This window comes from Mycolicibacterium aichiense, from assembly GCF_010726245.1.
Classification (GTDB): Bacteria; Actinomycetota; Actinomycetes; order Mycobacteriales; family Mycobacteriaceae; genus Mycobacterium; species Mycobacterium aichiense.
This window is the reverse complement of sequence record NZ_AP022561.1, coordinates 2566386-2792561: the sequence shown is the minus strand read 5'-3', so window position 1 is coordinate 2792561 and position 226176 is coordinate 2566386. Positions and strand designations below refer to the sequence as shown.

230 protein-coding genes (2 of these 230 running past the window's edge) are annotated in these 226176 nt (G+C 66.8%); 104 read left to right on the top strand and 126 right to left on the bottom strand.

What is annotated here, in order from left to right:
- From G6N32_RS13510 to G6N32_RS13500, 3 genes are all read right to left on the bottom strand, one after another.
- Positions 1 to 68 carry the 5' end (the start) of a dienelactone hydrolase family protein gene (locus tag G6N32_RS13510; protein ID WP_115320027.1) on the bottom strand. It extends 706 nt beyond the left edge of the window, so only the first 68 of its 774 coding nucleotides appear in the window; the start codon lies at positions 66 to 68; its stop codon lies beyond the left edge, outside the window.
- A 1045-nt stretch (positions 69 to 1113) separates the two neighbouring features.
- Entirely contained in the window at positions 1114 to 1491 is a 378-nt protein-coding gene (locus G6N32_RS28830; RefSeq protein WP_232077635.1) for a hypothetical protein, read from the bottom strand.
- Between the two features lie 109 nt (positions 1492 to 1600).
- Complete coding sequence (locus G6N32_RS13500; RefSeq protein WP_232077632.1) at positions 1601 to 2197, bottom strand: TetR/AcrR family transcriptional regulator; 597 nt, start codon at positions 2195 to 2197, stop codon at positions 1601 to 1603.
- Between the two features lie 130 nt (positions 2198 to 2327).
- On the opposite strand from G6N32_RS13500, the gene G6N32_RS13495 reads away from it, so the two are divergent.
- From G6N32_RS13495 to G6N32_RS13480, 4 genes are read left to right on the top strand one after another with little or no spacing between them, the layout of a single operon-like run.
- Entirely contained in the window at positions 2328 to 3032 is a 705-nt protein-coding gene (locus tag G6N32_RS13495; RefSeq protein ID WP_115320025.1) for a hypothetical protein, read from the top strand.
- A complete protein-coding gene (locus tag G6N32_RS13490; RefSeq protein ID WP_115320024.1) occupies positions 3029 to 3784 on the top strand; it encodes a hypothetical protein in 756 nt (251 codons plus the stop codon). The genes G6N32_RS13495 and G6N32_RS13490 overlap by 4 nt, the downstream gene beginning before the upstream one ends.
- Complete coding sequence (locus G6N32_RS13485) at positions 3781 to 4392, top strand: cytochrome c oxidase subunit 3 family protein (protein WP_115320023.1); 612 nt, start codon at positions 3781 to 3783, stop codon at positions 4390 to 4392. Before G6N32_RS13490 ends, G6N32_RS13485 begins: the two co-directional genes overlap by 4 nt.
- 2 nt (positions 4393 to 4394) lie before the next feature.
- Complete coding sequence (locus tag G6N32_RS13480) at positions 4395 to 4673, top strand: cytochrome C oxidase subunit IV family protein (protein WP_115320022.1); 279 nt, start codon at positions 4395 to 4397, stop codon at positions 4671 to 4673.
- Between the two features lie 13 nt (positions 4674 to 4686).
- Here the strand turns inward: G6N32_RS13480 and G6N32_RS13475 are convergent, their stop codons facing one another.
- The gene (locus tag G6N32_RS13475; protein WP_115320021.1) at positions 4687 to 5475 is read right to left on the bottom strand and encodes a hypothetical protein; all 789 of its coding nucleotides are present in this window, start codon (positions 5473 to 5475) and stop codon (positions 4687 to 4689) included.
- A gap of 82 nt (positions 5476 to 5557) precedes the next feature.
- Positions 5558 to 5959 (bottom strand): DUF1801 domain-containing protein, encoded by a 402-nt coding sequence (locus tag G6N32_RS13470; RefSeq protein ID WP_115320020.1) that lies wholly within the window; start codon positions 5957 to 5959, stop codon positions 5558 to 5560.
- 173 nt (positions 5960 to 6132) lie between these two features.
- On the opposite strand from G6N32_RS13470, the gene G6N32_RS13465 reads away from it, so the two are divergent.
- Entirely contained in the window at positions 6133 to 6318 is a 186-nt protein-coding gene (locus G6N32_RS13465; RefSeq protein ID WP_115320019.1) for a long chain fatty acid-CoA synthetase Faa4p, read from the top strand.
- A 39-nt stretch (positions 6319 to 6357) separates the two neighbouring features.
- On the opposite strand, the gene G6N32_RS13460 is transcribed toward G6N32_RS13465, so the two are convergent.
- The 5 genes from G6N32_RS13460 to G6N32_RS13440 are packed head-to-tail and all read right to left on the bottom strand — an operon-like array spanning position 6358 to position 9845.
- Positions 6358 to 6801 carry a Zn-ribbon domain-containing OB-fold protein gene (locus G6N32_RS13460; protein ID WP_115320018.1) on the bottom strand — a complete coding sequence of 148 codons (444 nt, stop codon included), beginning with the start codon at positions 6799 to 6801 and terminating at the stop codon, positions 6358 to 6360.
- The gene (locus G6N32_RS13455) at positions 6798 to 7994 is read right to left on the bottom strand and encodes a thiolase family protein (protein ID WP_115320017.1); all 1197 of its coding nucleotides are present in this window, start codon (positions 7992 to 7994) and stop codon (positions 6798 to 6800) included. The genes G6N32_RS13460 and G6N32_RS13455 overlap by 4 nt, the downstream gene beginning before the upstream one ends.
- On the bottom strand, positions 7991 to 8761 hold the full coding sequence (locus G6N32_RS13450; RefSeq protein ID WP_115320016.1) for a potassium channel family protein: 771 nt from the start codon (positions 8759 to 8761) through the stop codon (positions 7991 to 7993). Before G6N32_RS13450 ends, G6N32_RS13455 begins: the two co-directional genes overlap by 4 nt.
- On the bottom strand, positions 8758 to 8994 hold the full coding sequence (locus G6N32_RS13445) for a hypothetical protein (RefSeq protein ID WP_115320015.1): 237 nt from the start codon (positions 8992 to 8994) through the stop codon (positions 8758 to 8760). The genes G6N32_RS13450 and G6N32_RS13445 overlap by 4 nt, the downstream gene beginning before the upstream one ends.
- 2 nt (positions 8995 to 8996) lie before the next feature.
- Positions 8997 to 9845 carry a sulfurtransferase gene (locus G6N32_RS13440; protein WP_115321156.1) on the bottom strand — a complete coding sequence of 283 codons (849 nt, stop codon included), beginning with the start codon at positions 9843 to 9845 and terminating at the stop codon, positions 8997 to 8999.
- Positions 9846 to 10174: 329 nt separating this feature from the next.
- On the opposite strand from G6N32_RS13440, the gene G6N32_RS13435 reads away from it, so the two are divergent.
- Positions 10175 to 11326, top strand: a complete 1152-nt coding sequence (locus tag G6N32_RS13435; RefSeq protein ID WP_115320014.1) for a DmpA family aminopeptidase — start codon at positions 10175 to 10177, stop codon at positions 11324 to 11326.
- Between the two features lies 1 nt (position 11327).
- Here the strand turns inward: G6N32_RS13435 and G6N32_RS13430 are convergent, their stop codons facing one another.
- Positions 11328 to 12140, bottom strand: a complete 813-nt coding sequence (locus G6N32_RS13430) for an acyl-CoA thioesterase domain-containing protein (protein WP_115320013.1) — start codon at positions 12138 to 12140, stop codon at positions 11328 to 11330.
- 65 nt (positions 12141 to 12205) lie between these two features.
- On the opposite strand from G6N32_RS13430, the gene G6N32_RS13425 reads away from it, so the two are divergent.
- Positions 12206 to 13660, top strand: a complete 1455-nt coding sequence (locus tag G6N32_RS13425) for an MFS transporter (RefSeq protein WP_115320012.1) — start codon at positions 12206 to 12208, stop codon at positions 13658 to 13660.
- 1 nt (position 13661) lies between these two features.
- On the opposite strand, the gene G6N32_RS13420 is transcribed toward G6N32_RS13425, so the two are convergent.
- Positions 13662 to 14528: an EamA family transporter gene (locus G6N32_RS13420; protein WP_163789259.1), complete on the bottom strand. Its 867-nt coding sequence runs from the start codon at positions 14526 to 14528 to the stop codon at positions 13662 to 13664.
- 100 nt (positions 14529 to 14628) lie between these two features.
- Between G6N32_RS13420 and G6N32_RS13415 the strand changes: the two genes are divergently transcribed.
- From G6N32_RS13415 to G6N32_RS13405, 3 genes are read left to right on the top strand one after another with little or no spacing between them, the layout of a single operon-like run.
- Positions 14629 to 15096 carry a MarR family winged helix-turn-helix transcriptional regulator gene (locus G6N32_RS13415; protein WP_232077630.1) on the top strand — a complete coding sequence of 156 codons (468 nt, stop codon included), beginning with the start codon at positions 14629 to 14631 and terminating at the stop codon, positions 15094 to 15096.
- Positions 15097 to 15153: 57 nt separating this feature from the next.
- The gene (locus tag G6N32_RS13410; protein ID WP_115320009.1) at positions 15154 to 16317 is read left to right on the top strand and encodes a sulfotransferase family protein; all 1164 of its coding nucleotides are present in this window, start codon (positions 15154 to 15156) and stop codon (positions 16315 to 16317) included.
- Positions 16307 to 17617: a DUF1214 domain-containing protein gene (locus G6N32_RS13405; RefSeq protein ID WP_115320008.1), complete on the top strand. Its 1311-nt coding sequence runs from the start codon at positions 16307 to 16309 to the stop codon at positions 17615 to 17617. Before G6N32_RS13410 ends, G6N32_RS13405 begins: the two co-directional genes overlap by 11 nt.
- A gap of 6 nt (positions 17618 to 17623) precedes the next feature.
- Here G6N32_RS13405 and lhgO read toward each other — a convergent pair whose 3' ends face one another.
- From lhgO to G6N32_RS13390, 3 genes are read right to left on the bottom strand one after another with little or no spacing between them, the layout of a single operon-like run.
- The gene (gene lhgO, locus G6N32_RS13400) at positions 17624 to 18823 is read right to left on the bottom strand and encodes an L-2-hydroxyglutarate dehydrogenase (RefSeq protein WP_115320007.1); all 1200 of its coding nucleotides are present in this window, start codon (positions 18821 to 18823) and stop codon (positions 17624 to 17626) included.
- Complete coding sequence (locus tag G6N32_RS13395) at positions 18810 to 20225, bottom strand: mechanosensitive ion channel domain-containing protein (RefSeq protein ID WP_115320006.1); 1416 nt, start codon at positions 20223 to 20225, stop codon at positions 18810 to 18812. The genes lhgO and G6N32_RS13395 overlap by 14 nt, the downstream gene beginning before the upstream one ends.
- Positions 20222 to 22417 (bottom strand): adenylate/guanylate cyclase domain-containing protein, encoded by a 2196-nt coding sequence (locus G6N32_RS13390; RefSeq protein ID WP_410432778.1) that lies wholly within the window; start codon positions 22415 to 22417, stop codon positions 20222 to 20224. The genes G6N32_RS13395 and G6N32_RS13390 overlap by 4 nt, the downstream gene beginning before the upstream one ends.
- A gap of 174 nt (positions 22418 to 22591) precedes the next feature.
- On the opposite strand from G6N32_RS13390, the gene G6N32_RS13385 reads away from it, so the two are divergent.
- Positions 22592 to 23449: an alpha/beta fold hydrolase gene (locus G6N32_RS13385; RefSeq protein WP_410432744.1), complete on the top strand. Its 858-nt coding sequence runs from the start codon at positions 22592 to 22594 to the stop codon at positions 23447 to 23449.
- Positions 23450 to 23500: 51 nt separating this feature from the next.
- Here G6N32_RS13385 and G6N32_RS13380 read toward each other — a convergent pair whose 3' ends face one another.
- Positions 23501 to 25108 carry a flavin-containing monooxygenase gene (locus G6N32_RS13380; RefSeq protein ID WP_172507291.1) on the bottom strand — a complete coding sequence of 536 codons (1608 nt, stop codon included), beginning with the start codon at positions 25106 to 25108 and terminating at the stop codon, positions 23501 to 23503.
- 119 nt (positions 25109 to 25227) lie between these two features.
- Between G6N32_RS13380 and G6N32_RS13375 the strand changes: the two genes are divergently transcribed.
- From G6N32_RS13375 to G6N32_RS13365, 3 genes are read left to right on the top strand one after another with little or no spacing between them, the layout of a single operon-like run.
- A complete protein-coding gene (locus G6N32_RS13375) occupies positions 25228 to 26409 on the top strand; it encodes an acyl-CoA dehydrogenase family protein (protein ID WP_115321153.1) in 1182 nt (393 codons plus the stop codon).
- Positions 26410 to 26422: 13 nt separating this feature from the next.
- Positions 26423 to 27331 carry a biphenyl-2,3-diol 1,2-dioxygenase gene (bphC, locus tag G6N32_RS13370; RefSeq protein WP_115320004.1) on the top strand — a complete coding sequence of 303 codons (909 nt, stop codon included), beginning with the start codon at positions 26423 to 26425 and terminating at the stop codon, positions 27329 to 27331.
- Position 27332: 1 nt separating this feature from the next.
- Complete coding sequence (locus tag G6N32_RS13365) at positions 27333 to 28790, top strand: FAD-dependent oxidoreductase (protein WP_115320003.1); 1458 nt, start codon at positions 27333 to 27335, stop codon at positions 28788 to 28790.
- 28 nt (positions 28791 to 28818) lie between these two features.
- Here G6N32_RS13365 and G6N32_RS13360 read toward each other — a convergent pair whose 3' ends face one another.
- Positions 28819 to 29208 carry a HicB family toxin-antitoxin system gene (locus G6N32_RS13360; protein ID WP_115320002.1) on the bottom strand — a complete coding sequence of 130 codons (390 nt, stop codon included), beginning with the start codon at positions 29206 to 29208 and terminating at the stop codon, positions 28819 to 28821.
- A 263-nt stretch (positions 29209 to 29471) separates the two neighbouring features.
- On the opposite strand from G6N32_RS13360, the gene G6N32_RS13355 reads away from it, so the two are divergent.
- On the top strand, positions 29472 to 30089 hold the full coding sequence (locus tag G6N32_RS13355; RefSeq protein ID WP_115320001.1) for a TetR/AcrR family transcriptional regulator: 618 nt from the start codon (positions 29472 to 29474) through the stop codon (positions 30087 to 30089).
- Here the strand turns inward: G6N32_RS13355 and G6N32_RS13350 are convergent.
- The 8 genes from G6N32_RS13350 to G6N32_RS13315 form a co-directional block, all read right to left on the bottom strand.
- Positions 30086 to 31369, bottom strand: coding sequence for an HNH endonuclease signature motif containing protein (locus tag G6N32_RS13350; protein WP_115320000.1), 1284 nt, complete (start codon positions 31367 to 31369; stop codon positions 30086 to 30088). The two genes, G6N32_RS13355 and G6N32_RS13350, sit on opposite strands and share 4 nt — an antisense overlap.
- A gap of 85 nt (positions 31370 to 31454) precedes the next feature.
- Complete coding sequence (locus G6N32_RS13345) at positions 31455 to 32309, bottom strand: enoyl-CoA hydratase (protein ID WP_115319999.1); 855 nt, start codon at positions 32307 to 32309, stop codon at positions 31455 to 31457.
- A 104-nt stretch (positions 32310 to 32413) separates the two neighbouring features.
- Positions 32414 to 32932, bottom strand: coding sequence for a nuclear transport factor 2 family protein (locus G6N32_RS13340; protein ID WP_115321152.1), 519 nt, complete (start codon positions 32930 to 32932; stop codon positions 32414 to 32416).
- A complete protein-coding gene (locus G6N32_RS13335; RefSeq protein WP_115319998.1) occupies positions 32932 to 33777 on the bottom strand; it encodes an LLM class F420-dependent oxidoreductase in 846 nt (281 codons plus the stop codon). Before G6N32_RS13335 ends, G6N32_RS13340 begins: the two co-directional genes overlap by 1 nt.
- A 2-nt stretch (positions 33778 to 33779) precedes the next feature.
- Positions 33780 to 34574 (bottom strand): SDR family NAD(P)-dependent oxidoreductase, encoded by a 795-nt coding sequence (locus G6N32_RS13330; protein WP_115321151.1) that lies wholly within the window; start codon positions 34572 to 34574, stop codon positions 33780 to 33782.
- A 17-nt stretch (positions 34575 to 34591) separates the two neighbouring features.
- Complete coding sequence (locus G6N32_RS13325; RefSeq protein ID WP_115319997.1) at positions 34592 to 35425, bottom strand: mycofactocin-coupled SDR family oxidoreductase; 834 nt, start codon at positions 35423 to 35425, stop codon at positions 34592 to 34594.
- On the bottom strand, positions 35422 to 36225 hold the full coding sequence (locus G6N32_RS13320; RefSeq protein ID WP_115319996.1) for a mycofactocin-coupled SDR family oxidoreductase: 804 nt from the start codon (positions 36223 to 36225) through the stop codon (positions 35422 to 35424). Before G6N32_RS13320 ends, G6N32_RS13325 begins: the two co-directional genes overlap by 4 nt.
- On the bottom strand, positions 36226 to 37839 hold the full coding sequence (locus G6N32_RS13315; RefSeq protein ID WP_232077628.1) for a flavin-containing monooxygenase: 1614 nt from the start codon (positions 37837 to 37839) through the stop codon (positions 36226 to 36228).
- 104 nt (positions 37840 to 37943) lie between these two features.
- On the opposite strand from G6N32_RS13315, the gene G6N32_RS13310 reads away from it, so the two are divergent.
- The 6 genes from G6N32_RS13310 to G6N32_RS13285 all read left to right on the top strand — a co-directional run bounded on the left by G6N32_RS13310 (position 37944) and on the right by G6N32_RS13285 (position 44374).
- Positions 37944 to 38303: a 2Fe-2S iron-sulfur cluster-binding protein gene (locus tag G6N32_RS13310; RefSeq protein ID WP_115321149.1), complete on the top strand. Its 360-nt coding sequence runs from the start codon at positions 37944 to 37946 to the stop codon at positions 38301 to 38303.
- Between the two features lie 101 nt (positions 38304 to 38404).
- Complete coding sequence (locus G6N32_RS13305) at positions 38405 to 39586, top strand: acyl-CoA dehydrogenase family protein (protein WP_115321148.1); 1182 nt, start codon at positions 38405 to 38407, stop codon at positions 39584 to 39586.
- 11 nt (positions 39587 to 39597) lie between these two features.
- Positions 39598 to 40506 carry a biphenyl-2,3-diol 1,2-dioxygenase gene (gene bphC, locus G6N32_RS13300; RefSeq protein ID WP_115319995.1) on the top strand — a complete coding sequence of 303 codons (909 nt, stop codon included), beginning with the start codon at positions 39598 to 39600 and terminating at the stop codon, positions 40504 to 40506.
- Positions 40503 to 41972 carry an FAD-dependent oxidoreductase gene (locus G6N32_RS13295; protein ID WP_115319994.1) on the top strand — a complete coding sequence of 490 codons (1470 nt, stop codon included), beginning with the start codon at positions 40503 to 40505 and terminating at the stop codon, positions 41970 to 41972. Before bphC (G6N32_RS13300) ends, G6N32_RS13295 begins: the two co-directional genes overlap by 4 nt.
- Positions 41973 to 42608: 636 nt before the next feature.
- A complete protein-coding gene (locus tag G6N32_RS13290) occupies positions 42609 to 43454 on the top strand; it encodes an IclR family transcriptional regulator (RefSeq protein WP_115319992.1) in 846 nt (281 codons plus the stop codon).
- Complete coding sequence (locus G6N32_RS13285; protein WP_115319991.1) at positions 43451 to 44374, top strand: LipP1 family hormone-sensitive lipase; 924 nt, start codon at positions 43451 to 43453, stop codon at positions 44372 to 44374. Before G6N32_RS13290 ends, G6N32_RS13285 begins: the two co-directional genes overlap by 4 nt.
- On the opposite strand, the gene G6N32_RS13280 is transcribed toward G6N32_RS13285, so the two are convergent.
- Positions 44351 to 45562 (bottom strand): NADH:flavin oxidoreductase, encoded by a 1212-nt coding sequence (locus tag G6N32_RS13280; protein WP_115319990.1) that lies wholly within the window; start codon positions 45560 to 45562, stop codon positions 44351 to 44353. The genes G6N32_RS13285 and G6N32_RS13280 overlap by 24 nt on opposite strands.
- 101 nt (positions 45563 to 45663) lie before the next feature.
- Here G6N32_RS13280 and G6N32_RS13275 point away from each other — a divergent pair, with 101 nt between their 5' ends.
- Entirely contained in the window at positions 45664 to 46650 is a 987-nt protein-coding gene (locus G6N32_RS13275; protein ID WP_115319989.1) for a Dabb family protein, read from the top strand.
- Between the two features lie 13 nt (positions 46651 to 46663).
- Here the strand turns inward: G6N32_RS13275 and G6N32_RS13270 are convergent, their stop codons facing one another.
- Both G6N32_RS13270 and G6N32_RS13265 read right to left on the bottom strand, forming a co-directional pair.
- Positions 46664 to 47551 (bottom strand): SDR family NAD(P)-dependent oxidoreductase, encoded by an 888-nt coding sequence (locus tag G6N32_RS13270; RefSeq protein ID WP_115319988.1) that lies wholly within the window; start codon positions 47549 to 47551, stop codon positions 46664 to 46666.
- Positions 47548 to 49470 carry a flavin-containing monooxygenase gene (locus tag G6N32_RS13265; protein WP_115319987.1) on the bottom strand — a complete coding sequence of 641 codons (1923 nt, stop codon included), beginning with the start codon at positions 49468 to 49470 and terminating at the stop codon, positions 47548 to 47550. The genes G6N32_RS13270 and G6N32_RS13265 overlap by 4 nt, the downstream gene beginning before the upstream one ends.
- Positions 49471 to 49571: 101 nt before the next feature.
- Here G6N32_RS13265 and G6N32_RS13260 point away from each other — a divergent pair, with 101 nt between their 5' ends.
- From G6N32_RS13260 to G6N32_RS13230, 7 genes are all read left to right on the top strand, one after another.
- Entirely contained in the window at positions 49572 to 50738 is a 1167-nt protein-coding gene (locus G6N32_RS13260; protein WP_115319986.1) for an acyl-CoA dehydrogenase family protein, read from the top strand.
- Positions 50735 to 52303, top strand: coding sequence for an acyl-CoA synthetase (locus tag G6N32_RS13255; protein WP_115319985.1), 1569 nt, complete (start codon positions 50735 to 50737; stop codon positions 52301 to 52303). Before G6N32_RS13260 ends, G6N32_RS13255 begins: the two co-directional genes overlap by 4 nt.
- A 75-nt stretch (positions 52304 to 52378) precedes the next feature.
- Positions 52379 to 52864, top strand: coding sequence for a polyketide cyclase (locus G6N32_RS13250; protein ID WP_115319984.1), 486 nt, complete (start codon positions 52379 to 52381; stop codon positions 52862 to 52864).
- Positions 52861 to 53724, top strand: a complete 864-nt coding sequence (locus tag G6N32_RS13245; protein WP_115319983.1) for an SDR family NAD(P)-dependent oxidoreductase — start codon at positions 52861 to 52863, stop codon at positions 53722 to 53724. The genes G6N32_RS13250 and G6N32_RS13245 overlap by 4 nt, the downstream gene beginning before the upstream one ends.
- Positions 53725 to 53788: 64 nt before the next feature.
- A complete protein-coding gene (locus G6N32_RS13240; RefSeq protein WP_115321146.1) occupies positions 53789 to 54739 on the top strand; it encodes an alpha/beta hydrolase in 951 nt (316 codons plus the stop codon).
- Between the two features lie 11 nt (positions 54740 to 54750).
- On the top strand, positions 54751 to 55827 hold the full coding sequence (locus G6N32_RS13235) for a hypothetical protein (protein WP_115321147.1): 1077 nt from the start codon (positions 54751 to 54753) through the stop codon (positions 55825 to 55827).
- A 7-nt stretch (positions 55828 to 55834) separates the two neighbouring features.
- On the top strand, positions 55835 to 56287 hold the full coding sequence (locus G6N32_RS13230) for a nuclear transport factor 2 family protein (protein WP_172507290.1): 453 nt from the start codon (positions 55835 to 55837) through the stop codon (positions 56285 to 56287).
- A gap of 19 nt (positions 56288 to 56306) precedes the next feature.
- Here G6N32_RS13230 and G6N32_RS13225 read toward each other — a convergent pair whose 3' ends face one another.
- On the bottom strand, positions 56307 to 57239 hold the full coding sequence (locus G6N32_RS13225) for a hypothetical protein (protein WP_232077625.1): 933 nt from the start codon (positions 57237 to 57239) through the stop codon (positions 56307 to 56309).
- 199 nt (positions 57240 to 57438) lie between these two features.
- Between G6N32_RS13225 and G6N32_RS13220 the strand changes: the two genes are divergently transcribed.
- Complete coding sequence (locus G6N32_RS13220) at positions 57439 to 58053, top strand: TetR/AcrR family transcriptional regulator (protein WP_232077624.1); 615 nt, start codon at positions 57439 to 57441, stop codon at positions 58051 to 58053.
- 17 nt (positions 58054 to 58070) lie between these two features.
- On the opposite strand, the gene G6N32_RS28825 is transcribed toward G6N32_RS13220, so the two are convergent.
- Both G6N32_RS28825 and G6N32_RS13215 read right to left on the bottom strand, forming a co-directional pair.
- On the bottom strand, positions 58071 to 58349 hold the full coding sequence (locus tag G6N32_RS28825; RefSeq protein WP_115321142.1) for a ferredoxin: 279 nt from the start codon (positions 58347 to 58349) through the stop codon (positions 58071 to 58073).
- The gene (locus tag G6N32_RS13215; RefSeq protein WP_115321141.1) at positions 58349 to 59494 is read right to left on the bottom strand and encodes a 3-ketosteroid-9-alpha-monooxygenase, oxygenase component; all 1146 of its coding nucleotides are present in this window, start codon (positions 59492 to 59494) and stop codon (positions 58349 to 58351) included. Before G6N32_RS13215 ends, G6N32_RS28825 begins: the two co-directional genes overlap by 1 nt.
- Before the next feature lie 135 nt (positions 59495 to 59629).
- On the opposite strand from G6N32_RS13215, the gene G6N32_RS13210 reads away from it, so the two are divergent.
- Positions 59630 to 61336, top strand: a complete 1707-nt coding sequence (locus G6N32_RS13210; protein WP_410432738.1) for a 3-ketosteroid-delta-1-dehydrogenase — start codon at positions 59630 to 59632, stop codon at positions 61334 to 61336.
- Here G6N32_RS13210 and G6N32_RS13205 read toward each other — a convergent pair.
- Positions 61333 to 61995: a PadR family transcriptional regulator gene (locus G6N32_RS13205; RefSeq protein WP_115319982.1), complete on the bottom strand. Its 663-nt coding sequence runs from the start codon at positions 61993 to 61995 to the stop codon at positions 61333 to 61335. The two genes, G6N32_RS13210 and G6N32_RS13205, sit on opposite strands and share 4 nt — an antisense overlap.
- 99 nt (positions 61996 to 62094) lie before the next feature.
- On the opposite strand from G6N32_RS13205, the gene G6N32_RS13200 reads away from it, so the two are divergent.
- Entirely contained in the window at positions 62095 to 62691 is a 597-nt protein-coding gene (locus G6N32_RS13200) for a PaaI family thioesterase (RefSeq protein WP_410432736.1), read from the top strand.
- A 54-nt stretch (positions 62692 to 62745) separates the two neighbouring features.
- Positions 62746 to 63582: a class II fructose-bisphosphate aldolase gene (locus G6N32_RS13195; RefSeq protein WP_115319980.1), complete on the top strand. Its 837-nt coding sequence runs from the start codon at positions 62746 to 62748 to the stop codon at positions 63580 to 63582.
- A 10-nt stretch (positions 63583 to 63592) separates the two neighbouring features.
- On the opposite strand, the gene G6N32_RS13190 is transcribed toward G6N32_RS13195, so the two are convergent.
- Positions 63593 to 64378, bottom strand: a complete 786-nt coding sequence (locus G6N32_RS13190; RefSeq protein ID WP_115319979.1) for a DeoR/GlpR family DNA-binding transcription regulator — start codon at positions 64376 to 64378, stop codon at positions 63593 to 63595.
- A gap of 112 nt (positions 64379 to 64490) precedes the next feature.
- Here G6N32_RS13190 and G6N32_RS13185 point away from each other — a divergent pair, with 112 nt between their 5' ends.
- The 10 genes from G6N32_RS13185 (at position 64491) to G6N32_RS13140 (ending at position 75996) form a co-directional block, all read left to right on the top strand.
- On the top strand, positions 64491 to 65813 hold the full coding sequence (locus G6N32_RS13185) for a D-tagatose-bisphosphate aldolase, class II, non-catalytic subunit (protein ID WP_232077623.1): 1323 nt from the start codon (positions 64491 to 64493) through the stop codon (positions 65811 to 65813).
- Positions 65810 to 66943 carry an SIS domain-containing protein gene (locus G6N32_RS13180; protein ID WP_115319977.1) on the top strand — a complete coding sequence of 378 codons (1134 nt, stop codon included), beginning with the start codon at positions 65810 to 65812 and terminating at the stop codon, positions 66941 to 66943. The genes G6N32_RS13185 and G6N32_RS13180 overlap by 4 nt, the downstream gene beginning before the upstream one ends.
- Positions 66944 to 66946: 3 nt before the next feature.
- A complete protein-coding gene (locus tag G6N32_RS13175; RefSeq protein ID WP_115319976.1) occupies positions 66947 to 67924 on the top strand; it encodes an N-acetylglucosamine kinase in 978 nt (325 codons plus the stop codon).
- Between the two features lie 7 nt (positions 67925 to 67931).
- Positions 67932 to 68849, top strand: coding sequence for a DMT family transporter (locus G6N32_RS13170; protein ID WP_115319975.1), 918 nt, complete (start codon positions 67932 to 67934; stop codon positions 68847 to 68849).
- Complete coding sequence (melA, locus tag G6N32_RS13165) at positions 68846 to 70168, top strand: alpha-glucosidase/alpha-galactosidase (RefSeq protein WP_115319974.1); 1323 nt, start codon at positions 68846 to 68848, stop codon at positions 70166 to 70168. The genes G6N32_RS13170 and melA overlap by 4 nt, the downstream gene beginning before the upstream one ends.
- Before the next feature lie 11 nt (positions 70169 to 70179).
- Positions 70180 to 71457: an ABC transporter substrate-binding protein gene (locus G6N32_RS13160; RefSeq protein WP_115319973.1), complete on the top strand. Its 1278-nt coding sequence runs from the start codon at positions 70180 to 70182 to the stop codon at positions 71455 to 71457.
- Positions 71458 to 71464: 7 nt separating this feature from the next.
- The gene (locus G6N32_RS13155; RefSeq protein WP_115319972.1) at positions 71465 to 72355 is read left to right on the top strand and encodes a carbohydrate ABC transporter permease; all 891 of its coding nucleotides are present in this window, start codon (positions 71465 to 71467) and stop codon (positions 72353 to 72355) included.
- Positions 72352 to 73257, top strand: a complete 906-nt coding sequence (locus tag G6N32_RS13150) for a carbohydrate ABC transporter permease (RefSeq protein WP_232077622.1) — start codon at positions 72352 to 72354, stop codon at positions 73255 to 73257. Before G6N32_RS13155 ends, G6N32_RS13150 begins: the two co-directional genes overlap by 4 nt.
- A gap of 2 nt (positions 73258 to 73259) precedes the next feature.
- Entirely contained in the window at positions 73260 to 74351 is a 1092-nt protein-coding gene (locus G6N32_RS13145; RefSeq protein ID WP_115319971.1) for an ABC transporter ATP-binding protein, read from the top strand.
- 85 nt (positions 74352 to 74436) lie between these two features.
- Complete coding sequence (locus tag G6N32_RS13140) at positions 74437 to 75996, top strand: FAD-binding protein (protein ID WP_115319970.1); 1560 nt, start codon at positions 74437 to 74439, stop codon at positions 75994 to 75996.
- Here G6N32_RS13140 and G6N32_RS13135 read toward each other — a convergent pair.
- The 9 genes from G6N32_RS13135 to G6N32_RS13095 are packed head-to-tail and all read right to left on the bottom strand — an operon-like array spanning position 75983 to position 85891.
- On the bottom strand, positions 75983 to 76498 hold the full coding sequence (locus G6N32_RS13135) for an Rv2253/PknI dimerization domain-containing protein (protein ID WP_083123087.1): 516 nt from the start codon (positions 76496 to 76498) through the stop codon (positions 75983 to 75985). The two genes, G6N32_RS13140 and G6N32_RS13135, sit on opposite strands and share 14 nt — an antisense overlap.
- 23 nt (positions 76499 to 76521) lie before the next feature.
- Complete coding sequence (locus G6N32_RS13130) at positions 76522 to 78117, bottom strand: MCE family protein (RefSeq protein WP_115319969.1); 1596 nt, start codon at positions 78115 to 78117, stop codon at positions 76522 to 76524.
- Positions 78117 to 79448, bottom strand: a complete 1332-nt coding sequence (locus G6N32_RS13125; RefSeq protein WP_115319968.1) for an MCE family protein — start codon at positions 79446 to 79448, stop codon at positions 78117 to 78119. The genes G6N32_RS13130 and G6N32_RS13125 overlap by 1 nt, the downstream gene beginning before the upstream one ends.
- Entirely contained in the window at positions 79445 to 80920 is a 1476-nt protein-coding gene (locus G6N32_RS13120) for an MCE family protein (protein WP_232077621.1), read from the bottom strand. The genes G6N32_RS13125 and G6N32_RS13120 overlap by 4 nt, the downstream gene beginning before the upstream one ends.
- Positions 80917 to 82014, bottom strand: a complete 1098-nt coding sequence (locus G6N32_RS13115) for an MCE family protein (protein ID WP_115319966.1) — start codon at positions 82012 to 82014, stop codon at positions 80917 to 80919. Before G6N32_RS13115 ends, G6N32_RS13120 begins: the two co-directional genes overlap by 4 nt.
- Positions 82014 to 83039 carry an MCE family protein gene (locus G6N32_RS13110; protein WP_115319965.1) on the bottom strand — a complete coding sequence of 342 codons (1026 nt, stop codon included), beginning with the start codon at positions 83037 to 83039 and terminating at the stop codon, positions 82014 to 82016. The genes G6N32_RS13115 and G6N32_RS13110 overlap by 1 nt, the downstream gene beginning before the upstream one ends.
- Positions 83036 to 84223, bottom strand: coding sequence for an MCE family protein (locus G6N32_RS13105; RefSeq protein WP_115319964.1), 1188 nt, complete (start codon positions 84221 to 84223; stop codon positions 83036 to 83038). The genes G6N32_RS13110 and G6N32_RS13105 overlap by 4 nt, the downstream gene beginning before the upstream one ends.
- A 12-nt stretch (positions 84224 to 84235) precedes the next feature.
- Positions 84236 to 85084 (bottom strand): MlaE family ABC transporter permease, encoded by an 849-nt coding sequence (locus G6N32_RS13100; RefSeq protein WP_102810440.1) that lies wholly within the window; start codon positions 85082 to 85084, stop codon positions 84236 to 84238.
- A complete protein-coding gene (locus G6N32_RS13095) occupies positions 85085 to 85891 on the bottom strand; it encodes an MlaE family ABC transporter permease (RefSeq protein ID WP_115321138.1) in 807 nt (268 codons plus the stop codon).
- A 379-nt stretch (positions 85892 to 86270) separates the two neighbouring features.
- Here G6N32_RS13095 and G6N32_RS13090 point away from each other — a divergent pair, with 379 nt between their 5' ends.
- Positions 86271 to 87077 (top strand): SDR family NAD(P)-dependent oxidoreductase, encoded by an 807-nt coding sequence (locus G6N32_RS13090; RefSeq protein WP_172507289.1) that lies wholly within the window; start codon positions 86271 to 86273, stop codon positions 87075 to 87077.
- 1 nt (position 87078) lies between these two features.
- On the opposite strand, the gene G6N32_RS13085 is transcribed toward G6N32_RS13090, so the two are convergent.
- Entirely contained in the window at positions 87079 to 87657 is a 579-nt protein-coding gene (locus G6N32_RS13085) for a TetR/AcrR family transcriptional regulator (protein ID WP_115319963.1), read from the bottom strand.
- A gap of 64 nt (positions 87658 to 87721) precedes the next feature.
- Between G6N32_RS13085 and G6N32_RS13080 the strand changes: the two genes are divergently transcribed.
- From G6N32_RS13080 to G6N32_RS13035, 10 genes are all read left to right on the top strand, one after another.
- Positions 87722 to 88912, top strand: coding sequence for an acyl-CoA dehydrogenase family protein (locus tag G6N32_RS13080; protein WP_115319962.1), 1191 nt, complete (start codon positions 87722 to 87724; stop codon positions 88910 to 88912).
- A 302-nt stretch (positions 88913 to 89214) separates the two neighbouring features.
- Positions 89215 to 90333 carry an ABC transporter ATP-binding protein gene (locus G6N32_RS13075; protein ID WP_115321136.1) on the top strand — a complete coding sequence of 373 codons (1119 nt, stop codon included), beginning with the start codon at positions 89215 to 89217 and terminating at the stop codon, positions 90331 to 90333.
- A 55-nt stretch (positions 90334 to 90388) separates the two neighbouring features.
- Entirely contained in the window at positions 90389 to 91573 is a 1185-nt protein-coding gene (locus G6N32_RS13070) for a polyamine ABC transporter substrate-binding protein (protein WP_115319961.1), read from the top strand.
- A gap of 4 nt (positions 91574 to 91577) precedes the next feature.
- Positions 91578 to 92453 carry an ABC transporter permease gene (locus tag G6N32_RS13065; protein WP_115319960.1) on the top strand — a complete coding sequence of 292 codons (876 nt, stop codon included), beginning with the start codon at positions 91578 to 91580 and terminating at the stop codon, positions 92451 to 92453.
- A gap of 66 nt (positions 92454 to 92519) precedes the next feature.
- The gene (locus G6N32_RS13060) at positions 92520 to 93383 is read left to right on the top strand and encodes an ABC transporter permease (protein ID WP_115319959.1); all 864 of its coding nucleotides are present in this window, start codon (positions 92520 to 92522) and stop codon (positions 93381 to 93383) included.
- Between the two features lie 62 nt (positions 93384 to 93445).
- A complete protein-coding gene (locus tag G6N32_RS13055; RefSeq protein WP_115319958.1) occupies positions 93446 to 94102 on the top strand; it encodes a DedA family protein in 657 nt (218 codons plus the stop codon).
- Between the two features lie 53 nt (positions 94103 to 94155).
- On the top strand, positions 94156 to 94908 hold the full coding sequence (locus G6N32_RS13050; protein ID WP_115319957.1) for a hypothetical protein: 753 nt from the start codon (positions 94156 to 94158) through the stop codon (positions 94906 to 94908).
- A gap of 74 nt (positions 94909 to 94982) precedes the next feature.
- A complete protein-coding gene (locus tag G6N32_RS13045) occupies positions 94983 to 96503 on the top strand; it encodes an HD domain-containing phosphohydrolase (protein WP_115321135.1) in 1521 nt (506 codons plus the stop codon).
- A gap of 60 nt (positions 96504 to 96563) precedes the next feature.
- Positions 96564 to 97385, top strand: coding sequence for a methanethiol S-methyltransferase (mddA, locus tag G6N32_RS13040; RefSeq protein ID WP_115319956.1), 822 nt, complete (start codon positions 96564 to 96566; stop codon positions 97383 to 97385).
- A gap of 10 nt (positions 97386 to 97395) precedes the next feature.
- Entirely contained in the window at positions 97396 to 98217 is an 822-nt protein-coding gene (locus G6N32_RS13035) for a DUF1206 domain-containing protein (RefSeq protein WP_115319955.1), read from the top strand.
- A gap of 12 nt (positions 98218 to 98229) precedes the next feature.
- On the opposite strand, the gene G6N32_RS13030 is transcribed toward G6N32_RS13035, so the two are convergent.
- The gene (locus tag G6N32_RS13030) at positions 98230 to 99021 is read right to left on the bottom strand and encodes a ketosteroid isomerase family protein (RefSeq protein WP_115319954.1); all 792 of its coding nucleotides are present in this window, start codon (positions 99019 to 99021) and stop codon (positions 98230 to 98232) included.
- Entirely contained in the window at positions 99021 to 99578 is a 558-nt protein-coding gene (locus G6N32_RS13025) for a nicotinamidase (RefSeq protein WP_115319953.1), read from the bottom strand. The genes G6N32_RS13030 and G6N32_RS13025 overlap by 1 nt, the downstream gene beginning before the upstream one ends.
- Positions 99579 to 99635: 57 nt before the next feature.
- On the opposite strand from G6N32_RS13025, the gene G6N32_RS13020 reads away from it, so the two are divergent.
- Positions 99636 to 102566 (top strand): aminotransferase, encoded by a 2931-nt coding sequence (locus G6N32_RS13020; protein ID WP_115319952.1) that lies wholly within the window; start codon positions 99636 to 99638, stop codon positions 102564 to 102566.
- A gap of 1 nt (position 102567) precedes the next feature.
- On the opposite strand, the gene G6N32_RS13015 is transcribed toward G6N32_RS13020, so the two are convergent.
- Positions 102568 to 103281 (bottom strand): MBL fold metallo-hydrolase, encoded by a 714-nt coding sequence (locus G6N32_RS13015; protein WP_115319951.1) that lies wholly within the window; start codon positions 103279 to 103281, stop codon positions 102568 to 102570.
- 189 nt (positions 103282 to 103470) lie between these two features.
- On the opposite strand from G6N32_RS13015, the gene G6N32_RS13010 reads away from it, so the two are divergent.
- Genes G6N32_RS13010 through G6N32_RS13000 form a run of 3 tightly spaced genes read left to right on the top strand, consistent with a single transcriptional unit; the run spans position 103471 to position 106527 of the window.
- The gene (locus G6N32_RS13010) at positions 103471 to 104742 is read left to right on the top strand and encodes an MMP alpha-(1->4)-mannosyltransferase (protein ID WP_115321134.1); all 1272 of its coding nucleotides are present in this window, start codon (positions 103471 to 103473) and stop codon (positions 104740 to 104742) included.
- On the top strand, positions 104736 to 105467 hold the full coding sequence (locus G6N32_RS13005) for a class I SAM-dependent methyltransferase (RefSeq protein ID WP_083123020.1): 732 nt from the start codon (positions 104736 to 104738) through the stop codon (positions 105465 to 105467). The genes G6N32_RS13010 and G6N32_RS13005 overlap by 7 nt, the downstream gene beginning before the upstream one ends.
- Positions 105451 to 106527 (top strand): MMP endo-(1,4)-3-O-methyl-alpha-D-mannosidase, encoded by a 1077-nt coding sequence (locus G6N32_RS13000; RefSeq protein WP_115319950.1) that lies wholly within the window; start codon positions 105451 to 105453, stop codon positions 106525 to 106527. Before G6N32_RS13005 ends, G6N32_RS13000 begins: the two co-directional genes overlap by 17 nt.
- Here G6N32_RS13000 and G6N32_RS12995 read toward each other — a convergent pair.
- On the bottom strand, positions 106517 to 107194 hold the full coding sequence (locus G6N32_RS12995) for a class I SAM-dependent methyltransferase (RefSeq protein ID WP_115319949.1): 678 nt from the start codon (positions 107192 to 107194) through the stop codon (positions 106517 to 106519). The two genes, G6N32_RS13000 and G6N32_RS12995, sit on opposite strands and share 11 nt — an antisense overlap.
- 82 nt (positions 107195 to 107276) lie before the next feature.
- On the opposite strand from G6N32_RS12995, the gene G6N32_RS12990 reads away from it, so the two are divergent.
- From G6N32_RS12990 to G6N32_RS12975, 4 genes are all read left to right on the top strand, one after another.
- Positions 107277 to 107855, top strand: coding sequence for a TetR family transcriptional regulator (locus tag G6N32_RS12990; protein WP_115319948.1), 579 nt, complete (start codon positions 107277 to 107279; stop codon positions 107853 to 107855).
- A 36-nt stretch (positions 107856 to 107891) separates the two neighbouring features.
- Positions 107892 to 108392 carry a DUF6328 family protein gene (locus G6N32_RS12985; RefSeq protein WP_115319947.1) on the top strand — a complete coding sequence of 167 codons (501 nt, stop codon included), beginning with the start codon at positions 107892 to 107894 and terminating at the stop codon, positions 108390 to 108392.
- A 43-nt stretch (positions 108393 to 108435) separates the two neighbouring features.
- Positions 108436 to 109353, top strand: coding sequence for a DoxX family protein (locus G6N32_RS12980; RefSeq protein WP_115319946.1), 918 nt, complete (start codon positions 108436 to 108438; stop codon positions 109351 to 109353).
- 92 nt (positions 109354 to 109445) lie between these two features.
- Positions 109446 to 110093: an RDD family protein gene (locus tag G6N32_RS12975; RefSeq protein WP_115319945.1), complete on the top strand. Its 648-nt coding sequence runs from the start codon at positions 109446 to 109448 to the stop codon at positions 110091 to 110093.
- Between the two features lie 9 nt (positions 110094 to 110102).
- Here G6N32_RS12975 and G6N32_RS12970 read toward each other — a convergent pair whose 3' ends face one another.
- Together G6N32_RS12970 and G6N32_RS12965 are read right to left on the bottom strand one after the other, a co-directional pair.
- The gene (locus tag G6N32_RS12970; RefSeq protein ID WP_115321133.1) at positions 110103 to 111542 is read right to left on the bottom strand and encodes a GntP family permease; all 1440 of its coding nucleotides are present in this window, start codon (positions 111540 to 111542) and stop codon (positions 110103 to 110105) included.
- A 5-nt stretch (positions 111543 to 111547) separates the two neighbouring features.
- Positions 111548 to 112042 carry a gluconokinase gene (locus G6N32_RS12965; RefSeq protein ID WP_115319944.1) on the bottom strand — a complete coding sequence of 165 codons (495 nt, stop codon included), beginning with the start codon at positions 112040 to 112042 and terminating at the stop codon, positions 111548 to 111550.
- 139 nt (positions 112043 to 112181) lie between these two features.
- Between G6N32_RS12965 and G6N32_RS12960 the strand changes: the two genes are divergently transcribed.
- Positions 112182 to 112886 carry a FadR/GntR family transcriptional regulator gene (locus tag G6N32_RS12960; RefSeq protein ID WP_276048077.1) on the top strand — a complete coding sequence of 235 codons (705 nt, stop codon included), beginning with the start codon at positions 112182 to 112184 and terminating at the stop codon, positions 112884 to 112886.
- Between the two features lie 9 nt (positions 112887 to 112895).
- Here the strand turns inward: G6N32_RS12960 and G6N32_RS12955 are convergent, their stop codons facing one another.
- Positions 112896 to 113429 carry a DUF4333 domain-containing protein gene (locus G6N32_RS12955; RefSeq protein WP_232077620.1) on the bottom strand — a complete coding sequence of 178 codons (534 nt, stop codon included), beginning with the start codon at positions 113427 to 113429 and terminating at the stop codon, positions 112896 to 112898.
- Positions 113430 to 113512: 83 nt separating this feature from the next.
- On the opposite strand from G6N32_RS12955, the gene G6N32_RS12950 reads away from it, so the two are divergent.
- Positions 113513 to 114400 carry an SCO6745 family protein gene (locus G6N32_RS12950; RefSeq protein ID WP_115319942.1) on the top strand — a complete coding sequence of 296 codons (888 nt, stop codon included), beginning with the start codon at positions 113513 to 113515 and terminating at the stop codon, positions 114398 to 114400.
- Between the two features lie 16 nt (positions 114401 to 114416).
- Here the strand turns inward: G6N32_RS12950 and G6N32_RS12945 are convergent, their stop codons facing one another.
- The 3 genes from G6N32_RS12945 to G6N32_RS12935 form a co-directional block, all read right to left on the bottom strand.
- The gene (locus G6N32_RS12945) at positions 114417 to 114635 is read right to left on the bottom strand and encodes a hypervirulence associated TUDOR domain-containing protein (RefSeq protein ID WP_115319941.1); all 219 of its coding nucleotides are present in this window, start codon (positions 114633 to 114635) and stop codon (positions 114417 to 114419) included.
- Between the two features lie 36 nt (positions 114636 to 114671).
- Positions 114672 to 116657 carry a DUF7064 domain-containing protein gene (locus G6N32_RS12940; protein WP_115319940.1) on the bottom strand — a complete coding sequence of 662 codons (1986 nt, stop codon included), beginning with the start codon at positions 116655 to 116657 and terminating at the stop codon, positions 114672 to 114674.
- Between the two features lie 83 nt (positions 116658 to 116740).
- A complete protein-coding gene (locus G6N32_RS12935) occupies positions 116741 to 118261 on the bottom strand; it encodes a carboxylesterase/lipase family protein (protein ID WP_115319939.1) in 1521 nt (506 codons plus the stop codon).
- A 76-nt stretch (positions 118262 to 118337) separates the two neighbouring features.
- Here G6N32_RS12935 and G6N32_RS12930 point away from each other — a divergent pair, with 76 nt between their 5' ends.
- Positions 118338 to 119033: a hypothetical protein gene (locus G6N32_RS12930; protein WP_115319938.1), complete on the top strand. Its 696-nt coding sequence runs from the start codon at positions 118338 to 118340 to the stop codon at positions 119031 to 119033.
- Here G6N32_RS12930 and G6N32_RS12925 read toward each other — a convergent pair.
- Positions 119030 to 120037, bottom strand: a complete 1008-nt coding sequence (locus G6N32_RS12925; RefSeq protein WP_115319937.1) for a cation diffusion facilitator family transporter — start codon at positions 120035 to 120037, stop codon at positions 119030 to 119032. The genes G6N32_RS12930 and G6N32_RS12925 overlap by 4 nt on opposite strands.
- Positions 120037 to 120399 carry an ArsR/SmtB family transcription factor gene (locus tag G6N32_RS12920; RefSeq protein ID WP_115319936.1) on the bottom strand — a complete coding sequence of 121 codons (363 nt, stop codon included), beginning with the start codon at positions 120397 to 120399 and terminating at the stop codon, positions 120037 to 120039. Before G6N32_RS12920 ends, G6N32_RS12925 begins: the two co-directional genes overlap by 1 nt.
- Before the next feature lie 57 nt (positions 120400 to 120456).
- Between G6N32_RS12920 and G6N32_RS12915 the strand changes: the two genes are divergently transcribed.
- Positions 120457 to 121089 carry an NAD(P)H-dependent oxidoreductase gene (locus G6N32_RS12915; RefSeq protein ID WP_197935834.1) on the top strand — a complete coding sequence of 211 codons (633 nt, stop codon included), beginning with the start codon at positions 120457 to 120459 and terminating at the stop codon, positions 121087 to 121089.
- On the opposite strand, the gene G6N32_RS12910 is transcribed toward G6N32_RS12915, so the two are convergent.
- The 5 genes from G6N32_RS12910 to G6N32_RS12890 form a co-directional block, all read right to left on the bottom strand.
- A complete protein-coding gene (locus G6N32_RS12910) occupies positions 120995 to 122092 on the bottom strand; it encodes an LLM class flavin-dependent oxidoreductase (RefSeq protein ID WP_115319935.1) in 1098 nt (365 codons plus the stop codon). The genes G6N32_RS12915 and G6N32_RS12910 overlap by 95 nt on opposite strands.
- 11 nt (positions 122093 to 122103) lie before the next feature.
- Positions 122104 to 123108, bottom strand: a complete 1005-nt coding sequence (locus G6N32_RS12905; protein WP_115319934.1) for an ABC transporter substrate-binding protein — start codon at positions 123106 to 123108, stop codon at positions 122104 to 122106.
- A gap of 35 nt (positions 123109 to 123143) precedes the next feature.
- Positions 123144 to 123881, bottom strand: a complete 738-nt coding sequence (locus G6N32_RS12900) for an ABC transporter ATP-binding protein (protein WP_115319933.1) — start codon at positions 123879 to 123881, stop codon at positions 123144 to 123146.
- On the bottom strand, positions 123878 to 124681 hold the full coding sequence (locus G6N32_RS12895) for an ABC transporter permease (RefSeq protein WP_232077771.1): 804 nt from the start codon (positions 124679 to 124681) through the stop codon (positions 123878 to 123880). The genes G6N32_RS12900 and G6N32_RS12895 overlap by 4 nt, the downstream gene beginning before the upstream one ends.
- A 153-nt stretch (positions 124682 to 124834) precedes the next feature.
- Positions 124835 to 125164: a hypothetical protein gene (locus tag G6N32_RS12890; protein WP_083120495.1), complete on the bottom strand. Its 330-nt coding sequence runs from the start codon at positions 125162 to 125164 to the stop codon at positions 124835 to 124837.
- A 143-nt stretch (positions 125165 to 125307) separates the two neighbouring features.
- On the opposite strand from G6N32_RS12890, the gene G6N32_RS12885 reads away from it, so the two are divergent.
- Positions 125308 to 125646: an RNA polymerase-binding protein RbpA gene (locus G6N32_RS12885; RefSeq protein WP_036345376.1), complete on the top strand. Its 339-nt coding sequence runs from the start codon at positions 125308 to 125310 to the stop codon at positions 125644 to 125646.
- 9 nt (positions 125647 to 125655) lie between these two features.
- Here G6N32_RS12885 and G6N32_RS12880 read toward each other — a convergent pair whose 3' ends face one another.
- The 7 genes from G6N32_RS12880 to cobN form a co-directional block, all read right to left on the bottom strand.
- Positions 125656 to 126429 (bottom strand): polyprenol monophosphomannose synthase, encoded by a 774-nt coding sequence (locus G6N32_RS12880; protein WP_083120494.1) that lies wholly within the window; start codon positions 126427 to 126429, stop codon positions 125656 to 125658.
- Positions 126426 to 128162: an apolipoprotein N-acyltransferase gene (gene lnt, locus G6N32_RS12875; protein WP_115319932.1), complete on the bottom strand. Its 1737-nt coding sequence runs from the start codon at positions 128160 to 128162 to the stop codon at positions 126426 to 126428. Before lnt ends, G6N32_RS12880 begins: the two co-directional genes overlap by 4 nt.
- Positions 128155 to 129753 carry an amidohydrolase gene (locus G6N32_RS12870; RefSeq protein ID WP_163789256.1) on the bottom strand — a complete coding sequence of 533 codons (1599 nt, stop codon included), beginning with the start codon at positions 129751 to 129753 and terminating at the stop codon, positions 128155 to 128157. Before G6N32_RS12870 ends, lnt begins: the two co-directional genes overlap by 8 nt.
- A 43-nt stretch (positions 129754 to 129796) precedes the next feature.
- Complete coding sequence (locus G6N32_RS12865; RefSeq protein ID WP_115321128.1) at positions 129797 to 130264, bottom strand: FxsA family protein; 468 nt, start codon at positions 130262 to 130264, stop codon at positions 129797 to 129799.
- A 71-nt stretch (positions 130265 to 130335) separates the two neighbouring features.
- Positions 130336 to 130716, bottom strand: a complete 381-nt coding sequence (locus tag G6N32_RS12860; protein ID WP_115319931.1) for a PPOX class F420-dependent oxidoreductase — start codon at positions 130714 to 130716, stop codon at positions 130336 to 130338.
- 3 nt (positions 130717 to 130719) lie between these two features.
- A complete protein-coding gene (locus tag G6N32_RS12855) occupies positions 130720 to 131103 on the bottom strand; it encodes a PPOX class F420-dependent oxidoreductase (protein ID WP_115319930.1) in 384 nt (127 codons plus the stop codon).
- Positions 131104 to 131138: 35 nt separating this feature from the next.
- Positions 131139 to 134741: a cobaltochelatase subunit CobN gene (cobN, locus tag G6N32_RS12850; RefSeq protein WP_115319929.1), complete on the bottom strand. Its 3603-nt coding sequence runs from the start codon at positions 134739 to 134741 to the stop codon at positions 131139 to 131141.
- A gap of 96 nt (positions 134742 to 134837) precedes the next feature.
- Here cobN and G6N32_RS12845 point away from each other — a divergent pair, with 96 nt between their 5' ends.
- Complete coding sequence (locus G6N32_RS12845; protein WP_115319928.1) at positions 134838 to 135773, top strand: TauD/TfdA dioxygenase family protein; 936 nt, start codon at positions 134838 to 134840, stop codon at positions 135771 to 135773.
- Here the strand turns inward: G6N32_RS12845 and G6N32_RS12840 are convergent.
- Genes G6N32_RS12840 through G6N32_RS12820 form a run of 5 tightly spaced genes read right to left on the bottom strand, consistent with a single transcriptional unit; the run spans position 135716 to position 139806 of the window.
- Positions 135716 to 136186, bottom strand: a complete 471-nt coding sequence (locus tag G6N32_RS12840) for a hypothetical protein (protein WP_174901045.1) — start codon at positions 136184 to 136186, stop codon at positions 135716 to 135718. The two genes, G6N32_RS12845 and G6N32_RS12840, sit on opposite strands and share 58 nt — an antisense overlap.
- A complete protein-coding gene (locus G6N32_RS12835; protein ID WP_115319927.1) occupies positions 136183 to 137424 on the bottom strand; it encodes a DUF58 domain-containing protein in 1242 nt (413 codons plus the stop codon). The genes G6N32_RS12840 and G6N32_RS12835 overlap by 4 nt, the downstream gene beginning before the upstream one ends.
- On the bottom strand, positions 137424 to 138386 hold the full coding sequence (locus tag G6N32_RS12830) for an AAA family ATPase (RefSeq protein WP_115319926.1): 963 nt from the start codon (positions 138384 to 138386) through the stop codon (positions 137424 to 137426). Before G6N32_RS12830 ends, G6N32_RS12835 begins: the two co-directional genes overlap by 1 nt.
- Positions 138383 to 138859 carry a hypothetical protein gene (locus G6N32_RS12825; protein ID WP_115319925.1) on the bottom strand — a complete coding sequence of 159 codons (477 nt, stop codon included), beginning with the start codon at positions 138857 to 138859 and terminating at the stop codon, positions 138383 to 138385. The genes G6N32_RS12830 and G6N32_RS12825 overlap by 4 nt, the downstream gene beginning before the upstream one ends.
- The gene (locus G6N32_RS12820) at positions 138856 to 139806 is read right to left on the bottom strand and encodes a DUF4129 domain-containing protein (protein WP_115321127.1); all 951 of its coding nucleotides are present in this window, start codon (positions 139804 to 139806) and stop codon (positions 138856 to 138858) included. Before G6N32_RS12820 ends, G6N32_RS12825 begins: the two co-directional genes overlap by 4 nt.
- Before the next feature lie 30 nt (positions 139807 to 139836).
- Between G6N32_RS12820 and cobG the strand changes: the two genes are divergently transcribed.
- From cobG to G6N32_RS12800, 4 genes are all read left to right on the top strand, one after another.
- Positions 139837 to 140949, top strand: coding sequence for a precorrin-3B synthase (cobG, locus tag G6N32_RS12815; RefSeq protein WP_172507286.1), 1113 nt, complete (start codon positions 139837 to 139839; stop codon positions 140947 to 140949).
- Between the two features lie 16 nt (positions 140950 to 140965).
- Complete coding sequence (locus tag G6N32_RS12810; RefSeq protein WP_115319924.1) at positions 140966 to 141592, top strand: precorrin-8X methylmutase; 627 nt, start codon at positions 140966 to 140968, stop codon at positions 141590 to 141592.
- Positions 141589 to 143043: a precorrin-2 C(20)-methyltransferase gene (locus G6N32_RS12805; RefSeq protein WP_115319923.1), complete on the top strand. Its 1455-nt coding sequence runs from the start codon at positions 141589 to 141591 to the stop codon at positions 143041 to 143043. Before G6N32_RS12810 ends, G6N32_RS12805 begins: the two co-directional genes overlap by 4 nt.
- Before the next feature lie 74 nt (positions 143044 to 143117).
- Positions 143118 to 144461, top strand: a complete 1344-nt coding sequence (locus G6N32_RS12800) for an HNH endonuclease signature motif containing protein (protein ID WP_115319922.1) — start codon at positions 143118 to 143120, stop codon at positions 144459 to 144461.
- Here G6N32_RS12800 and G6N32_RS12795 read toward each other — a convergent pair.
- The 4 genes from G6N32_RS12795 to G6N32_RS12780 are packed head-to-tail and all read right to left on the bottom strand — an operon-like array spanning position 144458 to position 147880.
- Positions 144458 to 145180, bottom strand: a complete 723-nt coding sequence (locus G6N32_RS12795) for a cobalt-precorrin-6A reductase (RefSeq protein WP_115319921.1) — start codon at positions 145178 to 145180, stop codon at positions 144458 to 144460. The genes G6N32_RS12800 and G6N32_RS12795 overlap by 4 nt on opposite strands.
- Positions 145180 to 145935 carry a precorrin-4 C(11)-methyltransferase gene (gene cobM / locus G6N32_RS12790; RefSeq protein WP_115319920.1) on the bottom strand — a complete coding sequence of 252 codons (756 nt, stop codon included), beginning with the start codon at positions 145933 to 145935 and terminating at the stop codon, positions 145180 to 145182. Before cobM ends, G6N32_RS12795 begins: the two co-directional genes overlap by 1 nt.
- A complete protein-coding gene (cbiE, locus tag G6N32_RS12785) occupies positions 145932 to 147134 on the bottom strand; it encodes a precorrin-6y C5,15-methyltransferase (decarboxylating) subunit CbiE (RefSeq protein WP_115321125.1) in 1203 nt (400 codons plus the stop codon). Before cbiE ends, cobM begins: the two co-directional genes overlap by 4 nt.
- Positions 147131 to 147880 (bottom strand): decaprenylphospho-beta-D-erythro-pentofuranosid-2-ulose 2-reductase, encoded by a 750-nt coding sequence (locus G6N32_RS12780; protein ID WP_115319919.1) that lies wholly within the window; start codon positions 147878 to 147880, stop codon positions 147131 to 147133. Before G6N32_RS12780 ends, cbiE begins: the two co-directional genes overlap by 4 nt.
- A gap of 36 nt (positions 147881 to 147916) precedes the next feature.
- Between G6N32_RS12780 and G6N32_RS12775 the strand changes: the two genes are divergently transcribed.
- On the top strand, positions 147917 to 148330 hold the full coding sequence (locus G6N32_RS12775) for a F420-dependent biliverdin reductase (RefSeq protein WP_115319918.1): 414 nt from the start codon (positions 147917 to 147919) through the stop codon (positions 148328 to 148330).
- On the opposite strand, the gene G6N32_RS12770 is transcribed toward G6N32_RS12775, so the two are convergent.
- Together G6N32_RS12770 and G6N32_RS12765 are read right to left on the bottom strand one after the other, a co-directional pair.
- Positions 148327 to 149445, bottom strand: a complete 1119-nt coding sequence (locus G6N32_RS12770; RefSeq protein WP_115319917.1) for a M24 family metallopeptidase — start codon at positions 149443 to 149445, stop codon at positions 148327 to 148329. The two genes, G6N32_RS12775 and G6N32_RS12770, sit on opposite strands and share 4 nt — an antisense overlap.
- 27 nt (positions 149446 to 149472) lie before the next feature.
- Positions 149473 to 149859, bottom strand: coding sequence for a VOC family protein (locus G6N32_RS12765; protein WP_115319916.1), 387 nt, complete (start codon positions 149857 to 149859; stop codon positions 149473 to 149475).
- 29 nt (positions 149860 to 149888) lie between these two features.
- On the opposite strand from G6N32_RS12765, the gene G6N32_RS12760 reads away from it, so the two are divergent.
- Positions 149889 to 150839 carry a 5'-3' exonuclease gene (locus G6N32_RS12760; protein WP_115321124.1) on the top strand — a complete coding sequence of 317 codons (951 nt, stop codon included), beginning with the start codon at positions 149889 to 149891 and terminating at the stop codon, positions 150837 to 150839.
- Between the two features lie 61 nt (positions 150840 to 150900).
- Here G6N32_RS12760 and G6N32_RS12755 read toward each other — a convergent pair whose 3' ends face one another.
- The 7 genes from G6N32_RS12755 to pafA form a co-directional block, all read right to left on the bottom strand.
- Positions 150901 to 151659, bottom strand: coding sequence for a DUF4333 domain-containing protein (locus G6N32_RS12755; RefSeq protein WP_115319915.1), 759 nt, complete (start codon positions 151657 to 151659; stop codon positions 150901 to 150903).
- 56 nt (positions 151660 to 151715) lie between these two features.
- Positions 151716 to 154487, bottom strand: coding sequence for a DEAD/DEAH box helicase (locus tag G6N32_RS12750; protein ID WP_115321123.1), 2772 nt, complete (start codon positions 154485 to 154487; stop codon positions 151716 to 151718).
- Positions 154471 to 155406 carry a twin-arginine translocase subunit TatC gene (tatC, locus tag G6N32_RS12745; RefSeq protein ID WP_115319914.1) on the bottom strand — a complete coding sequence of 312 codons (936 nt, stop codon included), beginning with the start codon at positions 155404 to 155406 and terminating at the stop codon, positions 154471 to 154473. The genes G6N32_RS12750 and tatC overlap by 17 nt, the downstream gene beginning before the upstream one ends.
- A 45-nt stretch (positions 155407 to 155451) precedes the next feature.
- Positions 155452 to 155715, bottom strand: coding sequence for a Sec-independent protein translocase subunit TatA (tatA, locus tag G6N32_RS12740; RefSeq protein WP_036345393.1), 264 nt, complete (start codon positions 155713 to 155715; stop codon positions 155452 to 155454).
- A gap of 65 nt (positions 155716 to 155780) precedes the next feature.
- Positions 155781 to 156752 (bottom strand): helix-turn-helix transcriptional regulator, encoded by a 972-nt coding sequence (locus G6N32_RS12735; protein WP_115319913.1) that lies wholly within the window; start codon positions 156750 to 156752, stop codon positions 155781 to 155783.
- Complete coding sequence (locus G6N32_RS12730; protein ID WP_115319912.1) at positions 156749 to 157738, bottom strand: helix-turn-helix transcriptional regulator; 990 nt, start codon at positions 157736 to 157738, stop codon at positions 156749 to 156751. The genes G6N32_RS12735 and G6N32_RS12730 overlap by 4 nt, the downstream gene beginning before the upstream one ends.
- A 48-nt stretch (positions 157739 to 157786) precedes the next feature.
- Complete coding sequence (gene pafA, locus G6N32_RS12725; protein WP_110918644.1) at positions 157787 to 159145, bottom strand: Pup--protein ligase; 1359 nt, start codon at positions 159143 to 159145, stop codon at positions 157787 to 157789.
- A 115-nt stretch (positions 159146 to 159260) separates the two neighbouring features.
- On the opposite strand from pafA, the gene G6N32_RS12720 reads away from it, so the two are divergent.
- Positions 159261 to 159533: a DUF7162 family protein gene (locus G6N32_RS12720; protein ID WP_115319911.1), complete on the top strand. Its 273-nt coding sequence runs from the start codon at positions 159261 to 159263 to the stop codon at positions 159531 to 159533.
- Positions 159530 to 161239 carry an alpha/beta hydrolase gene (locus G6N32_RS12715; RefSeq protein ID WP_115319910.1) on the top strand — a complete coding sequence of 570 codons (1710 nt, stop codon included), beginning with the start codon at positions 159530 to 159532 and terminating at the stop codon, positions 161237 to 161239. The genes G6N32_RS12720 and G6N32_RS12715 overlap by 4 nt, the downstream gene beginning before the upstream one ends.
- A 6-nt stretch (positions 161240 to 161245) precedes the next feature.
- Here the strand turns inward: G6N32_RS12715 and G6N32_RS12710 are convergent, their stop codons facing one another.
- The 5 genes from G6N32_RS12710 to dop form a co-directional block, all read right to left on the bottom strand.
- The gene (locus G6N32_RS12710; RefSeq protein WP_264028789.1) at positions 161246 to 162424 is read right to left on the bottom strand and encodes an FAD-dependent monooxygenase; all 1179 of its coding nucleotides are present in this window, start codon (positions 162422 to 162424) and stop codon (positions 161246 to 161248) included.
- A gap of 14 nt (positions 162425 to 162438) precedes the next feature.
- Entirely contained in the window at positions 162439 to 163215 is a 777-nt protein-coding gene (prcA, locus tag G6N32_RS12705) for a proteasome subunit alpha (RefSeq protein ID WP_115319908.1), read from the bottom strand.
- Positions 163216 to 164094, bottom strand: coding sequence for a proteasome subunit beta (prcB, locus tag G6N32_RS12700; protein ID WP_115319907.1), 879 nt, complete (start codon positions 164092 to 164094; stop codon positions 163216 to 163218).
- Positions 164091 to 164285 carry a ubiquitin-like protein Pup gene (locus G6N32_RS12695; protein ID WP_083120464.1) on the bottom strand — a complete coding sequence of 65 codons (195 nt, stop codon included), beginning with the start codon at positions 164283 to 164285 and terminating at the stop codon, positions 164091 to 164093. The genes prcB and G6N32_RS12695 overlap by 4 nt, the downstream gene beginning before the upstream one ends.
- Positions 164286 to 164390: 105 nt before the next feature.
- The gene (dop, locus tag G6N32_RS12690) at positions 164391 to 165899 is read right to left on the bottom strand and encodes a depupylase/deamidase Dop (protein WP_115319906.1); all 1509 of its coding nucleotides are present in this window, start codon (positions 165897 to 165899) and stop codon (positions 164391 to 164393) included.
- 102 nt (positions 165900 to 166001) lie between these two features.
- On the opposite strand from dop, the gene G6N32_RS12685 reads away from it, so the two are divergent.
- From G6N32_RS12685 to G6N32_RS12670, 4 genes are all read left to right on the top strand, one after another.
- Complete coding sequence (locus G6N32_RS12685; RefSeq protein ID WP_115319905.1) at positions 166002 to 167144, top strand: phosphatidylglycerol lysyltransferase domain-containing protein; 1143 nt, start codon at positions 166002 to 166004, stop codon at positions 167142 to 167144.
- 1 nt (position 167145) lies between these two features.
- Positions 167146 to 168309 carry a hypothetical protein gene (locus G6N32_RS12680; protein ID WP_115319904.1) on the top strand — a complete coding sequence of 388 codons (1164 nt, stop codon included), beginning with the start codon at positions 167146 to 167148 and terminating at the stop codon, positions 168307 to 168309.
- Positions 168293 to 168904, top strand: coding sequence for a hypothetical protein (locus G6N32_RS12675; RefSeq protein WP_115319903.1), 612 nt, complete (start codon positions 168293 to 168295; stop codon positions 168902 to 168904). Before G6N32_RS12680 ends, G6N32_RS12675 begins: the two co-directional genes overlap by 17 nt.
- A 126-nt stretch (positions 168905 to 169030) precedes the next feature.
- A complete protein-coding gene (locus G6N32_RS12670) occupies positions 169031 to 169321 on the top strand; it encodes a DUF732 domain-containing protein (protein ID WP_163789251.1) in 291 nt (96 codons plus the stop codon).
- A gap of 24 nt (positions 169322 to 169345) precedes the next feature.
- Here the strand turns inward: G6N32_RS12670 and arc are convergent, their stop codons facing one another.
- Complete coding sequence (gene arc / locus G6N32_RS12665; RefSeq protein ID WP_172507285.1) at positions 169346 to 171154, bottom strand: proteasome ATPase; 1809 nt, start codon at positions 171152 to 171154, stop codon at positions 169346 to 169348.
- A gap of 147 nt (positions 171155 to 171301) precedes the next feature.
- Between arc and G6N32_RS12660 the strand changes: the two genes are divergently transcribed.
- The 3 genes from G6N32_RS12660 to G6N32_RS12650 are packed head-to-tail and all read left to right on the top strand — an operon-like array spanning position 171302 to position 172650.
- The gene (locus tag G6N32_RS12660; protein WP_115319901.1) at positions 171302 to 171796 is read left to right on the top strand and encodes an MTB12 family secreted protein; all 495 of its coding nucleotides are present in this window, start codon (positions 171302 to 171304) and stop codon (positions 171794 to 171796) included.
- A gap of 11 nt (positions 171797 to 171807) precedes the next feature.
- On the top strand, positions 171808 to 172356 hold the full coding sequence (gene lppK / locus G6N32_RS12655) for a lipoprotein LppK (protein WP_115319900.1): 549 nt from the start codon (positions 171808 to 171810) through the stop codon (positions 172354 to 172356).
- The gene (locus tag G6N32_RS12650) at positions 172357 to 172650 is read left to right on the top strand and encodes a DUF503 domain-containing protein (RefSeq protein ID WP_115319899.1); all 294 of its coding nucleotides are present in this window, start codon (positions 172357 to 172359) and stop codon (positions 172648 to 172650) included.
- On the opposite strand, the gene G6N32_RS12645 is transcribed toward G6N32_RS12650, so the two are convergent.
- Positions 172647 to 173501 (bottom strand): tRNA (adenine-N1)-methyltransferase, encoded by an 855-nt coding sequence (locus G6N32_RS12645; protein WP_115319898.1) that lies wholly within the window; start codon positions 173499 to 173501, stop codon positions 172647 to 172649. The genes G6N32_RS12650 and G6N32_RS12645 overlap by 4 nt on opposite strands.
- Positions 173502 to 173578: 77 nt before the next feature.
- Between G6N32_RS12645 and G6N32_RS12640 the strand changes: the two genes are divergently transcribed.
- From G6N32_RS12640 to G6N32_RS12620, 5 genes are read left to right on the top strand one after another with little or no spacing between them, the layout of a single operon-like run.
- Positions 173579 to 174424, top strand: coding sequence for a RecB family exonuclease (locus G6N32_RS12640; protein WP_115319897.1), 846 nt, complete (start codon positions 173579 to 173581; stop codon positions 174422 to 174424).
- Positions 174421 to 175209 (top strand): thioesterase family protein, encoded by a 789-nt coding sequence (locus G6N32_RS12635; RefSeq protein ID WP_115319896.1) that lies wholly within the window; start codon positions 174421 to 174423, stop codon positions 175207 to 175209. Before G6N32_RS12640 ends, G6N32_RS12635 begins: the two co-directional genes overlap by 4 nt.
- Positions 175210 to 175260: 51 nt before the next feature.
- Entirely contained in the window at positions 175261 to 175575 is a 315-nt protein-coding gene (locus G6N32_RS12630) for an ArsR/SmtB family transcription factor (RefSeq protein WP_115319895.1), read from the top strand.
- On the top strand, positions 175572 to 176078 hold the full coding sequence (locus G6N32_RS12625; protein ID WP_115319894.1) for an SRPBCC family protein: 507 nt from the start codon (positions 175572 to 175574) through the stop codon (positions 176076 to 176078). The genes G6N32_RS12630 and G6N32_RS12625 overlap by 4 nt, the downstream gene beginning before the upstream one ends.
- Complete coding sequence (locus G6N32_RS12620; RefSeq protein WP_115319893.1) at positions 176072 to 176662, top strand: flavodoxin family protein; 591 nt, start codon at positions 176072 to 176074, stop codon at positions 176660 to 176662. Before G6N32_RS12625 ends, G6N32_RS12620 begins: the two co-directional genes overlap by 7 nt.
- A gap of 29 nt (positions 176663 to 176691) precedes the next feature.
- Here the strand turns inward: G6N32_RS12620 and G6N32_RS12615 are convergent, their stop codons facing one another.
- Complete coding sequence (locus G6N32_RS12615) at positions 176692 to 177447, bottom strand: TetR/AcrR family transcriptional regulator (RefSeq protein ID WP_232077618.1); 756 nt, start codon at positions 177445 to 177447, stop codon at positions 176692 to 176694.
- A gap of 131 nt (positions 177448 to 177578) precedes the next feature.
- Between G6N32_RS12615 and G6N32_RS12610 the strand changes: the two genes are divergently transcribed.
- On the top strand, positions 177579 to 178484 hold the full coding sequence (locus G6N32_RS12610) for a lysophospholipid acyltransferase family protein (protein WP_115319892.1): 906 nt from the start codon (positions 177579 to 177581) through the stop codon (positions 178482 to 178484).
- 42 nt (positions 178485 to 178526) lie between these two features.
- Here G6N32_RS12610 and G6N32_RS12605 read toward each other — a convergent pair whose 3' ends face one another.
- The 5 genes from G6N32_RS12605 to G6N32_RS12585 all read right to left on the bottom strand — a co-directional run bounded on the left by G6N32_RS12605 (position 178527) and on the right by G6N32_RS12585 (position 182514).
- Positions 178527 to 179285 (bottom strand): SDR family NAD(P)-dependent oxidoreductase, encoded by a 759-nt coding sequence (locus G6N32_RS12605; RefSeq protein ID WP_115319891.1) that lies wholly within the window; start codon positions 179283 to 179285, stop codon positions 178527 to 178529.
- Positions 179282 to 180205, bottom strand: coding sequence for an alpha/beta hydrolase (locus tag G6N32_RS12600; protein ID WP_115319890.1), 924 nt, complete (start codon positions 180203 to 180205; stop codon positions 179282 to 179284). The genes G6N32_RS12605 and G6N32_RS12600 overlap by 4 nt, the downstream gene beginning before the upstream one ends.
- A gap of 79 nt (positions 180206 to 180284) precedes the next feature.
- The gene (locus G6N32_RS12595) at positions 180285 to 181061 is read right to left on the bottom strand and encodes a hypothetical protein (RefSeq protein ID WP_115319889.1); all 777 of its coding nucleotides are present in this window, start codon (positions 181059 to 181061) and stop codon (positions 180285 to 180287) included.
- The gene (locus G6N32_RS12590; RefSeq protein ID WP_115319888.1) at positions 181051 to 181773 is read right to left on the bottom strand and encodes a hypothetical protein; all 723 of its coding nucleotides are present in this window, start codon (positions 181771 to 181773) and stop codon (positions 181051 to 181053) included. Before G6N32_RS12590 ends, G6N32_RS12595 begins: the two co-directional genes overlap by 11 nt.
- A 3-nt stretch (positions 181774 to 181776) precedes the next feature.
- The gene (locus G6N32_RS12585) at positions 181777 to 182514 is read right to left on the bottom strand and encodes a hypothetical protein (protein WP_170310594.1); all 738 of its coding nucleotides are present in this window, start codon (positions 182512 to 182514) and stop codon (positions 181777 to 181779) included.
- A 122-nt stretch (positions 182515 to 182636) separates the two neighbouring features.
- Here G6N32_RS12585 and G6N32_RS12580 point away from each other — a divergent pair, with 122 nt between their 5' ends.
- Positions 182637 to 183260: a TetR/AcrR family transcriptional regulator gene (locus G6N32_RS12580; protein ID WP_115319887.1), complete on the top strand. Its 624-nt coding sequence runs from the start codon at positions 182637 to 182639 to the stop codon at positions 183258 to 183260.
- Here the strand turns inward: G6N32_RS12580 and G6N32_RS12575 are convergent.
- Positions 183221 to 183781: a nuclear transport factor 2 family protein gene (locus G6N32_RS12575; protein WP_115319886.1), complete on the bottom strand. Its 561-nt coding sequence runs from the start codon at positions 183779 to 183781 to the stop codon at positions 183221 to 183223. The genes G6N32_RS12580 and G6N32_RS12575 overlap by 40 nt on opposite strands.
- A complete protein-coding gene (locus tag G6N32_RS12570; protein ID WP_115319885.1) occupies positions 183778 to 184887 on the bottom strand; it encodes a phosphotransferase family protein in 1110 nt (369 codons plus the stop codon). The genes G6N32_RS12575 and G6N32_RS12570 overlap by 4 nt, the downstream gene beginning before the upstream one ends.
- 89 nt (positions 184888 to 184976) lie before the next feature.
- On the opposite strand from G6N32_RS12570, the gene G6N32_RS12565 reads away from it, so the two are divergent.
- Positions 184977 to 185585: a TetR/AcrR family transcriptional regulator gene (locus G6N32_RS12565; RefSeq protein ID WP_163789249.1), complete on the top strand. Its 609-nt coding sequence runs from the start codon at positions 184977 to 184979 to the stop codon at positions 185583 to 185585.
- An 18-nt stretch (positions 185586 to 185603) separates the two neighbouring features.
- On the opposite strand, the gene G6N32_RS12560 is transcribed toward G6N32_RS12565, so the two are convergent.
- The 7 genes from G6N32_RS12560 to G6N32_RS12530 form a co-directional block, all read right to left on the bottom strand.
- Positions 185604 to 186449, bottom strand: coding sequence for a hypothetical protein (locus tag G6N32_RS12560; protein ID WP_163789247.1), 846 nt, complete (start codon positions 186447 to 186449; stop codon positions 185604 to 185606).
- A 779-nt stretch (positions 186450 to 187228) separates the two neighbouring features.
- Positions 187229 to 188800 carry a prolipoprotein diacylglyceryl transferase gene (locus G6N32_RS12555; protein WP_115319882.1) on the bottom strand — a complete coding sequence of 524 codons (1572 nt, stop codon included), beginning with the start codon at positions 188798 to 188800 and terminating at the stop codon, positions 187229 to 187231.
- Complete coding sequence (gene trpA / locus G6N32_RS12550; RefSeq protein ID WP_115319881.1) at positions 188797 to 189609, bottom strand: tryptophan synthase subunit alpha; 813 nt, start codon at positions 189607 to 189609, stop codon at positions 188797 to 188799. The genes G6N32_RS12555 and trpA overlap by 4 nt, the downstream gene beginning before the upstream one ends.
- A complete protein-coding gene (trpB, locus tag G6N32_RS12545; RefSeq protein ID WP_276047999.1) occupies positions 189606 to 190844 on the bottom strand; it encodes a tryptophan synthase subunit beta in 1239 nt (412 codons plus the stop codon). Before trpB ends, trpA begins: the two co-directional genes overlap by 4 nt.
- 36 nt (positions 190845 to 190880) lie before the next feature.
- Positions 190881 to 191699: an indole-3-glycerol phosphate synthase TrpC gene (gene trpC / locus G6N32_RS12540; RefSeq protein WP_083120445.1), complete on the bottom strand. Its 819-nt coding sequence runs from the start codon at positions 191697 to 191699 to the stop codon at positions 190881 to 190883.
- An 81-nt stretch (positions 191700 to 191780) separates the two neighbouring features.
- Positions 191781 to 192380, bottom strand: a complete 600-nt coding sequence (locus tag G6N32_RS12535; RefSeq protein WP_115319879.1) for a TIGR02234 family membrane protein — start codon at positions 192378 to 192380, stop codon at positions 191781 to 191783.
- On the bottom strand, positions 192377 to 193909 hold the full coding sequence (locus G6N32_RS12530) for an anthranilate synthase component I (RefSeq protein ID WP_115321119.1): 1533 nt from the start codon (positions 193907 to 193909) through the stop codon (positions 192377 to 192379). Before G6N32_RS12530 ends, G6N32_RS12535 begins: the two co-directional genes overlap by 4 nt.
- A 53-nt stretch (positions 193910 to 193962) precedes the next feature.
- Here G6N32_RS12530 and G6N32_RS12525 point away from each other — a divergent pair, with 53 nt between their 5' ends.
- From G6N32_RS12525 to G6N32_RS12515, 3 genes are all read left to right on the top strand, one after another.
- The gene (locus G6N32_RS12525) at positions 193963 to 194427 is read left to right on the top strand and encodes a peroxiredoxin (RefSeq protein WP_115319878.1); all 465 of its coding nucleotides are present in this window, start codon (positions 193963 to 193965) and stop codon (positions 194425 to 194427) included.
- Between the two features lie 6 nt (positions 194428 to 194433).
- A complete protein-coding gene (locus tag G6N32_RS12520) occupies positions 194434 to 195228 on the top strand; it encodes an ABC transporter ATP-binding protein (RefSeq protein ID WP_115319877.1) in 795 nt (264 codons plus the stop codon).
- Between the two features lie 127 nt (positions 195229 to 195355).
- A complete protein-coding gene (locus G6N32_RS12515) occupies positions 195356 to 196849 on the top strand; it encodes an FAD-binding oxidoreductase (RefSeq protein WP_115319876.1) in 1494 nt (497 codons plus the stop codon).
- A gap of 19 nt (positions 196850 to 196868) precedes the next feature.
- Here G6N32_RS12515 and hisI read toward each other — a convergent pair whose 3' ends face one another.
- Genes hisI through hisD form a run of 8 tightly spaced genes read right to left on the bottom strand, consistent with a single transcriptional unit; the run spans position 196869 to position 203206 of the window.
- The gene (gene hisI, locus G6N32_RS12510) at positions 196869 to 197213 is read right to left on the bottom strand and encodes a phosphoribosyl-AMP cyclohydrolase (RefSeq protein WP_115319875.1); all 345 of its coding nucleotides are present in this window, start codon (positions 197211 to 197213) and stop codon (positions 196869 to 196871) included.
- The gene (gene hisF, locus G6N32_RS12505; protein WP_115319874.1) at positions 197210 to 197983 is read right to left on the bottom strand and encodes an imidazole glycerol phosphate synthase subunit HisF; all 774 of its coding nucleotides are present in this window, start codon (positions 197981 to 197983) and stop codon (positions 197210 to 197212) included. The genes hisI and hisF overlap by 4 nt, the downstream gene beginning before the upstream one ends.
- Positions 197983 to 198786 (bottom strand): inositol monophosphatase family protein, encoded by an 804-nt coding sequence (locus tag G6N32_RS12500; protein WP_115319873.1) that lies wholly within the window; start codon positions 198784 to 198786, stop codon positions 197983 to 197985. Before G6N32_RS12500 ends, hisF begins: the two co-directional genes overlap by 1 nt.
- On the bottom strand, positions 198786 to 199520 hold the full coding sequence (gene priA / locus G6N32_RS12495; protein WP_115319872.1) for a bifunctional 1-(5-phosphoribosyl)-5-((5-phosphoribosylamino)methylideneamino)imidazole-4-carboxamide isomerase/phosphoribosylanthranilate isomerase PriA: 735 nt from the start codon (positions 199518 to 199520) through the stop codon (positions 198786 to 198788). Before priA ends, G6N32_RS12500 begins: the two co-directional genes overlap by 1 nt.
- A gap of 2 nt (positions 199521 to 199522) precedes the next feature.
- The gene (hisH, locus tag G6N32_RS12490; protein ID WP_115319871.1) at positions 199523 to 200143 is read right to left on the bottom strand and encodes an imidazole glycerol phosphate synthase subunit HisH; all 621 of its coding nucleotides are present in this window, start codon (positions 200141 to 200143) and stop codon (positions 199523 to 199525) included.
- A complete protein-coding gene (gene hisB, locus G6N32_RS12485; protein WP_115319870.1) occupies positions 200140 to 200748 on the bottom strand; it encodes an imidazoleglycerol-phosphate dehydratase HisB in 609 nt (202 codons plus the stop codon). The genes hisH and hisB overlap by 4 nt, the downstream gene beginning before the upstream one ends.
- Positions 200745 to 201872 (bottom strand): histidinol-phosphate transaminase, encoded by a 1128-nt coding sequence (locus G6N32_RS12480; protein ID WP_115321118.1) that lies wholly within the window; start codon positions 201870 to 201872, stop codon positions 200745 to 200747. The genes hisB and G6N32_RS12480 overlap by 4 nt, the downstream gene beginning before the upstream one ends.
- A 5-nt stretch (positions 201873 to 201877) precedes the next feature.
- Entirely contained in the window at positions 201878 to 203206 is a 1329-nt protein-coding gene (hisD, locus tag G6N32_RS12475) for a histidinol dehydrogenase (protein WP_163789246.1), read from the bottom strand.
- Between the two features lie 78 nt (positions 203207 to 203284).
- On the opposite strand from hisD, the gene rhtB reads away from it, so the two are divergent.
- Together rhtB and G6N32_RS12465 are read left to right on the top strand one after the other, a co-directional pair.
- Positions 203285 to 203920 carry a homoserine/homoserine lactone efflux protein gene (rhtB, locus tag G6N32_RS12470; protein ID WP_115319869.1) on the top strand — a complete coding sequence of 212 codons (636 nt, stop codon included), beginning with the start codon at positions 203285 to 203287 and terminating at the stop codon, positions 203918 to 203920.
- A 10-nt stretch (positions 203921 to 203930) separates the two neighbouring features.
- Positions 203931 to 204344, top strand: coding sequence for a nitroreductase family deazaflavin-dependent oxidoreductase (locus G6N32_RS12465; protein WP_083120525.1), 414 nt, complete (start codon positions 203931 to 203933; stop codon positions 204342 to 204344).
- Here the strand turns inward: G6N32_RS12465 and nadC are convergent.
- Genes nadC through nadA form a run of 3 tightly spaced genes read right to left on the bottom strand, consistent with a single transcriptional unit; the run spans position 204341 to position 207818 of the window.
- Complete coding sequence (gene nadC, locus G6N32_RS12460) at positions 204341 to 205198, bottom strand: carboxylating nicotinate-nucleotide diphosphorylase (RefSeq protein ID WP_115319868.1); 858 nt, start codon at positions 205196 to 205198, stop codon at positions 204341 to 204343. The genes G6N32_RS12465 and nadC overlap by 4 nt on opposite strands.
- Positions 205195 to 206760: an L-aspartate oxidase gene (locus G6N32_RS12455; protein ID WP_115319867.1), complete on the bottom strand. Its 1566-nt coding sequence runs from the start codon at positions 206758 to 206760 to the stop codon at positions 205195 to 205197. Before G6N32_RS12455 ends, nadC begins: the two co-directional genes overlap by 4 nt.
- Complete coding sequence (gene nadA / locus G6N32_RS12450; protein WP_115319866.1) at positions 206757 to 207818, bottom strand: quinolinate synthase NadA; 1062 nt, start codon at positions 207816 to 207818, stop codon at positions 206757 to 206759. The genes G6N32_RS12455 and nadA overlap by 4 nt, the downstream gene beginning before the upstream one ends.
- A gap of 48 nt (positions 207819 to 207866) precedes the next feature.
- On the opposite strand from nadA, the gene G6N32_RS12445 reads away from it, so the two are divergent.
- Positions 207867 to 208559, top strand: a complete 693-nt coding sequence (locus G6N32_RS12445; protein ID WP_115319865.1) for an NUDIX hydrolase — start codon at positions 207867 to 207869, stop codon at positions 208557 to 208559.
- Between the two features lie 43 nt (positions 208560 to 208602).
- Entirely contained in the window at positions 208603 to 209937 is a 1335-nt protein-coding gene (locus G6N32_RS12440; protein WP_115319864.1) for a lipase family protein, read from the top strand.
- A gap of 24 nt (positions 209938 to 209961) precedes the next feature.
- Here G6N32_RS12440 and G6N32_RS12435 read toward each other — a convergent pair whose 3' ends face one another.
- The 3 genes from G6N32_RS12435 to bioB are packed head-to-tail and all read right to left on the bottom strand — an operon-like array spanning position 209962 to position 211789.
- On the bottom strand, positions 209962 to 210552 hold the full coding sequence (locus tag G6N32_RS12435) for a DUF2567 domain-containing protein (protein WP_115319863.1): 591 nt from the start codon (positions 210550 to 210552) through the stop codon (positions 209962 to 209964).
- Positions 210549 to 210776: a biotin synthase auxiliary protein BsaP gene (gene bsaP / locus G6N32_RS12430; protein ID WP_102807762.1), complete on the bottom strand. Its 228-nt coding sequence runs from the start codon at positions 210774 to 210776 to the stop codon at positions 210549 to 210551. Before bsaP ends, G6N32_RS12435 begins: the two co-directional genes overlap by 4 nt.
- A 5-nt stretch (positions 210777 to 210781) precedes the next feature.
- Positions 210782 to 211789: a biotin synthase BioB gene (gene bioB / locus G6N32_RS12425; RefSeq protein ID WP_036337710.1), complete on the bottom strand. Its 1008-nt coding sequence runs from the start codon at positions 211787 to 211789 to the stop codon at positions 210782 to 210784.
- Between the two features lie 55 nt (positions 211790 to 211844).
- Between bioB and G6N32_RS12420 the strand changes: the two genes are divergently transcribed.
- Both G6N32_RS12420 and G6N32_RS12415 read left to right on the top strand, forming a co-directional pair.
- Complete coding sequence (locus G6N32_RS12420) at positions 211845 to 212423, top strand: TetR family transcriptional regulator (protein WP_115319862.1); 579 nt, start codon at positions 211845 to 211847, stop codon at positions 212421 to 212423.
- Positions 212420 to 212755, top strand: a complete 336-nt coding sequence (locus G6N32_RS12415; RefSeq protein ID WP_115319861.1) for an MmcQ/YjbR family DNA-binding protein — start codon at positions 212420 to 212422, stop codon at positions 212753 to 212755. The genes G6N32_RS12420 and G6N32_RS12415 overlap by 4 nt, the downstream gene beginning before the upstream one ends.
- Here G6N32_RS12415 and G6N32_RS12410 read toward each other — a convergent pair.
- From G6N32_RS12410 to G6N32_RS12395, 4 genes are all read right to left on the bottom strand, one after another.
- Positions 212748 to 213272 (bottom strand): 2'-5' RNA ligase family protein, encoded by a 525-nt coding sequence (locus G6N32_RS12410; RefSeq protein WP_115319860.1) that lies wholly within the window; start codon positions 213270 to 213272, stop codon positions 212748 to 212750. The genes G6N32_RS12415 and G6N32_RS12410 overlap by 8 nt on opposite strands.
- 2 nt (positions 213273 to 213274) lie before the next feature.
- Positions 213275 to 213952, bottom strand: a complete 678-nt coding sequence (bioD, locus tag G6N32_RS12405) for a dethiobiotin synthase (RefSeq protein ID WP_115319859.1) — start codon at positions 213950 to 213952, stop codon at positions 213275 to 213277.
- Positions 213949 to 215097, bottom strand: coding sequence for an 8-amino-7-oxononanoate synthase (locus tag G6N32_RS12400; RefSeq protein ID WP_115319858.1), 1149 nt, complete (start codon positions 215095 to 215097; stop codon positions 213949 to 213951). The genes bioD and G6N32_RS12400 overlap by 4 nt, the downstream gene beginning before the upstream one ends.
- Before the next feature lie 85 nt (positions 215098 to 215182).
- Positions 215183 to 216475, bottom strand: coding sequence for an adenosylmethionine--8-amino-7-oxononanoate transaminase (locus tag G6N32_RS12395; protein WP_115319857.1), 1293 nt, complete (start codon positions 216473 to 216475; stop codon positions 215183 to 215185).
- 127 nt (positions 216476 to 216602) lie between these two features.
- On the opposite strand from G6N32_RS12395, the gene G6N32_RS12390 reads away from it, so the two are divergent.
- Genes G6N32_RS12390 through treZ form a run of 4 tightly spaced genes read left to right on the top strand, consistent with a single transcriptional unit; the run spans position 216603 to position 225001 of the window.
- The gene (locus G6N32_RS12390; RefSeq protein ID WP_115319856.1) at positions 216603 to 218777 is read left to right on the top strand and encodes an acetyltransferase SucT; all 2175 of its coding nucleotides are present in this window, start codon (positions 216603 to 216605) and stop codon (positions 218775 to 218777) included.
- 41 nt (positions 218778 to 218818) lie between these two features.
- Positions 218819 to 220963, top strand: coding sequence for a glycogen debranching protein GlgX (glgX, locus tag G6N32_RS12385; RefSeq protein WP_115319855.1), 2145 nt, complete (start codon positions 218819 to 218821; stop codon positions 220961 to 220963).
- A gap of 17 nt (positions 220964 to 220980) precedes the next feature.
- Positions 220981 to 223284 (top strand): malto-oligosyltrehalose synthase, encoded by a 2304-nt coding sequence (gene treY, locus G6N32_RS12380; RefSeq protein ID WP_115319854.1) that lies wholly within the window; start codon positions 220981 to 220983, stop codon positions 223282 to 223284.
- Positions 223277 to 225001 carry a malto-oligosyltrehalose trehalohydrolase gene (treZ, locus tag G6N32_RS12375; protein ID WP_115319853.1) on the top strand — a complete coding sequence of 575 codons (1725 nt, stop codon included), beginning with the start codon at positions 223277 to 223279 and terminating at the stop codon, positions 224999 to 225001. Before treY ends, treZ begins: the two co-directional genes overlap by 8 nt.
- Here the strand turns inward: treZ and ilvA are convergent.
- Positions 224998 to 226176, bottom strand: the 3' portion of a protein-coding gene (gene ilvA / locus G6N32_RS12370) for a threonine ammonia-lyase IlvA (protein WP_115319852.1). The gene runs 114 nt beyond the window's last position; 1179 of the gene's 1293 nt are visible here — the last part of the coding sequence; its start codon lies beyond the right edge, outside the window; its stop codon occupies positions 224998 to 225000. The genes treZ and ilvA overlap by 4 nt on opposite strands.

Genomic DNA, 226176 nt, shown 5'->3' with positions numbered 1-226176 from the left:
GGCAGCGACAGGTGGGCGACCATCGTCAGCCCGTCGACGTCGTAGGTGACTTCGCGCGTGACGACCATGTGCTCACACTAGGCAACGCCTCCGACGCCGGGTCCGCGGACACCTCTTGACGACAGCCGGTCACGCGGCGGAAGGCGTGGTGAAACATCTGGCCACACGGTTACGAGGGGATGCGACCAACCAACGCACAACTTGACATAATGTGGCTTATCGGCAAAACCTGGACCTGGGCGGGACTCGGGATCTGATCCCTGGATCCCTGGATCCGACAATCCCGTCTCCCGCGCATGCAGCACCCTCGCCCCGCGGTACCCAGTACATGTCGGGAATCTGATATCGCCGGTGATACCGGGTTCCCGACAAACACACCCATCCGTCCGCCCATGCCTGACGTCCGTCCAAACGCTCTGAGGCGGGCCCGGTTCCGTGTGGCACCCGACTCAGCCCAACATTCGCAATTCGTCACCGTGACGTTTATGCGGCGGCGGGCACGGCACTGTCGGCCCCCGGCCGGACACGACGTCACCGCCGACACCGGTCGGCAGGCCGCCGCCAATCGCCCCGAGGCATCTCTCACGGCCGATGATCAAAGCGCTTTCCCGGTCACCCCCACTCCGCCCCTCCAGTGATTGAGAGTGATTCGTCACAGTGACGGAATGCCTCTACCCGACTCGACCCCAGTGATTCGCGAATCGCATTCCCCGGCAACATCTTCGAACCTATGAGCGGTCGATTCCGCGGTCGACCGCGCAGCCCTGGCTCGGGCACCCGTGCAAGCTCGATCGGAGTGCCGCACCGAAAGACTCACGCCCCCAAGGCAATTCGTCACTGTGACGATTATGCCCAACTGAAGCTAGAATCCGTCACTGTGAGATCTGCGCCTCGGGGGCCAGCGCTGATGCGAGACGCGTGGGGCCGATGCCTGACGGCAGTCGTTCTCACCGCCTCGGCGGCCGGTCTCGGGGCCCTCGCGACAACCGGCACGGCAGCGGCCGATTGCTTCCAACGCGGCGGTTACAACCCCGCCCCCTGCGCAACCACCGCTCCGAAAAGCGGCGGGGCGTCGAAAACGTCCTCGACCAGCAGCACACCCACTCCCGACGATCAGAATGCCGACCAGGACGGATCCGGCTCGCCGGACAAGGACCAGTCCGAAAGCAGCCCGACCGGGACCACGCCCGCAGATTCCGGGCTGACCGCCTGCCAGAACCAAGGCGCAATGACGACCTCGCTCGGACTGCCGACCGCCACCTGTCGTGCGAGCCAGGGCCCGAACTCTCCGCCTGACTCCGGGATGACGGCCTGCCAGAACCAGAGCGCGATGCCCGTTGCCGTCGGCCTACAAACCACCACCTGCCGGGCCAGCCAAGGCCCCAACACCCCACCTGACTCCGGCGTGACCGCCTGCCAGAACCAGAGCGCGATGCCCATCGCCATCGGACTGCAACCCACCACCTGCCGGGCCAGCCAAGGCCCCAACACCCCACCTGACTCCGGCGTGAATGCGTGTCAGAACCAAAACGCCATGGCGAATTCGCTGGGTCTTCAGCCTGCGGTCTGTCCGCCCAGTGCACGTGACTGACAGGCGAACCTAGGGCCGAAGACTACGCAGCGTGCTCTTTACGAACTTCTTCAGCACCACATCGCGGGCCGCCCCGGTTTCCCGGGCGCTGATGAGAACGGCATGGAGCCCGATGAGGAAGAACGCCGCCCCGTCGTAGGCTTCGACATCATCGTAGAGTTCACCGCGGATGCGGGCGCGCTCGATCTCCGCGGCGAGCAGTACGAATGTCGGGTGTCTGCTCCACTGCTCGTCCTGAGCCAGCGCCGGCGAGAAGTACAGACTGATGACATCGCGGAACAACGCAGCACCCCAACGGTTTTCGAGCTCGACGACAAGCCTGATGATCTCCTGGAGGACGGCTTCCAAGTCGTGTCGGGTCTCCAGGAACCGACTGAGTTCCTCGCCGAGGTAGTCCTCGTCGCGCCGGATCAGCTCGAGCAGAACGTGCTCTTTGGTCGGGAAATGAAAGTAGAACGTGCTTCGGGCGACTCCCGCAGCCTCGACAATGGCATTGATGTCGGCCGAGCTGGTACCGGCGCGCTGAAACTCGACGATGGCCGCGTCGAGTACGCGCGCACGCGTCCGACGGCGCTGGGCTTCGCGGCTCGTCGCGGTCTCTCGCACATGCCCATTGTGCCGCACAAGTCCCGTTCGCCGACAGATGTCACTCAAAGACCCACAAACAACGGCAGATCATCCCCAATCCGCTTCAGTTTCGTTGTCATGTGTCAGCGAACGTGCTACAAAAAGTTCGATGAAGACACGAGGTCAACGCATTCTGTTGTGGACCGCGCCGCCGGCGGCGGCTCTGCTCGCCCTGGCCTACGTACTGTTTCCGGTCTTCTCCCCGCCGCTGTCCCCGACGCTGTCCCCCGACGACGTCGCGGCGTTCTTCCGCGAGAACGCGACGGGCGTGCTCGGCGTCGCGATTCTGTGCAACTTGATCGCCGGCTCTCTCATCCCGCTCTTCGCGGTGACGGCTGTCCAAATTTCGCGGGTGGCAACCTCCAGCGTCGTGCTGACCTACGCGTACATCATCTGCGTCGGTGTCGGGACAACCGCGTTCATCCTGGCCGACTATTGCTGGGGCATGGCCGCTTTCAGGCCCGACCGCGATCCCGAACTCATCAGTCTTCTCAATGACATGGCCTGGTTCTTCTTCATCGCGCCGGTCGGCACCATCATCGTGCAGAATCTGTGCTTCGCGCTGAGTGTGTACCTCGACGAGCGACCCGATCCGATCTTCCCCCGCTGGGCGGCGCACTTCAACGTCGCCACCGTTGCACTGCTGGCTCCCAGCGCGTTTTCGATTCTGGTCAAGACCGGTCCCCTGGCCTGGAACGGCACGCTGTCGTTCACGTTGCGGCTGTTCACTTTTGCGGTCTACATCGTGGTGATGTTCCTCGTGCTCCTGCGTGCGGTGAATCGCCAGGGCAGTGAGCGGGAAGTCCTCGCGTGAGGCCGCGGCGCAGGAACCGCAAGCTCGACCAGTGGATCACGTTCTGGAGCGTGCCGTTCTTCTTCACCGTATTCGGTCTGGTGTTCGTGCCGCTGAGCTGGATGATGCCGCCGAGATCGCCGAGCGCCCCGACATCGCAGATCGTCGCGTTCATGCAGTCCCACAATCTGCTCGTCGCGTGTGTCCTACTGACGCTCACCTTCGGACTCGCCCCGGTGTCGAACGCGGTGTATCTCATGCAGATCAAGCGGATGTCGGTCAGCCCGGCGTTCCGCTACACGCTGATGATGGGGGCCATCACCGGCGCCATCGTCGGCATGCTGTTCCCGATGTTCTGCTTCGGCGTCGGCGCGTTTCGAACGGGCTACAGCCCGGCCGTAGTGTCTATGCTCTACGACTTCGGCTATCTGGCGTTCATCGGATCCCTCGGCTGCTTCTGTGTCATGTGGATGGCGTTCGGGCTGGCCATCCTCCTCGACAAGAACAACGTCCTGCCGAAGTGGTTGGGCTACTACACCGTGTGGCAGTACATGACCGAACTGATGGCCGCGCCGGTCTGGATCAACAAGTCGGGCCCGTTCGCGTGGAACGGGCTGATGACGTTCTGGTTCACCGTGGTGCTCTACGTCTCGTGGCAGATGGTCGTCTACACCTGTATCTACCGCTCCATCAAGAAACAACCTGACGCCGAACTCGACAACGCCGATCTGTCCACCGCCACAGGCGATCCCCGCACCGGGGCAAACGCATGACCGAGGTCGCCGAAGGACACCCCGACGACCTCAACGAGTCCCGTCCGGACCAGCACGCGCGGGCGCACATCCCCGGCGATCCGAGCATGTGGTTCTTCGTCATCGGCGATCTGCTGATCTTCGGCATCTACTTCGTCGGCTACGTGTACTACCGCGGCCAGAACCCGGATCTCTTCCTGCAGAGCCAGGCAAGGCTCAACGTGGACCTCGGTGCAATCAACACCGTTGTGCTGCTCACCAGTTCGTTGTTCGTGGTTCTCGGGACCATGGCGGCACGAGCCGGCAATTCCGCGGACGCGCTGCGCCGGTTCATCGTCGCGCTGGTGTTGGGTGCCGTCTTCCCGATCCTGAAGATGGTCGAGTGGATTCCGGAGATCACGGCCGGCATCACGCCCGGAACCAATCTGTTCTTCATGTTCTACTTCGTGATGACCGGACTGCATCTGTGTCATGTCCTGCTCGGTCTGATCATCCTGTGCTTCGTGATCCGCAATCTGAGAGTGTCGAGGCCGCCGAAGATCTCGTTCGTCGAGACCGGGGCCACCTACTGGCACATGGTCGACGTCCTGTGGCTGATCCTGTTCGCCGCGTTCTACTTGATGAGGTGACGATGACGTCGTTGATCCGCAACCCGCTCACCATCGTGTGGGCGCTGCTGACGGCCGTCACCGTCGTGTCGTGGTTGGTGTCCCGCGACGGCGGAGCCGCCCATCAGCTCAATGCGACGGTCACCACCGTCGTGCTCCTGATCGCAGCCGTCAAGGCGCAGCTGGTGATCTGGCATTTCATGGAGGTTCGTCGGGCGCCGTTGTGGCTCAAGGCCGTTACCGGCGGCTGGGTGATCGTGGTCGTCGCGGCAATGCTCGGCGTCTACTTCACCGGCGGATAGCGCCGAGGGGCCGTCACAACTCGGTCCACCACGGCTTGAGATCAAGATAGAACGAGATGTTTTTCGGCGCCCGGCTGGTGCCGCCGAACCAGCTGTTGATCCGGAACGCACACAACTGGTTCGGGTGCAGGCCCTCGGGAATCGGCTTGTATACCAGCGTGTCTCCGTATTGCACGGTGATGCCCCGGTAGTCGGCATCGAAGCTGAACTGCTGCCCGACGGGTACCGAGATGATCTCGGAGTCGGTCGGCATGATCCTGGCGGTGTCGACGTTGTAGTAGGGCCCGACTTCGAACATCTGGGTCGTCACGTTGTATCGCCAGGCCACCATGATCGCGTCGGTGTCCGGCCGCAGCAGCGTGAACGAGATGCCGGTCAGCTTATTCCAGTCGTACTGGTCCACGGTCTGCAAGTCGTAGACCGAGTTCTCGGTGAAGGTGGCAGTCCCGGCAACGCGTTTGGCGAAGAACACCATCTGCGGGGGTAGCGCCAGGTGCGTGTTCTTGAAGATGACGATCCGATGCCCTATCGGGTTTCGGGCCGAGGACGCGGCGGCCGCCGGTTGACGCGCTGTCGCGACAGGTCGTTTCGTCGTGCTGGGGGCCGCCCGTGGGGCCGCCGACCGGCGGACGGCGGTGGTCTTGTGATCGCGTGCGCTGGTCGCGGTGTGCGCGCTGGTGCTGTCGGAAGAACCGGCCGGCGCCGCCGACGCCGGTTGCGCGCTGGCGATCCCCATGGCCAGCCAGATCCCGAATCCAACCGCCAGGCCACCCAGAACCCCCGTCAACCGCACCCCCGGCATCAGCAGAGCGTATCGACGTGCAATGGGCGCAGGGCGTGGTTTGCTGAGATCGGCTGCCCGGCAATTCGGCCCGAAAAGTCGGCTACCCGCGTTTACCCGACCGCGGCTTCGAGGACATGTTCAGTTCAACCGCCGACTGAATGAGGGAAACCAACGCGCGTTCGTCGATCACGTCGCCTTCGTGGAAATCGATGGCCCGCCGGGTGTTCCCCTCGAGGCTCGAATTGAACAGGCCCGACGGATCCGGCAGTGCCGCACCTTTGGCGAATGTCATCTTGACCGAGGCCTTGTACGTCTCTCCCGTGCAGATCATTCCGGCGTGCGACCACACCGGGACGCCCCGCCACTTCCACTCCTCGACCACCTCGGGATCGGCCCGCTTGATCACGGCACGGATCTGGGCGAGCGTCTCGCCTCGCCAATCGTCTAATTCGGCAATTCGGGCGTCGATTCGCTGCGAAGCGGTGATGTCGGCGTCAGCCATATCCCCATCATGGCCGCACCGACCGCGATTTTGTATTCGCCGGTCACAGGGAGTATCTTTTCCCGCGGCCCAGAATCGTTTCGGAAAGCTTGAAGATGCGTACTCATTACAGAACTCGCGGCTTCTCCACTCGTCCGCAACGGGGTCTTCGCACCCACCAGGTACTTCGGCCGATGGCCGGTCAGTGCTTCGAGATCGATATTCGGTTCGAGAACAACCGGTGGCTGGTCCGGATCCCCGAAATCAACGACGCCACCGAGGCAACCGCCCGCGACAAGGTCGAACTGGCCGCCCGTGAGTGCATTGCCGCCCGCACCGGCATCCCCATCGGCTACATCTCGGTCTGGGTCCGCGACTGATCGCAATCCCGTTGCCTCGCAACGGTTGAGTGCAACCTGTCAGCGAGCGATCGGTCGGAACAACGGTATCCACACTCGGGTGTCCTCGCCGCCGGACAATGCGGTCCAATCTTCGAAGAACACCTCCACCTCGAGCCCGATGCGCATGTCCGCCGGCTCGATGTCCACGACATTGGTGATCAGCCGGACCCCGGGATCCTCAGCGATCTCGACGATCGCCACGATGTAGGGCGGTTCGAATCCCGGAATCCAGGGCTGCCGATCAACGCTGAACGCCGCAACGGTGGCTCGCCCGGAGACCTTTTCGGGCGCGACATCGATGCTGCGGCAACGCCAGCAGGCCGGCCCGGGCGGGTGAAAGAAATGGCCACATGTGTGGCAGCGGCTGATCATGAGGTTGCCGTCGCGGCCGCCGGTCCAGAATGCTTCCGACTCGGGTGTGGGGCTGGGCGCGAGGCGTAGATCCGGTCGTTGATAGCTCATCGGCTGCTCACCAACATCGACCCCGCGACGGGACCGCCGCCGACGCCGACCGCAACGACCTCAGGTGTGCGCGGAGCCTGACGTTCGCCACCCTCGCCCCAGAGCTGCACACAGGCCTCGTGTAGGAAGCCCATCCCGTGTAGCCGTCCACCCGACAGCTGCCCACCGCTGGTGTTCAGCGGCAGCTGCCCGTCGAGGGCGATTCGGTCACCGCCCTCGATGAACTCACCGACCCGGCCGCGCTCGCAGAATCCCAACGCCTCCAACCACATCACGGTGAGAAAGCTGAAGCCGTCGTACAACTGGGCCATGTCGACGTCACTCGGCCGCAGCTCGGTATGCTCCCACAAGGTGGCGGCCGAATCGTGGGCCGCCATCGTGGTGAGGTCGAAACGCTGCTCCCACGTTGGCCTTTCGAACATTCCCGGTCCGACCGACTCGACCGTCAACGGATGGCGGGGCAAGCCGCCGCAGGCGTCCCGGCGGGAGACGATGACCGCAGTTGCCCCGTCGCAGGGCACGTCGCAGTCGTAGAGGCACAAGGGTTCTGAGATCATCCGCGCGGACAGATAGTCCGCCATCGTCAACGGGTCGCGGTAGACGGCGTCGGGGTTGCGGCCGGCGTTGCGCCGGGCGTTGAGCGCGATGGCGCCGAGTTGTTCACGGGTGAGCCCGAACTCGTGCATGTACCGCTGCGCCGGCATCGCGAGCCAGTTGGCCGCCGACAGCGCCCCGAACGGCGCGGTCCACTCCATCTGCGGGGGCAGCTTGCCGCCTGCGCCGAGCAGCACCGAGGCGTGGCCACCGCCGGCCTGCTGGGCGGCGGTGGACTCCCACACCGACCGGAACACCACCACGTGTTTGGCCAGGCCGAGGGTAACGGCCATACAGGCTTCGATCACCGGGCCGATCTGTCCCGCGGTCTCCAACCCGGACATGTACCACCTGCTCCGCAGGCCCAGAGCGGTACGCACCTCGGTGACATTGGCACCGGAGAAGCCCGGGTTGGCGGCGACCGCACCCGGGTAGCTGGCGATGCCGTCGACATCGTCGACATCGAGCCCCGCGTCGGCGATCGCGCGCAGCACCGCTTCGATCGTCAGTTCCAGCCCGGTGCGGCCCAGTCGGCGCCCGACCTGCGACTTGCCTGCTCCGGTGATGACGGCCTTACCGTCGAACGGCCCGCGGCTCACCCGTTCCTTCCCTTGGACTGCGCGGCAACCAGATCCGCGAGGCGGGACACCTCGGCCTGCAGACTTTCGATATGCGCCACGGTGGCGGCCTGCTGGGCGCTGTCCTGCGCCGATACGCGCTGGACGATCCAGCTGGCAATGGTCGCGGTGATCGCTCCCACCATGCTGATTCCGCCGATCATGAGAAGTGCGGCCACGATCCTGCCCAGGACAGTGACCGGATACAGGTCGCCGTAGCCGACCGTGGTGATCGTGGCCACCGACCACCACACGGCGTCGCCGAAAGTCTTGATATTGGCTCCTGCTGCGGGACGCTCGACCTGCAGCACCGCCAGCGACGCGGCATAAACGAGCAGCACCGCACTGAACGCCGTATAGGCCACCACGCGGCCCCGGATCGCGTCACCGACGGCCCGCTGCAGGGCACCCACCAAGGCGACCAATCGCAGCAGCAGCAGCGGGCCCATCAAGGGCAGGACGACGATCACCAGATCGAGCAGGTGCCGCAAGAACCATCGCATCCGGTGCTCCGCCAGCGTCAATCGCGCGACGTAGTCGACGACGAACGGAAGGTAGAGCACGAACAGCAGTCCATGGACGATGTGTTTGTTCACGCCGTGCGGTTGCGCGAGCACCTTGACGGAGAACAACGCCAGGAACACCGCGGCGCACGCCGCCAGCGGCCACTCCGCGAGGTTCTCCCAACGTTGCAGCCGCGACTCGGGCTCCGTTGCCCCGTCCGGTGTTTCGTATTCGACGACGGTCACGATCTACGAGCCTCGTCCTGCGGGCGAGCGACCTGCTTGGCCCGCATGGTCTGGTCGGTCAGGCCGAGCGCGATCAGCACGTCGATCGCGGTGATCACCAATCCCCAGTAGTACATCCACCGGATGGTCGGGTCGGGTTGCGCGGCGAAGTACACGACCAGGAATATCGGGCCCACGATGCCGAACACCAGGCACATCGCCTGCACTTTCAGATAGACCAGGAAGGTCTCCATCGTCACTGCTCACCGCGGGCGACCGGCCGGTCCGGCTCCGAGCTCCATTGCGACCATGACCCCGGGAACAGCGCGGCGTCACGGCCCGCGGCGGTCAACGCGGCGACGGCGACCGCCGCGGTGATGCCCGATCCGCAGTAGACACCGATCTGTGCGTCGGCACCGATATCGCGCGCGGCCAGCAGGCCCTCGAGTGCGGTATCGCTGATGAAGCTCTCGTCCTGGGTGAGCAGTGCCGTACTCGGCAGGTTGCGCGCCCCCGGGATATGCCCGGCCACCGCATCCACCGGTTCGACGTCACCGCGGAAACGTTCCGGCGCGCGGGCGTCCAGCAATCGCCGGTTGCTGACCTCATCGGCGGTCAGGGTGGGCAGCGCCCCGGCGTACAGGTCCTCATGGGTCACCGTGACGTCACCCGCGGACGGTTCGACCGAACCGGTGTCAACGCGTCCACCTGCCGCTTTCCATGCCGCCCAGCCGCCGTCCAGAATGCGGACGTCCGGGATACCTGCCGCGGTCAGCACCCACCAGGCGCGTGCGGAGCCGGCCCGATTCCAGTCGTCGTAGACCACCACGGTCTGCCCCGCCCGGATTCCCCAGCGACGTGCGGCGGCTTGCACCGCCGTCCCGGACGGCAGTGGGTGCCGTCCGCGGCCGGAGACGTTGTGGTCGCTGAGGTCGTCGTCCAGCGATACGTACACCGCGCCGGGAACATGGCCCTGCAGGTAATACTCCCGCCCGTCCGGCTCGCTCAAGGTCCAGCGCACGTCGAGCACGGTCACCGGATCGCCGGCCGCCACGCGATCCACCAGCGCTTCAGCGGTGATCAGCACGTCAGCGCGCCCAGTCATCGAGTCCCCCGTTCGTCGTCGGTCGGCACCGATGATCATGCCCCCGCGCACTCGCGCACGCAGGCACCAGGTGGTCAACCTGAGAAGAAGCTGAAATCAAGTAGTCCACTACGCGTGCGCACGTCGATATCAGCCCGATAACTTTGCTACAGCATCAGACGACACACGGATTCCGACGGGGGCGCCGGGATCGCCTGATGGTTCGCACCGCGGCTATGGGGGGTGTGGTGCGAACGCCAGGCGGCGCTGGGGAAGGTCATCGAGCCTTCCCCGGCGTCCGTGGTTTTCTCGGGCATCCTCGCCCGGCAGCCGACGGTAGGGTCGGCCGGATGACGTCTCCAGCGGCATTCACCGCCGACGGCCGGCCTCGCGCGCGTGGACTCGGGATCCCGCTTGCCGGCGAGCCAGGCCCACTGGGCGCCATCACCGATGTGGCCGGTGTCGAGGTCGGCGTGACCACCTTGGTGGCCGGCGACGGCGAACTGATCGTGGGCAGCGGACCGGTGCGCACCGGCGTCACCGCGATCCTGCCCCGCGGCCGGGCCGGACTCGGCAAACCCTGCGCCGCGGGCTGGTTCTCCCTCAACGGCAACGGCGAGATGACCGGCACCACCTGGATCGAGGAGTCCGGTGCCTTCAATCTCCCTGTGCTGCTGTCGAATACACACGCGGTCGGCGCCTGCCACGCCGGTGTGATCTCCTGGGTGAACCGCTCCGATCCGGTGCTGGCCCGTCAGTGGCTGCTGCCGGTGTGCGCCGAGACGTGGGACGGTTACCTCAACGACATCAACGGCGGGCATGTGCGGCCCGAACACGCCGAAGCCGCCCTGGACCGGGCCACCGGAGGTCCGGTACCGGAGGGGTCGGTCGGCGGCGGCACCGGGATGAATTGCTATGAGTTCAAGGGCGGCAACGGAACTGCGTCTAGGCTGGTGCGGTACGGCAGCCACACCTTCACCGTCGGTGCCTTCGTCCAAGCGAATTTCGGTGCCCGCCACGAACTCACCGTGGCCGGGCGTCTCGTCGGCCCGCACCTGGACATCGAGAATCCGCTCGACGGCGACTGGTTCGAGCGCGACCTGAACCGGCCGCCACCGGGCGCAGGTTCGGTGATCGTCGTGATCGCGACCGATGCCCCACTGCTGCCCGGGCAGTGCAAGGCCCTGGCCCGGCGGGTGCCGCTCGGGCTGGCCCGCACCGGCACCACCGGCAGTCATTTCTCGGGAGACATCTTCCTGGCCTTCTCGACCGCCGACGCACCGGATCTGGCCAGCCGGTTCCCCATTGGCCCGGTCGGTGACGACGAATTCGGCCACCTGCGATTCCTGCCGTGGGGCCGGATGGACGACTTCTACGCCGCGGTCGTGCACAGCGTCGAGGAGGCCGTCCTCAACGCGTTGGTGGTCAACGCCGACATGGTGGGTCGCGACGGGCACCGCTCCCCCGCGCTGCCGCACGACCGACTGCGCGCGCTGCTGTGACTCAGACGTTCAGCGTCGGAATCGTGTCGGGCTTGCTGAAGTCGATCTGAGCCGCCGGGTTCGCGATCGCGGTGACCAGACCGGTCGCAAAAGGACCTGCGGCGTCGAACAGCGTTCCGGAGCCCACCGAGATGCCCTCCGATGTCCAGTGTGAATCTCCTTGCACACCAATGTGTTCCGACTGCGGCAGCCGGGACAGTGCGACGGTCAGGTCACCGTTGATATAGCCGATGCCCTTGGTGCCGAGGTTGCTCACCAGGCTGGTGGCCTCGGCCACGACGACGGTGCGAACAAACGGCGTGATGTCGTGACCGGCGACCACATCGATCGGGCAGTGGTAGACGCGTTTACGTGAGGTGTTCTGATGCGCGCCGCCGTCGGCGAGCCAGCCGACATCGTCGCTGCCGATGAAGTAGCCGTGCCGCTCGCCACCGGTCGGCGGGGTGAACTCGGCGTGGGCCCTCCACTCGTCGCCGGGCGGCGGTTCGGACAGCCGGTACTGCACCATCGTCGCCCGCGCGACGATCGCATCACCCTGAAGGACGTCGCATTCCGAGTTGCGAATCCGCCTGCCGTCACGAATCAGCCGGACACGGACCGTCGTTGGCACCCGACGTGCCGCCTTGAACAGGTCGACGGTGAGCCGAGCGGGCAGAAAGTCGGGCAGGCCGAACCGCTGCTCGAGGTTCAACGCGGCCAGGCTCACCACGGCGGGCCCGTTGAGCATGTCGTCGCCCCAGCGGCTTCGGGCATTCTCCGTCGGATGGAAGTTGCCGTCGGGATCAGAAATGAAATGCGCCGGTCGGGTGGCCATCCGGGCATCCTCGCACAGCCCCTCCGGCGTCGGGCACTCGGTGCTTAGACGACATAATCAACTACGTGTCCGACCTCCACGCCACCCACACCGGCGCCGGGTATCACCGGCCGGGGCTGCTCGTGGCCACGCTGAGCGTCGTCGCCCTGACCGTGGCAGTGCTGCAGACCGGTGTTGTGCCGGTCCTCGGTGTGATGGCCCGGCAGCTGCACGCGTCCCCGGTCGACGTCAGCTGGGCGGTCACGGCCAACCTTCTCGCGGCGGCGGCGACCACTCCCCTCATCGGCCGATTGGCCGATCTGTACAGCAAGAAAGGCGTGCTGCTGACGGTCCTGGCGATCGTCCTCGCCGGCTCGCTGCTCGCCGCGCTGACGTCCTCGCTGCCGCTGCTGATCACCGCACGGGTGCTGCAGGGTGCGTCGTACGCGCTGTACCCGATCGGGGTGTCCATCCTGCGCGAGGAGTTGCCCACCGACCGCCTCATGCGGGCGATGGCCGTGCTGTCCGGCTCGCTCGGATTCGGCGGCGGCATGGGTCTGGTCGTCACCGGGCTGTTGATGCGCGGTGACGCGGGCTATCACCGGGTGTTCTGGTTGACGACGGCGTTCACGGTGCTGGTGATCGTCGCGGTGCTGGTGGTCCTGCCAACCCGCCCGCGAAGTGCGGCGGGGACGGTCGACTGGGGCGGCGCGGCCGGGCTGGCGTTGGGTCTGTCCGCGGTGCTGCTGGCGATCACCCAGGGCCACGGCTGGGGCTGGGTGTCCCCACGCACGATCGGCTGCCTGGCCGCCGGGCTGGCGGTGTTGAGCGCCTGGTGGTGGTGGGAACGGCGCAGCCCGCACCCGTTGGTGTCGACGGCGATGCTCTCGCGCCGGCCGATCCTGTTGACCAATCTCGCGACGGTCCTGGTCGGAATGGGCCTGTATTTCGCGTTCCTCGGGCTCACCGACTTCGTCCAGGCGCCCGCCGGTAGCGGCTACGGCTTCGGCGCGACGGTGCTCGGGGCCAGCGTCGTGTTCCTGCTGCCCGGCGCGCTCGCCGGCTTCCTCACCGCGGTGGCCAGCGGCCGCTACATCGACCGCTTCGGCGCCCGGGTGGTGTTGATGGTCGGCGCCGCGGCCGGCGTCCTCGGGTTCGTACTGCTGGCAGTCCTGCACCACCAGCCGTGGCAGGTGATCATGGCCGGTGTGCTGGCCAACGCCTACATCAGCCTGGCCTATGGCGCGTTGCCTGCCTTGGTCGTGCGCGAGGTCGACGCGAGCGAAACCGGGGTCGCGACAAGCATGAACGCCATCGCGCGCACCGTCGGCAGTTCGATCGCCGCCGCTATCGTCGCGGTACTGCTTGGCCGATCGGACCACGGCCACATCCCGGAGAGCAGCTTCACCATGATCTTCGCCCTCGGCGCGATCACCGCTGCCGCTGCGATGCTGCTGATCGCGATCACCCGCCCGAAGCTGCGGGACGCCTCGACCGAGGACGTCACCGAGTCGCGCGCAATGAACCACGAGTGGGGCTGAGCTACCCAGGCTGAACGGCGGTCGGTGCGTCGCGCGCGCCGGCGCGGGCCGCCCCGATGCCGGCGGCCACGACGAAGCCGACGCCGAGGATCGCCCACGAGTTGGGCACCTGGTGCACGACCACGAACCCGATCAACAGTGCCAGCGCCGGCTCCAGGCTCATCAACGTCCCGAACGCCGCGGCGTTCAGGCGGCGCAGAGCCAGCAACTCCAGGACGAACGGCGCGATCGGCAGCAACAGGGCCAATCCGAGACCGATGAGAATCATGTCCGGCGTCATCCGGGGTAGCACCGCCCAGCCGACCGCCGCGGTGGTGGTCACCGCCGCCACCGGCATCGACACCCCGAGACTCTGCAGCCCGTTCACCCGGTCGCCGACGCGCTGAGTCAGCAGGATGTAGGCCGCCCAACAGACCGCGGCACCCAGGGCGAACCCCACCCCCACCAGGTCGATCGCACCGTGGCCCGGCTGCGTCAGCGCCGCGACGCCGACCGCGGCCAGCGCCGGCCACCCCCAGCGGCCTCGCCCTCGGCCGCTGACGACCGCGACGGCCAGCGGGCCGAGGAATTCCAGAGCGCTGGCCGTCCCCATCGGGATGCGCGCCAGCGCGGCCATGAACAACATGGTGGTCAGCGCGGTCACCAACCCGAGCAGCACGCAGATCCCGAACGTGGCCCTGGTGAACGCCGAGGGCCGCGGGCGCACGAGCACCAGAAGCAGCACCCCGGCCCAGGCCACCCGCAGCCACGCGGCGCCTTCGGCCCCGATCCGGCCGATCAGTCCGATCGCCACCGCAAGCCCGAGCTGTACGCACACCATCGCGCCCACCGCGAGAGCTGCACCCACGCGAGCCGGACGTGCGGTCATGGTTCGCATTCAACGACACCCCACGCACCGTGACAGCGCCGGGCTGGTATCAACGTCTCTGACACCCCATAAGGAACGGACGCTGCGGAACGGACGAGCTGTGACTTCTTCACCGAAGGACGAGTCTCTCGACTCGATCAGCCGAAGCCTGGCCCAGGTCGTGCGCCTGACCAGCAGCCGATCCCTGTTTGCCCGTCAGGCCGGCGCAGCGGGTGTGGGCCTGACCCAACCGTCGTACGCGCTGCTGCGGATCCTGATCGACAACGGCCCGCTGCCCATGGGTGCGCTGGCCCGGGGCGCCCACATGGACCTCGGGATGGCGACACGTCAGGTCACCTCCCTGGTCGACGCGGGACTCGTGACCCGCAACCCGGACCCGACCGACCTACGGGTCGCCCTGGTGGCGGTCACCGCACAGGGCCGGCGCGAAGCCGGAAAGCTGCTGGGCGTCCGAATCGGTCATCTGCGGCGGGCACTGTCGGGATGGACCGAAGCCGAACTCGACCAGTTCGACCGGTTCCTGACCCGGTTCGTCGCCGACTCCCTCGCCACCCCGATCGACGACTGACGCGGCCACCCCATGATTTGCTTGACTTTGTCAATCTTTCGCTTCTAGCCTTCGATAATGGCCGGGGCACGGTTCCATTTCGACGTGGGCAACTACGTCACGATGCTGCGGCTGGTGCACGCCGAGACCGACAAGTCCCGCCGCCGAAAGCTGCTCGCCGTGTTCGTGATCGGCGTTCCGGCGATGGCTGCCCTCCACGCCGTCTGCTTCGCGCTGGACCCGGTGCTGTTCCCCTCGTTGCGGCGCACCGAGGTCCGCGAGCCGGTCTTCTGCGTGGGTCATGCCCGCAGCGGAACGACCTACCTGCATCGACTGATGGCTCGTGACGATCAGTTCAGCGTGGTCATGATGTACGAGATGTTCTTTCCGTCGCTGTTGGAGAAACGGCTGCTCCGGCTGCTGTTCCGTGCTGACGAAGTGCTGTGGGCACAGCGGTTGCGACGCCGCATCGAGGCGATCGAGGAGCGTGCCTTCGCCGAGACCAATGACATGCACCGCACCGGCTTCTTCGCCGCAGAGGAAGACGACTTCCTGCTCACCTGGTCACTGGGATCGGGATTCTGGATCGTCCTCTTCCCGTACCTGGGTCAACTCGACTTCTACCACGTCGACCGGTGGAGCGAACCCAAGCGCAGGCGGCTCATGCTGTTCTACAAAGAGTGTGTGCGGCGCCAGCTGGCCCTCAACGGCGGCCGGACGCATCTGAGCAAGAACCCGACCTTCTGCGGACGGGTCGAAGCACTCATCGAGACCTTCCCTGACGCGAAATTCATTGTGCCGATGCGCAATCCCTACGAGACCATTCCGAGTCTGCTGAAGATGTTGCAGACCACGTGGCAGTTGCAGGGCCGCGACGAGCGCCTGATCCTGGAATCGATGCGGATCCTGGCCGATCAGTCTTTCGATGCCTACTGTCATCCGCTCGACGTGCTCGCCCGCCATCCCGAAATACGTTCGTGCGTCGTCGATTACCGCGATCTGGTCAGCGATCCCGCATCGACCATGCGGCACGTCTACGACGAGCTCGAGCTCGATCTGCCTGCAGACGTGGCCGCCGCCATCGGGGCGTCCCGCGGCCAAGGCCACGAAACCACCCACCGGTACAGCCTCGAGGAGTTCGGCCTGGACCCGGAAGCGATCCACGTCCGGCTCGCACCCCTCTTCGACCAGTACGGCTGGGCAGGCGACGGACACGAAGGAGAACACGCCGGTGCCAACTGACCACGGTGCAGCGGAGCTGCGCGCCGCCTGGGACGATCTGACCGCGGCCCTGAACCGGGCTCGCGACGCCGTCGACTCCGAAGCGCTGCACGCTCCCCCGCCGACCGAACGCGGACTGGCCGAGGGCTACCGCTATCTGCTCGGGTTCACGTTCGCCGCCATCGAACGTGCCTTTTTCGAAGACCCGAACTTTCCCTACTTCCGGCGGGCCATCCAGCCCGTCGACAAAGCCACCATCGACAATGCCGACGCGCTCTACCTCTCCGCGGCCATCGACGGCGAGCAGACCTACCGCATCCGGGGGCAGGTACTCGCGAAAGCGCCCCGGTACATCATCTTCGAAACCCACACCGCCTACGCCGGCGACTCGGGCAGTCTGATGGAACTGAGCCCGGTTCATCGCATGATCACCGGGTCGCTGGACAGTAGCGAATTGTGCATCGACGACGACGGCCGATTCGAGATCGTGGTCGGTCCCGAACCGCTCCCCGATACTGCGGGCAATTACCTTTCCAGCCGCCGGGTCACCGACAACGGTTCCGGGACAGCGCAATACCTCATCGTGCGGCTGCTCTTCCATGACTGGGCCAACGAGGTCTGCCCGGATCTGCACATCGAACAGATCGGTCAGGCGGGACGCCATCCCGCGCCGATCGACGCCCCGGGAGCTGCCAGCCGAATGCGCCGGGCCGGTGCGATCGTCGAAAACCAGATGAAGTTCTGGAACGAGTTCTACGACGTCATCCTGGAGGCGCACGGCGACCGCAACGGTGACGGCGCAACGTTCATGCCGCGCAACGGATTGAACGCACCGGCGCGGGCCAATCTGGCGACCGGTGGCGGCCAGAACACCAACGTCTACGCCGGCGGGGTTTTCGATCTCGAACCGGACCAGAGTCTGCTGATCGAGACCCGAGTGCCGGTCGAGCCCGCCTACAGCGGATTTCACCTCAGCAACCTATGGGGTGAGTCGCTGGATTACGCCAATCACCAATCCAGCCTCAACGGGTTTCAGGCCGAACCGGACGCTGACGGCGTGGTCCGTTACGTCGTGGCCGCCAGCGACCCCGGCGTGCCGAACTGGCTGGACACCACCGGCCTGCAGAAGGGCTTCCTCAGCTTCCGGTGGACCTACGCCGATGACCCCGAGCAGCTGCCTGAAATCTCGGTCAGCACTGTGCCATTGGCTCAGCTGGGCGAGCACCTGCCGGCAACGGGTCGAACGGTCTCGGCCGCTGAACGTGCCGAACAGATCGCCATCCGTCAGGCACACGTCCAGCGCCGGTACCGCCAGTACTGATCCGGCTCAGCCGGTGACGCGGTCCACCAATTCGCCGGCGAGCGCGAACGCCGACGTGGCGGCCGGCGACGGCGCATTGCGTACATGAGAGATGTGACCGTCCCGGGAGATCACGAAATCGTCGACGAGAGAGCCGTCCCGGCCGACGGCCTGGGCGCGCACCCCGGCGTGCGAGCTGCCGTCCAGATCGGCCAGGGTCAGGCCGGGCATGTATCGGGCCGCAGCAGTGACGAAGGCCCGTCGGCTGGCCGCCATGCGGATCTCGTCCAGCCCGACTCGCCAGTACCGGCGCGCCACCCGCCAGGTCCCGGGCCACGCCAGCGTCTCCCAGGAGTCACGAATCCTCAACCGGCGCAGCGAGTACGCATCACGGGCGCCGACCATCATGGCGGTCGGGCCCAGCGTCACATCGCCGGTGATGTGCTTGGTGATGTGCACCCCCAGAAACGGTAAATCGGGGTTGGGCACCGGATAGATCATCCCGTTCAGGCGGGGCGACTCCGTCGGCGTGAGTCCGAGGTAGGCGCCGCGGAACGGCACGATCTGCGGGTCGCGGGGCGCCCCGGCCCGACGGGCGAGGCGGTCGGCCCACAGTCCGGCGCAGGCGATGACGGTGTGGGCTCGCAACGGGCCGCCGGTGGTGTGGACGGTCGGGTTGTCCGCCCCTTCGATCCCGGTGACTTCGGTGCCGAACCGGATCGACACTCCCGCGGCCGTCAGCTCCGCGGCAAGGGTGCGGGCCACCGCGGGATAGTCGACGATCCCGGTATTGGGTGCGTGAAGTGCCTGCAGACCAACAGCATTGGGTTCGATCTCGGCGATCTCCCGGGCACCGACGCGACGCAGCCCCGGGACGGCATTGGCGATGCCCCGCTCCTGCAAGTCGTCCAGACGGCCCAACTCGTCGGCTGACACCGCGACGATCAGCTTGCCGCACCGCTCGTGACTGATGGCGTTGTGCTCGCAGTACTCGTACATCATCCGGGCGCCGTCGACGCAGAGCCGAGCCTTCAGCGATCCCGGCGGGTAGTAGATCCCGCCATGGACCACCCCGGAGTTGTGGCCGGTCTGGTGGCGAGCAGGCCCGTCCTCGCGCTCGACGACGGCCACCGAGTCCTGGGGACGCCGCGACATCCACTCCCTGGCCACCGCCAGGCCGACGATGCCCGCGCCGACGACAACGAGGTCATGCTCAGGACGCGTCATCACCCTCACTCGTCGCGACCGCTCGCAGCATGTAGTCACGGCGCTGCTCGATCGTGCGGCCGAATTCCTGCAAGAGCAAGGGATTGTCGTGAACGATCGTCTCAACCTGCTCGCGGGCCAGGTAGACCATGGTGACCTCGCCCACCGCGTACGACCAGCCGATCACGGGCTGACGGGTCAGCGTGCTCTGTCCCAGGAACGAACCGCGCTCGTGGCTGCCGACCACCACCTCGCTGCCGTCCTCCGCGATAGCGGTCAACCGAACCTCGCCGGAGACAATGAATTTGATGCCGGCGGGAACCTCACCGGAGCGCTGCACAAGCTCTCCGTCGCCGAACCGCTCCATCGTCGCGTGCGGGATCAAACGCTGCTGCTCTTCGCGGTCCAGTCGCAATGTCGGCGCGACGATGGAACGGATCGCCGCGGTGACTCGCTCGGGAGTGGAGAATTGGTCCTCCGCTTCGTCCAAGTGCAGACCTGCACGTCGTGCCGAGTACCAGACCCAGCGTAGAAACGTCGCTTTGGCCTTTCCGTCATCGGCCGGCGACTTCAACGGAATCTTGGTCTGGTACTCCTTGGCCCCCAAGGGAACTGCCGACGGGGGCAGATCAGGGTGGCACTGCGGCAGCTCCGAGGCCACCCGCACGAGCATGGCGCACACTTCGTCAGGAGCGTCATCGACCGCGAAGACGCTCGTGACCATGATCGTGTGCTTTCCCGGCGGCCGGCTCAGGTTCGTGAACGATGCCCCAGCCAGTACCGAGTTCGGTGTGATCTGCAGGCCGGTGCCGGTTTCGAGATGGACGGCTCGCCAGTTCACCTCCACGACCCGCCCTTTGGCGGCCGGAGTATCAAGCCAGTCACCGATTTTGAACGGCTGCTCGAACAGCATCAGCAACCCGGAGATGATCTGGCCGACCGAGTTCTGCAGTGTCAGGCCGACAACGATCGAGGTGATTCCGAGCGCGGTGAAGAGGCCCTTGACGTTGGCACCCCAGATGTAGGCGAAGATCATCGCCAGGCCCACGGCGATCAACAGGAAACGGGCGACGTCGAGGAAGATTCCCGGAATTCGTTTCCGCCAGCTTCCGTCCGGTGCGCTTTGGAACACTGCGGCGTTGATCCCCGAGAGCAGCAGGACCAGGACGACGAAAGCTACCAGGGTGCCCACCATCCGCACCGAGGTCGATCCCGCCGGCACCCGGCTGGCTTCGATCATCAAGAGCAACAGCGCGCCCAGCGGCAGAAGGTAGTTGCGCAGCAGAGTCACCGGCTTCAGCAGAAAGCTTTTCCTGCGGCGGAGCGCGTGCTGCCACTCGGTGAGCGTGATTAGCCCGACGGGCAGCCCGATGGCGATCCCTATTGCCCAGTAGAACCAGGCCGAGGTGAACACGTCACTCATCGCTGGTCCTCCGACACCTGCCAGATCGGTTGAGCCGTGTCACCGACCGTGACCGATCCCGCCTCGACGAACGTCATCGTGTCTCGCAGGGCTTCATAGACCTTGGCGGTGACAAAGATGCCTGGACGCGGTGAACCATCCTTGACCTGATGCGCCAGGTTCACCGCGTCGCCCCACATGTCATAGACGAGCGATGGGCTGCCCATGAGGCCGCTACCCACATCTCCACTGTCGATTCCGGCGCGCAGTTGCAAGGCGATGCCCGCATCAGAATTGAACCGTTCGACGATCCGCACGCATTCGACCGCGAAATCCACCGTACGTCGGACGTTGTCGAGTCGGGGCACTGTCAGCCCACAGCTGGCCAGATAACCGTTGCGTACGGTGTGGACGCTCTCGATACCCAAGTCGGTTGCGGCGGCTTCGATCTGGCGCATCAACTCATTGCCCAGCGCCAGGTAGTCGCCGGGGCTCATTTCGGCCTGCAGGCGGTCGATGCCGAGCAGGTCGGCGAAAATGACGGTGACATTGTGGTGCTCACTGGCGATCGTCTCTTCGCCTTGCCGGAACCGTTCGACCACGGCGTCCGGCATCAGGGACCGGAGCAATTCGTCGTTTTGCTGCCGCTGCTCTTTGAGGAGATCATCTTTGACGGTCAGACTTCGGCTCATATCGTTGAACGCCTGCGTCAGGTCACCGAGTTCGTCTCGCGTTTCCACGGGGATGGCAACCAGATAGTCACCCGCAGCGATGCGTTGCGCCCCGGCCTCCAGCCGGCGGATCGGACGCACGAACACCTGCGCGAGGTAGGCCGCCAGGACACAGACGATGAAGATCATCCCGACGGTGCTGAGGACCATCGTGCGGGTGAACGAGGATTCTTTGGCGAAAGCCTCGGCCACGTCCACCTTGGCGATGATCGACCACTGCAGTCCCGAATTGTGATCGGGCAGAGGGGCATAGGACTGGAGGGCTCGGTTGCCCAGGTAGTCGCTGGACACCAGCGTGCCGGTCTCGCCCCGCCGCGCGTTGGATGTGGCTTGGGATACGTCGGGCTGCACCAACGTGGTGCCACCGAGCAGAATCGCCTTGTCGGCGACTTCAGCGGGTGTACCCGCCGCAGTCACCTCGCGCTTGTACCGCTGCGGGTCCTCGACGAACACTCGCGAGTCCGACCGCATCAGTCCATCGGGTCCGACGAGAAATGTCTCTCCAGTGGCGCCGAGGCCGGCATCCTTCCACTGTCGGTCGAAGGTCATGAGCTGGTTGATCTTCGAGATGGGGAACTGCAAAGCGAGCACGCCTTCGGTTCTGCCGTTCGGCGCGATCGGGGCGACCATCCACGCGGTGGGTTGCATCTGAGCCGGCTGATAGAACTCGAAATCGGTAAGGCCGACATAGTCGACGGTGTTGGCCGACATCGCCTTGAGATAGGCGGCATGCAGTTTCGAGCCGGCGTAGGGCCCGGTGATGATGTTGGTGCCGAGGTCGACACCCTTATAAGCGCTGTAGACGACGTTGCCGCGCGCATCGAGGAGTAAGGCGTCCTGGAAACCGAACCGGGTGGCGATCTGCCGGAAGAAATCCTGGTACCGCGCGTTTGCGGCCGACCACTGGCTCCCGTCACCGGCGTCGCCCATGGCGATTGCCGCGTCGTCGGTGGGTAACCGCGCTGTGTAGTTGGCTTGCAGATATCGCTGGGCGGGGGCTGTGGGCAACAAGGCGGCCGCATCCAACTGGGTGCCGCTCTGCTGTTCGGTTTGCTTGATGAAGGTGTCGTAGTAGGCGAGCACTCCCTGCCACTGCGCCGGGCTGATCGCTACGTTGTCGAGCTGATTGAACCCGGCGGTGAACGCCGCAAGCGCGTCCGACGTGCTCGTGCCATGGCTGTAGATGACCAGCGAATTCTTGAGATCCCCGAACTGGCCCTCGAGGGCACGGGACTGCGCCTCCCGGATCTCGATCAACCGGCTGAACACAGCAGTGCGGAGCGACGTGCGGCCGACTTCGAAGGCGATCGCGCCGACGACGGCTGCGGCCAGCATCGTGCACAGCACGAGCATCAAGATCAGCTTGGACTGGATACTGACCCGCGCGAGCAGCCGATCGCGGCGGAACCGCTCCAGCAGCCCGCGCTTGCCAGGGGCGGGATCCGGCGTCGGCACGGGTTGCGACGCGCTCTGCTCAGTCACTTGCGACATCGGCACCCTTTCGCGGTCACCCCGCAGCTAACCGGTCCCGGTGCAGATTAGCAGGATGATGTGGCAAATGAGGCCTACGAGACTGCTGATATCAGCCCGAGCTACGGCCCGGCCAGCGGTACACCTGGTTGCCACACCCCCGGGCCCGATGGTCGGATAGCACCCGTGGACACGACTTACGAAGGCACCAAGCGCGAGATCGCCACCGAGAAGGGCGTTCTGCGCTACCACGAGGCCGGTGAGGGCCCCACCCTGTTGCTGCTGCACGGATCCGGGCCGGGAGTCACCGGCTGGCGCAACTTCCGCGGCAACCTGGCGTTCTTCGCCGAGCGCTACCGGTGCCTGGTGCTGGAGTTTCCCGGATTCGGGGTCAGCGACGACTTCGGCGGCCACCCCATGCTGGATGCGCAGGCGGCGGTGCCGGCGTTCGTCGACGCGCTCGGCCTCGACAAGGTCGACGTCATCGGGAACTCGATGGGCGGCGGCGTCGGCATCAACTTCGCGATCAATCATCGCGACCGGATCGGCAAGCTGGTCACCATCGGCGGCATCGGGACCAACATCTTCAGCTCGGGCCCGAGCGAGGGAATTCGGCTGCTCCAGGAGTTCACCGAGGATCCCACCCGCCAGCGGCTCATCGACTGGCTCAACTCCATGGTCTACGACCCGGCACTGGTCACCGAGCAACTCATCGAGGAGCGCTTCGCACTGGCCACCGATCCCGAGACCCTCGAGAGCGCGCGGCGGATGTACGGCAAGGCGGCGTTCGCGGCCATGACGAAGATGATGCGCAACGCCGACTTCCCGCTGCCGTGGGCCATCATGCACAAGGTCAAGGCGCCCACCCTGCTGACGTGGGGCCGCGACGATCGGGTCAGCCCGTTGGACATGGCACTCATCCCGATGCGCACCATCGCCAACGCCGAGCTGCACGTGTTCCCCAACTGCGGACACTGGGTGATGATCGAGGCCAAGCAGGCGTTCGAAACCACGGTGATGAGCTTCCTGCAGCGGGACGCCTGACGACGATGCAGAGCGAGGAACGAGCGATGAGGAGGAGTCGGGCAATCGGGACTAGCTCATCCTGATCAGGTCGAAGCCCCGGTATCCGTCAGCGGCGACCTCGGCGCAGATGTCGTTGTAGGTCCCGAAGCCGCCGATGAAGAGCATGAAAACCCGTGGCTTACCGGGCACATTGGCACCCAGATACCACGAGTTGGCTTTAGGGAACAGCGTGGTCGCGGCGCGCTGGTCGAGCTCGGCGAGCCAGTTCTCAACCGCGTCCGGGCGCGCCTCGATGCCGGCGTACCCATGCTCGTCGAGATAGCCGATGGCGGCGGCGATCCAATCCACGTGTGCCTCGGCGTGCAGGACCATATTCGCCAGCACGGCCGGCGCCCCCGGGCCGGTTACCACGAACAGGTTGGGGAAACCGTCGTCGCCCAGACCCAGGTAGCTGCGCGGGCCGTCGGCCCAGTCGTCGGCCAGGCGCTCTCCCCCGCGCCCGACGATATCGATCTTGCCCAAAGCCCCTGTCAGCGCGTCGAATCCGGTGGCGAACACGATCGCGTCCAGATCCACGTGCTCTGCGGAGGTGGCGATGCCGGTCCGGTCGACGGACACGATCGGGGTGCGGCGGACGCTGATCAACGTCACGTTCGGCCGGTTGAAGGTCTGAAAGTAGTTGGAATCGGTGCAGATTCGCTTGGTCCCGATCGGATGATCGTCGGGTATCAACAGTTCGGCGACCGCGGGATCATCGATGACCGCACGGATCTTCTCTTCCCAGAACCGCCGCGCCTCGTCGTTGGCGGCCTGGTCGGTGAGCTGATCGGGGAACGTCTTGGAGAACAGCACACCGCCGAGGCTCCAACGCTTCTCGAACGCGGCGCGGCGCTCCTCGGGCGACGCCGCCATGGTGGGTGTGGTCGTGCCCACATACGGCGAGCCGCCGCCGCTTCGCATCGAGATCCGCCGGCGCTCGGCGTAATTCGCCTTGACCTCGGCAACCTGCTCGGCGGTCAACGCGGAGTTGCCCGCCGGGATGCTGTAGTTGGGGGTGCGCTGGAAGACATACAGGTGCTGCGCCTGTTCGGCGAAGATCGGGATCGATTGGATCCCTGAGGAACCCGTGCCGATGACCGCGACCCGCTTGCCGGCGAAGTCCACACCCTCGTGTGGCCAGTGCGCGGTGTGATAGATCTCCCCGCCGAAGGTGTCCAGCCCGTCGAACGCCGGCGTGATGGCGGCCGACAACGCCCCGGTCGCCATCACCACGAACCGGGCAGTGGTCATCCGGCCGTCCTCGGTAGTCACCGACCAGCGCAGCGTGCCTTCGTCGAGGACCGCTGAGATCACCCGGGAGTCGAAGCTGATGTCGCGGCGCAGGTCGAGCTGGTCGGCGACCCAATTCAGGTAGGCCAGTATTTCCGCTTGGGTGGCGTACTTCTCGGTCCACGTCCATTCCTGCTGCAGTTCGTCGGAGAACGAGTAGCTGTAGTCAACGCTTTCGACGTCACATCGGGCTCCCGGGTAACGGTTGAAATACCAGGTGCCGCCCACCTCGGGGGCCGCCTCGAAAACACGGACCGACAGCCCCTGCCCGCGGAACTTGTGCAGCGCGTACAGCCCGGCGAATCCGGCGCCGACCACGACCACGTCGAGTTCCTCCGCTGCGCTCATGTCCAGCAGAGTAGGACCAAATTCTGACGTAGCCCCGCTCATCGAGACATTGCCCGGTACTGACGGCCTCGCGGGTTCAGGATGAGATCAACAGCCCAGACCTGGACTAAGGATGCATGATGACTGCTTCGGTGCTCGACAAGACCATGGAGATCGCTGACCAGCTTCGCGAGCAGGCCGTTGAGGCCGAGAAAATCGGCAAGCTCACCGATCAGACCGTCAAGGCGATGAAGGAAGCCGGCCATATCCGCCTTCTTCAGCCGGCCAAGTACGGAGGTCTGGAAGTGCACCCGCGGGAGTTCGCCGAGACCGTGATGGCGATTGCCGCACTCGACCCCGCCGCGGGCTGGATCAACGGCGTCGTCGGCGTGCATCCCTATCAGCTGGCCTATGCCGACCCACGGGTGGCCGAGGAGATCTGGGCCGACGACGTCGACACCTGGGTGGCCTCGCCCTACGCCCCGCAGGGCATCGCCCGGCCGGTCGACGGCGGCTACATCTTCAACGGCCGTTGGCAGTTCAGCTCCGGGACCGACCACTGCGACTGGATCTTCCTGGGCGCCATCAAAAGCGATGCCGACGGCAAGGTGCAGATGCCACCGCAGATGCTGCACATGATCTTGCCGCGCAAGGACTACGAAATCGTCGAGGACTCCTGGGATGTGGTGGGGTTGCGGGGCACCGGCTCCAAGGACGTCATCGTCAAGGACGCGTTCGTGCCCGAGTACCGCGTGATGGACGCGTTCAAGGTCATGGACGGCACCGCCCAGCGCGAGGCCGGCATGACCGACACCCTCTACCTGATGCCGTGGTCGACGATGTTCCCATTGGGCATCTCCTCGGCCACGATCGGCATCTGCGAAGGCGCGCTGGCCGCACACCTGGACTATCAGCGTGAGCGGGTCAGTGCGGCAGGCACAGCCATCAAGGACGACCCTTACGTGATGTACGCGATCGGCGAGGCCGCCGCCGACATTAACGCCGCCCGCCAGGAGATCCTGGCGAACGTGGACCGGATCTACGACATGGTGGATTCCGGCAAAGAGGTCTCGTTCGAGGACCGCGCCGCCGGGCGGCGCACCCAGGTACGTGCGGTGTGGCGTGCGGTCAGCGCCGTCGACGAGATCTTCGCCCGCTCCGGCGGCAATGCGATGCGGATGGACAAGCCGCTGCAGCGTTACTGGCGCGACGCCCACACCGGGATGGCCCACGCCATCCACGTGCCGGGCACGGTCTATCACGCGTCGGCTCTGAGCTCGTTCGGTGTCGATCCGCAGGGCCCACTGCGGGCGATGATCTGATCGGAGCGCACCCGTGAGCCTCCTGAAGAGCCTCGGCTACGTCACGATTCACACCGCTGACATCGATCGGTGGCGCCAATTCGCCTTCGGCGTACTGGGATTCGCCGAAGGCAAGGGACCCGATCCGTCCGCGCTGTACCTGCGTATGGACGAACGGGCGGCGCGGATCATCGTGGTGCCCGGCGACGGTGATCGGATCGCGACGGTCGGCTGGGAGGTCCGCGATCACGCCGCGCTGGCACAGGTGAAAGAGCTGCTCGAGCGCGCGGGGGTCGCCTACACACAGCTGTCGCAGTCCGAGGCGGACGACCGGCGAGTCGAGGAGGTCGTGGCGTTCGACGACCCGGCGGGCACCCACCTGGAGGTCTTCCACGGCGCGGTGCTGGATCACAGCCCGGTGGTGACCCCGTTCGGCGCCCGATTCGTCACCGGCGACCAAGGATTGGGCCACGTCGTGCTGCCGGCGCTCGACGCACCCGGCCTGTTCGACTTCTACACCCAGGTCCTGGGCTTCGTGTCCCGCGGTGCATACCGGGTGCCGTTGCCCAAGGAGTTCGGGCCGATCCGGATCCGCTTCCTCGGCATCAACGAACGCCATCACAGCTTGGCGATCGCCCCGGCGATGCACCGGCGCGATCCCGGCTTGATTCACATGATGGTGGAGGTCGACACCCTCGACGCGGTCGGAGAGGCGCTGGACCGCATCGCCGCGCAGGAGTTCCAGCTGTCGTCCACACTCGGTCGGCACACCAATGACAAGATGGTGTCGTTCTACGTCCGCGCTCCCGGCGACTGGGATATCGAATTCGGCACCGGCGGCGTGCGGATCGACGAAAACCATTACACCGCTGAGGAAATCACGGCGGACAGCTACTGGGGTCACAAGTGGGTCGGCGACCTGCCCGCCGCCATGCGGCCCTGACATGACCGGCGTCCGCCCGGTTCCGGCAGCCTCGGTGGCGACGTGGGACCACGAAGCCGACGTGGTTGTCGCCGGCTACGGTGTCGCCGGAGCGGCCGCGGCGGTCGAGGCTGCCGGTGCCGGTGCTGATGTCCTGGTGCTCGAACGAGCCGGCGCCTGGGGTGGGGCTGCCGCGCTGGCCGGCGGGTTCATCTACATGGGCGGCGGCACCGCACTTCAAAAGGCGTGTGGGTTCGATGATTCCGCCGAGAACATGGCGGCATTCCTGGATGCCGCCATGGGACCGGGTGCCGACCGGGAGCGCATCGCCGACTACTGCGAGGGCAGTGTCGCCCACTTCGAGTGGCTGGTGGCCTGCGGGGTGCCGTTCAAACCGGAGTTCTTCGGTGAGCCCGGGTGGGAACCGCTGGGCGACCAAGGGCTGATGTACAGCGGCGGCGAGGACGCCTACCCCTTCAACACCATCGCCGAGCCTGCGCCGCGCGGACATGTCCCGCAGATGCAGAACAAGAAGCAGGGTCAGGCCAGCGCCGGCTTCATGTTGATGAAGCCGTTGGTGCAGAGAGCGACGGACCTGGGTGTCCGCGCGCTCTACGACGTCCGCGTGCAGGCTCTCGTGGTCGAGTCCGACGGCCGCGTCAGCGGGATCACCGCACGCCAGTATGGCACCGAGGTCACCATCCGGGCCCGGCGCGGCGTGGTCCTGGGCACCGGCAGCTTCGCCTACAACGAGTCGATGATGGCCCGCTTCACGCCGCGGATCGCCGGGAGGCCGGTGTCCGCGGTGGAACAGCATGACGGGCAAGGCATCCGGATGGCACAGGCGCTCGGCGCGGACCTGGCCCATGTTGATGCGACCGAGGTCGCGTTCCTGGTCGATCCGCAGCAGTTGGTGCGCGGCATCCTGGTCAATGCGCGCGGGCAGCGCTACGTCGCCGAAGACACCTATCCCGGCCGTGCCGGTCAGCTCACGCTCTATCACCAAGACGACACGGCATATCTCATCCTCGACGGCGACGCTCACGACGAGGCTGTGGCATCGCAGACACCGAAACTGATTCTGCGCAAGCCCAAGTGGGTATGCGAGACCGTCGCGGAACTCGAGGCGGAGCTCGGCTTGCCGTTTGGCAGCCTGCAGGACACGGTGGCGCGCTACAACGCTGCCGCCGCTCACGGCGAGGATCCGCTATTGCACAAGAAGGCGCGCTGGCTGCGGCCGATTGGCAGCCCGGTCGGCGCCCTCGATCTGCGGCATGCGACCGGCGGGTTCCCGCTGGGTGGGTTGCGCACCAACCTCGACGCGCACGTGTTGCACGTCAGTGGCGAGCCGATCCCCGGTCTGTACGCGGCGGGACGCTGCACCGCCGGCCTCGCGGCGTGGGGGTATGCCAGCGGCATCTCGTTGGGAGACGGCAGTTTCTACGGCCGCCGGGCCGGACGCTCCGCTGCCCGCGGGTAGCCATCGGTCGCCGAACCATCGGCGATCACTAGTCCTTCGTCAGTTGGCTCACTCGTTGTGAGGAGACGTCGAGGAGCTCGGCGATATCGCGAACAGGCACCCCATTGGCGATGAGCCAGTGGGCGAACTCACGGGCACTGGCCACCGATTCCCGCTCGAGCCGGCGGGCTTGCTCGCGGAGGTCACGAATCTTCTCTGCCATCGCCCCGATCTCACGAAACTCGGGTCGCTTCATACGGATGCTGGTGATCTCGATGCTGATTTCATAGAGAGGCACATTCAGATGGAGCGCGACGTATTCACGGGCCATCGCCTCGGCTTCTTTGAGTCGATGCACCTGGGTGGCACCGTGGACTTCAGGAATGCGGATCATCCACCAGCGACCGTCACGAACGATCTCAATTTTATATACGCGCATCAGTCTTCAATCTGGTCGCCACCCTTGTGGAAAGAGCCCGACCGCTCCAGTAGAGACCGTCAAATGGTTTGTGGCAGAGAATATTTGAAGCTCGCCGGTAAACAGTCCACGTCGTGCGGACATCACGGACCTCCCCTGATGCCTCGGACTGAACGGTGTCCCGGTCATACACAGTGAACATCATTCGTATGATCTGTGCAATTCGGGTACGGTAGCGTTCCGGCGAACGGCGGTTTCGGCCGATTGATGCGTCAGGAGACGGTATGCGGACTCGCGGCTGGGGAGGCGACGTTCCGGCATCAGACGACGACGCGATCGCCCGCATCCTCACGGCCGCGCGCAGCGCGATTGAACAGTTCGGTGAGCGCACGACCATCGCGGACGTCGCCCGAGTCCTGGGAGTGACCCGCCAGACGATCTATCACTACTTCGCCAATATCGACCAGCTCATGGCGGCGGTCGGGGCGGAGGCGTCCACAAGCTTCATCGAGGGAATACAGGCGTCTCTGCGCGGTATCACCGATCCCGCCGATGCCGTGGTCGAAGGGATTGCGCTCGCCCTCGAGCGACTCCCGGGCGATCCTCTGGTAGGGCTGATGGTGCGAGCGCAACGCGCGACCGCGCTCGCTGAAATCGTGTTGCGCGAGAACTCGAACGCCCGAATCCAGGGCCGCGCGATGCTCATCGGGCTCGACATCGACTGGTCTGCCCTGCCACCAGGTGCCGTGGACAACGTTCTGCACATCTCTCTTCGGACCCTGCAGTCGTTGATCATCACGCCGCCGGCTGATTCCACAGAACTTCGCGAACTCCTCCGGCTGTGGATTGATCCGGCCATCCGCGCAATGCAGAGCGAAGCGTCCCCGACAGCTCCGAGTTAGTCTTTCTCGTCGTCTTTGGCCAGCAGGCGTTCCGGGTGGTGATAGTCGTTGGTGCCGCCGCGTAGGGGTACGTCCGGCGGCGGGTGCCACTCCGTCCGACCGTTCGGAAGTTGGCGGGTGCTCCAGCCGTCGTTTTCGACCAACAGGTTGTCGCATTTGCACGCCAGCGTCATGTCGTCGACGTCGGTGTTGCCGCCGTGCTTCCAGTCCTTGGCGGCATGGTGGACCTGGCTGTTGTAACCGTTGACGGTGCAGCCTGGCGCACTACAGCCACGATACTTGGCCAACAACATGATTCGCTGATCTGCCGACGCCAGCCTCTTGCTGCGCCCCAGCCAGAGCGACTTTCCGGTGACTCCATCGAACACCGCCAAGTAGTTGTACGACGGCGTTGCTGCTTTGATGAGGTCCGTGACGGGGATCAGCGTCCCGCCGGCGGTGACCGCGTGCCCGGCACGCCGTTGCAGGTCCTGCAAGGTCGTCGTCACTATCATGGTCACCGGAAGTCCGTTGTGCTGTCCCAGTTTCGGATCTCCGAGACAGCTACCGACCACGTCGGCCAATGCGTCGTGTTGCCGCTGGGCATGATTGCGCACATCGTCGGGTCCCGGGGCGGCGACTTTGGCGAACAGCGCATCCAGTTGTGCCCGCAGCACCGGATCGGCGACCAGCTTTCCAACGCTCATCCCGTCCGGCCGCTGGCCCCCGCACCATTGGAAGCCCCGCTTGCGCGCCCGGTCCTCCTCGGAGAACTTGCCGTCGGGGTTCAGGTGTACGGCCAACCGGTCCGCGACCTTCTCCAGCTGATCGGGGCGCATCGTCCGGGCGTGCTGTGCCAGGGCGCGTTCCGCGTCGTCCACCTCGACCGGGCCGACGTGATCGGGCAGATCGCGGAAGAACTTCTGGATGACCCGCAGATGCTCGCCGTCCAGCTCACCCGCCGCCCAGGCCCTGCCGGTTTCGGGCAGCAGTGCCGCCAGTGGGTCGCCGGTCAACGTGGTGCGCGGGGTCAGTTGTTCGGCGTCACGCAGTCGGCGCTTGGCCGCAGTTCGGCTGATCCGCAACACGTCAGCCAACACGTTTGCGATCGGCGGGCAGCCCTCGTACCGCACGAGATGGGTGATCTGCTCATGGGATACCGCGACCTGGCGACGCACCGCAGTCTCGAGTCGTTCCAGAGCCGTAAAGCGTTGCGGCACGGGCAACTCGTCGATGTCGGCTGCTCCCAGCATCTCGACCGCGGCGTCGAGTGCATCCAGCGCCGCGGTGATCGAACCCATGTTCGAATACTACGTCGGGTCACCGACAATTCTGAACGTTCCAGCCGCGGCTGTGGACGAACGCGTATCTGTGGAAAGCTCTGGGCTACGGACGTTTACGAGGTGCGGCCATCGTCTTGGCATCCAGCCCACCGAGCGAATCCTGGCCCACCTCCACATTGTGCGCATGCGCGAAGTGATGCAGCCCGAACACGGCATCCATACCGTTGCGCAGTCCCATCTGGTCTTCGCACTGGTTGACCGCCCGCTTGGTCAGCGCGAGACCAAATCTCGGCATTGTCGCGATGCGCTCCGCGAGCGCAAGCGTCGCGTCGCGGAGTTCAGCCTTCGGCACGACTCGACTGACCATCCCGATCTCGTAGGCGCGCTGCGCACCGAACTTGTCCCCGGTGAACAGCATCTCTTTGGCGAAGCGGGACCCCAGAATCCATGGGTGCGCGAAGTATTCGACCCCGGGAATGCCCATTCGCACCACAGGATCACAGAAGAAGGCGTCCTCGGAGGCGACGATCAGGTCGCACACCCAGGCCAGCATGAGTCCGCCGGCAATGCACGCCCCGTGCACCATCGCGATCGTGGGTTTCGGGATCTCGCGCCACCGCCGGCACATGCCCAGATACACCTCGACCTCGCGGGCGTAGCGCATGTCGCCGCCCTCTTTGTCGACGTGATCCCACCAGAGCGCGGCCTTGTTCTCGTAGGACACATGGTGGTCGCGGTCTGGTGTGCCGATGTCGTGGCCTGCGCTGAAATGATCTCCGTTGCCGGCCAAGACGATCACGCGCACATCGTCGTCGGAGACGGCCCGTTGGAACGCCGCATCGAGTGCGTAGGTCATGACGGAGTTCTGCGCATTGCGGTACCGCGGCCGATTCATCGTGACCACCGCCGTTCCGCCGACGACTTCGTAGGTCACCACATCGTCATCGTCTGCAGCCATGCCAACTCCTTCGCGTCACTGTGTGTACCTCCAATCTGCATCGCAGTGGTCGCCACAGTGCACGCGATGTGCCGGTGACTGGGAATCGACCGGATCACATCCGATCACCCGCGCCCATCGAGGGGCGCAGGGTCACCGGCCAAGCCGGCACCGAGAAGCGCGTGTGCAAGACGGTCACCGTCGAGGACGCGACTGACGCGAGTGGTGATCTGCCATCGCCCATCCACCCGATCCAGTGCGAAGTGGTTTGCAGTCGCCCGCCAGACACAGTACTGATCGGTGTGGTCCAAGTCCTCGTGACCTTGGCGGCGCACAAGCACCAGTGATTCGCACACAGCCACGGCCCGGTCTCCGTCGACCGTCACCACCGCCGGCCCCAAGAAGTGGCAGCACCCCTTCGCCACCAACTCCTGGTGAGAATCCGAGGCGACCATGTCGTAGACGCCCTGGCGGCCCGACATCTGCCACCCTTCCACGTCATAGCGGCCGTCATGCGTCCACAACCCCGCAGCGCTGTGCGCGTCGCCGGCATCGACCGCTGGGCCGTATGAGGCGATGAGAGTCGCAATGTCCTGCTGATCCTCGAGGCGTTGCAGTCGCGCCAGGATGTCGAGGTCGGCCATCACCGCCCCTTCAGGTCGTGAAGCACGGCGAGTTGGTCGCAGTAGTGCTGCGAGCTGTCGGCGCGCACGGTACAGGTGACTGCGGTGGCACCCGCGTCTCGCAGCATTTCCAGTTGTGCGGCAGTGGCCGCCGGATCGCGTTGCGGATCCAGATGGGCGGAAAGCACCATGTCGAAGTGAGCCGGTAAGTCGACCTCGGCGACCAGGTTTCGAATCTCCTTGACTGTCAATCCGAATGGCATCCAGCCGTCGGCCAGTGTCACCGCCCGATGAAGTGAGGCCCGACTACGTCCGCCGACCCATATCGGCACCCGGTCTTGTTGGGCATGTGGTAGCAGCCTGAGATCCTTGAACTCATAGTAGGGACCGTGATGGCGCGGAGTTGCTGTGGACAACGACGCCCGGAGCGCGCGAAGAGCATCGTCGGCCCGTTCGGCCCGCTGTTCCCAAGTGGCCCCAAGCAGCGCGAATTCCTCTGTCAGCGAGCCGATTCCCACTCCAAGCACGAGCCGTCCCCCACTGACCTGGTCGAGAGTGCCGTAGCGTTTGGCGATCGCCAGGGGATGGTGGTAACCGAGCACCAGCACCGAGGTTGCCAACCGGATGCGAGCGGTGAGCGCGGCGAGGTATCCCAAGGTCGCCAACGGGTCCCAATACATCGCACCGCGGCTGGCCGCATCGGCGGCGGGAATCGCCACGTGTTCAGAACACGTCAAGTAGTCGAAGCCCAAATCGTCTGCAGCACGGGCGATCAAGGCCAGATCGGAGATGTCGGCCCTACTCTCCCACTCGGCCGCTGACCCCGGGACCTGCGCGACGACCGGAGTTGACAACCCCAGCCGCACAGTCAGTGCGCCCCTGCGATCAGCGCCTTGATCGCCTCATGGGACTCCAGCACCACCGCTGCCCGGTCCGGCACGCTGTTCCTGATGGCCGTCTCCGCATTGCCCCCGGCAATCCACACCGGCCCATCACCCAGATGTGCGAGGCCTTCGGCGGCGACCTCGGCGGGTTCGTTGACCAGGATCCCCGGGGCGTCGAAGTTCAGTCCCACGCGTTCCATCGCCGGGGTCCGGGTCACACCCAGCACCAGTTCGACGACATCGACGTTGCGCTCCCGCAGTTCCAGCCACAGGCTTTCGGCGAAGACCCGGGAGAACGCTTTGGCACCGGCATAGACGGTGTGTCGCCAGGCTCCCATGTAGCCGGACAACGAGCCGACGACCATGATGCCGCCGCGCCCACGGTCCGCCATCTGGCGTCCGTAGTGCTGCACCATCTCGAGCATCCTGGTGACATTGAGGTCGATGACCCTCTGGAATTCGCTCAAATCGGTGTCGAGGAACAGCTCGTTGCACGTGCTGGCGCCCGCGTTGTAGATCAGCAGACCCACCTCGATGTCGGCGGTCTGATCCGCGATGTGCATGACCGCTCCGGGATCCAGAAGATCGGCAGCGACGGTTCTCACCTCGACACTGTGGGTGCGGCAGCGTTGCGCTGTTTCCTCCAGCGGTCCCGGTTTCCGCGCGATCAGCACCAGATTGAAACCGGTCTCGGCCAGCATGCGCGCGAATTCGGCACCCACGCCTTCCGAGCCGCCGGCGATGACAGCCCACGGCCCGTACTTGGTCACATCGAGCATGGTGTTTCCTTCGTTGTTCATCGTTGAGTCGCACCCGCATCCACCGGCAGGCTGACCGAGGTGATGTATCGCGCCTCGTCTGAGGCCAGGAAAAGACTGGCATTGGCCACGTCCACCGGGTCGACCCACGGCACCGGCAGCATGTTCATCCTGGTGGCGGCCTCGGCGAATTCTTGTCGGCTCGGAGGCCGGCCCAAGTCGGGTCTAAACGCACTGCTGACGACATCGTTCTGGATCATCGGCGTATCGACGTTCGTGGGGTGCACACAGTTGACCCGAATGCCGAACGGCGCCAGGTCAATCGCCAGACTTCGCATCAGGCCGACGACACCATGTTTGGCGGCCGTGTAGTGAGCGACGCCGACGAGGCCCCGCAGCCCGGCGATTGAACTCACCAACACGATGGAACCTGCCCCACGGGGGATCAGATGTGGCGTCGTGGCGGTGCAGGTGTTCCACACGCCGGTGAGATTGACGTCGAGCATAGTCCGCCACATGGACTCGGCCATGTCGACGGCGGGGGCGCGTGAGGTGATTCCCGCTGTGGCACAGACGATATCGAGACCACCGAAACGGTCGGCGCCCCGGCCGGCCGCCACTCGTAACGCGTCAACATCGCGTACGTCGACGGTCTCGGTCACGATACGGCCGCCAAGGTTCTCGACCAGCCGGGCCGTCTCGTCGAGATCGTCCCGCGTGCTCGCCGGCACCTGCACCGACTCGACAGGTCCGCACAGGTCGACGCCGACGATCGCCGCGCCCTCCTGGGCGAACCGCACCGCTTGTGCGCGGCCGATTCCGCGCGCCGCCCCGGTGATGAATGCGGTCTTACCCGCCAGCCGTCCCGTCATGTCGTCTTCTGGGTCAGGCCCGCGTCGACGACGAGCTGAGTGCCGGTGATGTAGCGGGCATGGTCCGAGGCGAGGAAGACGACGGCGTTGGCCACGTCGACGGGCTCGACCCACGGCACCGGAAGCAGGTTCCGCGCAGTGAGCACCTCGGCGGCGTCAGCCTCGGTGGGGTCGTCGAGATCCGGCCGTAACCGCCGGTACGTCGCCGGATTTCGCACCATCGGTGTGGCGACGGCGCCGGGGTGCACGGTATTGACCCGAATGTTTCGCGGACCCAGCTCATTGGCCAGTGTGCGGGCCAGGCCGACGACAGCATGCTTACTGGCGGTGTAGTGGGCGGTCCCGGCGGTGCCGCGTAAGCCGTTGGTGGAGCTGATGATCACGACGGAGCCGCCCTCGGACCCGACATGCGGCACACCCGCTCGGACGGTGTGCCATACCCCGGTGAGATTGACGTCGATAGTGCGCTGCCAGTCCTGAGCAGTGATCTGCCACGCCGGGGCGCCGGGACTGTGGATGCCGGCGTTGGCGACGATCACGTCGAGGCGGCCGAGGCGCTCGACCCCTGCATCGACCGCGGCGGTGACTGCGGCAAGGTCGGCGACGTCGGCCGTCCCGAGGACGGCGCGCCGGCCCCGCTGTTCCACCCGCAGTGCGGTCGCACGTAGATCATCGGCGGCGTCGCTGTGGTCGAGCATGATGACGTCGGCACCCTCGTCGGCGAACCGCTCACAGTGCACGCGACCCGTGCCGCGACCCGCCCCGGTGACCAGGACGACCTTCCCCGATAGGCCTGACATTCACGGCGCCTTGAGCAGATCGAAGCCCGTGTACCCGGCGCCGGCCACCTCGTTGCAGATGTCGAGGTAGGTGCCGAAGCCGCCGATGAACAACATGAATTGGCGTGGTTTGCCGGGCACGTTCGCGCCCAGGTACCAGGAGTTGGCCTTGGTGAACAGTGTCGCCTCGGCGCGTTGCGCGCATTCCGCGATCCAGGAGTCCACCGCGTCGGCGGTCGGTTCGATTCCGGCGTAACCGTTTTCGTCGAGGTATGAGATGGCATCGGAAATCCAGTTCACGTGGGCCTCGGCATGCAGCACCATGTTGGCCAGCACTGCCGGCGCCCCGGGGCCGGACACCAGAAACAGATTGGGGAACCCGTCGGTGCCCAATCCCAGATACGTGCGCGGCCCGTCGGCCCAGTCCTGCACCAGCCGTTGACCGGCGCGACCCACGATGTCGATCTTGGCCAGAGAGCCGGTCATGGCGTCGAACCCGGTAGCCAAAACCAGTGCATCGATGTCGAAGTGCGTTTCAGCGGTGGTGATTCCGGTTTCGTCGATCGACTCGATAGGAGTCTTCTTCACGCTGACCAGCGTCACGTTGGGCCGATTGAACGTCTGGAAGTAATTGGAGTCGGTGCAGATTCGCTTGGTGCCGATCGGATGGTCGTCGGGGATCAGCAAATCGGCCAGATCGGGATCGTCGATGACGGAGCGGATCTTCTCCTCGTAGAACTTGCGGGCTTCCTCGTTTGCGTCCAGGGACACCATCTGATCGGCGAAGGTCTTGGAGAACAAGACGCCCCCCAGTTCCCAGCGCGTTTCGAAAGCGGCCCGCCGTTCCTCGGGGGTGGCGTCCATGGTCAGCTTCGGATGCGCGACATGCGGTGACCCGCCGCCGCTGCGCCACGATACCCGTCGTCGCTCGGCGTAGTTGGCTTTGATGTCGGCGATTTCCTCGGCCGTCAACGGCCGGTTGCCTGCCGGGACGCTGTAGTTCGGTGTGCGCTGGAACACGTACAACTGCTGGGCTTGTTCGGCGATGATCGGGATGGATTGAACTCCCGAAGACCCAGTACCGATCACGGCGACGCGCTTGCCGGTGAAGTCGACGCCCTCATGGGGCCAATGCGCTGTGTGGTAGATCTCGCCTCGGAAGCTGTCCAGCCCTGGGAACTTCGGTGTGATGGAGGCTGACAGGGGGCCTGTTGCCATCACCACGAATCTCGCCACGACGCTCTCCCCTGCGTCGGTGCTCACCGTCCAGCGCACCGTCTGCTCGTCGAGCACCGCGCCCACCACGCGAGTGTTGAAGGTGATGTCCCGGCGCAGGTCCAGCTTGTCGGCCACCCAATTGATGTACGCCAGGATCTCGGACTGCGTGGCGTACTTCTCGGTCCACGTCCACTCCTGCTGCAACTCGTCGGAGAACGAATAGCAGTAGTCCACGCTTTCGACATCACAGCGAGCGCCTGGATAGCGGTTGAAGTACCAGGTGCCGCCGACATCAGGTGCGCCCTCGAACACCCGCACCGACAGCCCCTGCGAGCGGAACCTGTGCAAGGCATACAGGCCGGCGAACCCGGCCCCCACCACGACGACATCGACATCGGACTTCGATCCAGTGCTCACACGCCGAAACGGTAGGCGGTCCGCGCTCTCGCACCGGGGCGGTCTCCCGGTGACCGGACGCAGAGACGCCGCGTCCCGGCCATCGGGCCGCAGAATCGATGCCCATGTCAGACGTCGACAACCGCAGCGAATTGCCCGGTGACCTCCTTGGAGATGACACCAGCTCAGCGGCAACCACTTTCGGCAATGCCGACACCGCGACCGTCCGGGTCGATCTGGACGGAACCAGTCACCATCTGCGGTGGCCCCGGGACGCCACACTCGTCGACACCTTGATCTCAGCCGGAATCGCGGCCCCCCACTCCTGCCGTGAAGGCCACTGCGGGTCATGCGTGGCGACTGCCGTACGCGGTGAGGTGCACATGGCCAGCTGCGAGATTCTCGAGCCCGACGACCTCGCCGAGGGCCTGATCCTGGGTTGCCAGGCCAGGCCGGTGTCCGACGACCTGCACATCGAGTTCTGAGGGCACGGCCACAACAGCTTTCCGCTGACCGGGAAGCACCGCGGCGGGTGCACCACTTGCGGTCCACGATCAGTGTCAGCCAGCGACGATAGGACCACATGATGAGTGAGCGGGTAATCGACCGGGTGCACCAGGTTGCCGATCGACTGCGAGAGCAGGGAACCGAGGCCGAGAAGATCGGCATGCTTACCGACGAGACCGTCAAGCTGATGAAATCGGCAGGCAATATCCGCCTGCTCCAGCCGAAGACACACGGCGGGTTGGAGGTCCATCCTCGCGAGTTCGCCGAGACCGTGATGGCCACGGCCACGCTCGACCCGGCCGCCGGCTGGATCAACGGCGTGGTCGGTGTGCATCCCTATCAGCTGGCGTATGCCGATCCCAAGGTCGCCGCCGAGGTGTGGGCCGATGACATCGACACCTGGGTCGCGTCGCCCTACGCTCCTCAGGGCGTCGCAACGCCCGTCGACGGCGGTTACATCTTCACCGGCAGATGGCAATTCAGCTCTGGCACCGACCACTGCGACTGGATCTTCCTCGGCGCGATGCTCGGTGACGCCGAGGGCAAACCTCTGATGCCGCCGCAGATGCTGCACATGGTCCTGCCCCGCCGGGACTACGAGATCGTCGAGGATTCCTGGAATGTCGTCGGACTGCGCGGCACCGGCTCCAAGGATGTCATCGTCAAAGAGGCGTTCGTGCCGTCCTATCGCACGATGGATGCGACGAAGGTGATGGACGGCACCGCGCAGCGCGAAGCCGGAATGACCGACACGCTCTACCTGATGCCGTGGTCGACGATGTTCCCGCTGGGGATCAGCGCAGCGACCATCGGGATCGCCGAGGGCGCCCTGGCCGCCGCGCTGGACTACCAGCGTGAGCGCGTGAACGCCAGTGGCGTCGCAGTCAAGGACGACCCCTACGTCATGTACGCCATCGGCGAAGCTGCCGCCGACATCAACGCCGCCCGACAGGAATTGCTGGCCAACGCCGATCGCATCTACGACTTGGTCGACGCCGGCAAGGAGGTGTCCTTCGAGGACCGGGCGGCGGGCCGCCGTACCCAGGTCCGCGCTGTGTGGCGCGCGGTATCAGCGGTCGACGAGATCTTCGCGCGGTGCGGCGGCAATGCCGCGCGGATGGACAAACCGCTGCAACGGTATTGGCGGGATGTGCATGTCGGGCAGGCGCACGCGATCCATGTTCCCGGAACGGTCTACCACGCGTCGGCTCTGAGCTCGCTGGGCGTGGACCCGCAGGGTCCGCTGCGAGCGATGATCTGAGTCGGAGAAGCATGAGTCTCATCAAAGGCCTGGGCTACGTCACCGTTGCCGCCTCCGATATCGAACGCTGGCGCCACTTCGCATTCGGTGTCCTCGGCTTCGCCCAGGGCACGGGTTCCGATGCGTCAGCGCTGTACCTACGGATGGACGAACGAGCCGCACGCATCATCGTCGTGCCCGGTGATGTGGACAGAATCGTCACGGTCGGATGGGAGGTGCGCGACCACACCGACCTGGAGCAGGTCAAGGCCGCACTCGACACTGCCGGTATCTCCTTCAAACAACTGTTACCGGATGAAGCAGACAGCAGGCGTGTCGAGGAAGTGATCGCCTTCGACGATCCCGCCGGAACCTCGCTGGAGGTCTTCCACGGCGCGGTCCTCGACCACTCCCCTGTCGTGACCCCGTTCGGCGCGCGTTTCGTCACCGGCAATCAGGGACTGGGCCACATCGTGTTGCCCGCGCTCGACGTCGACGGAGCATTCGCCTTCTACACCGAGGTCCTGGGGTTCACGTCCCGTGGCGCATTCCGGGTCCCCGCGCCGCCCGAGTTCGGGCCGATCCGGGTGCGGTTCATGGGTGTCAACCAACGGCACCACAGTTTGGCGATCTGTCCCGCACAAACGGTTCGCGATCCGGGCCTGATCCACCTGATGGTCGAAGTCGACTCGCTCGACGCAGTGGGTCAGGCGCTAGATCGGGTCAACGCCGCGGGCTTTGCACTATCGTCGACCCTGGGTCGGCATACCAACGACAAGATGGTGTCGTTCTACGTGCGCGCGCCCGGCGATTGGGACATCGAATTCGGCACCGAAGGGATGCGCGTCGACGAAATGTACTACACCGCAGAGGAAATCACCGCAGACAGCTACTGGGGGCATCAGTGGGTATCCGACCTTCCGGCGGCCATGCGTCCATGACCGTCGAAGATGACGTCAGCCCGGTCCCTGCATCGTCGATCGACCACTGGGACCACGAGGCCGACGTGGTCATCGTCGGCTACGGCATCGCCGGTGCGGCGGCAGCGGTCGAATCGGCGCGTGCGGGTGCCGATGTGCTGGTGCTGGAGCGCACCGGATCCTGGGGCGGCGCCGCGGCGATGGCCGGCGGGTTCATCTACCTGGGCGGCGGCACACCGATCCAAAAGGCCTGCGGTTTCACCGATTCGCCGTCCAATATGGCGGCATTCCTCAATGTCGCCATGGGGCCCGGCGCCGATGAAACCCGCATCGCGGACTACTGCGACGGCAGCCTGGAGCACTTCGACTGGCTGACGGACTGCGGTGTGCCGTTCAAGCCGGAGTTCTGGGGCGAGCCCGGCTGGGAGCCGCCCGGCGACCAGGGCCTGATGTTCACCGGCGGGGAGAACGCCTACCCGTTCAACAGGATCGCCGAACCCGCTCCGCGTGGCCACATCCCGCAGATGACCGGAAAAGTCGCCGGCGAGAAGAGCGGCGGTTTCATGTTGATGAAGCCATTGGTCGAAACCGCTACAGCACTCGGCGTCCGAGCTGTCTACGACGTGCGGGTGCAGACGCTGGTCGTCGAATCCGATGGCCGGGTGGCGGGCGTGGTGGCGCGACAATACGGCGAGACGGTGCGAGTGCGCGCGCGGCGCGGAGTCATGCTGGCCGCGGGCAGCTTCGCCTACAGCGAGTCGATGGTCAAGCAGTTCGCCCCGGCCATCGCGGGACGGCCGGCCGCCTCCATCGAACAGCACGACGGCCGCGCGATCCGGATGGCGCAGGCACTCGGCGCTGACCTCGCACACATGGACGCCACCGAGGTGGCGTTCCTCATCGATCCGCAACAGACCGTGCGCGGTGTTCTCGTCAACGGGCTCGGCCAGCGGTATGTCCCCGAGGACATGTACTCCGGCCGGATCGGCCAGCTGACGCTGTATCGGCAGGAGGACACCGCCTACCTGATCATCGACGGCGACGCCCAAGAGGACGCGATGGCGGCAACATCGGCCACTCCGTTCCTCAAACGGCCCGCGACGTGGGTGTGTGACACGGTCGCCGAGCTCGAAGCGGAGATCGGTCTCCCGGTCGGCTCCCTGCAAGCGACGATCGGCGCCTATAACGAGGCGGCCGCACGCGGGGAGGATCCATTGCTGCACAAGAAGCCGGAGTGGATCAAGCCCGTCGGGACTCCGGTCGGCGCGATCGACTTGCGGGCCAGCTGCGGTGGTTTCACGCTCGGCGGACTGATGACCTCATTGGACGGCGCAGTACTTCACGTCAGCGGACACCCGATACCCGGGCTGTTCGCGGCGGGACGCTGCACCGCGGGGCTTGCGGCGTGGGGTTACGCCAGCGGTGTCTCACTCGGCGACGGCAGCTTCTACGGCCGCCGCGCCGGTCGTTCCGCCGCCACCGCCTGACGGCTCGACCACCCGGCTTGTGCCGCACTGCCGCTGACGGCCGCTATCGGCATGGCCGAATATGCGTCCCGTATGAATCGTTCTCACAAGGTGGCCCGGGCACCAGGGCGTGGGTACAACGGAGTTAGGACGAACTCGACGCGACAACCACTGTCGCACCGCCGATTACGTTCATCAATAGTTGACACACCTTGCGCCGCAACAGTTGTGGCATGTCGATACGGCGGCTTTCGATTCTCCCCGACAGAAGGGAATGCATGATGCACATCAAATCACTGGGACTCTCGGTAGCCATCGCAGCCGCCGGCCTGACCGCCGGGCTGATGGCCGGACCGGTAGCAAACGCAAGTGTGGATCCATGCAGCGAGGCGGTCTCGTCATCCCGCTGCCTGGGGCCTGCCGGCGTTGCCGGCTTCGCTGTGCCCGATTCCAGTGCAGGCGCCGGTCACCAGAACGGACCTTACGGTCCCTGGGGTTCCATGCCGCCGCTCGGCTGATGCGGCAGGGGCGCGAGCGTCGAGCACCGGCCGGATGAGGTCCGCGTGTTGGTGTGACAGCGCCCACACCACCGTGCTACAACTATATGACTAATAGTCATATGCCGGGTTGGCATGCAGTGGTAGCAAGGAGGCCCCCATGACCATGGCTGTCGAGAAGGCTGTCGAGAAGTCGAGTGAGACGCCGAGCGCCGTCATCGACCGGATCTCACTGGTCCTGGATTCATTCGACGGGCCGGGCCGGCTGACGCTGGCACAGATCGTGCGCCGCACCGGCCTGCCCCGATCGTCGGCGCACCGCATGCTCGAGCGTCTGGTCGCACTGCGGTGGCTGCGCCGCGACGGCCGCGACTACGAGCTCGGGATGCGGCTGGTCGAGCTGGGATCGTTGGCACTGCATCAAGACCGCATCCATCGGGCCGCCATCCCGCTACTGCGCGACCTGCACCGGGCAACCGGGCTGGTCGTGCACCTGGCGGTCCTGGACGGCTCCGACGTGGTCTACCTGGAGAAGATCGGCGAACAGATGGGAGCGGCGATCCCGACCCGGGTCGGCGGGCGTCAGCCGGCCCACTGCACGGCGATCGGTAAAGCCATCCTCGCCGACAAGGACATCACCGACGTCGACCTGTCCGGGCGCAAGACCCGGTTTTCGATCGCCACCGCTCCGCAGCTGGCCGCCGAGATGGCGAAGGTCCGTGCGCACGGAGTGGCCTTCGAACGCGAGGAGTCGCTGCCCGGCTTCGGCTGCGTGGCCGCACCCATCGGCCCGGACGGTCACGCGGTGGCAGCGGTCTCGGTGTGCGGACCGATGAATCGAATGGCCTTCGACAACCGACTGGTGGCACCGGTACGAATGACGGCCATGGCTATCTGGCGCAGCGCCGAAGGCGGACCGGACCGAGTCGCTCCGACGCTGCAGCCGCTTCGTCCACTGCGCGCCGGCCCCACGCCTCGCACCATCGGACGCCTGCAGCCCGCGTGACACTCGATCCGCAGATCGCCGGCCTGATCGACACCCTCGACTCCGGCTTCCCGCCGGTGCATACGATGACCGGTGCCGAGGCCCGAGCGGCGATCCGCTCCCGCTTCGTCCCGAACCCGAACCCCGAACCGGTTTTCCAGGTAGCCGAACACCGCGTCGACGTCGCCGACGGCAGCGTCGGAGTCCGGGTCTACCGGCCCGAGTCCGGCAGCCCGTTGCCGATACTCGTCTACGCCCACGGTGGCGGGTTTGTGTTCTGCGACCTCGACAGTCACGACGGCTTATGCCGCAACCTCGCGAATTCGATTTCCGCCGTGGTGGTTTCGGTCGGCTATCGGCTGGCCCCGGAACATCGGTGGCCCACCGCGGCCGAAGACGTCTTTGCGGTCACACACTGGGCGGCGGCGCACGCCGCCGAACTCGGCGGCGATGCCACCAGGCTTGCGGTCGGCGGGGACAGCGCGGGTGGCAACCTCGCCGCCGTCACCGCGGTGATGGCCCGCGACCGCGGCGGCCCGCCCATCGGCGCACAGTTGCTGCTGTATCCCGTGATCGCTGCCGATTTCGACACCGACTCCTACCGGCGGTACGGCCGCGGCTACTATAACCCGCGGCCGGCACTGCAGTGGTACTGGGATCAGTACGTGCCCGCGGTCGAGGACCGGCAGCATCCGTACGCCTCGCCACTGCAGGCGGATCTGACCGGTCTACCCCCTGCCGTCGTCGTGCTGGCCGGCCACGATCCGCTGCACGACGAAGGGATCGCCTACGCGGATGCCCTTGCCGCGGCGGGCACGCCGACCATGCGGTGCTCATTCGAGGGCGGCATCCACGGTTTCATGACGATGCCGATGCTCGACCTGGCCCAGCAGGCCCGGCGGGATGCGGCCCGATCGTTAGGTGAGCTGCTCGGACGCTGACGGCACTGCCGCACCGTAGCGCTGCACCGGGTCGAGCACGCAGTGCGTCCGGCCGAAGACCGTCACCATGCACTTGTTGTTGTGGTTACATCGGCTACGCGAATCAGGTTGCGACATCATGGAATTGACGCGGCCAGGTTCGCGCAGCAGCGCCCGGCCCATCGCGAAGAAGTCAAACCCCTCGGCCAGCCCGGTCTCCAGGTGCTCGCGCTCGGTGATGCCGCCCAGCAGGATCAGCTTGGTATTGCGCATGAGCGGCACGAATTGGCGCGCGGCATCCAGCATGTACAGGTCCTGGTACGGATACACACCCATCGTCCGCTTACCGAACAGCCGAACAGCCGGACGCAGCGCGGGCGGCATCACCCCGGCGAACTCCTTGACCGGCACATCTCCGCGGAACAGGTACATCGGCTTGTACACCGACGAGCCCTGGGTCAATTCCAATGCATCCAAGGTGGCGTCCGAGTCGAGAAGCTGTGCGGTCCGTAGTGCCTCGTCGATCCAGATGCTGCCGGGCAGACCGTCGTCCATGTCCAGCTTGGCGATCACCGCGATCTGATCGCCCGCCACCTGACGGACGTGCTGGGCGATCTCGCGGACCAGCCGCGAGCGGTTGTCGATGTTGCCGCCGTAGGGATCTTTTCGCCGATTGATGAGCGGGCTGAGAAAGGAGCTCGGCAGATAAAGATGACCGAAATGCAGTTCGACCGCGTCGAATCCGGCATCGATTGCCACCTGAGCGGCGAGACCGAACTGCTTGATGACGGTGCGGATTTCCTCGACGGTGATGGCGCGGCAATACGCCAACGATGTCGGATTGACGAATCGACTCGGAGCGAGCGCCGTGACACCGGTGAGCTTGCGCGGCGCCACCACTCCGGCATGCCCGAGTTGCGCCGATATCGCTGCCCCGGCTCCATGCACGGCGTCGGTCAGCGTGCGCAGACCCGCCACCGCCACCTTGCTCATCACGATCTGACCCGGCGCGCTGGCACCCTGGGGCGACACGCAGCAGTAGGCTACCGTCGTCATGCCGACACCGCCCTCGGCGAAGGCCAGGTGAAACGCGATCAAGTCATCGGTGACCGCACCGGATGGCGAGCGTCCCTCGGATGTCGCGGCCTTGATCACTCGGTTGCGCAAGGTTACCGGTCCAAGGCGCGCCGGGCTGAACACATCGCTCATCGCATCACGATCGCCCCGGCACCACGTGCGGTCAACGGTGGTTTCCCGTTGGCCGGGAGCCGCCGCGGACCACCGCGGCCGCGGACCGTAGCGTCGCGACCATGGCCGAGGTGTTCATCGTCGACCGCGTGGTCACCGCCCCGGGTTGCGGACAGACGTTCATCGACTCCTACCTGTCCGGCTACGCCCCCGGCGCCCGGGATCGCGGCATGGAGTTGCGCGATGTGTTGGTGAGTCCACCGATCCTGTTCGACGACCGCCCCAACGTCGTCACGATCACCTGGTCGTTGCCCAGCCCGCAGGCCTGGTGGCAGATGACCTGGCAGGGTCGCCCCGATCCGACGGTCGCCCGCTGGTGGGACGGCATTTCAGAGCTCGTGGTCGAGCGCAGCCGCAGCGTCGCGACGCGCAGCCAGGACATCGATCGCACCGAGAACTCAGCCCCGATGCCCGATCCCCGCGCGGGTAGTCCGGCGGTGGGTGTCACCCGACTGTTGGACGTTGTCGAGTCCGAGCGCCCACGGGTACTGAGTGCATTGCGGACGGCAGCCGATGCCGGCGGACCGATGCGGGCACTGCTCGAACCGACGGAAGCGGGATCACGCAACGGTGGCGACATCCTGGTGCACCTTCGGTTTCCGGACCTGAATGCCTGGGCCCGAAGCGATTTCGACGATGCGCTTCGCGATCCGGCGATCACCAACGTCAACGGCGTGACGTACCGGGGAACTCCTCTGCATCGGGGCGCCGGCACGGTGTACCGAGCGTTGCTACTGCGGGTGCCGCCGGAGGTCCCCGCGGACCGGGTCAGCGCATTCGAACACGAACTGGCGATGATGCCCACATACGTGTCGACAATCCGGGCATGGCAATTGAGCCGCGTCGACAACGCGATCGGGAACACGGGCTGGACTCACGTCTTCGAGCAGGAGTTCACCGATGTCGACGGGTTGATGGGGCCCTACCTGATGCACCCCGTCCACTGGGCCGTGGTGGATCGCTGGTTCGATCCGGAGACGACCGACATGATCATCCGAGACCGCGTGTGTCACAGCTTCTGCCGAACGGATGGGCCCGTTCTGAGCTGAAAGCGGCAGCCATTCAGAGCCCGGCGGGCAGGATATTCGGGTTCGCTATTGCCGGTGGCTCCAGCGGCGGCAACGTGGTGAGCCCGTCCAGCGAATGCACCGGAAGATCTTGCGACCACGGGTAGTGCAAGCTGAATGCCACCAGACCCGTGCGCTGCTCGGCAGGTAGGTGGCACATCGCCAAGACGGTCTCGGCCAGGTATTCGACCGGTTCGGTGGGGAAACTGTCCGGAATCAGCGACGCCGCACCGGGAGTGCGCACCGCCGTGGACGGGCCAACACAGTTCACCGCGATATTGGCGTCGAGCAACTCGGCCGCGACTCCTTGGGTGAACCGGTGCAACGCGGCCTTGCAGGACGCGTAGATCACGTCGCCCGCGGTCTTGTTGTAGTCGCGATACGGCCGAACCGGTGGCACCCCGGTTACCGATCCGATGTTGACGATCCAGCCCGCACCCTGCCGGCGCATATGGGGCACTGCGGCTTTCGTCAAGACGAACGGTGTTGTGAGGTAGTGCTCGACGGTGCGGTCGAACGTCTCCAGAGACATGCTCTCGACCACTGAGTAGTCGGCGAAACCCGCGTTGTTGACCACGATGTCGATCCGGCCGGTGTGGTTCACCACCGCATCAACCAGGCCGGCGCGCGCTGCCGCGTCTTCCAGGTCGGCGGCGAGACCGAAAGCCTTCCCGCCCGCCTGCACGATGAGTGCGATTGTCTCCTCGATGGTGCCGGGCAGAGCCTCGGTGTTGCCGGAACGCATCGAGGGCGACGGTGTGTAGGCGCGGGCGGTGACCGCGACGGTGGCGCCCTCGGCGGCAAGTCGCTGGGCGATCGCCCGCCCGATCCCGCGACTGCTTCCGGTCACCAATGCCGTCTTGCCCGCCAGGATTTGACTCATTGCAGGACGAAGTCCTCTTCGACGGGAGCCCGGTGCTGCTGCCACAAGTCGACCAGTCGATACGGGGTGGCGACGACCACGCGACCCGATTCCGACCGGTAGTACGTGTGGGCGTTCGGGGTGTGGCACCACACGGTGCGTTGCATCGCCTGGTCGATGCCGGCGACATACTCGGTGAACGCGCGCTCGGTCACTTCGATCGTCGTCGCGCCGCGTAAGGCCATGAGCTGCAGGCACTCCAGGATGAAGTGGGCGAGGACTTCCATGGAGAAGTTGGCGCCTGCTCCGTGCCCGGGACTGTAGTTGGGGGCCGAGGTGATGAACAGATTCGGGAATCCCGGAACGGTTCCGCCTCGGTAGGCACGGGGACTGTCCCCCCACTCCCCCGACAACGTCTTGCCGCCACGGCCGCGGATGTCGACGGTGGACAAGAAGTCGAGATGGTAGCCGGTGGCATAGACGATGACGTCGAGGTCGATCTGGCGGCCGTCCGCAGTCACGATTCCGTCGGAGTTCACCTCGGCGGGTTCACTCGCCTCGACATCGACATGCTCGCGAGTCAAGGCGGCGTAGTAGCCACCGGGGTCGCGAATGATGCGTTTGCCATAGGGTGCGAAGTCCGGGGTGACCTTGCGCGCCAATTCCGTTCCGGCCCCGAACATGCGGTCGATATAGTCCAAGCACATCCGCAGCAAGACGTCGTTGGCCGGGGAGATCGACAGGTGCGTCTGCGACCACTCGGGATCCTGCAGGATGATCGGATAGTTGTTGTCTGCTGTGCCCCAGTACGACTTGAGCCGGTGCCACATCGCGTAGAACGGCAGCACCCGGCCCAGATAGCGCCGATGCTCGGGCACCTCATCGGAGAGGCGCTTGCGGGGCGCCACCCAGTGCGGCTGCCGTTGAAACACGGTGAGGTGTTCGACGTCGTCGACACAGGCGTCGACGATCTGCACAGCAGTGCACCCCGCCCCGATGACGGCCACCCTCTTCCCGGTGAGATCGAGGGTGGGATCCCATAGCGCTGAGTGAATGCTGGTTCCGGCGAACGTGTCTCGACCCTTGAGGTCAGGAAACCGTGGGCGATTCAGATAGCCGGCGGCGGTGACGACAACGCTGGCGTAGTCAAAGCTGACCGTACCGTCGGCGGCGCGTGAGTGGATCTGCCACTGCTGGCGTTGCTCGTCCCACCACAGCGCTTCCACTTCGGTACCGAACCGGATGTGGCGGCGCAGTTCGTGTTTGTCGGCCAGGGCCACCAGGTATTCCTGGTATTCGGCACCTTCCGGGTAGTAGTTGGACCAGTCCGGGTTCACTTCCCGGGACAGCGAGTAGTACGCCGACGGCGTGTCCACGCCGATGCCCGGGTATGTCGTGGTCAGCCACGTGCCTCCGACCTCGTCGTTGCGGTCGTAGATCTGGAAGTGCACGCCCTCTTCGGCCGCGGCCAGTGCTACCGCGATACCGGCGATACCGGCACCGATGATCGCCATCGTGGTCGTCGAGGGAATCGGCGTGGTGCGGGGCAGCGTGGGTTGAGAGGGGCGGAAGCCGCCCTGCTCGAGCAGCAGATCCACCTGTTCGTCGTCGACGTCGGTGCCCAGCGCGATCGGCAACAGGACGGCGAACAGCTCACGATCGTCCGCGGCGATCGCGCCGGCCGGCCGGGGCCGACCGAGCGCGGCGATGATTTCGTCGGCCAGCGCATCCGCGGTGGCGGGATCGGTGGTTCCCGCTCGCTCCGGCGGGTCCGGGACGTGGTCGATCTTGCCGGCGTACCGGTCCACGACCGATGCATCACCGGTCATCTGGGCGAGCACCGCAACCAGAACGCCGGGGTCTGCCTTCATCAAGTGGTCTCGCAGCGTGCGTATGTCGAGATCGGTGCTCGAGGCGATCGCAGACTGTCCAGTGGTCATGGCAGCCGAGTATCGGAGAGCTACGCGGCGCCGGCGGTCCAGTTGTCTACTCAGCGGGAGACTCAGCGGTGACAGTGGCTCTCCCGCCTAGAGTTCTGGCTATGCAGCGCGTGCACTACGAAGACGACCACGTGGCCTTCGGCGAGCTGGCGGGTGATTTCGCCACCAAGCAGATCGCTCCCCACATCGAATGCTGGGAAGACGCCGGGATCGCCCCGCGCGACGTGTTCGCGGCGGCCGGCGCGATCGGTCTGCTCGGCTTCGCTGCGCCCGAACAGTTTGGCGGCTTGGGAATCAAGGACTTTCGCTACAACCAGATCCTGATCGAGCGGTGCATGGAGGCCCACGCGGGCAATGTCGGGCTCAGTTTCGCGGTCCACAACGATATCTGCCTGCCCTATCTCGCCGATATCGGCAACCCTGAACAGCGCGAGCGGTGGCTGCCCGGCTTTGTCCGGGGCGAGCTGATCGCTGCTATCGGGATGACGGAGCCGGGAGCCGGTTCCGATGTGGCCGGTATCCGTACCACTGGTGTCGACGCCGGTGATCACTTCGTCGTCAATGGAGCCAAGACCTTCATCACGAACGGGCAGAACGCCGACCTCGTGATCGCCGCGGTGCGCACCTCCCCTGATCGCCACACGGGTTTGACGCTGATGGTGATCGAGCGTGGGATGCCGGGCTTCGAACGTGGACGCAACCTCGACAAGCTCGGGCTGCATTGCCAAGACACCTCGGAGCTGTCGTTTATGGACGTGGTGGTGCCCAAAGCCAATGTTCTCGGTGAGGTGGGCCGAGGCTTCGAGTACCTCATGCGTAACCTGGCCCAGGAGCGTATGCAGATCGCAGTAGGCAGTCTGGGGCGGGCACGCGCGGCGGTGCAGTGGACCGTCGACTACGTGCGGGAGAGAACCGCGTTCGGCAAACCCATTGGGGCCCTTCAGAACACCCGGTTCACATTGGCCGACGCCGCAACAGAGATCACCGTTGCCGAGTCGTTCATCGACCGATGCGTCATGCAATTGAACGCGGGCCTGCTGACTGCCGCCGACGCGGCGAAGGCCAAATTGTGGGCGACCGAGATGGAGTTCCGCGTCCTCGACAGCTGTCAGCAGATGTTCGGCGGCTACGGCTACATGCGGGAATACCCCGTCGCGCGGGCTGCCATCGATGCCCGCGTCACCAGGGTGTACGGCGGAACGTCGGAGATCATGCGCGAGATCATCGGGCGCGACCTCGCCCTGGACCCGACCAAGGAATCGGCGTGAGCCTGGAGGATTCCATCCGCGCCGCACGCGGTCATGGCCTGGGCGACATTCCGCGGCGCTCCGCGCGCCGCTATCCGGACAAGGTCGCAATCATCGACGGCGACGTGACGTTGACGTTCTCGGAGTTCGACGATCTCGTCGACCGGGCTGCGGCGGCATTGAGCGACAACGGGTTCGGGCCGGGTGACCGAGTAGCGCTCCTGGCGCGCAATTGTTGGCAATACGCGGTCCTCGCCTTCGCCACGGCTCGTGCGGCCGTCGTGCTCGTGCCTGTGAACTTCATGCTCACCGCCGAAGAGATCGCCTACATTCTCAGGCATTGCCGCGCGACGGGTTTCATTGTCGAGGCTGATCTGATTACCGTCGCCGAGGACGCGATGAGCCCGGACACCTCCGTTGCGACGAAGATGGCCATCGCAGAAGCAGAATCGCCGGCTCCGTCGGGCTGGGTCGACTTCGAGCAGTGCCTGGCCACAACGTCGTCGCCACCGAACCCCGATGTCGACGACGACCAACTGCTCCGGGTCATGTACACCAGCGGAACCGAGTCTCGACCCAAAGGTGTCATGCACTCCAGTCGCACTCTGATGTGGCAGTACGTCAGTTCCATCACCGCGGGTTCTATGGCCGTAGACGACGTCGAGATCCATTCGCTGCCGTTGTACCACTGTGCCCAACTGGACAACTTCCTGGCGACCGATGTGTACCTCGGCGCAACCAGCATCATCCTCCCCCGCCCCGATCCCGAGGCTGTGCTGCGCACCATCGAGCGCTACGCGGTGACCAACTACTTCGCGCCCCCGACCGTCTGGATCAGTCTGCTCCGGAGCCCCGTTTTCGATCAGGTAGATCTGTCGAGCTTGCGTAAGGGTTACTACGGAGCGTCGGCGATGCCGACCGAGATCCTGCACGAGATCCGGCACCGCTTACCCAACCTGCAGCTCTGGAACTTCTACGGCCAGACCGAGATCGCTCCACTCGCCTCGGCGCTGGGTCCGGAAGAACAGGAGGCACACGCCGGCGCTGCGGGACGGCCGGTGCTCAATGTGGAAACCGCCATCCTCGACGAGTCCGACGAGCCGGTACCGGCGGGAACCATCGGCGAGATCGCGCATCGCAGTCCGCATCTCATGCTCGGATATCTCGACGACCCCGGCAAGACCGCAGAGGCCTTCCGTGCCGGCTGGTTCCACTCAGGCGATCTCGGCTTCTACGATGACGCCGGATTGCTCCACGTGGTGGACCGCAAGAAGGACATGATCAAAACGGGTGGCGAGAACGTGGCCAGTCGGGAGGTCGAAGAGGTGCTCTATCTGCACGCCGGCGTCGAGGAGGCCGCGGTGTTCGGGTTGGAGCATCCCGTCTGGGTGGAGGCGGTGGTCGCCGCGGTGGTTCTCCGCCAAGGTGCGGATCTGAGCGAAGACGAGGTGCTCGCCCACTGCCGGACGCACCTCGCCGGGTTCAAGACCCCCAAGCATGTGTTCTTCGTCAGCGAGCTACCGAAGAACCCCAGCGGCAAGCTGCTCAAACGCGATCTCCGGCAACGGTTCAGCCTGCCGTCGTGACCACCCCCATGAGGTGTTCCACTCAACGGTCATCAGCGGTGTAACTGGCGCCACATCCGGGGTTGACTTCTCGGCATGAGCAACGAGATCGCCTTGTCCGAGGTCCAGGAGTTCATCGCGGGGTTCTGGTATCACTACGACCAGGGCCATTTCACCGAGGTGGACGCCCGTATCGGCGACGAGATGCACTACCTGAGCCGTTCGGATTCCGGGAACTGCCCGTTCGAGCATCTCCTCGCGGCAGACCTTCACGGCGGTGCGCAGACCCGCGCGTGGCTCATGGAGCACCGCAACGAGAACCCCTACCCGTGCCGCCACCACGCGACCAACATCTTCCGCACCGGTGTCGACGGTGAGGTGACCTCGGTCCGGTTCTATCTTTTCGTCAACCAGGTCACCAACAACGTTCCGTTCGCCGTCTCGAGCGGTGTCGTCGACGCCGGCATCCGCCGCGCGAGCGCCGGCCTCGTATTCACCTCGATGACAGTGGTTCTCGATGCCGAGGATTCCGTGCCGCTCGCGCAGTACACCGCCACCACCTCCGCCAGCACCCTCGCGTGAGCGCACGCGAGACCTTCGGCGGCGGGGTCGCCGTCATCACCGGGGCCGGTGCGGGAATCGGTGCGGGCTTGGCTCGTCAGGCCAGCCGCCTGGGCATGACTGTGGTCCTGGCCGACGTCGATGCCGCAGCCGTGGCGGCGCTGCGCGAGGAACTCACCGCGGCAGGCGGATCAGCGGTCGAGGCGGTCTGCGACGTGCGCGACGCCAACGCGGTCGAAGAGTTGGCCGAGACCGTCTACCGCGATGTCGGCGATGTGCGCCTGCTGGTGAACAACGCCGGTGTCGAACAATTCGGCTACCTGTGGGACACCCCCGTGGCCAACTGGCAGCGCGTCGTCGACATCAATATCAGTGGGGTTTTCCACGGTATTCGGGCGTTCCTACCCCGGATGATGGCCACCGACACGCCCGCGTGGGTATGGAATCTGTCCTCGATCGGCGGCGTCGCAGTCGTTCCGCTGCAGGCGCCCTACATCATGAGTAAGCATGCCGTGCTGGCGCTGACCGAGTGCCTGCACCTCGAGGTCCAGTCCGCCGGGCACGATCACCATGTGCACGTGCAGGCAGTGCTGCCAGGTGCGGTGGTATCCAACATCTTTGAGTCCGCAGGCGGCGTGAACTCCGGTGACGCCGGTGCCGCCGAGGCCCAGCGAACCGCCATGCTGGACATCAAAGCCGAGGCCATGGATCCGATCGCGGCCGCCGAAGTGGTGTTCGAACAGGCCGCCGAAGGCCGGTTCTATCTGCTCACTCAGCCCGACTACGTCGGGTCGGCGATGGCCGAGCGGGCCCGCGTCCTGACCAACCAGGAGACACCCCGGCTACGTACCCAACGCCGATTCGACCCCGCGCAGAACTGACGTGCTCCCCCAACTCGATCCGGACGCCGCAGCGCGCGTCGCCTCTCTCGGTGAGCTGCCGCCGATGCGCATCCGCGGCCTGGCCGCGGTGCGGGCCGGCCTCGAATCCGCGCCGCTGCCCGATATGCCGCCGATGGCGGCCATCGACGATCTGACGGCTCCCGGCCCGGCGGGACCGATCCCGCTGCGAATCTACCGGCCCACCACCGAACAGTCCGCGCCTGTGCTTGTCTACCTGCACGGCGGTGGGCTGGTGATGGGAAGCAATCACTCGTTCGAACCCCTGGCGCGTGCGCTGGCCCACGCCAGCGACGCCGCGGTGGTATCGGTCGACTACCGACTGGCGCCGGAGGCGGCGCCACCGGCCCAGTTCGACGACGCCTACGCTGCTACTGAATGGGTTGCGACGCAGGCCGATTCGCTTGGTGTCGACGCGGGCCGGCTCGCGGTGGTCGGCGACAGCGCGGGCGGATCGCTGGCTGCCGCTGTCGCATTGGCGGCGCGGGATCACGGCGGACCCGACATCGCCGCTCAAGTGCTGCTCTACCCGGGCCTGGACAGAGACATGGGCACGACGTCGATCACCTCGATGCCGGATGCGCCGATGCTGCGCCACGACGACATCCTCTATATGCACGAGTTGGTCGATCAGGGGTCTGGGGTGGCGCGGGATCCCTATCAAATCCCGGCCTATGCACAGGATCTGCGCGATCTGCCGGCAGCCATCGTGGTCACCGGAGAGTGCGATCCGATCCGGGACTGGGGCGAACGGTACGCGTGCCGGCTGCGTGATGCCGGCGTGCAGACGACGCTCACGCGCTACCCGGGCATGTATCACGGCTTCCTGATGCGTTCTGATGCCACCGCGCGGGGCCGTCTGGCGATCGCGGAGATCGGGGCGCTGTTACACGCGAAATTCCGCCATCTCGGCACCGAAAGCGGATCTCCCGATCAACGGACGGTCGTCAGATCGTCCAACTCGACACCCACCACAATCGAACGCCTCACCTTGTGAAGGAGATCCTCATGCTGACTGATGAGCAGCGCCTGGAACTGTCCGACATCCTGCGTCCGGTGGCCCCTCCGCGGGAGCTCACCGATATCTACACCCCTGACCAACGGCGGCGACTGCTCGACGTCGTACACACCGAGGGGCCGTGGAAGCTCATCATTGCTCAGCATTTCGCGTCCGCCGACGAACTGATGGCCACCATGAGTGGCGCATTCCCCGAGGGATTCACACCCTCACTGGACCTGTTCCTCACCCCGACCTTCCGCGGCTATCTGGCCAACTACGGCACTGTGCTGTATCCGGAACTGCACGACTGCTTCTACAACGCCGAGTTCATCGAGCACGCCAAGAGCTACTGGAACGCGCAATACGCCAAGCCGGAGATGATGCTGTTCAACATCAACGGCCCCTGCGCCAACCGCGATCCCGGCCACCTCGACTCCCCCAGCTTCCGCGGCGTACGGCACGAGAACGCCCCCACCTGGCTGTGCAGCGTGATGGGCAAGTCCGGCCTGTTCACCGATTACCTGATCAAGATGGCCCAGGTGATCACGTGGTTCTCCCTCGACGAGGGGTCCGGGTTCACCTACTGGCCGGACGGCCCGCTGAAGGCCCCACAGCGGGTTCTGCCCCCGATCAACAACCGCGGAGTTGTCGTGCAGAACGAGATGATGGTGCACCGCGGTGAGGCCAATGGCCCACTGGATCAACAGGTTCCGGCCGGATTGGCCTTCGACACCGTCTTCGCCGGGGACCCCACCGACCGCGATCAATGGCTGCTGAAGAACGGTGAGGATGTCATCGCCCGCCACCACACCGATGAACTGAGGTTCCTCGTCCACTGGTCGGCCGAGGTGTTCTCCGACTTCGACGAGCTCAAGAAGAACATGGACGGCACCGACGACATCACGATCGAACGCGCGATCGGCATGATGGTCGACGACCTCAAGGACAAGGGCATCACGCTCGATGTGCCGAGCGAGCCGTTGCACGATCCGCAGTTCATCGCGGCCCTCAACTCCGCCTATGACCTCGGCGGACCAACGAGCTACCCAGAAGAAGCACCCATCAGCGCATTCCAATTCGCATAATCAGCGGATGGATTCAGCTTTTCTGGCACAGCTGCGCGACGAACGTGCCATCGAACGGGCATTGGTTCTCTTCGCGCGTGCAATGGACGAACGGGACTGGGCGGCGATGGAGCGCATCCTTTCCGCCGACGCCGAGGGCGATTTCGGCACCGGGCGGGTGACTGGGCGCTCCGCGGTCATCGGCCTCGTCCGCGGTTACCTGGACCACTGCGGACTCACCCAGCACCTGCTCGGCAATGTCGTGATCGATGTTTCGGGTGATGAGGCCACCAGCCGGGCCTACATCCGCGATGTTCACCTGGACTCGACCAACGATCCAGCGACGCGGATGTACACCCTCGGCGACTACCGCGACGCCTGGCGGCGTACGGCCGATGGATCATGGCAGCTGGTCGAACGGGTGAAGGTCAATCGCGGCTTCGTCGGCACCCTTGAGGTGTTCGACGAGAAACCGCGTTGAACTCCCCGTTCCGGTCAGCTCATTTCGACACCGTCACATCCATGAGCGGGATGCGCTGCATGGCAGTCGCGCGCGGATCCGGCGCTGCCGCCGCTGCGGCATGATTTTCTTCACCGCGGGTGTAGGTCCACACACAGAATGGCTCACCCTGCGCGAACGTGAAATCCTTGGGCGGCAGGTTGATCGCCAGTTTGCAGCCCGGGAAGAACGGTGCAGAGATGCGCTGCTCGAAGGTGCAGTTCATCCATGCCCGCGCCGGCGGGTAGAGGCCCTCGTCGGTGTACTTCTGCAGCACCTCACAGCGGCGCATGTTCAGCACCACGTGGTCCGGGTTGTAGACGATGTACTCGCCGCCGTATCCGAGGGTGCCGTCGATACTCAGGACCGCCAACTTGAGGAAGTCCACGACGTGGATGGGCTCGATCTTGAAGACCTTCGCCAGCTTCGGGTACTGGTAGTCGATGATCAGCTGGTACATGTCCGGCAGGCCCAACCAGACTTCTTCTTCGGGGATGATCTTGGTCCACTGGTCGATGAAGTAGTTGTGCCCCTTGAGGTACTGGTCCCAATACGTCTTGATCAGCCGGATCAAGGCCGGCTTGGTCAGGTCCTCGGTCTGCACGTCGAACGGAATAGCCTGGTACTGAGCGTCTTTCCAATCCCAACCCGGAGGGGCGATGAACCGGGCCATCGGCATGACCTGTCGCATCCCGGCTCTGGACACCTCGGCAGCGACGTCCATGGCCGCGTTGATACCGACCTTCTCCGAGTAGATCTTCACGTGCGCGTACGGCATGAAGTTCAAGACGTCTTCGAAGACACGGGCCAATCCGACGAGGAACTCGCGAGAGAAGTCGCCGATGTTGCCGACTTTGCCCATGAAGTCGTGGGTGTAGTCGTCGTAGTTCAGATCATCGGCGGTGGTGTCGGGTTCTGCGGTAGCCGTTGACACTGGATCCTCCTGGGAGCACTCGACTCTGGGTGGTAGTCAGATTCGGCCTCTGTGGCAGAATCTGACAAGGACGATAAAGCTCGGGTCACTCGCGTCACTGCGGGATTCCCGGTCAGCGGGAGACCTGCGGCGCGTGAAGCAAGCGGCCAAGACCGCGGCGATTACGATGAATCAGCTGGTCAGAGAAGGGGGTGACAGCATGGCGGTGACAGCTAAGCCGGCCACACTCACCGAGCGGCGCGCCGAGGAGTTGCGCCTCGAAGTCGCCGTGGCGGCCCGGGACATCTTCCTTGCCGACGGATCCTTTTCGGCGACCGTGGAGCGGATCTGTGAGGTCGTCGGCATCGCGCCTCGGACGTTTCACCGCCACTTCCCTGTCAAGGAAGACGTCATCCTGCCGCTCTTCGGCAAGTTCGGCAGCCTGAGCATTCACGTGCTGGCCGGCGCGGAATCAGGCAGCGACCCCGTCGACGTATTGGTTCGTGCCTTCGGCAGCGAAATCCCCAAGCGCGGTCAATTCGACGTCGACCGTGCGTTTATGGCCTTGGTGCTCAGCGACCAGCAGTATCGACTGCGTTGGCTGGATTGGGGCCAAGACCTCGCCATGCCGATCACCGAGTTCCTCGACAACCGGTTCGACCTCGGCACCGACTCCTTCTCGCGAGAGTTGCCTGCACAGTTGATAATTCAGGCATGCAGGCATGCTTACGTGCACTGGGTCGACGATGGTGATTTCGCCCGCCTGCAATCCGCGCTGCGAATCGCGATCCAGATGATCATTGGGTCGCTCGACGCGAAACAGCGTCAGCCTTAAACCGTGTCAGTCGTCGATCAGAGGGCGGTGTCGAGAACGGGAACCGTGCCCGCCTTCACCGCATCGACGATCGAACGATTGAGGGCCGAGCACGCCAGGAAGAGACCGCCCCTGCCGTTCTCCGCCAATTGCGATGCGCTGCAGCGCTCTTCGCAACGACTCAAAGCCGACGCGGTCCACTGCACACTGGTCTGATTCCAACTACTCTTTCGGACCTCAACACCGGCGGCGCAACGCTCACACGTCACCGGGACCATCGGCGAGTCAGCGAGCCGAATGTCTGGGCGGACCGTCATCATCCCCCCACTGACCCGGATGCCGCCTTTTGGGTGGCCAGGTTGGCCTCCACTTCCTTCATCCACGCCGCGGTGGGTTGAGTGGTGTCGAGCTCGAACTCGAAGCGGTCCACCATATCCGGCGTGACGTCGGCGACGTCGACATAGAACTGCTCGTACCACCGCCGCAGCTGGTACACCGGCCCGTCTTCTTCCACCAGCAAGGGGTTGTCGATCCGGGTCTTGTTACGCCAGATCTCGACATCTTGCTCGAAGCCCATCTTCACGAAGTCGCCGAGACCGATCGCCGTCTGCATGGCCAGGTCGTCGGGCAGCTCGGGCGACTTCTTGACGATGATCCCGTATTGCAGGACAAAGGAATTCGCGTCGATCGGATAGTGGCAGTTGATCAGAACCGTATGGTGGTCGACATCGGTGTAGTGATAGGTCAGATCGTCGATCATGAATGACGGCCCGTGGTAGGACGCGACCGATGTCGTTCCCAACATCTGGGTTTCACCGGGCTCGCCGATATCGGGCCGGCCGCCACTGTTCATGTACTGCGTTGCGACGTGGCCTTCGAAGATGTTCTTGAAATGGGTGGGCAGCGATCCGTGGATGTAGAAGAAGTGCGCCATGTCCACGACGTTGTCGATGATCTCCCGGCAGTTCGTGTTCACCACGGTGGTGTACCAATGCCAGTCGGTCCAGTCGTCGCTACCGGCGCCCTCGATGCGGGGAATCGTCACATCTGCCGGCGGCGCTTTGCGCTCCGGGTCATTCCAGACGAACAGCATGCCGTCCTGCTGCAAGGTGGGCCATGAGGCCGTGCGCGCCAGCCGGGGCGTGCGCTTGCTGTAGGGCACCGACTTGCACCGGCCGTCGCCTCCCCAGCGCCAGTCGTGGAAGGGGCAGGCGATCTCGTTGCCCTTCACCGTTCCCTGGGACAGATCACCACCCATGTGCCGGCAATAGCCGTCGAGCACGTTGATGGCGCCGTCCTGGCTGCAGAACACCACGAGCTTCTGGCCGAACGCGTTGATCTGGTGCGGCTTGCCATCGGCGAAATCCCGGATCAGACCCAGGCAGTGCCATCCCCGGGCAAAGCGGGTGGGGACCGATCCGGCCTCGATCACGCGAATTTCGTCGGCCTCGGCATGCGTCATCTTGCGTCCGTCCTTCATGGATCCGCGGGCTGATGTCACCATTCAACCTCGCAGAAACGCCGTGCGAAGGGGCGCGTTCCGCTCAAAGGGAGGCGGGATTCAGATTCTCCGGTCGCAGACCTATCGTCGACAATTGTGATCTCCACCAGCCACAACACCATTCCCGCCGGCCTGACCGTCGCCGATGCCGAAGTGGATCTCCTCGTCGTCGGTTCCGGTACCGGGCTCGCGGCCGCTTTGACCGCCCGGGAGCGGGGGTTGTCTGTTCTCGTCGTGGAGAAGTCGTCGCACGTCGGTGGCTCCACCGCGCGGTCCGGCGGTGCGTTGTGGCTGCCCGCCAGCCCAGTGATCGCGGAATGCGGCGGCGTGGACACCGCGGCCCGAGCACAGACCTATCTTGATTCCGTCGTCGCAGGCTCGGCACCCCGGGAGCGTTCAGCGGCGTATGTCGACCATCTCCCGGCGACGGTCGACATGTTGCGCCGCACGACTCCGATGAAGTTGTTCTGGGCCAAGGAATACTCCGACTATCACCCGGAGGCGCCCGGCGGATCCGCTGCCGGGCGGACCTGCGAATGCCGCCCGCTCGACACCGCGATCCTCGGCGAGTACCTCCCGGACCTTCGCCCCGGCATCATGGAGTCCGGCATTCCGATGCCGACCACCGGTGCGGATTACCGCTGGATGAATCTTGTGAGCCGAGTGCCCCGAAAAGGGTTGCCCACCATCGTCAAACGATTGGCCCAGGGGCTGGGCGGTCTGGCGCTCGGCAGGCGCTACGCCGCCGGGGGTCAGGCACTGGCCGCCGGGCTGTTTGCCGGCGCCATCCGTGCCGAGATCCCGATCTGGCTCAACACCACCCTTGCCGAACTCCTCGTCGACGGTGGCCGGGTCACCGGTGCGATCGTCGAGCACGCCGGCACGGCCGTCACTGTCACGGCGCGACGCGGTGTGGTGCTCGCCGCCGGCGGCTTCGACCATCGGATGGACATGCGGCGCAAGTTCCAGTCCGAGGCGCTGGGAAGCAATGCGAGCCTCGGCGCGGACACCAACACCGGTGATGCGATCCGCATCGGCCAAGACATCGGCGCAGACATCGCATTGATGGATCAAGCGTGGTGGTTCCCCGCGGTGGCGCCGTTGCCCGGCGGGGCGCCGGCGGTGATGCTGGCCGAGCGGTCGCTGCCCGGCTCGTTCATCGTCGACCAGAACGGCCGCCGGTTCGCCAACGAGTCAGCCGATTACATGAGCTTCGGCCAGCGCATCCTGCAGCTGGAATCCGCTGGAACGCCGGTGGAGAGCATGTGGATCGTCTTCGACCAGCAGTACCGCAACAGCTATGTCTTTGCCGCCGAGCTGTTTCCGCGGATGGCCATCCCCCGCGCCTGGTACGACGCCGGAATCGCCGTGCGAGCAGACGACTTCGCCGCGCTGGCGCACCAGATGGGCGTTCCCGCAGACAGCTTCGGCGCGACGGTTGACCGCTTCAACGAAGATGCGTTCGCCGGTGAGGACCCCGAGTTCGGTCGGGGCCGAAGCGCCTATGACCGGTATTACGGTGATCCGACGATCACGCCCAACCCCAACCTGCGGCCGTTGATCAAGGGACCGTTCTACGCGGTGAAGATGGTGCTCAGCGACCTGGGTACCTGCGGCGGGTTGCGTGCCGACGAGCGGGCCCGGGTGCTTCGCGAGGACGGCACCGTCATCGACGGGCTGTACGCGATCGGCAACACCGCGGCCAACGCATTCGGGGACACCTATCCCGGCGCCGGCGCGACCATCGCGCAGGGGCTGGTGTACGGCTACATCGCCGCACTCGACGCCGCGAAGAGGACCTAGGCGTCCTCGGCGTCGGCTTTCCGCTCGATCTCGTACCAGTAGGACGGATCGGGCCACGGAATCTTGCCGCCCTCACCGACTTTCGGAAAGTTCGCCTCTGCCTCGTCGAGATCCTTCATGAGTTGCATGGTGAGTTCCCGTTCGGATGCGTAGTACCGGTCGGCCCAGTCCAGTGCGATCTTGGCGTACGCCCAGGAGGGATCCGCGGCGGCCCATCGCGCTTCCTTGGCGGCGTCACGCTGCATCCTGTCGATGTAGGCGATGTGCTCCTGCAGCATCTGTTTGAGCGACGCCGGATCGCTCAGGTGCCCCAACGTCACCCTCAGGATCGCCGGATGCTTCAGTGTCGGCGGCTCGACCGGAGACTCCCTGGCCCAGCGGGTCACCGCGTCCATCCCGCGCGGGGTGATCCTGTAGAGACGACGGTTGCGGGTACCTGCGCCGTCCGCCCGCGAGGTGAGCAAGCCCATCTTCTCGAGCTTCTTGAGCTCCGAATAGATCTGGCTGAACGCCGGGCTGCCGTAGTAGTAGCGCATGCTCCAGTCGATCCATTTCCGGATGTCGTAACCCGACAGTTCCGTCTCGTACGACAGCATCCCGAGCAATGCCCAGCCGGTCGCGGACAGCGACGGCATGGCGCCAGACTCGGGTTCGGTCATCCGCTCAGGGTATCAACCCAGGTCACAGGTTTGCCCATCCCGACCGCTGGCCGGGATGCCGCATTGCGCAGCGCCCCCGCCGGCCGAAAGATGATCGGGATGTCCGCACCGCACGACGATGACGCGGTACAGGCGCTGTATGCGTCGCTGACGAACTCCGTGCGCCGGCTCGTCGATGTAACCATCCGCAGCCAAGCTGATCTCGACGGCATCGCGTCGGCGAAGGCCAAGATCGACGCCGCGGCGGACGAACTCGGCAGCAGCATGATTCCGGGATCGTTCGGCGTCCAACTGGACCCGTCCGGGAGCCCACGGGCGTGGGGCAACGCGGTCATCGGACTGCGCAACGCGTTGGCGCCGCCGCTCGTGGTACACCGGGAATCCGATGGCAGCGTGTGGGCAGAGGTGACGCTGGGGGCGGCCTACGAAGGACCACCCGGGCACGTGCACGGCGGCATCTGCGCCTTGCTGCTCGATCACGTGCTCGGGGCAACCGCGCACAAACCCGGCAGACCGGCCTTCACCGGAACACTCACGCTGCGCTACGAGTCGGGCACCCGGCTGGGACCTGTGCGCGCGGAGGCTCACGTCGACCGGATCGCGGGTGTGAAGACCTTTTCGGTCGGCCACCTGTCGACCTCCGACGGAGTCACGGTGCGTGCGGAAGGGGTGTTCATCCACCCGCGCACGACCTGACCGGTTCGGCAGCCGCTGCTGGACACCACGGCAGCACGCTGATAGGACAGGCAGATGCCGCTCGCTCGAACCGCCGATCTCATCGCCACCGCATACCGCGCGGGTACCGGAGTGCTCGCCTGCAACGTCATCACGCTCGAACACGCCGAGGCCATCGTCACCGGTGCCGAACATGTTGGCAGGCCGGTGATCCTGCAACTCAGTGAGAACGCCGTCAAGTTCCACCACGGCAGGCTTGCGCCGATCGCCGCCGCGGCCGCCGCCGTCGCGGACGCGGCCACCGTCGACGTTGCGGTTCATCTCGACCACGTCGAGGACGAGCGCCTTCTGCATGCCTGCGCCGGTACGGGTGCCTCGTCGGTGATGTTCGACGCATCGGCTCTGGAGTATTCCGCGAACGTCGCCGCCACGAAATCCGCTGCGCAGTGGGCACATCGAGAGAGCCTTTTCCTCGAAGCCGAGCTCGGCGAGGTCGGTGGAAAGGACGGTGCACACGCGCCGGGCGTGCGCACCGATCCCGGCGAAGCGGCCGAATTCGTCGCGGCCACCGGCGTCGATGCCTTGGCCGTCGCGGTGGGAAGCTCCCATGCGATGGCGCAGCGCAGCGCGGCCCTGGATTTCGAGCTCATCAGACGGATCCGAGCCGCAGTGCCGGTTCCCCTTGTGCTGCATGGATCTTCAGGCGTCGCCGACAGCGAACTCCGCAGGGCCGTCGAGGCGGGAATCACCAAGATCAATGTGGGCACGCTGCTCAACGTCCGGTTCACGGCCGCGGTGCGCGACTATCTGGCCGCCGACCCGAACGTCAACGATCCGCGCCGCTATCTCGCGCCCGCACGCGAGGCGATCGCCGTGGCGGTGGCCGCGCTGATCACGACCATCGACGGATAGCCGCACGGACTCAGGCGTCACCCACCTCGACCACATGGACGTGGACCCCTGAGGCACCGATTCGTTCCAGCTGCGCGGGATCGGCGGTCGAATCGGTCACGAGGTGATCGATCTCGTTGAGTGTCACCATCTTTGCGAGAGTGACCTTGCCGATCTTGGAGCCGTCGACGGCGACGATCACCTGTTGGGCGTTGGCGGCCATGGCCATCGCGGTGCGGGCTTCCGCCTCGTCGAAGGTAGTCGGCCCGACCTCCGCTGACATCCCGTCCGCCCCGAGGACCGCAGTGCCGACATTGATCACCTGAAACGCGTGCTCAGACATCGGCCCCACCGCCTCCAACGAGTTCGCCCGCACCAGACCGCCGGTGACGATCACCTTCATGTGCGCGTCGACGGCGCACTCGGCGGCGATGGTCAGGGAGTTCGTCACGATCGTCATCTGCGGACGCCCCTTGAGCGATCGCGCGACTTCACTTGTGGTGACGCCGCCGGTCAACGCCACCGCCTGAGGTCCGGCAGGCACCAGCGCGGCGGCGTGCTGGGCGATCCGCCGTTTGATCGCGATCATCCGGTGATCACGCAGCCGGACCGGAATCTCACTGCCGCTCGGGTCCAGAGCCCTTGCCCCGCCATGCGTTCGGACCAGCAGTCCCTGGTCCTCGAGCTCGCTGAGGTCGCGGCGCAGCGTCGCCGCCGATACCCGCAACTCGTCGCGAAGCGCCTGCGAGTCGACTTCGCCCCGGGCCCGCAGCAGCGAGAGCACCTCACGCATCCGATCGGTGCGTCTGGTCGACATGGCGGTGCCTCCTCCGCTGCGCAGGCCGGTCGAGTCAGCCAAACGATCAGTTTTACTGATCACTTGACGTGATTGCGTTGCGCACTCTGAGCGAGCTTCCCATGATCGAGCAATGTTGCAAATGTCCGGGGAGCGGATGAGCTGGCTCGCCGACACGATCCGCAGACACAAGTCCGGCCATGCGGTCGGCGTCTACTCGGTCTGCTCGGCGCACCCCACGGTGGTCGAGGCGGCGATCATGCAGGCCGCCGACGACGGCGTTCCGGTGCTCATCGAAGCCACCTCCAACCAGGTCGACCAGTTCGGCGGCTACACCGGAATGCGCCCGGCCGACTTCCGCGACCTCGTCCTCGGCATCGCCGACCGATGCGGATTCCCGCGCAGCCGGGTCGTGCTCGGCGGCGACCATCTTGGCCCGAACCGCTGGCAGGGCGAAACCGCCGACGCGGCAATGGAAAAGGCCGACGCCCTGATCGCCGCGTACGTCGAGGCCGGCTACGCCAAGATTCACCTCGACTGCTCGATGTCCTGTGCCGACGACCCGGCCGTCCTCGATGACGAGACCGTGGCGCAGCGCACCGCACGCCTACTGCACGTCGCCGAACAATCCGCGCAGCGCAGCGGCGCCGGCCTTCCGATGTACGTCATCGGCACCGAGGTGCCGGTTCCCGGCGGGGCCCACGAGACGCTCGGCGTCCTGACCCCCACACCCGCGGACCGCGCGCAGCGGACCATCGACGCACATCGCGCCGCATTCGCCCGGTCGGGGCTGGACCACGTGTGGCCTCGCGTCATGGCTCTGGTGGTCCAGCCCGGCGTGGAATTCGACCATCTTCAGGTCATCGACTACCGGCGCAACGCCACCGCGGAGCTACGGCGCGTTCTCGACGTAGAACCACACCTGGTGTTCGAGGCGCATTCCACCGACTATCAGCGACCCGCACAATTACGCGAGCTCGTCGAAGACCATTGGGCCGTGCTCAAAGTCGGCCCCGGACTGACCTTCGCGATGCGGGAGGCACTCTTCGGACTCGCCCACATCGAGAACCAACTGCTGCGGGATACCCGGTCCGACCTGATCGAGGTCGTCGAACGACGCATGCTCGCCAATCCCGGGTACTGGCAGGCCTATTACGACGGGGATCCCCAGACCCAGCAGACGGCCCGGCGGTACAGCTACAGCGACCGCTTGCGGTACTACTGGGCCGACGACGAGGTCGACGCCGCGCGCCGACACCTCCTGGACAACCTCGACCGGGTCGGCATCCCGCTGCCCCTCGTCAGCCAATTCCTCCCCCATCAGTACGACCGCGTCCGCGCCGGCGCACTGGACCTGAGCGCAAACGCCTTGGTGATCGACAGGGTTCGAGATGCCATGCGGCCCTATGCGCGTGCCTGCCTCACTGAGAACAACACCACCGGAGACCATCGATGACCAGTTCCACGCCCGCTCAAGAGGACGGCGGCGCAACGATTCTCGAGATCGGCCAGCAGCCCGGCGTGTGGCGCGAGGTTGCCCGTCGCAACGAGCCCGCGACCACTGAGTTTCTGCGCGCGATCATCGAGCGGCCCGACATCCGGGTCATCCTGACCGGCGCGGGCAGCTCCGCGTTCATCGGCGACATGGCAGCGGCCGCGCTGCGCCGGCACCTCGGACGCCGCGTCGAAGCGATCGCCACGACGAGCATCGTCAGCAACCCGCTCGATCACCTCGAGCGGCATGTCCCCACGCTGATGGTGTCGTTCGGCCGTTCCGGCAACAGCCCGGAGAGCCTGGCCACCACCGCGCTGGCCGACGAGCTGATCGATGATGTCTGGCATCTCGTCCTCACCTGCGACGCCGGCGGTGCGCTGGCGAAGGCGCACACCGGCCGGGCGAACTCCGCCGTGGTCTGCATGCCCGAGCGTGCCAATGACACCGGTTTTGCGATGACCTCGAGCCTGACCTCGATGCTGTTGACGTGTCTGCGGCTTCTCGGCCCGGCCACCGCCGAGCACGGTGAGGCGCTGGCCGCCGCAGCCGAACACGTCGCGGGTCTACAGAGCGACATCGCGACGCTGGCCAGGACCAAGAAGAGGCGGCTGGTCTACCTGGGCAGCGGAGCGCTCGAGGGGCTCGCGCAGGAGTCCGCGCTGAAGATGCTCGAGCTGACCGCCGGTGAGGTCGATACCTACTTCGACTCCCCGCTGGGTTTCCGGCACGGGCCGAAGTCCGTGCTCGACGGTGACACGCTCGTCGTCGTCTATGCCGCCACCGACCCATACACCCACCGCTACGACCTCGACATCATCGCCGAGATTCGCGCCCAACTCGGCGATGACGCGGTCGCGGTGATCAGCACTGTCCCGCTGCCCGAGGAGTACGGCGATGCTGTCGTGCTCCCAGGCCTCGACGGTCTGGACGACGCGCTGGTCGCACTGGCGTATGTGGTGTTCGCGCAGTACCTCGCACTGTTCACCGCGCTGGAGCACGGCAAGACACCGGACAACCCGTTTCCCTCCGGCGAGGTCAGCCGCGTCGTGCGGGGCGTCACGATCTATCCGATGACCAGGAACGGACGGTAGACGATGGCACGTTATCTGGGGGTCGACGGCGGCGGTTCGAAGACCGCGCTGGCGCTCGTCGACGACACCGGCCACATCATCGCCCGCGCAACGGCTCCCACGTCCTACTACTTCAACGACGGCTTCGACATCGTCGAAAAGTCGCTCGCGCAGGGCGTTACGGACATCTGTACCCAGGCCGGAATCACGCCCGCCGACATCGATGCCGCCTTCTTCGGACTGCCCGGGTACGGCGAGGCGAGCGGCGACATCGAAGCCCTGGACGCGGTACCCGCCGGCGTGCTGGGCCACGACCGCTACAGCTGCGACAACGACATGGTCTGCGGCTGGGCCGGCTCGCTGGCCGGCGAGGACGGGATCAACGTCATCAGCGGCACGGGCTCGATGACCTACGGCGAACGCCAGGGCGTCGGCCATCGCGTCGGTGGCTGGGGCGAACTCTTCGGCGACGAAGGGTCAGCGTATTGGATTGCCGCACAGGGACTCAACGCCTTCTCCCGGATGAGTGACGGCAGGCTGCCGAAAGACCGGCTGCACGCTCTGATGAAGAAGCGTCTGGAGGTCAGCGGCGATCTCGACGTCGTCAGCCTGGTCATCGACACGTGGAAGGGCAACCGCAGCAAGATCGCCGCCTTGGCGACGACGGTCTGCGAGGCCGCCGAAGCAGGAGACGAGCCGTGTGCCCGCATCCTGTCCGCGGCGGTCGGCGAGTTGGTCACCCTGATCGAGACGACCCGGACGCTGATCGGATTCACCGATGCCGACACCGTGCCGGTGTCCTATTCGGGCGGGATGTTCTCCAACAGCGGCTTCCTGAACCAGTTCGTCGACGCTTTACAGGCCTCCTCAGCCACGTATGACCTGCAGACTCCCCGGCTCGACCCGGCAGTGGGCGGTGCGCTCTACGCCGCCAAGCACAGCGGCCATCCGCTGAGTCCGGCTGCTGTGCAACACCTTTCCGACCACAACCCGACAAGGTGACCTCACCATGACCACGACCACCGCACCACGGACCCGCAGCTGGATCTTCTACGCCGCCCTGCTCATCCTGTTCTGGGGCGTGTGGGGTGCATTCTCGGCCCTGCCGTCGTCGAAATACGGCTACCCCGACGAGATGATCTACAGCATCTGGGCGCTGACGATGATCATTCCGGCAGCCGTCGCACTGCGCGGGCAGAAGTGGGATCGCCGCCCGGCCGCGACCATCTACGGCCTGCTGATCGGCCTCACCGGCGCAGGGGGCCAGCTGATCCTGTTCCAGGCGCTGACGATGGGCCCGGCCTATCTGATCTTCCCGATCGTGTCGATCTCACCGGCCATCACGGTGATCATGGCGATGGTGCTTCTGCGCGAACGCATCTCACCGCTGGCCGTCGTAGGTCTGGTCTTCGCGCTCGCGGCGATCGTGTTGTTCACCGTCACCGGCGGCGACAACGAAGGCTCGTCAGGCCCGTGGCTGTTGCTGTCCATCCTGATCTGCGTGGCGTGGGGCGTGCAGGCGTACTTCATGCGCAAGTCCGCAACGGTCGGGATCAACGAGGCCACCACATTCGGGTGGATGACGATCAGCGGCCTGGCTCTGATCCCGGTAGCGCTGATCTCGCTCGGCGGCATACCCACCGACTTCCCCTGGCAAGCGCCCGCGCTGGCGGCCGGCACCCAGATTTTGAACGCGATCGGCGCGCTCTTCCTCGTGATGGCGCTGGCCCGCGGCAAGGCGTCGATCGTGGCGCCGACGACGAACGCGCTCGCACCGGCGCTCACCGTGATCATCTCGCTCATCGCCTATCAGACCCTGCCGACGCCGTACGGTGCGATCGGCATTGTGCTGGCGCTCGTCGGCTCGACGCTGATGGTGTACGCCGACGAGAAGCGCGGCGAGTCCGTCACCGAGGCGGTGCGATGAAACCCACGGTCGTAATCATCGGCGCGGGCAGCGTCGAGTTCACCCGCGAACTCCTCGGCGACATCCTGTCATTCGCCGAGCTGGGCTCGACGCGGGTGGTGTTGCACGACATCGATGCGCAGCGGCTCGAGACGGCGCAGGCGATCGCTCGCGCGACCGCGCTGGCCGCCGGCGCCGAGCCCGAGATCGTGGCCACTTTGGACCGCCGCCGCGCGCTCGACGGCGCCGACTACGTCATCAACGTCATCGCCGTCGGGATGCACGAGGCCACGGTGCGGGACTTCGAAATCCCGGCGCGCTACGGGCTGAAGCAGACCATCGGGGACACGATCGGCGTCGGCGGCATCTTCCGCGGCCTGCGCACCTTCCCGGTGCTTGCCGAAATCGCACGCGACATGGCGCAGGTGTGCCCCGACGCCTGGTTGCTGAACTACACCAACCCGATGGCGATGAACGTCTCGTTCCTGCATGCTGTCGCGCCCAAGCTGAAAGTGCTTGGGCTGTGCCATTCCGTGTACTGGACGATGGTCGGACTGTGTGAGCTCATCGACGTGCCCTACGACGAGGTGGCGTACTGGTCGGCCGGAGTGAACCACCAGGCTTGGGTACTGCGGTGGGAACGCGGCGGCCAGAACCTCTATCCCTTGCTGGACGAACGCATCGCAGGCGACCCGGAGTTGCGCCGACGGGTCCGGGTCGACATGTACCGCCGACTGGGCTACTACCCCACCGAGACCAGTGAGCACAGCAGCGAGTACGTCGGCTGGTATCTGCACGATGACGCCGAGATCGAACGGTTGCGCATCAACGTCGGCGAGTACGTGTCGATCAGTGAGGCAAACCTCGCCGAATATGCCCGGGTACGAGCCGAATTGGCCGACTCCCCGACATTGCCCATCGACACCGGCTCCACGGAGTACGCACCGCAGGTGATCCATTCCCTGGAGACCGGCACGCCGCGGGTCATATCCGCCAACGTCATCAACGACGGGCTGATCACCAACCTGCCCGACGGGCTGGCGGTCGAGGTGCCGACACTGCTCGACTCCCTCGGGGCACATCCGATGAAGGTGGGCGACCTCCCGCCACAGTGCGCGGCGCTCAACCGGAGTTTCCTCGGGCCGGTCGATCTCACGGTGCGCGCGGCCGTCGACGGCGATCCGCGGCTGGTGCGGGCCGCGGCGATGGTCGACCCGAACACCGCAGCGACACTGACCGTCGATCAGATCTGGGCGCTGTGCGACGAACTGACCGACGCGCACGGCGACCTGCTACCCGCGCCGCTGCGTTCCCGATCCGCCCGAGATCTCGCCAACTAAGGAGTGTCACCGTGATTCGACGTAGGTTGTGCATTGCTCTGGCCGCCGTCCTCACCGTCGTTCTCGCCGGGTGCGGCGGCGGAGGCGGGTCGTCGGGCCCCACCGAGATCGCGGTGTGGCACGGCTATCAGGACACCGAGGGCGAGGTGTTCAAGAACCTGGTCGACCAGTACAACAAGGAGCATCCGGACGTCAAGGTGTCCGAGCTGTACTCCAAGAACGACCTTGTGCTGCAAAAGGTTCTGACCGCGGTTCGCGGCAACAGCGCACCGGATGTGGCGTACATGTTCGGCTCGTGGTCGCCCAACATCGCGAAGATTCCGTCGCTGGTCGACATGGCCGACGAAGTCAAGAAACCGGACTGGAAGTGGGACGACTTCTACGAGGCCGAGCGCAAGGCGGCGACCGTGGGCGACAAGGTCGTCGGCGTGCCCGCACTGGTGGACAACCTGGCGATCGTCTACAACAAGAAGCTGTTCGCCGACGCCGGCGTGGCACCGCCGACCCCGGAGTGGACCTGGGACGATTTCCGCGCGGCGGCGGCCAAGCTCACCGACCCCGCCAAGGGCCAGTTCGGTTGGCTGATCCCTGCCGACGGCAGCGAAGACACGGTGTGGCACTACATTCCGATGCTGTGGGAAGCCGGCGGGGACATCCTCAACGCCGACAACACCAAGGCCGTCTTCAACTCCGATGCCGGTGTACGGGCGCTGACGACGCTGCAGCAGATGGCGGTGACTGACAAGTCGCTGTACCTGGACACCACCAACGAGAACGGCCCCAAGCTGATGAACAGCGGCAAGATCGGGATGCTGGTCACCGGCCCGTGGGACCTGTCCTCGCTGTCGGACATCGACTATGGCGTCCAGGTGATGCCCAGCTATCCCGGATCGGCCGGCGGACACCAGACCATCGCCGGACCCGACAACTGGGTGGTGTTCAACAACGGCGACAAGCGCAAGCAGGCCGCCATCGACTTCGTGAAGTGGCTATCGGCACCCGAACAGGTCAAGAAGTTCTCGTTGGGCACCGGCGACCTGCCGATCCGCGCCTCGGTCGGTGACGACAAGTCCGTGCTCGCCGAACTCGACAAGAACGTCCCGGGCACCGCGGCGTTCGTCGAGAACCTGAAGAACGTGCACATGGTGCGGCCCCAGGTCGAGCAGTACCCGGCGGTGTCGGAAGCGCTCGGTCAGGCGGTCATGTCTGTCATGCTCGGCACAGAGCAGCCCAAGGCCGCACTGGACTCCGCCGCCCAGGCCGCCGACGCGAAGCTGGCCGAGAAGTAGGGAGCCTATGCCTGCACTGCTTCGGCGACTGAGCCGCACGGACACCGTGTCAGGGTGGGCGCTGGTCAGCCCGGCCGCGATCCTCATCGGGATCTTCGGGCTGCTCCCGGTGCTGATGTCGCTGCAGTTGTCGTTCCAGAAGTCCGATCTGCTCAGCGCCGAGACGCCCTGGGTGGGATTCGACAACTACAAGAAGCTGGCCGACGACCCCGTCTTCCTCGATGCGATCAAGCACACCATCATCTACACGGCGCTGTTCGTGCCCGGCACGATGCTGGTGGGGTTGTTCGTCGCCGCGGCGCTGAACCGCTCGGTGCGGTTCATCTCGGTGTACCGGACCGCGGCCTACATCACGATGGCGGTGTCGACGATCTCGCAGGGCATCATCTTCCTGTGGCTGACCGACCGTGACTACGGTCTGGTGAACGCTGCGCTGAACGCGGTGGGTGTCTCCTCACAACCGTTCCTGGCGTCCCCGTCGCAGGCGCTCTACGTGATCGTGGCGATGACGATCTGGGGCTGGACGGGTTTCTCGGTGATCGTGTATCTGGCTGCGCTGCAGGGTGTTCCAGCAGAGCTGCACGAGGCCGCCGCGATCGACGGCGCGTCGGCGTTCACCCGGTTCCGCACCATCACGGTGCCGTTGCTCGGTCCGGCGAACCTCTTTCTCCTCGTATGGCTGACGATCAACGCCCTGCAGCTCTTCGACGAGGTCTATGTGACGACTCGCGGCGGTCCGCTGCGGGCCACCACGGTGATCGTCTACTACTTGTGGGACCGGGCTTTCGTCCAGTTCGACGCCGGCTACGCCGCCGCGATGGCCTACGCGCTGTTCGTCGTCATCCTGATCGTCACAGCGGTTCAGTTCCGGCTGGCCCGAAGGTATGTGCACTCATGACCGGCCTTCTCACCCCCCGCAGTGTCGCCGAGGTCGACGCGGTCGAGCCCGACCGGACGTCGCGATGGCGGCTGCCGTTCAGCCCGTGGCATCTGGTCCTGATCCCGTTGACGTTCCTTCTGTTGGTGCCGTTGCTGTGGATGCTGGTCACGTCGCTGGAGACCGAAGGCGAGGCCAATCGCTTCCCGCCGGTGCTGTTTCCGGAGAGTCCACAGTTCTCGAACTACTCCGAGGCGTGGGCCGCGGCGCCGTTCGGGCACTTCTTGCTCAACAGCGCGGCGGTGACCGGTGTGGTGTTGGTGAGCAACCTCGTGGTGTGCAGCCTGGCGGGATACGCGTTCGCGCGCATCCGATTCCTCGGTCGCGGAGCGCTTTTCGTGACGCTGATGGCGACGCTGATGGTGCCGTTCCAGGTGACGATGATCCCGGTCTTCCTGATCGTCAAGTGGTTCGGCGACAACGTGTGGGCGGGTATGGGTATCGATCACATCGGTGCACTGATGCTGCCGAATCTGGCGACGGCGTTCGGCATCTTCTTCCTGCGTCAGTTCTTCATGACCGTTCCCGTCGAACTGGAGGAAGCCGCGCGGGTCGACGGGACCTCCCGAATCGGCGTGCTGGTGAAGATCATCCTCCCGCTGTCATTGCCCGCGCTGTCGACGTTGGCAGCGTTGACCGTGCTCACATCGTGGAACGACTTCCTGTGGCCGCTGATCGTCATCACATCGCAGGATCAGATGACGATCCCGCTGGGGCTGAGCTACTTCCAGGGCGCCCACCACGTCAAATGGCCGCTGCTGATGGCGGCCAATGTGATGAGCCTGTTGCCGATGCTGCTGGTATTCGTCGGAGCGCAACGCTATTTCGTGCAGTCGGTCGCGAGCCAGGGATTGAAGGGCTGAGCATGGCAGAAGTCGAGTTCCGGGACGTGACAAGGCGTTACGCCGGTGGCGTGGTCGCTCTGAAGGATTTCAACCTGACGGTTGCCGACGGGGAGTTCCTCATCCTGGTCGGGCCGTCGGGGTGCGGCAAGAGCACGGCGTTGAGACTGCTTGCCGGGCTTGACAAGCCGACATCCGGTGAGATCAGGATCGGCGACCGCACCGTTACCGGCCTGGCGCCCGGTGAGCGTGACATCGCGATGGTGTTCCAGAATTACGCGCTGTACCCGCATATGACGGTCTACCGCAATCTGGCCTACGGCCTTGCGCAGCGCAAGACACCACGCGCCGAGATCGAACGGCGAGTCCGGGAGACTGCCGCCCTGCTCGAGATCGACATGCTGTTGGACCGCAAGCCCGGTCAGCTCTCCGGCGGCCAGCGCCAGCGAGTCGCGATGGGTCGCGCACTGGTCCGTCAGCCGCAGGCGTTCCTGCTCGACGAACCGCTGTCGAATCTCGATGCCAAATTGCGCAATCAGGTCCGCGGGGATCTGAAGCGATTGCACCGCGAACTTCCGGTCACCTCGATCTACGTCACGCACGATCAGGTCGAGGCGATGACGCTCGGCGACCGGCTGTGTGTGATGTCCGGCGGCTCGATCCAGCAGATCGGCACACCCGACGAGATCTACAACCGCCCGGCCAACACCTTCGTCGCCGCGTTCATGGGCAGTCCCCCGATGAACCTCATTGCGGGCGAGGTCCGCTCGGGCGTGCTGCACCTCGCCGAGACCGCCGTGACAGCGGTCTCGACACCGGACGGTCCGGTGACGGTCGGGGTTCGTCCGGAACACCTGCAGCTTCACGCCGGCTACACCGAGGGGCTGCTGCCAGCGCGGGTCGACTTCGTCGAGCCGCTGGGCAGCCATGTGTTGGTGACCGCACTGGTCGATACCAGCGGCGCGGACAGCGCGCGGGTCATCGTCCACGCACCAGCCGGCACCGACCTGCCTGCCGGCACCCGCATCGGCCTTGAGATGCCGCCGGAGCGGACGTACTTCTTCGACGCCGACACGGGCTCCGCCCGCCGCAATCGCGAGCACATCGCGCTCTGAACGCGGCCACCCCGCTCACCGGGAGTGGTTCTTGCTTCCCGCACGGGCACCGATCACAGTGGGTGCCAGCGACAAAGGGAGGCCGATGACTGTGCAGGACACCCCGTTCGACGAGACCGTCGACGTCATCGTGGCCGGGTCCGGCGGCGGTGTCACCGGCGCCTACACCGCGGCCCGCGAGGGCTTGTCAGTGGCGCTGGTCGAGGCAACCGACAAGTTCGGCGGCACCACAGCGTATTCCGGCGGCGGCGGCATGTGGTTCCCGTGCAACCCGGTCCTGCAGCGCGCGGGAAGCGATGACACGATCGAGAAGGCGCTGAACTACTTCCACAGCGTGATCGGTGACCGCACCCCACGGGACCTGCAGGAGACCTACATCCGCCGCGGACCCGGTCTCATCGAATACCTGGAAGCCGACGAGAACTTCGTGTTCAGCGTGCTGCCCTGGCCGGACTACTACGGGTCGGTGCCCGACTCCCGCAGCGACGGCTTACGGCACATCGTGGCGGCTCCCATCCGCGGCGAGAAGCTCGGCCCCTACGCCGGTTCCGTGCGCGGGCCGCTCGACCACGACCGGCTCGGCGCGCCGGCTCCGGACAAACTCTTCGGCGGACGGGCGCTGATCGGCCGGTTCCTCGCGGCGCTGGCCGGCTATCCCGACGCGGCGCTCTATCGCAACACCCAGCTGACCGATCTCATCACCGACGAGGGTCGGGTGGTCGGGGCGGTGGTGCAGCGCGACGGCAGCCCGGTCCGGATTCGCGCCCGGCGCGGAGTCCTCTTGGCCGCAGGCGGATTCGAGCACAATCCCGAGTTACGACGGACCTTTCGCGTGCCCGGCGAGGCCCGCGACACCATGGGCGGCCCCGGCAGTACCGGTGCGGCATTGCAGGCCGCGATGCGGATCGGCGCGGCCACCGATCTGATGGACCAGGCGTGGTGGTCGCCGGGGCTGACCCATCCCGACGGCCGGTCGGCATTCGCGTTGTGGTTCACCGGCGGCATTTTCGTCAATCAAGCAGGGCAGCGGTTCGTCAACGAGTCCGCGGCCTACGACCGGATCGGCAGGCAGATCATCACCGAGATGCAGGCCGGCCGCCTGGACGTCCCGTTCTGGATGATTTACGACAACCGCGAGGGCGAGGTCCCGCCGGTGAAAGCGACCAACGTCTCGATGGTGGACACCGAGAGCTATCGGGATGCCGGATTATGGCGCAGCGCAGACACTCTGGCCGAACTGGCCGAGCTGATCGGGGTCCCCGCCGACGCGCTGGACAAGACGGTCACCCGGTACAACGCGATGGTCGCTGCGGGTGCCGACACCGACTTCGGACGCGGCGACGAGGCGTATGACCGGGCGTTCTCCGGGGGCGAATCACCCATGGTCGCGATCGACACACCTCCGTTCCACGCGGCGGCATTCGGACTGTCCGATCTCGGGACCAAGGGCGGGCTGCGTACCGATACCAGGGCCCGGGTGCTCGACGAGTCCGGCCGGCCGATCCCGGGGCTGTACGCGGCAGGCAACACCATGGCCGCGGTCAGCGGAACCACCTATCCCGGCGGCGGGAACCCGATCGGCGCGTCGATGTTGTTCAGCTATGTGGCCGCACTCGACATGGCCGGCGACGTCAGGTCAGCTTGATCAACTTGAACGGCATGTTGATGAACAGCGCGAGGCTGCGCCCGCAGGCACCCGGCTGACCCGTGGTCGAGTCCTGACCCACCAGCATGTTGGAGGTGGGGTCGGTCTGATCACCACCCGGGGTGGACCCGTGGAATCGGATCACCTGTAAGCCCGGCGCGCTGGTGCCGTCCTGGCATGGCATCCAGTCCTCGATGACCCGCTTGACCCGCCAGTCTCCGCCGGTCTGATAGATCGGAGCCGTCCACCCGGCGTCGCTGCTCACCGTGCCGGTGCATTCGGTGGGATAGCTGCATGTCGAGTTGATCGTCCAGATGCTGCGGATGCTGCGCTCATCGTGGAACACGTCATTGGTGGTCGCCCATTCACCGTTGGACGTCGCCTGGAATGTGCCGTTGAGCGCCCACTTTTCATTGGCGTTCGCGGCAGCCGGATTCAGGAGGCCGCCGAGCACCGCGGCGGTCAGCGCCGTGACGCCGATCAGCGTTCGTGACTTACGCATGTGGCCTCTCCCCTGATCTGTGGTCATGTCGTCGGCAGCAGATCCTTCCACGACATATCCCCGTTCACCTTCGCCAGATTGGTCTGCTGGCCCACGTGACCGTCGGGCGTGGCGTAATGCCCGGTGGCCGGGTCGTAGGTGGCGATGGCCACCGACGGGCCGCCGGCCGAACCCGGTGTGAAGGCGCTGGGCGCAACCGCCGGTCCGCCGCCCTGGTCGGTCGGCGCGATGTCCGGAACACCCTTGGGCGCCAACGTGTCCGGGACAGGAGGTATCGGCGTGCCGGCAGGTGCCGGAACCGGACCCGGCGGCATCGGAGTGCCCTGGAGCGGCCCATAAATGTTGTTCTGGAACGTCGTGCGGTCGTCAGGCGGGATTCCCTGCGCGATCAGGTTGGGATCGATCGGGTTGGGTCCGGTCGCATGCTGGCGCATGGCCAACGGCTCGAAAGGCTTGTCGCTGTCGCAGATCTCCACCGTCGGTGCCCGCTTACCGGGCTCGGCCTGGCACGGATAGTTGCGCGCGCCGCGGACCGCGATCGGCGAGTCCTGCGGCAGCTTGCAGTACAGGCCGTCCGGAGTGTCGATGGTGGAGGTGTCCTCCGGTGAACGCCATTGCGACGGCGGCAGGAAGCCCACCGTGCAGGCGGGCGGGTCGCTGATCGTCAGGGTGAAGTCACCCAGCGTCATGCCCGTCGGGTTGTTCAGCGGCGAGCCGACCGCCTGGATCGATCCGATGTACGGCGGCAACAGCACCAGAAGTTGTTCCAGGCTCTTGTTGTACGTCACGCCGACCTGTCCCACCGTCGACAGACTCGCCAGCAGGATCGGTAGCGTCGGCTTCACCTGGTTGAACAATGCGGAGGCCTCGTCGGCCGCTCCGGGCCCGTTGGCCAGAATGCTGCGCCACTGCGGATCGTTGGTGTTCAGCTGGCCGGTGATGCCGGCCAGGCTGTGCGCCCAGGTGCGGATCGCATCGGTGGAGGCAAGCTGGCCGTCGAGCAGCGGGCGGCTGTCCTCCACCAGGGCGCGGGTCTGATCGGCGGTCGCGTTGAAATCGGCAGCCAGCCGGGACGCGGAGTCGTTCAACGTGGTGAGGTCGTCACCGGCGCCGTTGAGCCCCTGGTACGCGCTGTCCAGCAGGTTGGCGATCCGGTTGGTGGGAATGCTTTTGAGCAATTCGTTCGTCTGATCGAGCACCGGGCCCACGGCCTGCGGGACGGTCGCGTTCTTGGCGGGAATCACCGAGCCGTCCTGGAGGAACGGTCCGGAGTCGGTGCGCGGCACCAGATCCACGTACTGCTCACCGACCGCAGACACACTGAGCACCCGGGCCTGGAGATCGGTCGGCACCTTCGGATTGCTGGCCAGCGACAGGGTGGCCACCGCCCCGGAGCGGGTCGGCACCACCTCGGTGACCTTGCCGAGCTGCACGCCGCGGTAGGTCACGTTCGAGAACTGGTACAGCCCACCGGTTCTCGGCAGCTCGAGCTTGACCGTGATGCGGCCGATGCCGAGCAAGGTGGGCGCCTGCATGTACACCATGACCATGACGGCGATCCCGACCACCGACGCGATGGTGAAGATGATCAGCTGATTGCGGACGAAACGCGTCAGCATCAGTTACCCCCGTCCTGTGGCACTGCTTCCGGAGCCGGGCCGGGTAAGGGACCGGTGGCCGGGCCTGGCAACGGACCGGTGGCCGGGCCTGGCAACGGACCGGTACCCGTCCCCGGGGCGGGTTGCGTGGCATTGGTCAGCTGAGCGGGTTGCCCGGGTACCGGCGCCGGACCGGGACCGAACTCCTGTGAGAGGTCGGCCACCTGGGTCGGGGGCGGCGCCGGGCTGAACGGCGCATTCAACGGATCGTAGGTATAGGTCGCGTACCACGGATCACCAGGCGCGGGAACGAGTTTGGCGTTCTCATCACCCCAGCGAGTACCGAGCATCAGGGTCTTCTTGAGCCGCGGAACGGTGAAGTCGAAGATGATGAACTGATTCAGATAGTCGCCGCGGATCGCGCGGTCGATGACCTGCTGCGTGTACGGGAACGTCGGCAGGTACGCCAGCGCCGTGTCCAGCTTCGGTCCGACATCGGCCAGTGACTTCAGCGTGGGCTCCAGGTTCTGCAGGTTACGCACGAGATCGGCCTTCGTGTCGTTGACCAGACCGGTGGCCAGGTTCGAGAAATCGCGGAACTTCTCCAGCGCCGTCGTGATGCGGGGACGTTCCTTGATCAGCACGTCCAGCGCCGGCGGGATCCGGTTCAGCGCGTCGGTGAGGACTCCCTGCTGCGCAGCGAACGTACCGGCCAGGCGGTTCAGCGAATTCACCGCCTCGTTGATGCTGTCGCGCTGGGTGGCCAGCAGGCCGACGAAATCGTTGAGCCTCGTGAGCAGGTCCCGGATCTGGTCGGTTCTGCCGTTCAGCGCGGCGCTGAACTCGTGGATGATGTCGCCGATCTGGCCCAGTCCACCACCGTTGACGACCACCGACAGCGCCGAAAGGGTCTGCTCGGTCGACGGGTACGTCGACGAACGATTGAGGCCCAGTGTGGCGCCGGGCTGCAGGACTCCGGTCGGCGCCTGACCCAGCGGGGGGTTCAGCGCCAGGTGCATGGAGCCCAACAGGCTGGTCTGTCCCACCGAGGCCACCGCGTTGGCCGGAATCACGACGCCGGGCTGGACCGATACCTCGACATCGGCATGCCAGTCGGTGACCGTCATGTCACCGACACTGCCGACCACGACATCACCGACCATGACCGGCGAATTCGATTCCAGCTGACCCACATTGGCAATTTCGATGTGGTAGGTGTTCGCACCCTTGCCGTGTCCGACGGTTCCCGGCAACGGCAGGGAGTTCAGACCACCGAAACTACAGCCGGTCACCGTGACCGCGATGCACGAGGCGGTGACCGCCAGGCGCTGCACCGAACCGCGACGGATCATGATGGCGGGTTCCCTTCAGCGGCAGCCGGAGCCGGAGCAGGCGGCGCCGCTTCGGCGGGCAACAGCATGCCCTGCAGGTTCGAGGGCGGTTGAGCCGCCGGTCCGACCGGCACTCCGGGCGGGATCGGTGCACCGGGGAACAGCGCAGGCGACGGATCAGCGGGCAGACCATTCGGCGCGTAGGCGCCTTGATGGGTGTTCGGCGGGCCGCCCCAGCCGGCGGGGCCGGGAACGTCACCGTTGTAGCCGGTGTAGGCCGAGACCGCAGGCGGAACCTCGTAACCCGGCGGGATCCCGCCGGTGCCGCCAGGTGCCAGCGCGGGGTCGCTGTAGATCAGCTTGTCCGGGCTGGTGGACTTACCGAGGTACGCGTTGAACGGGAACGGCAGGTAGTTGAAGTTGAGCAGCCGCAGCGCCGGGCCGAGGTACTGCGCGCACAACTTGCCGGTCTCCGGAGCGGTGGCATTCTGCACAGCTCCGATGGCCGAGCAGATGACCTGCAGGGGGTTGGAGAAGTTCGCCAGCGCGAATCCACCCATCGCACTTTGGGAGTCGGGGTTGTAGATGTTGTACGCGTTGCCGATCGCGTTCGGCGCCACATGTAACAGGTTCTCGACGACGAGCTTGTTGTCGGCGAGGTTCTTGGTCACGTTGCCCAGCCGCTGAATCTGCTCGGCGGTCTGATTGCGTGAACCCGCGATGAACCGCTGGACGTCGACGACCGCGCTGGACAGATTTGTCAGGGCGCCGTCCAGGTCGGACCGGCTGCCGTCCACCACGCTGGTCAGCGATGCCAACCGATCCTGGAACTGGACGATCTGAGTGTTGCTGTCGCGCAAGGCCGTCACGAAGATCTGCAGGTTCTTGATGGTGTCGACGATGTTGCCGCTGCCGTCGGCAAGCACCTTGCTGACACCGGACAGCTGCTTGATGGTGTCCCGCAGCTTTTCCCCATTACCGTCCAGGGCATTGGCGGCGCTGTCGATGAAGCGGCCGATGGATGTCGGCTGCCCGTCGCTCTTCGGGCCGAGATCGGTGGCCAGGCGCATCAACTCGGTCTTGATCTGATCCCACTCGACCGGAACCGCGGTGCGGTCCAGCCCGATCACCGCCCCGTCGGTCATCTTCGGGCCTTTGTCGTCGTAGGGCGGGGTGAGCTGGATGTAGCGAGCACCGACCAGGTTCTGCGAGACGATCACCGCCTCGGCGTTGGCCGGAATCGGCACGTCCCGGTCGACGGCCAACACGAATCTGGCCTTGGTCCCCTGGGCGTCGATCGACTCGATCTTGCCGACCTTGACCCCGGCGACCCGCACCTCGTCACCGGGGTAGATCGCGGTGGCGCTGGTGAAGTACGCGGTGATCGTATTGGGCTTGAAGAACGCCTGGCGGACCAGCAGCGCAATCCCGCCGACGATCAATACGGCGAGCACCGCGGATACGGCGATCGTCACTCCTCTGCGAGACTTCATGGCTGTCCCCATCGCTCATTGGGCTGCGGTATTCCGTTGTACGGGAACGGGATCTCCGCGCGCGGTCCAGCATTGTCGGCAGGCTGCCCCGCATCGGTGCCGCGCCGGAAGCCCAGCGCGTAGTCGAAGAAGGGCTGCAGGGTTTGCGCCGGGTTCAGGTTGGCGACGAAGGCGTTGTAGTAGAACCCGCCGTTGACCGCTTCGGCCTGCGTCAGCTGGAACTTGGCCAGGCCCTTCATCGCCGCCGTGATGTTGGCATTGTTCTTCTCCAACATGGCGGTCACGGAGTTGAGCTTCTCCAAAGCGGGTGCCAGATCCTTTTCGTTGTCGGCGACGAGTCCGCTGAGCTGCTTGGCCAGAGCGGAAGTACTGGCCAGCAGGTTCGCGATCGCGTAGCGGCGTTGCGAGAGCACGCCGATCAGGTCGTTGGCGTTGAGCAGCAGGGTGTTCACCTGCGCACTGCGCTGCGACAGGATCCCGGTCACATTGGCGGCGCTCTTGAGCAGGTTGCCCAGTGACTCGTTGCGCTCGTTGATCATTCGCGACAGCTTGCTGATGCCGTCGAAGGTCGGTCCCAACTGCGGGCTGATCCGATCGAGGGTGTCGGACAGCGTGTCCAACGACTGATTGACCGCCGCAGTGTCGGTATCGGCGGTGTTGCCCGCGAAATCCTCCAGCGACTGGCTCAGCGAGTACGGCGACCCGGTGCGCGACACGGGGATCACATCGGACGACCGCAGCGATCCTTTGCCATTGGACTCCAAGGTCAGGATCCGTTGTCCGAGCAGCGTTCCGGTACGGATATGGGCTTCGGTGTCGGCGCCGAGCCGAACCGAACCCTTGACCATGAACGTCACCAATGCCTTGCCGTGCTGCAAAGACACATCCGAAACCGTGCCGACCTTGACGCCGGACACCTTGACGTCGTTACCGGCCTGCAGGCCGCCGGCTTCGGTGAACAGCGCCTGATGCCGGATCGACGTGGCAAGCGACACCAACCGCTCGGGCTGTAGCCCGATGGTGATGACGAGCACGATCAGCGCCAGGCCGATGAAGCCGGCTCTGATCAGCGAGGATCCACGATATTTGAGCATTAGGGCTCCGCGCACCTTCCAGTGTGTTGGATGATCCAGGGGAAGTAGGCGGTGCGGCCCTGCAGGTCGCTGACACGCAGCGACAAGCCACACAGGTACTGGTTGATCCAGCTGCCGTACGACCCGAGCCGTACCACCTTCCGGTAGTTCGCCGGCGCCTTCTGGATCGAGATGTCGAGCAGTTCCTTGTCCTGGTCAAGCAGCGGAGCAAGACGGCCGAGCTGGTCGACGGTGCCGGCCAGCGGGGTCCGAGCCTGGTTGAGGAGATCGGTCAGTGATGCTGTGCCGTTGTCCAGAGCGGTGATCGACTCACCGATCGGGTCCTTGTCGTTGGCAAGCTGGGTCACCAGGTTCTGCAGCTTGTCGACAGCGCCGGAGAACTTGTCGCCGTCCTTGCTGATCGTGGTGATCACCGTGTTGAGGTTGTCGATCAGCTGCTGCACCGTCTGACCGTTGTCGGCCAGCGAACTGGTGAACGACTGCGTCTTGGAGAACAGCGAGTCGAGGTTGCCTTCCTGGCCCTGCAGGATCTGAATCAGCGCGTTGGTCAACGCATTGACATCGTTCGGGTTAAGCCCCTGGACAACGGGCTTGAGTCCACCGAGGAGCAGGTCGAGATCGAGCGCAGGTTCGGTACGGTCCAGCGGTATCCGGCTGCCGGGCGGCTGGATCTTCGCCGACCCCGGGCTGTCCACCAGCTCCAGGTAACGATCACCGACCAGGTTGAGATAGCGCACCGTCGCCTTGGTGGCGGAGGTCAGCACGATCTTGCGGTCGGCGTCGAAGTCGACAACCACCTTGTTGTCGGGTTGCAGCGCAACATCGGTGACGGTGCCGACGCGAACCCCGGCCACCCGCACCGAATCCCCGGACTTCAGGCTGGAGGCGTCGGCGAACAGCGCCGAGTAGGAGTTGTCCGACCCCGTCCGATACTGGCCGAAGATCGCGAACAGGGCGGCCGTCAGCAAGATCATCACGACGCCGAACACGCCGACCTTGACGATGGTCTTCCACAGCGCGGTCATCCCGGTTGTCCGATCTGTGCGGAGTTACGCGGCGGGCCGTCGAGCGGGCCGAACAGCGCCTGCTTGAGACCATCGGAGTTGAGCAGGATGCCCTGATTGCCGTACTGCGCCGGGTTCGCTCCGATGTCGGAGACCACGAACGGCGGGCTGGTCTCGAACGGCACCTTCGGCATGTCGGTACATTGCGGGCCACCGGTCGCGGCGACCTTCGGCAGGTTGGCCGGGTACCGGTAGCGCTCACGGCCGAGGAAGAACGACTGCAACAGAACCGCTCCCGGCAGGGGCAGGCCCGGTCCGGTGGCCAGCGGGATCAACCCACCGATACCGCACGTGAGTGCAGGGCTGTACTTGTTGAGCAGGTCGGTGGTGGGAACCAGCAGGTGAACCACATTGGTCAGTGCTTCCCGGTTTTCGCCGAGCACCTCGGTGCCGATGTCGGCAAGGCCGATGGCGCTGACCAGCAGAGCGTCCAGGTTCTGGTCCTGGTCGACGATCGTGTCGCTGATCTTCGCCGTGTTCTTGACGGTGTCGAGCAGGTCACCGGAGGCGTCGCCGTAGGCGTCGAACACCTGTGGTGCGACTGCCAATTCATGGTTGAGCGTGTCCAGGCTGGGGTTGATCTTGGCCAGCGCGGTGTCCAGGTCGGCCAGGGTCTGACCGAACTTGTCACCACGCCCGTCCAGCGACTTGGAGATCGCCCCCAGCGTCTGGTTGAGCTTGGTCGGCTCGATCTTGGACAGCACCGAAACCAGCTGCTGGAACACGGTGTTGATCTCGACGGTGACGTGCTTGCCGTCGATCACCTGCCCGGCCTGGATGGACTTCGCCGACGGGTCGGACGGCGGGTTCAGCTCGACGAACTTCGAGCCGAACACCGTCGAGGACGTGATGTCGGCGCTGACGTTGGCCGGGATGTCGTTGACCCGCGCGGGGTTGATCGCCAGGTGCAACGCCGCTTTGCCGTCAGGCAGTGAATCAATGGAGGCGACCTTGCCGACCTGCGCACCGTTGAGCTTGACCTTGGCGTCGGGATACATCACCAGGCCGGCACGGTCCGAGATCACGGTCACCGGAACAGTTTTGGTGAAGCTGTCCTGGAACAGCCCCACGGCCAACGCGATGATCGCGGCAATGACCACCACGGTCGCCAAACCGGCGATCGGGCGCGCGGCACCTGATTTCATCTCCGCTCCTCCCTATCCGGACAGGTTGAAGTTGCCGTTGGAGCCGTAGATGGCCAGGGATATGAGCAGGGTGACCGAGACGACGACGATCAGGGAGGTGCGTACCGCGTTGCCGACCGCGACGCCGACCCCGGAGGGTCCGCCGGTGGCGAAGTAGCCGAAGTAGGTGTGGATCAACAGGATCGTGATGGCCATCAGCACGGCTTGCAGGAAACTCCACAACAAGTCGATCGGGTTCAAGAACGTGTTGAAGTAGTGGTCATAGAGGCCGCCGGACTGACCGAACAACACCACGGTGGTGAACTGGGAGGCGACAAACGACAGGATCACCGCGATCGAGTACAGCGGGGTGATCGCCACCATGCCCGCCACAATCCGGGTGGACACCAAATATTCGACCGGGGGGATGCCCATCGATTCCAGGGCATCGATCTCCTCGTTGATCCGCATCGCCCCCAACTGGGCGGTCACCCCCGCCCCGAACGTCGCCGCCAGGCCGATCCCGGCCACCACCGGGGCGCTGATGCGCACGTTGATGAACGCGGCCAAAAAGCCGGTGAGTGCTTCGATACCGATATTGCCCAGCGAGGAATAGCCCTGCACCGCCAACGTCCCACCGGCGGCCAACGTCAAAAACCCGACGATCACCACGGTGCCACCGATCATCGCCAACGTGCCCGCACCCATCGAGATCTCGGCGATCAACCGGATGATCTCTTTACGGAAATGCAACGCCGCGTGCGGGGTGCCCGCGATCGCCCGACCATAGAAGATCGTGTGATCCCCGATCCGGCCGATCGTGCCCAACGGGCGGCGCACCTGCCGGGCGATCCGCGGATACAAAGCCTGTAACGACGCCATCTACCGGGCGCTCATCCGGATACCGATGGCCGTGACCACCACGTTCACCACGAACAACGCCATAAACGCGTACACCACCGTCTCATTGACCGCATTACCCACCGCCTTGGCGCCACCCCCGGTGATCGTCAACCCCCGATAACAGGCCACCAACCCCGCGATCAACCCGAACAACGCCGCCTTGACACACGAGATGATCACCTCCGGCACCCCGGTCAACAACGTGATCCCCGCCGCGAACGCCCCCGGATTCACATCCTGAACGAACACCGAGAACACATAACCACCCAAAATCCCGATGATCACCACCAACGAATTCAACAGAAGCGCAACCAAACCCGAAGCCAACATCCGCGGCGTCACCAACCGCTGCACCGGGTTGATCCCCAGCACCTCCATCGCGTCGATCTCCTCACGAATCGTGCGCGACCCCAAATCCGCACACATCGCCGTCGCCCCGGCACCCGCAACGATCAACACCGTCACCAACGGACCCACCTGAGTCACCGCACCAAAGGCCGCCCCCGCCCCCGACAGATCAGCAGCACCCAACTCCCGCAACAAAATATTCAGCGTGAAAGACACCAACACCGTGAACGGAATCGCCACCAACAACGTCGGCGCCAACGACACCCGCGCCACAAACCACGCCTGCTCCAAAAACTCCCGCCACTGAAACGGCTTCCGAAACACAAACCGCACAGCATCAGCCGACATCGCAAACAAGCCACCAATAGCCTGCATCGGACCCGACAGCCCATTCAGAGCGATGCCCGGCGACCAACGATTTGATGTGGGATTAGCCATGGGTGTCTTCAGAACCTCCAACGTCATCGTGTTCATCGCCCCAGCGTCATGGCACTAACCGGTCCAAAACTGGAACGTGTTTCAACGACGCCAACGCAGATTAGTGCACTTACCGCCCGGGCGGTAGCGAATCCCGGCAATCGAGATCTGTGACGGGTGGTGTAGCTGTTTCTCGCCAGCTATTCGAGACGACTCGGCGAGAAGTGTCTCGTTGAGCGTCCCGCGAGCCGTCGTCACGGTGGAAGAGTGAACCGCCAAGCGACCGGGATGGCGCGCGGTTCCCGGTCAGCGGGATCCGCCTCGCGCACCGATGATCACGGCCCACAATGTTGGGCGCGTTCATCGCATTCATCGCAGACCGAACAGGAGTGGATCCGTCATGGCGACCTTGCAGCGTTACACCGATCGTCGCGTGCTGGTCACTGGCGGCGGGTCCGGGATCGGACAGGCCTGTGTACTGCGCATTCTCGACGAAGGCGGCCGGGTGGTGGCGGCCGACATCAGCGAGTCCGGCCTCAAGGACACTGTCGCCAAAGCCGGCGACGCGAGCGATCGGCTGACCACGGTCGTCGTCGACGTCGGTTCCGAGGACTCGGTGAAAGCGGCTGTGAGTGAGGCGATCTCCGCGCTCGGCGGCCTTGACACACTCGTCAATGTGGCCGGCATCCTGCGGTCGGACCATTTCCTGGACACCACCCTTGCCTCATTCGAACAGGTGCTGCGGGTGAATTTGGTCGGCACCTTCTTGGTCACCCGCGAGGCGCTCCCGGCCCTGAAGGTCGGCACCGCCCCGGCCGTGGTGAACTTCAGCTCGACCTCGGCAACGTTCGCCCATCCGTATATGTCGGCCTACGCCGCGTCCAAGGGCGGCGTGCAGGCGATGACGCACGCGTTGGCCGCCGAGTTCGCCAAGGACGGCATCCGGTTCAACTCGGTCCAGCCGGGCTCGATCTCGTCAGGCATGACCGACGGCACCGGGGAATCCAAGCAGAGCGTCGGCCCCGGCCTGCCCGACGATGTCGACTACAGCTTGTTCGGCCGGGTCGCTCCGCTGGTCCCGCTGCCCAAGGGCGAGATCTTCGCCAAGCCCGACGCGGTCGCCAATGTCGTTGCGATGCTGGGCAGTCCGGACGCCTACTTCGTCTCCGGCACCGAGGTCCGGGTCGACGGCGGCGCCCATATGTGACTCACGCGTCGATTCCGGCTGTGAGGATGGCGGCCAGTTCCCGGTAGGCCGCAGCGTCGTCCAGTCCGGTGGTGGACCGCACGATCCCCTGCTGGATGCGGACCATCATGGCCGCGGCCAGGTCCGCCGCGAACGCCGCATGCACATCTCGAAACTCCTGCGCCGCTACACCTTCGGCAATGAGTTCGCTGACCCGGCGAGCGGCGATTGCGGTGTTCTGCTCGTAGACGGCCCGTGCGGGCGCGAACGCGTCCAGGTCGGCCATGAAGCGGTCCGACGCGACCTCCAGCGCGGCGCCGACCGCGGCGAGGTAGGCGGTGATTCGGGCTCGCGCATCGCCGGCCCGGGCGACTTCCTTCTCGACGTCGTCGGTGGCCCGCCGGAAGAAGTGGACGGCGACGGCGTGGACCAACTGCTCCTTGCTGCCGGCAAGCGTGTACAGCGTGCCCTTCGAACAGTGCAGCCGGGCGGCGATGTCGTCGAGGGTCAGGTGGGCAAAGCCCTCGGCAAGAAAAAGTGCGAGAAGCGAGTCGAACAGTTCGCCGCGGCGCCGGGTTCCGAAGCTCGGGCGGTTGGCCATACACCGAATAGTACTGATAGATGTAAGTCAGTACTATTTTGAGTATCAATCGAGAGGTCCCACCATGCCCGTCGACCGACTGCTGCCCAACCCGGACGCCGCGGATCTCATCGCGCTCACCCGCGACATCTGCTCTCGCGTGCTCAACCCGATCGTCGACGAACACGAGCGCACCGAGACCTATCCCGAGGGCGTCTTCGCCCAACTCGGCGCCGCGGGGCTGCTGAGCCTGCCGCAGCCGGAGGAATGGGGCGGCAGTGGGCAGCCATACGAGGTCTATCTGCAGGTCCTCGAGGAGATTGCCGCGCGGTGGGCCGCGATCGCGGTGGCAGTGAGCGTGCACAGCCTGTCGTGTCATCCGCTGCTGTCGTTCGGCACCGACGAACAGCGCGCGCGGTGGCTGCCGGGCATGCTGTCCGGCGAGCAGATCGGCGCATACAGCCTCTCGGAGCCCCAAGCCGGCTCGGATGCCGCCGCCCTGCAATGCAAAGCAGTGTTTTCCGCCGCCGAGCCGGCGCCTGGTTACGTCATCAACGGCTCGAAGGCATGGATCACCCACGGCGGACGCGCCGACTTCTACACCCTGTTCGCCCGGACGGGCGAGGGATCGCATGGCGGGCAGGAGCGCAGCGACTCGGGGAATCGGGGGGGCATCTCCTGCTTCCTTGTTCCGGGCGACCAGCCCGGACTCAGCTTCGGCAAGCCCGAAGAGAAGATGGGGTTGACGGCAGTTCCCACGACATCGGCGTTCTACGACAACGCGGTCATCGATGCCGAGCGCCGCATCGGCACCGAGGGCCAAGGTCTGCAGATCGCGTTCAGCGCACTGGATTCCGGCAGGCTGGGTATCGCCGCCGTCGCCGTCGGCATCGCCCAGGCGGCCCTCGAGGACGCCTGCGCCTACGCCAACGAGCGGACCACGTTCGGCCGAAAGATCATCGACCACCAAGGGCTGGGTTTCCTGCTCGCCGACATGGCCGCTGCGGTGGCCAGTGCCAGGGCCACCTACCTCGACGCCGCACGGCGCCGCGACGCCGGCCTGCCCTACTCCCAGCAAGCCAGCGTGGCAAAGCTGGTGGCGACCGACGCCGCGATGACAGTGACCACCGACGCCGTCCAGGTTCTCGGCGGTGTCGGATACACCCGCGACTACCGCGCCGAGCGCTACATGCGCGAAGCGAAGATCACCCAGATCTTCGAAGGAACCAATCAAATCCAGCGCCTGGTTATCGCACGGGGGCTCACGATGGCCTGACCCCATGGCCTGAACGGGGTTACGATCCGTCCCAGCGATGACCCTTAGCCACCTGGGCCCGCGTCGAAAGCCGTGCCCAAACCCGGGTCGTGACGAGCGAATCCATCGAAGAATTCATATTTCGTTGCGGAATCGGTTGCGAAGAGCACGCAAATCCGCAATCGTTTAGGGGCGGAGTCGACGGGTCATGTCTCGCCGGCCCGCGGGATGAAGGAGGACGGGCCCTGACCGACACCGGCGCCACCGCCACCCAGCAGACCCCCGGACACACCGGACCACGACGCGCCAGCGGCGCACCGGTCATCGAGATCGACCACGTCGTCAAACGTTTCGAGGACTACGTCGCCGTCGCCGACGCCGACTTCTCGATTGGCGCCGGCGAGTTCTTCTCCATGCTCGGCCCGTCGGGCTGCGGAAAGACCACCACACTGCGGATGATCGCCGGGTTCGAGCAACCCACCGAGGGCGCGATCCGGCTCGAAGGTGTCGACGTGTCCCGGGTGCCCCCGAACAAGCGCAACGTCAACACCGTCTTCCAGCACTACGCGCTGTTCCCCCACATGACGGTGTGGGACAACGTCGCCTACGGGCCGCGCAGCCAGAAGAAAGACAAAGCCACCGTCAAGAAGAGCGTCGACGAGATGCTCGAGGTGGTACGGCTGACCGACTTCGCCCAGCGCAAGCCCGCGCAACTCTCCGGCGGCCAGCAACAGCGCGTCGCGCTCGCCCGCGCACTGGTCAATTACCCCAGCGCCCTGCTGCTCGACGAGCCGCTCGGCGCTCTGGACCTCAAACTTCGTCACGTCATGCAGTTCGAACTCAAGCGGATCCAGCGCGAGGTCGGCATCACCTTCGTCTACGTGACCCATGACCAAGAAGAAGCGCTCACGATGAGCGACCGGATCGCGGTCATGAACCAGGGCAACGTCGAGCAGATCGGCACGCCGAACGACATCTACGACCGTCCCGCCACCGTGTTCGTGGCCGGCTTCATCGGCCAGGCCAACCTCTGGCACGGCCGACAGACCGGCCGGGTCAACCGCGACTTCGTCGAGGTCGAGGTGCTGGGCACCAAACTCAAAGCGAGACCCGGCGACACCACCATCGAATCCGGCGGTCAGGCCACCCTGATGGTCCGGCCCGAACGCGTTCGGGTGTCGATGGACCAGCCCACCGGCGATGTGGCCTCCGTCGGCGCCAAGGTCGTCGACTTGACCTTCCAGGGACCGGTGCTGCGGCTGTCGCTGGCGGCTGCCGACGGTGCCCCGATTCTGGCTCACGTCGGGACCGATCAGGATCTGCCCATGCTGCGTCCCGGTGACGACGTGTTCGTGGCCTGGGCCCCCGACGCATCCCTGGTCCTGCCCGCCGCCGACATCCCCACCACCGAAGACCTCGAAGAAATGCTCGACGACTCCTAGACAACGATCCGCTCTTCGTCCCTCGACCTTCCCCTTACGAAAGGCATTACGGCACATGGCCACAGAGAACGACCCCCGGATCTTTGCCTCGAACGCGTCACGGCGCCGGTTCATCGGCGGCGGTGCCGCGGCCGCAGCCGCGCTGGTCCTCGGACCCTCATTCCTCGCGGCGTGTAGCAAGTCCGACAACAAGAGCAGCTCGAGCGGCCCCGCCACCCCGTCCGATGACGGCTCGCCGGCCACCGGGAAGCTCCGCATCTCCAACTGGCCGCTCTACATGGCCGACGGTTTCGTCGCGGCGTTCCAGACCGCCACCGGAATCACGGTCGATTACAAAGAGGACTACAACGACAACGAGGAGTGGTTCGCCAAGAACAAGGAGCCGCTGTCGCGCAAGCAGGACATCGGCGCCGACCTGGTGGTGCCCACCCAGTTCATGGCGGCCCGGCTCAACGGGCTGGGCTGGCTCAACGGGATCAGCGAAAGCCGTTGGACCAACAAGAAGAACATGCGCGAAGACCTGCTCAACGCCAAGGCCGACCCGGGCCGCAAGTTCAGTGCGCCCTACATGTCCGGTATGACGGCGCTGGCCTACAACCGGGCCGCGACCGGTCGCGACATCACCAAGATCGATGATCTGTGGGATCCCGCGTTCAAGGGCAAGATCAGCCTGCTCGCCGACACCCAGGACGGACTCGGCATGATCATGTTGTCGCAGGGCAGCTCGGTGGAGAATCCGACCAGCGACGGCGTGAACAAGGCGGTCGAGCTGATCAAGCAGCAGAAGGACGCCGGCCAGATTCGCCGATTCACCGGCAACGACTACGCCGACGACCTGGCCTCCGGCAATGTCGTTATCGCCCAGGCATATTCGGGCGACGTGGTCCAGCTGCAGAAGGACAACCCGGACCTGAAGTTCGTGGTGCCCGAGACCGGTGGCACGACGTTCGTCGACACCATGGTGATCCCCTACACCACCCAGAACCAGAAGGCCGCCGAGGCGTGGATCAACTACGTCTACGACCGGGCCAACTACGCGAAGCTGATCGCACACACCCAGTACGTGCCGGTGTTGTCCGACATGACCGATGAGCTCAACAAGATCGATCCCGGCCTGGCCGCGAACCCGTTGATCAACCCGCCGAAGGCGACCCTCGACAAGCTGAAGACGTGGGCTGCGCTCACCGACCAGCAGACCGACGAGTTCAACAAGGCCTACTCCGCCGTCACCGGCGGGTAACGCGATGGCAGGAGTAGCCAGTAGCAATAGGCAACGGAGCAAGATCGCTCCGTACCTGATGATCCTGCCCGCCCTGGCGTATCTCGGGGTCTTCTACGTCATTCCGTTCGTCTCGCTGTTCCGGACGTCGCTGTCGACCATGGGTGGTTCCATCTACCTGCCCGAGCTGACCTTCGCGTGGGATTTCAGCAACTACGGCGATGCGCTGAGCGAATACCGGGAGCAGATCCTGCGCTCGTTCGGCTATGCGCTGGCCGCGACGGTGCTGTGCGTGCTGTTGGCCTTCCCGCTGGCGTACGTGATCGCCTTCAAGGCGGGGCGGTACAAGAACATGCTGCTCGGATTGGTGATCCTGCCGTTCTTCGTGACGTTCCTGATCCGGACCCTGGCCTGGAAGACGATTCTGGCCGACGACGGCTGGGTGGTCCATGCGTTGGGGACGATCGGCCTGCTGCCGTCCGAAGGCCGCCTGCTGTCGACCGGTTGGGCTGTCATCGGCGGCCTGACCTACAACTGGATCATCTTCATGATCCTGCCGCTCTACGTCAGCCTGGAGAAGATCGACGCCCGCCTCCTGGAGGCGTCCCGCGACTTGTACGGCACCAACCGCAGGATGTTCGGGAAAGTGATCGTGCCGTTGGCGATGCCGGGCATCCTGGCGGGCAGCATGCTGGTGTTCATCCCATCGGTCGGTGACTTCATCAACGCCGACTATCTGGGCAGCACCCAGACCAGGATGATCGGCAACGTCATCCAGAAGCAGTTCCTGGTGGTCAAGGACTACCCGGCCGCAGCCGCACTCAGCTTCGTGCTGATGGCGCTGATCCTGGTCGGCGTGCTGATCTACACCCGGGCGCTGGGTACGGAGGATCTGGTATGACAGCCCGGCGAGAAGCGAAGCGGGATCGCGCATGACTTCCCAGCGAGAAGCGAAGCGGGATCGCGCATGACCACCGAGGCCGGTGCGGCGATCGCCCAGACCATCGACCACGGCGGACTGGCCAAGCCGGGCCGCAACTTTCGCGGCACGTTCAAGCTCGGCGATATCGCCCTGCGGGTCATCGCCGGCTTGGTGCTCTGCTATCTGTTCCTGCCGATCCTGGTGATCGTCATCTTCTCGTTCAACAACCCGGCCGGGAAGTTCAACTACACCTGGCAGGGCTTCACGCTGGACAACTGGGCCAACCCGTTCAAGTACCCGGCCCTGACCGAAGCGCTGAAGCTGAGCCTGAACGTGGCTGCGGTGTCGACCCTGATCGCAGGTGTTCTCGGCACACTGGTCGCGATCGCCCTTGTGCGCCAACGCTTTCGCGGCAGCAAGGCGGTCGATACCTTCTTGGTCCTGCCGCTGACCTCCCCCGAGGTGGTCATGGGCGCATCGCTGCTCACCCTGTTTCTCGACCTGGGCTGGGCCACCGGTTACACCACGATCGTGATCGCCCACGTGGCTTTCGAGATCAGCTTCATCGCGATGACGGTGCGTGCCCGGATCCGTGGTTTCGACTGGACACTCGAGGATGCCTCGCTGGACCTGGGCGCCGGGCCAAGCCGGACGTTCTTCAAGGTGACGCTGCCGCTGATCGTGCCGGGCATCGTGGCGGCCGCAATGCTCTCGTTCGCCCTGTCGTTGGACGATTTCATCATCACCTACTTCGTCAGTGGCTCGACGGTGACGTATCCGCTGTACGTGAACGCCGCGGTGAAAGCCGCTGTGCCACCGCAGATCAACGTGCTCGCCACCGCGATCCTGGTGATCAGCCTGGTGCTGCTGGCCGCCGGAACGCTGTACCGGCGCAAGCGCGACACCTGAGTTCGACACGCGAACCGGCCGGTTCGCTCCGGTAATCGCAATCGGTACGGCATCCTTGGCGGGTGACGGTCGACGCGATACTGGAATCCATCCCACCGCTGGCGGTGTACCTGATCGTCGGCCTGATCATCGGGCTGGAGAGCCTGGGCATCCCCTTGCCTGGCGAAATCGCCTTGGTGAGCGCCGCACTGCTGGCCAGCAGGCACACCCTCGACATCAGTCCGGTGTGGGTGGGTGCCGCCGCCACGATCGGCGCCATCATCGGTGACTCGATCGGCTACACGATCGGCCGGCGGTTCGGCATGGGGTTGTTCGAGCGGCTGGGCACACGCTTCCCGAAACACTTCGGCCCGGGGCACGTGGCGCTGGCCAAGCAGCTGTTCTCCCGGTGGGGTGTGTGGGCGGTGTTCTTCGGCCGCTTCATCGCGCTGCTGCGAATCCTGGCAGGCCCGCTGGCGGGCGCCCTGCACATGCACTACGGCCGCTTCCTCGCCGCCAACGCGTCCGGCGCGGTCTGCTGGGCGGGGGGCACCACCGCGGTGGTCTACTACCTCGGCCTGGCCGCCGAGAAGTGGCTGGCGCGGTTCTCCTGGGTTGCGCTGGTCATCGCGATCATCGCAGGCATCGGGTTGACCCTGCTGTTGCGGGAGCGCACCCGCGCCCTGATCGCCCAACTCGAGTCCGAGCACGACTGGGAGACCCTGCGCAAGCGCGAGTGATGTGAGGCAGCTGCCCCATGCCGGGAGCCCCTGCAGGAGGCGAGCATTGGGCCATGACCACACCTCACAGCGCATTGCACGCCGTCGCAGATCATCCGAGCCTGCCTGCCGGCACCGATGACCGGGTCACCGGATTCGGCATCATGGGCCTGCCGTTCGCCACCGGGCACTATCTGGCATACCGGGACTTCGGCGCATCCTCGTTCTCCCCCGCCTACCGCTCGGTGTGGCATCGCGATCCCGACGGTCGATGGACCTTCTATGCCACCACGCCCGCCGAGCAGAGCTGCTCCCGCTATTTCAGTTCCGCCACAACGGTTCCCGCCGTGCAATGCGACATCACCATGTCCTGGACCGACCCCTGGTCCCTGGACATCGCCATCCCCGGGCTGCTGCGGTGGACCGTCGGCATGAGCAGCACGCCGATCACCCGCGCGGTCAGCCGGCTCGGACAGGCCATGCCCGAACGAGCATGGGGCAGCGTTGCCGTACTCGAAGCGATAAGCCGGATCGCGGGCCCGCTCCTGCGGACCGGCGGAATACGATTGGCCGGTTCCGCCCCGAACGGACAGCAGTTCCGGGTGGCGCCGCGCCAGATCTGGGCGGTGCGCCGCTCACGGGCGGTTCTCGACGGCGTCAGCCTGGGCGCCGTCGCCCCGCTGGCCACCCAGAGCAGGCTGGCCGATTTCCGGCTTCCGCAGCGCGGCCTCTGCGTGATCGGTAGCGCGCAGTTCGACAGTTTCGACCCGCGACGCCATGCCCCGGCGTGCCAGACCGCGCCAACCGAACCCCGCACCGTGGGTTAGGGAGCACAATCGAGCTCGTGGCAGCGCCGAAGACGCCCACCGGCCCGCCGTCGCGGGCGCCGAGCCGGGCCGAGATGCTGGCCGCCCTGTCGGTCGCGATCGACCTCGGCCTCGGCCAGCCCGCCGAGCACATGCTCCGGGCCGCGCTGATCGGAACCCGCATCGCCGACCGGCTCGGCCTCGATCGCGGGCAACGCGATTGCGTGTACTACAGCACGCTGGTGATGTGGATCGGCTGTCACGCCGACTCGCACGAGTTCGCAGGCTGGTTCGGCGACGACATCTCAGTGCGTCGCGACGCCTACCACGTCGACTGGGCCGGGCTGCCCTACTACCGGTTCCTGGCCGCCAATATCGGCCGGGGCGAACCGATCACGCAGCGTCTCACCTCGATCGCGACGCTGTTCCTCAACGCTCGCGGCAACATGTCGGCACTGATCCACTCGCACTGCACCTCGGCAGCACTGTTGGCCGACCGCATGGGCCTGGGCACCGGCGTCCAGCGCGCGCTGGAGTTCAGCTTCGAAAGGTTCGACGGCAGCGGCCTGCCCAGCGGCGCCGGCGGCGCGGACATCCCGATCGAGATGCGGGTGGCCCAGCTCGCCGACATGGCCGAGGTGCACCACCGCACAGGCGGAGTGAGCGCGGCCGTCGACATGGCCGTGCAACGCCGCGGAGGGCAGTTCGACCCCGATGTGGTGGACGTCTTCACCGCACACGCCGGCGACATTCTCGCCGGCCCACCCGCAGGCGAGGTCTGGGACGCCGCCCTGTCCTGCGCACCGGATCGCCACGAACCGCTGCACCAGCAGTCCCTCGACGAGCTCCTGATCGCACTCGGCGATTTCGTGGACCTGAAATGTCCTTTCACACTTGGCCATTCGCGTGCGGTCGCGCAGTTGGCGGGTGACGCCGCCGAAGCGGTCGGCTTGGGTGCGGACACCGTGACACTTGTCCGCCGCGCCGGTCACGTCCATGATCTGGGCCGCATCGGCGTCTCCAACCAGGTCTGGTCCAAGCCCGCCGCGCTCTCAGCAGCGGAGTTCGAGCGGATGCGATTGCACCCGTACCTCACCACCCGGATCCTGAGCCGGATCAACGGGCTCGAACCGGTCGCACAGATCGCCGGTAACCACCACGAGCACATCAACGGGTCCGGTTATCCGCGCAGCCTCCCGGGCTCGGCGCTCGGTATGCCCGACCGGGTGCTCGCCGCTGCCGTCGCCTATCAATCAGCCTTGGAGCCAAGGCCGTACCGCACCGCGCTAGATCCCGCGGCGGCCGCACGTCGGGTTAGGGACCGGATCCGCTCCGGTGAACTCGACGAGGTCGCCGCCGAGGCCGTCCTGCAGGCCGGCGGGCACCGGAGCCGACGTTGCTCGACCAGGCCCGACGGCCTCACTCCGCGGGAGATCGAGGTGCTGTGCCTGGTGGCTCGAGGTGCCTCCAACAAAGAGATCGCCGCCGCGCTGGTGATCAGCGAGAAGACGGCCCGCAACCACGTCGAACGGACCTACGCCAAGATCGGGGTGTCGAATCGGATCGGTGCGAGCATGTACGCGTTGCGCCACGGTCTGACGGAGCCGTTGAGCTGAGCGACAGTTGGGGCGAATGCCCCATGCTGGCGGCCGTCTTCTCCGACGAGCATCGGAGCTATGACACACAATCCACCGTCCGCGCAAGAGCGGACCAGCCGCATCCTCATTGCGGGTTACGGGGTGGCGAGCTACCTCGTCTTCCTCGTCGCCTTCTGCTACGCCGTCGTCTTCGTCGGCGGCATCGTCGTGCCACGCACGGTCGACCACGGCATCGACGGTGCCCCGTGGGGCCTTGCACTCGTGATCAACACGGCGCTGCTGGGGCTGTTCGCCGTCCAGCACAGCGTGATGGCCAGACCCGCCTTCAAAAGGTGGTGGACACGTTTCGTGCCGCACGCCATGGAACGCAGCACCTATGTTCTGCTGGCCAGTCTTGTTCTGCTGCTGCTGTATTGGCAGTGGCGGACCATGCCCGGGGTGATCTGGCAGGTAGACCAGCCGGCGGTCCGGGCACTGCTGTGGACGGTGTTCGCGGCTGGGTGGACCACCGTCTTGGCCGCGACGTTCATGATCGACCACTTCGAGCTGTTCGGGTTGCGCCAGGTGTTCGCGGCCTGGCGCGGTTCGCCGCACCGTCGGACGGGATTCCGGGCCACCTTGCTCTACCGGCTGGTTCGTCACCCCCTGATGCTGGGCTTCCTGATCGCCTTCTGGGCGACTCCGAAGATGACCGTGGGTCATCTGCTGTTCGCGGTCGGTACGACCGGCTACATCCTGGTGGCCCTGCAGCTCGAGGAGCGCGATCTGATCGCCGAGCTCGGCGACAGCTACCGGGACTACCGCACGCAGGTTCCGATGCTGGTGCCCGGTTTGCGCTCGCGGTCATGCCCGGTGACCGGCGCCACGCCGGACGGTTTTTCCCCTGCCCCGCGGGGGTAACCCGAACTTCGTGGCTGACAATGCGATGCACGGTGCTGCGCGAGCAGCCACTGGAAGCAGGCCCTTCGAGCTCGCGGCCCGGGCCGGGTACAGCATCAGCGGGGTGTTGCATCTGGTAATCGCCTACATCATCGTGCATCTGGCTTTTGGCGCGGCGGGAAACGCCGATCAGTCCGGCGCGATGGCGACGCTGGCCGCCCAGCCCGGCGGCGCGGTAGCCTTGTGGCTCGCCGCGGCCGGTCTGGTCGCACTTGCGCTGTGGCGTGTGGCCGAGGCGATCCTCGGTTCTCATCCCACCGAGCCGGGTCGCGAACATGACGGCGCCTCGGACGCATTCGACCGGATCAAGTCCGGCGCGCTGGCCGTTGTTTACGTCGGCATCGGCTTGGCCGCTGTGCGATTCGCCGGTGGTGGCGGCCAGTCGAGCAGAGAGCAGAACACCGGTCTCACCGCGCGACTGCTGCAAACCGGCTGGGGCACAGGCATTCTGCTGATCGCCGCGGTCGTGATCATCTGCATCGGCGGCTACCACGTCTACAAAGGCATCTCGACGAAGTTCGAGGAGGACCTCACCGTGACCGGGGGTGGTCCGCTGATCACTCCCCTCGGCATCGCCGGATACACCGCCAAGGGCGTCGCGCTGGGCGGCGCCGGGGTGTTGCTGGTGGTAGCCACCGTGACGGCCGATCCCGCCAAGGGCGCCGGGCTGGACGCCGCGGTCAAGAGTCTCGGCCAGGCGCCGTTCGGCAAGGTGCTGCTGATCGCGGCGGCGGTCGGCTTCGCCGCCTACGGTGCCTATTGCTTCGTCATGGCGCGCTTCGCGCGGATGTAGCGCCGCAGTCGCTCACTCGGCGAAATAGCGCAGCCGGGTGATGGCCCCACCGGCCGTGTCCAGTTCGGCGATCACCACGCCGGCGCGCGGCCCGTGCAGCGACGCCGTGACCGACGAGCCCGCAGCGATGATCTTCGTCCAGGAAGCCCCCGCCAGCTCGTCGACGAACGCGCCGAACTTCACCGGGTTCTGCTCACCGCGGGTGATCAACGCTCCCGAACCGAGGGCACGCCAGGCCCGCAACTGATCACCGGCGGTGACAGCGTCGAGAAAGCCACGCACCGTCCGTTTGCCCCGGAACCGGGGGCCCCTGAACCCGGAGGCGAATCCCAGCGTCCCGCGCCACCGTTGATTGCGGATGAGCGCGCGACCCAGTTCCACCGCCTGCGGAACCGCCGCCGGACCATTGCGCGCGAACTGCACCATCATCGGCGGCAGTTCCCAGTAGGCGCGCAACCGCTCGATGCGCCAGTCCTCGGCGACCGCACGCAGGTCGTAACGCAGCACCGCCGGGATGTGCATCGTCACAGCGGGACCCATCCCCACATCGAGCACCACATCTCGGATGACGGTGGTGCCCGACACGATGTCGCCCTCGTGACGGAACACGATCCGGCGCGGTGCGATGAAGGTGTCGTAGAACCGCCCGATCTGCAGCGGCCCGATGTGCGGGCGCGATCCGACGGGGTCCTCGACCCGGCCGTCAGCGGTGAACAACCCGACCCAGCCGGCCCGGTCGTGATCGGCCGCCATCAGCGGGGAGCGGTCGACCACGTCGATGAGTGTCGATCGGGGCGCGGCCATCAGGCGGTGTGGACCAGTTCGATCCCACGGCCGCGCATCTCGTCCAATGCGTCGGCGGTCGACCCGGGCGCGACGCCGGCCGTGAGGTCCACCAGCACCCGAGTGGTGAATCCGGCGCGGGCGGCATCGGCCGCGCTTTGGCGCACGCAATAGTCGGTGGCGATCCCGGCGATGTCGACTTCGTCCACGCCGCGGGTGCGCAGCCAGTCGGCCAGCGAGGTGTGGTCCACATGTCCTTCGAAGCCGCTGTACGCCGCCGTGTGGGCGCCTTTGTGGAAGACCGCCTCGATCGGGCTGGTGTCCAGTTCGGGATGGAAGTCGGCCCCGGAGGTCCCGGCAACGCAGTGCGCGGGCCACGAATCCCGGAAGTCGGGGTGCTCGGCGAAATGCGCGCCGGGATCCACGTGATAGTCCTTGGTGGCCACCACGTGGTCGTAACCGTGCTCGCCCGCCAGCAACGCGTTGATCCCGCGTACCACGTCGCCGGCCCCGGCGACCGCCAGCGATCCCCCCTCGCAGAAATCGTTCTGCACGTCGACGATGATCAACGCCCGCATCTGCCCACCGTATCGGCAGATCCGAGGCTGTCCACCCGCAGTACAGTTCGTAGCGATATGACACCGTTCGACTTCTTTCAGGCCGAGGAGCTGCCGGTGCCGGCGATCACCGCGGCGCAGGCCCATGACATCGCCACGACGCACTTCGGGATTGATGGCGAGGTGACCGCGCTGGGCAGCCAGCAGGACGCCAACTTCCTGCTGAGCCGTCCCGACGGCGAGCCGATCGGCGTTCTCAAGATCGCGAACCCGGCGTTCTCCCGCGTCGAGATCGAAGCCCAGGACGCGGCGGCCGAGTACCTGAGTAACGCCGGCTGTGACGTGCGCGCCGCGACGAACCTCGCGTTTGCCGGCGTGGACCCGATCGCCGAGGTGCGCGACGGCAACGACGCCGTGCTGTACGCCCGGATCATCGCGCACCTCGCCGGCGGCACCTTGAGCGGCGACCGTTACCTCACGCCGGCGCGGGCGGCCGCGCTGGGCGCGCTGGCCGGCCGGACCGTCCGAGCCCTGGCCGACTTCGACCATGCCGGCGTCGACCGGGTGCTGCAGTGGGACCTGCGCCACGCCCTGCGCACCGTCGAGGTGCTTGCCGGGCACATGTCCGACCCTGCCCGCCGGGAGACCCTCGAGGCGGCGACCGCCGCAGCGTGGCAGGTGGTCGCCGAGCTCGCCGACGATCTGCCGGTCCAGGTGATCCACGGCGACCTCACCGACGACAACGTCGTGTGCGGCCCACCGGAGGGCGGCCGGCTGCCCGACGGTGTGATCGACCTGGGCGACCTCACCCGGTCGTGGACCGTCGGCGAACTGGCCATCGCAGTCTCCTCGCTGCTGCGCCACGAGGGCGGCGAACCCGTCGCGACCCTGCCCGCCGTCGCGGCCTTCCACGCGGTGCGGCCGCTGAGCCCCGCCGAGATCGAAGCCCTGTGGCCGCTGGTCGTGCTGAGAGCGGCGGTGCTGGTGGTCAGCGGTATCCACCAGGCCTCGATCGACGCCGACAACGCCTACGCCGCAGGCGCCCTGGACTACGAATGGCGGATCTTCGAACGCGCCATCGAGGTGCCCACCGAGGTCATGACCGCCACCATCCGCGCGGCCCTCGGAGCGGCCCAGCCCCTCGAGACGCCACCGGTCACCAGTCCGATGGTCGGCGGGCTTGCGCCGGGCGCGGTGGTGCGACTGGACCTGTCGTCGGAGGCCGACGCGATGGATGCCGGCCGCTGGCTGGTCGCGGACTGCGAAGACGATCTGGCTGCCGAGGCGCTGGCCGGCGGTGCCGGTGCGGTCGTGACGACGTTCGGCCAGCCCCGGATGACCCGCTCGGCGCCGCTGAGTCCGGAATCGTCGCCCACCGTCGGCACCGGCCTGGACCTGTGGCCGGCCGTACCGTCGCCGATCACCGCGCCATGGGACTGCGTGATCGACGCAGCCGCCGACGACGGTCTCACCCTGACCGGAACCGCGGGGACGGTGCAGGTGAGCGGGCAATTGCGCGTCGGCGATCAGGTCCGGCCAGGTGACAGCGTCCCGGTGGGGACCGTGCTCGGCAGCGTCGAGGGTCGGGTTTGGATCCAGTGGCGCAGCAGGCCCGACGTGACGGTCCCCGGCTTCGTTCGCGCGGAATACGCCGCGGGCTGGCTGAGTCTGGTGGAGAACCCGAGCCCGCTGCTCGGCCTGCCTGCGGTGGCGGCCGAGGCCGACGACAGCGAGGCGTTGTGGCGCCGCCGGGCGGATTCGTTCGCCGCCGTCCAGGAGCACTACTACCTCAATCCGCCCCGCATCGAACGGGGCTGGCGCGAGCACATGGTGTCCACCGAGGCCCGCAGCTACCTCGACATGGTCAACAACGTCGCGGTACTCGGCCACGGCCATCCGGTGCTCGCCGACGCCGTCGCACGCCAGTGGCGTCGGCTCAACACGAATTCGCGATTCAACTACGCCGCGGTGGTGGCGCTCTCCGAGCGGCTGGCCGCCACCTTGCCCGATCCGCTGGACACGGTGTTCCTGGTGAACTCCGGCTCGGAGGCAGGCGATCTGGCGCTGCGACTGGCGATGGCCACGACCGGGCGCCATGACGTGGTCTCGATGGCCGAGGCGTATCACGGCTGGACGTATGCCACCGACGCCGTGTCGACGTCGGTGGCCGACAACCCGAACGCTCTGGCCACCAGGCCGAGTTGGGTCCACACCGTGCCCTCACCGAACGCCTACCGCGGTGAGTACCGCGGGCCGGACGCCGCGCGCTATGCCCCCGAGGCGGTCCAGATCATCGAACGCCTTGCCGCGCAAGGTAATCCGCCGGCAGCGTTCATCTGTGAGCCGTTCTACGGCAACGCCGGCGGGATGGCGCTGCCCGACGGTTACCTCTCCGCCGTCTACGCCGCGGTCCGCGCGGCGGGCGGGCTGGCGATCGCCGACGAGGTGCAGGTCGGCTACGGCCGCACCGGACGCTGGTTCTGGAGCTTCCAGCAGCAGGACGTGGTGCCCGACATCGTCACCGTCGCCAAGGCGATGGGCAACGGCCAGCCGCTCGGCGCCGTCATCACCACGCGTGAGATCGCCGAGCGGTACCGCACCCAGGGCTATTTCTTCTCCTCCGCGGGCGGCAGCCCGGTGTCCTGCGTGGTCGGTCTGACGGTGCTCGACCTGCTGGAGCACGAGGGTCTGCAGCACAACGCCCTGGTGGTCGGGGACCATCTCCGGGCCCGCATCGAGGAGCTGGCGACCCGCCACGAGCTGATCGGCACCGTGCACGGCAGCGGGCTGTACATGGGCGTCGAACTGGTCCGCGACCGCACGACGCTGGAACCCGCCGTCTCCGAGACCGCGGCGATCTGCGAACGGCTGCTCGAACTCGGTGTGATCGTGCAGCCGACGGGCGACCGGCAGAACGTGCTGAAGGTCAAGCCGCCGATGTGCATCACCCGGGAGTCGGCGGACTTCTTCGTCGACATGCTCGAACGGGTGCTGAACACCGGCTGGTGAGTCAGCCCGGCGAGGTTCGGGCCGCCAGCCAGTCACGCTGGGCGCGGACGAACGGCGCATCGACCACCGCGCCGTGCCCGGGCACGTACAGCGCGTCCTGGCCGCCGAGTTCGAGGAGCCGGTCCAGGGCACGCGGCCAGGCAGGCAGGTCCGAGCCGGTGTCGATCGCCGGGTCGGCGGACTCTTCGACCAGATCGCCACAGAAGACGACCGTCCGCCGGTCTGCTCCCACCGGCGGAACGACGACCACCAGATCGTGGTCGGTATGACCTGCTCCCGGCAGTTCGAGATGCACGCTGCGGCCGCCGAGGTCGAGATCGACGGCCGTCACCGTGTGATCGGGGGCGCGGACGCCGGCGATCGCCTGGTCCAGCAGGTCCGGGTCCACCCCGTACCGCAGGGCGTGAGCCCGAACGTGGCCGATTCCGGTGGTCAGCGCGCGGGCGACAGCGGCAGGCGAATGCAGGACGGCCGTACCGAAACCGGCCGAGCCCAGGATGTGGTCGAAATGGTGGTGGGTCATCACCACGTCGGTCACCGGCGAACCGGTGATGCCGACCACGTCGTCTGCGATCTGTGTCGCTTCGGAAAGCGTTGTACCGCAATCGATCAGCAAATTCCGGCGCGTTCCCCGAACCAACCCGACCGTGACGTCGAGAAAGGTCAGCCGGCAGCGGTATACACCATCGGTCAGCGTTTCCCAGAGGAGGTGCATCACCGCAAAGATAGACCCTGGCCTACGGTGGTCATGGGCACTTACGTTGCACTGTGTAGCTAAGCGAATTATAGTCCAGACACATGTCCAGACAGTTCGCTGACCGTGTCCGGTTACATACACGATGACATATGCGAGCTCGGCGGGTCGTTCGGCCGTATCAGTCACGGACGTTCCAGGAGCGTGAACATGCGGATTGCGTTGCTGTCCTACCGCAGCAAAACCCACTGTGGCGGGCAGGGCGTCTACGTCCGGCACTTGAGCCGCGGCTTGGTCGAACTCGGCCACGACGTCGAGGTGTTCTCCGGTCAGCCCTATCCCGAGATCCTCGATCCCCGCGTTCGGCTCACCAAGGTCCCCAGCCTGGATCTCTACCGGGAACCCGACCCGTTCCGCGTCCCGCACCCCAGCGAGATCCGCGACCGCTTCGACGCGCTGGAACTGGCCACCATGTGGACATCCGGCTTCCCCGAACCTCGTACCTTCAGCCTGCGCGCCGCGCGACTGCTGGCCGCTCGGCTGAATGAGTTCGATGTGGTGCACGACAACCAGTGCCTCGGCACCGGCCTGCTGCGCATCGCCGAGATGGGCCTGCCCGTTGTGGCCACCGTCCACCATCCGATCACCCGGGACCGCATTCTGGACCTTGCCGCAGCAAAATGGTGGCGAAAGCCGTTGGTGCACAGGTGGTATGGCTTTGCACAAATGCAGAAGAAGGTCGCCCGCCGCATTCCCGACCTGCTCACCGTGTCGTCGTCGTCGGCCACCGATATCGCCGACGATTTCGGCGTCAGTCCGCAGCAACTGCGCGTGGTGCCGCTCGGGGTGGACACCGAACTCTTCAAGCCCTCCGACCAGCCGCGGGTGCCAGGCCGCATCATCGCGATCTCCAGCGCGGATCGGCCGTTGAAGGGCATCGGGCATCTGCTGAACGCCGTCGCCAGGCTGCGCACCGAACACGACCTCGAATTGCAATTGGTGGCGAAACTGGAGCCCAACGGGCCGACCGAGAAATTGATCGCCGAATTGGGTATCAGCGATATCGTGCACACCTCCAGCGGATTGTCCGACGAGGAGCTTGCGGGCCTGTTCGCCTCGGCTGAAATCGCCTGCATCCCCTCCCTCTACGAAGGCTTCTCACTGCCCGCCGTGGAGGCCATGGCCAGCGGCACCCCCATCGTGGCGAGCCGGGCCGGCGCGTTGCCCGAAGTCTTGGGTCCCGACGGTGAATGCGCCGATCTGGTGACACCGGGCGACGTCAAGGAGCTGACCGCCGCACTCGGCCGGCTGCTGGAATCCCCTGCCCGCCGTCAGTGGCTGGGCACCGCGGGCCGGCGCCGCGCGCTCGACGTGTTCAGCTGGGAGTCGGTGGCCGCGCAGACCGTACGGGTCTACGAGCAGGCGATCGCCCGGACCGGGCGCGTGACCAACTCTGTCGAGGCGGTGGACGAATCATGCTGACCGTCGACTTCGACCGGCTCGACGTCGGGCCGGGGACCACGGTCATCGACGTGGGCTGTGGTGCAGGGCGGCACAGCTTCGAGGCCTACCGCCGTGGCGCCAACGTGATCGCCTTCGACCAGGACGCCGAAGAACTGGCTAACGTCGACACTCTGCTGCAGGCGATGGGCGAGGCCGGCGAGGCCCCCGCGTCGGCCAAGGCTCAAGTCGTGGTCGGTGACGCACTGGCGCTGCCGTATCCCGATGCGTCCTTCGATTGTGTGGTGGCCTCAGAGATCCTCGAGCACATCCCCAACGACGACGGCGCGATCGCCGAGTTGATTCGCGTGCTCAAGCCGGGCGGCAAGCTCGCGGTGACGGTGCCGCGCTGGCTTCCCGAGCAGATCTGCTGGCTGCTGTCCGACGAGTACCACGCCAACGAGGGCGGCCACATCCGGATCTACAAGGCCGACGAACTGCGCGACAAGCTTGTTCGCGGCGGCCTGGAGTTCACCCACTCCCACCACGCGCACGCACTGCACTCACCGTTCTGGTGGCTCAAATGCGCTGTCGGCGTCGAGAAACCGAATCACCCGGCCGTCAAGGCGTATCACCAGCTGCTGGTGTGGGACATGATGTCGCGGCCGGCACTGACCAGACTCGCCGAATCCGCGCTCAATCCGCTGGTCGGCAAGAGTGTGGCCCTCTACTTCGAGAAGCCGATCACGAATGCCGCGCCCCAGTGATCTTGAGGGTGTGCCGGGCGTAGCCGACATCCTCACGCCGCAGCAATGTCGTCAGACAGCGGAATCTATTGCCGCCGTTCAGGAATCGTCAGGTGAGATCCCGTGGTCGGAGATCGGGCACACCGACGTGTGGGATCACGTCGAGTGCGCGATGGCCCTGACCGCGGCGGGCCTTCTCGAGCCCGCCCGGGCGGCCTACGAATGGTGCCGCCGTGAGCAGCGCGCCGACGGATCCTGGCCGATCCAGTACCGGCGCGGTGTGATCGAGGACGCCAACAGCGACAGCAACTTCTGCGCCTACATCGCCGCAGGCATCTGGCACCACTTTCTGGTGACCGGCGACGTCCGGTTCGCCGAGCACATGTGGCCGACGGTCCGCGCGGGAATCGACTTCGTCCTCGGTTTGCAGGCCGGGACCGGCGAAATCTATTGGGCGCAAGGGCCATCCGGTGTCCTCGAGGAGGCGTTGCTGACCGGCTGCGCCAGCGTCTACCACAGCATCCGTTGCGCGCTGGCACTCGCCGACCGGCTGGACGATCCGCAGCCCGAATGGGAGGTGGCTCTGGGACGACTGGGCCACGCCATCGCCGAACACCCGGACGCCTTCACCGAGAAGCCGCACCACTCGATGGACTGGTACTACCCCATTCTCGGCGGTGCACTGCGCGGCGAGCAGGCAACCGCCCGGATCGCCCACCGCTGGGACGATTTCGTGGTCGACGGGCTGGGCATCCGCTGCGTCGACGACCGGCCGTGGGTCACCGGGGCCGAGACCTGCGAGTTGGTCATGGCGTTGGACGCCATGGGCGACCGGTCGCGGGCGCTGACGCAGTTCAAATCCATGCAGCACCTGCGCGAGAAGGACGGCTCCTACTGGACCGGACTCGTTTTCGCCGACGGGAAACGCTGGCCCGTCGAACGGACCACGTGGACCGCCGCGGCGGTCATCCTGGCCGCCGACGCATTGTCATCGACCACCGGCGGCAGCGCCATCTTCCGCGCCGCCGATCTGCCGCGCGGCCTCGAGGGCGAGTACGACTGTGAATGCGTCAGGCGCTGACCGCTTCCCCGGCGGCCCCGCCGACACGCTCGAGCACTCGCAGCGAGCCGGTGCAACCCACTTCGGTGAACTGGCCGGATTCGATTGCGCGGCAATAGATGTTGTAGGGCGGGCGGCCACCATCACGCGGGTCGGGGAAGACGTCGTGAATGATCAGCGTGCCGCCGAGGGCCACCCACTTGGCCCAGCCGTCGAAGTCCTGCTGGGCGGCGGTCTCACTGTGGCCGCCGTCGATGAACAACAGATCCAGGGGCGTGCGCCAGCCACGTGCGACGACCGGCGACTTGCCGACCACCGCGACGATCGTGTCGTCGAGGTCGGCAGCGTCCAGTGTGCGCCGGAATGTGGGCAAGGTGTCGAATCGTCCGCTGACCGGGTCGACCATCGTCGTGTCGTGGAACTCCCAGCCGGCTTGGTGCTCCTCGGATCCGTGATGGTGGTCCACGGTGTACAGCACGCTGCCGGTCGCGGCGGCGGCGGCGCCCAGCATGACCGTCGACTTGCCGCAGTAGGTGCCGATCTCGACGGCGATCCCGGCATCCAGGTAGCGCAGCGCCGCGTCGTACAGCGCCCGTCCCTCGTCGGCAGGCATGAAGCCCACGACTTTCTCCGCCAATTCGAAAAGTCGGGAAGTTTGCGCTGCGGAGGCAGTGTCGGTGCGGCTCATGATCCGAACCTAGCCCGTACGCATGGTCCATGGCCAGCGCGCACCTTGTCGGTGCAGGTCAGTTGTAGTAGCGTCCGGACATGTGTCTGATCCGGTAGCTCGGGAATCAACGCGACGCCGGTTAACCGCAAAGCAGGCCGCCACGGTGGACCGCTTGGGCCGCGCCGCGGTCGAGGTGCTGAGCCGGGAGGGATTCTCCGGGCTGACGATCCGGATGGTCGCCGCCGAGGCGGGAGTCGGCGCAGCCACGGCGTACACGTACTTCTCATCGAAAGAGCATCTGGTCGCCGAGGTGTTCTGGCGCCGCCTTGCCTCCACCCCGGCACCGCCGGACGACTCCCCCGACCCGGTCGACCGCGTGGTGGGTGTGCTCCGGCACATCGCGCTGCTGGTGGCCGACGAGCCGGAGCTGGCCGGCGCGGTCACCACCGCGCTGCTCGGCAAGGATCCCGATGTCGAGCACCTGCGTTTCCGGATCGGCCGCGAAATACACCAGCGATTGTGTACCGCCCTTGGGACACACTGTGATTCGGATGCCGACGTGATCGAGTCGCTCGAGCAGCTCTACGCGGGTGCACTGGTGCGAGCCGGGATGGGATACGCGTCCTACACCGAGATCGCCAGCCGCCTCGAAGCATCGGCGCGCTTGCTGCTGACCTGAGGTTTCGACCGGTGATCGCCCGGGCATGTCCACCAGATGGATGTCGACCATCCTGAGGCGGACCAGCGGTGGAACGCCGCGGCCCGATCCGAGACCGAAGCGGAGCGACTGGACCGGAACTGGTCCACCCTGCTCCAGGAGCTTCGTGTCACCCAGACCGGCGTCCAGTTGCTCACCGGCTTTCTTCTGACTCTGCCCTTCCAGAATCGGTTCACCACGTTGAGCACCGAGGTGCAGGTGGTCTACCTGGCGACCGTGATCTGCTCGCTGGCGGCGACGGTCCTGTTGGTCGCACCCGTCGGCATGCACCGGATGTTGTTCCGCAGGCACCGGCTGCGCCCCCTGGTCGCGATCGCGCATCGCTTCGCGTTCTGCGGGCTTCTGCTGCTGGGCACCGCGCTCACCGGGGTGGCCGTCGTGGTGTTCGGGGCAGTGCTCGGTGAAGAGGCCGGTGTGCTGGCCGGGATCGTGACCGCCGTGGTGATGGTGACGGCCTGGGTGGTGTTCCCGCTGTGGATGCGCCGCCTCGACGGGTGAGCCACCGGGTTTGATCGGCGAGCCGGTTGGGAACACCCGCGCCATGTTGATTCGCAGAGTTGCCCGGCCAATGTTGGCAGCGGTGTTCATCGGCCAAGGATTCGAAGCGCTGAAAAGCCCGAAACCGGCCGCCGAAGCGGCCCGCCCGGCGCTCGAAGGTTTGCAAAAGCTGCCCGAATCGGTCAGCGCGAATGTGCCCAACGATCCGGAGACACTGGCGAAGATCACCGCGGCCGTCCAGATCGGCGGCGGTCTGCTGCTCGCCTCGGGTCGCCTGCCCCGGGTGGCCTCGGCGGCGTTGGCTGCCACCGTGATTCCGGCCAACCTCGGCGCGCACATGTTCTGGGATGAGCCCGACCAACAGCTGAAGGCCGAGAAGCGCCGCGCGTTCCTGACCGATATGAGCCTGCTCGGCGGTCTGATCATCGCCTCGGCCGACACCGCCGGGAAGCCGTCGCTGGGCTGGCGTGGGCGACGCGCGGCCCGCAAGGTCAGCGAAGCCGTGTCCGGTAGCCTGCCCGGCTCGAATCACGGCCTGCTGGACAACGATCTGCTGGACCGGGTCGGCCCCAAAGTCGGCCACGGCCTGCACGTCGGCGCCGAGCGTGGGCGTGAGCTGGCGCTGACCGCCGGTGAGCGCGCCGTCCCGCTGTTGGAGACCGCACGCAAGCGCGGCGCCGAATTCGCCGAGATCGCCCGTGAGCGTGGCGCCGAGCTGGCCGACATCGCCAGTGAGCGCGGCGCCGAGCTGGCCGATGTCGCCCGCAAGCGCGGCGCGGATTTCGCCGATGTCGCCAGTGAGCGCGGCGCGGAGCTCGCTGATGTCGCCCGCAAGCGCGGCGCCGAATTCGTCGACGTCGCGCGGGATCAGAGTGGCGAACTCGTCGATACCACGCGCGCGCGTGCCCGCAAGGCCAACAAGAAGGCCAAGAAGGACGCCAAGAAACTGGCCAAGCGCTGAGGCGCCGCGGTCGCACCGCGGGCGGGAGCCCCTGCTGTGTCCGGCTCGGAGGGTAGATTGGGCCGGACTGATTTCAGCGGGAGGAGCGAGCAATGACCACCGGTGACAACGACCCGAACGCGTACGGTCCGCCCGGGGGCTATCCCCCGCCTCCGCCGACGGGTCAGCCGGGGAGTTATCCCCCTCCGCCGTCCGGGTATCCCCCGCCGCCGCCCGGCCAGCCGGGCGGGTACGCCCCGCCACCGCACAATCCCTATGGGCAAAATCCTTATGGGCAACCGAGTTACGGTGGCGGTTTTCCGCCGCCGATTCCTGCCGGTGGGCAACCCGGCGGGCTGGGTATTCGGTTCGCCGCACGTCTGATCGACGGCCTCATCGTCGGCATCGTGTCCTTCGTGCTGGCGTTGCTGTTCGATGCGACCAGCAACATCCTTGTGACCGGGCTGTTTTCGGGCGTACTGACGTTTGCGTACTTCGTCGTCTTCGAGGTGACCCAGGGCTGGACTCCGGCCAAGAACATCCTGGGCCTGAGCGTGCGCGGGCCCGGCGGTGCACCCAAGCCGGATGTTCAGCAGTCGGCCATCCGCAACTCGTTCACGTTGCTGTCGGTGATTCCCTACATCGGCGGTCTGCTGGCCGTCATCGCCTACATCGTGATCGCGGTGACGATCAACGGCAGTCCGACCAAGCAGGGCAAGCACGACGAACTCGCCGGCGGAACCCAGGTCGTCAAGGGCTGACCGCCGCGGTCAGATCACCAACCCGAGGAGCAGCACGACGATCAGGCCGGTCACCGACAGCACCGTCTCCATCAGTGACCAGGTCTTGATCGTCTGCCCGACACTGATCCGGAAGTACTGGTTGACCAACCAGAATCCGGCGTCGTTGACATGGGAGAAGAAGAGCGAGCCGGCGCCGACTGCCAACACCACCAGCGACACCTGACCGCTGCTGAGGCCCTCGACCAGCTGGAGGACCAGCGCGGACGCGGTGATGGTGGCCACCGTCGCCGAGCCGGTCGCCAGCCGGATCAGCACGGCAAGAACCCAGGCCAGCACGATGACCGAGATGTTGACATCCTTGGCCCAGTCCGCCAGCAGAGTGCCGATTCCGCTGTCGACCAGCACCTGCTTGAAACCGCCACCCGCGGCGACGATCAGGATGATGCCCGCCACCGGAGGCAGACCCGACTCGACGCACTTCATCACGTCGCTGCGAGACATCCCCGCGCCGCGGCCAAGGGTGAAGATGCCGACGATCACCGCAAGCAACAGCGCGACCAGCGGGGTGCCCAGAACGTCGAAAGTGATTCGGAACCATTGATTCTCGTCGTCGATGAAAATGTCGACGAGCGCCTTTCCGAGCATGAGGACGACGGGCAGGAGCACACTGAACAACGTCACACCGAATGACGGCCTGCGATCACCGCGGTTCTCGTCGGGCATCACCTCAGCCTCCGGGCCGGCCGCGCGCACCGCGGCGGCGCCCGAACCGAACGTGTCGGGTGCCTCGACGACCACCCAGCGGCCGGCGAGCTTGCCGAACAGCGGGCCCGCCACGATGATCGTCGGGATCGCCACCGCGACACCGAAAGCCAGGGTCAGGCCGAGATCGGCGTGGAGCAGGCTGATCGCGGTCAGCGGCCCCGGGTGCGGCGGTACGAATCCGTGCATGGCCGAAAGGCCGGCCAGTGCCGGGATTCCCACAGTGATCAGCGACAGCTGGGAGCGCCGCGAGACCAGATAGATGACCGGCATCAGCAGTACCAGGCCGATCTCGAAGAACATCGGCAGGCCGATGATCGCGCCCACCAAGGCCATCGCCCACGGCAGCGCGCGCGGTGAGGCACGACCGACGATGGTGTCGACGATCTCGTCCGCGCCTCCGGAATCGGCGAGAAGTTTGGCGAACATCGCGCCGAGGGCGATCAAGATACCGACACCGGCCGCGGTGGAGCCGAACCCGTCACTGAACGACTTGAGTACCTTCTCCAGATTCTCGCCCGCGACGATCCCCACAGTCAGGGCACCAAAGATCAACGACAGGAACGGGTGTAGGTGCAGCACGGTGATGAGGACGACGATCACCGCGATACCGGCGAGGAAGGCCAGGATGAGCTGCCATCCGGGCGCTACCGGGGTGGGCAGCTTGGGCGCTTCGGCCAGAAGGATGGCATGGGCGTTCGTCATCGGCGTCACTTTCCTGATGTGCGGGAGATGTAGCTGTCGACGATCGAATCGATGCTCTGATCGACGTCGATGCTGATGCCTTCTTCGTCGGCATCGAGGGGTTCGAGCGTGGCGAATTGCGAAGTCAGCAGGCTCGCCGGCATGAAATGGCCTGGCCTGCTTGCCTGCCGGCGGGCAATGACCTCCGCTGTTCCGTCCAAATGCAGGAACGTCACGTCGTGGCAATGCCGGCGAAGCTGATCGCGGTACTTACGTTTGAGCGCCGAGCAGCTCATCACGCCGCCGCCGGGGTGCTCGGCCAGCCACACCCCGATCGCCTCGAGCCACGGGAAACGGTCCTCGTCGTCGAGGGCGTGCCCCGCGGTCATCTTGGCGATGTTGGCAGGCGGGTGGAAATCGTCGGCGTCGGCGAAAGGCACGCGCAGCCGTTGCGCCAAGGCCGCGCCGACGGTTGATTTCCCCGAACCGGACACTCCCATGACGACGATGGGTGAGGTCATGCCTGCGTCTACCCGGCTGTTCGGCATGTCACACAGCATTCACCAATAGTCATACCTTTTCAAGACCAAATCGTGATGAATCTGTTTTTACCTGGCTATAAGACATGTATGACACCATGTATTGGTGAGTTCGGAGCCAATGGTCAGCGAGTTGCATAGCAGCGTGCTGACCGCTCTCGGCGAGGCGATTGTCTCCGGCCACTACCAGCCCGGGCACGTGCTGACCCTCGACGGCGTCAGCGCGGACCACGGGGTCTCTCGCTCGGTGGCGCGCGAGGCCATCCGGGTGCTCGAGTCCATGCGGATGGTCGCCCCACGCCGACGGGTCGGCATCACCATCCAGCCGGCGAGCAAATGGAACGTGTTCGACCCAAGGGTCATTCGCTGGCGATTGGATGTCGGTGACCGAACCGCGCAGCTGATGTCGCTGTCGGAGTTGCGTCGCGGTTTCGAGCCTGCGGCTGCGGCACTGGCTGCGCGCCGCGCAGACCCCCACCAGTGCCGCATCATGGCCGCCGCCGTGTCCGACATGGTGGTACACGGCCGATCCGGCGACCTGGAATCATATTTGCTGGCGGACAAGATCTTTCACCGCACGTTGTTGGAGGCAAGCGGCAACGAGATGTTCCGCGCGCTCAACGATGTCGTCGCCGAGGTTCTCGGCGGCCGCACTCATCACGGCATGATGCCCGATCGGCCCAACCCCGCCGCGATCGAACTGCACGATGAGGTGGCACGCGCGATCCGGATGCGCGACGAGGCTGCCGCCGAGCGCGCGATGCGGGCCATCATCGACGAGGCCGCGGCAGCGCTGGCCGGTGACCTTGCGGCGCCGGGCAATTAGGTTGCCGGACTATGCCGCCGGCTGCACATGGAAGTACATCATCAGCCCCTCCACCTTGGTCACCGTCACCGTGTGCGGCGTCGTTTCGCCCGCCGCCGTCACGTCGCAGTGCGCCTCCGCGCCCGGTTTCCCTTCCAGACCGCCATCGCAGTCGGCGGAATCGACCGCCGCCCCGGAGGATTGCGACACGGTCTTGGCCACGAGCTTGTCGAGCTGCTCCTTCGACGCGGCGGGGACCATGCTGTAGCTGATGTTCTCGCCGTCGATCTTCGTCGCGGTGACCACGAGGTCGAAGCTGTCGGCGCCGCTCAGCAGCACCTCGCAGCGGGTGGTCTTGCCGCCTTCGCCCCGCAGATTATCGGCACAGGTCACGGTTTGCGGTTTCTCGCCCGCCTTCTGCAGCCGCTGGGTGATGTCTTTCTCGAGGTCCGTTTTCGACACGGCAAGACCACCGGTGCTGACGTCTGAGGAACACCCACTCAGTGCCGCCGCGGCGAGGCTCACCGCGGCGAGCCCGGCGCCGAGGCGAGCGAGCACCGTCATGGCACGCAATGTGACCTCCCAGCCGGCTCGCGGCGCGGGCGGCCGCACGATGCCAGCAAGATACCAAGTGGTTCACTATTTCAATGAGCAGAACCCCGGCCCTGGCTCGCCGCTTCTTCGACCGTTACGAACCCGTGCACGGCATCACCTACTTCGCACCGGGGGTGCGAAGTGCCTTCGACGCCTTGGGATTCGTCGGATTCTGGCGCGGCTACTTCGCCGGTCGTTCCGCACCGCTCGGCCGGGTGCCGGTGGAGGTGGTGACCGCGACCTTCTACAACTTCTCCACCGAACGGGTGGCCAAGGCGATACCCGCGATCTGGGACGTCGCCGCACCCGAGGAGATGGTGCGCGTCCGGCAGGACACCGCCGTCCAGGCGCTGCAGGGCTACGGGCTCGGCGACGACTCCCCGGGAGTGGCGGAAGCCGCCGAACTGGCCGGACTTGCCGCGAGAAACGCTCCACTCGACGGTCGTCCGCTGTTCGCGGCCAACCGGGCGCTGCCCTGGCCGGACTCCCCGCTGGCCGCGCTCTGGCATGCCGCGACGCTGTTGCGTGAGCACCGCGGCGACGGCCACATCGCCGCGCTGGTGAGCGAAGGCATCAGCGGACGCGAATCCAACGTGTTCCACGTCGGCGCCGGGGCGGTGCCCGCCGACTTCATCAAACGCAGCCGCGACTACTCCGACGAGGAGTGGGACTCCTGCGTCCGCTCGCTTCATGAGCGCGGATTGCTCACTGGCACAGGTGCCCTCACCGATGCCGGCCGGGCCCTGAAGGAGCACGTCGAGACGCGCACCGACAGCCTGTCGCTGCGCGCGCTGGACGCTCTCGACGACGAGTCGGTGGAGCGCCTGTTCCGGGCTCTGACGCCGATCACCCGGACGGTCATCGCCGGTGGCGACCTGCCTGCCGCCACGCCGATGGCGCTGCGCCGCGACGAACTCGACGACGACAGCGCACACCTCTAGGACGGGTCTCCCGGCTTCAGCTCGACTTGCGATGCAGCGCTTCGGGCTTGTGCACGGCGTCGTTACCGCTCTTGTCGCTGCGAACCCGGTACTGGGGATCGTCGCTCGACGCCCGCACCGTGCGCTTGGCGGCAGTGGTGTCGGAGGTGATCTTCTCCTCCACCGTTCCCTCCGCGGTGCTGCCGTGGCTCTGCCAGGTGACTTTGTCGCCCTTGTGGAATTCGTCCTTGCCCATTCCTGCGCGTACCCGCGCAGTACCGGACTCAACCGGTCACAGGTTGCGGTTCCACTCCACCCAGCCTGACCCGGTCCGCCCATCGGCGGTCTCGACGGTGACCCAGGCCCGCGGGAAGAAACTGACCTGACCCTCCGGCGCCACCAGCCGCACAGGCGCGTGGCCGCGAACAGCGACGGTCGTCTGGACCGGACCGGGCAGGTACTCGATGGTCGTCGTCAGCGGTAACCCGTTGTCGGAGAACGTCGCTTCGGCACGCACAGTCGTCGTCTCGGTGACCGGTTCGCCGGAGCGCTGCAGGTAGCCGACGCTGATCGGGTCCATGCCTGGGATGCGCAGGTCGACACCGTGCAGGTGGGTGCCGTCGTCGAGGTGCAGGGCGCTCCAGACCCAGTCCATGCTCCACCAGTCACGCACGCCGTGGGAATGATCACGCTGCCCCGGAACCGCCTCGAACCGGTGCACCTTCCCGTCAATGGTGACGGTTCCGGTTACGGTGCAGGGGATTTCGTAGCGAGTGGTGATGCGATACGCGTACGGGGTCCCGACCGTCGTCCAGGTGAGGTCCATGGCCAATTCGACGGGCCTGCCGGGCTCATCGCGCAGCAGCGCCGACGGATCGTCGTATTCCAGCGCTGTTCCGCGGACCTCGACGCGGTAAGTCTGCAGCGGAGTGATGGCGCCATGACGCAGTTCGGCGCCATCGGCCTTGGCCACCGAGGGGTCGCTGGGCATCGGCGCCTCGAAGTTGACCAGCGCAACCGTGGGCATATCGGGGCCGCACACCAGGGCGTTGATCCACGCGACATTCTGGTTGGGTACCAGGCCGAGCCGCAGCCAGCCGCCGATCCCCTGAGCCGGGTCGGCGAAGTCCCAGTACCAGCTCTCGTTCCACAGTGGCTCGTCGCCGGGCTGATGGGCGCCTTCGTCAGCCGGGTCGGGCGTCAGGGCGGCAGCGGTGGACGGCGGCGGCAGGATGTCGAGCGCGCCGGTGTCGAGGACGTGGCTGGTATGCCGGTCCAGCATGGTCAGGAACATCTCGTCGCCCCGGTCGGTGCGCTCGACAAGCATCGACGAGACCACCGCCATCATCACCCCCGCGAAGCTCTGGCGCCGGACGCCCTCGCGCACCTGGTCGAGAGTGACACCCGAATCAGGGCCCAGCCCTTGGTGATACGCGCGAAGCAGCTCGTCGTAGTGGGCACGCCGATCGTCGATGGTGACAGCACATCCGATGAAGTACGCCACGTCTGTCATGGCCGGCCCCCAGGTGACGGTCTGCCAGTCCACGACGGTGAGGTCGCGCCGGGATCCGGGACGGCCGAACAACATGTTGTCGAGCCGGTAATCGCCGTGCACCAGACCCTTGATCCGCTCGGGCAGGGACTCGTCAGCCAGGTAGGCGTCGAAGCTGCCCACCAGCCGGTCACACACCTGCCGCTGCTCGGCGGTGATCGCATCGCCGTAGCGATCGGCGAAACCCGCCCAGAGCTGACCGATCAGCGCCTGGTCCAGCGGCGCCGCCCGGGTCAGCCATTCGGCGTCGGCCAGATGATCGTTACCGATCACCGGGGCGTGCAGCCGTCCCAGCTGCGTCAGCGCCAGAACGGCGTCTTCGATTGTGGCGCCGCGGATTTCATTACCGACCTCGGCGGGTGCCGCGTCGTCGAGAAGCAGCGTGAAGATCCCGGTCTCGGGGTCGTACGAACTGTGAAAGCACTCGGCCACCGGACCACCGAGGCGCGGCGCGATATCGGCGTAGAACCTGACCTCGCGCTCGTAGAGTCCCAGCGCCATCCCGGTCTGTCTGCTCGTCGGATCGGTCGCCGCGACCTTGAGGACCACCGAGGCGGGCCCGTCGACGCCGTCGTCATATGTCAGTCCGACCCGGTAGCACTCGCTCATCTGGCCGGTACCGATGCGGTCGACGGTGAATCCGGTGACCGGGAACCCGATGGCGGTGGTCAGCCACTCGGCGGTCAGGTCAGTCGGTCGCTCGATGACGATGTCGTTGGTCTGCACGCGACCAACCTAGGACACATCCCTGGCGGCCCGAAAGGTTTTCCCGCCATCTCTTGACGGGTGTCAAATCAGTCCTGGTCAGGCTAGCGGCCGGCCAGGGAAAACCCTGCCCACGCCTCGCGCCGATGCGGATGGGGATCGTAATCGACGCGGGTGTGCCGGTCGAACACCAGCACCGGCCGGTCCGCTTCGGTGTAGCGCGGCCAGCCGTCGCCCGGCACACCGGTGCGGCTGAAATGCCGCCACCTGTTCTGCAGATCCCGGCTGACCTTCAGCGCCGATCGCCGGTCCATGGCCGCGGTCAGCGCGGCACCGAACCGGGTCCGGTAGATGTCGAACACCGCCAGCAGCTCGGTGGCGTGGGTGGCACCCAGCCCCGACCAGTGCAGGGTGCGCGGCGCGTAGTCGTAGCGGTACACATACGTCGGCGCGTGCCGGCCATGCGCCTCGGCGATCTGCCAGGCAGCGGTCCCGAACGCGAAATCACCCCCGAGCTGGACGCAGGCCGCCGGCCGCGGGTAGCCGGGGTAGGCCGCGGTGATGCGCTGGCGCGCTTCGGGTTCCGCGCTCGCCAGCAATCGTTCGATGGCGGGTTCGGTGGTCGGGAGCAGCTTCATGAACCGGGTGAACAGCTTGCCTTCGTCGGCGTTGGTGCCGACGATCAGCGGCACCTTGTGGATCGACCCGCGCCGCATGGCCGCGATCGGATCGTCGGGCAGGACGTCGTCGCCGTAGGTGGGGCCGAGCGAGAAGGCGCCGTCCATGTCGGTCATGCTCTGCGCCAGCAGCGTGTCCAGGGCCGCGACCAGGTCCCGGGGCCGGGCCCGCATCACGGTTTCCGCGCCGTCGTCTCCGCCGGACCCGAGCAACCGGGCGAACTTGCCGGCAATCGTGGCGGCGGTCTCCGGACCGCTCACCAAACCGGACGCGGGACTCTCCGAAATCGCCTGTGCGAAAAGACCTTCGGCTTCCGGGACGGCCAGCAGCGTCGCGACGGCATGAGCACCGGCGCTCTCGCCGAAGATCGTCACATTGCCGGGGTCACCGCCGAACGCCCCGATGTTGTCGCGCACCCAGCGCAGCGCCATCACGAGGTCGCGCAGGAAGAGATTGCTGTCGATCGGAGTATCCGGCGTGGACAACGACGAGAGGTCCACGCACCCCAGAGCGCCGAGGCGATAGTTCACCGAGACGTACACGCAGCCCCGGCGAGCCAGTGCGGCACCGTCATAGATGGGCGTGGCCGAACTTCCCATCAGATAGCCGCCGCCGTGAATGAAGAACATCACCGGCAACGGTTCGTGGTCCGGTTCGCTGCCAGTCCATTGCGGTGTGACGACGTTGAGCGTCAGACAGTCCTCGCCCATCGGCTGGTACTTGCCCACCGCCAGCATCGTGTAGCGACGCTGCTGAGGGGCACAGTTGGCGAAGCCGTGGCAGTACCGGACGCCGCGCCACGGTTGCGGAGGCTGCGGCGCGCGGAAACGCAACGCACCCACCGGCGGGCGGGCGTAGGGAATCGAACGCCACCTGTTGACCCCGTTGCGGACGAACCCCTCGACGATGCCGCTGCGCGTGGTGGCGCGGACGGTGTGTTCGTGCATCACTCGACGGTAGCGAACATTGCGCTCCTCGACGCGCCTGACAACCCGATCTGCTGCGGCCCGCTAGCCTGTCGGGATGCGGATCGCCGTGCTGTTCACCGCGTCGCTGCTGGTCGCGGGATGTTCCGGCGCGACAGGCGGTCAGGCGGGCCAAACTCAGCTGACACCGATCACCCCGTCGCGCACGGCCACGTCGTCGTCTGCGCCGTCGCCGTCCACCTCGGCCACACCCACATCGACGGTCCCGGCGCCTGCGGCCGGGGTGCCGATCGCCGACGCGATCCGGTGGATCGAGGCAGCTCCACCGATCGACGCCGCGCAGTACCACATCGCCCTGCGCGGCGGTGTCACCGCCGACCTCGGCGACGACGTCGCCTTCACCACTCCCGGCGGCACCGGCTGCATGACGGACGCCAAACACGGCTCGCCCGCCCTGGCCTGCCTGGTCGAACTGACCAACCCACCGCCGCGGCCTCCCGACGTGTACGGCCAGTGGAAGGGCGGCTGGGTCGACTTCGACGGGTCGACGGTCCAAGTCGGTTCTGCGCACGGGGATCCGGGTCGCTTCGCGGCAGGGCAGGGCCGCGAATTGCCCTATGACACGTCATTGTCGTTCGGCAATTACCGCTGCCGGACCGATGCCAGCGCCCTGGTGTGCGTGAACTACGCCCAACAGTCGGCGGTACGGCTTGCCGCCGACGGCGTCGACGCGTTCGCGTGCGCCCGGCAGGTCACGCCGCCCGCGGGCATCGGGGTTCAGTACGTCTGCTAGTGGGTGTGCGCCGGATAGGCGTGGATCATCGCGGTGGCCAGTTTGGGTACGGCGTGGGTGAGGTCGTGTTCGGCTTCGTGGGCGACGTGATGTGCCTGCGCCAGAGTGAGATCGGGGTCGACGTCGAGTTCGGCGTCGGCATGCAGCCGATGGCCGATCCACCGCATCCGCACACTGCGCACCGCACGCACTCCCGGCCGGGCGGCGAGTGCGGCCTGCGCCGTTTCGACGAGTTCGGGGTCGACGCCATCCATCAAGCGGCGGAACACGTCCCGGACCGCGGTGCGTAACACCGCGAGGATGGCCACGGTGATCACCAGGCCGATGATCGGGTCCGCCAGCGGAAAGCCAAGGGCGACACCGCCTGCACCGATCACCACGGCCAGCGAGGTGAAGCCGTCGGTGCGGGCGTGCAATCCGTCGGCCACCAGAGCCGCGGAACCGATCCGGCGCCCGACACGGATCCGGTAGAGCGCGACCCACTCGTTGCCGACGAAGCCGAGCAGACCCGCAAGCGCGACCCACCCGAGGTGCTCGATGGGCCGCGGATTTATCAGCCGCCCGACGGCCTCGTACCCGGCGACGATCGCGGACAGCGCGATCATCGCGACGACGAACATCCCGGCGAGATCCTCGACGCGGCCGAATCCATAGGTGTAGCGCCGCGTTGCGGCCTTGGTGCTCAACGCGAATGCGATCCACAGCGGTACCGCGGTCAGCGCGTCGGAGAAATTGTGGATGGTGTCGGCGGCCAGTGCGATCGACCCGGACGCCATCACAACGGCGATCTGGGCAACTGCGGTGACACCCAGCACGACAAGGCTTATCTTGACCGCGCGGATACCCGCCGCGCTGGACTCGAGCGCGCTGTCGAGACTGTCGGCCGCGTCATGGGAGTGCGGCGCGAAGATGTCGGTGATCGCTGCACGCAGACCGGAATGATGGTCATGGTCATGGTGCGTTGCAGCCGTGCGCTTTTGGCTGTCGTCGTGGATGTGAGCCATTACGCGCTCCCCCTGGCCGGCAATTCGTGCACCCCGCGATGGTGGGCAGGCGTCCCGCCGGCGGCGTGCTCGGCGTTGTACACCGCGTCGGTGACGAGTTGACGTACGTGGTCGTTCTCCAGGCGGTAGAACACCTGGGTACCTTCTCGCCGGGTGCGGACCAGACGGGCCATCCGCAGTTTGGCCAGATGCTGGGAGACCGACGGCGCCGGTTTGTGGACGCACTCGGCGAGATCGTTGACACTGAGTTCGCCGTCGATCAACGACCACAGCAGTTGCACACGGGTGGCGTCGGCCAGCATGCGGAAGACCTCAACGACCAGCAGCGCATGGTCGTCGGCAAGCTGCCTATCTGCATTCATACGCAGATAATAGCGGAACAGTGGAACAAATCGACCCGGTCGCCAGTTTGGCGTGAGGTGAATGAACACACGCTCGTGGTGTACGCCAACCCCCGCGGGCCGGCGTCACGCGCCAATGCGGCGCTTCTGCGCGCGGTTACACACCGGCCGGATACCGAGACTCGGGACCTCATCGCCCTCTATCCGGACGGTCTCGTCGATGTCACCGCCGAGCAGGCGGCCCTGGAACGCGCGGATCAGGTGGTGCTGCAGTACCCGACCTACTGGTACTCGATGCCCGGGCCGATGAAGAACTGGCTCGACCAGGTGATGACACCCGGGTGGGCGTACGGCCCCGGCGCGCCGGGCGTGCTGGCGGGCAAGACATTGCGGATCGCGACGACCACCGGCGGTGTCACCGAGGACTACCAACCGGGCCGGCTGCACGGGTTCGAGTACGCCGACCTTCTGGCGCCGCTGCGGGCGACCGCGCGTCGACTCGGCATGCAGTTCGCCGAACCCCTTGTGCTCCATGGTGTTCGACATCTGAGCGATGACGAACTCGCCGCCGCGGCGGCCCGATACGAGGGTCTGCTCGCCGAGACCCCGGCCCCGGCTACGCGGCCAGAACTCCCTTGGCGCGCAAGATCGGAAGCACGCCCTCGGCGAACCAGTAGGCCTCTTCGAGGTGTGGGTAGCCCGACAGGATGAACTCGTCAAACCCGACCGTGTGGTACTCCCAGATCAGGTTGGCGACCTCTTCGTGGCTGCCGACCAGAGCGGTACCTGCGCCGCCGCGGACCAGCCCGACGCCGGCCCACAGGTTCGGGTAGATCTCCAGCTTGTCGGTGCGCCCACCGTGCAGCGCCGTCATCCGGCGTTGCCCCTCGGACTCCGAACTGGCGTGTAGCGCGGTGGCCTGCTCGATCTGGTCCGGCGTCAGCTCGTTGACGAGCTCCTCGGCGACGGCCCAGGCCGCGGCCGAGGTGTCACGGGTGATCGTGTGCAGCCGAATCCCGAAGCGCAGACTGCGACCACGCGCCGCGGCCAACTCGCGCACCGCGTCGATCTTGGCCTTCGCGGCCAGCGGCGGCTCACCCCAGGTGAGGTACACATCGACATGCTCGGCAGCGATGGGCAGCGCGGCCGCCGACGAGCCACCGAAGTAGAACTCCGGCAACGGGTTCGGCGGCGCGGAGACCTTGCCGTCGCGGATCTTGTAGAAATCGCCGTCGAAGTCATAGGAGTCCTGGCCCCAGACCGACTTGACGATCTGCAGGAATTCACCGGTGCGGGCGTAGCGCTCGTCGTGGTCGAGCCAATCGCCGAATCGCTGTTGCTCGAGGTCGTCCCCGCCGCTGACGACGTTGAGCAGCAGGCGGCCTTCGGAGAAGCGCTGAAGAGTCGCCGCCTGCTGGGCGGCCAGTGTGGGCGGCACCAGTCCGGGCCGGAACGCCACGAGAAACTTCAGCCGCTCGGTTTCGGCCAGCAGCGCCGATGCCGTCAACCACGCGTCCTCGCACCAGGTTCCGGTCGGCGTCAGCACCCCTTCGAATCCGAGCCGGTCGGCGGCCCTGGCCACTTCGGCCAGATAACGCCGGGTGGGTGGACGGTAGCCGTCCGGAATCGTGTGGTGTGACGACGCATGCGATGCCCCGACGATCGAACGGCTGTCACCATTGGTGGGCAGGAACCAGAAAAATTTCGCAGACAAGAAGAACCCTCCTAATTCGAACTGATGAGAACTGGCTCGAGCACGCCGGCGTAGCGGCGGTCGACCCACTTCGAGATGTCAGGCGCAGTCTGGATCTGCCCCGATTTGGCGAACAGATCGGCGATCTTCTGCTCCGAGGCGATCACCTCGTCGCTGAGAGCTGTCGGCAGACGCAGGCTGCGACTCTGCGACACCTCGGCGGCCCTGGGATCCAATCCCACTGCTGCGGCATACTTCTCGGCCCACTCCTGCGGGTGATCCTGAGCCCACTTGGCTGCCTTGGCGAACCTGACGAGCAGATCGGCCAGAGCGGAACTGCGCTTGGGATCGGCCAGGGCGGCGTCGGAGGCCACCCCGAACCAGTAGCCGTTGGTCACCCCTTTGGCCTGGGCGATCGACCGCACTTTGAGCTGCTGCTCGGCCTGTGCGGTGTAGGGGTCCCAGATCGCCCACGCATCGGCCTGGCCCGCCTTGAACGCCGACAGCGCATCGGCCGGCTGCAGGAACACCAGCGTCACATCGGCCGGTGTCAGCCCGGCCTTGTCCAGTTGACCCAGCAGGTGACCGTGCGCCGAGCTGCCCTTGCCGACGGCGATGCTCTTACCGCGCAGATCGCTCACGGACTGGATCGGTGAGTCCGCCTGGACGAGGATCTGGTCGCCGACGCCACCACCGTTGTAGGCCGAGACCACCTTCACCTTCGCGTTGGATGCGGCACCGAAGATCGGCGGGGTGTTGCCGGTGATGGCGAAGTCGATCTTGCCCGCGGTCGCGGCCTCGATCTGCGGCGGTCCGGACGTGAACGTCGAGAACGCGATCTGATAGGGCAGGTTGTCCAGCGCACCGGCGGCGCGCAGCAGTGACTCGGTTCCACCCTTTTGATCACCCACCTGCAGGGTGAGGCCCGAAAGTTCACTGAGCGGCACCGTCGCCGGGGCCTGGGATGCACCCGTGTTCTGCTGGCGCGACACGCAGCCCGTCAGCAGCAGCCCGACGACGGTCAGCGCGATGAACACGCGACGAAATGCTCTGAGAGACAAGCTAGCTCCTGTCAGATCTGGACACCGAGCTGCGAGAGCAACTCGGCGCGGTGATTGTCGTTGGCGGTCGACGAGCTGCCGGTCGGCAGCCGTGGGTCGGTGATGGCTGTCTGGAAAACCACCTCACCGTCGTCCAAGACCAGCACCTGATCCGCCAGTGCGACAGCCTCGTTGACGTCATGGGTGACCAATAGGACGCCGAACTGGTGACGGCGCCACAGCTGCAACAACAGTGAGTGCATGCTGAGCCGCGTGAGCGCGTCCAGGGCGCCGAACGGTTCGTCCAGCAGAAGCAACTGCGGCTCGGCAACCAGCGCCCTGGCCAGCGAAACCCGTTGCGCCTGACCGCCGGACAGTGTCAATGGCCACGCATCCGCCCGATCGGCCAGGCCGACATCGGCCAGCGCCTGATCGGCCCGAGCCGCCACCTCTGCGCGAGAAAGCCGAAATCGGGTCAGCCCGTATCCGACGTTGGTGCGCACCGTGCGCCACGGAAACAACCGCGGCTCCTGGAAGGCCAGCGCCGGAGCTCCGCTGACGATGCGCTCACCGGTGTGGTCCCGGGACAGGCCGGCCAGCACGCGCAGCACGGTGGATTTGCCGGATCCGCTGCGGCCCACCAGTGCGACGATCCGGCCCGCGCCGACTGCGACCGAAACATCCTTGAGCACATGATGTTCGCCGTACCACTTGTCGACGTGCAGGAGCGATCCGGCCACGCCGGTCTGGCGATCGTGGATCACGGTCATGACCGATACCTCAGGGCACGGCGCTCCAGTGAACGCACGATCGCATCAGTGGTGATACCCAGCAGCGCATAGACGATCAGACCGAAGATGATGATGTCGATGCGCAGGAAGTCGCGTGCGTTGTTGATCAAATAGCCGATGCCTTTGTCGGCGTTGATCTGTTCTGCGACGATCAACGTCAGCCACGCAATCGCCAGTGATTGCCGCAGACCGACGAGTACCTGTGGCGCCGCGCTGGGCGCAACGATGTTGGCGAACCGCTGGCGAAACGAAAAACCAAGCACCTCAGCGGTTTCGAGCAATTTGGGGTCGACCTGTCGGATCGCCGAGAACGTGTTGAGGTACAGCGGGAAACTGACGCCGAGCGCGACCAGGAGAACCTTGGGAAGTTCACCGATACCGAACCACAGGATGAACAGCGGGATCAGACCGAGGTGCGGCAGCGCGCGCAACATCTGCATGGGCGGGTCCACCGTCGCCTCGGTCCAGCGGGACAACCCGACGGCGCTCCCCAGCCCGATGCCGATGACCCCGCCAAGCAGCAGGCCCTGCGCGACGCGCGCGCCGGATACCCGCAACGCGTCGGCGAGCTGACCATTGCGGACGAGTTCGAGCCCGGCCTCGGCGATCAGCGACGGTGCGGGCAGTACCTCTTCAGAGATGATCCCCACCGCGCTGCCCACCTGCCACAACGCCAGCAGTATCACCGGCGACGCCCACCGGGCGATCGCCCACGTACGCTGCCGGCGGCGCGGCGCTGTGCGTGAACCGGCCGGCAGCACCGGCGCAGAAGCCTGCACGGCTGAAGTGGTCACGATTGGCTCCCCCGGCGACACGTGGGTGGCTGACAATGGGCACGCGACGACAGACGAACTCGACGCGTCCACCGACCCTAGAAATCCCCGCCCGATCGGTTAAGGGTTTGATTCGTGGTGACGCAAAGATCGGAGCTGTCAGCGCCAGCCGTCGGCGGCCTTGGCGGCCCGGACCAGCGCATCGCACAGCTCGCGCAACTCGGCTGTGGCCGCACCCTCGTCGACGGCGGTCGCGACGTCTTCAGCCGCACAACGCACCTGGAACACCCGATCTGACAATTCGGCGGCCTCGTCGGCCGAGAGCACCACCGCGTCCTCCGGGATGGCACTGCCCTTGACCAACGCCCGCTGCTCGTATGCGCGTTGCCGGCAGGACTGACGGCAGTACTGCCTGCGCCGGCCCATCCCGACGTCGGCCACCTCACGTCCACACCACCGACACGGCTGGGAGCGGGAACGACGCGTCACGTCATGTGACTGTAGACGGCATCGCGAAGTGATCCCGGTATCATGGGGGGTCGAGTCGGGAACCGCAGCGAGTTGTCTTGCGTTGACTACCTGGACTTCATAGGGGGCCCGGCCCTTACTAAGGCACCGAAGGAGAATTGACGATGGCTGATCGCGTCCTGAGAGGCAGCCGCCTCGGAGCCGTGAGCTACGAGACGGACCGCAACCACGACCTGGCGCCGCGTCAGATTGCGCGGTACCGCACCGAGAACGGCGAGGAATTCGAGGTTCCGTTCGCCGACGACGCCGAGATCCCCGGCACCTGGCCGTGCAAGAACGGCCTGGAGGGCACCCTGATCGACGGTGACCTGCCCGAGCCCAAGAAGGTCAAGCCGCCGCGCACCCACTGGGACATGCTGCTGGAGCGCCGCTCGATCGAAGAGCTCGAGGAGCTGCTCAAGGAGCGTCTCGACCTGATCAAGTCCAAGCGCCGCGGCAGCTGATCGCCGTAGCTACCTGACGACGCCCCGGGCGCGGTCCAACCGCCCGCCGAGGCCCCACTGGGCCACCTTGACCATCGCTTCGCGGATGTTCGAGCCGCTCATCTTCGACACCCCGAGTTCGCGCTCGCTGAACGTGATGGGTACTTCGGTGACGGTGAAACCGCTGTTGATCGTGCGCCAGGTCAGATCGATCTGGAAGCAGTAGCCCTTGGAATCGACCGCGGACAGGTCGATCTTCTCCAGCACCTCACGCCGGTAGGCGCGGTAGCCCGCGGTGATGTCGTGAATCCCGACCCCTAGCAGCACCCGGGAGTAGGTGTTGGCGGTCTTGGACAGCACCAGGCGCCGATAGGGCCAGTTGCGCACCGTCCCGCCCGGTACGTAGCGCGACCCGATCGCCAGGTCCGCGCCGTTGTCGATCGCGTCGAGCAGCCGGTAGAGCTGCTCAGGCGCGTGGCTACCGTCGGCGTCCATCTCCACCAGCACGTTGTACTGGCGGCTCAGGCCCCAGGCGAACCCAGCGAGGTACGCCGCGCCGAGGCCGTCCTTGGCATTGCGGTGCATCACGTGAACCCGGTCGGTGTCGGCCAGCGCGAGCTCGTCGGCGAGCTCGCCCGTGCCGTCGGGGCTGCCGTCGTCGACGATCAGCACGTGTACCTCAGGACAGGCCTTGTGCACCCGGCCCACGATCAGCGGCAGGTTCTCCAGCTCGTTGAACGTCGGAATGATCACCAGGGTGCGCTGGCTGGGCCGCACGGCGCCCGTGTTTCCCCGGTCGGTCATGACTCTCCTTTGTCGTGCTGTCCGGCCAGGGCGGCGGTTGAATCGCCCTGCTCCGGCGTGTTCTCGCCGTCGTCGTCGCCCCCGGACATGCTGCCTGCGTCCGGTTCCCGCCGCCTCCGGCGCAACGGACGCATGAACCAACCATTGTGCAGCATGGCCCCGATGACGACCGAAATGGCAGCTCCGACCAGCACCCATTGCACCAGCGGCCCCCATCGCGTGGCCGGGGTTTGGCTGGTCTTGAGCCGCATCGTCAGGTCCAGATACCCGGGAGTGAAGAACTCTGTGCGGGCGATCTCCGCGCCGTCCGGGGCGATCACCGCACTGATCCCGACCGTGCCGGCCACCACCACGTAGCGGTCGTGCTCCACGGCGCGGGCGCGGGCGAACGCCAGCAGCTGTTCGCTCATGTTCTGGTCGAACGTGGCGTTGTTGGTCGGGACGGCCAGCAGCTGCGCGCCGTTGCGCACCGACTCCCGCAGCGCACGGTCGAAGATGACCTCCCAGCAGGTGGCGACGCCGACCGGCACACCCGCGGCGTGCACGACACCTGAGCCGTTGCCGGGGACGAAGTAGCCGGCCCGGTCGGCGAAAGACGACAGATGCCGGAAGAAACCCCGCCACGGCAGATATTCGCCGAACGGCTGGATGATCTGTTTGTCGTGGCGCTCCCCCGGCCCGGTGACCGGATCCCAGACGACGACGGTGTTCGAGGCGTACGGGTTCTGCGGGGTCCAGTCCGGGCGCGCGACGACCGCACCGACCAGGATCGGCGCGCCGATCGCCTGCGCGGCAACGCTGATCTGCTGGGCTGCGTCGGCATTGGTCATCGGATCGATGTCCGAGGAGTTCTCCGGCCAGATCACGAACTGCGGCTGGGGTGCCCGGCCCGCGCGCACGTCGTCGGCCAGCTGCACGGTCTGCCGGACATGGTTGTCCAGCACCGCGCGGCGCTGACTGTTGAAGTCCAGCCCCAGCCGCGGCACGTTGCCCTGGACGGCGGCCACCGTGACCGTCGGCTCGTTGCCCGCACCACCGGCGGCGCGGCGCACCTGCGGGGCCGCCACCGCGGTGATGAGCAACACCGCGGTGATGCACAGCCCGGGCAGCAGCACCCCGGGCAGCGACACGTGCCCGGCCGTTTTGGCCGCGGCGCTCTGCTGCCACCAGCGTGCGATCTCGAGCACCAGCGCCGCCAGGGCCGTGCCCATCAGCACGATCCCGAACGACAACAACGGCACCCCGCCGAGCTGAACCAGCGCCAGGAACGGTCCGTTCGTCTGTCCGAAACCGACTACGCCCCAAGGGAACCCGCCGAACGGCACAGTTGACTTCAACCATTCCTGGGCTGACCACACCAGCGCGAACCACAACGGCCAGCCGGGAACGCGGCGTACCGCGACCGCCAGCCAGCCGAACAGCGCCGGGAAGAGCGCTTCCATGGCGGACAGCGCCAGCCACGGCACCGGGCCGACCAGCCCGCTGATCCACGGGATCAGCGGAATGTAGAACGCCAGCCCGAACAGGAACCCGTAGCCGAGGCCACCGGCGGGCGTCGTCCTGGGGTGGGTCAGCACCCAACTCAACAGTCCGAAGCTCAGCACCGCCGACCACCACCAGCTGATCGGCGGGAAGCTGATGCACAACAGCAGCCCGGCGGTCGCCGTAACGAGGAGCCGGAACATCCGCGGGGGCAGCGCGGTGCGGACCCAGTTCAGCAGACGGCTAGCCATGTAGCACGACACCCCGGTGCACGGTGTGGCGGCAGCGCGGCAGCGGATCGCCGGGCGCCAACCGCGGAAGCGCGGGTACCCGCGAGCGCGGGTCTGTGGACCAGCGCTGCACACCGTCGGCCGGAGCGGCCACGTCCAGGTCCCCGTCGCCGAGCTCCCACACCGCGTACGACGCAGGCGCGCCCGGGACCAGGGTTCCGCTGACCCCGTCACGCACCCCGCCGGCCCGCCACGCGCCGCGGGTCGCGGCGGCAAACGCCGCACGCACCGAGATCGAGCTGCCTTCGGTCTGGTGATGGCTGGCCGCGCGCACCGTCGACCAGGGATCGATGCTGGTCACCGGGGCATCTGAACCGAACGCCAGGGGCACGCCTGCCGATGCTAGTAGCGACAGCGGGTTCAGCGCGGCTGCTCTGCCCAGACCGAGACGACGGGCGTACATTCCGTCGGCACCACCCCACAGTGCGTCGAAATTGGGCTGCATGCTGGCCGTCACCCCGCACTGGCCCAGGGTGGCCGCCTGTTCGTCGTTCACCATCTCCAGGTGCTCGAGCCGGTGCCCACAGCGGGCAACGGCGGGCGCGCCGAACCGGTCGACGAGCCGGGTCAGCGCGTCGACGACCACGGTCACCGCCGCGTCGCCGATGACGTGGAATCCCGCCGTCACGCCCGCCTCGGTGCAGGCGAACAGATGATCGGCGATGGCCCCGGGTTCGAGGTAGCAGTTGCCGGTGCTGTCCGGGGCGTCGGCGTACGGGCGGCACAGCCAGGCGGTGTGCGAGCCCAGCGCGCCGTCGACGAACAGATCACCGGCCAGCCCCTGCGCGCCGGTCGTGTCGATGAGGGCGGTCGCCTGCGCGGCGCTGGATACCGCCTCACCCCAGTAGCCCACCACCTCGACACCGTGCTCGGTCGCGCGCAGCTCCTGCCAGTCGTCGGCTCCGCCGATCTGCGGTCCGGCGCACTCGTGGACGGCGACGATGCCCGCGGCGGCCACCGCGTCGAGCGCGGCACGCCGGGCATCGGCACGCTGACGGACGGTCAGCAGGCGGCGGGCCTCGGATCGGACCAGGTGATGAGCATCGGCCGACAGCGGCCGCTGTGGGTGATATCCGGCGACGGCGGGCAGTCCGGCCACCAGCTCGCGTAAACCGGTCGAGGCCACGGCCGAGTGCACGTCGACGCGGGCCAGGTAGGCCGGCACGGTGCCGACGACGGCGTCGAGCTCGTCGGTGCCGGGTGCCTCGTCCCGCGCCCAGGCGGTGTCGTCCCAGCCGTGCGCCCAGATGGGCTGGCCCGGATGGGCGGCGACATGGTCGGCGACCAGACGCAGGCAGTGCTGTTTGGACGTCGCGCCGGTCAGGTCCAGCCCCGTCATCAGCAGACCGGTCGACGTGACATGGATGTGGCTGTCGACGAAGGCGGGTGTCACGAACGCGCCGTCGAGGTCGATCGTCTGTGCGTCCGCGAACTGGGAGCGGCCGACCTCGTCGCTGCCCAGCCACGCGACGACACCGTCGCGCACCGCCATCGCGGTGGCATCCGGGTGCGTCGGGCTGTGGATGCGCCCGCCCAACAGCAGTGTGGTCACGGTCAGACAGTCTCCCCCGCAGCCGCGGGACAGACGCAACGGGTCAGTACCGGCGGACGATGTTGGCGTCGTGGACCGGTCCGGGAACCTGGTCCTCGACGATCTCGCCGTCGATGTACTCGCCGCGGCCGGAGTACCCGGGCACTGTCACGTTGATGACGCTGACCCGCCGGGCTATGCCGCGGGTGAGCACCATGCCGGCCAGCGGGCGCACCACGCTGCGGGTCGGCGGCAGCAGCATCAGCGCGCCGACGGCGGTGGACACGATGCCGGGAATGAACATCAGGACGGTGCCGAGTGCGACGAGCATGCTGTCGGCGACCGCGCCCTGCGGGTCGGTGCGGGTGCGCTGAAGTTTGAGGATCTGCTTCTTGACCTGCGAGCCGGCCAGCGCGACGCCGACCACCGAGGTCGCCAGCAGGATCAGTAGCGTCCAGCCGATGCCCACCGACCAGGTCAGCGCGGCCAGCACCGCCAGCTCGACCACGGCGTAGAGGAAGAACGTCCGCATCACCATGTACTGGCAACGACTCGCGCACCGGCCGGGTTCCGGTAGCCGCTGATAGCAGCCTGAGAGTTCGGTTACGCGGTGATCTCGAGCGCGACATGCACCTTGTCGATGCCGCCGCGAACCACGCTGTGCAGATAGAACCACCACGAGTGCTGCCAGTAACGGCGCAGCACCTTGTTGTAGACGTCGCGGGTTTCCGAATCCGGCAGCACCCGTGCGGTGGCCTCCACCGCCGGGCCCTTCGGCTTCCCGAGCACGTGGCATTCGGCGATGGTGACCCGCGGGGTGTTGCGGATCCGCTTCACCTTCCACGACACCCGATCGGTGATCACCACTAGACGGTCACCGTCGGGGACACCCCAGATGGCCGTCGGCTTGGGGGTGCCGTCCTTGGTGAACGTGGTCAGCAGCAGATATTTCGCCTGGGCAACGTCGTGAAAGGTGGGCGCCATGGGTCAGGCGGCCCGCAGTTCCAGGCCGACGTTGCGCTTGGTGCCGCCCCGCAGCTTCGAGAAGAAGTTGAACACCTTGCCGAGCAGCCCGTAGCGGTTGCCGATCGCGTCGTACACGCGCTCGATCTGCTGGGAGTCGTCGAGGATGCTCGCGACCGCTTCCACCGGTTCGCCCTTGACGTTGCCGCTGCGGTCGCAGACGGCCAGGGTCACCCGCGGGGTGTTCCGAATCCGCTTGACCTTCCAGGAGTCCTTGCCGGTGATCACCAGGGCACGGTCGCCGTCGGGCGCGATCCAGATCGGTGTCGGCTTGGGCCTGCCGTCCTTGGTGAAGGTGGTCAGCGAGACGTACTGGGACTTGATCACTTCGCCGAAGCTGGGAGCCATTCGACCAATCTAGCGCCCTCGTAGCGACCGGCTGGTTACCGTGCTTCCAAATCGCCTTCGGTCTCCAAGAGCACCTGGCGCAGCCCGTCGAGCGTCGCCGGATCCGGGTTCTCCCACATGCCGCGCCCGACCGCTTCGAGCAGCCGCTCCGACATCCCGTGCAGCGCCCAGGGATTGGACTCGTTCATGAACTTGCGGTTCTCCGGGTCCAGCACGTAGGACTCGGTGAGCTGCTCGTACATCCAGTCGGCCATCACACCCGCTGTCGCGTCATACCCGAACAGGTAGTCGACGGTCGCGGCCATCTCGAACGCGCCCTTGTAGCCATGCCTGCGCATCGCGGCCATCCAGCGCGGGTTGACCACCCGCGCCCGGAACACCCGGGTGGTCTCCTCCGAGAGCGTGCGGGTGCGCACCGCGTCCGGGCGGGTGTTGTCGCCGATGTAGGCGGCCGGGGCCGTACCGGTCAGTGCCCGCACCGTCGCCACCATGCCGCCGTGGTACTGGAAGTAGTCGTCGGAGTCGGCGATGTCGTGCTCGCGCGAGTCGGTGTTCTTGGCGGCCACCACGATTCGCCGGTACTGGGCGGACATGTCGTCGGCTGCCGGTCTGCCGTCGAGTTCACGGCCGTAGGCGAACCCGCCCCACGCGGTGTACACCTGCGCCAGGTCCGCGTCGTCGCGCCAGTTGCGGCTGTCGATGAGCTGCAGCAAACCGGCGCCATAGGTGCCCGGCTTGGAACCGAAAATGCGTGTGGTGGCCCGTCTTTCGTCACCGTGCTCGGCGAGGTCGACCTGGGCGTGCGCCCGGACGAAGTTCTGCTCGGCCGGTTCGTCGAGGCCGGCCACCAGCCGCACCGCATCGTCGAGCATCGTCACGACGTGCGGGAAGGCATCGCGGAAAAAGCCGGAGATCCGGACGGTCACGTCGATCCGCGGACGGCCCAGTTCGGGCAGCGAGATGGCCTCCAAGTCGACCACGCGCCGGGATGCGTCGTCCCACACCGGCCGGACGCCAAGCAGCGCAAGAACTTCGGCGATGTCGTCGCCCGAGGTTCGCATCGCCGAGGTGCCCCACACCGACAGACCGACCGACGCGGGCCACTCACCATGATCGGTGCGGTAGCGCTCGAGCAACGAATCCGCCATCGCGACACCGGTTTCCCATGCCAGCCTCGACGGGACGGCCTTGGGGTCGACCGAGTAGAAGTTGCGGCCGGTGGGCAGCACGTTGACCAGGCCGCGCAACGGCGACCCCGATGGGCCTGCCGGGATGAACCGGCCGTCCAGCGCCCGCAGCACCTGCGTGATCTCCTCGGCGGTCCCGGCAAGCCGCGGCACCACCTCGGTCGCCGCGAACCGCAGGATCGCCGCGACGCCCTCATCGTCGGTCAGCTCCGCGACGCGGCCGGCGTCCCAGCCGGTGGCCTGCAGACCGGCCAGCAGCGCGCGGGCCTGCTTCTCGGCCTCGTCGACCTCGGTCCGCTCGGCGCTGCCGTCTTCGGCCAGCCCGAGCGCCTGACGCAGGCCCGGGAGGTGCTGTTCACCGCCGAACAGTTGCCGGGCACGCAGGATGGCCAGCACCAGATCCAGCTGCGCCTCGTCGGCAGGCGCGGCGCCGAGGATGTGCAGCCCGTCGCGGATCTGGACGTCCTTGATCTCGCAGAGCCAGCCGTCGACATGCAGCAGCATGTCGTCGAAGGAATCGTCCTCGGGCCGTTCTGCCAGTCCCAGATCGTGATCCATCTTGGCCGCGCGCATCAGCGTCCAGATCTGCTGGCGGATGGCCGGCAGCTTGCCCGGGTCGAGAGCGGCGATGTTGGCGTGCTCGTCGAGCAGTTGTTCCAGGCGGGCGATGTCGCCGTAGCTTTCGGCCCGCGCCATCGGCGGGATCAAGTGGTCGACCAGGGTGGCATGCGCCCGGCGCTTGGCCTGAGTGCCCTCCCCCGGGTCGTTGACCAGGAACGGGTAGATCAGCGGCAGATCGCCGAGCGCCGCGTCCGGCCCGCAGGACGCCGACATGCCAACCGTCTTGCCCGGCAGCCATTCCAGGTTGCCGTGCTTACCGAGGTGCACGGCAGCGTGCGCACCGAAACCGTGCCGCACCCACTGATAGGTGGCCAGGTAATGGTGGCTGGGCGGCAGGTCGGGATCGTGATAGATCGCGACAGGGTTCTCCCCGAATCCGCGCGGCGGTTGCACCAGGATCAGGATGTTGCCGGATTGGATTGCCGCAACCACGATTTCGCCGTCCGGATCGCGGCTGCGGTCGACGAACAGCTCGCCGGGCGGCGGGCCCCAGTGCGCCACCATCGCGTCGGTCAGCTCGGCGGGCAAGGTGGCGAACCACGCCCGGTACTGCTCGGCCGGAATGCGAATCGGGTTGCCCGCCAGCTGACCGTCGGTCAGCCAGTCCGGGTCTTGGCCGCCGCGTTCGATCAGCGCGTGCATCAGCGCGTCGCCGTCGGATGCCTCGACGCCGGGGATGTCGCCGATCTGGTATCCCGCATCACGCAGGGCGTGCAGCAGCGCGACAGCGCTGGCCGGCGTGTCCAGACCGACGGCATTGCCGATCCGGGAATGCTTGGTCGGATACGCCGAGAACACCAGGGCCAGCCGCTTGTCGGCCGGCCCGACCCGGCGCAGGGTTGCGTAGTTGACGGCCAGGCCGGCCACCCGCGCGCACCGCTCCGGGTCCGGCACATATGAGATCAGGCCGTCTTCGTCGATCTCCTTGAACGAGAACGGGACTGTGATGATCCGGCCGTCGAATTCGGGCACCGCCACCTGGGTGGCGACATCCAGCGGGCTCAGCCCGTCGTCGTTGTTCGACCAGGTGGCTCGCGAACTGGTCAGGCACAACCCCTGCAGGATCGGGACATCAAGGGCAGCAAGATGTTTGACGTTCCAATTGTCGTCGTCGTGGCCGGCGCCCGCGGTGGCGGGACGGGCTCCCCCGGCGGCCAGCACCGTGACGACCATCGCGTCGGCAGTGCGGAGCAGATCCAGTAGTTCGGGTTCGGGCGTGCGCAGCGAGGTGCAGTACACGGGCAGCGGGCGACCACCCGCCTGCCTGATCGCCGTACACATCGCGCGGATGTAGTCGACGTTGCCCGCCAGTTGCTGGGCCCGGTAGTAGAGCACCGCGATCGTGGGACGGGTATCTGTCCCGCGATCGAGCCCACAGCCGTCGCAGCCTTCGCAGCGTGGCTCCAGGACACCCCAGGCCGGGGTGGCCGACGGCGGGTTGAAGCCGAAGCCGGTCATCAGCAGGGTGTCGGACAGGAAGGAATGTAGGTTCCGCAGGTTTTCCGTGCCGCCCTGGGCCAGGTACACATGGGTTTGCACCGCGATTCCGGCCGGCACCGTGGAGCGCTCCATCAGATCCGCGTCGGGGGCCTGTTCCCCGCTGACGACGACGGTCGGACGTCCACTGGCCACCACCGCGTCGATACCGTCCTGCCAGGCCCGGTAGCCGCCGAGAATCCGCACCACCACGACATCGGCGTCCGCGAGGAGTTCGGTGAGCTCGCCGTCGATCAGTCGCGCCGGGTTGCGCAGGAGGAAATCAGCCCCGCTGGCGCGGGCGGTGATCAGGTCGGTATCCGAGGTGGACAGCAACAACACGGTGCTAGACACCCCCCATTCGTACCGTACGGCGGCCGTCGCACCCTATTCGGATCGTGGCCAGCGCAATGGTGGACGTCGCGGCCACCCGCCGAGACCATCGAACTCATGCCCATCTCTCTTGACGTTTCGAAGCTCGGCGCCACGATCGGCGCGGTGGTTCACGGCGTTCGGCTCGGTCGCGACCTGCACCCCGGCATTGTCGACGCCATCGGATCGGCGCTGCTCGAACACAAGGTGATCTTCTTCCGCGAGCAGCACCATCTCGACGACGACGAACAGATCGCGGTGGCCCGGCTGCTCGGCGTGCCGACCATCGCCCACCCGACCGTCACCTCGCGCGGTGACACCGTGCTGGGAATCGATTCGCGCTTCGATCGTGCGAATTCCTGGCACTCCGACGTCACGTTCGTCGACCGCATCCCGAAGGCGTCGCTGCTACGCGCGGTGACGCTGCCCGCCTACGGCGGCAGCACCGTGTTCGCCAACACCGAGGCGGCTTATGACCAGCTGCCGCCCGCGCTGAAGGCGCTCGCCGAAAATCTCTGGGCCACCCACACCAATCTGTACGACTATGCGGGCGGACACCCCGAGTCCGGCGTCAGCGACCAAACCCGTTCCTACCGAGCTGAATTCGAGTCCTCCTACTACGAGACCGAGCATCCGGTGGTGCGGGTGCACCCGGAGACCGGCAAGCGGGTGCTGCTGCTCGGCCACTTCGTGAAGCGGTTCGTTGGGTTGGGCAGCAGCGAGTCCGCCAGCCTCTTCACGGTGCTGCAGAACCGGATCACCCGGCTGGAGAACACCGTCCGGTGGAGTTGGCAGCTCGGCGACATCGCCATGTGGGACAACCGTGCCACCCAGCACTACGGGGTCGCCGACTACGACGACCAGTTCCGCTTCCTGAGCCGGGTGACGCTGGCCGGTGACGTTCCGGTCGATGTGCACGGGCAGTCCAGCCGGGTGGTGGCCGGCGACGCGACGCACTACTCCGGCGTGGTATCCCCGGGTGTGGTTGCCGCAGGGCCGGTTCGGGCCGCCTGAGGGATATCGACGTACGGGCTCAGCACCACCGCGACAGCGACGACCGCGGCCACCGGGGCCAGCAGCGGCAGCCAGGGCAGGTCGACGGGCACCGTGGTGGCCAGGGCGCCGGCCGCGGCGAAGCCGGCGATCCCGGCCGCCGTCGCCCGGGTGAGGACGGCATACGTCAGCACCAGATACGCCGCCGCGCATACCCCCGACGTCGCGGCAAGCATCGGGTGCGGCTCGGTCAGCACGAGGGCGGCCATCGCCGCCAGGACGGCCGGTGTCGCCGCGGCGGGCACGTAGAGCCCGGCGAGGACGGCGATCAGCGCCACGGCGGCCGCGGCGAGCGTGCGGGTATCGGCACCGACCGACGCCGCCGCGATCATCGCCAGTCCGAACAGTGCGGCCACCAGCCGCCTGACCGTCATGACGACCGCCTGCTCCGGTCAGGCACCAGGCTCATCGCCTGGTCGAGGGTGACCTCAGCCGGCCACGGCACCACGTCGACGCCGATGACCCGCATATCGCGGTACATCGACGAACGCTGCAACGCCCACATCCGTTGCAGAAGCGGCTGGTCGTCGTCGGCGAAGGGCCAGCCTTCCAGCACGTCGACTGCCACCACCGGGTGTCCCCGTTTGCACAGGTCGATCAGCGCGAGCGCGAACTCGGTGTCGAGCAGCGTCGAGAACGCCACCACGACGGCACCCGGGGGGACCGCCGCCCGCGGCGCCAAAGTACCTGCGGTGTGCTGGTATTCGCTGCCCACGCCGAGTGCCGCGTCGAGCACCCGGTAGAACTGGCGGCGGCCGATATCGGCACCGAGCCACCGTGGGCGGCGGCCTCCGAGGCCGACGATGCCGGCCCGGTCGCCGTTGCGCAGCGCGGTCTGCACCACCTGCGTCGCGCCGCGCAACGCCCGTTCGGTGACGGCGGTGGCCGGGCCTGCGGGCTGCGCGCTCATGTCGACGACCACCACGACGTCGGCCGCCCGATCCGTCAGCCGTTCGGTGACATGCAGGCTGCCGCGACGCGCGCTGACCGCCCAGTTGACCGTGCGGAGCTGATCGCCCGGCAGGTAGGGCCGGATCTCGGCGAACTCGACGCCGGGCCCGATATGACGGGTCAGGTGGGTGCCAAGACGGTCGGGCAGCTCGGTGCGCGGAATGCCGGTCGGTTGCGGTGGCGCGACCGGAAATACGAACAGGTCGGCGGCGTCGACGGTGGCGGTGCCGGTGAGCAGTCCACCGGCCGCGTCGAGCCGGACCCGGGTGCGCAGTGGGTAACGGCCCCAGCGCCCCGCCGTGGCGGATACCGTTGCCCGCCTGCTGTCGGCGCTGACGGGCGCGATGTCCAGGCCGGTCACCGGCTGCAGCTCCAGTGTTGCGCCGGCCCTGTTCTCCGCCAGCTCGGCGCTGAGTTGTACCGGCTCGTTCTCGAAGCACCGGGTCAGCGCCGGGCGGCCGACGACCGACACCGACATCGGTCTGCGCTGCCAACCGATCGAGGCGAGCACCCCCAGCATCGGCGCCACGAAGGCGATCAGCTGCCAGCGCGACGCGATCAGCGCCACGGCCAGCCCCACCCCGAAACATGTCATCAGCGCCCGCGTCAACGGCGATGCGCGCCACTGCAATACAGCGTCGACCGTGCGGGGCCCGTCCATCATCGTCCGCTCGCCCGGGGAACCGGCAGGCGTCGCAGGAGTTGTTCGACGACGTCGGAGCCGTGCACGCTGCGGACCCACATCTCCGGTCGCAGGCTGATCCGGTGGGCGATCGCGGGGACCGCCAGCGCCTTGACGTCCTCGGGGATCACGTAGTCGCGGCCCGACACCAAGGCGCGGGCGCGGGCCAGTTGGACGAGGTCGAGTTCGGCGCGCGGACTGGCGCCGACCGCGACCTGGGGATGACTGCGGGTGGCCGTCGCCAGCGAGACCACATAGTGCAGAACGTCGTCGTGCACCGACACCTGTTCCACCAATTCCCGCATGGCCAAGAGGTTTTCGGCGTCCACCACCTGGCGCACGGTCACCTCGGCCGAGCCACGGTCCAGCCGGCGGCGCAGCATCGACGCCTCCTCGGACTCGGACAGGTACTTCAGCGCCACCTTGACCGCGAACCGGTCCAGTTGGGCCTCCGGTAGCGGGTAGGTGCCCTCGTACTCGATCGGGTTGTCGGTGGCCAGCACGATGAAAGGGGCCGGCAGCCGGTGGGTTTGGCCGTCGATGCTGACCTGTCGCTCGGCCATCGCCTCCAGCAGCGCCGCCTGCGTCTTGGGTGGTGTGCGGTTGATCTCGTCGGCCATCAGCAGATTGGTGAAGATCGGACCGGGGCGGAACTCGAAGCGGCCGGACTGCATGTCGTAGATCGTCGACCCGAGCAGGTCGGCGGGCAGCAGGTCCGGGGTGAACTGCACGCGGGTGAATCGCAGGCCGAGGGCCGCCGCGAACGACCGGGCGATCAGCGTTTTGCCCATGCCGGGCAGGTCCTCGATCAGCACGTGCCCACCGGCGAGCACGGTGGTGAGGATCAGGGTGAGGGCGGCGCGTTTTCCGACCACCGCCTGCTCGATCTCGTCGAGCACCGCTTCGCAGTACGCCGTCATCGCCGGGGCGGGCATGGTCATAGGTTTTCCATCCGTCGCAGGATCTCCTCGAGGGTGGCGTACCCGGGTCCGGGCTCACGGCTGCGCGTTCGCTCGATGTTGTTGGGATCAACCCAGGGCCACAGCTGGTCGCCGAACACGATGCGCCCGGTCGCCTGTAATGCCACCGGATCCCGCTGCCGGGTGGCGAGGACGAACTCACGGGCCAGCCTCGGCCGCAGATGCCGGTCCCAGTCTTCCCGGGTGGAATCCGCCCACTGAACCGTCGACTCGGTACGCGACCGCCAGCGCCACAGCGCCTCCGCGGGGTCGTCCGACGGCGGTTTGGGTACCGAACGGCGTTGTGCCGCATCGACAGTCAGTCGGGCCGCGATGAGGAACACTGCTACCGCGAGTCCCGCAACCGGCATGATCCACCGGCCGGCGCTCAGGACGATCGCCAGCACTTCCGCCGCCACGACCAGCAGGAGGCCACCTCCTACCAGCCGGATCACACCGAGCTCCGCAGCTCGCCGAGGACCAGGCGCAGCGCCCGCTCGGCGCTGTCACGGTGTCCCTCGTTCATCACGTGGGTGGAGAACCGGGCCTCGGCGAACAGGGTGACCAGTTCGGTGGCGCGGCCGGCGTGAATCGCGTGATGCTCGACGGCGCGGGCCAGCACCTCGGACGGGGTGTCCGACTCCTGCGGGGCTGCGCCGGGGGCATTGGCCAGTGCGTGTTCCATTGCCGCGTAACACGCGATGATGGCCTCTCGTGGTTCACGGCTGAGGTCGCCGACTTCGGCCAAACCGCGCTCGGCCGCCAGCGCGAGCGACCCGGGTCCGGGCGGCGCCGCGTCTCGGGATGTGTCGTCGGGTGGCGGTGGCACCGGCTCCCGCCGTCGGTCGCGGGCCCGGAGCACGATCGCGCCGATCAGCGTGACCAGCAGCAGGGCCGCGAAAGCGGCCAGGAGATACCAGAAGAGCGGGTCGACGGCGGCAGGTTCAGGAGGCGCCTGCGGAGGCGAGACGGCCTCGCCGGGCGGTGCGTTACCGGTGGGCGTGGCGACGGGCTGCGCGTGCGGCGGATCGCCACCCGGTTGCGGCAGGCGCAGCTGGGCGAGCAGTGCGGCCACCATCAGCCACGCCACTACCGCGGCGACGATCACCAGCACAAAGCGCCAGCTCCGCCGCACGCCCATCCCGCCACCGCCGCCCGGGACGTGCGTTCGCGCGGCTTGCTTGGCGCGCTGCGGGTCGCGCAGCTTCGCCACGAGAGCGACGATGATCACCAGCAGGCAGGCGAGTACCAGGGTCAACAATGCGAGCAGGCTGCCGGCGCCGCCGGCCGGTTGGGTCCGCGGCGACCGTGGTGCGTCCGGCAGATGCCCGCGCAACGCGAGGCCGAGCACCACAACCAGCGCGATCAGTGCGGCCACCCGGGGTGTGGCAGCCGTCGCCATGGCCCGAACATACGCCCGTACGGTGGACGGGTGAAGCGTTTGCGTGACGACGACGCCTGCCCCGGTGCCCTGCAGGTGCACCAGGCCGCGGACGGCGCGTTGGCCCGCCTTCGGCTGCCCGGGGGGATGATCGCCGCACGGCAGCTGGAAGCGCTGGCGCACACGGCCGTCGAGTTCGGCAACGGCACTCTGGAACTCACGGCGCGCGGCAATCTGCAGCTGCGCGGGATCCGGGATACGACGGCGGTCGCCGACGCGTCGGTCGCTGCCGGCCTGCTGCCCTCGCCGACCCATGAACGGGTGCGCAACATCGTCGCGTCGCCGTTGTCCGGTCGGGTGGGCGGCGTCGCCGATGTGCGGCCGTGGGTGACCGAACTGGATCTGGCAATTCAGGCCGATGCCGAGTTGGCGCACTTGCCGGGACGGTTCCTGTTCGGCCTCGATGACGGCCGCGGCGACATCTCCGGATTGGCCGCCGATGCCGGCGTCCATGTGCACGCCGACGGCGTCGCGGTGCTGCTGGCCGGTCGTGACACCGGGGTGCGGGTGGCCCCGGGTGACGCGGTGCCGGCATTGATCACGATTGCCCGGCGATTCGTCCAGATCCGCGGAACTGCCTGGCGGGTAGCCGAATTGGACGATCCGTCGCCTCTGCTGGCCGGCTTCTCGGCGACGGCGGTAGCCGGAGCGCAGTATCCGCCTGTGCTGCGCCCGCCGGTCGGCTGGATCGTGCAGGACGACGGCCTGGTGACGCTGGGCGCAGCGATCCCCCTCGGTGTTCTGCAGTCCCGCCTGGCCGAATTCGTGGCGGCGATCGACGCACCGGTCATCATCACGCCGTGGCGCTCGCTGCTGGTCTGCGACCTGGACGAAGGAGTGGCCGACACGGCGCTGCGGGTACTGGCGCCGATGGGGTTGGTGTTCGACGAGAATTCGCCGTGGCTGGATATCAGCGCCTGCGTGGGCAGCCCGGGGTGTGAGAAGTCGCGGGCCGACGTGCGCGCGGAGGCCACCCGGGTGGCGCTCGAAGAAGATGTTCACGGCCACGTTCACTATGTGGGATGCGAGCGGGCGTGCGGCAGTCCCCCGGCTGGTCAGGTGTTCGTGGCGACGACAGAGGGGTTCCGGCCCGCATCGCGGTAGGCCGTAGGGTGATCGCGTGCTCGACTACATTCGCGACGCCGCCGAGATCTATCGGCAGTCGTTCGCGACGATTCGCGCCGAGGCCGATCTGGCCGCGTTTCCCGAGGATGTCGCGCGGGTCGTCGTCCGGTTGATCCACACCTGCGGCCAGGTCGACGTGGCCGAGCATGTGGCGTTCACCCCCGGAGTGGTCAGCGCGACGCACGCCGCCTTGCTGGCCGGGGCGCCGATCCTGTGCGACTCGTCGATGGTCGCTGCGGGCATCACCGCAGCCCGTCTCCCCGCAGACAACGAGGTGGTGTCGCTGGTGGCCGATCCGCGGGCGCCCGAGCTGGCCCAGCGCACCGGGAACACCCGCTCGGCCGCCGGGGTCGAGCTGTGGGCGGACCGGATGGCCGGAGCCGTCGTCGCCATCGGAAATGCGCCGACGGCTTTGTTTCGGCTGCTGGAGCTCATCGACGACGGCGTGCCCGCCCCGGTGTCGGTGCTGGGCGGACCCGTGGGATTCGTCGGATCGGCGCAGTCCAAGCAGGAGCTGATCGACCGGCCGCGGGGCATGGAGTACCTGGTGGTGCAGGGCCGGCGCGGGGGCAGCGCGATGGCGGCCGCCGCGGTGAACGCGATCGCGAGTGAGCGCGAATGACGGGCGTGCTTTACGGCGTCGGCCTCGGCCCGGGTGACCCCGAGCTGGTCACGGTCAAGGCCGCCCGGATCATCGGTTCGGCCGACGTGGTGGCCTACCACAGTGCGCGGCACGGCCGGAGCATCGCGCGGCGCATCGCCGAGCCCTACCTGCGGGCCGGCCAGGTCGAGGAACACCTGGTCTACCCGGTGACCACCGAGACCACCGAGCATCCCGGCGGCTACGCCGGCGCGATGGAGGACTTCTACCGCGAGGCCGCCGAGCGGATCGCCGCCCATCTCGATGCCGGGCGCGATGTCGCGCTGCTCGCGGAGGGCGATCCGCTGTTCTACAGCTCTTACATGCACATGCACACCCGGCTGACCGAGCGGTTCAGCGCGGTGATCATTCCCGGCGTGACGTCGGTGAGCGCTGCCTCTGCGGCGATCGCGACTCCCCTGGTGACCGGCGACGAAGTGCTCTCGGTGCTGCCGGGCACCATGGGAGTGCGCGAGCTGGCCCGCCGCCTCGCCGACGCCGACGCTGCAGTGGTGATGAAGCTAGGCCGCACGTATCCGCAAGTGCGGGAGGCGCTTTCGATTGCAGGCCGCCTCGACGAGGCGTTCTACGTCGAGCGGGCCAGCACCGACTCGCAACGCGTGCTGCCAGCCGGGGAGGTCGAGGCCGAGTCGGTGCCGTACTTCTCGCTGGCAATCCTGCCGGGCGGTGGACGGGCCAAGCCCGTCACCGGCGGCGTCACAGTGGTCGGCCTCGGCCCCGGCGACATCGAGTGGATGACGCCGCAGAGCCGCCATGAGCTGGCGGCAGCCACCGATTTGATCGGCTACGGCCCCTACCTGGATCGCGTTCCGGCTCGCGCCGGGCAGCGCCGCCACCCCAGCGACAACACCGACGAACCCGAGCGGGCTCGCCTGGCGTGCGAGCTGGCCGAGCAGGGACGGGCCGTCGCGGTGGTGTCCTCGGGTGATCCCGGCGTCTTCGCGATGGCAACCGCGGTGCTCGAAGAGGCCAAGCAGTGGCCGAACGTCGCCGTGCGCGTGATCCCGGCGATGACGGCCGCGCAGGCTGTCGCCAGTCGGGTCGGTGCGCCGCTGGGCCATGACTATGCGGTGATCTCGCTGTCCGACCGGCTCAAGCCGTGGGACATCATCGCCGCCCGGCTCTCGGCGGCCGCCGAGGCGGACCTGGTGCTGGCGATCTACAACCCGGCCTCCAAGAGCCGCACCTGGCAGGTCGCGGCGATGCGAGATCTGCTGTTGGAACACCGCGAACCGGGAACGCCCGTGGTGATCGGCCGCGACGTGGCCGGACCGCGCGAGTCGGTGAAGGTGGTGCGGCTCGGCGATCTGGACCCCGCCGACGTCGACATGCGGTGCCTACTGATCGTGGGCTCTTCGCAGACCCAGTGGTATGGCGACACGGTGTTCACACCGCGCCGCTACCCTCAGTAATATCTTTGGCCTCATTGACCACAGCCGTCACAATCGGGCCGAATCTGTCAGGCAATCGAACTAATGTTCGAAGAATGATGGAGGTGCTGGACGATGTGCTGACCGCCTGGGAGAAGGCGGCGGCGCAACCGGCGGCCGGCGTACCAGCACCCGAACTGCTGGCGGTGCTCGAGCGTATCGAGCGGCTACGGCGGCTGCTGCCCGCAGTGGAGCACACTGTCCTGACGCAGCTCCAGTCCCAGACGTCACCTGTCGAGATGGGCGCCAAATCCTGGCGTGCAGTCCTGACCCACCGCCTCGGCATCAGCAGCGCCGACGCGACCCGCCGACTGAGCGACGCCGGCGAGCTCGGGCCGCGGCTATCCCTTACCGGAGAAGCACTGCCACCGAGTCTGCCCGCGACCGCGGCCGCCCAAGGTCGTGGAGAGATAGGCGCCGACCACGTGGCGGTGATCCGGTCGTTCATGGATCACCTACCCGCATCGGTCGACGGGGCAACCCGCGAGCACGCCGAAGCCCAACTGGGTGGGCTGGCCGGCGGGCTCACTCCTGAGGCACTGCGCAAACTTGCTCACCAGCTGATGGCCATGATCAACCAGGACGGCATCCTCGACGATGAGCGCGACCAGGCCCGCAAACGCGGGATCGTCATCGGTCCACAACAAGTCGACGGCATGAGCAAGATATCGGGCTGGGCGGATCCGGAATTGCGCGCGGCTCTGGACGCCATAAACGCGAAGCTCGCTGCGCCCGGACAGTGCAACCCCGACGACGCAGCGCCCTGCGTGGACGGTGCACCCAGCGAACAACAGATCACCGGTGACTCGCGCTCGTCAGCCCAACGCACCCATGACGCCCTCAAGACCGTCTGCATGGCCATGCTCTCCTCTGGAAAGCTCGGTCAGCACAACGGATTGCCCGTCACCATCGTCGTCACCACCAGCCTCGAGCAGCTGACCTCCGCCGCCGGACTGGCCCACACCGGCGGCGGCACTTACCTGCCCATGCCGACCGTCATCCGGTTGGCCGCCCAGGCCCATCCTTTCCTGACCCTGTTCGAATCACCAAGAGACATCAAGCTTTACTACGGGCGCAGCCGCCGAACCGCCAGTCCCGGCCAGCGCCTTGCGCTCTTCGCCTTCGACAAGGGATGCACCAAGCCCGATTGCACGGCACCGGCCTATCACAGCCAAGTCCACCACGCCGCCCGCGACTTCGCCCGCGGCGGCAACACCGACATCAACGAACTCACCCTGGCCTGTGGCTGTGACAACCGGATGGTCAATGACGGCCCCACCGGCTGGACTACCCGAAAACGCAGACGAGACAACAAGACCGAGTGGATCCCGCCCCCGCACCTCGACCGCGGGCAATCTCGGGTGAACTACTACCATCACCCCGAAGAGCTTCTCTACTAGAGGCTGGCGACCCAGGTCACTGCGTCATCCACGGTTCCCACCGCCGTCACCCCCGATGGCAGTGGCGGCCGGTCGATCATGACGACGGTGACGCCAAGGTCCTTGGCGGCGGCAAGTTTGGCCTCGGTCAGCGCTCCCCCGCTGTTCTTGGTGACCAACACATCTATTGCGTTGTCCCGCAACAGCATGCACTCCCCATCGTAGGTATACGGCCCGCGCGACAGCAGCACCTCATGGTTACGCGGTAGCACGTCGGCGTCGGGCGGTGTCACCACTCGGATCAGGAACCACGCATCGCTGCCGGTGAAGGGTCGCACTCCCGATCGGCCGGTGGTCAGAAACACCCGCGAAAAGCCTTGCTCTGCCACCAACTCAGCCGCCTCGATGTCGGAGGTCACCCGTAGCGCACCGGCCGGATCCCACGCCGGGCGGAACAGCACCAGGTGCGGCATGCCCAGTTCGGCGCAGGCCTGTGCGGCATGTGCGGTCATGGTGGCGGCGAACGGGTGCGTGGCGTCGACGACGGCACCGATGTCGTTGTCACGCAGCCACTGTTGCAGGCCGTCCACTCCACCGAATCCGCCGATACGGACCGGCCCGACCGGCAGCGCCGGATCCGGCACCCGGCCGGCCAGCGAGCTGACGATGTCGAAGTCGGGGTGCAGCCGCGCCGCCAGCGCCCGCGCCTCCCCTGTACCGCCGAGCAGCAGGATGCGCATCAGTGCCTGCTGCCGCGGGTCCGGCCAGCGGAATACAGGTAGCTGTCGGTAAAGCCCTCGGCGGCAAGCACATCGCCGATGATGATCACCGCGGTCTTGGTGATCTGTGCGTCGTGCATCTTCTCGGCGATGTCGGCGAGCGTGCCACGCAGCACGACCTCCTGTGGCCAGCTGGCGAACGCGACAACGGCGACGGGGGTATCCGGTCGGTAGCCACCCTCGAGCAGTTGCGGCACTATCGCGTCGATCCGGTGCGCGGCCAGGTGCAGCACCAGCGTCGCGCCGGGCTTGCTGAGGGTGACCAGGTCTTCACCCGCGGGCATCGCGGTCGACAACGTGGACACCCGGCTCAGCGTCACGGTCTGCGCCACCCCGGGCACGGTGAGCTCCCGGCCCAGCGCCGCGGCGGCGGCAGCGAATGCCGGTACGCCGGGGACGATCTCGTAGCCGATGCCGAGCGCGTCGAGGTGGCGACATTGCTCGGCGAGCGCGCTGTAGATCGCCGGGTCACCGGAGTGCAGCCGTGCCACGTCGAGCCCGGCCGCATCGGCGGCGGCCAGCTCGGCGATGATCTGCTCCAGGGTCAGCGGGCCGGTGTCCACCACCTTGGCGTCGGGTGGACACAGCGCCAGCAGGTCGTCGGGCATGATCGAGCCGGCGTACAGGCAGACCGGGCACTGTTGCAGCAACCGCTGCCCGCGCACCGTGATCAGGTCGGCCGCACCCGGTCCGGCGCCGATGAAGTAGACCGTCACTGCTTGGTCACCACCCACTGTGTGATCGGCCGCGCAGGGCGCCAGCTCGCGAACCCGCCCAGCGGCTCGGCTTCGTAGTGCTGGAATTTCCGTAACTCACCACCGAGCCGCGAATACCATTGGACCAGAATCGCTTCGGATTCAAGGGTGACGGCATTGGCGACGAGTCTCCCACCGGTAGGAAGGTTTTCCCAGCACGCTTCCAGCATTCCGGACGTCGTCAGGCCGCCCCCTATGAAGATGGCCGATGGGCTTGGCACGCCGTCGACGCCACCTTCGCCGATTCTGGCGTCGTAGAACGCCTTCGGCGCTGCGCCGCGCACGTCGATGTCGACGGCGTGTGCTGAGGCATTGACTCCAATGAACATTTGGCGTTGCTCGTCGCGCTCGAAGGCCACAGCGCTACACCCCGGCCACGTGCGGCACCACTCGACGGCGATGCTGCCAGAACCCGAGCCGACGTCCCAAAGTCGCTGCCCGGGCCGGGGCGCCAGGGCTGCGACGGTCGCCACCCGGATTGCCTGCTTGGTGATCTGGCCATCGTTCATGTACGCGGCCTCGTCGGCCGGCCATACCCTGCCTTCCGGCAGGTAGCGGACGGCGATCACGTGCAGGTCGTCGATGTCGGCCGGCGGGTCATCCGCCCAGTCCCGCGCGATCCCGTCGCGGCGACGTTCACGGTGGCCGCCGAGTTGCTCGAGAAGGGTGAGCTCGGAATCGCCACGGCCGTGGTTGAAGAGCTGGATCGCCAGCGCCCTCAGGTCGGGTCCACCCTTGGACAACACGATCGCCTGACCGCCGCGGCGTACCGCCTTTCGCACATCATCCAGCATCAGGCTGATCACCTCGGTGTCCTGGACCGACCAGCCGAGCCGGGCACACGCCAACGTCACGCTCGACACATGCGGCAACACCCGCACCCGGTCAGCCCCGCACACCCGGATCAGCGAGGCGCCGACCCCGTGCAGCATCGGATCACCACTGGCCACCACATGCACGTCACCGTCGAAGTCCCGAACCGCACACAACGCGTCCAGGAAGGGCTTGCCCCACTCCCGGCGGTCCGCAGTCACCGACTCGTCCAGCAGATCCAGCTGCCGCTTCGCCCCGTAAATAACGGTGGCCCTGCGCAATTCGGCGCTGGCCGCCGGAACCAGACCGGCCATACCGTCGGCGCCGATTCCGACCACAGTGATCATCGCGGCAGCCTCCGCCACACCGCGCGGGGCGTCATCCGAAACGCGAACGCCAGCAGACGAAGTGGCGCAGGCACCCACACCTCGCGACGCCCACTGCGCAGGGCCCGGGCCGTCGCATCGGCCACCTTTGCCGGCGTGGTCGACAGCGGTGCAGGGTCCATTCCCTCGGTCATCCGGCCGATCACGAATCCTGGCCGCACCAGCAGCAGAGCCACCCCGCTGCCGTGCAGCGCGTCGGCCAGCCCACAGGCGAAGGCATCCAGTCCGGCCTTGGCCGAGCCGTACACGTAGTTGGCGCGCCGCGCCCGCACCCCGGCGATCGACGAGAACACCACGATCGCTCCCCGGCCTGCCGTGCGCATCGCCGCGGCGAGCAGCGTCAGCAGGCTGACCTGAGCGACGTAGTCGGTGTGCACCACCGCCACCGCGTGTGCAGCGTCGGCTTCGGCGCGCGGCTGATCGCCCAGGATTCCGAACGCCAGGACGGCCGTGCCGATCGGTCCGTGCTCGGCCACCAGACGCCCGATCAGCGGACCGTGGGCCGCGACGTCGTCGGCATCGAACTCGACGGTGTGCACCGCCACGGCGCCGGCTGCACGCAGCATGCTGACCTGCTGCTTCAACTGATCGGCGCGCCGCGCTGCCAGCACCACGGTGGCGCCGGGCGCCAACCGCTGCGCGAGCTCGACGCCGATCTCGCTGCGGCCGCCGAAGATCACCACCGGACCGGCCCCCGTGTCACTCACACTCCGAGATTATTCACTGCGCTAGCGTGGACGTTGATGGCGAACTCAACGACCCGGCTGACCAGCGATGCGCTGGCATTCCTCACCGAACGCCACCTCGCGATGCTGACCACCTTGCGCGCCGACAACTCACCACACGTGGTGGCGGTCGGCTTCACCTTCGATCCCAAGACCCACATTGCCCGGGTCATCACCAGTGACGGCTCGCAGAAGGCGATCAACGCCGAGCGGTCCGGCGTCGGGGTGCTGTCCCAGGTCGACGGCGCCCGGTGGCTGTCCCTGGAAGGCCAGGCCAGCGTCAACCGGGATCCCGCCGCTGTTCGCGACGCCGAACTCCGCTACGCCCAGCGCTACCGCACGCCGCGAGTCAATCCGAAGCGCGTCGTCATCGAGGTGCACATCACCCGTGTGCTGGGTTCCTCGAGTCTGCTGGATCACACGAAGGCTTAGACCGGTACCACCGTCAGCCCGTGCGGGCCGGTGTTCACCGCCTCGGCACCGTCCTCTGTGACGATCACGATGTCTTCGATGCGCGCACCCCACTTGCCGGGGAAGTAGATACCCGGCTCGACAGAGAACGCCATCCCCTCCGCCAGCGGCAGGTCATTGCCCGCGACGATGTAGGGCTCCTCGTGGACCGACAGTCCGATGCCGTGCCCTGTGCGGTGCACGAAATAGTCCGCCAGCCCGGCTTGCGCGAGCACGTCGCGGGCGGCGGCGTCGACCTGCTCGGCCGTCACGCCGGGACGGACCGCCTCGACCGCGGCGGCCTGCGCGCTCTGCAGCACCGCGTACTGTTCGGCGATGTCGGCGCTGGGCTCACCGAGGCTGTAGGTGCGGGTGCAGTCGGAGTTGTAGCCGGGCGCGTACGGGCCGCCGATGTCGACGACGACGATGTCGCCGGCCTGCAGGACCCGGTCGGACTGTTCGTGGTGTGGGTCGGCACCGTGCGGACCGGACCCGACGATGATGAACGCCACCGCTGAATGCCCCTCTGCCACAATGGCTTCGGCGATGTCCGCGGCAACCTCGGCTTCGGTCCGGCCGGGCTTCAGGAACTCGGGCACCCGGGCGTGGACCCGGTCGATCGCCGCGCCCGCCTTGCGCAGGGCGTCGATCTCGGCCGGATCCTTGATCATTCGCAACGACCGCAACACCTCGGTGGCGAGCACCGGCACTGCGCCGAGCCGTTCGGCCAGCGGCAGCAGGTGCAGCGCGGGCATCGAGTCGGTCACCGCGATCCGGGCATGTCCCCCCAGCGCGGCCGCCACAAGCTCGTACGGGTCGTCGCCGTCGACCCAATCCTGAACGCTCAGGCCGAGTTCGAGGATCGCGGATTCCTTGAGCGACGCCAATTCCAGCCGCGGCACCACCACGGTCGGCGCACCGGTCGCCGGTACCACCAACGCGGTCAGCCGTTCGAACGTCTGCGCCGCCGAGCCGACGAGGTAGCGCAGGTCGTATCCCGGAGTGATGACGAGCCCCGCCACCCCGGCAGCGGAGGCTGCGGCTGCTGTGGCGGCGAGGCGGCGGGCATAGACGTCGCTACTGAAACGGTCGGTCATGCCAGCCAGGCTAGCCGCAGGTATCCGCTACGGGTAGCTGGCGACCTCGACCAGGTTTCCCTCGGGGTCGCGGCAGTAGTGGGACGTCATCGTGCCGAGTGCGCCGGTTTTGGTGACCGGCCCGTCGGTGATGGTCACCCCGGCCTCCCGCAGCTGCGCCTCCACCTCGTCAGGGGCAGCCGTGGTGATGAAGCACAGATCGAGCGACCCCGGTGAATCCGCCGCTCCCGTCGGCCAGTTCGGCGCACCGGTGGGACGCAGGTTCAATTTCTGATCGCCGAAGCGCAGCGCAATACGGTTTCCGGCGAACACCTCGCGGCGCATGCCGAGCACGCGGACGTACCAATTGGCGACGGCCTCCACGTCACGGCAGTTGAGCACGACGTGGTCGATCCGCTCGATGGCGAACGACATCCCCCGACGCTACTGGCAGGATGGCTCGCATGTCTGCACCGGTGTTGCTGCTCGACGGCGCGAGCATGTGGTTTCGTTCGTTCTTCGGGGTGCCCTCGTCGATCACCGCGCCTGACGGCCGGCAGGTCAACGCCGTGCGCGGCTTCCTGGACAGTGTGGCGACGCTGATCACCCGCGAACGCCCGAGCCGCCTGGTGGTGTGCCTCGATCTCGACTGGCGGCCGCAGTTCCGGGTCGATGCGATCCCGTCGTACAAAGCGCACCGGGTTGCTGAAGAAAAACCCAGCGGGGAAACGGATTTGGAAGAGGTCCCCGACGAGCTCAGCCATCAGGTCGAGATGATCATGGATCTGCTCGACGCGTTCGGGATCGCCACCGCGGGCGCGGAAGGCTATGAAGCCGACGACGTACTGGGCACGCTGGCCACCGCCGAGACGCGCGATCCCGTCGTGGTCGTCAGCGGCGACCGCGATCTGCTGCAGTTGGTGGGCGACGATCCGGTCGCCGTGCGGGTCCTCTACCTGGGCCGCGGGTTGTCGAACGCCACGATGTTCGGACCTGCCGAGGTTGCCGAGAAGTACGGGGTGCCGCCGCATCGCGCCGGCGCCGCCTATGCCGAACTGGCTCTGCTGCGCGGCGATCCGTCCGACGGCCTGCCCGGGGTGCCGGGCGTCGGGGAGAAGACGGCAGCCACGCTGCTGTCGCAGTACGGATCGCTGGAGGACATCCTGGCCGCCGCGCACGATCCGAAGTCGAAGCTGTCCAAGGCTTTTCGCAGCAAGATTCTGGCGGCGACCGACTACATCGAGGCAGCCGGACCGGTGGTGCAGGTGGCCCGTGACGCACCGGTGGCGTTCAGCACCGACGACCGGCTACCGCTGGCGGCCGCCGACCCGTCCCGCGTCGCGGAGCTGGCCCACGCCTACGGCGTCGGCTCGTCGATCGGCCGCCTGCAGAAAGCGCTGGACGCCCTCGACTAGCGGCTACTTCGGCACATGACGGCGCCGAGCGGCTACTTCGGCACATGACGCCGCCGAGCGGCTACTTCGGCCGGCCGACCTCGTAGGTGCCCTTGTCATCCTGGAAGGTGACCGTCACCTGGCGCTTCGTGCCGTCGATGCTCACCTCGCAGGTAAAGGTGTCACCCTTCTTGACCGTCGGGTTCTGGCCGTTGTTGCACTTGACGTCCTTGACGTTCTTGGCACCGTAGCCGTTTGTCTCGTCGGTGAGGATGTTCTGCACACCCTGCTGGGCCTTGCCGATATCGAGCTTTGTGGTCACGAAGAAGCCCGGCTTCCAGAAGCCCAACACCAGCACGACGGCGACGACGATCGCGGCCAGCACGCCGACGACGGTGAACAGCACTGCCGACGACTTCTTCGCACCCTCATCGCCGGGCTGCGGGTACGGCGCGTACTGCCCAGGCTGGTTGGGGTCGCCCGGCTGCTGCGGGTACTGACCCGGTTGCTGCGGGTACTGGCCGTACTGCGGTTGCCCGTACTGCGGTTGCCCGTACTGCGGATACTGCTGACCCGGCTGCGCGTAGGTGCCCGGGTTGTATTCGGTGGGCTGCTGGTACGGCTGCTGCGGGTACTGCTGACCGGGCTGCTGGCCGTACTGCGGGTATTGCTGCGGGGTGTAGGCGGGCGGCTGCCAGGCCGGCGGCTCACCGGACGGCTGCTGCCAGGCCGGGGTCTCGCTGCCGCTGGGCTGTTGCTCGGAGCCGGGGGCAGGCTGATCCTGACCTTGCCCGGGTTGAGCCTGCCAGGGATTAGGTTCTGATCCCTGCGGTCCGCTCATCGTCTCTCCTTGATCTGGTAGCGATTCGCCGCTCCCACCGTAGCGTTTGCATGAGCCTACCCGCCATCAACAGCGACGACGCCGCGCCGGATGTCGTCGATGGCACGGTTTGCGGTCTTACGCAGCCCGGCTTCGGGCCCGGCATTGCGGACCTGGTCGAGCAGATCCAGCACTTGTCGGCACCACCGCACGAAATCGCCAGCCGGCAGCGGGGTCCCGGCACCGGCGACGTCGGAGGCCGCCAGCGCGGCCGCCAGGTCGCCGGTCGTCGCCCATCGATAGATGGCGGCGACGAATCCTTCGTCGGGCTCGCGTGTCGGGCTGATCCGGTGCCGGTTCTCGTCGGCCCGCAGTTGCCCGGACATCCGCCGCATCTCCACCAGCGCGCGCCGCACGTTGGCTGTCGGCATCTCGATGGCGTGCGATGGGGTGGGGCCATCGCTGCCGCGGGTCTCGAATACCACCGCGGACAGCGCCGCAGCGAGCTCGGCGGGCGCCAGACCCTTCCAGATGCCCTTACGCAGGCATTCGGCGACCAGCAGATCGCTTTCGTTGTAGATCCGGGTCAGCAGCCTGCCGTCGGCGGTGACGCCGAAATCACCGTCGCGCTCTTCGATGAAGCCGCGCTCGGTCAGCAGCCCAAGGATCCGGTCGAACGTGCGGGCCAGCGAGTTCGTCGCCGCGCTGACCTTCTTGCGGATCTGCTCGTTGTCACGCTCGACCCGCAGATAACGCTCGCCGATACGAACCTTTGCCTCCCGGCCGGCCATGTCGTGAACGGAATGCTTGCGCATCGACTCCCGCAACGCGAGCAGTTCGGGATCGATGTCGGGTGCGTCCTCGGCGTCGCCGCGACGTTTCCTGGTCGACGGCACCCGCAGCCCGGCCGCCGCCGACCGCAGTGCCGACGCCAGGTCGCGGCGCACCCGCGGCTGCCGGTGCTCCACCCGTTTGGGTAGCGTCATCGATCCGATCGCCGCCGCGGCTCCGGTGAAGTCGGCCGAGGAAACCCTTCCGGCCCAATGATGTTCGGTCAATACCAGCGGCCGCGGATCGGTCGACTCGTTGGCCGGCTCCAGCACCACGGCCAAGCCACCGCGGCGGCCCTGGGTGATGTTGATGATGTCGCCGCGGCGCAGCGCCGCCAGCGTGTCCGTGGTCGCCTGCCTGCGTTGCAGCCGCGAGGCCCGCGATTGCGCCCGCTCCCGCTCGGTGATCCTCGCGCGCAGCCGCACGTAGTCGAGGATCGCCGGCTCCTTGTCCGGTTGTTTGCGGCGATCCCAGCCCAGCTCGGTGGCGATGTCGTCGAGCATCTTCTCGCCACGTTCGACTCCGCGGACCAGCCCCACCACCGACCGGTCGGCCTGGAACTGCGCGAACGACCGCTCCAGCAACTGATGCGCCTGCTCCGGACCCATCTGGTTCACCAGATTGATCGTCATGTTGTACGACGGCGCGAACGAGCTTCGCAGCGGGAAGGTCCGGGTGGACGCCAGCCCGGCCACCTCCGCCGGCTCGACTTCGGGAGTCCACAGCACGACGGCGTGGCCCTCGACATCGATCCCGCGGCGGCCCGCACGCCCGGTCAGCTGGGTGTACTCCCCCGGCGTCAGCGGCAGGTGCTGCTCGCCGTTGAACTTGACCAGCTTCTCCAGCACGACGGTGCGGGCCGGCATGTTGATGCCCAGCGCCAGTGTCTCAGTGGCGAACACGGCCTTGACCAGCCCGGCGGTGAACAGTTCTTCGACGGTGTGCCGGAACACCGGCAGCATGCCGGCGTGGTGGGCGGCCAGCCCGCGCAGCAGCCCTTCGCGCCACTCGTAGTAGTCGAGCACCGCCAGGTCCGCGTCGGCGAGATCGCCGCAGCGGCGGTCGATCACCTCCGCGATCCGCTTACGGTCCTCGTCGTCGGTCAGCCGCAGCGGGCTGCGCAGACATTGTTTGACCGCGGCGTCGCAGCCGGCGCGAGAGAAGATGAAGGTGATCGCCGGCAGCAGACCCTCACGGTCCAGCGAGGCGATCACATCGGGGCGCGACGGCGGGCGGTGCAGGCCCGATCTCCCACCGGGGCGCCCGGGCCCGCGGCGGCGCGGCTCCCAGTCCGTCAACCGCTCGGCCTCGCGCCGATGCGCGATGTGGCGGATGAGGTCCGGATCGACGAGGTGCTGCTTACCCTCGCGGTCGTAGTCGAACAGGTCGAACAGCCGCTTGCCCACCAATACGTGCTGCCACAACGGAACCGGCCGGTGCTCGTCGACGACGACGGTGGTGTCACCGCGCACGGTCTGGATCCAGCCGCCGAACTCCTCGGCATTGCTGACCGTCGCCGACAGGCTGACCAGCCGCACATCGTCGGGCAGATGCAGGATGACCTCTTCCCACACCGCACCGCGCATGCGGTCGGCAAGGAAGTGCACTTCGTCCATCACGACAAAGGACAGCGCACGCAACGTTTCGGATCCGGCGTAGAGCATGTTGCGCAGCACCTCGGTGGTCATCACCACCACCGGAGCGTCGCCGTTGACCGACTGGTCGCCGGTCAGCAAGCCGATGTTCTCCGCGCCGTACCGGCGCACCAGATCGTTGTGTTTCTGGTTGCTCAGCGCCTTGATCGGCGTGGTGTAGAAGCACTTTCGGCCCGCGGTGAGCGCCAGGTGTACCGCAAACTCGCCGACCACCGTCTTGCCCGCGCCCGTCGGTGCGCAGACCAGCACCCCGTGGCCGCGTTCGAGGGCCTCACATGCCTTGCGCTGGAACGGGTCGAGCCGGAATGTCAGCAGCTCGGTGAACTGCGCCAGGCTCCCGCCGGCCTCAGGTGATGTCGTCATGCTGTGCCGCATACGTCGTCGGGGCGGCCACCGGTTCCGGCGCCTCGATGGGTGCGGCCTGCTCGTCGGGAATCTCGGCCTGCGCCTCGCGCTTGGCCTTGCGACGGTCGTTGATCCGGGCGATCTGGATGGCGAATTCCAGGAGCAGCGTCAGTGCGAGCCCCAGCGCCAGCATCGAGAACGGGTCAGAGCCGGGCGTGGCGAATGCGGCGAAGACGAACACCCCGAAGATCAGGCCGCGCCGCCACGATTTCAGCCGCGCATACGTCAGCACGCCGATCAGATTCAGCATGATGATCAGCAACGGGAACTCGAAGCTCACACCGAAAATCAACAGCAGGTTGATCAGGAATCCGAAGTACTGGTCACCGGACAGGGCGGTCACCTGGACGTCGCTACCGACCGTCAACAGGAAGTGCAGGGCCTTCGACAGGACGAAGTAGGCCAGCACGGTGCCGGCCACGAACAGCAGCGCGGCGAAGAAGACGAACACCGAGGCGAAGCGGCGTTCGTTGCGGTACAGCCCCGGGGTGATGAACGCCCACAACTGGTAGAGCCACACCGGGCAGGCCATTACGATGCCCGCGGTCAGGCCGACCTTGAGCCGCAGCATGAACTGGTCGAACGGCGCCGTCGCCAGTAGGCGGCAGCCCCCGTCGGCACTGATGTCGGCGCGCGCCGATTGGGGCAGCGAGCAGTACGGCTCGCGCAACCATTCACCCAGGCTTTCCAGCCCGAGGAACCCGTGGCTGTACCAGAGGAATCCGATGATCGTGGTCAGCGCGACCGCACCCATCGCGATCAGCAGGCGGTACCGCAGTTCCCGGATGTGGTCGACGAGGGACATGGTCCCGTCCGGATTGACGCGGCTGCGCCGTTGTCGAGGGTCCAGCCGCGACAGAAGTTTAGGTGTGCGCACGGCAGCGGCAGACTACGGGCGCCGAGGCGCCCGGTCGTCGTCGGTTCAGGCCGGTTTGGCGTCGGTGTGGCTCTGAGCCGGCGGGGTCACCGGTGCCTCGACGCGCTCGGACTGCACCTGAGTGGGCGGCTGCGCGGGCGTGACGGGCGTGTCCGCCTTGTGCTCGTTCTGCAGCTCCTTGACCTCTGACTTGAAGATCCGCATCGACTTACCCAGTGAGCGGGCAGCATCAGGCAACCTCTTCGACCCGAAGAGCAGCACGACCACCGCGATGAGAATCAGCCAGTGCCACGGTTGTAGAGCACCCAATTTGGTCACCTCCAGAAGTTGTCTCGATGCTACCCCACCGGCCCCACGTCCAGCCGGTATGCAGGTCAGCCGCTCAGCTCGGAATACGCGGCCAGGGCCGCGGCGGCACTCTCGCGGACCCGGCTCACCAGCGACTCCGGCTCGAGGACTCGGACATCGGCGCCGAATCCCAGCAGCGCCCGGCACATCCACTCCTCGGATGCGTAGGTCATCGACGCCTTGTGATAACCGTCGGGCAACTCCTCGAGGATCCGCATCGGGTAGTACTCGAGCATCCAGGTCGCGGTCGGCGCGAGCAGCAAGGTCGCGGCCGGCAGCGCCGGATCGGCATCGAAGAGTGAGGTGTCCGGTGGTGCCTGCTTGGCCGGCTCGGGCGGGACGGCGGCCTGGTCGAGCACGGTGGCGGAGACGATGCGATCGAACCGGAACAGCCGCACCCCCTCCGCGTCGCGGGCCCAGGCCTGCAGATAACTGTGGTCGCCGACCAGCACCACCCGGATGGGGTCGACGACCCGGCTGGTCAATGTGTCCCGGGACGCCGAGTAGTACTCGATGTTCAGGGCGCGACCATCACGAACAGCGGCGCGCACCGCGGCGGCGGTGTCGCTTTCGATCGGCGCTCGCTCGTCCACCGCGGCGACGGCATGGGTGTGGTCGTGGCCGACGGTGCCGGCCGCCGATTCGATCTTGGCGATGGCGCTCAACGCGGCCTGCGGGTCGACGACACCGGGGATGTCGACCAGCGCCCGCAGCGCCACCAGCAGACCGGTCGCCTCCGGCGAGGTCAGCCGCAACGGCTCGTCCATGCCCGCCGAAAACGTCACTTTGATCGAGTCGCCGGAGAACTCGAAGTCGATCAGATCGCCGGGACCGTATCCCGGCAGGCCGCACATCCAGAGCTGATCGAGGTCCTGCTGGAGCTGCTTGCGGGTGACGCCGAGATCGGCGGCGGCCTCGTCGTAGGTGATGCTGGGGTTGGCCTTGAGGTACGGCACCATGTTGAGCAGCCGCACCAGACGCGTCGAGACGGGTGTCATGCGCGGTCCCCTGCTTGGGCGCGCAGCCGAGCCAGCACGTCGTCGCGCAGTGTGGCCGGCTCCAGGACCAGCGCGTCTGCCCCGTAGCCGGCGACCTCGCGGGCGAGCCGGTCGCGGGTGCCGATGTCGAGTTCGATCACCTCTCCCGAGCGGCCGCCGATGCTGCGCGTTCCGGTGGATTTGCCGTTGCGGCGCAACGACATCGCCTTCCCGTCGGCAACCCATACCGAAGCCTGCACCCCGCTGGGTGCTTCACCGATCGCCCGGTCGACGATCGCCCGCAGATCAACCCCGGCGGGTCTGGTGACAGATCCCGGCGGCCCGACCGTTGTGATGTCGGCGCCGATGCGGGACAGCCGAAATGTTCTGGTGGCATTGCGATCCCGGTCATGCCCGACGAGATACCAGCGGCCCCGGTCGGTGATGACCCCCCACGGTTCGACGGTGCGCACGGTGTAGGGGTCGGTCGGCAGCGAACGATGCCGGAACTGAACCGGTTGACCGGAGTCGATGGCCGACAACAGGTTTCCCAGCACGTCTTCGGATCCGCGCAACCCGGGCGGTCCCGAAGCGGTGGTGATCGCGACGGCGGCATCGGGGTCCACGTCGACGCCCGCCGCCCGCAGCTTCAGCAGGGCGCCCTGGGTCGCGGTGATCAGTTCCGGCGATTCCCAGAGCTTGGTGGCGATCGCGACGGCGCCCGCCTCCTCGTCGGTGAGTTCGATGTCGGGCAGCGCGTAGGCGTCGCGGTTGATCCGGTAGCCCTCGGTGGGGTCGAACGACGACACCCGCCCGGTTTCCAAGGGGATGCCCAGATCGCGCAACTCGTTCTTGTCGCGCTCGAACATCCGGGAGAACGCCTCGTCGCTGGGGCTCTCGGCGTAGCCGGCCACGCTGGCGCGAATGCGGTCCGCGGTGATGTAGCCGTGCGTGGACAGCAGCGCGATGACGAGGTTCATCAACCGCTCTACTTTGGATGTCGCCACTCGGAAAACCTTAGCGGGAAACGGTGCGCCGCCCCTGCGGCGCGCTCGTCACATGCTGGCGATGAGTCGCTTCACCCGCTCGTCGACCGAGCGGAACGGGTCCTTGCACAGCACCGTGCGCTGAGCCTGGTCGTTGAGCTTGAGATGCACCCAGTCGACGGTGAAATCGCGACCCGCCTCCTGGGCGGCACTGATGAACTCGCCGCGCAACTTGGCCCGCGTGGTCTGCGGCGGGGTGTCGACGGCAGCCTCGATCTCCTCGTCGGTGGTGATCCGAGTGGCCAGGCCCTTGCGCTGCAACAGGTCGAAGACGCCGCGGCCGCGCTTGATGTCGTGGTAGGCCAGGTCCAGCTGGCTGATCTTCGGGTCGGACAGCTCCATGCTGTATCGGTCCTGATACCGCTGGAACAGCTTGCGCTTGATCACCCAGTCGATCTCGGTGTCGACCTTGGCGAAGTCCTGGCTTTCGACGGCGTCGAGCTGGCGGCCCCACAGGTCGACGACCTGGTCGATCTGGGTGTTGGGCTCGCGGGTCTGCAGGTATTCCACCGCGCGGGCGTAGTACTCGCGCTGGATGTCCAGGGCGCTGGCCTGCCGTCCGCCGGCAAGGCGCACCGGGCGGCGTCCGGTGAGGTCGTGGCTGACCTCGCGGATCGCCCGGATCGGGTTGTCCAGTGAGAAATCGCGGAATGCAACCCCGGCCTCGATCATCTCCAGCACCAGCGAGGCGGTCCCGACCTTGAGCATGGTGGTGGACTCGCACATGTTCGAGTCCCCGACGATCACATGGAGCCTGCGGTACTTCTCGGCGTCGGCGTGCGGTTCGTCGCGGGTGTTGATGATCGGGCGCGACCGGGTGGTGGCGCTCGAGACGCCTTCCCAGATGTGCTCGGCGCGCTGGCTCAGGCAGAACGTGGCCGCCTTCGGCGTCTGCAACACCTTGCCCGCGCCGCAGATCAGCTGGCGGGTCACCAGGAACGGCAGCAGCACATCGGAGATCCTGGAGAACTCGCCGGCCCGCACGATCAGGTAGTTCTCGTGGCAGCCGTAGGAGTTTCCGGCCGAGTCGGTGTTGTTCTTGAACAGATAGATGTCCCCGCCGATGCCTTCGTCGGCCAGTCGCTGTTCGGCGTCGATGAGGAGGTCCTCCAACACCCGCTCCCCGGCGCGGTCATGCGTGACCAGCTGCGTCAGGTTGTCGCACTCGGCGGTGGCGTACTCGGGGTGGCTGCCCACGTCGAGGTACAGGCGCGCGCCGTTGCGCAGGAACACGTTCGAGCTGCGGCCCCACGACACCACCCGGCGGAACAGGTACCGGGCGACCTCGTCCGGACTGAGCCGGCGATGGCCGTGGAACGTGCAGGTGACACCGAATTCGGTTTCGATGCCCATGATTCTCCGCTGCACGACTTCGAGCGTACTGGTTGCTGTGGACTAGCGGTGGGCAAGCGGGGGCTAAGCGGGTTCAGAATCCCTGTGGATTACCGAAAAGCCGCCGCCGCGGGACATGCCAGCATGAGCCGTGCCCGAGCGCATCGTCGTCGATTCCGCCAGGTTGGGGGTCCTGGCGGACACGCTGACCCGCAGCGCAGGTGAGCTCGCGGGCGTTGCAATCCCCGGCGTCGCGGAGCTACCCGGTTCTGCGCTGGGCGGATTGGCCGCACCGGCGCGCGTCGCGGCTGAGGTGCACCGACTCGGCACGGCTCTGCAGGATTGGGTTTGCTCGGTGCGCCGGTCGGTGAACGAACTCGACGCCTCCGACGGCGCCACGGCACAGCGCCTCCAGCTGCGGTGAGCCCGCCGGCCGTGTCGCAGGTGGTGATCTGGCGACCGCAGGCGCTGATCGACCTGGCCGGCGCGTGGGACGACGCCGCAGGCCGGCTTCAGGCTCAGGCCGACGCGGTCGACGACGAGGTGGCCGGCAGCGCCGGCGTGTTCACCGGTTCGGCGGCGCGCGCGGCCCGCGAGGCCATCGGCCCAACCACCGCGGGGCTGCGCGGGGTGTGCCGGGCACTGATCCTGGCCGCCGCGCAGGCGCGGGACGCCGCCGAGGTCATCACCCGCTGTCGCGACCGGGTGCTCGAGGTGGTGACGGACGCGCGGGGCGACGGATGCGCGGTGAGCGAGGACGGGACGGTGGCTCCCCCGGCGGCGCCGTCGGCGCTTCTGGTGGCGTGCAGCGGCGGTTCCGAGGCGGTGGCGCGCACGATGCTGGACGTCCGGGCGACCGAGCTGACTCGGGCTCTGCAGGGGGCGCTGTCAGCGCTCGGCGCGGCCGATGCCGAGGCGGCCACCGCGATCGACGCGGCGTTCGACGCCACCCCGGCCGACCCCGCACCGGTGCGCCCGGCAGGGGCCGCAGGCAATCCGGTGGCCGACTGGCCGCACCTGAGCCAGGACGCGATCGCCGCGGCGGTCGCGGGGATGTCCGATACCGACCGGCGGCGGCTGGTCGAGTCCAGGCCCCACGAAGTGGGCAACACCGACGGCGTTCCGTGGGAGACCAGGATCGCCGCCAACCGGATCAACATCGCCGATGCGATCCTCGACCAACGCCGTCGCATCGAGGTGCCCGACGAGGTGAAGTTGCGTGCTGCCGTCGCGCCGACACTAGAAGCGGCTGATGCGGAACGCCTTTGGGCTGCGTTGAACGCAGATCCGAGCATGCGCGCTGCGGCGATCGCCGCCTACGACCACGACGCACGCAGCCGCATCGACTACTACGAGAGCCTGCTCGCCGACGTCGCGGACCCGGTGGACCGCGATCGCCGGGTGCCCAGACAGATCCTGGCCTTCGATCCGCAGCGTGAGAGCTTCATCGAGTTGTCCGGTGACCTGACGCGGGCGCGCGCTCTCGCGGTGTTGGTGCCCGGGCTCAACACCACCTTCGACGGCGCAGCTGACGATGTCGCGACGGCGCGGCGTTTTGTCGCCGGATCCACCGGCGACGTCGCGATGATCACGTATCTGGGTGGCCCGTTCCCAACCGGTCAGCTGGTCGCCGGGTTGGTCGACGCCACCGATCCGCGCTATGCACTGAAGATGGCGCCTCGGCTGGTGGCGTTCAGTGAAGACGTCGAACGACGCGCAGGGTCGATGCCGGTGACCTACGTGGGCCATTCGTACGGCGGGTCGATCCTCGGGACCGCGGAAAGCTTCGGGTTGACCGCCGACCGCGTGATCTACGTTGAGGCCGCGGGTGCCGGTGTGGGCGTTCATGATCCGTCGGACTGGCACAACCGCAACCCCGACGTGTTGCGGTTCTCCCTCACCGCGCCCGGCGATCCGATCGGACTTGTGCAGGGCATCCCGCTCGGGCCGCACGGGGCGGACCCGGACCGGCTGCCGGGTGTGATCCCACTGGCCGCCGGGCGCACCCTCACCGGCGGTCCGATGGGCGGACTTTCTTCGCACAGCGACGTTCTGAACGAGCCGTCCGATGCGTGGCGCAACATCCTCGCGGTCATCACCGGCGACCGCGAGCACATTCGGGTCGGTTGAGATCGGCTACGCCACGGGATAATCCGGGAGCGCCACTCGTTGTCCGGATCCCGTAGATGCGCGGGACATCAACGCAGTCACGGCCTTGGCGGCGGGACTCGCGGCGGCACGGGCGACACCGCGCAACGCCGCGATGCCAATCCGGGTGCGCGGGTTGGCAATCCGCAACACTGCCGGACGGACGACGGGGGCCGAGGCCGTGAACGGCTGCATGCGGTGCTGGTAGCTGACCAGCGCGGCCGCGTGGTCGGCTGTGGCGGCGAGTTCGCCGGCGAGGATATAGGCACCGATCAGCGCGAGGCTGGTGCCCGCACCGCCGAAGGTGGCGTTGCAGAATGCGCAGTCGCCGAGCAGGCCGATGCGGCCCTTGCTCCACGAGGGCACGTGCACCTGGCCGGCGACCGAGAAGTACATCGGTGCGCCTGCCTCGAGCTCGCGCAGAATCCGCGGAGCGGCACCGCCGACGTCGGCGAAAGTCTTGTGCAGGATCGCGACCTGGTCATCCTGGTCGAGATCTTCGATACCGCGGATATCGGAGATGAAGGTCAGGATGGCTCTGGTGCTGCCCAGATTGTCCGGTCGCAGGTGCACACCGCGGGATCGAGTCGCGTGCTGCCAGTTCCACCACTGGTCGTCACTATCGGACCGAGGGATGGTGGCGTAGGCGAAATACATTCCCAGATCGGTGACCTCGGTTGCGCTGACGAACCGGCGCGAACGGGAGCGCAGGCCTTCGGCGACGATCAGGACGTCGGAGTCGAGCACACTGCCGTCGTCGAGCACTGTCGTGACGTAGTCGCCGTGATCGGTGACGTCGGTGATCTGGGTGCCGAAGCGGTAGTCGGTCCGACCCCGGGTGCGTTCGATCAGAATCCGCGACAGTTCGCCGCGCAGGATCTCCAGTTCCGCGGTCGGACCGTCGGGGCCGCCCGGGGCGCCGACCGGAAAGGATGCCGCCGCTGTGCCTGCTGCGGTGACGAACCGGGTCCCGATCTCACCGGTGTTGGCCCGGCGTACCTCGTCTTCGATGCCCATCGTGCGCACGACTTCCCGTGCCGCACCACGGATGTCGACGTTCTGGCCTTCGTCGCGCCGCTGAGGGTAGCGCTCGATGACCGTGGTGCGCCAACCCCGCGCGGTCAGCTGGTCGGCCAGCGCCGGTCCGGCGATTCCCGCGCCGGAGATGACGGCGTGTGGGCTCAGGAGGTGGCCTCCGCGGTGCCCTTGTCGGCGGGCTCGTCACCCGCGCTGGGCAGCAGGGCCTCCAGCGCCGAACCGGTGATCCGCCGGAATGCCCGTCGCGGCCGCTTGGCGTCCAGGATCGCCACCTCCAGGGTGGACGGGCCGAGCACCCGCGGCTCGGCAGGCGGGGTGCTGCCACTACTTGTACTTGTGCCGTTGATACCGGCGCGCAACGCTTCGACGGCGATGCCGACCGCATCCTTGAGCGGCGCATTCTCAGAGTAGGACTCTTTGAGTGCGGTGATGATCGGCTCGGTGGTACCGCCCATGACGACGAAGTGTGGTTCGTCGGCGATCGACCCGTCGTAGGTGATCCGGTACAGCTCAGGGGCTTTCGTTTCACCGAAGTGAGCCACCTCTGCCACGCACAGCTCCACCTCGTAGGGCTTCGCCTGCTCGGTGAAGATCGTTCCGAGGGTCTGCGCGTAGACATTGGCGAGCTGGCGGCCGGTCACGTCGCGACGGTCGTAGGCGTACCCGCGGGTGTCGGCGAACTGGATGCCGCCGCGGCGCAGGTTGTCGAATTCGTTGAACCGGCCCACGGCGGCGAAGCCGACGCGGTCGTAGAGCTCACTGATCTTCTGCAGTGACCGCGACGGGTTCTCCGCAACGAACAGCACGCCGGAGTCATAGGCCAGCACGACCACGCTGCGGCCCCGGGAAATGCCTTTGCGCGCAAGCTCGGAACGCTCACGCATCGCCTGCTCAGGCGAGATGAAATATGGGAAGCTCACTTAGTCCACCCGCGGTGCTTCGTTGCTGGGTCCCGTGCCGGGCCCGAATGTGTTCGTCGTGGAACGCTTTTCGATCACCTCGCGAGCGAGCGCGGAGATCCGCTCCTCGGGGACGTCGGTGGCGCCCTCGGCCTCGATCGTGACAGCCGTCGGGTATATGCCGCGCACCAGGTCCGGACCGCCGGTTGCCGAGTCGTCGTCGGCGGCGTCGTAGAGCGCCTCAACAGCAGCCCGCAACGCCGAATCCGCATCGGTGACACCGGGATAGAGCTTTTTGATCGACGACTTGGCGAACAGTGAACCGGACCCCACCGACTGGTAGCCCTCCTGCTCGATGTTCCAGCCACCGGCGGCGTCGAACGACACGATCCGTCCGGCCGCTTCGGGATTCGGGTCATCGAGGTCGTAACCCACCAGCAGCGGCAGCGCGACGAAGCCCTGCAGTGCCGCGCCGAGGTTGCCGCGGACCATCGTCGACAGCCGATTCACCTTGCCCGGGAACGTCAGCGGGACGCCCTCGACCTTTTCGTAGTGCTCGAGTTCGACGGCGTACAACCGGGCGAACTCCACGGCGATCGCCGCGGTCCCTGCGATACCGGTGGCCGTGTAGTCGTCGGTGATGTACACCTTCTGCACGTCGCGGCTGGCGATCATGTTGCCCTGGGTGGCGCGGCGATCGCCGGCGATCAGCACACCGCCCGGATATCTCAGCGCGACGATCGTGGTGCCGTGCGGCAGCGCGTCACCGGGCAGCACACCGCTCGCGCCGGTGCTGGTCGGCAGCAGCTGGGGCGCTTCCCGCCGGAGATGATCGGAAAACGAGGACAGATCGGTCAGAGGTGAACTGGTGGCAAGGCGATCAGAGAACGGCCAGGTCACTGTCCGCCCTTTTGCACGTATGCACGCACGAAGTCCTCAGCGTTCTCTTCCAGGACGTCATCGATCTCGTCCAGCAGATCATCGGTCTCTTCAGCGAGCTTGTCGCGACGCTCTTGCCCGCCGGCACCGGCGCTGCCGAGGTCGTCATCCTCGCCGCCCCCGCCGCCACGCTTGGTCTGCTCTTGAGCCATCGCTGCCTCCTGCTCGGGATCGGCGACTGTGTCGTGCCATTCGGCACGGGCCGCCGGTTCTTCTACCCTACCGGTCGAGACCGGTATTGCTCCGTCTAACGAACGTCAGGTCGTGAGTTGTTCCACGAGTTGCACTGCGCTGTCGACCGAATCGAGAAGCGCACCCACGTGGGCCTTGCTACCGCGCAGTGGCTCCAGGGTCGGAATCCGCACCAGTGAATCACCGCCCAGGTCGAAGATCACCGAGTCCCAGCTCGCCGCCGCGATGTCGGCGCCGAAGCGGCGCAGGCACTCGCCACGGAAGTACGCCCGGGTGTCGGTCGGCGGGTTGTCCACAGCGTCGATCACCTCCTGCTCGGTGACCAGACGCTTCATCGAGCCGCGCGCCACCAACCGGTTGTACAGACCCTTGTCCAGCCGGACATCGGAGTACTGCAGATCCACCAGATGCAGCCGCGGGGCCGACCAGCCGAGGTTCTCGCGCTGCCGGAAGCCCTCCAGCAGCCGCAGCTTGGCCGGCCAGTCCAGCAGCTCGGCGCATTCCATCGGGTCCCGTTCCAGCAGGTCAAGGATGTGCGCCCAGGTTTCGACGACCTGCGTGGCCTGCGGATCGGGATCGCGCGCGTCGACCAGCTTGGCCACCCGGTCCAGGTAGATCCGCTGGATGGCCAGCGCGGTCAGTTCCCGGCCGTCGGCCAGTGCCACGGTGGCCCGCAGCGACGGGTCCCGGCTGACAACATGGACCGCGTGGACTGGCCGGGCCAGTGCCAGGTCCGACAGGTCCAGGCCGTATCGGGGCCCTTCCTCGATCAGATCGAGGACCAGCGAGGTGGTGCCCACCTTCAGATACGTCGAGGTCTCGGCCAGGTTCGCGTCGCCGATGATGACGTGCAGCCGGCGGTACTTGTCGGCGTCGGCGTGCGGCTCGTCGCGGGTGTTGATGATGCCGCGCTTGAGGGTCGTCTCCAGGCCGACCTCGACCTCGATGTAGTCGGCGCGCTGGGACAGCTGAAAGCCCGGTTCGTCACCGGACGGGCCGATCCCGACGCGGCCGGAACCGGTCACCACCTGCCGGGACACCATGAACGGCGTCAGGCCCGAAATCACCGCCGAGAACGGGGTGTGCCGGCTCATCAGGTAGTTCTCGTGCGACCCGTAGGACGCGCCCTTGCCGTCGACGTTGTTCTTGTACAGCTGGAGTTTGGCCGCACCGGGCACGCTGGCCACATGCCGGGCCGCGGCCTCCATCACCCGTTCCCCGGCCTTATCCCAGATCACGGCATCCATCGGGTCGGTGACCTCGGGGGCCGAGTACTCCGGATGGGCGTGATCGACGTAGAGCCGGGCGCCGTTGGTGAGGATCATGTTCGCCGCCCCCACCTCGTCGGCGTCGACAATCGGCGGCGGTCCCGACGAGCGGCTCAGGTCGAATCCGCGGGCGTCCCGCAGCGGCGACTCCACCTCGTAGTCCCACCGGGTGCGCTTGGCCCGCTGGATGCCGGCGGCCGCGGCGTACGCGAGCACCGCCTGGGTCGACGTCAGGATCGGGTTGGCGGTCGGATCGGAGGGCGAGGAGATGCCGTACTCCACCTCGGTTCCGATGATCCTTTGCATGGTCGCCAGCCTAGCGGCCGGTGTTGCGCGCCTGGCGCGTGGACGGTGCCACTTCCGGCTAGGGTGACCTGACCCGAAAGCCCACATCGGAGCCGCGCAACGATGACATCTCCGGACCGCTACGCCGAAGAACGCTGGTTTCTCGTTCGCGGCCTTCCGGCCGTGGTGCGGCGCAGCACCCTGGTGCGGCACGTGTGGAGCCGATCGGCCCCGGCCCTGGCCGGGTTGGCGGTGATCGCGGCGAACTCCATCTTGGTCGTCAAGCTGACCGGTAAGCACACCATCGACATCGACGGGCGACCCGACCTCAGCGAGGGTGTGGTGCTGGCGTCGATCGTCGTGGTCCTCCCCTCGGCGATGCTGGTGGGGTGGCTGGTCGCGCGAATCACCACACCCTTCCGGAGGGCGATTGCCGGATACGGGGCGCTGGGCATCATCGTCCTGGCGGCGATCTTCGGCGGTCCCAGCTACCGCATCTGGGTCAATTTCGTGATGGCGGCGTCTTCGGTCGGAATCATCCTGACATTGACAGCGACCGGGCTCGGCTCGATCGCCGGCTGGGCTGCCCGGGACACCATGTCGAACCTGGCGCTCGCCAGCGGAATGTTCGTCCGCGCGCTGCCGGTTGTGCTGCTGACGTTCCTGGTCTTCTTCAACACCTATGTGTGGCTGATGGCGGCGATCGTCAGCCGCGGACGGCTGTGGCTGGCCATCGGATTCTTGTTCGCGATCGCCGCCGCCTTCCTGGTGTCGAGCACCCTGGAGCGGGTCCGCCCGATCCTCGGCGAGACCGCGGCCGGCCCCGAGGACGCAGACCGGCTGGCCGGCACGCCATTTGAGGACATCGCCGACGAACCCGGTGTCGACCCGCTGTCCCGCTTCGAGCGGGCCAACGTGGTGTTCGTGGTGGCAGCCTCGCAGGTCGGCCAGGTGCTGACGGTTGCGCTGGCCACCGGCTCCATCTTCTTCGTACTCGGACTGATCGTGCTCAGCCCGCCGCTGCTGGCGTCGTGGACGCGTGACAGCGGGCGAACCGACGGCCAGATCCTGGGCATGACGCTGCCGGTCCCCGACCCGCTGATCCAGACGACCATGATGCTGACCGCGATCACGTTCATGTACCTGGCGGCCAAGGCCGTCACCGACAAGGAGTACCGCGCGCAATTCCTCGACCCGCTGCTGGCCGAGCTCCGGCTCACCCTGGTGGCGCGGGATCGCTACCGCTCCACGAGGCGGGGACACTGACGTGACGCCGGCCGCCGCGCGCGACGTTCACGAATGGTTCCTGGCCCGCGGTCTGCCTCTGGTCCTGACCCGACGGGTGCGCTCGCGACGGCTCATCGCCCGGTCGGCGCCGGTCGTCAGCGGTATCGGCGCGCTGATCGCGGTGACGACAGTGATCGCCGATGTCAGCGACGGTCACGCGGAGATCGGATCCGTCGTGCGGCTGGGAACCATGGCGGTCGTGCTGACGGCAGCGCCGTTCGTGCTGTACCTGCTGCACCGTGCAGGCACCACCCGCAGCGAGGCGGGCCGGCGCAGCGCCGCCCTGCTGGTGATGGCGTTGTTCGTGATCGGCTTCCCGCTGGTCGACCGGGGCTGGACCGGGCTCACCGCGGCCGAAGTGGCCGGCTTCGGGGTGATCGCGCTTCTCGCCATCTGGCTGACCTATCTCGGTATCGGGTCGATTGTCCTGTGGGCGTTCCGATTCGCGTGGGTGCAGTTCGGGGCGCTCGGTACGCTGATGAGCCGCGCGCTACCGCTTCTGATGCTGACCGTGGTGGTGTATTTCACCGGTGAACTGTGGCAGCTGTCGGCTCGCATGACGCGTGAACGGCTCTGGCAGACAATCGGATTCCTGGCCCTGGTGGCACTGGTGTTCATGGTCGTAACCATTCGCGACGAGGTGTCGGCGCTGCGCGAGGACCGCTCGGGACCTCGCGACACCGCAGCGCTGCTGGCCGGCACACCCCTGGCCACCCGGACCGACCCGGTGCGCACACCGTTGTCGACGGCCGAACAGGTCAATGTCGTCGCCGTCATGGTGGTGGCCCAGGCGATCCAGGTGGTGTTCTTCACCACCGGTTTGTTCGCGTTCTTCCTCGCGCTGGGCACCATCGCGATTCCCGACGACGTCACGGTCCTGTGGTCAGCTGAGCAGTCCTGCCCGGTGGGCCAACCTCCTTGTGCCGGAACGTGGTTCGGCATCCATGTGCCGATACCCCAGACCGTGGTGCACACTTCGTTATTCGTGGCGGTGTTGTCCGGGCTGTACTTCACCGTCAGCACGAGCGTTGACCCGCTGTACCGGCAGCGGTTCTTCGATCCGTTGGTCGCGGACGTCGCCGTCAGCCTGGCCGGCCGCGACGCGTATCTGGAAATGGAGGCAAGCGATGACCCAGCCCGATGACATATTCGACAAGCGGTACGGGGAGGTGCTGCTGGTAACGGCCGGCGCCGACGGGCCGGAAGCGGCCGTCTACAACAGCTTTCCACTCAACGACTGCCCGGCCGAGCTGTGGGACAAGCTCGACGCCGAGGCCATCGCCACAGAGCACGGCGCCATCGCCGCATTGTTGAACGGCCCGCGGCACTGGCTGATGAGCACCATCGACAAGGTGGCGCCGGACCACCAGGAGATCGAGACCTTCGGCGGGATCGACATGATCAAGCAAGCCACGGTGAAGCTGTCGTCGATGAACCCGGCGCCATACACCGTCAACCATGTCGACCGCCGAACCGTGTTCAACTTCGATGCCGGCCGACCGGTTTTCGAGCTCGTCGATCCGCAGGGGCAGCGCTGGGTCATGCAGACCTACAGCAAGGCGGTGGATCGCGACCTCAACCTGGCAGCGCTACCGACGTTGTCCACTCGGCTGGATCTGCCGGAGGGATGGCGGTACGAGACGCGCACTCTCACCGAGCGACTGAGCGTCGACACCACCACTCGCGACGCCCACGTGACACAGGACAATCTGGGAAACAGCTACAGCCTGGAGTTTTGAGCCCTGTAACAAACTGACGGTGGCGATGATAACGCTGCGGTAAGGCTCACCTTCGCCATACACTGCGGCCATCGTGTGCTGCCGATGTCGGCGAAGGTGCGCGCTATCGGGGCGAAAGGCAACATCATGAAGAAGCGTGTCATCACCGGCATCGCCGCTGTTGGACTCGGTTTGGCGCTCGCCTCACCGGCCTACGCGGATCAGGACTCCTTCATCACGACACTGGCCAATGACGGCTGGAATGGACCGGTCGACACCGCGGTGGCGCTGGGACAGCACATCTGCAGCGACATCGCCGCCGGCGTTCCGCAGGCGACCACGCTCCAGACCATCTCGGACAACACCACTGACGGCGTCGAGCCGAAGGACGCGGCCTTCTTCTACAGCGCCGCCGCCACCCAGCTCTGCGGACACTGACGACGCGACCCTGGGCCGGTCCTGCTACAGGTACTGGCCCAGGTTCGACTCGGTGTCGATGGCCCGGCTGGCACTGCTGCTCTTGCCGGTGACCAGCGTGCGGATGTAGACGATCCGCTCGCCCTTCTTGCCCGAGATCCGAGCCCAGTCATCGGGATTCGTGGTGTTGGGCAGGTCCTCGTTCTCGGCGAACTCGTCGACGATCGAGTCGAGCAGGTGCTGGATCCGCAGACCCTTCTGCCCGGTTTCCAGGACCGACTTGATCGCGTACTTCTTGGCCCGGTCGACGACGTTCTGGATCATCGCGCCGGAGTTGAAGTCCTTGAAGTACATGACCTCTTTGTCACCGTTGGCGTAGGTGACTTCGAGGAATCGGTTGTCGTCGATCTCTGCGTACATCCGGTCGACGACCTTTTCGATCATGGCCCGGATGCACAGCCCGCGATCGCCGCCGAACTCGGCGAGATCGTCGGCGTTCACCGGCAGGTCCTCGGTGAGGTACTTGCTGAAGATGTCCAGTGCCGCTTCGGCATCCGGCCGTTCGATCTTGATCTTGACGTCGAGGCGCCCCGGCCGCAGGATCGCCGGGTCGATCATGTCCTCGCGGTTGGAGGCGCCGATCACGATGACGTTCTCCAGACCCTCCACACCGTCGATCTCCGACAGCAGCTGGGGCACGACCGTCGTCTCGACATCGGAGCTCACACCGGTGCCGCGAGTACGGAAGATCGAGTCCATCTCGTCGAAGAAGACGATGACCGGCGTTCCCTCGGAGGCCTTTTCGCGCGCCCGCTGGAAGATCAGGCGGATATGCCGTTCGGTCTCGCCGACGAACTTGTTCAGCAGCTCGGGGCCTTTGATGTTGAGGAAGTACGACTTCGCCTCGCGGGCGTCGTCGCCGCGAACCTCGGCCATCTTCTTCGCCAACGAATTGGCCACCGCCTTGGCGATCAGCGTCTTACCGCACCCGGGCGGGCCGTAGAGCAGCACACCTTTCGGCGGTCGCAACGCGTACTCGCGGTAGAGCTCCTTGTGCAGGAACGGCAACTCGACGGCGTCGCGGATCTGCTCGATCTGGCGGGTCAGGCCGCCGATATCGCTGTAGGCGACGTCGGGCACCTCTTCGAGGACGAGATCCTCGACCTCAGCCTTGGGAATCCGTTCGAACGCGTACCCGGCCTTGGTGTCGACGAGCAACGAGTCGCCGGGACGAAGCTTGCGGGGACGCAGATCGTCGTCGTCGAGTTCCTCGGCGACGTCGGCGGGCAGGTCCTCGATGGCGACCAGCGGTTCGGCCAACCACACGATGCGTTCCTCGTCGGCATGCCCGACGACGAGCGCCCGGTGTCCGTCGGCAAGGATCTCGCGGAGGGTGGAGATCTCCCCCACGGATTCGAAGTTTCCGGCCTCCACGACCGTCAGCGCCTCGTTGAGGCGAACCGTCTGGCCTTGCTTGAGCGCCTTCACGTCGATGTTCGGTGAGCACGTCAGCCGCATCTTGCGACCGGAGGTGAACACGTCGACCGTGTCGTCCTCATGGGAACCCAGCAGCACGCCGTATCCGCTCGGCGGCTGACCGAGCCGGTCGACCTCTTCGCGCAGGGCGAGCAACTGCTGACGGGCCTCCTTGAGGGTGTCCATCAGCTTGGCGTTGCGTGACGCCAGGGAGTCGATACGCGCCTCGAGCTGATGCACATCACGAGCACTGCGGGCGCCGCCCTGTGTACTCATGGCGTTCTCCAGCTGATCGCGCAGCACTGACGCCTCGCGGCGCAGCTCTTCAAGTTCGGCGGCGTCTTCGCCGGACAGCTGGGGTTCTTGTGCCTCACTCATGTTGCGCTCCTTTCCCACACCGAGAGTTGGCGCGGTGGATACCTCAACGCTACCGGCCCAACCTCGATCATGTGCGTGCGGGGAATTTCGACACACTGGCAACACTGTTAATCTCTCTAATGAGTCGGGCAGATCGAGAGGACAGCCGTGACCCTGAAAGTCCTAGCCACGGGCGTTGCCGCCGCAGCGATCATCGGCGGCGTTGCCGCAGGTGTGACTTCGGTTGCATTCAGCTCGCCGGTGCCCGCACCGGCCGTGCAGCCCGTCGTCTTCGGCGCACCGATGCCGCAGACGCCGGCGCCGGAGCTCCAGAGCCAGCTCGTCGAGACCCTGAATGGCCTGCAGGGCGGTGGATCGTTCTCGGGCTCCAAGGCCTCCTACATCCAGTTCGGCCTTGGCCGCTTCGAGGGCATCGCCGCAGACCGCGCGTTCAACAACGCGTCGTCCAAGGGCCTGCTTCCGCTGAGCTTCAACGTCGCCGACATCGACCAGGAAGGCCCGACGGCGACAGCGAATGTCACCGCGACCGCGCCCAACGGTCAGACGGCCACCCAGAGCATCCAGTTCGTCGAAGGCCCCAGCCCCAGCGGCTGGCAGCTGACCAAGCAGTCGGCGCTATCGCTGATGCAAGGAGCCGGCTGAGTCAGCGCGGGATGCGATACCCGTTCTTCGTAGGTTTGAGCGCCGCCACAATCGTGGCGGCGCTCAGCCTCTCGGGGTGTTCTGACCACGTCGAGCCGAAATCGGCCCCGAGCCCGTTCGAGCAGTCGTCGACGCCGCTGGCGCCGGCTGATCACAACGCTGCTCCCCTGCCGGCGCCCGACGCGCTGACCGATGTGCTCTACCGGCTGGCCGATCCGGCGGTGAAAGGGGCAGACAAGCTTCAGCTGGTCGAGTCCACCACGCCGGCCGACGCCGCGACCATCGACAAGTTCGCCGCGGCACTGCGCGACGGCGGGTTCACACCGCTGACGTTCACCGCCTCCGAGATCCGGTGGTCGGATCGCCGCCCCGACGATGCGCTGGCATCGATCAACGTCACCACCTCGAACCCGGCCAACCCCGGGAACTTCACCTTTCCGATGGAGTTCCGGCAGGACCGCGGCGGCTGGCAGCTTTCTCGTGAGACCGCCGACATGCTGCTGGCCTTCGGCAATGCCCGTGGCGGTGCGAGCCCGGCCAGTCCGACCCCGACGCCCTGAATGTGGATCGGCTGGTTGGAATTCGACGTCCTGCTCGGTGACGTCCACTCGCTGAAGGAAAAGCGTGCCGTGGTGCGGCCGATCGTCGCCGAACTGCGCCGTCGATTCACGGTGTCGGCGGCTGAGACGGGTTCGACCGATCTGCACCGGCGGGCCGGCATCGGGGTGGCGGTGGTCGCCGGCGAGCGGGCCCACGTCGTCGAGGTGCTCGACGGTGCGGAACGGTTGGTCGCGGCGCGCCCCGAAATCGAATTGCTCTCAGTGCGACGCGGACTACACCGCAGCGACGACTAAGGCGCGAGCTTCTTGCGGCGCAGCGGGGTCGGCGTGATCGTGCCCGGGGCCAGTCGTCGCGCCGAGATCAGGAACGCCGTGTGGCCGCGCATGTTGTGCTGCGGACGCACCGCAAGGCCGACAACGTTCCAGCCGCGCTGCAACGATTCCCATGCCCTGGGCTCGGTCCAGCACTGCTGTTCGCGCAGCAGCTCGACGGTCTTGGACAGCTGGGTCACGGTCGCCACGTACACCATCAGCACCCCGCCGGGGATCAACAGCCGGGCCACGGTGTCCAGGACGTCCCACGGCGACAGCATGTCCAGGATGACGCGGTCGACCGACGCCTCGTCGAGGTCGGAGTCGACAAGGTCGCCGATGATCAGCCGCCAGTTCTCCGGGTCCTCGCCGAAGAACGTCGCCACGTTGCGCCGGGCGTGCACGGCGTGGTCGTCACGCACCTCATAGGAGATCACCTCGCCGTCGGGGCCGACGGCACGCAGCAGAGAGCACGTCAGCGCGCCGGACCCCGCTCCGGCCTCCAGGACCCGGGCGCCCGGAAAGATGTCGCCCTCATGCACGATCTGGGCGGCGTCCTTGGGGTAGATGACCTGGGCGCCGCGCGGCATCGAGAGCACGTAGTCGATGAGCAGCGGGCGTAGCACCAGGAAAGCGTCGCCGTTGGTCGACTTGACCACGCTGCCTTCCGGCAATCCGATCACCGCGTCGTGCTCGATGGCCCCGCGGTGGGTGTGGAACTCACTGCCCGGGTTGAGGATCATCGTGTAGTGACGGCCCTTGGCGTCGGTGAGCTGGACGCGGTCCCCGACGACGAAGGGGCCGGTGCGGCGCGGGGCGGGATCGTCGGTCACAGCCGTTCAGCCTGCCATAGCGGACTCGCCGCGCCGCATACCGTCACCTTGTCGGCACACCGTCCTAGGCTGCAGTTATGTCAGATCAGGTGCTGCAGGCGTCGCGTCCCGCGTTGTCGCCTTCGCGGGCCGCCGACTTCAAGCAGTGCCCGCTGCTGTACCGCTTCCGGGCCGTTGACCGGCTGCCCGAGCCGCCGTCGACCGCTCAGCTGCGGGGTTCGGTGGTGCACGCCGCCCTCGAGCAGCTGTACGGTTTGCCTGCCGCCGAGCGTGGCCCGGATACCGCATTGTCGTTGGTCGACCCGGCATGGGAGCGGGTGCTGTCCGAACACCCGGACTTCGCCGGCGATTTCACCGACGAGCAGCGCACCCAGCTCGTCGCGGAGGCACGCGCCCTGCTGACCGGCTACTACCGGCTCGAGGACCCGACCCGCTTCGATCCACAGAGCTGCGAGCAACGGATCGAGGTCGAACTGGCCGACGGAACGCTGCTGCGCGGTTTCGTCGACCGGATCGACGTCGCGGGCACCGGCGAGCTCCGGGTGGTGGACTACAAGACCGGGAAGGCGCCACCGGAGGCCAGGGCACTCGCGGAGTTCAAGGCGCTGTTTCAGATGAAGTTCTACGCCGTCGCATTGTTGCGTTCCCGTGAGGTGCTGGCCAGCCGATTGCGGCTGATCTATCTGGCGGACGGCCAGGTGCTCGACTACTCACCTGCGCTCGACGAGCTGCTTCGCTTCGAGAAGACTCTGATGGCGATCTGGCGCGCCATCCAATCGGCCGGTGCGACAGGCGATTTCCGGGCCAACCCCTCGCGCCTGTGTAACTGGTGCAGCCATCAGGCGCTCTGTCCGGCGTATGGCGGAACGCCGCCGCCCTATCCCGGCTGGCCCGAACAGATCGGCGGCGAGCCGGCCGCATGAGCTGTTACTACCGGCGGCTCGGAATCGACGGCGAGGCAGAGCTTTTCGCGTCGACCGACGACACCCGGAGCAACTGGAATTCCGACATCCAGCACGGGTCGCCGCCGCTGGCATTGTTGACCAAAGCGATCGAGGCGAAGCTGTCCGACGGTATGCGGATCGGCCGGTTGACTCTGGACATCCTGGGGGCGATACCGATCACCGAGATGCGGGTGCAGGCCCGGGTTGACCGGCCGGGCAGCCGCATTGCGCTGCTCTCGGCCGAGATGTCGGCGGAGCGTCCCGACGGTCCGCCGCGCGCCGTGGCTCGGGTGACGGCCTGGGCGTTGGCCACCTCCGATACCGCCGACGCCGCAACCGATCGCTATCCACCGCTGATCGAGGGCCCCACCGCACCGCTGGAGCTGCACTGGAAGGATGCGCACGGCTACGTCGAGTCGGTGGAATGGCGGCGGCAGTACGACGGATCCGACAGCGGCACGGTGTATTGGATGTCGCCCATTTCCAATCTGGTGGACGACGAGCCCACCACCGCGCTCGAGCGACTCGCCATGGTGGTCGACTCCGCGAATGGCATTGGCGCCGCGATAGATCCGCAGAAGTTCATCTACATGAACACCGACACGGCGGTGCATCTGCATCGCGCGCCGGTGGGCAGCGATTTCGGTGTGCGCGCTCGCGGATCTATCGGGCCGGACGGGATCGGGGTGACCACGGCCGAGTTGTTCGACCGCGACGGATTCATCGGAACCTCGGCGCAGACGCTGCTGGTGCAGCGCCGGTAGCCACCTTATATCTGCTTGCGTCTATATAGACGCAGTGCAATACTCGGAGATGTGGACGTCTTCGAGGCAGTCGCCGAGCCAAATCGCCGGGTGTTGCTGGATACCTTGGCCGCCGGTGATCGCACCGCCGGGGAACTCGTTGCGGCACTGCCGGATCTGACGCAACCCTCGGTGTCGCGGCATCTGCGCATCCTGCGGGAAGTCGGGCTGGTCGAGGTCCGCCCGGATGCGCAGCGCCGGATCTACGCGCTGCGCGCCGACGGACTTGTCGCGATCGACAGCTGGATCGAGCAGTACCGCCAGTTCTGGAGCGGCCACCTCGACGCCCTCGAACGCCACTTGAAGACGACCAAGGAGAGCTCATGACCACTCGCGAGGGCCGGCTCAGCATCGAAAATGACCGGGCAGTACTGACTTTCGAGCGCCGACTCCCCCACCCTGTCGAGCGGGTGTGGGACGCGATCACCAACCCCGAGGAACGCAGCAAATGGATGGGTGACACCACCATCGACGCCCGCGAGGGCGGGACGATCGACATGATCCCTGCCGCACCACCGATCCCGGCCGACCAGAAAAGGATGGCGGGCCGCATCCTGGTGTGGGACCCGCCGCATGTCTTCGAGCACGAATGGAACCAGCGGATCGTCGAACCCGGGGTTGTGCGTTACGAGTTGGTTCCCGACGGCGACGGAACGCTGCTGCGATTCAGTCACCGCGGGCTTGGTGTGCGCAACGCCAACGGTTTTCGGCCCGGGACGCATGCCTACCTGGACCGCCTCGAGGCCTATATGTCCGGGGGCGAGATACCCGACTGGCAGGAGCGCTACCGCGAGGTGGCCGAGAGTGCATACGGAGGACAAGCATGGTGACACCGCACGTGGTGGTGGCATATCACTCAGGCTTCGGCCACACCGCGACCTTGGCGCAGGCCGTGGCGCGGGGAGCGTCGGCGGCGGGGGCACAGGTCCGGCGGATAGCGGTCGACACCCTCGGCGACGACGATTGGCCGATACTCGATGCGGCCGACGCGATCATTTTCGGTTGCCCCACGTACATGGGAAACGTGTCGGCCGGTTTTCAGGCTTTCGCCGAACGCACCGGCCGGCGCTGCATGGAGGGCACCTGGCGCGACAAGGTGGGTGCGGGCTTCACCAACTCCGGATCGAAGGCCGGTGACAAGCTACAGACCCTCAGCGCGCTTGCGGTGTTCGCCGCCCAGCATCACATGCACTGGGTCAACCTCGGCCTGACTGCGGGATGGAACACCAGCGCCGCAAGCGAATTCGACCTGAATCGGCTGGGCTTCTGGCTGGGCGCCGGTGCCTCGACCGATGTCGACGCTGACCCGACTGCGGTCCATGACGCCGACTTGCGCACGTGCGAACACCTCGGGCATCGCGTCGCTACGGTGACGCGTCAGCTGCTCGCGGGGCGGGCTCTTGAATCCGTATGACACGCGCGCATCCACCCAGCGGTCGCAAGTCACTCAGCTCCCGAGGCGGTCCCGCCATTCGGCTTGCGCGCATTTGATGCGGTGATCACGTGCAGGGCGATGGTCGCGCAGGTGCGCAAATGGTTGCCGATCTGGTCTGCGGTCGCCCGGATCTGCTTCAATCCGGCGCGTTCTGGTCCGAGCAAAGCAGTGACGGCTTGACCGAGCACGACCAACGGATCGGCCACCCTGATCGGTTCTGGCGTCGGGGCGAGGATCGACATCGTGATTCCGCCGATCAGAGCGTTCAGCGCGAAAACCTGGTCATCGACATCCCAGTCGGTGCGCACGAGTCCGCTGTCACGCCAAATCGGAAGGATGACACGCAACATGGCGCCCGGCCCCAGCGCCTCGTGAAGGCCACGCGAGCGGGGATCATCTGTCAATATGCCGAGCAGGTCGTGATCGTTGCGCTGGAGCGCAGAGATCAGCGGTTGACTGGTCGCAAGGCCGACGATTGCCGGACAGAACCGCGATGGTCGGGCTAGGTCGTTGTCCTCCGCCAGGAGCTCGATCATCTTTTCAACCTGACTCAAGAATTCCCTGCCGATCAGTCCGAGCAGGAGGTCTTCCTTCGTCGGCCAATAGAGATAGACGGTGCCCTTTCCCACATGCGCGCGGGCAGCGACGTCGGCGACGGTGAATCCCCTCGCACCTCGACTGAGCAGTAGGTCGTTGGCTGCGGCGAGGAGCCGTGCAGCCCTTGCCGAGCTGTTTTCCGGCAGATCGAAGACCATCGAGCTCATCGCCACGATGATAACGGCCCTCCGGGAATCACCTACCCAAAACTAACTGACCGGATTGGTTTTTTGGTCAGTTTTGGCTACTATGCTGTGGCATAGGCGAATACGAGGCGCGACTGAGAAGAGGTAGCTCGATGAGCGATTCGCAGAATTCGACATCCGAGGGTTCAAGCGTGGTCTGCGATGGCAAGAATCCGATCGATCAATCGCCGCGGGTTGCCAACCTGGAGAAGGCGATCTTCTCAGTTGCCGATCGCCTGAACCCGTTCATCGATTTCGCCCGCCCGTATGTCGACGGGCTTGAGAACCTGCCGCGCGACGGCCGATTTCTACTGGTCGGAAACCACACTGTCGTGGGCTCGATGGCCGAGACCTTGATGATCCCCTACGTCGTACATCGGGAGCTCGGGGTCCGCGTCAGAGGCCTTGCAGACAAGGCCATGACGAAAATGCCCGGTCCGCTCGCCGACGTCTTCGAGGCTGCCGGCGCCGTCGTCGGCACTCCCGCCAACGGTGCCGCCCTGATGGCCGCCGGGGAGACCGTCCTGGTTTTCCCGGGCGGCGGTCGCGAGATGCCCAAATTCAAAGGTGAGAAGTACCAGTTGAACTGGGAGGGGCGCAGCGGCTTCGCCCGGCTGGCGATCGCACACGGCTATCCGATTGTCCCCGCCGCGTCCGTTGGTGGCGACGACATTTTTCACGGAACGATTGAGCGAGACGGCATGCTGGGCCGAGCGAGTCAGCTCGTCGGAAGGCAACTCTTCGGACGGTCTGATGTATCCATTCCCCTGATGCGCGGCTTGGGGCCCACCCTTATTCCAGACCCCAACCGCCTGTATCTGCGCTTCGGGCAGCCAATCAGCACAACTCCGACGGGCGGCTCAGCCAGTGCGTGGGAGGCCTGCGTCAAAGAGCAGACAAGGTGCGCTCTCGAAGACGAGCTCGCATCGCTACAGCGACTGCGCCGGACCGATCCGTACCGAAATCTCAATCCGGTGGCCTGGAATCGGGCCCTTCGATCTCCTCAACCGATGCGATGACACCAGCGGATGCGCGCGCGATACGCTGACCCGCTGAGTGATTCAGTAGTAGCGCTTGACCAGCCGACGCGCTGTCTCGGGCGCCAGGCGGGCGAGCGTCATCAGCGCACGGTACGAGCTGCCGGTGACGTAGAGCGGGCGACGGCTGCGCAACGCCTTGACCATGTGACCGGCCACCTCCACGGGAGTCAGCAGCTTCGGTGAACGTACCGAGAGCTTTTCGGTCAGCGGCGTTGCGGTCAGACCGGGAATGAAGACCTTCACCGCAACGCCACGGTCTTCGACCTCGCTGCGCAGCGCGGTGGAGAACGCGACGATGGCGGCCTTGGATGCGGAGTAGTTGGCCTGCGTCGGTCCGGGTACTTTGGCCAGTGTCGACGCAACATTGACGATCTGCCCCCTCCCCTGAGCCAGCATCAGCGGCAGGACGGCTTGCGTAACCCGAAACATGCCAAAGTAATTCACGTCGAATTCCCGCACTGCGACGTGCATATCCTGGGCCGCGGCGGGAGCCTGCGTTGCGACGCCGGCGTTGTTGATCACAATGTCAATCGTGCCCAGAAAGCGTTCAGCGGCATCAACAGCGTCGTGCACCGATGCCGGATCGAGCAAGTCCATCACGGCATAGCCGACGCGGGCGCCATCGTCGCTGACGGTCCGTGCCGCGGTGCGGACGTCAGCCTCCGGTGGCAGACCCGTGATAAACACCCTGGCTCCTTCACCGATCAATCGAGTAGCCACCTCGCGGCCTATTCCGCTGGAGGCGCCGGTGATCAGGATTCCGCTGCCTGCCAATGTCATGCGTCGACCTTCGCGGCCGCGAGATGTTCTCCGAACCAGTCGCGGGTGTGCGCTGCTGCCACGTTCGTGTCGCTGCGCTCCGAATACAGACTCATATGGCTCACGGCAGGCAGAACAGCCAGCTTCTTGAACGGCGAGGCAATCTGATTGAACGCGGCGATCTCCAGATCCCACGCGGTGATGTTGTCGCCCTCGGCAACGATCGTCATGACCTTGGTATCCAGGATCCTCGGCAGGAACGTCGAAACGCTGTAGTTGAGCAACAACTCAGCCGATTCGGTGGTGCTCCAATGCTCATGCAGCGGCGCTTCATCCGACTTGATCTGGTGGAACACCTCGTGGATTCGGGGGAACGGCCACACCGAAAGCTCCGTGGCCGGAGTCAACGTGGCGAAGGCAATTCGATCGTCTACACCCTGGGCGGCATGCCTGCGGGCATCCAAGATCTTGGCCTCGAAGTCGACGAAGCGCGCCTCGCCGTGCACTCGCTTCATGGTCGCGTGTCCGTCGACGACGGGTACGACGCTGACGACCGCCTTCACTCGCGGGTCAATGGCCGCGAGGATCAGGACGTGGCCACCGCTGTACGAGATGCCGAAGGCACCCAACCGGTCGGCGGCCACGTCGTCACGGGATTCCACATAGGTCAGCGCATTGCGATAGTCCGAGATCTGCTGCCACGGATCCAGGTGCTGACGGCGTACGCCGGAACTCTCACCGAAGCCCGCATAATCGAACGTCAGAACCTGAACCGGTGATTCGTTGACGATCCGCGCTACGTGTGGCAGCACAATCTCCTTGGTGTAGCACCATCCCCCGGCGGCCACCACTGTCGGCAGCGGTCCGGTCGCATCGTCAGGCCGAAAAAGGCGACCCGCCAATGTTTCACCGCCGCTGGCAAATTCAACGCGTTGTTCCATGTCTGTACTCCTTCAGATGATTGCCGGACAACAGCTTCGACGTGCGGCGTTTATAGACGATTGTGTGCTTGCGCAGCGGTCAAGCGAGATGGGAAAACCAGTCGGTGAACCAGACGACGAACTCGGAGGCGATGTTCATCCGGTGGACTTCTACCATGGTCGTTGGAAATGCGCGCGGGACTTCGTCGCATACCCGTAGACGAAACCCGTTGCCTTCGTTGCGCAATTGGTAGCGCACACCACCGATCGGTCTTCCGTCCTCGAGCCGGATCGTTCCGACGAGCTCGTGTTCATAGTCAGGGCTGCCGGGCAGCTTCAAACCGGACCTGTCGCCATGGTGCGCGTAGAAGTGCGAGGGGAACGGGGCGCCCCCAAAAGTCTCGACGATCTCCTGAACGCCGCCGCCGACGGGTTCGAGGACGAAGTGGTGGGGTGCCGCCCACAGACCTCTCCGCCGATTTTCGACCGTTGGTTCGGTGAACAGATTGTCGATGAGATCTCGTGCTTCCGTGGCAGTTCCGCGGTTACAGGCGATCTCCACTAGGCTCGCCCTAGGACGTCCGCGGCCGAGGTGGGCTCCCAGTCGGGCAACGAAGCGCGAAGCCGCCAGCTGCCGGCGCAGCCCCTGGACGATCCCCTGTGTGCCGACATCCAGCCGAGCTTCGGTCAAGCAGTCGCGGATGGCGACGAGATCGGTCTCCCCGGACTCGATCAGGTCCAGCGATCCGGTGTGGCCGAAGTTTCGTGCCATCAACCGCGCAGCCGAGACCGAGCGGGCATGTTCGGCGCGCGCCAGCTCGAAGGCTCTGACTTCTCGGCCCAGAAAGACTTTTGCGCTGAATGGATCATCGGGCATGCGCGGCCTCGGTCCAGTTAGAGAACTCCAAGGCAGTGTGCCACTGCTGCTGCTTGACCATGAAAGCCGGTGTGAGAGCGGGAAACTCCTCGATCAAGCGAGCAAAGAACCCAGTGCCGGTGTCGCGGAACTGCATCCGCGCCCCGCCCACCAGGGTGCCGTCGGCGAGCCGGGCGGAGGCGACGATCTGATGGGAGTACTGAGGTTCACGAGGGTTCGCCAAGCCTTCCTCGTTACCGTAGGAGAGGAAGAACTGGTTCGGCATCGGGCTGGCGCCCGTCGCCTGCATCACCTGCTGGCGTCCGTCGTCCGTGGACCGCAGCACGTAATGGTCTGGGCACGCGCGCAACATCGCGGCTTGGTTGTTGAGCTTGAGCTGCTCATCGAACCACTCGACCAGCTGACCGGCGGACCCGCCGGTGACGTGCAGATCGGCAGCGACAAACGCCCGGCGCGAGGTGAGCCGGCTCCCGAACTGAGCGCTCCAGTCGGCGAATCGCAGCTGTGCGGCGAAGCGCTTCAGGAGTCCATCCGCACCGATGGACAGTTTCGCCTGCACCAGCTCCTCGCGACGAATCGTGACGTCGGCCTCTGGTGCGACGCGGATTCCGAGGACCTTGGCCGAGGCGGTGATTCGGCGGTTCTCCCAGGCGAGTACCGCGGCACGGGGCACACGTTGTCCGTCGATGACAGCCTCGATGTCGAACGTCATCTCTCAGCCCTTGTCTGCCGCGATGGCGGCTTCGATCCAGTTGGAGAACTCACACGCCAGGTGCCAGCGATGGCCGCGGATCACCGTTCCGATCATGGGCAAAGGGAATTCGACGAGAAGACGCCCGTGGACGCCTGCCGGCGTGTCCCGGAACTGGTGACGAACACTGCCGATCGGCTTGCCGTTGGATCCGATGGCCACCCCGTCAAGCCGGTAGGGAAATGCCGGGTCCACGGGTGTGGTGATCGAGGAGATGTCGTCGTAGTCGATGTCGAAAAGTGCGGTCAAGGGGCTGCCCCCGTTGGTTTCCAGCACCTCCTGCTTGCCGCCGACGAACCGGAGCACGAAGTGATCAGGACACGCACGGACCATCTCGTACTCGTTCGAGGAGAAGGTGATGTCGTTGAACCATGCGGTGAATTGTTCGGCCGAGCCCCCTGGCACGAACAATTCGGTCATACACAGGCGCCGCCGGTCGGTGAGACTTGCCTGAGCTGTTGCCATCCGGTCCGCGATAGTGGCGCTCCGGGCCAGGCGACGGTGCAGTTCATCGTTGCCGAGTGCCTGTTTGATCTGTACGAACTCCTCACGGCGGGCAGCCACTTCACCCGGGGACGGCGGCACCACGCCAATCTTCTTCGCCGCGGCGTCGATTCGCTTGTCCTCCCATGCCAGCACGTCGGCACGCGGGAACTTCTTACCGTTGATACTCGCGACTATCGCCAGTTCGGCAACCGCCATCTCCACTCCTAACGCTATAGTGTCTAGCGTTAGGGACTCTAGGTCATGCCCCCACGCGCGTCAACGTCCTCAACCTCGGCGCAGACAGCCCAGAGCAGCCGCGAGTCAGAAAGGATGCAGGTGTGGACGAATCGAGAAATCCGCGGCGACGCCCAGGGGGTCGGTCTGCCCGCGTCCAGGATGCTGTCGCCCAAGCCGCCCTGGCCCAGTTGCTCGACGTCGGGTATCAGGGACTGACAATCCGCGGCGTCGCCCAGGCCGCCGGCGTAGCGGAGACCACGGTGTACCGGCGCTGGCCCACTACCAACCACCTCACCGCGGCCGCATTGCTCAAGCTCACGGAGACCGATAACCCGTTGCCCGACACGGGAACCCTCGACGGAGACCTTCGAGCGCTATTGACGCAGATCGTCGCACTACTGAAGAGGCCTGAAGTGCTGCGTGTGGTTCGAAGTGCGGCAGCTATCGATCACGATGAGGACGGCTCGGTGAGGGCCGGAAAGTCCGCATTCTTCGACGCCCGTTTCGCTGATGCCAAGCTGATCGTCGAACGGGCCATCGACCGCGGGGAGATCGCGAGCAACACCGACGCCCACCTGCTGATCGAGGCACTGGTCGCGCCGTCGTATATGCGCGCACTCCTGGAGAACCACCCGCTCGACGAGGAGCTCGTCGATTCGTCGGTCCGCATCGTGCTGGGCGCACTTCAGTCGGTGGGCATCCCCAAGCGGGCGGACTCATCGTAATTACTGCTGCACCGACGAAAACGCTCACCGTGCAGCACTCGGTAGGACAGATCCTCCTGTGGGTCGACCAAACCCGCGCCGCAGTGTTCGACGGTACGGCTTCGGTCCAGGTCGACGACCACTTCCCTACTGGCAAAACGCCATTCACCATCTTCTCGTCGGTAGCGGTCCAGATAGCGCACACCAACGAACGACTCGATCGGTGGGCCATCGGCGCTGGGCAGGATGTGATAGCCGAGCGCGTAGACCTCGCCGCTGGCCTCGTCACCGTCCAGTTCGATCAGATGGTTGCAGACATAGTGCGCTCCGATCTGGATGAACTGAAACGATGACTCCAGAAAATCGACGTAAGCATCGGCGCTGCCACGAAAGATGTTGGCGTGGTTGTCGATCCCGTCGCTGGTGTACAGCGACCGCAACAACGATGGATCCTTGCGATCGACACCGCGACAATACCTCAGGGCCAATTCCCGGATCTCGTCCTTGTCGATCAGGCGCTGGAGTCGCTTGTCCACATTCACCGAATGTCCTCGATCGCCGCCGCGCTATCGAGGTCGCGATATGCGGTCAGAAGCCGAATATGATTGGCCACGTTGATTTCCCAGCCGTAGTTCTCTACCGGACACGTCAACCACCCGATGTAGGTGTTCCAGGCCTGGGCGCGCCGATGCTCGTCGAATGCCTCGGCCAGCGTGGGAAGATCGTCGACACCGTGTTGGCAGAGCAGATCGCGGTGCAGTTCGATTAGGCGTCTTTCGTGCTCGCGCCGCAGCGTCACGTCGAGTCCGGTGGTGATCAAGTACGAGAGGTCATGCATGTAGTAGCCGCGCACGCTCAACTGCCAGTCGATGAACCCCATCGTTTGGTCGGGGAGCACAAAGGTGTTGCCCACGTGGCAATCTCCGTGCACGAGCGTCTGCTGCAGTCCGGACTGGTGCTGCTGGACCAGCCGAACCTTGTCGAACAGGGAATCCGCACTCTCGCCGACCGATTGCACCAACTCTCGCTTGTGACCGGTGTTGGCAACCTCGTCAGCGATCATCGCCGGCACCAGATCGGGATGGTTGAACAGGTCGTGCAACTCGCCCGCCACATGAGTTTGCGCCCATTCCAGTTCCGACGACGACCAATCGACACGGGTGCCCCAGTTCCGAGCGTGCAGTGCTGCCAGCTGCTCGATGGCGTTTTCGATGCTTGCCATCGACGGTGAGGCAGCGGCCGAAGCGAAGCGAGCCCCCGAGGTGGTCAGGTCGTCGAGCGCCAACCCGAAGCTTCCAGTGCGCTCGTCGAACCACGCGCCGAGGCATCGCGGAGTTCTGAGAAATCGCCAGGGCTGCAGCCGGCTGTATGCGGCAACTTCGTTGCGGTACAGCGGGAACGCGGGCAGCTCCGGGCGCGCCACCTTGAGCACGACGTTTGTCGGTAGCCCATTCTCAGCCCCACCGTAGGTCAGCTCCAGATCCACTCGTCCCGCGGTGGACACTGCGTCCCCCTCACCCCATTGCCACACGCGGCGCACGCTGACGTCGCGCACCGATACCCCGGGATTGAGCGTGTCGATCAACCGCTCCAGCAGATCGGGGGTGAGCTCCTTTGCATCAGCAGGTATCGCACCCAAGCCAGACATCGCACCTCCACGCGGACAGACGGAACAATCCCGTCAGAAGCTAATACATATGGGTTATTTTGACAATACGATTGTGATACTGTCTGCCAGTGGACGACGGCAGCCAGCGACCGGGACGGTCCGCGCTCATCGACGCGGCTGAACGGCTGATCGCCGAACAGGGACCCGCAGTGTCGTTGAGGCAGGTGGTCACCGAGGCAGGCCAGCGGAACAGTGCCGCCATCCGGTATCACTTCGGCACTCGCGACGAGTTGATCGCAGCGGTCATCGAAGCACGGCAGAAGATCTTCGAACCACGACGCCTGGAACGGCTCGCCGCGCTTGAGGCCACGGCGACCGCCACCGCGCGCGAACTTCTCGAGGCACTGCTGGGACCGGTCTTCGAATACCAGCGCGCCAAGCCGAACAGCTACCACGCTCGCTTCATGGAAAAGGTTCGCGACTACCCCGGCGTCGAACTCGTCGGGCGACCCGATTGGGCTGCGACGACACTGATCGTCGGTCGTATCACCGCCATCGCACCAGAATCCGGCGTGGATCGCGCAATTCGCATTCGCGGTTTGATCACCGTCGTGTTCGCCCTACTTGCCGATCTGGAACGCCAAGACCACCAGTCGCCAGAGGTACGCATTGCCGCCGAACAGGCAACCCTCGACATGATCCTCGGTGTGGTCAGTACGTTCTCAGCACCGCCCTAGCCCACTCCGACAGAACCGTCAGAGACGGCCGTTCGACGCCTTCGCGGACTCGTCGACGGCCTTGAAGAGCTTCAATGTCTGCGGCAGGCCAATCGCGTTCACCAGGTCGTTCCCAAGATCCTTGACCTCATCGGTGACATCGGCGCGGTCGCCCCGTACTGCCGCCGCAACCAGTTGAATGAGATCGATAGGTATCGTCACAGCGTCGAAAAGCGCTCCTGCGCCTGGAATTACGGATACCAGGTTGTGCGTGGCCTCGATCCACACCTCGAACGGACCGTTCTGCCCGTCCTCGTTCGGCACGAAGTAGTCCCGCACTTTGTCGCGCAGCCTGATCAGGAAGCCCGGCTTCTCGGCGTCTGAGTATGTGGTGACCTTCAGGGCATTGCTGTCCAGGCTCTCCTTGCCCCCGGCGTCGACGGAGCGCGCTGTGTAGGTGTAGGTCACATCCGCGTCCAGGTCCTCGTCGGTGAAGGTGAAGATCGTCGAGACGACTTTGTCGTTGACCTTCACCCCATCGCGATAGATGTTGTACCCGACCACCCGGGTGTCGTCGCTGCCGTCTTTGTCAGGCACGAGTTCGACGGAATGCGCGGTGATGTCGCGCGTCGTCAGTACAGGCGGGGTCAGCGGAACGCCATCGCCGGGGCCCGGACCGGGGTTGCCGGGATCGCCGGGGTCGCCTGGCTTGATGGGGACGATGTCGGGCACGCCGTCGAACTCTCCAATGGTGGTTCCCTTGACCACCGCGATGGCGACGAACTCGGTATAGGGATCGCGCCCTTGGTATTTCACGGTGAAGAGCCCCGGCGTCATTTTGTGGACGCCCACGATCGCGTAGCTTGTGGGATCGATCTTGACCAAGTACATATCGAGGTTCGTGCTGGGGACAGTGTCGAAGTTCTGGATCGACCAATTCCATACCGGCTTGGTGTACGGCTCTGCTGTGAACCGGAACGATTCGGTCAGCACAGTCTCTTTATCCGCCGAAAAGTTGTATGCCACATCGAGAATGCCGGTCGGGTCGACAAGATCGTCGCCATAGGGCGAGTTCATTCCCAAGTACGTGCCCAGGCCTTGTTGGGCGATCCGGTCGTAGTGATTGTTGATGATGTCGACCCACGTGCCCGTCGGCGTGGATGCAGCCGCCTGCGCCGCGGCCGGTGTGACCCTGAAGCGCTCACGGCCTGATTGGGCGACAGTCAGCAGAACTGGCTCGAGAGTCCCGGTCGGACCGGGCGCCGAAGGAGACGCCGCAGCCCGGGCTTTGGCAACGCGAGGCCCGGCGGCGAGTCTCGGAGCTGCCACGCGCGGCCTGACTGCTGCGGACCGCGGACCGGTCGCCTGCCGACTCGATCCAGCCTGGCTGTGCTGGCGCGACGAGCTCGCACCGGTGTCATCCGCGGACGCGACCGCACATGCGGTCCCGATTGCTGCACCGATCCCGAGGGCTACGGCGAGCCCGCCGACGCGACCGACATACCGGGAATAGCTCATGTGGGGCTCCTTCGGAGTTCCTGCCAGGATGCTGGGAACTCGAGCGAAGCCTAGGGGTCGCGACCACGGCTTGTCCCGCGTAGTCGACTACGTCAATTTGAGTGCTCGCGCTGGAAGCTACGTTGCCGAGCAGAATGCAAGCAACGTCAGTCGCGGTGGACTTCGACGCCCCAGAGCACGCGGCGGACGACCGTGCGGAATCCGCGGGGTTGCTGCGCAGGTGCGGGCACGAGTTCGGGCTCGGGCTTGGATTCCGGCTCGGGCTCAGCAGCCGGTTCTGCTTCAGCCTCGGGCTCGGGCTCGGGCTCCGGCTCGGGCTCGGCTTCCGGCTTAGCTTCCTGCTCCGGCTCGGGCTCAGCTTCAGCAGTCGGCTCGGCTTCAGCAGTCGGTTCGGCGTCAGCCTCAGGCGCGGCTTCCGGCTCGGGCTCAGCTTCAGCAGTGGGTTCGGCTTCGGCCTCAGACTCGGGCTCCGCCTCAGCTTCGGCAGTCGGCTCGGCTTCCGGCTCCGGCTCGGGTTCGGCCTCGGGCTCCGCCTCAGCTTCGGCGGTCGGTTCGGCGTCAGCCTCAGGCGCGGCTTCCGGCTCGGGCTCGGCTTCCGGTTCAGCCTCAGCCTCAGGCTCAGGCTCGGGCTCGGCTTGGGCCTCAGGCTCCGCCTCTGGCTCGGCCGCAGCTTCTGGCTCCGCCTCGGGCTCAGCCTCCTCCGTATCGCCAACAGCGGCGGCGTCTTCGGAGTCATGCTCGGCTGCCACGGTCGCGGCGGCGACAATACCTCCGCCCGTCGCGACCGCCACCAAATCCTCGGCCATCCGCTCGGCCGGCGACTCCTCGTCGGGCTCACCGGCCGCCGCGTGCTCACCGCCCAACGTGGTCGGATCCTCGCGGCCCTTGGGCGCCAACAGGATGTACACAATCGCACCGATGAACACGAACACCGACGTGAACGAGTTCACCCGGATACCCGCGATATGGGTGGCGGTGTCGTCGCGCAACAACTCGACCCAGAATCGGCCGATGCAGTACGCCGCCACATACGCCGCGAACAGCCGGCCGTGGCCGATCTTGAACCGCCGGTCGATCCAGATCAGGAAGAGGAACACCAGCACGTTCCACAGCAGCTCGTAGAGGAACGTCGGCTGCACCACCGCGGCGACCTGCCCGGTCGACACCCCGTCGAGGGAGTGCACGTCGACCATCCCGGAGGAGTCCCGCCGGTAGAAGATCTCCATCCCCCACGGCACGGTGGTCTCGCGGCCGTACAGCTCCTGGTTGAAGTAGTTCCCGAGCCGGCCGATCGCCTGCGCCAACACAATTCCCGGCGCGATCGCATCGCCGAACGCGGGCAACGGAATCCCTCTGCGCCGGCAGGCAATCCACGCACCCACACCGCCGAGGGCAACCGCACCCCAGATGCCGAGGCCGCCATCCCAGATCCGCAACGCCGCGCCGACGCCGGCGCCACCCTCGGCGAAATACGTTCGCCAGTCGGTCATCAGGTGATACAGACGCCCACCGATCAGACCGAACGGCACCGCCCACAGCGCGATGTCGTAGATGACGCCCCGCTCGCCACCACGGGCCACCCAGCGGCGATCACCGATCACCAGCGCGGCGATGATGCCGGCGATGATGCACAGCGCATACGCCCGGATCGGTACCGGGCCCAGATGCCACACGCCCTGAGACGGACTCGGGAAATAAGCCAAGACGGTCGTCGTCACGAAGCGGACACCTTCTGTCGCACACCCACGGCCAACTCCTCGGTCAGCGTCCGCACTGCCGCCAACCCATCGGTCAATGCCGACACCAGAGCCGAACCCACGATCACCCCGTCGGCGAAGGCCGCGATCTCGGCGGCCTGCTCACGGGAGCGCACACCAAGACCGACCCCCACCGGGATGTCGGAAACCTCTTTGACCCGCCGCACGAGTTCCGGTGCGGCGCTCGACACCGCGTCCCGGGCGCCGGTGACACCCATGGTCGAGGCCGCGTAGACGAAACCCCGCGAGGCCTGCACGGTTTTGGCCAGCCGCTCCGGGGTCGACGACGGCGCCACCAGGAAGATCCGGTCCAGATCGTGTGCCTCCGCGGCGGCCAGCCACTCGTCGGCCTCGTCCGGAATCAAGTCCGGGGTGATCATGCCCAGTCCCCCGGCGGCCGCCAGGTCACGAGACCACGCGTCAATTCCGTAGTGCAGCATGAGATTCCAGTACGTCATCACAACCGCATGACCGCCGGCGGCGCTGATGGCCTCCACCGCGCGCAGGGTGTCGCGAACCCGTACGCCGCCCTGCAACGCGACCTCGGTCGCGGTCGCGATGACCGGCCCGTCCATCCCCGGATCGGAGTACGGAACCCCGACTTCGACGATGTCACAACCAGATTCGACCAGAGCCACCAGCGCGTCGATCGACACGTCGACGGACGGATACCCGGTCGGCAGATACCCGATCAGGGCGGCACGGCCCTCGTCGTGGCACGCCGCGAACACCGAACCCAGCCGTCCCGCCTGGGCGTGTTGGACGGTCATGAGGCTCCCGGGCCGGACTGGTCGAACAGCCCGAACCACTTGGCCGCCGTCTCCACGTCCTTGTCGCCGCGGCCCGACAAGTTGACCAGGATGATCGAACCCGGGCCCAACTCGCCCGCCAGCTTCACCACGCCGGCCACGGCGTGCGCCGATTCGATGGCCGGGATGATGCCCTCCAGTCGACACAACAGCCGGAACGCGTCCATGGCCTCGGTGTCGGTGATCGGCTGGTACTCAGTACGCCCGATGTCCTTGAGGAACGCATGCTCAGGGCCGACGCCCGGATAGTCCAGACCCGCCGAGATCGAATGCGACTCGATGGTCTGGCCATCCTCGTTCTGCAGAAGATACGAGTAGGACCCTTGGAACGCTCCCGGTGTTCCACCGGCGAAAGTCGCTGCATGCCTTCCGGTTTCGACGCCATCACCGGCCGCCTCGTAACCGATCAGCCGCACATTCTCGTCATCGATGAACGGGTGGAAGATGCCGATCGCATTGGACCCGCCACCCACGCAGGCCGTCACCGCGTCGGGCAGCCGGCCGGCCTGCGCCAGCATCTGCGCCCGCGCCTCGAGGCCGATGATGCGCTGGAAGTCGCGCACCATCATCGGGAACGGGTGCGGCCCGGCGGCGGTCCCGAAGCAGTAGTACGTGCTGTCGGCGTTGGTGACCCAGTCGCGGAAGGCGTCGTTGATGGCGTCCTTGAGCGTCTTGGAGCCGGACTCCACCGACACCACCTCGGCGCCCAGCAGCCGCATCCGCGCGACGTTGAGCGCCTGGCGCGCGGTGTCCACCGCGCCCATGTAGATCACGCAGTCCAGACCCAGCAGCGCACACGCGGTCGCGGTCGCGACGCCGTGCTGGCCGGCGCCGGTCTCGGCGATCACCCGGGTCTTGCCCATCTGCTTGGCCAGCAGTGCCTGCCCGAGCACATTGTTGATCTTGTGCGAGCCGGTGTGGTTGAGGTCCTCGCGCTTGAGAAAGATCCGTGCCCCACCGAGGTGCTCGCTCAGCCGGACCGCTTCGTAGAGCGGCGACGGGCGGCCGGCGTAGTGGGTCTGCAGGTTGTCGAGGCGATCCAGGAATTCCTGGTCGGTGCGCGCCTTTTCGTAGGCGGCCGTCACCTCTTCGATCACGGCCATCAGCGCTTCGGCCACGTACCGCCCGCCGTAGGCGCCGAAGTGCCCGCGGGCATCGGGTTCGTGCAACGTCTGCTCGGCCACGGCCGCGCTCATGCGCGGCACGTTCGGAGTGGAGATATCAGCCACGACTCAGCGAGCGGGTTTCGGGCAGGAGGGATGCGCTCCCGCGGTCACCAGGTCTGCGACGGCGCTGCGCGGGTCACCGCTGGTGACCAGACCTTCGCCGACCAACACCGCATCGGCTCCGGCGCCGGCGTACGCCAGCAGGTCACCGGTGCCCCGGACACCGGATTCGGCGACCCGGATGATGTCGGACGGCAGCCCCGGTGCGATCCGCGCGAAGCAGTCCCGGTCCACCTCCAACGTCTTGAGGTCACGGGCGTTGACGCCGATGACCTTGGCGCCGGCCTGCAGCGCCCGGTCGGCTTCTTCCTCGGTATGCACCTCGACGAGCGCGGTCATGCCGAGGGACTCGGTGCGCTCCAGCAGCGACTCCAGGGCCGGCTGCTCGAGCGCGGCGACGATCAGCAGCAGCATGTCCGCGCCGTGCGCCCTGGCCTCGTGAATCTGATAAGGCCGAACGATGAAGTCTTTGCGCAGCACCGGGATTCGCACGGCGGCACGTACCGTGTCCAAGTCGGCCAGCGAGCCGTGGAAGCGGCGTTCCTCGGTGAGCACGCTGATCACCCGGGCGCCACCGCTCTCGTAGGCGCGCGCCAGCTCGGCGGGGTCGGCGATATTGGCCAGCTGGCCGCGGGAAGGACTGGCGCGCTTCACTTCGGCGATGACGGCGATGCCCGGCGCGCGCAGCGCGGCCAGCACGTTCAGCGGGGCCGGCGCGGCCTCCGCGGCGGCCTTGACCTCAGCCAGACTGATGATCGCCTCGCGGGCGGCAACGTCGGCGCGCACTCCCTCGATGATCGAGTCGAGCACGCTTGCCGAACTCATGGCTGCCGGATCCCTTCTCACGCCCTGGCGATCTCGCTTGCGTCGTCCAGTGAAGGGTAGTCGTATCGAGCCGCGCATCCGTCACCGACCCTCGGTGTCGGCACGACGATCCGTGGGATCGACACCTTCGTCCAGCGCGTCCCACATGCCTCGCTCCGATACGCCGGTATCCGTGTCCTCGCTCCGCGCCGCGCTGCGGCGAACTGCCGGTGCCGCGTATTTGGCGGTGGCCTGGCGTCCTGAAGCCGCCGAGCGCATCAGCAGTACGGCAGCGACCAGCGCACATGCCGCCGCGCCAATGGTCAGCCCGGCGCCGAGGTACTCCCGGCCGCTGGCGACGAGCGTGTGCACCGGGAGCTGCGCCAGTTCCGCGGCGCGCGGACCGACGTCCGGAGTGCGGAACAAGCTGACTCCGAGGTATCCGAGCAGCAGCGTCACCACCGCCACCAGCACCGCGACCGCACGCAGGACCCATCCCCGCACCGCCAGGCCCGCCACCGCCGCGGCCAGCAGCAGGACGGCCAACGGCAGCAGGGCGTTGGACCAGTTGGCGCCGGTCAATGTGACCGTCTTGGGCTGGCCGAGACCGTCGAACGACGTCACCGACACCCAGGTGAGGCGGGAGGCGACCCACAGCAGCACCGCCGAGACGACCAGCAACAGCTGTCCGATGCGGATCACGGCGCGCTCAGCGTTTCGGCGGCGGCGATCGCGTTCAGTACCGCCTTGGCCTTGTTGGCGGACTCGTTGTACTCGTAGGGACCGTTGGAGTCGGCCACCACGCCACCACCGGCCTGCACGTAGGCGGTGCCCTTGCTCATCAGGGCAGTACGGATGGCGATGGCGAAGTCGGCGTTGCCTGCGAAGTCCAGATAGCCGACGACCCCGCCGTAGAGGCCGCGACGGGTCTTCTCCACGCCTTCGATGAGCTCCATGGCCCGCACCTTCGGCGCACCGGTCAGCGTGCCTGCCGGGAAGCAGGCCGTCACCGCGTCCAGCGCCGTGCGGCCATCGGCGAGCAGCCCGGTGACCGTCGAGACGATGTGCATCACGTGGCTGTAGCGCTCGATGTGGCTGTAGTCCTCCACGCGCACCGTGCCCGGGACGCACACCCGGCCGAGGTCGTTGCGCCCGAGGTCGACCAGCATCAGATGCTCGGAGCGTTCCTTCTCGTCGGCCAGCAACTCCTTCTCGAGCAGCTGGTCCTCCTCCTCGGTCTGGCCGCGCCACCGCGTTCCGGCGATCGGATGCGTTGTGGCCCAGCCGTCCTTCACCGTCACCAGCGATTCCGGGCTGGAGCCGACGATCGAAAAAGCCGTTCCCCCAGTCTCATCCGGCACGTGCATGAGATACATGTAGGGGCTGGGATTGGTCACCCGCAGCAGCCGGTACACATCAATAGGATCAGCTCGGGTCTCCAGTTCGAAGCGCTGCGAGGGCACCACCTGGAAGGCCTCGCCGGCCTCGATCTCCTTGACCAGGCGCTCGACGATCTCGCTGTACTCCTCCATCGTGCGCTGGGAGCGGTGCCGGGGCTGCGGGCGGGAATAGGTCGCCACGGTCGACGACAGGGGCTGGCCGAGCGCCTGGGTCATCACGTCGAGGCGCGCGACGGCATCGTCGTAGGCCTCGTCCACCCGCTCGTCGGTGCCGTTCCAGTTCACCGCGTTGGCGATCAGGGTGATGGTGCCCTCGTGATGGTCGACGGCGGCCAGATCGGTGGCGAGCAGCAGGAGCATGTCGGGCAAGCCGAGGTCGTCGGTCGCCAACGCGGGCAGCCGCTCGAGGCGCCGGACGAAGTCGTAGGCGAAGAATCCGACCATCCCGCCCGACAGCGGCGGCACCCCGGGCCCCAGTGATGCCGGCGACTCGGTGGACAGCAGCGCCATCGTCTCGTGCAGGGCCCGCAACGGATCGCCACCGGTCGGGGCGTCCTGCGGGGTGGCGCCCAGCCAGACGGCCTCGCCGTCACGCACGGTCAGCGCGGAGGGTGCACCCGCCCCGATGAACGACCAGCGCGACCACGACCGGCCGTTCTCAGCGGACTCGAGCAGGAATGTTCCGGGCCGGTTGGCCGCCAGTTTCCGGTACGCCGACAGCGGTGTCTCACTGTCGGCGAGCACCTTGCGGATCACCGGCACCACGCGATGTTCGGCGGCCAGCGCCCGGAACTCCTCACGCGTGGTGGTGGCGGCGAGGTTGGATTGCACGGGTACATCCTCCCAGACCCGCTGCGCCGGATTGACCGGCGTAGCCTGCACCCATGAAACGTGGAGACCGGGTTGCGGACTTCGAACTGCCGGACCAGACCGGCACCGTGCGCTCACTGACCGAATTGCTGGCCGACGGGCCGATCGTGCTGTTCTTCTACCCCGCCGCGATGACGCCGGGGTGCACCAAGGAAGCGTGTCATTTCCGCGACCTCGGCTCGGAGTTCGCCGCCCTCGGCGCCAGCCGGGTCGGCATCAGCACCGACGCGGTGGACAAGCAGGCCCGGTTCGCCGACTCCCAGAATTTCGACTATCCACTGCTGTCCGACGCCGACGGCGCGATCGCCACCACGTTCGGCGTCAAACGCGGGCTGCTCGGCAAGCTGATCCCGGTGAAGCGCACGACGTTCGTCATCGACACCGATCGCACGGTGCTCGAGGTCATCTCCAGCGAGGTCAACATGGATGCCCATGCGGACAAGGCGCTGGAGGTGCTGCGTCAGCGTCAGAAGGCCTGACGCCGGGTGTCGATTCTGCGTCTGTCGGATGTGACGTTCCGCCGCAACGGCAAGCAGATCATCGACGGGATATCGCTTACGGTCGAGCGCGGCGAGCACTGGGCGCTGCTCGGCCCCAACGGTGCAGGCAAGAGCACCTTGCTCGGCTTCTGCGCCGCAGAGACGTTCCCCACCACGGGTACGGTCACGGTGCTCGGCCGCCAGATGGGCCGTACCGATCTGGCCGCGCTGCGCCGTTCGATCGGATACGTGAATCCCCGCCACCGCCTTCAGTATCCGTTGACCGTGCGCGATGTGGTGCTCACCGGCATCACCGCCACGATCGACCTGCCGATGCGCTGGACACCGAGCCCGGAGCAGGCCGAGCACGCCGACGCCATGATCGCCGCGGTGGGGATGAGCCGTAAGTCCGACGACGTGTGGCCGACGCTGTCACAGGGCGAGCGGGGCCGCGCTCTCATTGCGCGAGCACTGGTTTCGGAGCCCGAGCTGCTGCTGCTCGACGAGCCGACGACCGGGCTGGACGTCGCGGCCCGCGAACAGCTGCTGGAGACCATCGACAGCCTCGACCACACGCATCCTGACGTCGCGTCGATCTTGGTGACCCATCACCTCGAAGAGCTGCCGACCACCACCACCCACGCGCTGCTGATCGCCGATGGGCGCACCGTGGCGAGCGGTCCGGCGCGCGAGACGATTTCGACTGACAACGTCACCACCGCCTTCTCGCACCCGATCGCGGTCGGCTATCAACAGGGCCGCTGGACCGCGCGGGCCAAGGCCACGGCGATCGACGTCTAGTTCTCCGTTTGACGCCACTGGTCAGGTGGCCGGGGTTATCGTGCTGGAGTGACGAGGGCGTCGGGGGCCCGCGGGGCAACCGGTTTCGGTGTGGCCCCATCGTGGTGGTGCGGGAGCTGACGGCACCATGAGCGCCCTCACGCGTCGCGAACTGCTGACTGCGGTGGGCGTCGCGGCCGCAGGCGTTGCGGTGTCCTGTGCGGCGACCCGAACCGATTCCGCGACGGCGGCCAACGCCTGGGCGGATCTGCGGAACCGGTTGCGTGGCCAGCTGTTGCGGCCCGGACAGCCGGATTTCGCGCCGTTGACCACCCCGCGCAATCTTCGCTTCGCGGCCACGGTGCCGACGGCACTGGCCCTGTGCGCCGATGCCGAGGATGTCGCAACTGCTGTCCGCTGGGCACGGAACACCAACACCCCGTTCGCGATTCGCGGTGGCGGGCATAACTACGCTCGCGCATCCAGTACGGACGGGCTGCTCATTTCCACCCGGTCGATGAACGCAGCGACGGTGGACGGCAACTCTCTGCGTGTGGGCGCTGGAGTGCGCAACGCCGATCTCGCCGCACTGCTGCCGCGGACCGACGGGGGCCGACTTCTGTTGCCCGGCGGGAACTGTCCGGGTGTCGGTGTGGCAGGACTGACTCTCGGCGGCGGAATCGGGCCGAACGCGCCGTGGGCCGGACTGACCGCAGACCGCTTACGCAAAGTCACGCTCGTCACTGCTGCCGGTGACATCGTGACGGCGAGTGGAGCTGAGAACGCGGATGTGTTCTGGGCGCTTCGTGGTGGCGCCGGCGGCAATTTCGGCGTCGTGACCGACCTGGAGTTCGAACTCGTCGAAGTCCCGGTCACCCCGGTCACCACAGCCGAGATCGTCGTCGCCGGCCGCGATGCCGCGCTGGCGACAGCGCTGGCGTTTCAGGAACTTCGCCACCAGGCCGAACGCGTCGCCACCGGCAATCTCTATCTCGGCCACAGTCAAGACGGAGTCGAGGCGGTACTGACAGCGCAGATACTCACCGACGAGAGGAACGCCCGCGACCTGTTGACCCGGCTGCTGGCGACCCCCGGCGTCCGCGCCGACATCACCCAGCGGAGCTGGTGGGACGCTTACGGCTGGTACGTGACGCCACCGTCGTCGGCGTACTCCTTCTGGGATCGTTCACTCTATGCCGACGACTTCCTGTCCGGCGAGGTCCTGTCGGCGGCTCTCGACGTCGTCGAGCGATTTCCCGCAGGCGCCGAACGCTATGGCGCGATGGGACTTTACGGCTGGGTCGGCGGAGCGGTGCATGACGTCGACGCCGCTGCGACCGCATATGTTCACCGCCGTGCGCAGGTGTTGGTCGAGATGTCGGCCGGCTGGCCCACTCCGCCCACTCCGGGCACGCCGGTAACCGCCATCCCCGACGACATCCGAGGGTGGGAAGAGGAACTGTGGGAGACACTGCTGCCGCACACCACCGGTCGCTCCTACCAGAATTTCCCCGACCCTGAATTACCGGACTGGGCCACCGCCTATTACGGCGACAACCTTGGGCGCCTGCGCACGGTGAAGGCGACCTGGGATCCGGATGGCCTGTTCACCTACCCTCAGTCGGTTCCGCGGGCTCGCTGACCGACCCACCGGAGGATCGTTACTCAGGCGCCAGGATCTGGTCGGCGTCGAAGCAGCTGTGGTCACCGGTGTGACACGCCCCGCCGACTTGGTCGACCTGCAGCAGCACGGCATCGCCGTCGCAGTCCAGCCGCACCGAGTGCACGTGCTGGGTGTGCCCGGAGGTCGCGCCCTTGACCCAGTACTCGCCGCGGGAGCGCGAATAGTAGGTCGCCTCGCGGGTTTCCAGCGTGCGGGCCAGCGCCTCGTCGTCCATCCAGGCGACCATCAGCACGTCACCGCTGCCACGCTCCTGCGCGATCGCGGCGAACAGTCCGTTGGCGTCGCGCTTGAGCCGCTTGGCGATATCCGGGTCGAGGCTCATCGAACGGTAATTCCTGCCGCAGCCATCGCCGCCTTAACCTCACCGATCGTCAGCTCGCCGAAATGGAAGACGCTGGCCGCCAACACCGCATCGGCACCCGAGGCGACGGCGGGCGCGAAGTCGCCGACCGCGCCGGCGCCGCCGCTGGCGATCACCGGGACCGTGACCGCCTTGCGGACCGCGCGCAGCATCGCCAGGTCGAATCCGGCTTTGGTGCCGTCGGCGTCCATCGAGTTCAGCAGGATCTCGCCGACGCCCAATTCGGCTCCGCGTCTTGCCCATTCGACCGCGTCGATACCGGTCCCCTGCCGGCCGCCGTGCGTGGTGACCTCCCAGCCCGACGGCGTCGGCGCCGATCCGGCCGGCACCGTGCGGGCATCCACCGACAGGACAATGCACTGCGAGCCGAACTGCCGGGACAATTCGGCCAGCAGCTCGGGGCGGGCGATCGCGGCGGTGTTCACCGAGACCTTGTCGGCCCCGGCGCGCAACAGCATGTCGACGTCGGCCACCGAGCGCACACCACCGCCGACGGTGAGCGGGATGAACACCTGCTCGGCAGTGCGGCGCACCACATCGAGCATCGTCGCGCGGCCCGACGAGGACGCCGTGACGTCCAGGAAGGTCAGCTCGTCGGCACCCTCGGCGTCATAGACGGCGGCCAGTTCGACGGGATCGCCTGCATCCCGCAGATTTTCGAAATTCACACCCTTGACCACCCGGCCGGCGTCGACGTCCAGGCAGGGAATCACACGCACCGCGACGTCCATCAGAGGTAATTCTCCGGCGGACCGACTTTGTCGAGGATCTCCATGACGCGCTCGTGCACGCCGGGGGCGGCGGCCAGCGCGGCCCGCGACGACGGCGTCCACTGCTCACCGGACAGATCGGTGACGACTCCGCCGGCCGACCGCACCAGCGCGACTCCGGCGGCGTGATCCCAGATGTGATCACCGAAACTGATTGCCGCACCCATGATTCCGGACGATACATAGGCGAAGTCGACGCCGGTGGCGCCGTGCATGCGCAGCTTCGAGCACACCCGGCTCAGGTTCTCCAGCACGGCCAGCCGGTAGCGGCCGGGAAAACGCCCGCGCCAGTCGACGTTGAACGTTCCGATGCCGATCACGCACTGCCCGATCTCGCCGTGCCCGATCGGGGGCTGCGCTTTCCCGTTGTAGTACACCGGGCCGCCCACCACCGTGCTGTAGCGCTGGTCGGTGAACGGCAGCCAGGTCAGCCCGGCGACAGGCTCACCGTCCCGCAACAGACCCAGCAGGATCGCGGCCATCGGCGATCCGGCGGCGTAGTTGAACGTGCCGTCGATCGGGTCGAGCACCCAGACCAGCGGGGAGTCGATGGGGGCGCCGCCGAACTCTTCGCCGTGCACGCCGATGCCGGTGGCTTTCTCCAAGGCCTGGACCACCTGGCGTTCGATGGCCAGGTCCACTTCGGTGGCGAAGTCGTTGCCCTTCTTCTGCACGGCCGAGTCGGCCCGGTGCCCGGCGATGAACGGTGTGGACGCCTCATCCAGAATCACTGCCGCCTGGGCCACCAGGGTGTCGAGGTCCACTACTGGCTCACCGCGGCAAGCGCCTCCGGCAGCGTGAATCGGCCGGCGTAGAGCGCCTTTCCGACGATCGCGCCTTCGACCCCACTGCCGACCAGGGTCGCGATCGCGCGCAGGTCGTCCAGGCTGGACACGCCACCCGAGGCGATCACGGGCGCGTCGGTGCACTCGGCGACGCCTTCGAGTAGGTCGAGGTTGGGTCCGGTGAGCGTGCCGTCCTTGGTGACATCGGTGACCACGAACCGCGAGCACCCCTCGCTGTCCAGGCGTTCCAGCACATGCCACAGATCGCCGCCGTCGGTCTCCCAGCCGCGGCCACGCAACCGGTGCTCCCCTTCGACGATCTGCACGTCCAGCCCGACTGCGACGCGGTCGCCGTATTCGGCGATCGCGGCGGCGCACCACAGCGGGTTCTCCAGCGCCGCGGTGCCGATGTTGACCCGGGTGCAGCCGGTCGCCAGCGCCGCCTTGAGCGACTCGTCGTCGCGGATCCCGCCGGACAGTTCGACATTCACGTCGAGCTGGCCGACCACCTCGGCCAGCAGTTCACGGTTGGAGCCGCGACCGAATGCGGCGTCGAGGTCCACCAGGTGGATCCATTCGGCGCCGTCGCGCTGCCAGGTCAGTGCGGCGTCCAGCGCCGAGCCGTACTCGGTCTCACTGCCGGCCTTACCCTGCACCAGACGGACCGCCTTGCCCTCGACCACGTCGACGGCAGGCAACAAAATCAGTGGCACTCTTACAGCCCCTCAACCCAATTGGTCAGCAACGCCGCACCGGCGTCACCGCTTTTCTCCGGATGAAATTGTGTCGCCGACAGCGGACCGTCCTCGACCGCGGCCAGGAAGCGTACGTGATGGCTGGCCCAGGTCAGCTTCGCATCTGGTGCGCCCTCCCACTTCTGTGCCGCATAGGAGTGCACGAAGTAGAACCGGGTGTCGGGGTCGAACCCCTTGAACAGCACGCTGTCCGGTGCGGCGTCCACGACGTTCCAGCCCATGTGCGGGATCACCGGCGCATCGAGCCGGGTGACCGACCCCGGCCATTGCCCGCAGCCCTGCGACTCGACCCCGAACTCCACGCCGCGGGCGAACAGGATCTGCATGCCCACGCACACACCGAGCACCGGCCGGCCCGCGGCCACCCGCTCGGCGATGATGCGGTCGCCCCCGATGCCGCGCAGGCCGACCATGCACGCCTCGAACGCGCCGACGCCGGGCACCACGAGGCCGTCGGCGTTGAGCGCACGCTGCGCGTCGGCGGTCACCTCGACGTCGGCCCCGGTGCGTTCCAGCGCCCGTTGCGCCGAGCGCAGGTTGCCCGAGCCGTAGTCCAGGACGACGACGGATCTAACTGTCACAGTGAGCCTTTGGTGGACGGCACGCCCGAAACCCGGGGATCGGGCTCGACCGCCTGTCGCAGGGCGCGCGCCACCGCCTTGTATTCCGCCTCGGTGATGTGGTGCGGGTCGCGGCCGTACAGCGTGCGCACGTGCAGCGAGATGCGGGCGTTGAACGCCAGCGACTCGAACACGTGCCGGTTGACGACGGTGTGGTACGGCACGCTGGAGCCGGCGATGGTGAAGTCGACCATGTAGTCGGGTTCACCGGTGTGCACGAAGTACGGGCGGCCGGAGACGTCGACGGCGGCGTGGGCCAACGTCTCGTCCATCGGGATGAAGGCGTCGCCGAAGCGGCGGATGCCCTTCTTGTCGCCGAGCGCCTGACCCAGCGCGGTGCCGAGCACGATCGCGGTGTCCTCGATCGTGTGGTGGCCCTCGATGTCGACATCGCCGGTGGCCGAGATCGACAGGTCGAAACTCGCGTGGGTGCCCAGCGCGGTCAGCATGTGGTCGAAGAACGGCACACCGGTGTGCACGCTGACCTGCCCGGTGCCGTCGAGGTTCAGCTCGACGACGATGTCGGATTCGCGGGTCTTGCGTTCGACCTTTGCGATGCGGGTCATGGTGCTCCTAGGTGGGCCAGTTCGGAGGCGGCCAGCCGTGCACTGGCGGCCAGGAAGGCGTCGTTCTCCTCAGCCAACCCGATGGTGGTGCGCAGGAATCCGGCGATCCCGACGTCGCGGATCAGGACGCCGTCGTCGAGATAGTGCTGCCATGCCCGTGCGGCGTCGGCGAATTCGCCGAACAGCACGAAGTTGGCGTCGCTGGGAATGACGCGGAAACCGTACTCGGTCAGCGCGGCGCTGACCCGCTCCCGCTCGGCGATCAGCGTCGCGACGCTGCCCAGGGTGTCGTCGGCGTGGCGCAGGGCGGCGCGGGCGGCGGCCTGGGTGACCACCGAGAGGTGGTAGGGCAGCCGGACCAGAAGTACCGCGTCGACGATCGCCGGGGCGGCGATCAGGTACCCGAGCCGGCCGCCGGCGAACGCGAACGCCTTGCTCATGGTGCGGCTCACGATCAACCGCGAGGGGTACTCCTCGATCAGCGCGATCGCACTCGGCTGGCTGGAGAACTCACCGTAGGCCTCGTCGACGATCATGATGCCGTGGTGCATGGCGTCCAGCAGCCGTCGCAGGTCGTCGAGCGGAACGCTTTGGCCCGACGGGTTGTTGGGGCTCGCGACGAACACGACGTCGGGGTCGCGGGCGGCGATCACAGTCGCTGCCGTGTCGACGTCGAGGCTGAAATCGGCCGCGCGCACCGACTCGACCCACTCGGTCTGCGTTCCGTTCGAGATGATCGGGTGCATCGAGTACGACGGCACGAAACCGATCGCGCTGCGGCCCGGTCCACCGAACGCCTGCAGCAGTTGCTGCAGGATCTCGTTCGATCCGTTTGCCGCCCAGACGTTTTCCTCCGCGATCTCGACCCCGGTCTGGTCACGAAGATAGGCGGCCAGGTCGGCGCGCAGGGCGACGGCATCCCGGTCGGGATAGCGGTGTAGTTCGGCTGCGGCCGCCTGCACCGAACGCGTGACGTCCTCGACCAGTGCCGGACTCGGCGGGTGCGGGTTCTCGTTGGTGTTGAGCCGCACCGGGACGTCGAGTTGCGGCGCGCCATAGGGGGATTTGCCGCGCAGGTCGTCGCGCAGCGGCAGATCCGCCAGCGTCACGCCGGCACCGGGGATAGTTGTCACCGTTCGAACCTCCGGCGGACCGCCTCACCGTGAGCCGGTAGGTCCTCGGCCTTCGCCAGTGTGATCACATGCCCCGACACGTCTTTGAGCGCCGCCTCGGTGTAGTCGACGACGTGGATGCCACGCAGGAAGGTCTGCACCGACAGCCCGCTGGAGTGCCTGGCGCAACCCGCGGTGGGCAGCACGTGATTCGACCCGGCGCAGTAGTCGCCGAGGCTGACCGGCGACCACGGCCCCACGAAGATCGCACCGGCCGCGCGGATGCGGCCGGCCACCTCGTTGGCATTCACGGTCTGGATCTCCAAATGCTCTGCCGCATAAGCGTTGACAACCCGCACCCCGGTGTCGACGTCGTCGACCAGCACGATGCCGGACTGGCGCCCGCGCAGCGCCTCGGTCACCCGCTCCCGGTGCTTGGTGGTCTCGAGCTGTACGGCCAGCTCGGCTTCGGTGGCCTGCGCCAGCTCGGTGCTGTCGGTCACCAGCACACTGGCGGCCATCACGTCATGCTCGGCCTGGCTGATCAGATCGGCGGCGACATGCACCGGGTCGGCGGTGTGGTCGGCGAGGATCGCGATCTCGGTGGGCCCGGCCTCTGCGTCGATCCCGATCTGCGAGCGGCAGATTCGCTTGGCGGCGGTCACATAGATGTTGCCCGGTCCGGTCACCATGTCGACCGGTGCCAGCTCGGCGCCGTCGGTGTCGGTGCCGCCGTAGGCCATCAGTGCCACGGCCTGCGCGCCGCCGACCGCCCACACCTCTTCGACGCCGAGCAGCGCGGCCGCCGCCAGGATCGTCGGGTGCGGCAGACCACCATGGCCGGCCTGGGGCGGGCTGGCGATCACCAGTGAGTCGACACCGGCGGTCTGCGCGGGCACGACGTTCATCACCACGCTGGACGGGTAGACGGCGTTGCCGCCCGGCACGTAGAGACCCACTCGCTCCACCGGCACCCAGCGCTCGGTGACCGACGCGCCGGAGTCGAACAGCGTGGTGGTGTCGGTGCGCCGCTGATCGGCATGCACGGCGCGGGTGCGATCGATCGCCACCTCGAGCGCGGCGCGCACATCGGCGGGCAAGGCAGCCAGCGCTTCGCCGAGCGCGGCGACCGGCACCCGCACGGTTTGGGGACGCACCCCGTCGAACTTCTCGCCGTACTCCAGTGCCGCGACGGCACCGCGCTGTGCGACGTCGTCGACGATCGGCCGGACCTTGGGGACCACGGCGTCGACGTCCACGCCACCGCGCGGAAGCGCCGCACGCAGCGAGGCGGCGGTCAGCGCGCGGCCGCGCAGGTCGATCCGGTTCATGGCGAAGCTGGTCATCGGATCAATTGTCCCCGATCGGTGCACCCGAATAAAAATCGATTGGATGCGGCCGCCACCGGCCCGGATACTGCGACTATGCAATTCCAGCTGTGGCTGGCCTTCGTGGGCGCCGCGATAGCGATCAGTGTCTCTCCCGGGGCCGGGGCAATCCAGTCCATGGCGACCGGTCTGGCGCACGGTCTGCGCCGTGGTTACTGGAGCATCACGGGCCTGGAGATCGGCCTGATGCTGCAACTCGTCGCAGTGGCGGTCGGGCTCGGCGCGGCGGTGGCCCAGTCGATCGTCGCGTTCACGGTGATCAAGTGGATCGGCGTGGCGTATCTGATCTATCTGGCCGTCCGCCAATGGCGCAGCAGGCCCTTCGACCTGGGCGAACAACTCGACACCACCGCCAACGGCGGCCGGATGTCCCTGCTGGTGCGCGGCTGTCTGGTCAATGTCACCAACCCCAAGGGGCTGGTGTTCCTGCTGGCGGTGCTCCCCCAGTTCGTCGTGCCGACCGCACCGCTGCTGCCGCAGTACCTGGCCATCGGGGCGACGATGGTCGTCGTCGACCTGGTGGTGATGGGCGCCTACACCGGGCTGGCATCCCGGTTACTGCGGTGGCTGCGCACACCGCGCCAGCAGCGAGCCATGAACCGGACGTTCTCCGGCCTGTTCGCCGCGGCGGCGGTGGTGCTGTCCCTGGTGCGGCGGGGCGCAGCCGCCTAACGTGAGCGCCATGTCGACCAAGGATCACCCCAACAACGCCCCCGGTGTGCCGATGAAGTTCCCGGTCTGGTTCGAGAACTTCCAGATCAAGTACTTCAATCCGGCCGTTAAACCGCTGGCGAAGTTCATGCCGGGGATGTCGGTCATCTCCCATCGCGGCCGCACCTCGGGCAAGCAGTACGAGACCGTGGTCTCTGCCTTCCGTAAGGGTGACACCCTGGCCGTCATGCTCGGCCACGGCAAGACCAACTGGGTCAAGAACATCCTCGCCGCCGGCGAGGCCGATATCCGGCACGGCCGCAAGACCCTGCATCTGGTGAACCCTCGGGTGGTACCCGCGGGCACCGACGACCCGTCCCTGCCCGGGGTTGCCCGCCGCGGCGTGAAGCGCGGTGTCGGCGCGTTCGTCGCCGATATCGCCTAGAGGTCCAGACCCACGTCCAGGACCCGTACCGAGTGGGTCAACGCGCCCACGGCAAGGAAGTCGACCCCGGTCCCGGCGTAGTCGGCGGCGGACTCCAGGCTGAGGCCTCCCGAGGATTCCAGTAGGACGCCGGGGGCGTTGGCGTCTCGCCGCTGTACCGCGATCTGGGTCTGCCATACCGGGAAGTTGTCCAACAGGATCAGCTGCACATCTTCGGCGAGCACGTCGTCGAGTTGCTCGAGGGTGTCCACCTCGACCTCGCACGGCAGATCCGGCGCGGCCGCGCGCACGGCCCGCAGCGCGGCGACCACCGAGCCGGCGGCGGCGACGTGGTTGTCCTTGATCAGCGCGGCGTCGCCCAAGCCCATCCGGTGGTTGGCGCCGCCGCCCACCCGCACCGCGTACTTCTGCAGGGCCCGCAGCCCCGGCAGGGTCTTGCGGGTGTCGCGGATCTTGGCTTTGGTGCCGTCGACGGCGTCGACCCAGGCCGCGGTGGCGGTGGCGATCCCCGACAGGTGGCACACCAGGTTCAGCAGGGTCCGCTCGGCGGTCAGGAGCCCCCGCGTCGGCGCCTGCACCCGAAGCAGGGCCGCACCGGCCGCCAGCCGGGTGCCGTCCTCCACCCGGTCGACGACCTCATAACCGTCCTGACCGAGCACGTCGTCGAGAACCAGTAGCGCCACGTCGATCCCGGCGGCGACGCCGGCCTCCCGGGACACCAGCGCGGCGACCGTGCCGGCATCCTCGGGCACGGTGGCCAGGGTGGTGACGTCGGGTCCGTAGCGCAGGTCCTCGTCGAGGCCGCGCCGGATCGTGATCCGAGCTTCCGCACGCTCGTCGTCGGTGAGTTTCATCGCAGGCACGCCGCCGCGTGGTCGCCGTGCAGGGTGCGGCTGAACGCCTGTGCCGGATCGGTGTCCGGGTGATCGCCGCGGTGGTGGCAGCCGCGGGATTCGGTGCGCGCCAGCGCCGCCGTGGTCACCGCGCGGGCGGTGGCTGTGAGTGCGACGTCCTCGACTGCTGCGCGGGTGGTCATCCGGGTGGGCTCGGCGTCGCCGAGCAGGTCGGTGAGCCGCTGCAGGCCGGCGGCGTCGCGGACCACCGAGGCGAACTCGCTCATCGCCGTCTGTAGCACCGTTCGGTCGAGCGCATGATGTTGCCGCTCATCGACTTTCGCCACCGGCACGCCTGCGTCTCGGGCGTGCTCGACGGCGGCCTGCCCGGCGCGGCCACCGACCACCAGGCCTTCGAGCAGGCTGTTGGACGCCAGCCGGTTGGCGCCGTGCATGCCAGTTCGGGCCACCTCGCCTGCGGCGAACAAGCCGGGCAGTTCGGTCCGGCCGGACACGTCGGTGGCCACCCCGCCGCAGCTGTAATGCGCGCCCGGGACGACCGGAATCAGCTGGCGGGTGGGGTCGATGCCCGCGGCGCGGCAGGCCGCCGTGACCGTCGGGAAGCGTTGCGCGAACCGGTCGATGGAGCGTGCGTCGAGGAACACGCACTCGTCGCCGCTCGCCCGCAGCCGCGCCTCGATGGCCGCGGCCACCACGTCGCGCGGGGCGAGATCGCCCAGCGGATGCACCCCCGCCGTGACCGATTCGCCGCGGGCGTCGCGCAGCACCGCGCCTTCGCCGCGCAGCGCCTCGGTGATCAGCGGACGGCGTCCGGAGGCATTGCGGTCGAACAGCATGGTCGGGTGGAACTGGACGAATTCGATGTCGGTGACGCCGACGCCGGCCCACAGCGCCAGAGCGATGCCATCGCCGGTGGAGCCCTCCGGGTTGGTGGTCGCCCGATACAGGTGGCCCAGACCCCCGGTGGCCAGGATGACCGACGGAGTGTGCACGATACCGAGTCCGTCGGCGTTGCGGACCAGCACGCCGGTGACCGTCGCGCCATCGTTGAGGACTTGCAGCGCAACATGATTGCGCCGGATGTCCAGGGTGGCGGCGGCATGGTCGAGCGCCCGCTGCACTTCGGCTCCGGTGGCGTCACCGCCGGCGTGGATGATGCGCCGCCGCGAGTGGCCGCCCTCACGGGTCAGCGCCCACCGACCGGGCGAGCTCTCGTCGAACCGGGCGCCGTCGTCGACCAGGTCGGCAACCGCGCGATACCCGTCGGCGACGATCGACCGCACCGCATCGGGGTCACACAGGCCGGCACCCGCAGCCAGGGTGTCGCGGACGTGCGCGTCCACCGAGTCGTCGGTGTGCGGCAGCACCACCGCGATCCCGCCCTGGGCGTAGAACGTCGCGGTATCGGGTGCCTTGCTCAGAATGACTGTGCGACTGCCTTGTCGGTGCGCGGCCAGGGCGGCGGCCAGGCCGGCCACCCCGGTGCCGATCACCACGACATCGGCGCGCTGCTGCCAGTCCACACCCGCGGCGCCGGCTCCGCAGGCGAAGGAGCGCGTCATTCCCCGCCGCCGGGCTGGCCGATCTCGATCATCCGCTGCACGCTGGCGCGGGCCAGCCGGGCAGTCTCGGGATCGACGTCGACCTCGTCGGCACCCTCGACCAGGCAGCGCAGCAGTGCAGCCGGGGTGATCATCTTCATGTACTTGCACGACGCCCGGTCGTTCACGGCCTGGAAATCGATTTCCGGTGCGGCACGGCGTAATTGGTGCAACATGCCGACTTCGGTCGCGACCAGCACCTGCTTGGCGTGAGATGCCTTGGCGGCATCCAGCATGCCGCCGGTGGACAGGATCTTGACCCGGTCCGACGGGAAGGCGCCTTCACCGGCCAGATACAACGCCGATGTGGCGCAACCGCATTCGGGGTGGACGAACAACTCGGCGTCGGGGTGGCTGCGAGCCTGGTCGGCGAGTTCGTCGCCGTTGATGCCCGCGTGCACGTGGCACTCGCCGGCCCAGACGTGCAGGTTGGTCCGGCCGGTCATCCGGCGGACGTGCGCGCCGAGGAACTGGTCGGGGCAGAACAGCACCTCGCGGTCAGCCGGGATGGAGGCCACCACCTCGACGGCGTTGGACGAGGTGCAGCAGATGTCGGTGAGAGCCTTCACGGCCGCGGTGGTGTTGACGTAGGAGACGACGACCGCACCGGGGTGCTCGTCCTTCCAGGCCTGCAGTTCCTCGGCGGTGATCGAGTCGGCCAGTGAGCACCCGGCGCGCTGATCCGGGATCAGCACCGTTTTCTCGGGGCTCAGGATCTTGGCGGTCTCGGCCATGAAATGCACACCGCAGAACACGATCGTCTCTTCGGCGGCCTCGGCGGCGATCCGGGACAGTGCCAGCGAGTCACCGACATGATCGGCGACATCCTGAATGGCCGGCAGCTGGTAGTTGTGCGCCAGGATGGTCGCGTTTCGCAAGGTCGCCAGTCGGCGAATCTCGGCGGCCCATTCCTCGTCACCGTTCACCCCGGTGTAACCACCGGGTCCATCGGTGATGCGAGCGATAAGCCCGGCACCAGTGGCACCGTCGACGGCGTCTGCACGATCCAAGACGGTCATTTCCGCCTCCTGTCTTGCTCCCGAGGTTTTCGACTTATAATCGAAAACGTGCCTCATACTAGCACCGAACACGAAGTACTCGCCGTCGTATTCCAGGTTGGCGACGTCCACTCACGTACACCGGCCCTTAACGTGCTGTTATGGCAGCGCGGCCTGGAGCCCGAGCGGGGCAAGTGGTCGTTGCCCGGCGGCAGGCTGCGCGCCGACGAGGACCTGATCAGTTCCGCGCGACGCCAGCTCGCCGAGAAGGTCGACGTCCGCGAGATCGCGCACCTGGAACAGCTCGCGGTGTTCTCCGATCCGGGCCGCGTGCCCGGTGTTCGCACGATCGCCTCGACATTTCTCGGGCTGGTCCCCTCGGTCGCCACCCCTGAACTACCGCCGGACACCCGCTGGCATCCGGTCAACGCCCTGCCGGAGATGGCCTTCGACCACGCCCCGATGGTGGAATACGCCCGCACCAGGCTGGTCGCCAAGTTGTCCTACACCAATATCGGATTCGCCTTGACACCAAGGGAATTCGCGCTCTCGACGCTACGTGACATCTATGGCGCCGCCCTGGGCTATCAGGTCGACGCCACGAATCTGCAGCGGGTGCTCGCGCGCCGCGGCGTCATCACGCCGACCGGGACGACGGCCCATCCGGGCCGCAGCGGCGGGCGCCCGGCGGCGCTCTATCGCTTCACCGACTCGCATTTGAGGGTGACCGACGAGTTTGCCGCGTTTCGGCCACCCGGGTGAGTCGGCTGGCTTCTTAGACCATTCTTAAGGTAGAAAGGGTGGAATGCATCCGGTAAGCGCCGGGGCGCCGAGCCCCGAATGGATCGGCCGCGCCCCGCACGAGGAACTCGAGCGTGGTGCGCATCCGCAGCTTCCGGCCGATGACCCGTTCTACGAACCGCCCGCCGGCTTCGAACACGCCGAGCCGGGCACCGTGCTGCGCTCCCGTGACGTCCAGCTGGGCTTTCTCGGGCTGATCCCGCAGCGGGTGCGGGCCACCCAGCTGCTGTACCGCAGCACCGATCACAACGGTTTGCCGCAGGCCACCGTCACCACCGTGCTCATCCCGACCGGCCACACCCCTGACCAGGTCCGCAACGTCGTCTCATATCAGTGCGCCATCGACGCGGTGGCCTCGCGCTGCTTCCCCTCCTACGCCATGCGCAGGCACGCCAAAGCCGTCGGCTCGCTGCCGCAGCTCGAGTACCTGCTCGTCGCGGCGGCCCTCGCCGAGGGCTGGGTGGTGTCGGTCCCCGACCACGAGGGGCCGGCCGGTATCTGGGGTGCCCCCTACGAACCCGGTTACGCCGTCCTCGACGGGGTGCGGGCAGCGCTCGGGTTCGAGGCGTTCGGACTCGCCGCGGACAGCCAGGTCGGGTTGTGGGGTTACTCCGGCGGCGGGCTCGCCACCGCGTGGGCGGCCGAGGTGCACGAGGACTACGCACCCGAACTGAACATCGTCGGCGCCGTCCTGGGTTCGCCGGTCGGCGACCTCGGCCACACGTTCCGCCGGCTCAACGGCTCCTACCTGGCCGCTCTGCCCGCGCTCGTGGTGGCCGCGCTGGCCAAGACCTATCCCGATCTGAACCGGGTGATCGAGCAGAACGCCACCGAGGACGGGCTGGCCCTGCTGCGCCGCCTCGAGAACATGACCACCGCGGAGGCCGTCATCCGGTTGTTCCGCACCGACTTCGACGACCTGGTGCACCCACCGCTGGAAGAGATCCTGGCGACGCCGGAAGTCCAGCACGTCTTCGACAACATCAAGCTCGGCAAGGCGGTGCCCGACCTCCCGGTACTGATCGTGCAGGCGGTCCACGACTCGGTGATCGACGTCGACGACATCGACGACCTGGTGCACACCTACTCCGCGGGCGGGGCGCGGGTGACCTACCACCGCGACATGTTCAGCGAGCACATGCTGCTGCACCCGATGTCGGCGCCGATGACGCTGCGCTGGCTGACCGACCGGTTCGCCCAACGTCCGATCGACGAGCACATCGTGCGGACGAAGTGGCCGACGCTGCTCAATCCCATGACCTACGCGGGCATGTGGCGCCTCGGCGGGATCGTCGCGCGCGTGGTGTCCGGCGGCCGGGTTCCGTTCCGACCACTGTGAGGGCCCGGCTCTAGGGGCCCGGCTCTAAGCGGAGATCCGGTCCATCGGCGGCACGGCACCGAGATCGTCACGCGGGGTGGCCACCGCCATCAAGGCATACGTCAGCGCCGCGATCGCGGCCGGGAACAGTAGCGTCGTCGCGATTTGCAACGGCCCGTGCGCGAAGAACACCGGGGGCGCCTCGGAGTAGTAGAAGATCCGGTTGTCCGGGGTCACCGGAGCCGTGTCGAACGGCACCGGCCCGTAGTGCCAGCTCACCAGCAGCGCGCCGACGCCCGCAGCCGCGCCGGCGGCGGCTATCGAACCCACCCACAGCGCCGTCGCCAGCAGCGGCCCGCGATGCGCACGCCACTGCCACACCAGTACCGCCGCCACGATCGCCATCGACGTCAGCAACCCGATGAGCAATGCCGCCGCCACGAACAGGTGATCGGACTCGCTGCCGAGGTAGGTCTGCACCCGCTGACCCGAGCGGGTCAACGCCACCACGCCATGCGCCGACGGCGCCAGCACCGACCACACCGCGCCGATCACCGCACCGGCCAGGGTCAACCCGACGACCACCACGATTGCGGCGCGGCGACGTGAAATACGTTGCTGTGGTTCGAGATTCACCGCTGGTCCTCCAGATCGTGGGAGTCGACCCGGCCATGGCGCGAGCACTTGGCCCACCAGCCGTCCGGACGCACCTGGACCACCATCCGGCGCCCGCACTCCGCGCAGAAGCGAGGTGGCTCGAGTCCGAGCTGCGCGGCGGTGGGTACGACGCTGCCGGCGGGCTCCCCGGTGTAGACGTTGTAGACCCCGGCACTCACCGGTGCGGGCAGCTGTCCGACCATCGCCACTACAGGCTGGCGTTCAGAGCCTTGATCGGCATCTGCAGATCTTCGAGCAGCTCGAGATCGGCCTCAGCCGGGCGACCCAGCGTGGTCAGGTAATTTCCGACGATCACGGCGTTGATGCCACCGAGGATGCCCTGCTTGGCGCCGAGGTCGCCGAGCGTGATCTCCCGGCCACCGGCGAACCGGAGCATGGTGCGCGGCAGAGCCAGACGGAACGCGGCGACGGCCTTGAGCGCCTCGGACGCCGGCAGCACCTCCAGATCACCGAACGGGGTGCCCGGGCGCGGGTTCAGGAAGTTCAGCGGCACCTCGTGCGGATCGAGCTCGGCGAGGTTCGCGGCGAACTCGGCGCGCTGCTCGAGCGTCTCCCCCATGCCGAGGATGCCGCCGCAGCACACCTCCATGCCGGCCTCACGGACCATCTCCAGGGTTCCCCACCGCTCCTCCCACGAGTGGGTGGTGACGACGTTCGGGAAGTAGGACTGCGCGGTCTCCAGGTTGTGGTTGTAGCGGTGGACGCCCATCTCCTTGAGACGATCCACCTGCTCCTGGGTGAGCATCCCCAGCGAGCAGGCGATCTGGATGTCGACCTCGTTGCGGATCGCCTCGATGCCTGCGGCCACCTGGGCCAGCAATCGCTCGTCGGGTCCGCGGACGGCGGCCACGATGCAGAACTCGGTGGCGCCGGACTTGGCGGTCTGCTTGGCGGCCTCGACCAGGCTCGGGATGTCCAGCCAGGCGCTGCGCACCGGCGAGGCGAACAGACCGGACTGCGAACAGAAGTGGCAATCCTCCGGGCAGCCACCGGTTTTCAGGCTGATGATGCCCTCGACCTCGACCTCCGGCCCACACCACTTCATCCGGACCTCGTGGGCCAGGGCCAGAAGGTCTTCGAGGTGATCGTCGGACAGCTGCAAGACCTCGAGCACCTGATCGCGGGACAGACCCTCGCCGCGCTCGAGCACCTGCTCGCGCGCCAGTGCCAATACGTCCGTCGCTGCCTGCGTCACCGGCTTGTCCTCCTGCGTTCGCCAACTTGAACAGTGTTCAGGCTAGGCTACGCGTGTGCAGCTCCACAAACGCGACGTGGTCGATGCGGCGACGACACTGCTGGACAACTACGGCATGGCCGACCTGTCCATGCGGCGGCTGGCCCGCGAGCTCGCGGTCTCCCCCGGCGCGCTGTACTGGCACTTCGCCAACAAGCAGCAACTGCTCGGCGCGGTGGCTGACCGAATCCTGGGCAGTATCCACGACGTACCTGGGGACTGGCGTGTGCGCGTCGAGGCGATCTGCGATCAGTTGCGCGATGCCCTGCTCTCCCACACCGACGGCGCCGAGCTGGTGTCCGCCAGTTTCGCCGCGGGCCAGTCGGAGGCGATGACGCAGATCCTCGGCTGGCTGGCCGACGCGGCGATCGCCGCGGGCGTCGATACCGGGCACGCCGTGACCGCCGGCCGCACCGTCCTCTACTACGTACTGGGCTTCACCGCCGACGAGCAATCCCGTCTGCAGTGGGACGCCGCCGGCGCCGACCTCCCCGACGAACAATCCGTGCTCGGCGCCGACCCCAGCCGCCGGTTCGGCTTCGGAGTGCAGCTGCTGGTCGACGGCATCGCGGCGCGGCGCAGCCTGCCGGTGTGATCACCGTCGACCAGGTGCGCCCGATCGCACTTGCCCTTCCGAGAGCCTACGAAACCGTGGTCCGCGACCGGATCACATTCCGGGCCGGCAGGCTGGTCTTCCTGGCGTTCTCCCGCGACGAGACCGTGATGGGGGTCGGGTTCCCGAAGGAGGAACGCGAGGCGATGGTGGCGGCCGAGCCGGACAAGTTCGCACTGCCCCGGCCGTCGGACATGCGCTACAACTGGATCCACGTCCGCCTTGATGCGGTCGATCTCGACGAGGTACGCGAACTGGTGATCGACGGCTGGAAGATGTGTGTTCCCAAAAGCATTGCCGCGCAGGTCAACTGATCAGCACACGGTCAGTTCGCGCATCGCTGTCCCAACGCCGCAGTCCGACGATGCTCGCCCGGATGTCCACGGTGATCCCGTCGACCAATGCGAATGCGTCACCGGCTTGCGCCGGGGTGAACCGGCGCCCCAGCGTGACGTGCGGCGTCCACCGGCCCGGCGCACTGTGGGCGAAGACACTGGTCACCGACGGCAGACACACGTCGTAGACCTCGTCGTGCATCGCCAGCAGCGCCGCCGACGGAACCACCAGCCGGGCCAACGTCATCCGCCCGGTGCCGAAGACCAGCGGTGCGCCCATGACAGCCCGGAGCGGGAAGAGATCGGCCAGTTCCATCAGCCGCTCGTCGACGTCGGGCGAGATCCGTTCCGCGGCGATCAGCGTGATGTGTGGGCGGTTGGTGTCGGACGTGACCCGCAGCTGACTGGGCAGACCGGCGTCGGCCAGCGCCTGCCACGTGTGCCGCACCGCATCGTCGGCCCGCTGATCCAGGAGCAGCTCAATCGAGTGCGCCATCTCTAGATCAGGCCGGCGACCCAGTCGGGGTCGAACGCCCGAGCGCTGAACAACGCGAAGTCATTCGGGGACACCGCGGCCACTCCCGCCGGGAGCGCCGCGCGGACCGGAGCGAGCTTGGCCAGCGCTTCGCGGTTGGACTTCTCCGCCGCGCCGGGTTGCGCGGGCCAGGCGCCGATCACCAGACCTGTGCACGAAAGCCCTTTGGCACCAAGGCCTTCCAACGTCAATGCCGTGTGGTTCAGCGTGCCCAGACCCGGCTCGACGACGACGAGCACCGGCGCGGCGAGTTCGACCGCGAGGTCGCGCAGCGTCGCGCCGTCGGCTGTCAGTTCCACCAGCAGGCCGCCGGCCCCTTCGACCAGCGTCAGCCGGCCAGGCCGGTCGACATCGCGGATGACGCTCAGCAGCTCGCCGGTGGTGGGCAGCGGCAGGCCTGCGCTGTCGGCCGCGGCCGCAGGCGCCAGCGGATCCGGATAGCGCGCGACGCCGAACAGTTCGGTGACGCCGGAGAGCCTGCCGACCTCGGCGAGGTCGTCGTCGCCGTCGGCGGTGCCGGTCTGCACCGGCTTGCACACCGCGACGTCCCGTTCGGCCACCCGCGCGTGGCAGGCCAGCGCCGCGGTCACGACGGTTTTTCCCACTCCGGTCCCGGTGCCGGTGACGACCAGCACGCTCATCGGGGCTGCGCCCCCAACACCGCGGACAGAACCTCGCGCGCGGTGTCCATCTCCTCGTCGGTCAACGACGCCCGCGCGGTCAGCCGCAGCCGCGAGGTGCCCGCCGGAACCGTCGGCGGCCGGAAACACCCGACCCGCACCCCGGCCTCCAGACAGGCGCTCGCCGCGGCCACCGCGATCTCCGGGTCGCCGAGAATGACTGAGACGACGGCAGATTCGGGCTCCTCTGGCACGTCACACATCTCGGCCAGCTCCCGGGCCCGGTCGATCACAGCGGTGGCCCGCCCCGGTTCGGCAACCAGCACGGTGAGCGCAGCGAGTGCGGCGCCGACCGGCGCCGGGGCCAGTCCGGTGTCGAAGATCATCGTCCGCGCGGCGTCGATGAGGTGGTCGCGCACCGCGGCGGGGCCGAGCACCGCACCACCTTGGCTGCCCAGCGACTTCGACATGGTCGTCGTCATGATCACGTCGGGCGCACCGGCCAATCCGGCCTCGTGAATCAGGCCACGTCCGCCGGTGCCGCGGACCCCGAGGCCATGGGCCTCGTCGACCAGCAACAGCGCCCCGTGCCTGCGGCAGACCTCGTGGAGCCTGCGCAGCGGCGCCAGCGCGCCGTCGGTGCTGAACACCGATTCGGTGATGACCAGCGCCCGCTCTTCGTCGCGCCCGGCCAGCGCTGCCTCGACAGCCTCGACGTCGAGATGCGGCGCGACGACTACCCGCGCCCGCGACAGCCGACATGCGTCGACCAGCGAGGCGTGTGACAGCGCGTCGGACACGATCAGCGAGCCCGGGCCGGACAGCGCCACGGTGGCGCCGATGTTGGCGGTGTAGCCCGAGGAGAACACCAGCGCGGCCTCGGCGCCGACGAAATCAGCCAGGGCGCTTTCGAATTCCTCGTGCAGTTCGGTGTTTCCGGTAACCAGCCGCGAGCCGGTCGATCCCGCACCCCACGTGCGCAACGCACCCACCCCACCGTCGATGACCGCGGGATGCTGGGACAGGCCCAGATAGTCATTCGAGGCCAGGTCCAGCTCGGTGGCCACCGCGGGCCGGGTCCGTAGCGACCGGCGTAGGCCGGCGTCCCGGCGCTGCCGCTCGACGGTGTCGAGCCAGGCCAGTGGGGAAAGACCGACGCGGGTCACAGGCACTCCTCCGACGCTACTTGAACACCGTTCAGGTTAGCGTGACGACGAGCGCCGAGGCACGAGGGGTGAGGAGTCGCGCTATTCAGCCCAGTGCACACGCCACGGCGACCATCGCCGAGGTGATCTGATCCACCTCGTCCGGAGTGCAGATGAACGGCGGCATCGCGTAGATCAGGTTGCGGAAGGGCCTCAGCCAGACGCCGTTGTCCAGGGCGACCGGGGTGGCGACGGTGAGGTCGACCGGCTGCCGTGTCTCGATCACACCGATCGCACCGAGCACCCGGACGTCGGCCACCGACGACAGCGCGCGGGCCGGCTCGACCCCCTCAGCCAGCCCGGCACCGATCTCGGCGACCCGGGCGCGCCAGTCCTGGGCGAGCAACAGTTCGACTGAGGCCACCGACACCGCACACGCCAGCGCGTTGGCCATGAACGTCGGGCCGTGCATCAACGCACCCGCATCGCTGCCACTGATCGTCCGCGCGATATCCAGCGTGCACAGTGTCGCCGCCAGCGTGACGTAACCGCCGGTCAATGCCTTGCCGACGCACATGATGTCGGGACTGACGCCGGCGTGGTCGGCGGCGAACAGCTCGCCGGTGCGCCCGAAACCGGTGGCGATTTCGTCGAAGATGAGCAGCACTCCGGCGCGGTCGCAGAGCGCGCGCAGGTCGGTGAGGTAGCGCGGGTCGTGGAATCGCATTCCGCCGGCACCTTGGACCACCGGTTCGACGATCACGGCGGCGAGCTCGTCGGCATGCGCGAGCAGCTGGTCTCCGAACGCCGCGACGTAGGCCGGGTCGTAGTCACCCGGCACCGGGGGCGCGAACACCTGCGGGGACAACACGTCGCTCCACAGCGAGTGCATGCCGCCGTCGGGGTCGCAGACGCTCATCGGGGTGAAGGTGTCGCCGTGATATCCGCCACGCCACGTCATCAGTTTGGACTTGCCGAACCGGCCCGCGCTGCGCCAGTACTGCAGCGCCATCTTGACCGCGACCTCCACGGCCACCGAGCCGGAGTCGGAGAAGAACACGGTCTCCAGCCCGGCGGGCGTGATGTCCACCAGCAGCTGCGCCAGACGTGCCGCGGGCTCGTGGGTCAAGCCGCCGAACATGACGTGATTCATCGTCGACAACTGACGGCTCAGCGCCGCGTCCAACACCGGGTTGCCGTGCCCGTGCACCGCAGTCCACCAGGACGCCATCGCATCGAGCACCCTGATCTCGGTGTCGTCGCGAACCAGGGTCAGCCACGCGCCGTCGGCCCGAGTGGCCACCACCGGTGCCATGGCCTCGGCGCCGATCGTGCTGTACGGGTGCCAGATGTGCGCGGCGTCGATCTCGCTGATCTGGTGGGGGGTCAACGCCGACACGTTGTGTGAGCCTAGCCGAGGTGAGATCCGGCGCCGGAGAGCGTTTGCTCAACGGATTTCGTAGCCCCGACGCGCCATTCGCTGCGGATGAGAAGAATACCGGGTTTGGGTAGATTGACTCCCGATCATGTTCACCCTCAGCCCGCCCCGCCCGTCAGCAGTGACGCCGGCGGACTCCGCTCCCCGCACGGCGATGGGTTCGCGGCAATCGGGCTTCTACCGTCACGATCTCGACGGTCTGCGGGGGTTGGCCATCGCCCTCGTCGCGGTGTTCCACGTGTGGTTCGGGCGCGTCTCGGGCGGTGTGGACGTCTTCCTGGTGCTCTCCGGCTTCTTCTTCGGCGGCTCCCTACTGCGCACCGCACTGAATCCCGACTCTTCGCTGTCGCCCTGGCCAGAGATTCGACGACTTGTCCGCAGGCTGCTGCCCGCACTGGTCGTGGTGCTTGCCGCGGGTGCCGTTTTGACGGTTCTCATCCAGCCCCAGACCCGCTGGGAGACCTTTGCTGACCAGAGCCTGGCGAGCCTCGGCTACTACCAGAACTGGGAGCTTTCGGCGACCGAGTCCAACTATCTGCGGGCCGGTGAGGCGGTCAGCCCGCTGCAGCACATCTGGTCGATGTCTGTTCAGGGCCAGTTCTACATCTCGTTTCTTGTCCTTATTTTCGCGTTCGCATATTTGCTGAGGCGCCCGCTTGGCAAGCGACTGCGGCCAACGTTCGTGGCTTTGCTGGCCGGCCTCACCATCGCGTCATTCACCTTTGCCACCGTGCTCCACGTCAACGACCAGACAGCCGCGTACTACAACAGCTTCGCGCGCGCCTGGGAGCTTCTGCTCGGTGTTCTGGTGGGCGCGGCGGTTCCCTACATCCGCTGGCCGATGTGGCTGCGCACGGTGGCGGCCACGGTGGGGCTGGCCGCGATCGTGTCGTGCGGTGCGCTGATCGACGGGGTCCGCGAGTTCCCCGGTCCGTGGGCGCTGGTGCCGGTCGGTGCGACCGTGCTGATGATTCTGGCGGCGGCGAACCGCCAGGCACGGCCGTCGACCAGGGACCGGCTGCCGCTGCCCAACCGGCTGTTGTCGGCCGCCCCGCTGATGACCCTCGGCGCGATGGCCTACTCCCTGTACCTATGGCACTGGCCGCTGCTGATCTTCTGGCTCGCCTACACCGACGGCAGCCGGGCGGGTTTCGTCGACGGCGCCGTCATCCTCGCGATCTCCGGCGTGCTGGCCTACCTCACCATGCGATTCGTCGAGGAGCCGCTGCGATTCCGGCGCAATGCCGCGGCGCAGGTGACGCCGCAGCCCAGCATCCCGTGGCGCACCCGCCTGCGCAGGCCGACGATCGCGCTGGGCACCACGGTCGGGCTACTCGGGGTGGCGCTGACGGCGACGTCGTTCACGTGGCGCGAGCACGTCACCGTGCAGCGCTCGCACGGCAGGGAGCTGGTGACGCTCTCGACCGCCGGTTACCCGGGGGCGCGGGCGCTGACCGAGCACGCCCGGGTGCCGAAGCTGCCGATGCGGCCCACCGTGCTCGAAGCGAAGAACGACCTGCCCGAATCCACCAACGACGGCTGCATCAGCGATTTCGACACTGTCGGGGTCATCAACTGCACCTACGGCGACCTGTCGGCGACCCGAACGATCGCCCTGGCGGGCGGATCGCATGCCGAGCACTGGATCACCGCGTTGGACGCGCTGGCCAAGATGCACCACTTCAAGATCGTCACGTATCTGAAGATGGGCTGCCCGCTGACCACCGAGCAGGAACCGCTGGTGATGGGCGACAACCGGCCGTACCCGAACTGCCACGAGTGGAATGAACGGGTGATGGCCAAGCTGATCAGCGACCGCCCCAGCTTCGTGTTCACCACATCCACCCGGCCGTGGAACATCAAGCCCGGCGATGTGATGCCCGCGACGTACATCGGTATCTGGCAGACCTTGTCGGACAACAACATTCCGATCCTGGCGATGCGTGACACCCCGTGGCTGGTGCGCAACGGCGAACCGTTCTTCCCGACCGACTGCCTGGCCAAGGGCGGCGACGCGGAATCGTGCGGGATCAAGCGCTCCGACGTGCTCTCCGACCGCAATCAGACCCTGGACTTCCTGGCACAGTTCCCGCAGATGCGGATCCTCGACCTCAGCGATGCGGTGTGCCGTCCGGACGTGTGCCGCGCCGTGGAGGGAAATGTGCTGATCTACCACGATTCTCATCACATCTCCGCGACGTACATGCGCACGTTGATTCCTGAACTGGGCAAGCAGCTGGGGGCCGCCACCCGGTGGTGGTGACAACTTGCGCATCACGAGCGCCACGTCGATAAGGTCTAACGATGGCATCGAGCGAACCCGCGCAGGTCACCAGATGGCCGGGTACCCCGTACCCGCTCGGGGCCACCTATGACGGCGCCGGCACGAATTTTTCGGTGTTCTCCGAGGTCGCCGACTCCGTCGAACTCTGCCTGATCGCCAAAGACGGCACCGAGACGCGCATCAACCTCGACGAGGTCGACGGATTCGTCTGGCACACCTACCTGCCGACGATCACTCCGGGGCAGCGCTACGGCTTCCGGGTCCACGGCCCGTGGGACCCGGCGGCCGGCCATCGCTGCGATCCCAGCAAGCTCCTGCTCGACCCGTACGGCAAGTCGTTCCACGGCGACTTCGAGTTCGGCCAGGCGCTGTACTCCTACGACCTGGGCGCCGAGGACCTGGCGTCCGGCGGCACCCCACCGATGGTCGACTCGTTGGGTCACACCATGACCAGCGTGGTGATCAATCCGTTCTTCCAGTGGGGCTCCGACCATCCGCCGCGAACGCCGTACCACGAGACGATCATCTACGAGGCGCACGTCAAGGGGATGACCCAAACCCATCCCGGTATCCCCGACGAACTCCGCGGCACCTACGCCGGCCTGGGTCACCCGGCCGTCATCGACCACCTCAAGAGCCTCAACGTGACGGCCATCGAGTTGATGCCGGTACACCAGTTCATGCACGATCACCGTCTGCTGGATCTCGGACTGCGAAACTACTGGGGCTACAACACTTTCGGATTCTTCGCGCCGCACTACCAGTACTCGTCCACCCAGCATGCCGGCGGTGCGGTGGCCGAATTCAAGACGATGGTTCGCTCGTTCCACGACGCCGGCATCGAGGTGATCCTCGACGTGGTCTACAACCACACCGCCGAGGGCAACCACCTGGGTCCGACGATCAACTTCCGCGGTATCGACAATGCCGCCTACTACCGGCTGCTCGACGACGACAAACGGTTCTACAAGGATTTCACCGGCACCGGCAACAGCCTCAACGCCCGGCATCCGCACACCCTGCAGCTGATCATGGACTCGCTGCGGTACTGGGTGCTGGAGATGCATGTCGACGGATTCCGCTTCGATCTGGCCTCCACACTGGCCCGCGAGTTCTACGACGTCGACCGACTGAGCGCGTTCTTCGACCTGGTGCAACAGGATCCGGTGATCAGCCAGGTCAAGCTCATCGCCGAGCCGTGGGACGTCGGCGAGGGCGGCTACCAGGTCGGCAACTTCCCCGGTCTGTGGACCGAGTGGAACGGCAAGTACCGCGACACCGTCCGCGATTACTGGCGCGGCGAGCCCGCGACCCTCGGCGAGTTCGCCTCCCGGCTGACCGGCTCGTCGGACCTCTACGAGGCGACCGGCCGACGGCCCAGCGCGAGCATCAACTTCGTCACCTGCCACGACGGGTTCACCCTCGCCGACCTGGTGTCCTACAACGAGAAACACAACGAGGCCAACGGCGAGGACAACCGCGACGGCGAAAGCCACAACCGGTCGTGGAACTGCGGTGTGGAGGGCCCGACCGACGACCCGGCGATCATGGCACTGCGCCATCAGCAGATGCGCAACATCCTGGCCACCCTGATGCTCTCGCAGGGCACCCCGATGATCGCCCACGGCGACGAGATCGGCCGCACCCAGCAGGGCAACAACAACGTCTACTGCCAGGATTCACCGCTGTCCTGGATGGACTGGACGTGCAAGGAAACCCACGCCGAGTTGTTGGAGTTCACCAAGAGCGTGACCGCACTGCGCAAGGCGCACCCGGTCTTTCGGCGGCGCCGGTTCTTCGACGGCGAACCGCTGCGCACCGGCGACCAGGTGCGCGACATCGCCTGGCTCACCACTGCCGGTCAGGAGATGTCGCATGACGACTGGAATTCCGGCTTCAAGTTCGTGGGGGTGTTCCTCAACGGCGACGCGATCCCGGAGCCCAATGCACGCGGCGAGCGCGTTGTCGACGATTCGTTCCTGCTGTGTTTCAACGCCCACAAGAAGCCGATCGAGTTCACGGTTCCGGACGGCGAATACGCGCAAGAGTGGAGCGCGGTTCTGGACACCTCGGAGGCCACCGGGACCACCGACGTCGTGGTGAAAGCGGGCGAAACGATAAGTGTTCCATCTCGCTCGGTATTGGTGCTTCAAAAGACTGCCTAGCGGGAACAGGCTCAGCTATGGCTTACCCGGTGCTGTCCACCTACCGCCTGCAACTGCGCGGCGCTTCGGCGGGCGACGCGTTCACCTTCGCCGACGCCGAGGAACTCATCCCCTATCTCGACGATCTCGGCGTCTCCCACCTCTACCTCTCCCCCATCCTGACCGCGGCACCGGGCTCCACCCACGGCTACGACGTCACCGATCCGACCACGGTGTCCGAGGAACTGGGCGGCGCCGAAGGCCTGGCGCGGCTCGCCGAGGCCGCCAAGGCACGCGGCCTCGGTCTGGTCGTCGACATCGTCCCCAATCACGTCGGGGTCGACCAGCCTCAGCGCAACCCCTGGTGGTGGGACGTGCTGCAGCACGGCAGGCAGTCGCCGTACGCGACGTACTTCGACATCGACTGGTCGGTCGACCCGGAGGGCCGAATCCTGTTGCCGGTCCTGGGATCTGACGGCGATGTCGCAGACCTCACCGTAGACGGTGATGTGTTACGGCTCGGCGACCTCGCGTTCCCCATCGCACCCGGAACCGGCGAGGGCTCGGGCCCCGAGGTCCACGATCAGCAGCACTACAAGCTGATCGGATGGCGCAACGGGGTGTGCGGCTATCGTCGATTCTTCTCGATCACCTCACTGGCGGGTCTGCGCCAGGAAGACCGGGAGGTTTTCGACACATCGCATGCCGAAGTGGCCCGCTGGTTCACCGACGGCCTGGTCGACGGAGTGCGCATCGACCACCCTGACGGTCTGACCGATCCGACCGGATACCTGGGATGGCTGCGCGAGCTGACCGGCCCGCAGGCCTGGATCGTGATCGAGAAGATCCTCGGAGTGGATGAGGCGCTGGACCCGACGCTGCCGATCGACGGCACCACGGGCTATGACGTACTGCGCGAGGTGGGCGGCATCTTCGTCGACCCCACCGGCGCCGAGGCACTGACCGAACTGGTCGATGCGGAAGGCTTCGACTACGCCGGCGCCCCGGAACTGCTGCGGCAGTTGAAGATCAGCACCGCCACCACGACGCTGTCCAGCGAGCTCGCTCGGCTGTGCCGCTCGATTGTGGCGGCCGTCGGCGCCGATCATCCGCAGTTGCCCGATGCGGTGGCGGCGCTGCTGACCGAAGTCGGTGTCTACCGGTCGGATTACCTGAACTTGTCGGCGGTGCTGTCGACCGCCTTCGCGCACACGGTGGCCGCCCAGCCCGAGCTGGCGGTCCCGCTGCAGCTGGTGTCGGCCGCGCTGGCCGGTGATTCCAGCGAGCCGGGCGCACGGCTGCAGCAGCTGTGCGGCGCGATGACGGCGAAGTCGGTGGAGGATTGCTACTTCTACCGCGACGCCCGGTTGGTGTCGCTGAACGAGGTCGGTGGCGAGCCGCACCGATTCGGCGTCAGCGCCGCGGAATTCCATCGCAGCTCGGCGGTCCGGGGCCGCCTGTGGCCGAAGTCGATGACCACGTTGTCCACCCACGACACCAAACGCGGCGAGGATGTGCGGGCGCGCATCGGTGTGCTGTCGCAGGTCCCGTCGCTGTGGGCCGAGTTCGTGGGCAGCTGGCAGACCACCACACCCGCGCCGGACGCCGCGACCGGACTGTTCCTGTTGCAGAACATCTTCGGCGTATGGCCGGCCGACGGACAGGTCACCGACGAGCTGCGGACGCGCGTGCACGCCTACACCGAGAAGGCCATCAGGGAAGCCATGTGGCACACCTCGTGGAACGACCCGGACACCGGATTCGAGGACGCGGTGCACGCCTGGGTCGACGCGATCCTGGACGGCCCGGTCGCCACCGAACTCACCGGGGTCGTGGTGCAGCTCGAACCGCATGCCCACAGCGACGCACTCGGCCAGAAGCTGCTGGCGCTCACCGTCCCCGGCATCCCGGACGTCTATCAGGGCACCGAGTTGTGGGAGGACAGCCTCGTCGACCCGGACAACCGCAGGCCGGTCGACTACCCGGCGCGCACAGCGGAGCTGGAAGGGCTGTCGCACAGCAAGATTCGCGTGGTGCGAGCGGCGTTGCATGCCCGCCGCGACCATCCCGAGGCGTTCCTGTCCGGTGACTACCGGCCGGTGCTCGCCGAAGGCACTGCCGCACCGCACATCGTGGCCTTCCAGCGCGGCGTCGATGTGCTGGTCGCCGTCACCCGCTGGACCGTACGGTTGCATCACGACGGGTGGGGCGACACGACCCTGCCGTTGCCGGACGGCACGTGGACCGATCGCCTGACCGGTAACCGATGGACCGGCCCGACCCGGGCCGATGACTTGTTCGGCGAGCTGCCCGTCGTCCTCTTGGAGAGATCTGATGCCTGAATTCGCCGTGTGGGCACCGCTGCCCGAGCAGATGCGCCTCGACCTCGACGGGCAGCTCCATGACATGACGGTCGATGACGGCGGTTGGTGGCGCGCCGACGTCGACGCCGCCGCGGACGCCCGGTACGGCTTCGTCCTCGACGACGACCCGACGGTGCTGCCGGATCCGCGCTCCGCCCGCCAGCCCGATGGCGTGCACGAGCGATCCCAACTCTGGGATCCCTCCTCCGCGCAATGGTCGGATACGCACTGGGCGGGCCGCTCCATCGAGGGTGCGGTCATCTACGAGCTGCACACCGGAACGTTCACCCCGGAAGGGACATTCGACGCCGCCATCGCGAAGCTGGACTATCTGGTGGACCTCGGCGTCGACTTCGTCCAGCTGATGCCCGTCAACGCCTTCAGTGGCGAGCACGGGTGGGGCTACGACGGAGTGTTGTGGTACGCCGTGCACGAACCCTACGGCGGCCCAGACGGTTTGGTGCGCCTGATCGATGCCGCGCATGCCCGCGGGCTCGGGGTCCTGATCGACGCGGTCTTCAACCACCTGGGGCCGTCCGGCAACTATCTGCCCAAGTACGGCCCGTACCTGTCCTCGGTCAGCAACCCATGGGGTGAGGGCGTCAACCTCACCGGACCCGATGCCGACGAGGTGCGCCGCTACATCCTCGACTGCGCGCTGCGCTGGATGCGCGACTTCCACGCCGACGGCCTGCGGCTCGACGCGGTGCACGCGCTGGTCGACAACACCGCGATTCACATCCTCGAAGAGATGACCGCCGAAACCGACGCACTGTCAGCCACCGTGGGCCGACCGCTGTCGCTGATCGCCGAGAGCGACCTCAACGATCCGCGGCTGATCACTCCCCGCGATCGCGGCGGATATGGTCTGACCGCGCAGTGGGACGACGACATCCATCACGCCATCCACACCGCGGTGTCCGGCGAACGGCAGGGCTACTATGCCGATTTCGGGTCGATGTCGGCATTGGCCAGCACGCTGCGCAACGGCTACTTCCACGCCGGCACCTATTCGTCGTTCCGGCACCGCAGGCACGGCAGGCCGCTGGACAAGTCACTGATCCCGGCCACCCGGCTCACGGCCTACACCTGCACCCACGATCAGGTGGGCAACCGCGCGACCGGTGACCGGCCGTCGCAGAACCTGGACTACGGCCAGCTCGCCATCAAAGCGGCGCTCGCCCTCGGATCGCCCTACACGGCAATGCTTTTCATGGGCGAAGAATGGGCTGCGTCGACCCCGTTCCAGTTCTTCAGCTCGCACCCCGAACCCGAACTGGCGAAGGCGACCGCGGAGGGCCGCAAGGCGGAGTTCGCCGACCACGGCTGGGATGCCGACGACATCCCCGACCCGCAGGACCCGCAGACGTTCCTGCGCTCCAAGCTGAACTGGGACGAGATCGACGAGGGCAGGCATGCCGAACTGCGGGACTTCTACCGTGGTCTGATCGCATTGCGCCGGACCGAACCCGACATGGCCGACGCGTGGCTGCAGCATCTGATTGTCGATTTCGACGAGGACGAACGCTGGATCGTGATGCGGCGCGGCCACATTGCGATCGCCTGCAACCTCGGCAAGCAGTCGGTCGGCGTGCCGGTCACCGGCGAGGCGATCCTGGCGTGGGGCGAGCCCGAGGTGGGCGAGCACGGCACCGCGCTGCCCGGACACTCGGTGGTGGTGACCCGAGCCGGCTAGGTCAGGTACCGGTAGGCCGGCGAACCGGGCTCCAGCGGCTCGACGTGCAGACCGGAGGCGTCCATCCGGGCCCGCAGCCCGTCGAGCCCGGCGGCCGAGCCGAGTTCGATGCCGACCAGCGCCTCGCCGGTTTCGCGGTTGTTGCGCTTGACGTACTCGAACAGGGTGATGTCGTCGTTCGGCCCGAGGATCTCGTCGAGGAACCGGCGCAGTGCACCCGGCTCCTGCGGGAAGTCGACCAGGAAGTAGTGCTTGAGGCCCAGGTGCACCAGCGACCGCTCGAGCACCTCGCCGTAGCGGGAGACGTCGTTGTTGCCGCCGGAGATCAGGCACACCACCGTCGACCCGGGCTCCACTCCGGCCTCCAGCAACCCGGCAACCGACAGCGCCCCCGCAGGCTCGGCGATGATGCCCTCGTTCTGGTAGAGGTCGAGCATCGCCGTGCAGACCGCACCCTCGTCGACCGTCGTCACCGACACCATGTCGCCCGCCGCGGCCAGCGCCTGATACGGCAGCGCACCGATCTGCTTGACCGCCGCGCCGTCGACGAACTGGTCGACGTGATCCAGCTCGACCGGGCCGCCGGCGGCCAGCGCCGCGATCATCGAGGCCGCGCCTGCGGGCTCGACGCCGAGCACCGCGGTGTTGGATGTCCGCTCGGCCAGATAGGTGGTGATTCCCGCGATGCACCCGCCGCCGCCGACCGGGACGACCACCAGGTCCGGTTCGGTGTCGAGCTGGGCGAGGATCTCCACGGCGATCGTGCCCTGGCCGGCCATCGTGCGCAGATCGTCGAACGGCGGAACCAAGGTGGCGCCGGTGCGGGCGACGTCGTCGAGAGCCGCCTGCGCCGCCTGATCGTAGGTCGCCCCGCCGACGATCAGGTCGATGAACTCCCCACCGTGATAACGGATGCGGTCGCGCTTCTGCTTCGGGGTCTTGGCGGGCACGTAGACCCGTCCGTGCACACCCATCGAGCGGCAGGCCAGCGCGAAGCCCTGCGCATGATTACCGGCCGACGAGCACACCACCCCGGCCGCGATTTCGGCGGCGGAGAGCTGTTTGAGCAGGTTGTAGGCGCCGCGCACCTTGTAGGACCGCACGCTCTGCAGGTCCTCGCGCTTGAGGTAGACCTCGGCGCCGGTGGCCTGCGAAAGCCGGTCGCTGTACTGCAG

Bases quoted from the DNA above. Each gene is read 5' to 3' on its own strand.
- trpB (WP_276047999.1), bottom strand. From the start codon at position 190,844: ATGAGCGCGGCCGTGGCCGAGCAGACGTTGCACGAACCCGATGCCCGC.
- G6N32_RS13060 (WP_115319959.1), top strand. From the start codon at position 92,520: ATGACCACCGAGGCCGGTGCGGCGATCGCCCAGACCATCGACCACGGC.
- trpC (WP_083120445.1), bottom strand. From the start codon at position 191,699: ATGAGTTCGGCAAGCGTGCTCGACTCGATCATCGAGGGAGTGCGCGCC.
- nadA (WP_115319866.1), bottom strand. From the start codon at position 207,818: ATGACCGTCTTGGATCGTGCAGACGCCGTCGACGGTGCCACTGGTGCC.
- G6N32_RS12440 (WP_115319864.1), top strand. From the start codon at position 208,603: ATGCATCCGGTAAGCGCCGGGGCGCCGAGCCCCGAATGGATCGGCCGC.
- G6N32_RS13485 (WP_115320023.1), top strand. From the start codon at position 3,781: ATGACCGAGGTCGCCGAAGGACACCCCGACGACCTCAACGAGTCCCGT.
- G6N32_RS13275 (WP_115319989.1), top strand. From the start codon at position 45,664: ATGGCCGAGGTGTTCATCGTCGACCGCGTGGTCACCGCCCCGGGTTGC.
- G6N32_RS13020 (WP_115319952.1), top strand. From the start codon at position 99,636: ATGACACCGTTCGACTTCTTTCAGGCCGAGGAGCTGCCGGTGCCGGCG.
- G6N32_RS12975 (WP_115319945.1), top strand. From the start codon at position 109,446: ATGACCACCGGTGACAACGACCCGAACGCGTACGGTCCGCCCGGGGGC.
- G6N32_RS12950 (WP_115319942.1), top strand. From the start codon at position 113,513: ATGAGCAGAACCCCGGCCCTGGCTCGCCGCTTCTTCGACCGTTACGAA.
- G6N32_RS13085 (WP_115319963.1), bottom strand. From the start codon at position 87,657: ATGGCCAACCGCCCGAGCTTCGGAACCCGGCGCCGCGGCGAACTGTTC.
- G6N32_RS12525 (WP_115319878.1), top strand. From the start codon at position 193,963: ATGAAACGTGGAGACCGGGTTGCGGACTTCGAACTGCCGGACCAGACC.
- G6N32_RS12735 (WP_115319913.1), bottom strand. From the start codon at position 156,752: ATGACACCCGTCTCGACGCGTCTGGTGCGGCTGCTCAACATGGTGCCG.
- G6N32_RS13265 (WP_115319987.1), bottom strand. From the start codon at position 49,470: ATGACCACTGGACAGTCTGCGATCGCCTCGAGCACCGATCTCGACATA.
- G6N32_RS12955 (WP_232077620.1), bottom strand. From the start codon at position 113,429: ATGACGGTGCTCGCTCGCCTCGGCGCCGGGCTCGCCGCGGTGAGCCTC.
- G6N32_RS13195 (WP_115319980.1), top strand. From the start codon at position 62,746: ATGCCGCTCGCTCGAACCGCCGATCTCATCGCCACCGCATACCGCGCG.
- G6N32_RS12845 (WP_115319928.1), top strand. From the start codon at position 134,838: ATGCCCATCTCTCTTGACGTTTCGAAGCTCGGCGCCACGATCGGCGCG.
- G6N32_RS12675 (WP_115319903.1), top strand. From the start codon at position 168,293: ATGACCCAGCCCGATGACATATTCGACAAGCGGTACGGGGAGGTGCTG.
- G6N32_RS12880 (WP_083120494.1), bottom strand. From the start codon at position 126,429: ATGACCGACCGGGGAAACACGGGCGCCGTGCGGCCCAGCCAGCGCACC.
- G6N32_RS12835 (WP_115319927.1), bottom strand. From the start codon at position 137,424: ATGGACGGGCCCCGCACGGTCGACGCTGTATTGCAGTGGCGCGCATCG.
- G6N32_RS13375 (WP_115321153.1), top strand. From the start codon at position 25,228: ATGACTGCTTCGGTGCTCGACAAGACCATGGAGATCGCTGACCAGCTT.
- G6N32_RS13360 (WP_115320002.1), bottom strand. From the start codon at position 29,208: ATGCGCGTATATAAAATTGAGATCGTTCGTGACGGTCGCTGGTGGATG.
- G6N32_RS12585 (WP_170310594.1), bottom strand. From the start codon at position 182,514: ATGGCGGTTGCCGAACTGGCGATAGTCGCGAGTATCAACGGTAAGAAG.
- G6N32_RS13120 (WP_232077621.1), bottom strand. From the start codon at position 80,920: ATGAAGTCTCGCAGAGGAGTGACGATCGCCGTATCCGCGGTGCTCGCC.
- G6N32_RS12800 (WP_115319922.1), top strand. From the start codon at position 143,118: ATGATGGAGGTGCTGGACGATGTGCTGACCGCCTGGGAGAAGGCGGCG.
- G6N32_RS13110 (WP_115319965.1), bottom strand. From the start codon at position 83,039: ATGACCGCGCTGTGGAAGACCATCGTCAAGGTCGGCGTGTTCGGCGTC.
- G6N32_RS13340 (WP_115321152.1), bottom strand. From the start codon at position 32,932: ATGGCCGACCTCGACATCCTGGCGCGACTGCAACGCCTCGAGGATCAG.
- G6N32_RS13025 (WP_115319953.1), bottom strand. From the start codon at position 99,578: ATGCGGGCGTTGATCATCGTCGACGTGCAGAACGATTTCTGCGAGGGG.
- G6N32_RS12970 (WP_115321133.1), bottom strand. From the start codon at position 111,542: ATGACGAACGCCCATGCCATCCTTCTGGCCGAAGCGCCCAAGCTGCCC.
- G6N32_RS13270 (WP_115319988.1), bottom strand. From the start codon at position 47,551: ATGAGTCAAATCCTGGCGGGCAAGACGGCATTGGTGACCGGAAGCAGT.
- G6N32_RS12855 (WP_115319930.1), bottom strand. From the start codon at position 131,103: ATGGCTCCCAGCTTCGGCGAAGTGATCAAGTCCCAGTACGTCTCGCTG.
- G6N32_RS12820 (WP_115321127.1), bottom strand. From the start codon at position 139,806: ATGGCGACGGCTGCCACACCCCGGGTGGCCGCACTGATCGCGCTGGTT.
- G6N32_RS12605 (WP_115319891.1), bottom strand. From the start codon at position 179,285: ATGACATTGGCAGGCAGCGGAATCCTGATCACCGGCGCCTCCAGCGGA.
- G6N32_RS13010 (WP_115321134.1), top strand. From the start codon at position 103,471: ATGCGGATTGCGTTGCTGTCCTACCGCAGCAAAACCCACTGTGGCGGG.
- bioD (WP_115319859.1), bottom strand. From the start codon at position 213,952: ATGAGCGTGCTGGTCGTCACCGGCACCGGGACCGGAGTGGGAAAAACC.
- G6N32_RS12590 (WP_115319888.1), bottom strand. From the start codon at position 181,773: ATGACGTTCGACATCGAGGCTGTCATCGACGGACAACGTGTGCCCCGT.
- G6N32_RS13230 (WP_172507290.1), top strand. From the start codon at position 55,835: ATGGATTCAGCTTTTCTGGCACAGCTGCGCGACGAACGTGCCATCGAA.
- G6N32_RS12860 (WP_115319931.1), bottom strand. From the start codon at position 130,716: ATGGCGCCCACCTTTCACGACGTTGCCCAGGCGAAATATCTGCTGCTG.
- G6N32_RS13100 (WP_102810440.1), bottom strand. From the start codon at position 85,084: ATGGCGTCGTTACAGGCTTTGTATCCGCGGATCGCCCGGCAGGTGCGC.
- G6N32_RS13030 (WP_115319954.1), bottom strand. From the start codon at position 99,021: ATGGCCGCGCCCCGATCGACACTCATCGACGTGGTCGACCGCTCCCCG.
- G6N32_RS13095 (WP_115321138.1), bottom strand. From the start codon at position 85,891: ATGGCTAATCCCACATCAAATCGTTGGTCGCCGGGCATCGCTCTGAAT.
- bphC (WP_115319995.1), top strand. From the start codon at position 39,598: ATGAGTCTCATCAAAGGCCTGGGCTACGTCACCGTTGCCGCCTCCGAT.
- G6N32_RS12610 (WP_115319892.1), top strand. From the start codon at position 177,579: ATGAGCGATTCGCAGAATTCGACATCCGAGGGTTCAAGCGTGGTCTGC.
- G6N32_RS12920 (WP_115319936.1), bottom strand. From the start codon at position 120,399: ATGAATGCAGATAGGCAGCTTGCCGACGACCATGCGCTGCTGGTCGTT.
- lnt (WP_115319932.1), bottom strand. From the start codon at position 128,162: ATGGCTAGCCGTCTGCTGAACTGGGTCCGCACCGCGCTGCCCCCGCGG.
- G6N32_RS12640 (WP_115319897.1), top strand. From the start codon at position 173,579: ATGTCAGATCAGGTGCTGCAGGCGTCGCGTCCCGCGTTGTCGCCTTCG.
- G6N32_RS13325 (WP_115319997.1), bottom strand. From the start codon at position 35,425: ATGACGGGACGGCTGGCGGGTAAGACCGCATTCATCACCGGGGCGGCG.
- G6N32_RS13480 (WP_115320022.1), top strand. From the start codon at position 4,395: ATGACGTCGTTGATCCGCAACCCGCTCACCATCGTGTGGGCGCTGCTG.
- G6N32_RS13435 (WP_115320014.1), top strand. From the start codon at position 10,175: ATGACGTCTCCAGCGGCATTCACCGCCGACGGCCGGCCTCGCGCGCGT.
- lppK (WP_115319900.1), top strand. From the start codon at position 171,808: ATGCGATACCCGTTCTTCGTAGGTTTGAGCGCCGCCACAATCGTGGCG.
- glgX (WP_115319855.1), top strand. From the start codon at position 218,819: ATGGCATCGAGCGAACCCGCGCAGGTCACCAGATGGCCGGGTACCCCG.
- G6N32_RS12625 (WP_115319894.1), top strand. From the start codon at position 175,572: ATGACCACTCGCGAGGGCCGGCTCAGCATCGAAAATGACCGGGCAGTA.
- G6N32_RS13240 (WP_115321146.1), top strand. From the start codon at position 53,789: ATGCGCATCCGCGGCCTGGCCGCGGTGCGGGCCGGCCTCGAATCCGCG.
- G6N32_RS13190 (WP_115319979.1), bottom strand. From the start codon at position 64,378: ATGTCGACCAGACGCACCGATCGGATGCGTGAGGTGCTCTCGCTGCTG.
- G6N32_RS13220 (WP_232077624.1), top strand. From the start codon at position 57,439: ATGGCGGTGACAGCTAAGCCGGCCACACTCACCGAGCGGCGCGCCGAG.
- G6N32_RS13065 (WP_115319960.1), top strand. From the start codon at position 91,578: ATGGCAGGAGTAGCCAGTAGCAATAGGCAACGGAGCAAGATCGCTCCG.
- G6N32_RS13395 (WP_115320006.1), bottom strand. From the start codon at position 20,225: ATGAGTGACGTGTTCACCTCGGCCTGGTTCTACTGGGCAATAGGGATC.
- hisF (WP_115319874.1), bottom strand. From the start codon at position 197,983: ATGGACGTCGCGGTGCGTGTGATTCCCTGCCTGGACGTCGACGCCGGC.
- G6N32_RS13280 (WP_115319990.1), bottom strand. From the start codon at position 45,562: ATGAGCGATGTGTTCAGCCCGGCGCGCCTTGGACCGGTAACCTTGCGC.
- G6N32_RS13000 (WP_115319950.1), top strand. From the start codon at position 105,451: ATGCCGCGCCCCAGTGATCTTGAGGGTGTGCCGGGCGTAGCCGACATC.
- treZ (WP_115319853.1), top strand. From the start codon at position 223,277: ATGCCTGAATTCGCCGTGTGGGCACCGCTGCCCGAGCAGATGCGCCTC.
- G6N32_RS13215 (WP_115321141.1), bottom strand. From the start codon at position 59,494: ATGACGCATGCCGAGGCCGACGAAATTCGCGTGATCGAGGCCGGATCG.
- G6N32_RS13295 (WP_115319994.1), top strand. From the start codon at position 40,503: ATGACCGTCGAAGATGACGTCAGCCCGGTCCCTGCATCGTCGATCGAC.
- G6N32_RS13410 (WP_115320009.1), top strand. From the start codon at position 15,154: ATGGCCGGGGCACGGTTCCATTTCGACGTGGGCAACTACGTCACGATG.
- mddA (WP_115319956.1), top strand. From the start codon at position 96,564: ATGACACACAATCCACCGTCCGCGCAAGAGCGGACCAGCCGCATCCTC.
- G6N32_RS13420 (WP_163789259.1), bottom strand. From the start codon at position 14,528: ATGACCGCACGTCCGGCTCGCGTGGGTGCAGCTCTCGCGGTGGGCGCG.
- G6N32_RS12995 (WP_115319949.1), bottom strand. From the start codon at position 107,194: ATGAGCCGCACCGACACTGCCTCCGCAGCGCAAACTTCCCGACTTTTC.
- G6N32_RS12935 (WP_115319939.1), bottom strand. From the start codon at position 118,261: ATGCACGAACACACCGTCCGCGCCACCACGCGCAGCGGCATCGTCGAG.
- G6N32_RS13140 (WP_115319970.1), top strand. From the start codon at position 74,437: ATGACTGTGCAGGACACCCCGTTCGACGAGACCGTCGACGTCATCGTG.
- G6N32_RS12770 (WP_115319917.1), bottom strand. From the start codon at position 149,445: ATGACCGACCGTTTCAGTAGCGACGTCTATGCCCGCCGCCTCGCCGCC.
- rhtB (WP_115319869.1), top strand. From the start codon at position 203,285: ATGCAATTCCAGCTGTGGCTGGCCTTCGTGGGCGCCGCGATAGCGATC.
- G6N32_RS12805 (WP_115319923.1), top strand. From the start codon at position 141,589: ATGACGGGCGTGCTTTACGGCGTCGGCCTCGGCCCGGGTGACCCCGAG.
- G6N32_RS13115 (WP_115319966.1), bottom strand. From the start codon at position 82,014: ATGCTCAAATATCGTGGATCCTCGCTGATCAGAGCCGGCTTCATCGGC.
- dop (WP_115319906.1), bottom strand. From the start codon at position 165,899: ATGCAAAGGATCATCGGAACCGAGGTGGAGTACGGCATCTCCTCGCCC.
- G6N32_RS13155 (WP_115319972.1), top strand. From the start codon at position 71,465: ATGCCTGCACTGCTTCGGCGACTGAGCCGCACGGACACCGTGTCAGGG.
- G6N32_RS12840 (WP_174901045.1), bottom strand. From the start codon at position 136,186: ATGACGGTCAGGCGGCTGGTGGCCGCACTGTTCGGACTGGCGATGATC.
- G6N32_RS13345 (WP_115319999.1), bottom strand. From the start codon at position 32,309: ATGGCTGCAGACGATGACGATGTGGTGACCTACGAAGTCGTCGGCGGA.
- G6N32_RS13105 (WP_115319964.1), bottom strand. From the start codon at position 84,223: ATGAAATCAGGTGCCGCGCGCCCGATCGCCGGTTTGGCGACCGTGGTG.
- G6N32_RS13200 (WP_410432736.1), top strand. From the start codon at position 62,095: ATGTCCGCACCGCACGACGATGACGCGGTACAGGCGCTGTATGCGTCG.
- arc (WP_172507285.1), bottom strand. From the start codon at position 171,154: ATGAGTGAGGCACAAGAACCCCAGCTGTCCGGCGAAGACGCCGCCGAA.
- G6N32_RS13175 (WP_115319976.1), top strand. From the start codon at position 66,947: ATGGCACGTTATCTGGGGGTCGACGGCGGCGGTTCGAAGACCGCGCTG.
- G6N32_RS12455 (WP_115319867.1), bottom strand. From the start codon at position 206,760: ATGACGCGCTCCTTCGCCTGCGGAGCCGGCGCCGCGGGTGTGGACTGG.
- G6N32_RS13330 (WP_115321151.1), bottom strand. From the start codon at position 34,574: ATGCTCGATGTGACCAAGTACGGGCCGTGGGCTGTCATCGCCGGCGGC.
- G6N32_RS13260 (WP_115319986.1), top strand. From the start codon at position 49,572: ATGCAGCGCGTGCACTACGAAGACGACCACGTGGCCTTCGGCGAGCTG.
- treY (WP_115319854.1), top strand. From the start codon at position 220,981: ATGGCTTACCCGGTGCTGTCCACCTACCGCCTGCAACTGCGCGGCGCT.
- G6N32_RS13365 (WP_115320003.1), top strand. From the start codon at position 27,333: ATGACCGGCGTCCGCCCGGTTCCGGCAGCCTCGGTGGCGACGTGGGAC.
- nadC (WP_115319868.1), bottom strand. From the start codon at position 205,198: ATGAAACTCACCGACGACGAGCGTGCGGAAGCTCGGATCACGATCCGG.
- G6N32_RS12985 (WP_115319947.1), top strand. From the start codon at position 107,892: ATGGATGTCGACCATCCTGAGGCGGACCAGCGGTGGAACGCCGCGGCC.
- G6N32_RS12960 (WP_276048077.1), top strand. From the start codon at position 112,182: ATGGTCAGCGAGTTGCATAGCAGCGTGCTGACCGCTCTCGGCGAGGCG.
- G6N32_RS13465 (WP_115320019.1), top strand. From the start codon at position 6,133: ATGGCCGGTCAGTGCTTCGAGATCGATATTCGGTTCGAGAACAACCGG.
- G6N32_RS13005 (WP_083123020.1), top strand. From the start codon at position 104,736: ATGCTGACCGTCGACTTCGACCGGCTCGACGTCGGGCCGGGGACCACG.
- G6N32_RS12830 (WP_115319926.1), bottom strand. From the start codon at position 138,386: ATGACCATGCCCGCCCCGGCGATGACGGCGTACTGCGAAGCGGTGCTC.
- G6N32_RS13320 (WP_115319996.1), bottom strand. From the start codon at position 36,225: ATGTCAGGCCTATCGGGGAAGGTCGTCCTGGTCACCGGGGCGGGTCGC.
- G6N32_RS13090 (WP_172507289.1), top strand. From the start codon at position 86,271: ATGGCGACCTTGCAGCGTTACACCGATCGTCGCGTGCTGGTCACTGGC.
- G6N32_RS12755 (WP_115319915.1), bottom strand. From the start codon at position 151,659: ATGAGCGGACCGCAGGGATCAGAACCTAATCCCTGGCAGGCTCAACCC.
- hisD (WP_163789246.1), bottom strand. From the start codon at position 203,206: ATGACCAGCTTCGCCATGAACCGGATCGACCTGCGCGGCCGCGCGCTG.
- G6N32_RS12885 (WP_036345376.1), top strand. From the start codon at position 125,308: ATGGCTGATCGCGTCCTGAGAGGCAGCCGCCTCGGAGCCGTGAGCTAC.
- G6N32_RS13015 (WP_115319951.1), bottom strand. From the start codon at position 103,281: ATGCACCTCCTCTGGGAAACGCTGACCGATGGTGTATACCGCTGCCGG.
- G6N32_RS28825 (WP_115321142.1), bottom strand. From the start codon at position 58,349: ATGACGGTCCGCCCAGACATTCGGCTCGCTGACTCGCCGATGGTCCCG.
- G6N32_RS13150 (WP_232077622.1), top strand. From the start codon at position 72,352: ATGACCGGCCTTCTCACCCCCCGCAGTGTCGCCGAGGTCGACGCGGTC.
- G6N32_RS12965 (WP_115319944.1), bottom strand. From the start codon at position 112,042: ATGACCTCACCCATCGTCGTCATGGGAGTGTCCGGTTCGGGGAAATCA.
- G6N32_RS13350 (WP_115320000.1), bottom strand. From the start codon at position 31,369: ATGGGTTCGATCACCGCGGCGCTGGATGCACTCGACGCCGCGGTCGAG.
- cbiE (WP_115321125.1), bottom strand. From the start codon at position 147,134: ATGATCACTGTGGTCGGAATCGGCGCCGACGGTATGGCCGGTCTGGTT.
- G6N32_RS12515 (WP_115319876.1), top strand. From the start codon at position 195,356: ATGAGCGCCCTCACGCGTCGCGAACTGCTGACTGCGGTGGGCGTCGCG.
- G6N32_RS13430 (WP_115320013.1), bottom strand. From the start codon at position 12,140: ATGGCCACCCGACCGGCGCATTTCATTTCTGATCCCGACGGCAACTTC.
- G6N32_RS12600 (WP_115319890.1), bottom strand. From the start codon at position 180,205: ATGGAACAACGCGTTGAATTTGCCAGCGGCGGTGAAACATTGGCGGGT.
- G6N32_RS13305 (WP_115321148.1), top strand. From the start codon at position 38,405: ATGAGTGAGCGGGTAATCGACCGGGTGCACCAGGTTGCCGATCGACTG.
- G6N32_RS12865 (WP_115321128.1), bottom strand. From the start codon at position 130,264: ATGCGGACGTTCTTCCTCTACGCCGTGGTCGAGCTGGCGGTGCTGGCC.
- hisI (WP_115319875.1), bottom strand. From the start codon at position 197,213: ATGAGCCTCGACCCGGATATCGCCAAGCGGCTCAAGCGCGACGCCAAC.
- G6N32_RS12595 (WP_115319889.1), bottom strand. From the start codon at position 181,061: ATGCCCGATGATCCATTCAGCGCAAAAGTCTTTCTGGGCCGAGAAGTC.
- G6N32_RS13170 (WP_115319975.1), top strand. From the start codon at position 67,932: ATGACCACGACCACCGCACCACGGACCCGCAGCTGGATCTTCTACGCC.
- G6N32_RS13380 (WP_172507291.1), bottom strand. From the start codon at position 25,108: ATGAGCGCAGCGGAGGAACTCGACGTGGTCGTGGTCGGCGCCGGATTC.
- G6N32_RS12685 (WP_115319905.1), top strand. From the start codon at position 166,002: ATGACATCTCCGGACCGCTACGCCGAAGAACGCTGGTTTCTCGTTCGC.
- trpA (WP_115319881.1), bottom strand. From the start codon at position 189,609: ATGACCGTCCAACACGCCCAGGCGGGACGGCTGGGTTCGGTGTTCGCG.
- G6N32_RS13495 (WP_115320025.1), top strand. From the start codon at position 2,328: ATGAAGACACGAGGTCAACGCATTCTGTTGTGGACCGCGCCGCCGGCG.
- G6N32_RS13460 (WP_115320018.1), bottom strand. From the start codon at position 6,801: ATGAGCTATCAACGACCGGATCTACGCCTCGCGCCCAGCCCCACACCC.
- G6N32_RS13125 (WP_115319968.1), bottom strand. From the start codon at position 79,448: ATGATCCGTCGCGGTTCGGTGCAGCGCCTGGCGGTCACCGCCTCGTGC.
- G6N32_RS12390 (WP_115319856.1), top strand. From the start codon at position 216,603: ATGTTCACCCTCAGCCCGCCCCGCCCGTCAGCAGTGACGCCGGCGGAC.
- G6N32_RS13440 (WP_115321156.1), bottom strand. From the start codon at position 9,845: ATGACTGGGCGCGCTGACGTGCTGATCACCGCTGAAGCGCTGGTGGAT.
- G6N32_RS13185 (WP_232077623.1), top strand. From the start codon at position 64,491: ATGTTGCAAATGTCCGGGGAGCGGATGAGCTGGCTCGCCGACACGATC.
- G6N32_RS13445 (WP_115320015.1), bottom strand. From the start codon at position 8,994: ATGGAGACCTTCCTGGTCTATCTGAAAGTGCAGGCGATGTGCCTGGTG.
- hisB (WP_115319870.1), bottom strand. From the start codon at position 200,748: ATGACCCGCATCGCAAAGGTCGAACGCAAGACCCGCGAATCCGACATC.
- G6N32_RS13180 (WP_115319977.1), top strand. From the start codon at position 65,810: ATGACCAGTTCCACGCCCGCTCAAGAGGACGGCGGCGCAACGATTCTC.
- G6N32_RS13475 (WP_115320021.1), bottom strand. From the start codon at position 5,475: ATGCCGGGGGTGCGGTTGACGGGGGTTCTGGGTGGCCTGGCGGTTGGA.
- G6N32_RS12465 (WP_083120525.1), top strand. From the start codon at position 203,931: ATGTCGACCAAGGATCACCCCAACAACGCCCCCGGTGTGCCGATGAAG.
- lhgO (WP_115320007.1), bottom strand. From the start codon at position 18,823: ATGACGCGTCCTGAGCATGACCTCGTTGTCGTCGGCGCGGGCATCGTC.
- G6N32_RS13355 (WP_115320001.1), top strand. From the start codon at position 29,472: ATGCGGACTCGCGGCTGGGGAGGCGACGTTCCGGCATCAGACGACGAC.
- G6N32_RS12760 (WP_115321124.1), top strand. From the start codon at position 149,889: ATGTCTGCACCGGTGTTGCTGCTCGACGGCGCGAGCATGTGGTTTCGT.
- G6N32_RS12695 (WP_083120464.1), bottom strand. From the start codon at position 164,285: ATGGCTCAAGAGCAGACCAAGCGTGGCGGCGGGGGCGGCGAGGATGAC.
- G6N32_RS12620 (WP_115319893.1), top strand. From the start codon at position 176,072: ATGGTGACACCGCACGTGGTGGTGGCATATCACTCAGGCTTCGGCCAC.
- G6N32_RS12615 (WP_232077618.1), bottom strand. From the start codon at position 177,447: ATGAGCTCGATGGTCTTCGATCTGCCGGAAAACAGCTCGGCAAGGGCT.
- G6N32_RS13050 (WP_115319957.1), top strand. From the start codon at position 94,156: ATGACCACACCTCACAGCGCATTGCACGCCGTCGCAGATCATCCGAGC.
- G6N32_RS13135 (WP_083123087.1), bottom strand. From the start codon at position 76,498: ATGCGTAAGTCACGAACGCTGATCGGCGTCACGGCGCTGACCGCCGCG.
- G6N32_RS13130 (WP_115319969.1), bottom strand. From the start codon at position 78,117: ATGCTGACGCGTTTCGTCCGCAATCAGCTGATCATCTTCACCATCGCG.
- G6N32_RS12900 (WP_115319933.1), bottom strand. From the start codon at position 123,881: ATGACCGTGATCCACGATCGCCAGACCGGCGTGGCCGGATCGCTCCTG.
- melA (WP_115319974.1), top strand. From the start codon at position 68,846: ATGAAACCCACGGTCGTAATCATCGGCGCGGGCAGCGTCGAGTTCACC.
- G6N32_RS12930 (WP_115319938.1), top strand. From the start codon at position 118,338: ATGCGGATCGCCGTGCTGTTCACCGCGTCGCTGCTGGTCGCGGGATGT.
- G6N32_RS12775 (WP_115319918.1), top strand. From the start codon at position 147,917: ATGGCGAACTCAACGACCCGGCTGACCAGCGATGCGCTGGCATTCCTC.
- G6N32_RS13205 (WP_115319982.1), bottom strand. From the start codon at position 61,995: ATGACCGAACCCGAGTCTGGCGCCATGCCGTCGCTGTCCGCGACCGGC.
- G6N32_RS12670 (WP_163789251.1), top strand. From the start codon at position 169,031: ATGAAGAAGCGTGTCATCACCGGCATCGCCGCTGTTGGACTCGGTTTG.
- G6N32_RS12750 (WP_115321123.1), bottom strand. From the start codon at position 154,487: ATGACGACATCACCTGAGGCCGGCGGGAGCCTGGCGCAGTTCACCGAG.
- G6N32_RS12925 (WP_115319937.1), bottom strand. From the start codon at position 120,037: ATGGCTCACATCCACGACGACAGCCAAAAGCGCACGGCTGCAACGCAC.
- G6N32_RS12765 (WP_115319916.1), bottom strand. From the start codon at position 149,859: ATGTCGTTCGCCATCGAGCGGATCGACCACGTCGTGCTCAACTGCCGT.
- G6N32_RS13290 (WP_115319992.1), top strand. From the start codon at position 42,609: ATGACCATGGCTGTCGAGAAGGCTGTCGAGAAGTCGAGTGAGACGCCG.
- G6N32_RS12980 (WP_115319946.1), top strand. From the start codon at position 108,436: ATGTTGATTCGCAGAGTTGCCCGGCCAATGTTGGCAGCGGTGTTCATC.
- G6N32_RS12945 (WP_115319941.1), bottom strand. From the start codon at position 114,635: ATGGGCAAGGACGAATTCCACAAGGGCGACAAAGTCACCTGGCAGAGC.
- G6N32_RS12570 (WP_115319885.1), bottom strand. From the start codon at position 184,887: ATGTCTGGCTTGGGTGCGATACCTGCTGATGCAAAGGAGCTCACCCCC.
- G6N32_RS12635 (WP_115319896.1), top strand. From the start codon at position 174,421: ATGAGCTGTTACTACCGGCGGCTCGGAATCGACGGCGAGGCAGAGCTT.
- G6N32_RS13235 (WP_115321147.1), top strand. From the start codon at position 54,751: ATGCTGACTGATGAGCAGCGCCTGGAACTGTCCGACATCCTGCGTCCG.
- G6N32_RS13080 (WP_115319962.1), top strand. From the start codon at position 87,722: ATGCCCGTCGACCGACTGCTGCCCAACCCGGACGCCGCGGATCTCATC.
- G6N32_RS13250 (WP_115319984.1), top strand. From the start codon at position 52,379: ATGAGCAACGAGATCGCCTTGTCCGAGGTCCAGGAGTTCATCGCGGGG.
- G6N32_RS13045 (WP_115321135.1), top strand. From the start codon at position 94,983: ATGCTGGCCGCCCTGTCGGTCGCGATCGACCTCGGCCTCGGCCAGCCC.
- G6N32_RS13145 (WP_115319971.1), top strand. From the start codon at position 73,260: ATGGCAGAAGTCGAGTTCCGGGACGTGACAAGGCGTTACGCCGGTGGC.
- bsaP (WP_102807762.1), bottom strand. From the start codon at position 210,776: ATGGTCGGACAGCTGCCCGCACCGGTGAGTGCCGGGGTCTACAACGTC.
- G6N32_RS12650 (WP_115319899.1), top strand. From the start codon at position 172,357: ATGTGGATCGGCTGGTTGGAATTCGACGTCCTGCTCGGTGACGTCCAC.
- G6N32_RS13070 (WP_115319961.1), top strand. From the start codon at position 90,389: ATGGCCACAGAGAACGACCCCCGGATCTTTGCCTCGAACGCGTCACGG.
- G6N32_RS12795 (WP_115319921.1), bottom strand. From the start codon at position 145,180: ATGCGCATCCTGCTGCTCGGCGGTACAGGGGAGGCGCGGGCGCTGGCG.
- G6N32_RS13470 (WP_115320020.1), bottom strand. From the start codon at position 5,959: ATGGCTGACGCCGACATCACCGCTTCGCAGCGAATCGACGCCCGAATT.
- G6N32_RS13310 (WP_115321149.1), top strand. From the start codon at position 37,944: ATGTCAGACGTCGACAACCGCAGCGAATTGCCCGGTGACCTCCTTGGA.
- G6N32_RS12410 (WP_115319860.1), bottom strand. From the start codon at position 213,272: ATGGCGCACTCGATTGAGCTGCTCCTGGATCAGCGGGCCGACGATGCG.